A 228,019-nucleotide genomic window follows, 5' to 3' on the forward strand; every position below is an offset into this window, starting at 1 on the left:
CAGCGGGTGAAGATTGCGCTGCCCCCGCAGGTTTTTTGCCTGCGTGACAGCACTCAGGCGCCAGACGCGTTCGCGCTTGGCGCTTCACCCCGTGGTTTGCTGGTGATTAGAAGGCCTGACAGATGAACAACACTCAAAAAGTAGACAGCCGCACCCGTGACTCCCTGGCCCCGACCGTGGCTGACATGCTCACGGTCTCGTTACAGGAGAGCAAGGAGCTGATCAACCGCACCTCATTGTTCGAGGCCTCAAATGTGCTGGGGGCTTTTTCCACGAGCGTGGTCGACTACGGCAAGAGCGCCCGAAAATGGCGTGCGCATACCTTGTCGCGTCTGCCTCTGGAGCACTGGAAGCACAAAGATGGCTTCTTTTATGTAGCGCCGCTCAAAGAGGCGTCGCTCAAATACATGAGCACCACCGCGCCTGACGCCGCGGACGAGAATGCCTGGAACCAACTCGAAAATCGCAAAGCGGTGCACAAGGCATTAGTAGAAATACTGCCTGCGCAGGTGCGTCAGCAGTATGCGGCCATGCTGGAGTGGACTCAGATCGAGCCTCAGTCAGAGACTCAGCCGGTGCTGGAAGACATGGCTTTGGCTCGCAGTATTTATGCCTTGGACCAGCTGTTTTACCGGGAATACGCGGTGTGTGAAGCCCGGTTGCGGCGCGAAAAAGGTTTTGCGGACGGTGATTCGATCCCGTGCGACTGGATAGGCTGGCTGGCCGACAAGGCGGCGCAAAAGGTCGATGCTCATCTGTACGTGTGGGGTGTGCAGCCGCTGCCTTGGCAGGTCGATGAGCGCGATGAAGCGGGCCAGCAACCCGCTGAGTCATCAGTCGAAGGGATCTACAAACCTGACGGTGAGCTCACGCTGGAGTTGCTGTGCAACTTGGTAGGGAATCGGGCATTGCTTGAGTCCGCGCGTATCGCAGAGCTGGCCGATCAAGCCACCAAGGTCAGTACTGACTTGCTGCACGCGCTCAATCGCAATGGCAAGTGTGAAGTCCCTGAAGTGCGCAATTGCAACGACCTCAGAAACGAACTAACAGCATGGTTTGGCGATGAGGGTGTGTTGGCGCATGAGCCCGGATTCGGCACGCCGCTCAAAGGCCATAACCTGGAGGTGGCGCTGTATCACGCCTTAGAGGTGCAAAAACACTATGTGAAAACGCGCGGAGCCATCGACCCTTCTGCGCACCGTAGCCCGGACAACAGGTTTATTTTTGCACTGGCCCTGGTGGCCTGCTTTTACGCGCAGGTCAGCCTGGACAAGGAGTATTCGGGCAGTACGTACGCCACCTATGCGGTGTTCCCGGCGCAGAACAAAGCACAGCGCTTTGAACCCTTGCCAGCGCATGCCAGAGAAATGCTCAAGAGCCTGTATGGCCAAATGTTCTATGCCAACACCGGCTGGGAGATTCGTGCAGAGGCGATAGAGGCATACGCCCAAAACTTCGCGCTCAAGCGTTCTTGCTTGCAAGAGCTGACATTCAACACCTTCAAGCGCATGGCCCCAGAGCGACTACTGGCGCTGCACCAAAAACTGGCTCGAATGGGGCAGAGCAAGAAAACCAGGCTGTTGCAGTCAATGCCTGAAGGCGCCACGCCGCCCAGCGAAATGGCCTGCATCCTGGCTGCGATTGATGACCTGTTCTCCCCGCAAGCCTTGGCGGCTGCTCGATAGGTTAAAGCGGTAATACGCGGTCATGGATGACCCGCTTCATCACCAACGTTGACACCAGACGCTGCACGTTAGGCAGCGCACTCAGTTGCTCATCGTAGAGCTGCTGGTACGCGGGCAGGTCCTTGGCGATGACATGCAGCAAATAATCCGGGTCCCCGAACAATCGTTGCGCCTCCACGATCTGCGGGATCTCAGGTAGCGCTGCTTCAAAATCGGCAACCGCCTGGCGCGTGACTTCGCGCAAGGTCACGAACACCATCGCCGAAAAATTCAGCCCCAGCTCACTGGGTGCCAGCACCGCGCGATAGCCCAGAATCACCCCGGACTCCTCCAGTGCCCGCACCCGGCGATGGCACGGTGACAGGCTCAGCCCCACGCGTTCGGCCAGCTCGGTGAGAGAAAGCCGACCGTCATGGTGCAGCTCAGCAAGAATCTTTCGATCAATTCGATCCACTTGGAAGAACCTTCTAATTAGGCGGGGTTGGGCAGGTATAAACGAAAGATAATCCTAGCAGCATTTGCTTAATCTTCTACTGGCTGCTTTCACCTGTGCGGGTGTGAGCAACACGCCTTACTTTTTTAATAACGTGTGCTGCAAGAAGGTATCTATCCCGTGACTCTTAGTGTTCTGGCCGCTTTCTGGGCGGTGTCATTTTTGTTCATCATCACCCCCGGTGCCGATTGGGCGTATGCGATTTCAGCGGGCATGCGTGGGCGCTGGGTGACGCCGGCCGTGGCGGGCTTGCTTTCGGGGCACTTGCTGGCAACGGTGGTAGTGGCCGCGGGCGTCGGCGGGTTGATGGCCAGTAATCCGATGATTCTCAAGGGGCTGACCGTGGCCGGTTCGCTGTACTTACTGTGGCTGGGGGTGGGAATGCTCAGAAACCCGGCGGTGCCTGAGTCGGGTCGGGTTCAGGTGTCTGACACGTGGTCGCGCTGGGCCTGGAAAGGGTTGTGCGTCAGCGGGTTGAACCCGAAGGTGTTCTTGTTGTTTTTGGCCTTGTTGCCGCAATTCACCGACCCGTTATCGACATGGCCGATCCCGGTGCAAATCGTCGCGTTGGGTGGGTTGCATGCCCTCAGTTGTGCAGTGGTGTACTTGCTGGTCGGGTTTGGAGCCCGCTCGGTGTTGCAGACCCGCCCTGGCGCGGCGCAAAAAGTGAGTCAGGTATCGGGGGCGGTGATGATCGTCATCGCCGGGGTGTTGTTGAGTGAGCAGGTGTTCGCATAGCGTGCTGAACCCTTGCGTTTGCCCCAGTTTGAGCTTGATCCGAAGTTTGATTGGCAGCGCCCTTGGGGCATGGAAGCGGGCATTACCGTGCTGGGTCGGGGTTGGCCCAACACGGCTGTGTCGTTAACCTGGCCAGAGCAGCTTGACGCTGAGGCGCCGGGTTTAAAAATCCGCCTTGAGCGACATCACGAGGTTGCGCGGTTCACCGTAGAAATTGCCAAACCCTTCGGTGCCCACGGTGGCGTAATAGCGCTTGTCGAGCAGGTTGTTGCCGTTCAGTGCCACCGACCAGGTGTCGTCGATGCGATAGCCAATACGCCCGTTCCACACGGCATAACCCGCTTGGCTGATGTCGTTGCCGCTGATAGGGGATACGCGGTAGTTGCTGCTCTGAGCGTTAACCCCGGCGCCGACGGTCACGCGCTCCAGCGCGCCCGACAGTGCGTAATCGGCCCATACGCGTAGCAGGTGGCGCGGCACATAGGCGTTGTAGGCCAGGCCATCCTGTTCAGGGTTGGCGTCCTCCAGCACTTTGGTCTGGGTGTAGGTGTAGCCGGCCAACACTTGCAGACGGTCGATGACTTCACCGCTGATTTCAGCCTCGAAACCTTGAGCACGGACCTTGCCGGAGTTGATCGAACAACTGCTGTCCGGGCACCGCGGATCGTCTTGGGCGGCGTCCTTTTGAACCGTGCGGAACAGGTTGAACGAGCTGTTCAGGCGCCCGTCGAGCCATTCGCCTTTGATCCCCAGTTCATAGCTTTGCCCGATCAGAGGTTTGAGGGTCGTGCCTGTAAAGGTGGCATAACCGCCTTGCGGGGTGAAAATGTCGGTGTAGCTGGCGTAAGTGGTGAGGTTGTCATTGAGGTCAAACAGCACGGCGGCAAACGGGGTGACTTGCCCGGTCTCTTTGGCCTTGGCACTGAGAGGAGTGCCCTCGCCGCGCCAGTACGAGATCTGATGGCTGTCAGAAGAGTACCAACTGACGCGGCTGCCCAGCACCACCGTCAGCGGGTCGGCCAGTTTCAGTCGGGTGAGGGAGTAGGCGCCGTATTGCTGGATACGCATGTCCAGCGGGCCGCCTCGTGAGGCATTGGCCAAGTAATAGCTTTCGTCAGGGCGCGGCAAGTGGTGGTCCGGGTTGAGTACGTTCTGACGCTGAGGCAACGCGGCCACGGCGTAGAAGTCATCTTTGTGAGAACGGCTGGCATTGGCCCCCACGATCAGTTCGTGCTGTTGGCCGAAGGCATCAAATTTACCGTCTACGTACGCATCGAACCCGTAATCGACCTGGTCGTAGTCATACGTGCTGCCCAGCATCAAGGTGTGAGTGGCGGTGGCGCCGACGGGCACCGAGCCGCTGGGGAACGCGTACTCCATGTTTTGTGTGTTTTTGGAGTAAACCCCGGCGACTTTCAGTGCCCAGTCGTCATTGAGCTGGTGCTTGAGGTCACCGAACACGGTGGTGCGTTTGCTGCGCTGGTTGTTCCATGCGGTATTCAGGCAAGTGGAGCGTTTGAGTTTCAGGTCGCTGCCATCGGCATAGCGCGGCAGCCCACCCCAGCAGGGTGTGGCGTCGACGTCTTCATAGGCCAGGCCCAGCCCCAGCGTGGTATCGGCGCTAAGGTCGAAGTCCAGAGCGCCGTAGTAGATCTGGTCTTTGCGCGCGGCCACGTCATAAAAATACTGGCGGGTCTGTTGCGTGACCACGGCGCGGCCACGCACGGTGCCAGACTCGTTCAACGGGCCGCCAGTGTCGACCTGGCCCCGGTAGTTGTCCCACGTGCCCGCAGAGAGCGACAGTTGCGTATGCGGTGTGTAATCGCCACGTTTGCGCACAAAGTTGATCCCGCCTGCCGTGCCGCCCGCGCCTTTCATCATGCCAGCGGCGCCACGCAACACTTCCACCCGGTCATAGATGGCCATGTCGCTGTTGAAACTGTCGGCTTGCACGTAGCTGCTGCCGATGTCCAATGGCACACCGTCGTATTGGTACTGCCCGGTCATGCGAAACCCGCGCGAATAGAAATACTTGCCGCCCATGGGCGAGTCGTACACGGTGATGCCGGGTGTTTTTTCCATCACCTGCTCAATGGTGTTGAGGTTCTGGTCGTCCAGCATTTTGCGGGTGATGACCGTGACTGATTGCGGGGTCTCCTTGAGGCTGTGGGACCCCTTGCCGATGGTCACTGCCTGTGCGGTGTAAGAGCCGGAGCCTTCAGTGGTGGCGTCGCGGTGTTGCTCGACGATGTGGGTGAGGCCCAGTTGCAGCGCCTCGCCGTTTTGCGGGGCGGGTTCGACGCTGAAGTCACCTTGCTCTGTAATGCGCAATTGCAGGCCGCTGCCGCTAAGCGCCGTGTTCATCGCCTGTTCGGCAGACATGTGCCCCATTACCGCTGGCGCCTGTTTACCCTGCACGAGGGTGGGTTGCAGCGAGATGATCTTGCCGCTCTGGCTGGCGATGGCATTGAGCGTATTGGCCAGCGGGCCAGACTTGAGATTGAAGCTCAGGTCTTGCGCCTGAAGCGCGGCTGAGTTGGCCAGCGTTGCCAGGGCAACAGCGACAGTTAGGGCATGGGGCCACGGATTGAGCACGGCATTCTCCTGATCGTGTGCAAGTGTCAGGAGATAGGTGGGATGAGAAATGAAAACCGGACACAAATAAGATTAATTTTCAAAAAGAAATCGCCCGCTCATTTGGCGCTGATCACTGTCAGCCACGGGCTGTAATGGTCCACACGGATCGCAAGGGTGTGTGCCAGTGCCGTGAAGGCGCGTTGCGGATCATTGAGCGGGTACACGCCTTGTACGCGCAAGTTGCGCACCTCGGGCGCCACGCGCACATAACCCCGGGTATAGGGCCGCAGCGCATCGATCACGTGTTCAAGCGAATCATCCAGCACATTGAGCCGGCCGCTCTGCCAGTCGGCACGCTGGCGTTGTTCGCCGGGTAGCCGACTGATGCGGTCGGTGTAGAGCAGCGCGCTCTGACCTTCTTGCACATTCAGCACGGTGCCGTTGAACAGTCGTGCTTCAATGCTGTGCTCAAGCACGACCACACGGCTGGCGCCAGGCTCTTGGGCCACCAGAAAGCGCGTCCCCAGGGCGCGGATTTCGCCTTGCGCGGTGCGCACACGCAACGGGCGGTGCACATCAGGCGCAACCTGGATCACCAGTTGGCCGTGGCGCAGAATCACCAGCCTTTGCGTGGCATCGAATTGCAGGTCGACCGCGCTGTTGGCATTGAGACTCAGATGGCTGCCATCCGCGAGGGTGTAATCCTGTCGCTGAGCATGGCCCGTCGACAGGTCCGCCAGCAGCGAATCCCCCACCGGGCTGCGGGCGCCCAGCCATAACCCGCCACCGAGCAACCCCAGGCCCGCGATCACGCGCAAAGCATCGCGGCGCGAGGCGTGGGGTTGCAGCAGTAACTGACGCGCCTCGCCCGCCTGGCCGGGTACGCGTTTATCCAGTGCGCGTACGGTGTTGAACGCGCCGCCCAGGCGATCGTGCAGCAGCGTCCAGGCTTGCTGGTGGGTCGGGTCTTGGCTTAGCCACTGGTTAAAGCGTGCTTGCAGTGCAGCATTTGGCGTGCCTGCGCGCAGCTTGACCATCCAGTCAATCGCCTGCTCGCTGACCGGGTCCAGCGCTGGCTTGCTCATACGCCCAAATCGCTCAGGTAACACTGGCGCAGGGCTTGTTTCATGTAGCGACTGACGGTGCGATCCGACAAGCCCAGTTTTTGTGCAATCGCCACATAACTCAAGCCATCGAGCTGGCTGTACAGGAAGGTGGCCTTGACGATCATGGGCAAGCCGTCGAGTGCGCGGTCGATGGCGATTAGTGCCTCTGTCAGTTGCCATTGCTCTTCGGGGGAGGGCGCCACGGCTTCGGGCAATAGGGCCAGCCGTTCCAGATACGCCAACTCCAGCTTGCGCCGCCGGTGGCGATCGAAGATAAGCCGCCGCGCAATGGTCGACAGGTACGCACGAGGTTGCTCGATGGTGTCAGGGTCGACTTGGGCCGCCAGCAACTGGCAAAACGTATCCGCCGCCGTGTCCTGCGCATCAGCATGGTTGCGTAAGCGTCGCTGAATATGTTGCAGCAGCCAGCGATGGTGATCGCTGAAAAAGAAACCCAGCTTGCTGGTTGGGAGAGATTGCACCGGTCGGCTTTCCAGAGGTGAGTGCGAATAGTTCTCAATATTAGCGGCGAGATGATGGCCACTGCAATCTCTGGTTACGTGCAGGTGCGAGTTGCGCGAGTGAGCTGTGAATGGTGGCGTGGCGAGGAGGCGGGCATAATCGTCGGCTGAAATTGTGTGCAACATCTGATCTGGAGTCGCTCATGAACCTATCGGCTTTCACCACTTTGGCCCTGACCATCACGCTCGGCATTTTCAGTGCCGCGGCCGCGGCGGCGGGTGATGCCGACGCAGGGGCCAAGTTGTTCACCAAAACCTGCGGGGGCTGCCACAGCATCGGGCCGGGTGCGCGAGGTGGTTTCGGTCCGCAGCTCAATGGCGTGATCGGACGCACTGCCGGGATCACGCCGGGTTATCAATACTCGGACGCGATGAAGAACTCAGGCGTGGTCTGGAGCCGCGAAACGCTGGCCGCCTACATCGAGGCGCCGAAAAAAGTCGTGAGCGGTACGCGCATGATTTTCTGGGGCATCAGCGACCCGCAGAAGATCGACGATCTGCTGGCCTATATCGCGACCTTTCAGGACACCGATCACTGAATGTCTTTGAGGTAGTCTTTGAGCTGCTCCAACGGGGTGTGCAGTTGGGTCAGCGTTTTCGCGTGCTGGAACGCACAGGCCAGCTTGTACAGCTCGCGGCCCAAGGGCTTTTCGGCACCGCCCAACGCGTTTAACGCGTGCCTCAGGCACTCGGCGACTTTGTGCTGAATGCCCGCGATATCGCCGTTACGCACCAGCAAGGCAAAGAGTTCGCGTTGATAGTCAGCCATCACATAATCGTCACGCAGCACCGGGCTTTGACCGTCCGTCTCGTGCACCAGCTTGAGAGAGAAAAGCGCAACTGCCTCCAGCGACGATTCCATGCAATAGGTTCCTGTGAGTGGGTGCCAAGCGAGCGAATTCACTTTTTGACAGGCGAAAAAAAAGACCTTGAATTTCAAGGTCTTTTTTTAAGATGGTGCCCCGAGGGAGACTCGAACTCCCACTTCTTGCGAAAACGGATTTTGAATCCGCCGCGTCTACCAATTCCGCCATCAGGGCTCAATGGCGGCGAAGTATAGAGATGAGTTTTAGGTCGGTCAACAACTTATTGGTCTATTTTTACTAAGTCCGTTAAACTCCCCGGCCCTGCTAGACGAAACCTATCATGCGCGTTGCTGACTTTACTTTCGAACTCCCTGATTCGCTCATCGCACGCCATCCTTTGGCGGAGCGCCGCAACAGTCGCCTGCTGACCCTGGATGGGGAGAGCGGGGCGCTGGCACATCGTCAATTTACTGATTTGCTTGAACATTTGCGTTCGGGTGATTTGATGGTGTTTAACAATACCCGGGTGATTCCGGCACGCCTGTTTGGCCAAAAGGCTTCGGGCGGCAAGCTGGAAATTCTGGTTGAGCGCGTGCTCGACAGTCATCGGGTGCTAGCGCATGTGCGCTCCAGCAAGTCGCCAAAGCCAGGTTCAAAGATCCTGATCGATGGCGGTGGCGAAGCGCAGATGCTGGCGCGCCACGATGCGTTGTTTGAGCTGGGCTTTGCTGAAGAAGTGTTGCCCTTGCTGGACCGTGTCGGGCACATGCCGCTGCCGCCGTACATCGACCGTCCGGACGAAGGCTCGGACCGTGAACGCTATCAAACGGTCTACGCTCAGCGCCTGGGTGCTGTGGCTGCGCCAACGGCCGGGCTGCACTTTGATGAGCCGCTGATGCAGGCCATTGCCGCCAAAGGCGTTGAAACGGCGTTCGTGACCCTGCATGTGGGCGCGGGCACGTTCCAGCCGGTACGGGTTGAGCGCCTTGAGGATCACCACATGCACACTGAATGGCTGGAAGTGGGCCAGGACGTGGTGGATGCCGTGGCGGCGTGCCGTGCACGGGGCGGGCGAGTGATTGCCGTGGGCACCACCAGCGTGCGTTCGCTGGAGAGCGCAGCGCGTGATGGCGTGCTCAAGCCGTTCAGTGGTGACACCGATATCTTTATTTTCCCGGGCCGGCCGTTTCATGTGGTCGATGCGCTGGTGACCAATTTCCATTTGCCAGAATCCACGCTGCTGATGCTGGTTTCGGCGTTCGCCGGTTATCCCGAAACCATGGCGGCCTACCAGGCTGCGGTCGAGCATGGATACCGCTTCTTTAGTTACGGTGATGCAATGTTCATCACCCGCAATCCCGCGCCGACGGCTCCTGCCCCGGCCCCAGAGGATCAAGCATGAGCAACTGTCGTATGTCTTTCGAGTTACTTGCCACCGATGGCAAGGCTCGTCGCGGTCGTCTGACCTTCCCGCGTGGTGTGGTGGAAACCCCGGCGTTCATGCCGGTGGGTACCTACGGCACGGTCAAGGGCATGTTGCCGCGCGATATCGTCGATACCGGCGCGCAGATGATTTTGGGTAACACCTTTCACCTGTGGCTACGTCCTGGCACTGAAGTGATCAAAAAGCACGGCGACCTGCACGACTTCATGAAGTGGCAAGGTCCGATCCTGACTGACTCGGGTGGTTTTCAGGTGTTCAGCCTGGGGGCCATGCGCAAGATCAAAGAAGAGGGCGTGACCTTTGCCTCGCCCGTAGACGGCGCCAAAGTCTTCATGGGCCCGGAAGAGTCGATGCAGGTTCAGCGCGATCTGGGCTCCGACGTGGTCATGATTTTTGACGAGTGCACCCCGTACCCGGCCGACGAAGACGTGGCTCGGGTGTCTATGGAGCTGTCGTTGCGCTGGGCTCAGCGCTCTAAAAATGCTCACGGCGATAACACCGCAGCCCTGTTCGGGATCGTCCAGGGCGGCATGCACCAGAACCTGCGCGAGCGTTCGCTCGAAGGTCTGAACAAGATCGGCTTTGATGGCCTGGCCATCGGCGGTTTGTCGGTAGGCGAGCCCAAGCACGAAATGATCAAGGTGCTGGATTACCTGCCTGCCATGATGCCGGCTGACAAACCTCGTTACCTTATGGGGGTTGGCAAACCTGAAGATCTCGTGGAGGGTGTGCGCCGCGGTGTGGACATGTTCGATTGCGTGATGCCAACCCGTAATGCCCGCAATGGGCATCTGTTCATCGACACCGGTGTGATCAAGATCCGCAATGCGTTCCATCGCCATGATGATTCGCCGCTGGATCCGACCTGCGACTGCTACACCTGCCAGAACTTCTCCCGTGCTTATCTGCATCATCTGGACAAGTGCGGCGAAATGCTGGGTAGCATGCTCAATACCATCCACAATTTGCGGCACTATCAGGTGCTCATGGCTGGTTTGCGCGAGGCTATTCAACAGGGTACATTGGCCGCCTTTGTCGATGCCTTCTATGCCAAGCGCGGGTTGCCTGTACCGCCCCTGGACTGATTTTCGGACCCTAAGAAACACTTTTTGCAACTGGAGTGCTTAATGAGCTTTTTCATCTCTCCCGCTTTCGCGGACGCTGCTGCACCTGCTGCTGGCCCAGCCGGTACTGGTTTTGAGTGGATTTTCCTGGTCGGCTTCCTGGTCATCTTCTACCTGATGATCTGGCGTCCACAGGCCAAGCGCGCCAAAGAGCAGAAAGCCCTGTTGGGTAACCTGCAAAAAGGCGACGAAGTTGTAACCACTGGCGGTATCGCCGGCAAAATCACCAAAGTGACGGATGCTTTTGTTGTGATCGAAGTGTCTGACACTGTCGAGCTGAAAATTCAGAAGGGCGCTGTAGCTGCCACGTTGCCTAAAGGCACGCTGAAAGCGATCTAAAGTTTCAACTTTTAACAATCGACGGGGCGCGCAAGGCGCCCCGCGTTCTAAGCGGGCGGCGTGATTGATGCTGAACAAATACCCTCTGTGGAAATACGTACTGATCCTGGCGGTGCTGGCGATCGGTTTTATTTATTCCGCTCCCAATCTCTACCCGGATGATCCGGCTATTCAGGTGTCTGGCGCGAGCACGGCACTGCAAGTGACCGACGCTGACCTGGAGCGTGCGAGCAAAGCGCTCAAGGATGCCGGCATTGCTGTGAAAGGCGCCACGTTGGCAGCCAACGGCAAAGGCGGTTTGTTGCGTCTGGCGAGCAAAGACGACCAGTTGCCAGCAAAAGACGTGGTGCGCAAGGCCTTGGGTGACGACTACGTCGTAGCGCTCAACCTGGCTCAGACCACGCCACAATGGCTGCGTAACCTGGGTGCTCACCCAATGAAGCTGGGTCTGGACTTGTCGGGTGGTGTGCACTTCCTGCTGGAAGTCGACATGGACAAGGCCGTCGACGCGCGCATGAAAGTGTACGAAAGTGACGTCAAAAGCCTGTTGCGTAAAGACAAGCTGCGTTATCGCAGTCTGCCGCAGCTCAATGGTGCCATTCAGTTGGGTTTTGCTGATGAAGCAACCCGTGAGCAAGCGCGTAGCCTGATTCGCAAGAACTTCAATGACTTCGACATTGCCGCTGCGGATCTGAACGGTCAGCCGGTGCTGCGTCTGGCGATGACCCCGGCCAAGCTGGCGGAAATCCGTGAATATTCCATCAAGCAAAACCTGACAACCGTCCGTAACCGGGTTAACGAGTTGGGTGTTGCCGAGCCTCTGGTTCAGCGTCAGGGTGCCAACCGCATCGTGGTTGAGCTGCCGGGCGTGCAAGACACCGCCGAAGCCAAGCGTATCCTGGGCAAGACGGCCAACCTTGAGTTCCGTCTGGCCGCAGAGCCGGGCGCATCCAAAGCCACTTCCGAGACGTTCGAGTTCCGTGAAGGCAATCGCGCTTCCGCGCAAATCGAGCGTGGCTTGATCATCACGGGTGATCAGGTAACCGATGCGCAAGCGGGTTTTGACGAGCACGGCCGACCACAGGTGAACATCAAGCTTGATGGTCATGGTGGCGAGTTGATGAGCCGTTCCACTCGCAGCAACGTCGGTCGCAGCATGGCGGTTATCTTCATCGAGCAGAAGCCGGTGACGACCTACACCAAGCAAGTGGTTGACGGTGTTGAGAAGGAAGTGCCGGTTCAGACCTTCAAGGAAGAGAAAAAGATCATCAGCCTGGCGACCATCCAGTCGCCGCTGGGCAGCCAGTTCCGGATTACCGGTCTCAATGGCCAGGGTGAAGCGTCCGAGTTGGCACTGCTGCTGCGTGCCGGTGGTCTGGCGGCACCGATGTACTTTGCTGAAGAGCGCACCATTGGTCCGAGCCTGGGTGCTGACAACATCACCAAAGGTGTTGATGCATCGCTGTGGGGCATGCTGTTTGTGTCCATCTTCATCATCGCCATCTACCGCTTCTTCGGTGTGATCGCGACGGTGGCGTTGGCGGGCAACATGGTCTTGCTGCTGGCGCTGATGTCGTTGCTGGGCGCTACCCTGACCCTGCCGGGTATCGCGGGTATCGTATTGACGATGGGTATGGCGGTTGACGCCAACGTGCTGATCTTCTCGCGTATTCGTGAGGAAATCGCCAATGGCATGACACCACAGCGGGCGATCAATGAAGGCTTCAATCGTGCATTCACGGCGATTATCGACTCCAACCTGACAACCCTGTTGGTCGGCGGGATTCTGTTTGCCATGGGTACCGGGCCTGTCAAAGGCTTTGCGGTGACCATGTCTCTGGGGATCTTTACCTCGATGTTCACGGCCATCATGGTGACCCGCGCAATGGTCAACCTGGTTTACGGCGGTCGGGACTTCAAGAAGTTGTGGATTTAAGGGGCTGCCATGTTACGTACAATCAACTTCATGGGCGTTCGCAACGTTGCGTTCGGCGTCACTGTGCTGCTTACCGTGCTGGCCTTGTTCAGCATGTTTCACAAGGGCATGAACTACGGCCTGGACTTCACCGGCGGTACGCTCATCGAGCTGACCTACGAGAAGCCGGCTGATTTAACCAAGGTGCGAACCGAACTGGCCTCGGCCGGTTTCCACGATGCAGTGGTGCAGAGCTTTGGCGCAACGACCGACTTGCTGGTGCGTATGCCGGGCGACGATCCGTTGCTGGGCAACAAGGTGGCCGCTGCGCTGGGGCAGGCAGATACCACCAACCCGGCCGTTATCAAGCGTGTCGAGTTCGTAGGCCCGCAAGTGGGTGAAGAGCTGCGCGATCAGGGCGGTCTCGGCATGCTGATGGCGCTGGGCGGCATCATGCTTTACCTGGCTTTTCGCTTTCAGTGGAAATTCGCGGTCGGCGCCATTGTTTCGTTGGTGCACGATGTGATCGTGACGATGGGTGTGCTGTCGTTCTTCCAGATCACCTTCGACCTGACAGTGTTGGCGGCGGTGCTGGCGATCATCGGTTACTCGCTTAACGACACCATCGTGGTGTTTGACCGGGTGCGAGAGAACTTCCGTGTGCTGCGCAAGGCCAGCCTGATCGAGAACATCAATATCTCGACCACGCAAACCCTGCTGCGCACCATGGCGACGTCGATCTCCACCTTGCTGGCGATTGCAGCGCTGCTGATCTTTGGTGGCGACAACCTGTGGGGCTTCTCGATTGCCTTGTTTGTGGGTGTATTGGCGGGTACTTACTCTTCGATCTACATCGCCAACGTGGTGCTGATCTGGCTGAACCTCAACAGCGAGGATCTGATTCCTCCTGCGGCGAGCGAAAAGGAAATCGACGACCGTCCATGACGGTGAGTTGATCTCTGGCGATCACCTAAAAGGCGCGAGTATTGAACTCGCGCCTTTTTTTATGCTCCAAGGCTAGGATTAGCGTGGGATTGTTCCTACGTAGGATGGCCTGGAGGTTCGCGTGAACAAATCTTTGCTGGTAGGTGCTGTTTTGGGTGCTGTCGGTGTCACTGCCGGTGGTGCTGTTGCCACTTACAGCTTGGTTAAAGCCCCGGAGTCTGCGCAAGTGCTGGCTGTTCAGCCGGTCAAGCAACAGATTAAAACGCCGCGTGAAGTGTGCAAGGACGTGACTGTTACACGTCGAGCGGCGGTCAAGGATGAGCACCAGATTGTCGGTAGCGTGATTGGTGCGGTGGCGGGTGGTCTTTTGGGTAACCAGGTCGGTGGCGGTAGCGGCAAGAAGATTGCGACCGTTGCGGGTGCAGTAGGCGGGGGTTATGCCGGTAACAAGGTGCAAGAAGGCATGCAGAACCGTGATACCTACACCACGACGCAAACGCGCTGTAATACCGTTAACGACATCAGTGACAAAGTGGTCGGTTACGACGTGCGTTATTCGCTGGATGGCAAGGAAGGCAAGGTGCGTATGGATCACGAGCCGGGCAGTTCAATCCCGGTGGGTAAAGACGGCAATTTGATTCTTGGGCAGGGCCCGCAATAAATTTGGCCTGTTGAGTCTAGGAACTGCCGCCGCTTGCCCGCTTTATTGTCAAAAGCGCGCAGCCAGCGGCAGCTACGGATTTAGGAGGCAAAAAAAAGCACCCCGAGGGGTGCTTTTTTGTTTGCGTGCTTCGCTTAGCGTTTCAGCGAGGCAGGCAGATGCGGCTGAATAGCCGTCAGCACAGCTTTGAAGCACTTGGTGTTGCCGGCAACGATGTGGCCTTTTTCAAGGAAATCGTGGCTGCCGGTGAAGTCGCTGACCAGGCCGCCTGCTTCTTGAATCAACAGTGCGCCTGCGGCCATGTCCCATTCGGACAAGCCCGACTCCCAGAATGCGTCGAAACGACCGGCGGCCACATAGGCCAGGTCCAGGCTGGCAGCGCCTGCACGACGGATACCAGCGGTTTGACCGACCAGGCTGCGGAACATGCCCAGATAGTTGTCCAGGTTGTCCATTTGGTTGTCGCGGAACGGGAAGCCGGTACCCAGCAGGGCGCCTTCAAGGCTGGTGCGACCGCTGACGCGCAGGCGGCGACCATTGAGTTGGGCGCCACGGCCACGGCTGGCGGTGAATTCTTCCTGGCGAACCGGGTCAAGTACGACGGCGTGCTCAAGGCGGCCACGGTATTTGCAGGCAATGCTGACTGCGAAGTGCGGAACGCCACGCAGGAAGTTGGTAGTGCCATCCAGTGGGTCGATGATCCACAGGTAGTCGGCGCCTTCGCCGCTGCCAGCGTGCAGGCCGGTTTCTTCACCGAGAATGCCGTGTGTCGGATAAGCCTTGCGCAAGGCGTCGATGATTTTCTGCTCGGCAGCACGATCGACTTCAGAGACGTAATCCTTGGCGTCTTTTTCGTCAACCTTGATGGTATCCAGGCGCTCGATGGAGCGGAAAATCAATTCACTGGCGCTGCGGGCGGCGCGCAGCGCGATATTCAGCATGGGCTGCATGGACGTTTCACCTAGGTCGTTAAAGAAAGCCGAACATTCTAGCAGAAAAGTTTGGCATATGAAGGTTTGCGTTAGCTTTCGTAGCTTAAGGTGATGGGCTTAGGTAAGATTTGCTCCCTTTTAACGGTCTGTGAGCGCTCCCATTGCTGTCAAATATTCGTGTCGTTCTGGTCAATACCAGCCATCCCGGCAACATCGGTGGTGCTGCGCGTGCCATGAAAAACATGGGCTTGTCGCGACTGGTTCTGGTTGAGCCGAGGCTGTTCCCGCATCACGAGGCCGATGCGCGTGCGTCGGGCGCGGGCGATATTCTCGAAAATGCACAGGTAGTGGCCACGCTGGAGGATGCTCTGGTGGGGTGCAATCTGGTATTGGGTACCAGTGCGCGCGATCGCCGTATCCCATGGCCGTTGCTCGATCCGCGTGAGTGCGGGCAAAAAGTTGTCGAAGAGGCCACGCAGGGCGCTGAGATTGCTCTGGTGTTTGGTCGTGAAGATTCGGGCCTGACCAATGATGAGTTGCAGCGCTGCCACTTCCATGTGCACATTCCATCGGACCCTGAGTTCAGCTCGCTGAACCTGGGTGCGGCAGTGCAGGTGCTGAGTTACGAGATCCGTATGTCCTGGCTGGCGGCTCAGGGGCAGCCGAGCAAAATGGAAAAAGATGAAGTGGCTTCCACCAAAAGTGGTGAGCTGGCGACCATGGATGAGCTGGAGCGCTTTTACGAGCATCTTGAGCAGACGTTGGTCGCGATCGAGTTTCTTGATCCTGAAAAACCGCGCCACCTGATGGCGCGTCTGCGTCGCCTGTATGGCCGCAGTTCGGTGAGTCGTGCCGAAATGAACATATTGCGTGGCATTCTTACTGAAACCCAAAAGGCAGCCCGTGGCGAGCTGCTCAAGCGCAAGGATTAAAGATGTTCGAGCGTCTGCGTGAAGATATCCAGAGTGTGTTTCATCGTGATCCGGCGGCGCGCAATGCTTTTGAAGTGCTGACCTGCTACCCGGGGATGCATGCCATCTGGATACATCGCCTGTCCGGGTTGTTGTGGCGCGCGGACTGGAAATGGCTGGCGCGGCTGGTGTCGAACTTCGGACGCTGGCTGACCGGGATTGAAATTCATCCGGGGGCGAAGGTCGGTCGCCGTTTCTTCATCGATCACGGCATGGGGATTGTGATTGGCGAAACCGCTGAAATCGGTGATGACGTGACGCTTTATCAGGGCGTAACCCTGGGCGGCACTACGTGGAACAAAGGCAAGCGCCATCCCACGCTTGAGGATGGTGTTGTAGTCGGGGCGGGAGCCAAAGTGCTAGGCCCGTTTACCGTGGGTGCGGGAGCCAAAGTCGGCTCCAATGCGGTTGTCACCAAGGCAGTACCGGCGGGGGCGACGGTCGTGGGTATTCCGGGCCGTATCACCATCAAGCATGACGATGAGGTGCAGGCCAAGCGCAAGGCAATGGCCGAAAAGATCGGTTTTGATGCTTACGGTGTCAGTGAGGACATGCCGGACCCTGTTGCGCGTGCCATCGCTCAATTGCTGGATCACTTGCAGGCGGTCGACGGCAAGCTGGATGGCATGTGTGGTGCCCTCAAAGATCTTGGTAGTCCGTATTGCGCCAAGGACTTGCCGCAGTTGCGTCAAGAGGATTTCGCCTGTGTGCAGGGCAAGGATGAAGTGAAGCCGGGGTAGGGTTGTGGTGGCGGCGGATGGCTGCGCAGGCTTGGGCGGCGAATGCGTACAGCGCGCTTGTGTGCTCATGTGCCATTACGCCGCAGCCCCTGCTACAATGCGGCCGCTGTTTTGCGGGTAATCCCGACTAAAGTACTAGGTCTAATAGTTGACTTAAATAGTCGGGAATAGCATACTCGCCCCCATTCCGAATTCCGTGGTACCTGTCCATGAGACTGACTACAAAAGGCCGTTACGCCGTCACTGCAATGCTCGATTTGGCGTTGCATGCACAGCACGGGCCGGTGTCCCTGGCCGACATTTCCGAGCGCCAGGGCATTTCCCTTTCCTACCTTGAGCAACTCTTTGCAAAGTTGCGCCGCAGCAGTCTGGTTTCCAGTGTGCGCGGCCCTGGTGGTGGCTATCAGCTATCGCGCGACATGCAAGGTATTCAGGTGGCCCAGGTTATCGATGCGGTAAACGAGTCCGTCGACGCCACACGTTGCCAGGGCCTTGGCGATTGCCATGCCGGTGACACGTGCCTGACCCATCACCTGTGGTGTGACTTGAGCCTGCAAATACACGAGTTTCTCAGCGGTATCAGCTTGGCTGATCTTGTCACTCGCCGTGAGGTACAAGAAGTAGCCCAGCGTCAGGATCTGCGCCGCTGTAATGGCAAGGCGCCGCACCTGGATAAGATCGAAGCGTCCGCCGTCGATTGATTGCATAAAAACGACGGTGCGCCAGCCAGCCTGATTTAGGAGATAGTCCATGAAATTGCCGATTTACCTTGATTACTCAGCCACCACCCCGGTTGATCCGCGTGTTGCTCAAAAAATGAGCGACTGCCTGTTGGTTGACGGGAACTTCGGTAACCCGGCTTCGCGCTCCCACGTATTTGGCTGGAAGGCCGAAGAAGCGGTTGAAAACGGTCGTCGTCAGGTTGCTGATCTGGTCAATGCCGATCCGCGTGAAATCGTCTGGACATCCGGCGCTACCGAGGCCAACAACCTTGCCATCAAGGGCGCTGCGCATTTCTATGCGACCAAAGGCAAGCACCTGATCACTGACAAAATCGAACACAAAGCCGTACTCGACACCATGCGTCAGCTGGAGCGAGAAGGCTTTGAAGTGACCTACATCGAGCCAGGTGAAGACGGTCTGGTCACACCTGCGATGGTTGAAGCCGCCATGCGCGACGACACCATTCTGGTTTCGATCATGCACGTGAACAACGAGATCGGCACCATTAACGATATCGCTGCCATTGGTGAGCTGACGCGCTCGCGCGGCGTGTTGTTCCATGTGGATGCGGCTCAGTCTACGGGCAAGGTTGAAATCGACCTGGCCAAGCTGAAAGTCGACCTGATGTCTTTCTCGGCACATAAAACCTACGGTCCGAAGGGTATCGGCGCACTGTACGTGAGCCGCAAGCCTCGTGTGCGTATCGAAGCAACCATGCACGGCGGCGGTCACGAGCGCGGCATGCGTTCGGGCACTCTGGCCACCCACCAGATCGTGGGCATGGGTGAGGCGTTCCAGATTGCCAAAGAAGAAATGGCCGCTGAAAACGTGCGCATCAAAGCCTTGAGCGACCGTTTCTTCAAGCAGGTTGAACATCTTGAAGAGCTGTACGTCAACGGCAGCATGACTGCCCGCGTCCCGCACAACCTGAACCTGAGCTTCAACTACGTTGAAGGCGAGTCGCTGATCATGGCGCTCAAGGATCTGGCGGTGTCGTCCGGTTCGGCCTGCACATCTGCATCCCTTGAGCCGTCTTACGTATTGCGCGCCCTGGGCCGCAACGATGAGCTGGCTCACAGTTCGATTCGCTTCACGTTCGGTCGCTTCACCACCGAAGAAGAAATCGACTACGCCGCGCAGAAGGTGTGCGAGGCCGTTACCAAGCTGCGCGCCCTGTCGCCGCTGTGGGACATGTACAAAGACGGTGTCGACATCTCGAAAATCGAGTGGGCGGCGCACTGATATTTCAAGTCGCCGTAGATAGCCGCTGTAAACGCAGCGCATAGCCGCTTTTACAGCGTCTCAAGAGCGACTCTCTGATGAGTGAGGATAAGTACCATGGCTTACAGCGAAAAGGTCATTGACCACTACGAGAACCCGCGCAACGTCGGCAAGATGAACGCGGAAGATCCAGATGTTGGTACCGGCATGGTCGGCGCCCCTGCTTGCGGCGACGTCATGCGCCTGCAAATCAAGGTGAACGAGCAGGGCATCATCGAAGATGCCAAGTTCAAGACCTACGGTTGCGGTTCGGCAATCGCGTCCAGCTCCCTGGCAACTGAGTGGATGAAGGGCAAGACTCTGGATGAAGCAGAGACCATCAAAAACACCCAGTTGGCTGAAGAGCTGGCTTTGCCACCCGTAAAAATTCACTGCTCCGTGCTCGCTGAAGACGCCATCAAGGCGGCCGTTCGCGATTACAAGCAGAAGAAAGGTTTGATCTGATCCATTGCGCCCTTATATGGCGCATGTGTGGTGAAGAAACCGGCAACAGGTAAGGAGTCACGATGGCTATCAGCATGACAGAAGCGGCTGCCAAGCATATTCGCCGCTCCCTTGATGGGCGCGGCAAAGGTGAGGGGATTCGTCTGGGTGTTCGCACCACGGGCTGTTCCGGTCTTGCCTATGTGCTGGAGTTTGTCGATGAAGTGGGCGAAGACGATCAAGTGTTCGAAACCCATGGCGAAAAAGTGATCATTGATCCCAAAAGCCTCAGCTACCTGGACGGCACCGAGCTGGATTTCGTCAAGGAAGGTTTGAACGAAGGCTTCAAGTTCAATAACCCTAACGTGCGCGGTGAATGTGGCTGCGGCGAAAGCTTCAACATCTGAGGCTACTCGTGGGTACTCCTTGTCATTTTGCTTTGTTTGAACTGCAGCCGGGCTTCAATCTGGATCTCGACCAGTTGGCTGTGCGCTATCGAGAGTTGGCGCGTGGTGTTCACCCGGACCGCTTTGCTGACGCTTCCGAGCGTGAGCAGCGTCTGGCGCTCGAACAGTCCGCCGGCCTCAATGAGGCTTACCAGACGCTCAAAAACCCTTCTAAACGCGCGCGCTATTTACTTGCGCTCAAGGGTAATGAGACGCCGCTGGAAGTCACGGTGCATGACCCTGAGTTTCTGATGCAGCAGATGCAGTGGCGCGAAGAGCTTGAAGACCTGCACGACAGCGCCGATATGGCCGGTATTGCAGCATTCAAGCGTCGGCTCAAGGTTGCTCAGCAAGCACTGAACAACAGCTTCGCTGCTTGTTGGGATGATGCAGCGCAACGCGAACAGGCAGAACGCCTGATGCGGCGCATGCAGTTCCTTGACAAGCTCAATTACGAAGTGCGCCAGTTAGAAGAGCGCCTCGACGATTAACTCCGTGCTTTCCTGATTGCACGCCTGATTACAGATAAGTCCTGATAACGATGGCCCTACTGCAGATCGCCGAACCCGGCCAAAGTCCTCAACCGCACCAGCGTCGTCTGGCTGTGGGGATTGACTTGGGCACTACCAATTCCTTGGTCGCTGCATTGCGCAGCGGTCTCTCCGAGCCTCTGGCTGATGCGCGCGGCAATGTCATTTTGCCATCCGCTGTGCGCTATCACGCTGACCGTGTTGAAGTCGGTGAGTCGGCGCGCCTGGCAGCCTCCAGTGATCCGTTCAACACCGTATTGTCGGTCAAGCGCTTGATGGGTCGTGGTTTGTCCGACGTCAAGCAGTTGGGCGAGCAATTGCCTTATCGTTTTGTCGGCGGCGAGTCGCACATGCCGTTCATCGATACGGTGCAAGGCCCGAAAAGCCCGGTAGAAGTGTCGGCCGAGATTTTGAAGGTGTTACGCGAGCGCGCCGAAAAAACCCTGGGTGGCGAATTGGTCGGTGCGGTGATCACTGTTCCGGCCTACTTCGATGATGCTCAGCGTCAGGCGACCAAGGATGCGGCCAAACTGGCCGGTCTGAACGTGTTGCGTTTGCTCAATGAGCCGACTGCTGCTGCGGTTGCCTACGGCCTGGATCAATCGGCTGAAGGCGTTGTTGCCATCTATGATTTGGGCGGCGGGACCTTCGATATTTCGGTGCTGCGTTTGACTGGCGGTGTATTCGAAGTCCTGGCCACTGGCGGCGACAGCGCGCTGGGCGGAGACGACTTCGATCATGCAATTGCCAGTTGGATGATCGAGCAGGCGGGTTTGTCTGCTGATCTCGATCCGGGCACCCAGCGTCAATTGCTGCAAGCGGCCTGTGCTGCCAAAGAAGCCCTGACCAACGCCTCCTCTGTGACCGTCACCTTTGGCCAATGGTCCGCCGAGTTGACCCGTGAAGCGTTCGAGGTGTTGATCGAACCCATGATTGCCCGCAGCCTCAAGGCTTGCCGTCGTGCTGTGCGCGACGCCAATATCGAGATTGAGGATGTGCAAGCCGTGGTCATGGTTGGTGGTTCGACGCGTGTGCCGCGCGTGCGTGAAGCTGTGGCGGACATGTTTGGTCGCCAGCCGCTGACGGATATCGACCCGGATCAAGTGGTTGCCATTGGTGCAGCGATCCAGGCCGATACCCTGGCCGGTAACAAGCGTGAGGGTGGCGAGTTGTTGTTGCTGGACGTGATTCCGCTGTCGCTCGGTCTTGAGACCATGGGCGGGCTGATGGAAAAAGTCATTGCGCGCAATACCACGATCCCGGTTGCGCGGGCGCAGGATTTCACCACGTACAAAGATGGCCAGACGGCCATGATGATTCATGTGCTGCAAGGTGAGCGCGAACTGATCAGCGACTGTCGCTCTCTGGCGCGCTTTGAATTGCGCGGGATTCCGCCGATGGTGGCAGGTGCCGCTAAAATTCGTGTGACCTTCCAGGTGGATGCCGATGGTTTGCTCAGTGTGTCGGCGCGAGAGCTGGGTTCTGGCGTCGAAGCCAGCATTCAGGTCAAGCCGTCTTACGGGCTGACCGATGGCGAGATCGCCAAAATGCTCAAGGATTCGTTCCAGTACGCGGGTGACGACAAAGTGGCCCGCGTGTTGCGCGAGCAGCAAGTCGATGCGCAACGCCTGATCGAGGCTGTGCAAGCGGCGCTTGAGGTGGACGGTGATCGTTTGCTGGACGCCGAAGAGCGGATGGTCATCGAGCTGCAAATGCAAGAATTGTCCGAATTGTTGAAAGGCACCGATGGTTACGCCATCGAGCAGCAGACCAAGCGTCTGTCTCAAGTGACCGATGCCTTTGCCGCCCGCCGTATGGACTTGTCCGTCAAGGCCGCTCTGGCGGGGCGCAACCTGAATGAAATCGAGGAATAACTGATGCCGCAGATCATTTTTCTGCCACACGCCGAGCATTGCCCGGACGGTATGGTTGTCGAGGCTGAGACCGGTAAGTCGATTCTCGAAGTGGCACATGACAATCACATCGAAATTGAAAGCGCGTGCGGCGGCGTCTGCGCCTGTACCACGTGCCACTGCATCATTCGCGAAGGTTTCGATTCGTTGGAAGAGGCTGACGAGCTGGAAGAAGACTACCTTGACCGTGCGTGGGGCCTTGAAGCGCAATCACGCCTCAGCTGTCAGGCCAAGGTCGGTACTGAAGACCTGACGGTCGAAATTCCGAAGTACTCGCTCAACCATGCGGCCGAAGCGCCACATTGATAAGGAATTGTCATGAGCCTCAAGTGGGTTGATGTGCAGGAAATCGCGATTCAGCTGGCTGAAACTCACCCGGATGTAGATCCGCTCTCGGTGAATTTCGTCACGCTGCGCAATCTGGTGATGGCACTACCAGAGTTCGATGACATCCCTGATCGCGGGGGAGAGAAGGTTCTCGAAGCCATTCAGGGTTTGTGGATCGAAGAAGCCGACTAAGCTTGTAATCGACGTAATTATGCAATGCCCCAGAACCCGCGTATAATTCGCGGGTTTAATTTTTCGCTTAAATCACTGTTTCTGGAGTTACACCATGGCTGTTCAACGCACTTTCTCCATCATCAAGCCTGACGCTGTTGCAAAAAACGTTATTGGCGAGATCACCACTCGTTTTGAAAAAGCCGGCCTGAAGGTTGTAGCTTCCAAATTGAAGCAACTGTCCAAAGCCGAAGCTGAAGGCTTCTACGCTGAGCACAGCGCTCGTGGCTTCTTCGGCGACCTGGTTGCTTTCATGATCTCCGGTCCTGTTGTTGTTCAGGTTCTGGAAGGCGAAAACGCTATCGCTCTGAACCGCGAACTGATGGGCGCTACCAACCCTAAAGAAGCAGCTGCCGGCACTATCCGTGCTGATTTCGCTGAATCCATCGACGCTAACGCTGTTCACGGTTCCGACTCTGAAGCAGCTGCTGCTCGTGAAATCTCGTACTTTTTCGCAGCAACTGAAGTAACCACTCGCTAAGTATTGGCGTGTGAGTGAGGGTGAAGACATGATTGCAACGACTGGCAAAACCAACCTGTTGGGTTTGACCCAACCGGAAATGGAGAAATTCTTCGACTCAATCGGGGAGAAGCGTTTCCGTGCCGGTCAGGTCATGAAGTGGATTCACCACTTTGGCGTCGATGATTTCGACGCCATGACTAACGTCAGCAAGGCCTTGCGCGACAAGCTCAAGGCTATTGCTGAGGTTCGTGGACCTGAAGTCGTCAGCGAGGACATTTCCACCGACGGTACCCGTAAATGGGTCGTGCGTGTGGCGTCCGGCAGCTGCGTCGAGACCGTTTATATTCCTCAGGGCAAACGTGGCACGTTGTGCGTTTCGTCCCAGGCTGGCTGTGCCCTGGATTGCAGTTTCTGCTCCACCGGCAAGCAAGGTTTCAATAGCAACCTCACCGCCGCCGAAGTCATCGGTCAGGTGTGGATTGCCAACAAATCCTTTGGCAGCGTCCCGGCAACCGTCGACCGTGCCATCACCAACGTGGTGATGATGGGCATGGGTGAGCCGCTGCTGAACTTCGACAACGTCATCGCCGCCATGCATCTGATGATGGATGACCTGGGCTACGGCATCTCCAAGCGCCGCGTAACCTTGTCGACCTCGGGTGTGGTGCCAATGATCGATGAGCTGGCCAAGCACATCGATGTGTCGCTGGCGTTGTCGCTGCACGCACCCAATGACGAGCTGCGCAGTCAGTTGGTGCCGATCAACAAGAAGTACCCGCTCAAAATGCTGCTTGAGTCCTGCCGTCGCTACATGGCGACCCTGGGTGAGAAGCGCGTTTTGACTGTTGAATACACCATGCTCAAAGACGTGAACGACCATGTCGACCACGCGCGTGAAATGATCGAACTGCTCAAAGACACGCCGTGCAAGATCAACCTGATCCCGTTCAACCCGTTTCCGCATTCCGGTTATGAGCGTCCGAGCAACAATGCCATTCGCCGTTTCCAGGAACTGCTGCAACAGGCCGGTTACAACGTGACCGTGCGCACGACACGTGGCGAAGACATCGATGCGGCCTGTGGGCAGTTGGTCGGGCAGGTCAATGACCGTACCCGTCGCAACGAGCGCCACTTGGCATCGATTGAAGCCGTTTCGGTGCAAAACGCTGCTGCCCAGCCCTGAGAGAGGCACTCTATGACCCTGCGTGCAGCGCTTTGTGTGGTGTTAGTCAGCGTGTTGGCTGGCTGCGTTTCATCGGGTGGATCAAACCCGATGAGCACCGACAAAGGCCGTGATGCAGCGCGTCAGGCGTATGTTCAGTTGGGGCTTGGTTATTTGCAGCAGGGCATGGCCGAACAGGCCAAAGTTCCCTTGGGCAAGGCCCTTGAGCTGGATCAGGACGCCCCGGACACCCACGCAGCGCTGGCCTTAGTGTTTCAGCGCGAAATGGAGTTTGAGCTGGCAGAGCAAAGCTTTCAAAAAGCCTTGGCTGCCCGCCCGCACGATGCCCGCACGCTCAACAACTACGCCAGCTTGCTGTTTGAACAGCAACGCTATCAAGACGCCTACACGCTGTTTCACAAAGCCGCCGCTGACAATCTTTATCCTGAACGCTCCCGGGTTTACGAAAATTTGGGTATAACGGCGCTCAAGCTGGGGCAGCCTGAAACAGCACGCGGTTACCTTGTAAAAGCATTGCGCCTGAACCCCAAACAACCGAGAGCCCTGCTGGAAATGGCCGAGTTGTCCTACCAGGACCGTCAATATGTGCCCGCGCGCGAGTTTTACGATCGTTTTAGCCTGCTTAGTGGGCAAAATGCACGTAGTCTATTGCTCGGTGCGCGACTGGCGGCTGTGTTCGATGATCGCGCCACACCAGCCAGTCATGGCCAGCAACTAAAACGACTTTATCCCGGCACGCCGGAATATCAGCAATACCTGTCGGAGCAATGATGAAAGCGGCGCAACCCGAAGTTCTAGCAGCGACTCGAGTCAATCCCGGTGAGACCTTGCGTCAGGGCCGTGAAAACAATGGATGGACATTGGCTGAAGTCGCCTTGAAGCTCAATCTCACGGCCAGTGCCTTGAGTCATCTTGAGACGGGCGCGTTCGACAAATTGCCAGGCCATACCTTTGCCCGTGGCTATATCCGCGCTTATGCCAAGCTGCTGGGTATGGATCAGACGGCCCTGGTGCATGAGTTTGATCTGTTTACCGGCACTGACTCGTCCGGCAGCAACGTACACAGTTTGGGCCGCATCGAAGAACCGGTGCGCGTGTCTCACACCATTTTGCGCATTGTCAGCCTGTTGCTGTTGTTGGCAGTGATTGGCGGCGGCTTTATCTGGTGGCAGGACCAAACGTCCATGCGCGCCAAGGACCTGATCGGCCTCACGCCCGAACACGTTGAAGTGGAAGGGGCTGACGGCACGACCCAGATCCATCCGCTGGACGAGCCTGAAGATCAGGCCGTGGCTGAAGCCAAAACTGAAAGCGAAGCGGCTGTTCCTGTTGCGCCTGCTGGTGATCAGACGGCTACGACCGCCTTGGCATTACCTGCCGCCCCCCAAGCGGCGGCTGCCGAAACGCCCGTGCCAGTGGTTCAGCCCGCTCCAGTCCCGGCGCCCGCGGTGCCGGTCGCTGTGGCGCCCGTAGTTGCAACACCCGCACCGACAGCTGCGGCACCGGCAGCCGTCGCAGGTGCTGGCAACGTTGGCGTGCAATACACCGCTGATTGCTGGACTCAAGTCACCGATGCCACAGGTAAAGTGCTGTTCGGCGGCTTGAAGCGCAAAGGCGAAAATCTTGAAGTGAGCGGCAAGCCTCCCTTGAGCTTGCGCCTGGGCTTTGCCCGCGGTGCACAAGTGACCTACAACGGTCAGTCAGTGGACCTGGCTCCTTTCACCAGTGGCGAAACTGCTCGCCTGAAGTTAGGTCAATAAGTCATGCACGGCGAATCTCCAATCAAACGTCGCGAATCGCGAAAAATCTGGGTCGGCTCAGTGCCAGTGGGTGGCGATGCCCCTATTGCCGTACAAAGCATGACCAACAGCGACACCAACGATGTAGCCGCCACCGTTGCGCAAATCAATCGTCTGGAAGCTGCCGGTGTCGATATCGTGCGGGTTTCCGTGCCTGATATGGACGCTGCCGAAGCGTTTGGCCGCATCAAGCAATTGGTAAAAGTACCGTTGGTTGCCGATATCCACTTCGATTACCGCATCGCCTTGCGCGTGGCGGAATTGGGTGTGGACTGCCTGCGTATCAACCCCGGTAACATCGGCCGCGAAGACCGTGTGCGTGCAGTGGTTGATGCGGCGCGTGACCGTGGTATTCCGATCCGCATCGGTGTTAACGCGGGTTCGCTCGAAAAAGACCTGCAAAAAAAGTACGGCGAACCGACCCCGGCAGCCTTGGTTGAGTCGGCCCTGCGCCACGTTGAACACCTTGAACGCCTGAATTTCAAGGACTTCAAAGTCAGTGTGAAGGCGTCCGATGTGTTCATGGCCGTTGAAGCCTATCGTCTGTTGGCCAAAGAAATTGTGCAGCCGCTGCATTTGGGTATCACTGAAGCGGGTGGATTACGCTCAGGCACAGTGAAATCTGCCGTGGGCCTAGGTATGCTGCTCGCCGAAGGCATTGGCGACACCATTCGCATCTCGTTGGCTGCCGACCCGGTGGAAGAAGTGAAAGTCGGCTACGACATTCTCAAATCCCTGCGGTTGCGTTCGCGTGGCATCAATTTCATTGCCTGCCCAAGCTGTTCGCGCCAGAACTTCGACGTGGTAAAAACCATGAACGAACTGGAAGGGCGCCTTGAAGACTTGCTGGTTCCCTTGGATGTTGCTGTGATTGGCTGTGTAGTAAACGGCCCCGGCGAAGCCAAAGAGGCCCATGTGGGTTTGACCGGTGGTACACCAAACCTGATTTACATCGACGGTAAGCCGTCGCAGAAATTGACGAATGAAAATCTGGTGGATCAACTCGAAAAATTGATCCGCCAGAAAGCGGCCGAAAAGGTCGAAGCTGACGCTGCTGTGATCGCGCGCGGCTAATCAAACGAATTAAGGATTTACTGTGAGCAAGTCACTGCAAGCCATTCGTGGCATGAACGACATCCTGCCTGAGCAGACGCCCCTGTGGCGCTTCTTTGAAGCTAAGGTTGCGCGTTTGCTGGATAACTACGGTTACAAGCAGATCCGTATGCCGATCGTCGAGTTCACCGAGCTGTTCAAGCGCTCGATCGGTGAAGTCACCGATATCGTCGAAAAAGAAATGTACACCTTCGAAGACCGCAACGGCGATTCGCTCACGCTGCGCCCCGAAGGCACCGCGGCCTGTGTGCGTGCAGTGCTTGAGCACGGCATCACCGGTGGCGGTCAGGTTCAGAAACTGTGGTACGTCGGCCCGATGTTTCGCCACGAGCGCCCGCAAAAGGGCCGTTATCGCCAGTTTCACCAAGTGGGTGTCGAAGTGTTCAACCTCGATGGGCCGGACATTGATGCCGAGCTGATCGTGCTGACCTGGCGCCTGTGGGGTGAGCTGGGGATTCGTGATGCGGTCAAGCTGGAACTCAACAGCCTGGGCACCAGCGAAGCCCGTGCGCGGTATCGCAACGCATTGGTCCAATACCTGACTTCGCGCCTGAGCGAGCTGGACGAAGACAGCCAGCGTCGCCTCAAGTCCAACCCGCTGCGTGTACTCGACACCAAAAATGCCGACACTCAAGCGGTACTGGTTGATGCGCCGAAGCTGGTGGATTACCTCGACGAAGAATCCCGTGTGCATTTTGAGGGCCTCAAGGCACGTCTCGATGCTGCCGGCATTCCTTATGTCATCAATCCCAAGCTGGTACGCGGGCTCGATTACTACAGCAAAACCGTATTTGAGTGGGTCACTGACAAACTCGGCGCCCAAGGCACCGTGTGTGCCGGTGGCCGTTATGACGGCCTGGTGGAGCAAATGGGTGGCAAGCCCACCTCCGGCGTTGGTTTCGCCATGGGGATCGAGCGTTTGATCCTGATGCTCGAAACCCTTGAGCAGATCCCGCAAGAAATCTCGCGACAGGTGGATGTTTACCTGTGCGCCTTCGGTGAAGCCGCTGAACTGGCCGCGCTTGCCCTGAGCGAACGTGTCCGTGATCAGTTGCCCAGCCTGCGTCTGCAAGTCAATGCGGGCGCTGGCAGCTTCAAAAGCCAATTCAAGAAAGCCGACAAGAGCGGTGCCTTGTACGCATTGATCCTGGGTGACGACGAATTGGCCCAGCAAGTGGTAGGTGTCAAACCCCTGCGTGGCCAGGGCGAACAACAAACTATTGCCTGGGATGCTCTTTCCGAGCACTTGGCCACCTGCGTTGTGCAGGGTTGAAGCTGTAAAAACAGCCGATTTATCGAATAAGGAGTGTTGGGGTGTCGAGTAACGATGATGATCAGCTGGGCGAGTTGAAAGACTGGTGGCAGCGCAACGGCAAACCCCTGGTCACGGGCGGCTTGTTGGCGCTGGTGGTGGTGTTCGGCTGGCAGGCTTGGCACAAATATCAGAGCAATCAGTCGCAGGGTGCGTCGATTCTCTACCAACAACTGCTTGAAACAACACTGACGCCAACGGGGCAGCCCGATACAGCCCGTGTGGCTGACCTGTCCAACAAGCTCAAGAGTGAGTACGGCGGCAGTGCCTACGCGCAGTTTGGCGGTTTGTTCGTTGCCAAGGTTGCGGTTGAGAGCGGCAAGCTGGATGACGCAGCCAATGAGCTGAACGCCATTGTTGAAAAACCAGCCAACGCCACGTTGGGTGAAGTGGCGCGTCAGCGTCTGGCTCAGGTTCTGGCCGCACAAAACAAGGTCGATGAGGCCCTGAAGCTGCTTGAAGGTGATTCGGACAAAGCATTCCTGGCCAGTCGTGAAGAACTCAAGGGCGACTTGCTGGTACAGCAAGGCCGTACTGAAGACGCACGTGTAGCCTACGAAAAAGCCAAAGCTGCGCTGTCGGATGAAGCAGCGGTCGGCGGCTTACAAATCAAGCTCGACGACCTGGCCAAAGGGGATGCGTAACGTGAACCGTTGGAAACATGCAGCATTGCTGGCTCTGGTCATATTGGCCGCGGGTTGCAGCAGCAACAGCAAAAAAGAACTGCCACCGGCTGCACTGACTGACTTCAAAGAAGAAGTCGTCTTGCAAAAGCAGTGGAGCCGTTCGATCGGTGATGGCCAGGGCAAAACCTACAACATGCTGGTGCCAGCGGTTGACGGTAATACCCTGTACGCGGCCGATGTAACGGGTGTGGTGATGTCGCTGGATCGCATGACCGGTGACGTCAAGTGGAAGAAAGACCTCGAACTGCCGGTGTCCGGTGCCGTGGGCGCTGGCTATGGCCTGGTACTGCTGGGCACCTTGCAAGGTGAAGTGGTTGCGCTCGACGCCAGCAATGGCGAAGAAAAATGGCGTTCCCGTGTTACCAGCGAAGTACTGGCGCCGCCAGCAACCAACGGTGACGTGGTTGTTGTTCAAACTCAGGACGATCGTCTGATCGGTCTTGATGCATCGACCGGTGAGCAGCGCTGGACCTATGACAGCACGCCTGGCGTGCTGACACTGCGCGGTACGGGTGCACCGTTGGTGACCAATCACTTGGCAGTGGCAGGTCTTTCGACCGGTAAAGTCGTTGCGCTGGATACGCAAAACGGTGTGCCTGTATGGGAGCAACGTGTTGCGATCCCGCAAGGCCGTTCCGAGCTTGAGCGCATCGTAGACATCGACGGCGGTCTGCTGCTGTCCGGTGGCACGCTGTATGTCGCCAGTTATCAGGGCCGTATGGCCGCACTGGAGCTGGAAAGCGGCCGTGTGCTGTGGCAGCGCGATGCTTCGAGCTACGCAGGTGTCGCTCAAGGTTTTGGCAGCGTCTATGTCAGCTTGGCATCCGGCACTGTCGAAGGCGTTGACGAGCGTTCGACTACCGCCCTGTGGAGCAACGATGCTCTGGCTCGCCGTCAATTGTCGGCGCCAGAAGTGTTTTCCAGCTATGTAGCGGTTGGCGACATGGAAGGCTATCTGCACCTGTTGAGCCAGGTTGATGGCCGTTTCGTAGGCCGTACCCGCATTGACAGTGATGGCCTTCGGGCGCGTCCGCTGGTGGTCGGTGACATGATTTACGTGTTTGGTAACAGCGGCAAACTGGAAGCCCTGACCATTCGCTAAGGCGTCTATGCTTGAGACTCTAGGGTTTCAAGCAGCCTTGCTCTGGCAAGGCTTGCGGCACATTTGTGCTGTTCCGAACTCTGGCCGCTGCCTTGCAGCGGCTTTTGTATTTTCTGAAATAACGAAGTGGAGAGCCGCATGGTTCCCGTAATCGCCCTGGTGGGCCGACCTAACGTCGGCAAGTCCACCTTGTTCAACCGCCTGACCAGGACTCGCGACGCTATCGTCGGCGACTTGTCCGGTCTGACCCGTGATCGCCAATACGGTGAGGCCAAGTGGCAAGGGCGTTCCTACATTCTGGTCGACACCGGCGGTATTTCCGGTGACGAGCACGGTATGGACGAAAAGATGGCCGAGCAGTCGCTGCTGGCTATCGAAGAAGCGGATGTTGTGCTGTTCCTGGTTGATGCAAAAGCGGGCTTCACTGCCGCTGACCAGATGATCGGTGAACACCTGCGCAAACGTAACAAGCGCTCGTACGTGGTTGCCAACAAGGTCGACAACATCGACCCGGACATGGCCCGCGCCGAGTTCGCACCCTTGGGTATGGGCGACGCGATTCCAATCGCCGGTGCCCATGGTCGTGGTATCACGCAGATGCTGGAAATTGCCCTGAGCAACTTCCCGCGTGATGAAGAAGAGCCAGAAGACGGCGAAGAAGAAGTCGTACTCGAAGGTGAGGAAGCCAAGCGCATTCCTGGCCCTAGCGAAAAAGACGGCATCAAGATCGCCATCATCGGTCGCCCGAACGTAGGCAAATCGACGCTGGTGAACCGCATGCTCGGTGAAGACCGCGTCATTGTGTACGACCAGCCCGGCACAACCCGCGACAGTATCTACATCCCGTTTGAGCGTAACGACGAGAAGTACACGCTGATCGACACCGCCGGTGTGCGCAAGCGCGGCAAGATCCACGAAGAAGTTGAAAAATTCTCCGTGGTCAAAACCCTGCAAGCGATCAAAGACGCCAACGTGGTGATCTTTGTGATGGATGCCCGTGAAGGCGTGGTAGACCACGACCTTAACCTGTTGGGCTTTGCGCTGGAGGCCGGTCGTGCTCTGGTCATCGCCATCAACAAGTGGGACGGCATGACCCCAAGCGAGCGTGAGTTCGTCAAAGTCGAATTGACGCGTCGCCTGTTCTTTGTCGACTTTGCGGACATTCACTTCATCTCGGCCTTGCACGGCACCGGCGTCGGTAACTTGTACCAATCGGTGCAAAACTCCTTCAAGTCGGCAGTTACCCGCTGGCCAACCAACCGTCTGACCCAGATCCTGGAAGACGCAGTGGGCGAGCACGCACCGCCGATGGTCAACAGCCGTCGCATCAAACTGCGTTATGCCCACTTGGGTGGTGCCAACCCGCCGATTATCGTGATTCACGGTAACCAGGTTGAGAAGGTGCCGAAGTCTTACGTCCGTTACCTCGAAAACACCTATCGTCGTGTCTTGAAGCTGGTGGGTACGCCTATCCGCATCGAGTTCAAAGGTGGCGAGAACCCGTACGAAGCCAACAAGAACTCCTTGACCGACCGTCAGGTCAACAAGAAGCGCCGTATGATGTCGCACCACAAAAAAGCCGACAAAAAACGCAGAGACAAGCGTTGATCGCGCACGCGTAGAGCGTAATGAGAAAGGGTCCGAAAGGACCCTTTTTCGTGTCAGGCGTTTGGGCTATCCTCGGTGGGTCCTGTGCCGCAGTCAGTGCCGGGAACTCAACAGGGAACGGCCATGATGACCAGCAAGTTGCCGAACGTCGGCACCACTATCTTTACGCGCATGTCGCAGCTCGCGACACAAACGGGTGCGCTCAACTTGTCTCAGGGCTTCCCCGATTTCGATGGTCCACAAGCGTTGCGCGATGCAGTGGGCAAGCACATCGCCAGCGGTCACAACCAATATTCCCCGATGACCGGCTTACCTGCCTTGCGCGAGCAAGTGGCAGCCAAGATTGCACGCAGCTATGGCGTACAGGTCAATCCAGATACCGAAGTGACCATCACGCCGGGCGCAACCCAAGCCATTTTTTGTGCCATTCAGGCGGTGATTCATGCCGGTGACGAAGTCATTGTGTTTGACCCGTGCTATGACAGTTATGAACCCTCAGTCGTATTGGCCGGGGGTCGTTGCGTGCATGTGCCGTTGGCGCTGGACGACTTCGCGATTGACTGGCAAAAGCTTGAGGATGCCTTGAGTCCGCGTACGCGCATGATCATCCTCAATAGCCCGCATAACCCCAGTGGTGCGCTGATTACCCGCGCTGAACTGGACCAATTGGCCACACTTATCGAAAACCGTGACATCTACCTCATCAGTGATGAGGTGTATGAGCATTTGGTGTTCGACGGGGTGCCCCACGTCAGTGTTCTGTCACATCCCGAGTTGTACCATCGTGCTTTCGTTGTCAGCTCTTTTGGCAAAACCTACCACGTGACCGGCTGGAAAACCGGCTACGTAGTGGCGCCGCCCGCGTTGACGGGCGAACTGCGCAAAGTGCATCAGTACGTGAGCTTTTGCGGGGTGACGCCGCTGCAATATGCGTTGGCTGATTTCATGGCGGCCTGCCCGCAACATGTTGAAGAGTTACCGGCCTTTTACCAGGCCAAGCGTGACCTGTTTTGTGACCTGTTAACCCCATCACGTTTCACCTTTAAACCGGTGGCAGGCACGTATTTCCAGTTGGTTGATTACTCCCAAATTCGTCCGGACCTCAATGATGTCGACATGGCCATTTGGCTGACCCGCGAACATGGCGTGGCGACCATCCCGGTTTCGGTGTTCTACCAGACCCCGCCCGAAGGGCAGCGGCTGGTTCGCCTATGTTTTGCAAAACGCGAGGAGACGCTGCGTGAAGCAGCAGAAAAACTATGCGTGATCTAAGTGGTTTACCCGATTTAACCGTAGCGCTGGTGCAAACCACGCTGGCCTGGCACGACCGACAGGCCAACTTTGATCATTTCGATGACCTGCTGGTTCAGGCCCAGGGCGCTGACCTGGTGGTGTTACCCGAAATGTTCACCACAGGCTTCAGTATGGATTCCAAAACCCTGGCTGAGCCTGAAGATGGCCCGTCGACCGACTGGTTGCGTCAGCAGGCTAAAAAGCTCAATGCAGTCATCACGGGCAGCGTGATCATCAAGGCGGTGGACGGCAGCCACCGCAATCGCCTGTTGTGGGCTCGCCCTGATGGCGAAGTGTTGCACTACGACAAACGGCATTTATTCCGTATGGCGGGTGAACACGAACACTTCACACCGGGTGAGCGCCAGGTTCAGTTCGAAGTGAAGGGCTGGCGTATTCGTCCGCTGATTTGCTACGACCTGCGCTTCCCGGTGTGGAGTTGCGACCCCCACGACACCGACCTGCTGTTGTACACGGCCAACTGGCCGGGGGCGCGTCGCCTGCACTGGAACCGTCTGTTGCCAGCGCGGGCAATTGAAAACCTGTGTTATGTGGCAGCCGTCAATCGGGTAGGTGCCGATGGCAAGGGCCTCGTATACACCGGTGACAGCCATATCTTTGATTTTCAGGGTGAATCGTTGCTCAGTGCAGGCGAAGCGGATGGCGTGTTTAAGATGAGCCTGAGTGCGGGCGAGTTGGCCGCTTACCGTGAGCGTTTTCCGGCGGATCTGGATGCCGACGATTTTGAGCTGCGTTAACCGGCGCATCGGGTAGTCGCTGCCGCCAGGCTGCGATGGATGGCGCAGTAGCCCTGATTTTTGCAGGTCTATTTTGCGTCATCGCAGCCTGCGGCAGCGACGACCGGCTTTGCACACAACACACACGAAAAAGCCCCCATGTCTCACGTCATGGGGGCTTTCGTGTATCAGGCAGCGCGTTTACGCGGCTTTTTCCTGCGCCTCGCTCAAGGCGCGGTTCAGCGCACTGAACAGGGCCTTGAAGCTGGCGGTGGTGATGTTTTCATCAATGCCCACACCATGCACGGCACGTTCGCCATTCACGCGCAGCTCGATGTACGCTGCCGCTTTGGCGTGGGTGCCCGCGCCGATCGCATGCTCGTTATAGTCCATGATCTCGGCCTTGACCGGCAGACCTGCCACCAGTGCTTCCAGAGCACCGTTGCCTTTACCGCTCCAGCGCAGGTTAGTTTCACCTGCACCCTTGGCCGACACTTCAACATCAACAGCGCTGTGGCCGTTTTCTTCTTGCAGGCGATGACTGACCAGTGCGTAAGGCGTGTTGGCTTGCAAGTACTCGCTGTGCAACAGGCTGTGGATTTGTTTGGCGGTCATCTCAAGGCCCAGGCGGTCGGTTTCACGCTGAACCACCTGGCTGAACTCGATCTGCATGCGACGCGGCAAGCTGATGCCGTATTCCTGCTCCAGCAGGTAAGCAATCCCGCCTTTGCCGGACTGGCTGTTGACGCGAATAACCGCCTCGTAGTTGCGGCCAATGTCCGCCGGGTCGATAGGCAAGTACGGCACTTCCCACAGGGCATCCGGTTTCTGCTGGGCGAAGCCTTTGCGGATCGCATCCTGGTGCGAGCCGGAGAATGCGGTATGCACCAAATCACCCACGTAGGGGTGACGTGGGTGAACCGGGATCTGGTTGCACTCTTCAACGACTTTGCGTACGCCGTCGATGTCCGAGAAGTCCAGCTGCGGGTCCAGGCCCTGGGTGTACATGTTCAGTGCCACGGTGACCAGATCGACGTTGCCGGTGCGTTCGCCATTACCGAACAGGCAGCCTTCCACGCGGTCAGCGCCCGCCAACAGGCCCAGCTCGGTTGCCGCAACCCCTGTGCCACGGTCGTTATGGGTGTGCAGGCTGATCAGCACGCTGTCACGGCGATTGATATGGCGACCGAACCATTCGATCTGGTCGGCATAAATGTTTGGGGTGGCGCACTCAACGGTGGCGGGCAGGTTGAGGATCATCTTGTGCTCAGGCGTCGGGTTCCACACCTCGATCACGGCATCACACACTTGCTTGGCGAACTCCAGCTCCGTGGCGCTGAAGGTCTCAGGCGAATATTCGAACGTCCACTGGGTTTCAGGTTGTTGCGCGGCGTATTTGACGAACAGTTTGGCCGCGCTGACGGCGATTTCTTTGATGCCGTCCTTGTCCTGATTGAACACGATGCGGCGAAAGGCCGGACATGTCGCGTTGTACAAGTGAACGATGGCTTTTTTCGCCCCGCGCAAGGATTCGAATGTGCGTGCGATCAAGTCTTCACGGCCCTGGGTCAGCACTTGAATGGTGGTGTCGTCAGGGATGTGACCGTCTTCGATCAGCGTGCGCACGAAATCAAAGTCGGTTTGCGAAGCGGCCGGGAACGACGCCTCAATTTCTTTTACGCCAACGCTGACCAGCGTTTTCCAGAAACGCAGCTTCTTCGCGGCATCCATCGGTTCGATCAGCGACTGATTGCCGTCGCGCAGATCAGAGCTGCACCAGATTGGCGCGCTGGTGATGGTTTTCGACGGCCACGTGCGGTCAGGCAAATCAATGACCGGAAACGGGCGGTACTTGGAAGAAGGGTTTTTGAGCATGGTCATCAGGCAATCCTTATTGTACGAGCCGAAAAAAGGCGGCTAACCGTAGATACAAAGCAGAGGGGCGAGGCACCGCAATCAGCCTTGCAGTCGTGCACTGACGAGGCAAAGGCTGCGATGTTGACGTAGCAGAATGAGGGTGTGAGGTGTGTTCATGGCCTCAACCCTAACCATTGGCCGTAAAGATGGCAAGCGGCCAAAAAAGATTGAGATAAATGCTCGAATATCGTCGTTCTACGAGTTTTTATCGCGCAATTCATGTCTTTTATTGGCAGGGATTGCGCTCCATAAAGGTAGTTGGGCGTTTTGTGCTGCTCAAGAGCTGCCGAATGGTTACGGCTGGAAAGCCCCAATAAAGATGGCCGGGTCTACGCGTGCATCATTCAGGCTGACGTTCCAGTGCATGTGCGGCCCTGTGGCGCGACCGGTTGAACCCACTTTACCTACCACCTCACCACGGGCCAGTTGCTGGCCAACCTGGGTGTCGATCTTGGACATGTGACAAAACATGCTGATGAAGCCTTGGCCGTGGTCGACAAACACGGTGTTGCCGTTGAAGAAGTAATTGCCGATCAAAATCACTTTGCCGGCTGCTGGCGTTTTGATCGGCGTGCCGGCTGGCACTGCAAAGTCGAGGCCTGCGTGCGGGTTGCGTTCTTCGCCGTTGAAGAATCGGCGCACACCAAACTTGCTCGACAACGGTCCGTTGACCGGTTTGTCCAACAGCAGGTTGCTCGGGGTGTTGGGGCTGAACGTGCGATACGCCTTGATCTGAATCGCCAGTTCATTGTCGATGCGCTTGATATCCGCCGGGTTCGGATTGACCTGGCGCTTGTTCTTCAGCGTGATGCGTTGCTCGGGGTATTTTTTGTAGCCCACTGTGAAGCTCAGGTCGCGCCCGGCCGAACTGATGAGCTGAGTGCCGGGTTTTACCGTCAGCGGGATGCCGACAATGGCACGCCATGTGTCTTGTTCTTTGACCACCAATACCGGCTTGCCTTGATAGGTGGCTTTGGGGGCTTGCGCACCTTTGCCCAGCTCGATCACGGCAACGCCCCCCGGCACAGGTTTGTTCAGTAATCGGGTGATGTAACTGTCAGCCGCGTTCGCATTGACGGTCAGGCACAACAACAAAACAGCAGAGGCAAAACGCAGCATTGATCAATCCAGTAATGAAAGGGTGACAGGCGTGAGGTGGTTATCTTCAACGCGCACGTGTAACTCGCCTTCACCCAGTTTGGCCTTCAAGCGTTGGCCGTTATGGGTTTGCCCGGCACTGCGAATGGCATTGCCGCGCTCGTCGAGCAAGATGCTGTAACCGCGCCCCAGCGTGGCCAGCGGGCTGACCACATGCAGGGTTTGCATCTGGCTTTGCAATTGCAAACGACGGGCCTTGAGCCCTTCGCGCATGGCGCGTGGCAAGCGCTCGGCCAGGCTGTCCAGACGCTGGCGTAAGAGCGCCAATTGGCGCCCCGGATGCTGACCGGCCAGACGGGTTTGGAGGCGAATCAAACGCTCGCGACGGGTATTGAGATTGCGCTCGAACGCGCGGCGCAGGCGCATGTCCAGGTCATCCAGCCGTTGTGCTTGCTGGCGCAAACGTTCGCCGGGGTGGCGTAAACGACGCGCCAGGCCGTCCAGGCGCAAGCGATCACGCATTAAACGGTCGCGCATGCGCATCACCAGGCGGCGATGCAGGTTGTCGATGCGGTGCTGCAAGTCCCGGGTGTCCGGAGCCAGCAACTCGGCGGCGGCGGAGGGGGTGGGCGCGCGTACATCGGCCACAAAATCACTGATCGAAACGTCGGTTTCGTGGCCGACGGCACTCACGACAGGGGTCACGCAGGCGTCAATGGCGCGGGCCACGGCTTCTTCGTTAAAGCACCACAGGTCTTCCAGCGAGCCACCGCCCCGGGCCAGGATCAGCGCATCAAAGCCGCGCGCATCGGCGAGTTTCAGTGCGCGCACGATTTGCGCGGTGGCTTCACGGCCTTGCACGGCAGTAGGGATCAGCGTCAGCTCGATGTGCGGTGCACGGCGGCGAAACACGCTGATGATGTCGCGAATAACCGCGCCCGTGGGCGAGCTGACAATACCAATGCGCTGCGGATGAGCGGGCAGGGCCACCTTGCGTTCGGCACTGAACAGCCCTTCAGCGCTGAGCTTTTCTTTGAGTGCATCGAAGGCCAGACGCAGCGCCCCCTCGCCTGCGGGTTCGACAGTATCGAGGATCAGTTGATAGTCGCCACGGCCTTCAAATAACGACACCTTGCCACGTACTTTTACCGCCAGGCCGTCTTTCAGCGCTTGGCGCACCCGTGCGGCGTTGTTGCGAAACAGCGCGCAACGTACTTGAGCGCCGCTGTCCTTGAGGGTGAAGTAGACGTGGCCAGACGCCGGGCGGGCGAGGTTGGAAATTTCACCTTCAACCCAGATATTGCTGAACACGTCTTCGAGCAACACCCGCGCACGGCCGTTGAGCTGGCTGACAGTCAGGACTTCGCGGTCCAGGTTGAGTCTTGCAAAAGGGTCTTTAATCATGAGGGCCATCATAAGGGCGGATGCTGATCACTGCACCTGTCGGGTTAAGGCGCGTGCACTAAAGAGTAGGCCCTTGGGGGATCAGGCTTTAAGCTGCGCGCTCTGAAAAAGCTCGCATGCAACCGCGACTACACCTTTAGGTTTGTTCTTATATGTGCCGTATCCCATGAATTCGCAAAGCATCATCGTGCCTAAAATTTCCACCTTGGCGGTGCATGAGCCCCGCGCCCGTGCCATCGTGCGCTGGCTGGTGCGCAAAAACATCATTGAAGCAGAACTCACGACCTGCGGCCGCACCGGCAATGGCATGGCTTATGCCATTGCGCCGGGGGCTGCGAGCGTGGTGTTGCACCCTGAAGCCTTGCCCTTTGGTGAGGCGATCAACGGGTTGGAGATCATTACCAAGCGCTGCATTTACACCCCGGCCAAGGGCTTTCTGGAAGAGGCCGGTTGTGCCGAGTGCCGCAAAGAAGTTGGCGAAGCACTGTTCGAAAGCCTTGAAGACTGGATGCCGGGGCGAACAGATAACTTCACCTGCCCGCTCTGCGCCCATGAAGATGACATCAACGGTTTTTTGTTTTTGCAGCCGTGCGCGTTTTCCAACCTGGGTTTCATCTTCAATAACTGGGCCGAGGCGGGGTTCAAGCAAAGCTTCCTCGATGAGTTTGCCGACTGGCTTGATCAGCCGGTGGCGTGGGTGAAAGTCGAACTGTGACCCCCGGATTGCGTAGCCGCTGCCGAGCCTGCGCGGCTGCGTGCGGGGGCGACGCCGTCGTAAAACCGGAATCCCGTTTTTACCTGACGTAACGCAGTAGCCTGACCTTGCGACCGCTTCACCGCCGGACGCGGCCTTCAGCAGCCGCTACGGATCGATTTCTGCCTTCGAAGTCAATAAATCATGGCCCTTAGCGCAAAACTCTCTAAAGGTTTCCGTTGAGCCGCACAGGTGTTTTAAGTACAATGGCGCGCTTCCATTTTCCCGCTCGGGAGCCCCAGCGATGCTGCGTATCAGCCAAGAAGCACTCACCTTCGATGACATCCTTCTCGTCCCCGGTTATTCCGAGGTTCTTCCGAACGAAGTCAGTCTAAAGACTCGTTTGACCCGTGGCATTGAACTGAATATTCCGCTGGTTTCCGCTGCAATGGACACCGTAACTGAAGCCCGTCTGGCTATCGCCATGGCTCAGGAAGGCGGTATCGGTATCATCCACAAGAACATGACCATCGAGCAGCAAGCTCACGAAGTGCGCAAGGTCAAGCGTTTCGAGGCTGGTGTGGTTAAAGAACCCATCACCATCGAGGCCGATGCCACCGTACGTGAACTGCTCGAACTGACTCGCCAGCACAATATCTCCGGTGTTCCGGTGCTGCAAAATGGCGACCTGGTCGGCATCGTGACGTCCCGCGACGTGCGCTTTGAAAACCGCCTTGAAGCCTCCGTTCGTGACGTCATGACGCCTAAAGAGCGTTTGGTGACGGTCATGGAAGGCGCGGACAAAGAAGAAGCCCGCGAGCTGTTGCACAAACACCGCATCGAGCGTGTTTTGATCGTTGACGACAAATTTGCCCTCAAAGGCATGATGACCGTTAACGACATCGAAAAAGCCAAGGCTTACCCATTGGCCAGCAAGGACGATCAGGGTCGTCTGCGTGTAGGCGCAGCGGTCGGCACGGGTAAAGACACTGCTGATCGCGTCGCGGCCCTCGTGGCGGCTGGCGTTGATGTGGTGGTGGTCGACACCGCTCACGGTCACTCCAAAGGCGTGATCGACCGCGTACGTTGGGTTAAACAAAATTTCCCGCAAGTGCAGGTGATTGGCGGCAACATCGCCACCGGCGCCGCGGCTCTGGCCTTGGCCGAAGCAGGCGCAGACGCAGTTAAAGTCGGTATCGGCCCAGGCTCGATCTGCACCACGCGTATCGTGGCTGGCGTTGGCGTTCCGCAAATCAGCGCGATTGCCAATGTGGCCGCTGCCCTTGAAGGCACCGGCGTACCCTTGATCGCTGACGGCGGCATTCGTTTCTCGGGTGATCTGTCCAAGGCCATCGTCGCTGGCGCTTCCTGCGTGATGATGGGTTCGATGTTTGCCGGTACTGAAGAAGCACCGGGTGAAATCGAGCTGTATCAGGGCCGTTCGTACAAGGCTTATCGCGGCATGGGTTCGCTGGGTGCGATGTCGCAATCCCAGGGTTCTTCCGACCGTTATTTCCAGGACTCCTCCGCAGGTGCCGAGAAGCTGGTACCGGAAGGTATCGAAGGCCGTGTGGCGTACAAAGGCTCGCTGTCGGCAATCATTCACCAACTGATGGGCGGTCTGCGTTCTTCGATGGGTTACACCGGCTGTGCCGACATCGAACAAATGCGCACCAAACCCGAGTTCGTGCGGATCACCGGCGCTGGGATGGCTGAATCCCACGTCCACGACGTACAAATCACCAAAGAAGCACCTAACTATCGCGTAGGTTGATAGTGATCGCGCCCCGGCCAGTTCGGGGTGCGATACGAATTAAGTCACCGGGGCTGTTTGATTCAGCCCCGTGTCGTTTCTGAAATTAATCGAGATTTTGTCATGGCCCTCGACATTCACGCTCACCGCATCCTGATCCTGGACTTCGGTTCCCAGTACACCCAACTGATCGCCCGTCGCGTGCGTGAGATCGGTGTTTACTGCGAGCTGCACCCGTTCGACATGGACGACGCCGCGATCCGCGAATTCGCCCCTAAAGGCATCATCCTGGCCGGTGGCCCGGAATCGGTTCACGAAGCCGACAGCCCGCGCGCGCCACAAGCCGTTTTTGACCTTGGCGTACCGGTTTTCGGTATCTGCTACGGCATGCAAACCATGGCTGAACAGCTGGGTGGCAAGGTCGAAGGCTCTGAGCTGCGAGAGTTTGGTTATGCCCGCGTAGACGTGGTCGGCAAAAGCCGCCTGCTCGACGGCATCGAAGACCACATCGACGCGGATGGCCTGTTTGGCCTCGACGTGTGGATGAGCCACGGTGACAAGGTCACCAAAATGCCATCCGACTTCCACATTCTGGCCAGCACCCCGAGCTGCCCGATTGCCGGCATGTACAACGACGAGCGCGGCTACTACGGCGTGCAGTTCCACCCGGAAGTGACCCACACCAAGCAAGGCGGTCGCATCCTGTCGCGCTTCATTCTCGACATCTGCGGCTGTGAAGCGCTGTGGACACCGTCGAAAATCGCTGAAGACGCCATTGCCAACATCCGCGCCCAGGTCGGCACTGACAATGTATTGCTGGGTCTGTCCGGCGGCGTTGACTCCTCGGTGGTAGCAGCCTTGCTGCACAAAGCCATCGGCGATCAGTTGACCTGCGTATTCGTCGACAACGGCCTGTTGCGCTTGCACGAAGGTGAGCAGGTGATGGCCATGTTCGCCGAGAACATGGGTGTCAAAGTGATCCGCGCCAACGCGGCCGATCAGTTCCTGAGCAACCTGGCGGGTGAAAGCGACCCGGAGAAGAAGCGCAAGATCATCGGCCGTACCTTCATCGACGTGTTCGATGCCGAATCCTGCAAGCTGGACAACATCAAGTACCTGGCGCAAGGCACCATCTACCCGGACGTAATCGAGTCGGCTGGCGCTAAAAGCGGCAAGGCACACGTCATCAAGTCGCACCACAACGTGGGCGGCCTGCCGGATGAAATGAACCTCAAGCTGGTAGAACCACTGCGCGAGCTGTTCAAGGACGAAGTCCGTCGTCTGGGTCTGGAACTGGGCCTGCCGTACGACATGGTCTACCGTCATCCGTTCCCGGGCCCGGGTCTGGGCGTGCGCATCCTGGGTGAAGTGAAAAAGGAATACGCCGACATCCTGCGTCGCGCTGACCACATCTTCATCGAAGAACTGCGCAAGGCCGACTGGTATCACAAAGTCAGCCAGGCGTTCGTAGTGTTCCAGCCGGTGAAATCGGTGGGCGTTGTTGGCGATGGCCGTCGTTACGCATGGGTTGTGGCCCTGCGTGCCGTAGAAACCATCGACTTCATGACTGCGCGTTGGGCACACCTGCCCTACGAACTGCTTGAAACCGTGAGCGGGCGCATCATCAACGAAATCGAAGGCATCTCCCGCGTTACGTATGACGTGTCGAGCAAGCCACCGGCAACGATTGAGTGGGAATAAGTCTGGCCGGGTAACCGGTTCAAACTAAAAAAGGCGGTCAACACCCAGTGTTGACCGCCTTTTTTGTTTTTATCTGACGTGCAGGAGTGGCGCTGTTTCAGCGCCGTGCCACGTCAGAAAAATAGAACTTGTCCAGTGTGTGCCGCGACTCGGTGTACTCAAACTGCCGCCCGTCCTGCAAGAACGTCTGGTTGCTGACCACAATGACATGGCTTTGATCGCCCAGATCCAGGTGTTGCTGATCATCTTTACTGCGCGGCACGGCTTCAATGGTGCGCTGGGCGTAGCTGATGTACAGGTTCAGCGTTTGCTCGATATAGGCGTAAATCGAATGCTGTGCAATGTCCTCGTTCAGCCCTGGAATCAACGCATTCACAAAGTGGTTGATGTCCAGAATCACGCGCTTGCCATCAATACGCCTTACCCGTTTGATGCGAGTGATCGAGCTGCCTGGCGGGGCGTCGATATGCTCGCACAGCGCACCTTCGAGCGGGAACTGCACGCATTCGACCACGTGGGTACTCACGTCGTTGCCCAGTCGCGGCCAGGTTTCCTGAAAGCTGACGATGCCGCCCAACTGAAACTCAATCGGGCTGGATGACAGTACAAACGTCCCTTTGCCATGCACCTTTTGCGCAAAGCCGCGCTCTTGCAGCTGCTCGATGGCCTTGCGCACTGTGCCGCGGCTGGCGTCATAGGCGGCCATCAACTCGGCCTCGGACGGCAAGCGCGCACCGCGCTGCAAGCGTTCGGCGGTGATGCTGGCAAGCAGATCCGTATAGATCTGGTTGTATTTAGTCATGAAGAAGTTTCTTTGCCGTGGTGGCTTAAGGGCCGAACCTTAAGGGCAGGGTGCAGGCAGTGCAAGTCCCATAGAGTCTTACGCCTTTTCAGGCGATGCCTGAGGATTGGTCTTACTGTCAATTTATTTGACCCCATCGACATGTCCATAAAAAAAACCAACTCGTCTGTACCAGTTGTTGATTTAACTGGTACAGACGAGTAGCTTGCGTTTTAGCGCGCTGCACGGGTGACGCTCAATAACAAGAATTCCAAACAGGACATCCAGCATGAGTCACGATTACTCATCGATCGCCAGCCAGTTGTTGCACAGCCTCGGGGGGGCCGAAAACCTTGAGCAGGCTGCCCATTGTGTGACACGTCTGCGCCTGGCGTTAAAAGATCCTGCTCTGGTCGACAGCGCCACGCTCAATCAGATCGACTTGGTCAAAGGTTCCTTCTTTACCGGCGGTCTGTATCAGGTGGTGATTGGTCCCGGAGAGGTTGAAAAGGTTTACGCCGCTTTGCGCGAGCAAACCGGGCTGGCGGCCTCCACCATCGCGGATGTCAAACAGAAGGGCGCCGACAAGGCCAACGCCATGCAGCGGCTGGTGCGCGTGTTCTCTGATGTGTTCATGCCCATTCTGCCAGCGCTGATCATCGCGGGCCTGCTGATGGGGGTGAACAACCTGCTTGGCGCCAAAGGCATGTTCATCGCCGACAAAACGTTGCTCGACGCCTACCCCTCGCTCGACGGCGTGTGGAGCCTGATCAACCTGATGGCCAACACCTCGTTTGTATTCCTGCCGGCGCTGGTCGGCTGGTCGGCGGCCAAGCGCTTTGGCGGCAGTGAAATCCTCGGCATTGTGCTGGGCCTGATGCTGGTTCACCCCGACCTGCTCAATGCCTGGAACTACGGCAAGGCCGTTGCCGGGCTGGACGGCCAAAGCCTGCCTTATTTCGACATCCTGGGCCTGTTTCAGATCGAAAAAGTCGGTTACCAAGGGCAAATCCTGCCGATCCTGCTAGCGGCCTACGTGATGAGCGTGATTGAAAAATGGCTGCGTGCCCGGGTGCCCAATGCCATTCAACTGCTGGTGGTGCCGATCACCACGATCGTGGTGACGGGCGTGTTGGCGCTGGCCATCATCGGGCCTGTGACCCGGCATCTGGGTATTCTGATTACCGAAGGCGTGGTCATGCTGTTTGATCTGGCACCGGTGCTCGGCGGCTTAATCTTTGGCCTGCTTTACGCACCGCTGGTGATCACCGGTATGCATCACATGTTCCTCGCCGTTGACTTGCAACTTATTGCCACACAGGGCGGCACGTTCATCTGGCCGATGATCGTGATGTCCAATCTGGCGCAGGGCAGCGCTGCGCTCGGCGTGTTTTATATGAGCCGCAATGTGCGTGAACGCAGCATGGCGTCCACCTCGGCGGTGTCTGCCTACTTTGGCATCACAGAACCGGCCATGTTCGGTATCAACCTGCGCTACAAATTCCCGTTTTACGCCGCGTTGGCGGGGTCGGCGCTGGGCAGCATTTTCCTGTCGCTGAACAAAGTCCAGGCCTCGGCCATTGGTGTCGGCGGCTTGCCCGGTTTCATCTCGATCATTCCCCAGTACATCCCGATGTTCGTGATCGGGATGCTGGTGGCCATCGCGGTGCCGTTCGTTTTGACCTGTGCCTTGAGCCTGAAAATCATCCGGCCAGGCTTTCGCGTGGCCTGATTCACTGCCCCGCGCGTTAAAAATTTATTGAAGGAACCCCCATGCAAGACTGGCAGCGTTCGGTGATCTATCAGATCTACCCAAAAAGTTTTCACAGCCACGCGGGCAATGCCACCGGGGACTTGCTGGGGGTGGTCGACAAGCTTGATTACCTGCAATGGCTGGGCGTTGACTACCTGTGGCTGACGCCCTTTCTGCGTTCACCGCAACGCGACAATGGCTATGACATCAGTGATTACTACGCCATTGACCCGAGCTACGGCAGCATGGCCGATTGCGAGTTGCTGATCGGCGAAGCCCGCGCCCGAGGCATCAAGTTGATGCTCGACATTGTGGTCAACCACACCTCGATCGAACATGAATGGTTCGTGCAGGCGCGTAGCAGCCTCGACAACCCGTACCGCGACTTTTACATCTGGCGCGACCAGCCCAATAACTGGCAATCCAAGTTCGGCGGCTCGGCGTGGGAGTACGAGGCCCAAACCGGCCAATACTATTTGCATCTGTTTGATCACACCCAGGCCGACCTCAATTGGGACAACCCGAAGGTGCGGGCCGAAGTCTACAAACTGATGGGTTTTTGGCGCGACAAAGGTGTAGGCGGTTTCCGTCTTGATGTGATCAATCTGATTTCCAAGCCCGCTCACTTCCCGCAAGACGACAGCGATGGCCGCCGGTTCTATACCGACGGACCAAACGTGCATACCTACCTGCAAGAGATGCACCGCGAAGTGTTTGCCGGCCACGATCTGGTCAGCGTCGGTGAAATGTCCTCCACCTCTCTTGAACATTGCATTCGTTACTCCAACCCCGAGTGCAATGAACTGTCGATGACCTTCAACTTTCATCACTTGAAAGTGGACTACCCGAACATGCAGAAGTGGGTGCGCGCCGACTTCGATTTCCTTGAGCTCAAACGGATCTTTTCTGACTGGCAAGTAGGGATGCAAGCGGGTGGCGGCTGGAATGCCCTGTTTTGGTGTAACCACGACCAACCGCGTGCCGTGTCTCGGTTTGGCAATGACGGCGAGTATCGCGTGGTCTCGGCCAAGATGCTCGCCACCGCGCTGCACTGCCTGCAAGGCACGCCGTATGTGTATCAGGGTGAAGAAATTGGCATGACCAATCCGGGCTTCGAACGCATCGAGCAATACCGCGATGTCGAGACCTTGAATATCTATCGCCTCAAGCGTGAGGCGGGTGAGTCTGAACCTGATTGCATGGCCGCCATCATGCAAAAGTCGCGGGACAACAGCCGCACGCCCATGCAGTGGAATCATCTGCCGAACGCGGGTTTCAGCACGACGCAACCCTGGATCGGGCTTCCTGATAACGCGTCATTGATCAACGTTGAAGACCAAGTGAATGACCCGGCTTCGGTGCTGCATCACTACCGTCAGTTGATTGCCTTGCGCCGTGCCGAACCGCTGTTGCAACACGGCCACTATCACGCGCTGCTGATCGACCACCCGCAGGTCTGGGCGTACCTGCGCCAAGGCGACAACGAGCGTTTGTTGGTGCTTAACAATTTTTATGGCAGCGCCTGTGAGCTTGAACTGCCCGAGCACGTCATCAGCCAAGGCATGACCCAGCGGGTAGTGATCAGCAACTACGCCGACTGTTCGCCGCGAACGCGCAGCATCCGGCTGAGACCCTATGAATCGTTCGTCTTGCACCTCAAACATTGAAACACCCCGCTGAAGGAGAGGGTGTTTAACGGCTCTGCCCCATAAAAATAAGAAAGGTTGTCTTTATGAACACAGCACTCAACCGCCGCATTTTCACCACCTGTTTATGCCTGCTGGCACCGCTGCCAGCGCAGGCCCTGGAGTTCTCGGGTTACTTGCGCAGTGGCGTGGGCAATTCGCTCAACGGGGGCAAGCAATCGTGCTTCAAACTGCCGGGCGCCGAGTCCAAATACCGGCTGGGCAACGAATGTGAACAATACGCTGAACTGGAGTTGCGCCAGGACCTCTACACCCTCGATGACGGTTCGGTGCTCAGCGTCGATGGCATGGCCTCTTTCTACAACCAGTACAACCGCCAACTGACCTTTCAGGGCGACAACGGCTCGGTGCGCATGCCCCAGCTATACGCGCAATGGTCCAACGTGCCGAGCCTTAACGGTGGTTCGCTGTGGGCCGGACGGCGTTACTACAAACGTAACGACATCCACATTTCTGATTTCTACTACTGGAACCAGAGCGCCACGGGCGGCGGGATTGAAGACGTGCTGATCGGCGGCCTCAAATACAGCTACGCCCTGTCACGCAAAGACAGCCTGTATCAGGAAGACTACGTGACGCGCCACGATTTCAACGTTGCAGGGTTCAACACCAACCCCGACGGGGCGCTGGAATTTGGTTTGACCTACCTCGACAAGCCTCAGCGCACTGACGCCCACAGTGGTTGGGCGATCACTGCGCAGCATGTGCAAAGCGCCTTTTTAGGCGGGCAGAACAAATTTGCCGTGCAGTACGGCGAAGGTTCCGGCACAGGCTTGGGCTACACCGGCAACACCAAACTGGACAACAGCAGCAAGCGTTACCGCATCGTCGAGTTCTTTGACTGGCAAGTGACCCCGCGTTTCGGTGGCCAGGTCGAAGCGGTCTATCAAAAGGATTTTCGCCCGCACGGTGGCAATCAGGAGTGGATGTCTCTGGGGGTACGGCCTGCTTATGCCATCAGTGAGCAATTCAAACTGGTCACTGAGCTGGGGCACGATCAGGTCAGGGCAAAGGATGGCACGCGCACATTAAGCAAGTTCACTTTCGCGCCCACCTGGTCGCCTAAAGGCCCCGGTTTTTGGGAACGCCCGGAAATCCGTTTGTATTACACCTACGCCAGTTGGAACAAAGCCGCGCAACGTGCCGCTAATCAGTTGGATGCAGGTTCGGCGTTGTCGGACAGCGGCGCTTTTGGCAATGCGCGGCACGGGTCAAACATGGGTGTGCAAGTCGAGTACTGGTGGAAATAAGCGACGCTGTCGGGGCTTGCGCTCCATCGGCATATACCGAATCAACTGTAGGTGAGTTCATGGCCATATCCCCACAACTGGAACTGCTGGCGCCATTGGCTGGCGTGCTGCTGGCGCTTGATGATGTCCCGGACCCGGTGTTCTCCAGTCGCCTGATGGGTGACGGCGTTTGCATTGATCCCACCTCGCAGGTGTTGTGTGCACCACTGGCGGGGGTGGTCAGTAATCGGCAACACACCGGTCATGCGCTCAGCATCACCCATGCCACAGGTGTGCAAGTGCTGCTGCACATCGGCCTCGACACTGTAAACCTCGGCGGCGCAGGCTTTAGTGCCCTGGTGATCGAGGGTCAGCGGGTCGAGGCCGGGCAACCCTTGATTGAGTTTGATGCCGATTACCTGGCCCTCAAGGCCCGCAGTCTATTGACGTTAATGCTGGTGATCAGTGGCGATGGTTTTGTCGCGCTGGATGCAGACCAAGGCGTGGTTGAGAGCGGCCAACCGCTGTTGCTGGTACGCCCGCGCGAGCTGGACGTGAAGCCTGAGGTTCAAGGCGGCGAAGCGTTGCACTCAGCGGCTCAGTTACTGGCTAACCCTAATGGCCTGCACGCGCGTCCGGCTGGCGTTTTGGCGCAGGCTGCGAAAAGCTTTGATTCAGTCATTTATCTGCACCGACAGCACGAGACAGCGAACGCCAAGTCATTGGTGGCGATCATGGCGTTGCAGACGAAATATGGCGACAGTGTGCACCTGAGTGCGGCGGGCCATGACGCGCAGGCGGCGATCACGACCTTGTCACACGTGTTGGCCAGCGGTTGTGGTGAATCTGTAACGAGCGCAACGCTCGCGCCACAGCCCGAACCCCTCGTCCTGCAGCCCGTTTCGGATGTGCTGCGCGGTGTGTGTGCGTCTGCGGGCGCGGCGTTTGGGCATGTGGTACAAGTGGCGGCGTGTACGCTGGAGGTGGTCGAAAACGCCACCGATGCGCCGCATGAACGGGCCTGTTTACAAGACGCTTTAGCGCAGGCAGACAGCCAGTTACAGACGCTGCGCGACAACGCCTCGAACACTGCTCAGGGCGATATTTTCAAAGCACATCAGGCGCTACTGCAAGACCCGAGTCTGCTGGAGCATGCCGACGAACTGATTGATGCAGGCAAGAGCGCAGGCCATGCCTGGCGCAGCGCCACTGAGACCACGTCAACCTTGTTCAAGAGTTTGGGCGGCCAGCTGCTGGCTGAGCGCGCACTTGACCTTGACGATGTCGGCCAGCGGGTGCTCAAGCTGATCCTCGGCGTGCATGACAACACGCAGGTCTTGCCCCAGCATGCGATTTTGATTGCCGAGCAATTGACCCCCTCACAGACGGCGGCATTGGACACCCGCAAAGTTGTGGGCTTTGCCACGGTGGGCGGTGGAGCCACCAGTCACGTTGCCATTTTGGCCCGCGCTCTGGGCTTGCCCGCTCTGTGTGGAGTTGCCCCGCAGGTGCTGACACTGGCCAATGGCACGCCGGTTTTGCTCAATGCCGACGCAGGCGAGTTGCACTTGCAACCTGATGACGCCTTGGTCGAGCGGCTGGAGGTTCAGCGCGTTCAGCTTCAACAACGTCGTCAGCAAGATGTGCAGCACGCATCGCTGGCCGCCTGCACCCGCGACGGGCACACCATAGAAATCACGGCCAATATCGCCTCGCAGGCAGAAGCTGAACAAGCCATGACCCTGGGGGCTCAAGGGGTCGGGCTGTTACGTTCGGAATTCTTGTATCTGGAGCGCAACAGCGCGCCCACGCACGAGGAGCAAGTGGCCACCTATAGGGCTATCGCTGACGCGGTGGGGCCTGAGCATAATTTGGTAGTACGCACGCTGGACGTGGGTGGCGATAAACCGCTGACCTACGTGCCGATGGCGCATGAGACCAATCCGTTTCTGGGCATGCGTGGCATTCGCCTGTGCCTGGAGCGACCTGAACTGTTGCGTGACCAATTGCGCGCAATATTGGCCAGTGCTGATCTGGCGCGCCTGCATATCATGTTGCCGATGGTCACTCATGTGTCCGAACTGCACGAAGCCCGCCGTGTGCTGCAAGACGAAGCGCAGCGAGCGGGTCTGGTCCAACTGCCCAAACTGGGCATCATGATCGAAGTGCCTGCGGCGGCGTTGATGGCCGACGTGTTCGCGCCCCACGTGGACTTCTTTTCGATTGGCACCAATGACCTGACCCAATACACCTTGGCGATGGACCGCGATCACCCGCGTCTGGCCAGCCAGGCCGACAGCCTGCACCCGGCAGTGCTGCGCCTGATCGCCCACACCGTCAAGGCTGCGCATGCACATGGCAAATGGGTGGGCGTGTGTGGGGCTTTAGCGTCCGAGCCGCAGGCGGTGCCTGTGTTGCTGGGGCTTGGTGTGGATGAACTGTCGGTGAGCGTGCCGCTGATCCCGACCATCAAGGCGCAAGTGCGCGAGCTGGATTTCAATGCCTGTACCACCTTGGCGGAGCAGGTGCTGGGGTTCGAAAGCGCGCAACAAGTACGCGCTGTTTTGCAGCCTCAATCCTTGGTGTTGGAGAACTGAACATGTTTGCAAAATTGCATCAGGCGTTTTGGAAAGCACTGACGCCGGACTTGCTCCCGGACACGAGCGTTGCCACCTCGTTACTCAACAACGCCACGTTGGCAGGCTTGGGGGGCGCGGTGAACGTCAAATCCGAACAAAAAGTGGCATTGACCCGCGTGCGCGTGGTGTTGCGCGACGGGTCGAAGCTGGACACGAAAGCGCTGCACAGGGCGGGCGTGCCGGGGGTCATGGTGCTGGCAGACAACGTGGTGCATGTGCTCGTGGGGCTTACACCTTAGGCCCTGCCGCGGGCTGCGATCTTCGGATGTGCTAAAAAGCCCGCAGCCAGCCAGGGTGTTTTCGGTGTGTGGACTGCGGCCCTTCGCCACCCCGGCCTTACTGTTTCTCAACCGCAGGTGTATCGTATTCGCCTTTTGCGGGCCTAAAGCCCGCTTACGATACGAGAGGTAGTTGAGCCCATGTCCTTTACCCGTCGACAAATACTCGGTGGTTTAGCCGGCCTGGTAGTGGTGGGTGTTGGCGCAGGAGGCGCTTCGCGTTACTGGTTGGGCAAAATGGCCGATGCCGAAGCGGGCCACGATTACGAACTGATTGCCGCGCCCCTCGACGTGGAACTGGTGCCCGGTCATCAGACCGAGGCCTGGGCCTTTGGCCCTTCGGCGCCGGGCACCGAATTGCGGGTGCGTCAGGGCCAATGGCTGCGGGTGCGCTTTATCAACCACCTGCCAGTCCCGACCACCATTCACTGGCACGGTATCCGCTTGCCGCTGGAGATGGACGGCGTGCCTTACGTCTCGCAGTTGCCGGTATTGCCGGGCGAATATTTTGACTACAAATTCCGCGTGCCAGATGCGGGCAGCTTTTGGTATCACCCGCACGTCAACAGCAGCGAAGAGCTGGGCCGTGGGCTGGTCGGGCCGCTGATTGTTGAAGAGCGCGACCCTACCGGCTTTACGCATGAACGCACCTTGAGCATCAAGAACTGGCATGTGGATCAAGAGGGCGGTTTTATGCCGTTCAGCATCACCCGTGAGGCGGCTCGCGGCGGTACGGCCGGGCGCTTGTCGACGATCAATGGCCGCCATGTGCCGACGATTGAACTGCCCGCAGAGCAGATCACCCGCGTGCGCCTGCTTAATCTCGACAACACCTTGACCTACCGCATCAACATCCCCGGCGTCGAAGCCAAAATCTACGCGCTGGACGGTAACCCCATCGAGCCAAGGCCATTGGGCAAGGAATACTGGCTAGGCCCTGGCATGCGCATTTGCCTGGCCATCAAAGCCCCGGCGGTGGGTGAGGAGCTGTCGTTGCGTGATGGTCCGGTACGCCTGGGCACCTTGCGATCGGTTGCCAGCAACGACGCCCCCGCCCAATGGCCCCCTGCGCTGCCTGCAAACCCGATTGCCGAGCCAGACGTGGCCAATGCCGAGAAGATCAATTTCAACTTCGAGTGGGTCGGTTCGGTGTCCGAGGATCTGGGACCTGATCAGCCGCCGAGCTTGTGGCAGATCAATGGCATTGCGTGGGACATCAAAGACAAAACCTGTGCTGACCGGCCCATCGCCAAACTCAAGCTGGGCCGCAGTTACATCTTCGAATTGAAGAACATGACCCAGTACCAGCACCCGATTCACTTGCATGGCATGAGCTTCAAGGTACTGGCGTCTAACCGCAAGAAAATCATCCCGTACTTCACCGACACCTACTTGCTGGGTAAAAACGAACGTGCTCGTGTGGCGCTGGTGGCGGATAATCCCGGCGTGTGGATGTTCCACTGCCATGTGATTGACCACATGGAAACCGGCCTGATGGCCGCTATTGAGGTTTCCTGATGCGACAAGGGCGTCAACCCCAGATCATTGACCGCAGCCGCGATCAAGATTATATGCGTGAAGCGCTGGCGCTGGCGGCACAGGGCGCAGCACTGGGTGAAGTGCCGGTGGGTGCAGTGCTGGTGCAAAACGGCGAAATCATCGGGCGCGGCTTCAACTGCCCGATCAGCGGTCACGATCCCAGTGCCCATGCTGAAATGGTCGCCATTCGGGCGGCTGCCGCTGCGGCCAGCAACTATCGACTGCCCGGCAGCACGCTGTACGTGACGCTGGAGCCGTGCAGCATGTGTGCCGGTTTGATCGTGCATTCGCGGGTCGCGCGAGTGGTGTACGGCGCATTGGAACCCAAGGCCGGGATTGTGCAAAGTCAGGGGCAGTTTTTTACCCAGGGCTTTCTCAACCATCGCGTGCTGTTTGAAGGCGGCGTATTGGCCGAGGAGTGCGGCACAATTCTCAGCGAGTTCTTCAAGGCCCGCCGGGCGAAATCCTGATCTGTAGCCGCTGACCAAGGCTGCGATAAAGGCCGAAGGACCTTCGTTTTGGTTTGAAAACAGGGCCGCTGCGCAGCCCATCGCAGCCTCCGGCAGCGGCTACTGAGGTTTATTTTTTGGCCACAATCACTGCGCGCATGGGTGCAGGCAAGCCTTCGATGGTTTTGCTGTGATCGTTGGGGTCAAGGTAGTCACTCAGCGACTGGAACTTCATCCACTCTGTCGCCCGTTGCTCTTCAACGGTTGTAATGCTTACGTCCACGCAGCGCACATCGCTGAAACCGGCGCGCCGCAACCAGCGCTCCAGCGCAGCAATCGATGGCAAAAACCATACGTTACGCATCTGCGCGTAGCGGTCCTCGGGCACCAGCACCTGATTCACGTCGCCTTCAATCACCAGTGTTTCCAACACCAGTTCGCCACCTTTGACCAGGCAATCCTTGAGCGCCAGCAAATGCTCGATGGGGGAGCGGCGGTGGTAGAACACACCCATGGAAAAAACGGTGTCGAAGCCTTCCAGATTCGGTGGCAAGTCTTCAAACGGGAACGGCAGGTGCCAGGCGGCTTCTTGCTGCAAGAAGCGCTGCACGGCCTGAAACTGGCAGAAGAACAACCAATTGGGGTCTACACCGATCACGCTATGGGCGCCTGCACCGAGCATGCGCCACATGTAGTAACCATTGCCGCAGCCCACATCCAGGATGCGCTTGCCGTTGAGGTCGATGTGCGGCGCAACCCGTGACCACTTCCAGTCCGAGTGCCATTCGGTGTCGACATGTACCCCGAACAGGTCAAACGGGCCTTTGCGCCACGGCGACAAGCCCATCAGGGCCTGGCGCATGCGCACACGGGTGTCGTCGTCACAGTCAGTGTCGAGCGTGAGGCCATTGAGCAGGTCGATTTCAGTGGGTTTGACGTCAGGCAGCGCATCCAGCGCGCTTTGCCAGCGTTCAAGGTCACCGTGACCTTTCTCCATTTTGCTGTCGAGCTGAGCTTGCAGGGTGTTGGCCCATTCAGCCAAAGGCGTGCCGGCCAGACGCCGGGCGAGAGGGGAAAGATCAATCATGGCAAGGCAATCAACGAGGCAAAGTTAAGACACTGGAACCACGGCACGACTTTCGAGAACCCGGCCGCCAGCAGGCGTTCGCGATGTTCTTCGAGGCTGTCGGGCTTCATGACGTTTTCGATGGCGCTGCGCTTTTGCGCGATTTCCAGATCGCTATAGCCGTTGGCGCGCTTGAATGCGATGTGCAAGTCGGTGAGCAGCGCGTGCTCGTCTGCGTCATTGAAGCGCAGCTTCTCCGAGAGGATCAGCGCGCCGCCCGGCAACAGCGCCTGGCGGATGCGGCCAAGCAAGGCCAGGCGATCTTGGGGGGCAATGAATTGCAGGGTGAAGTTGAGCGCAACCACTGAGGCCGGCTCAAAGCGCAGCGCGAGAATATCGCCTTCGATCACGTCGACCGGCAACAACTCCTGAAACATGGAGTTTTGCCCATTCAAGTATTCGCGGCAGCGCTCGACCATCGCCGCCGAGTTGTCCACGGCAATCACCTTGCACCCTTCGCTGCGCACATGCCGGCGCAGTGCCTGAGTGACCGCCCCCAGCGAACAGCCCAGATCGTAGAGCACGCTATCAGGCTGGGCGAACTGTGCGGCGAGCACGCCGAGGTTTTCGACAATGGTCGGATAACCCGGCACCGAACGTTTGATCATGTCCGGGAACACCCGCACCACGTCTTCGTTAAAGGCGAAGTCCGGCACCTGGGCCAAGGGCTGGGCGAATATACGGTCGGGTTCTTTGCTCACGAGGGTTCCGGCGATGGAAATTTAAAAGGGGCGGCATTTTAGCCAAGTTGGCGCCGGGATGCGCGGTCTGTCTGATAAACCGTCTGGCGGGCTCGATAGATGCTGGCTCAGCGTTTGCTCTGGCTAAACGTGGAGGCCGCAATGCCCCATTGCCCGAGCCAGTAACTGAGGATGATCAGATACGGTGCGGCGCTGAACTTGAACACAAAGCGGTCGATGCCGATCAGGCTGTCCGAGACCACAAACGCCAGTGCCCCGGCTGCCGCCAGCCAGGCCGAGCGCGCGGGGACGGCTGTGCCCAGTCGGGCAAAGGCGCGCCACAGCATGGCGCTGATGGCCAGCGCGTACACGCTGACGGGAATCAACAATTGGCCCAGACCCTGCGCCGCCATGACGCTGAATAAACTCACGCCCGCCATCAAGGCTAACGTCAGCGGTAACCAGGCGACACGCCGGCAATCGCTCAGGTATGCCTTCAGATATGCCAAATGGGCCAGCAGAAAGGCGCCCAGACCGAACACAAATAGGTCCACCGGCCAGGCCAGCAGAATGTCCCCCAGCAGTGAAAACAACAGGCCAAGACTGATCCAGCGCCTGTACAGGCTGGGCGGTGCATCTTGCAGCCAGCCGAGCAAAGCCAGTACCGGCAGCGGTTTACTCAGTAAACACAGCAGCGTGGACTGCATGTTTACACCGTACAGATAGGCGGCGGCGCCCATGACCGCGAGTATCAGCCAAGGCATGTCATTTCACCGTGATAGCGCAGTCAAACACCTGTGCAGGTTCGGCCTCAGGTTCCCACGGTTGCTGATAGGTCAGGCGCAAGCGCCCGGAGCCTGCGGCAAATGCTTGAAAACGCCAGGTGGATTGCCCGCCGCTGCCCAGTAGCTGGCCACTGTCGGCGCTTTTGTAGACCTCTGGGCTGAGGCTGCGCAACACGCCGCCAGCGGAGTCCTGAATCGCCCAGCGATAACCGGTGGTGGGGTTGCTGGGCAAGGTCAGGGTCAAGTTTTGCCCGGTGTGCAATTGCATCGGGCAGTCACTTTGTTCTTCAACAATCACGTTGTGTGCCGATTGCTGGGCACAAGCCGTCAGCAGCGTGAGGCCGAACAAGGGAATGAGGCGCGCGAGGGACATTGAAGGCTCCGGTCAGACAATAACAAGCGCGCAGCATAACCCATGCAAGGTGTTGCACCACGCCGCGCGGTTAAAGTCGTACGCGCCCCTCAGTAGTTGAATGAGGCGTGGGGCGGGTTGATGATGAAGTCACCGCATATTTCGAAAGGCTCGTTGTTGTGGTCACAGCCATCAAAGGTAAACAAGCGTGCGCTGTAGCAACTTTCGACCACACTCAATTGCAGGCTGCCGACCTCTGCCTGAATCAAGTGGTAGACATACTCACCGTTCTTTTTGACGCACTCTGTGTATGACATCTCGCGCACAGGCCCACCCGCGCCGCGTTTGAACAGGTAGATACCAGACTGGATATTGACGTCCAGGGTGAATGCTACTGAGCGATGGCCTATAGACCCAAAGTCATCCATGTCAGCCGTAATGACGATTTTCTTGTGGCTACTGGCAAAGGTCATTTCATGGGCGTCGAACACGTCCCTGTCCAGAACATCGGCTTTAAGCTCACCGCTGGTTCTTGGATTGAATGAAGGACTGCCTAAAAACTTCTGACAGATAACCGCTGGATTTCCATATGCAGGGTGATGCAGTGCCATGATCGTTTCTCGACGCAGTTTTAACAGGCTTGGGGCTATTAGCGTCGGGAACGGAGCAGGTGTCTACTGACAACATTGACAGGGTGGTGTGAGCGGCTTGAATCGCGGGACCAGATACGAGGTGTAGCGCATCGTGTCCCGCGACATGCGGTGTTAGTGCAGGCGGTTAAAACAATACGTTTGCCACGTCGCTAAAGCGCTTGGCAAAGTGGGCGGTAATGCCTTCTTTCAAGTAGTCCGGCAACTCTTCGAAGTGCCCACGGTTGGCGTCAGGCAGGATCAACTCGTGAATTTTTTGCCTGCGTGCCGCAATCACTTTTTCACGCACGCCACCAATCGGCAGCACATGCCCGGTCAAGGTCAACTCGCCGGTCATGGCGATGCCTTTTTTGGGCGCTTGATTGCGAGCCAGGGACAACAGGGCGCTGGCCATTGTCACGCCAGCGCTGGGGCCGTCTTTGGGCGTGGCCCCTTCTGGCACATGCAAATGCACAAAGGCTTCATCGAAGAACTTGGGATCGCCGCCGAACTGCTTAAGGTTGGCGCTGATGTAGCTGTAAGCAATTTCAGCTGACTCCTTCATCACATCGCCCAATTGCCCAGTCAGCTTGAACCCGCGATTGAGCGTGTGAATACGTGTGGCTTCAATCGGTAACGTGGCCCCGCCCATGCTGGTCCAGGCCAGCCCGGTGATGACACCGGTGCCGCTGATCACTTGCTCATTACGGAATACCGGCATGCCCAGTGACGCCTCGAGGTCTTTTGGACCCATTTTGATCACCGCTTTTGGGTCATCCAGCAATTTGACCACGGCTTTGCGCACCAGTTTGCCTAGCTGTTTTTCCAGCTGACGCACGCCGGCTTCGCGGGCGTAACCATCGATCACGGCGCGCAGTGCGCTGTCACTGATACTCAGGCTGCCTTTAGAAACACCGGCCTTTTCAAGCTGTTTTGGCCACAAGTGACGCTTGGCAATCGCGACCTTTTCTTCGGTGATGTAACCCGACAGGCGTATGACTTCCATGCGGTCGAGCAGCGGGCCAGGAATTGAGTCCAGCGTGTTGGCAGTGCACACAAACAGCACTTTGGACAGGTCCAGGCGCAGGTCCAGGTAGTGATCGAGGAAGTCGACGTTTTGCTCCGGGTCCAGGGTTTCAAGCAAGGCAGACGCAGGGTCGCCCTGAAAACTTTGGCCCATTTTGTCGATCTCATCGAGCATGATCACCGGGTTCATCACCTCAACGTCCTTGAGCGCCTGCACCAGCTTGCCCGGTTGGGCACCGATGTAGGTGCGACGGTGGCCCTTGATCTCGGCTTCGTCGCGCATGCCGCCGACGCTGAAACGGTAGAACGGGCGCCCCAGCGACTCGGCAATCGACTTGCCGACGCTGGTCTTGCCCACCCCCGGCGGGCCGACCAGCAGCACAATCGAACCACTGACCGAGCCTTTGTACGCGCCAACGGCAAGAAATTCGAGGATGCGGTTTTTGATGTCATCCAGCCCCGCATGGTGCGCGTCGAGCACTTTGCGCGCGTGCTTGAGGTCGAGTTTGTCTTTGCCGAACACGCCCCATGGCACCGACGAAGCCCAGTCCAGATAGTTGCGAGTGACCGCGTATTCCGGCGATCCGGTTTCCAGAATCGACAGCTTGTTCAGTTCTTCGTCGATGCGCTTTTGCGCTTGCACCGGCAGGTTTTTGCCTTCAAGGCGTTGCTTGAATTGCTCGATGTCTGCGCTGCGATCGTCTTTGGTCAGCCCCAACTCTTGCTGAATGACCTTGAGTTGCTCCTTAAGGAAGAACTCGCGCTGATGTTCGCCAATTTTGAGATTGACCTCGGCCGAGATTTCTTTTTGCAGCCGTGCTACTTCGACTTCTTTGCGCAGCATCGGCAGCACTTTTTCCATGCGTTTGAGCATGGGCACGCAGTCAAGCACTTCTTGCAGCTCGTTACCGGTGGCCGAGGTCAGCGCTGCGGCAAAGTCGGTCAGCGGCGAAGGATCATTGGGGCTGAAGCGATTGAGGTAGTTTTTCAGCTCTTCGCTGTACAGCGGGTTGAGCGGCAACAGTTCTTTGATCGCATTGATCAGCGCCATGCCATACGCCTTCACCTCATCGGTGGGCTCTTTGGGCTGCTGCGGGTATTCAACCTCCACCAGATACGGCGGGCGGTGATGTTTGAGCCACATGCTGATGCGCACGCGGGTCAGGCCCTGGGCCACGAATTGCAATTTGCCGTTTTCGCGGCTGGCGTGATGCACTTTTACCAGCGTGCCGTATTCAGGAAGGCTGTCGGTGTCGAAATGGCGGGGGTCATCGGGCGGGGTGTCGACAAAAAACAGTGCCAGCGAGTGGTGAGGTGATTTGCTGACCAGTTCGAGGGTTTCGGCCCACGGCTCTTCATTGACGATGACCGGCAGCACTTGCGCCGGGAAGAACGGGCGATTATGGATCGGGATGATGTACACCTTGTCCGGCAGATTCTGTTCTGGCAACGCCAATTCAGTTCCTCCCGAGTGAGGTTGATGTTCGCTGTGCGGGTGTTCTATGTCGGTGTATTCAGTGCTGTTATCCGGGAAATCTTGCTGGTCGCTCATGGGGCACCTGCGCAATGGGGTATGAGGGTTAGATGGGGCGCGGTGTCAGTGGTTTCAATGGTGAAACGTTTTTCATCCTCAAGCCGCTGCCGAAGACTGCGCCGAGTAGCGTAGTCGAGCGCAGGGTTTGCGGTTCAAGAGGCCTGTGTTCAAGCCTGTGGCGAGTGTCAGGGCAGGCCCTTGTCTCATTGATAAAATCTTCCCCCAAGTGCCCGCTCGCTAGGCCTTTGTCGCCAACAACTTGACGGTGGACGGCCCTGATTTATTAGGCGATCTTCTCTCTTGCAGCAGTTACGATTGATAACAAAAAAAAGGGATTGGAAGGCCTTGCGACAGGCTTTTCTGAAGATGCAGAGGGAGCGGCGTATGCCTCAGGACATAACCTCAGAGCGGGTACTGGCATTGACTCAGTGGAACGAGGAGGCAGCATGAAGCTGCGTAACAGTTTTCAGGCGCGTATCAGCCTGTTTCTGGCGTTGCTCTTGCTCGTGGTGATTGGTGCGGTGTACTTCGCCGTCAAAGCAGTGACCATTACGGTGGCCAGCGATCAGGCCGAAGAGCAATTGCGCACCGGCACGCGGGTGTTTGAGCGATTCATGGATTTGCGTTGGCGGCGCATCCAGTACGGGCTCAACTGGCTGACCAATGACTCGGACTTTCGCCTCGCGAGCATCAATGGCACCCCCGCGGACATCGAGAACGCCTTGCTGGAGTTTGAGGCCAGTATTCGCGGCAGTGATCTGTTTGTACTCGACCTCAATGGCAACATCATTACCAGCACCCTCAAAGGGTTACCGTCCGGGCAGGCCTTTCCCTACGCCAAGGCTTTGAAGATGGCGCGTCGTAACGCTCAAACCATGCTTGTCGGCGTACTCGATGGCCGCCCTTACATGATGGTGCAGAGTGCCGTGATGGCCCCTTTACCGGTGGTGCGCGTGGTGTCTGCGATGCCGATGGACGACGTATTTGCCCATGAGTTGCGTTCGCTGAGCAACCTTGAAGTGTCGTTTATGACCCTTAATAACGGCGTGGACGGGGTGCTGAGCAGTACTCAGCCTGACGCAATGAACGCCAGCATTGTCGCGTTCATGCACACGCATGCGCCGGGCCTGACCGTTCATTTCAGCGAATTTCAGCACCAGCGTTTTTTGGGCCAATTGTTGCAATTGGCCAACGCCGGCGACCCGGCTAACGGGCAAGTGATGGCGTTGCTGCAGAGCCCGCTGGATCAAACCATGCAGGCCTTTAATTCGCTTGATCGCAAGTTTTTGTGGGTCTCGGTCGGTGCATTGCTGGCATCCTTGCTCGGTGCCTTGTGGCTGGCGCGGGCAGTGTCGCGCCCGGTCAGTCTGCTGGCAGAAGCCGCGCAGCGGATTGGTCGGGGCGACTACGAAACGCCCGTCGAACTCAAGCGTAAGGACGAACTGGGTTTTCTGGCCAAGGCCATCAACGCCATGCAGGCCGGTATTGCGCAGCGTGAGCAGCAATTGGCGCACAACGCCTTGCATGACGCGCTCACCGGCTTGCCCAATCGCGCTCTGGCCATGGAACGATTGGGCAGTGCGATCAGCGCCCGGCGCAACGTAGTCCTGATTTATCTGGGCATTGAAAACTACCGCGTGATCAACGAAAGCTTTGGCCCGGAAGGCATGGAGCTGATCATGCGCGAGGCCAGCCGCGCGATGCTCGACACTCTGCACGAGCGCGATACGGCGGCGCGCATAACCGGCAATGAATTTTTGTTGCTGCTGGAGAGCACCCAGGTTGATGCCGGGGTCGCGATGGCGGACACGTTGTATGCGCTGTTGAATCGACCCTTGAGCATCGATGGTCATGACGTGTTGCTCGAAATTTGCATGGGCATTGCGGTGTACCCGACCAACGGCCAAAGCGTCGAAGAACTGATCAGCAGGGCCGCGATCGCGCGCCGTGATGCAGCGGCTTTACCGGGGTATTTGCAGGTATATCAGCAGGATCGGGACTTGGCGCATCAGCGGCAAATCCAGCTGATTCGCGACTTGCGCAGCGCCGCCAGCGAGGGCGAGTTGTTCTTGCAGTATCAGCCCAAGCTGGAGATTGGCAGTGGCCAGGTGCACCAGGCCGAAGCCTTGTTGCGCTGGTGTCATCCGCAGCTGGGCGTGGTGTCGCCAGCCGAGTTCATTCCCTTGGCCGAGCGTACGGGCAGCATGGTATTGCTGACGCAGTGGGTGCTGGAGGAGGGCGTTCGTCAACTGGCCGAGTGGAACCGCAAGGGGTTTGCGCTGCAACTGTCGCTGAACATTTCGGCCGCGGATTTGCACGGTGAAGACCTGTTGCATAACGTCGAAACCCTGCTCAAGCGTTATCAGGTGTCGGCCGAGCAACTTATTTTTGAAATCACCGAAAGTGCGGTCATGCGCGACCCTGAGCACTCACTCAACGTGCTGGAAAAACTGCGCGATGGCGGGATCAGTCTGGCGGTCGATGATTTCGGCACTGGTTATTCATCGCTGGCTCACCTCAAACGCTTGCCGGTACAAGAGCTGAAAATCGATCAGTCGTTTATTCGCAACCTGGATGAAACCAGTGAAGACGCGGTGATCGTGCGTTCGACCATCGAGATGAGCCACAACCTGGGACTAAAAGTGGTGGCCGAGGGGGTTGAGTATCAACATACCCTTGACCTGCTGGAGCGCTGGCAATGTGACACGGCGCAAGGCTACCTGATCAGTCGTCCGCTGGATGCGCAGGCGTTTGAAGTGTGGCTGGCGCGCCTGCAAGAAACCGCGTGATGAGGCGTGTTGGTTGCAGCAATCTTGCGTTTTACGAGCGCTTTCTTTTCGTAATTGCAGAATCCTCCTACACCTGACCTTAAGCGCTATCCGTTAGCGTTGACCCCTTTTGCGCGCAGGCAAATGCAATGAGCATTGCCGGGAGTGCCTGAGGTGTCACGGATGTCCACAAGTGCCCGTCAACCGCGTTTCAGTCTGAGCATTCAGGGCGTCGAACCTGCCTTGCAGGTGTTGGCGTTCAAGGGTGAGGAAGCCATCAGTTCGCCCTTTTCGTTTGACGTGGAGCTGGTCAGTGACAGTTCCTCCATTGACCTCGCCTCCTTGCTGCACCAATCGGCCTTTTTAGCCTTTGACGAGCAGGACAATGGCATTCACGGGCAAATTTGTGCCGTGTCGAAGAGTTGCCCAAATGCGCGCCTGACCCACTATCAACTGACACTGGTGCCGCGTGTGGCGTATCTGGCCCATCGCACTGACCAGCGCATTTTTCAACACCAGACGGTGCAACAGATCATCGAGCAGGTGCTCAAGGGGCACGGCATTCTCGGTGACGCGTACCGGTTTGCGCTCAACAGTGTTTATTTGCCGCGCGAATACTGCGTGCAGTACGGCGAGAGCGACCTGCACTTTATTCAACGCCTGTGTTTTGAAGAGGGCCTGCATTATCACTTTCGTCATGCCGTGCACGGCCATGAACTGGTGTTTGGCGATGAGTTGATGGCCTTTGTCCCGGCCGCTCAGGCAACGCCTTACCACTCGGGGGAGGGCTTGCTGGCGCCAGGGCCTGCGATTGACCTGTTCGAGGTGCAATTTCAGGCTCGCAGCAATCGCGTGACACTGCGCGACTACAACTTCAATAAAGCCAGTCGTGTGGTGCAGGCTGATCGCAACAACATGGCCGACAGGGCCGGGCCTGAATTGGAGCATTACACCTACCCCGGCCGTTTCACCGACACCGCTGAGGGCGAACGCTACAGTCAGAGGGCGCTGGAGCGCCACCAGGCCGCCTACGCTCAAGCCAGCGGTCGTAGCCACCAGCCGTGCCTGCGCAGCGGTCACTATTTGCAACTCAAGGAGCACCCGACACAGGCTTGTAATGGTGACTGGTTGCTGACGCGCATCGAGCATCAGGGCAAACAGCCGCAGGTCCTGGAAGAGCAGATCTCAAGCTCGCTGCTGAGGTGCGCCGACGGCTTTATTCAGGGCTACCGCAACACGTTTCACGCCATCCCCCAAAACGTCGCTTACCGCTCGCCCACGCGCTATGAAAAACCGCGTCTGCTTGGCAGCCAAAGTGCGCGAGTCTGCGGCCCGGCTAACGAAGCGATCTTTTGTGATGCCTTGGGACGCATCAAGGTGCAGTTTCACTGGGACCGAGAGGGCTCACAGGATGAAAACAGCAGTTGCTGGCTGCGTGTGGTCTCCGGTTGGGCAGGTGAGCGTTATGGCGCCGTCACGGTCCCGCGGGTCGGCATGGAAGTACTGGTCAGTTATCTGGAAGGCGACATCGACCAGCCTGTGGTCAGCGGTTGTCTGATCAATAGCCTGCATCCGGTGGCGCATGCGTTACCTGCCAATAAAACCCGTAGCGTATTGCGCAGTAAAAGCACCCCAGGCGCCAGCGGTTACAACGAGCTGCAACTTGAGGATCGTAAAGGCTGCGAATTGATTTATTTGCATGCCCAGCGCGATATGCAGCAACACATCAAACACGACAGCCGCGTGCAGGTGGCAGGTGAGTTTGAACACACCATCAAGGGCAACAGCACCGTAGTGTTCAAGGCCCAAGAGCAACATACCGTGGGGGCAGACCGAAAAACCCGGCTCCTGGCCGACGACTATCTGGACATCGCCCAAAGCAGCCATTGCCATGTGGGGCGCGTCATGACCGTCGAGGCAGGTCAGCAAATCCATTTCAAGGCAGGCACCACACTTAATATCAATGGCGGTGCAACCCAGAGCCTGATGGCCGGTGGTCAACACCTGTTGCTCACACCCGCGGGCATTTTTAGCAGTACGCCGGTTCAGCCTGGGGGCGTGCCAGTGCAAGGCACCCCGGCGTCATCAGGGCTGCCAGGTGGGGTTGAGGCCCTGCTGACGCTGGCGCTGGTCAGTCAGACCCAGGCGTTTCAAGACGCGGCCAAGTCGATTGAACCGGTGTGCATGGCCTGCGAAGCCTTAAAGGACACAGCGCAATGAACCGCGCCTACCTTGTTCTCGACAGCAGTCAAATCCCGGACCTTTACCCCCGACTTCATCAACTGTCACCGTTGGTGTTGCCCCATGCGCTTTACCTGACCACCCGTTACGCGGCAGTTGCGTCTTGTGGTCCCGTGCTTGTGCGGGTTGAACCCGGCAGTGAATTGGCCCGCACCTTCAACGCAGAGTGGCAGACCCAAGCCGGTATCTGGCTGGAGACCGAGGTGGCTGAAACGGTGTTGATGGCGCACATGCGCAGCCTGATACATGTACGGTTGGAGGGCGATGTCACGGGTTTTTTCCGTTTTTACGACCCACGTATTGCCCGCATGTGGCTGCGCGACCTGCCGACTGGCGAACGGGATCAGCTCATGGGTCCTGTGCGCGTGATTCGTTTGCCAGAAGCTGACGGCAGCCCGTTGCTGATCACTCAACACACCCCCGATCAGCCTTGCGCGCAGTACACCCATACACCCTGGCTGCGCTTCTCCTCGCTGCAACTTGAACAGTTGTGTAGGAGCAAACGTGAACAGTTTGACCATCACATGGTTGCCCACACGTTACGTTTTTTTCCCCTGTGTTTGCAGGGCCTTGATGCGCTGGAACAACAGCAATGGGCGCGCGCTTGCCAGCGTAATGCGGCGCGTCAGGGCTATAGCGCAGAGGATGAAGTGCTGTGCTGGACGGCCCTGTACGCCGCGTTTGGCGACACGTTTCCTGACGGTCCGGACCATGGCGATTACCGAGCGTTATTGGCCGAGCGTGGGGTTTCTCCTGCACAGCGCCTGGTAAGTCTGATCAATGCGTTAAAGCGCCACATCGACCTGCGAGGGCCGGTTTTATGAGTTCCCATGCTGGTCTCGACGCCATTTCAGCGCTTTCACACGCTACCCGCGTTGCTCAGGCTCACTCGCATGTCGATATTCACAGCACCGTCAGGCAATGCGCCGCCAACCAAACACATATTTTCGTCGTACCGGTGCGTTATGCATTGAGTACCTGCGCAGTGAGTCACCCGGCCATACAGCCAGGCATAGGTACTCAAAGTCACCCCTTGGCGGCCAGGCTGTTGCGCACAGGGTATGTCTACGTCTGGCAAGGCGCGGGGCCACTCAAGCGTTATGCCGTGGCTGAAAACAACCTGCTGCGTGCGCAATACCTCGAAGACGATGACACCGTGGTGATGAAAGGCACGCTGAGTGGCATTGAGCTGGGTAAACACCAAGACGCATGGATGCTGTACGCCGAATACCCGCTGAACATGGCCCATTGTCAGCAACTGAGCGATGCCTCGATTCGGGGTAAACGCATGCGCCGTCTTGACCTGCGCTCAGTGGCCAATACGTTGCAAGCACCGCACTGTGCGCCGCTGAGTGATTACTCGCGGGTGATGGGCGAACTGAACCCGCAGGTCTACGACCGCGCTCTGGCCGTTGATCATCAGCAAAATGCCCAGGCTTACGAGCAGGGTGAACAGCAACTGATACAGCAGATAGAGCAAGAGACAGACCCGCAGCGGCGACAGGTGTTGATCGACGCTTATGTCGATGCCAGACGCTGGAACAACGAACGTTCAATGGCAGCAGCCCGACAGGCTGAAATCGCCCCCGGAACGCTACCTGTGGGGGAGTGGAGCGCCGAGCCCTGGGCGCCGCTCAAAACTCTCGATGTGCTGGCGCTGGCGCACATCCAGGCCAAGGGTTTGTATTCAGTATTTGCCTGCCTGGATGACGACCTTGGCGTGTTGCGCGATATCAACCATGAGCAGGAGTTGCTGGAGTCGCGCCATGAACAGTGGCAAGCCGACAACAACTTGCACCTGAGCATCGGCGGATTTATACGCAGCCTGATTACCGAAGACGCGACCGAAGTCAGTGAGTCGTTGAATTACCGCTATCGCGAGCACGACATCCAACTGACCCCCGAACAGGCCCGGCAGTTGCTGGAAGCCCGCACGCGACTCGAAGCACTGGCCCGTGAGCGCTATACCGCCAATATTCGACGAAGCACAACCCACAGCAACCATGAAGCCGACACGCGCCTGCATGAAATACACCTGCGTGAACAAGCGGCCGTGGCGCCGATCCGCGCGTTCATCCCCCTCGAACTGCATGCCGATGCCTTGAACGTGGTGCGCGATTACCAGGAAAGCAAAGTCAACAACTTGAGAAACACCCAGTCGAGTGACAAGGTCGCGCAATACATCGACCTTGAGGCCATGAACACCTGGCTGGATCAAACCGCCCCCGCGCATTTCAGCCATCTTCAACAACGTCACCACGCCTTGTATGCAGACCGTGAGCAGTACCTCAAACGCAGCGAAAGCGGCACATGGTTCGTCAACTATCTCGACCCGGACAACCGCCGCTGGCTCGACCAATTAGCCCTGTCTTGCCTCAGCGCCCAATGCTTGCGCCAGCACGGTGCTGAGCAATTTGCGCACTACATCCGCAGCGACGACCAGGGTGCATTACGCCAGGTGTTCACCGGCTGGAACCCGAGCCTGGAAGGCGCCGTGAACAGCGTCAGCCGCTCAGCTGAACTGATTGCTGCGCTGGACATGGAAAACCAGACCGGCGCCAAAAGCGCCATTGCCAAAGTACTGGGTGTAGTGGGACTGCCCGTGGTCAATCACCTCGCATTGTTGGCGCAGGATGCCCAAGGCCAGTGGAACACTCTGGTCAAACGCCTTGGCGCCGCGTTGCTCCTGCTTCAAAACGAACACGGCAGTGCGCCGGGCGGCTCGTGGCTGAGCATCCTGATAGCCGCCAAACTGGGCAATGGAGTGGGCTTGAGAGCCGTGAACGAAGGCGGACTGCGTACATGGCACCTGTTTGGCAAAACCGCCGAAGACCTCACACAGTGGGTCAACAGCACCGCAAAGGCTATTGGCACAGGGAATACAGCAAAAATAGTCAACTCCCCGGCAGTGATTAACGGCAGCGGCTTAGTGGCGATTGCTGCGCTGCTGATTAACGGACTGAACGCCAGCAACTATCTGGCACAAGCGTCGGTGGTGGAGGAGATGGATCAGCAGCGGATCTACGACACCGCGTCGGCAACGTTGTATGCGGGGGCGGCGTTGGTGGCGGTGATTGATTGGCAGATGAGATATGCTGGAATTAAAAAGTTGGGAATTAAACATACATTTGTCCCCTCCATCACCCTTTTGGGGGCAGTAGTGGGGGGGTTGGCCTTTTTTGCTGCCTTAAATGAATTGGGCTCTCTTCAACTACAAATCGAAAGCATTCATGGAGAGCTAGATTCATGGTTGAAAGTTCGCAAAATTGCAGTGAGCGGGCAAATAGGTGTGTTTTTTGTGCAAACATTAGTAGGTGGCTCTTACACCTTATTGGCGCTGACTCAAGAAGTTAAAGTTGGATTGGCAGCCAGTAGATATTTGTTCTGGATGGGGCCCGTAAATTATCTAATGGCTATATTAGGCGTGGTGTATCTAGTAGCTTGGTACCTCCAGCAAACGCCAATGCATGGTTTTTTAGCTACGTGTTGTTGGTCTAAAGGTCGATCAACTGATATGGGTGTCACCTCTTTGAGCACCCGTGAAAATGAATTGAATAAGTTGTATTCGATTTTATACTCGCCTCGTTTGAGTTTCGAGTGTGTGAGTAGTGACGGTTTTATGACGTCCCTACAGACTGGGCAAGTCGTTAGGGAAATTAAAGGTTTAACGATTGATTTGCCTGGAGCGGAATTTGATAAGTCAAGCCTTGAAGTGGCCATGTTAGGCGATCCAGATAACTTTAGGTCCTTGCACGAACAGATAAGGCGCGGGGAAAGCACTGTTTTACACGATAAGACTATGGTGGATATTGCCGGGCTATGGCTATCTAATAGTACGTCGGAAAATATTCCGGCAAGTCAAGGTCGGGGTTTACGCATAAGCGCGACTTTTAAAAAAGTTGTGGAACGATACGGTTCTTTACCAAAAAATATTTCGTTGAGGTTGCGATACAGGACGCCATTGTCAATCATGCTTGGAGAGGAGATGTATATAGGAGGGGAAAACGGGGTGGCGTTCAAGCTTAGTTACTTAAGCGGTGTAGTAGGTTTTCGTGATGAACGGATACCTGAGTTAGATGAAGCTAAGCGCTATCTGTTGGGCGATAGCCTGTGTTCGATTTATTTGTATCCGGAGAAATGATGTCGAATAGATCGAGTATGAAAGGTACGTGGCCTTTTTGCGCTGAGGACTATCTCTCCCCATTGGCCGTTCCGACGGGGAAAAATCCAGATGATGTGTTGAATATCATATGGCGCAAGAATGAGGTTTTCTTAGACGTTGGTAGTTACAGTGTTGGTGCCGGGTTTATGGTGCTCTGGGTGTTGGTGCTTATGTTCTCTTTGATGGGATACTATTCATGGAATGCCAATTTTTTCAATATATTTTTAGTGGGTGCTTCTTTTATTATAGGTGTCCCTTTTTTGATATTGGTTAGAAGCCTTTGTCAACCTGTGTCGCTTCCGTTTCGCTTCAATCGTCAGCGTCGACAAGTGTGGGTGCCTTGTGAGAATGGGGACTATTGGGTTGTGCCTTGGGAAACGGTTGAGGCAATAGCTGCACAGCAATCAATCTTTAGTCCAGTTGGTCGGTCCGAGTTTGGTATGTTGTTCGTAGGGTTTAATAACCCTGATGATAGTGCCAGGGAAAATAATAGGCATCAGACTCTAGGCTTCAACTGCGGCTGTGCGAGTAATGCCGTGGCGCTATGGGAGTGTATTAGAAGTTATATGGAAATAGGTCCTGATGCCGTACCAGACCCTCTTGTTGGGTTAGGGGAGGGAAAACAAACGCAAATAAATTATCTACTAAGTAACGTGCGACAGGGTAATGTATCTACGGCGATGTACTGTGTTTTTTGTATTTTTTTTCTTGGGACATATTTCGCTGAAGTGATTCAAAACTTAAAACTTTCCCCGCCGCCTGACCTTCCTTACCCTGAAATCATTGAATGGTCTAAACCCCTCCCCCCTGAACAGTGGGCAAAACGCTCTCCGGAACTTGAAGTGGCCATTGCACAGCGTGAAGCTGAATTGGGGATCAATACTACGTGCGACGTCAGTGAATAATAAATAACTAAAGTCAAATTGCGTGCGGTGGGGATCTATGCAGGATTTGGGTGGATGGTCTATTAGTTTTAGTCGCTGTAAATGGATTTCCTGTGGGCAAGGGAAAGGGCAAGGAATACATATTTCAGGATGTTTTAAAATTGATTCTGATTTTTTATTTCACCGTCTAATAATTTTTTTGAGTATATTTCATCTGACACCTTTGATCGGGATATTTAAACTTAATAGCTTTGTAGGTGGCGCAAACAGGATTGCATTTGTTTTGACCGGTGGTGCGAGGGTTGTACGGTTGCGAAATGAGCCGACGCCAGAGTTAGATAGGGTGCCTCGCTACTTGATAGGCATTAGTCAGTGTTCGATTTATTTGCAGCCAGGGCTGAAATGATGAGTGTTTCCGGTACTAAAAAAACGATCTTTTCACAATCAGTTTATTTTTCTCCACTCCCCCTTGATACAGGAGAATCTCCGGTGGATATGTTGAATATTATTTGGAGGAAAAATGATGTTTTTTTAGACGTTGGTAACTATAGTTTGGGTTCGTTTATTATGATTGCTTGGCCTTTGATTTTGTTGTTTTTATTGATAGGTTACATAATGCCTGATCCTCTATTGATGTTGTCAGGCTTTGTGGTAGTTGGGTGTCCGGTGTTGTGTTTTATTCATAGCCTGTTTCAGGCTGCACCTTTGCCAATACGGTTTAATCGACAGCGACGTGAAGTCTGTATTCCGAAAGGGAAAGATGAATATTGGCTAGTGCCGTGGGAAAGTGTTGTTGCTGCCAGTGTTCAAGGGTTTTCAATAAGTCAGGCAGGTAAAATGACTCAAGGCTTGCTAATTGTAACTTTTAAAAAAAATCGTGCAGAAGTAGGGGAGGAGGATGCTTTCTATTCATGGGGCTTCAATTGTGGAGGTGGTGTTGCGGCGATGCAACTTTGGGAATGTATGCGCAGTTATATGGAAATAGGGCCTCATGCCGTCACGGATAATACGGCTAGATTTTATCGGCCCAAAGGAATACTGGCTTCTTATGCAGAGGATGTAGTTGAAGCTGCGCAACGTAAAGGCTGGTTTATGGCTGTGCTGTGGGAAGGCTTTTTTGGGCTATTTATATTCAATACATTGTTGATTGATGTGCTTGAGCGCATGAAGTTGTCTCCACCGCCTGACCTTCCCTACCCTGAAATCATTGAATGGTCCAAACCCCTTCCTCCCGATCAATGGGCAAAACGGTCCCCGGAACTTGAAGTGGCCATTGCTCGGCGTGAAGCTGAATTGGGGATCAAACCCGTTGAGTCTTGTCGTCGATGATCTGTTAGGTTTCCATTACAGATTAGAGTGAGTTGTGAAAGGTTCACTGCCTCGGTACAACTAAAACCAGTCTTGTGCTGTGGATGACTGTTCTCTTTACTGCCATTTTTATGCAGTATCTGAATTGGCTGTGTCGGATAAGCGCGAACAGTTTGAACAGCTAATGATCGCGCAAATATTTGAGAAACACCTGCACAGCCTCAACACGTCTGTTTCTGCACTGGATATGAAAATGCAAACCAGCGCCAATAACGCCATCCTCCAAGTGCTGGGTGTAGCGGACGGCCCTAGGTGAATCACCTTGTACTTCTAGCGCTGGGTGCCCGAGGCCAGAGGGACATTCTGGTCGCACGCCTCTTTAAGATATATAGGTGCTAAGGGTAGTCAACTTGCGGAACGTATTAACACCCGAACTTGATATGGCAGTTCTACATGTGCTGGGTGATAGGCAATGTTCAATATACTTGCAGCCTTAGTTTGGTAAGTGAATGTACATGTAAATAGGTGGCATAAAGATATGGTTTGTTCTCGCCAAGATTATCTGGCGCCTTTGCCGATACCCACCGGAAAAAAACCGGTTGATGTTGTTGATATGGTTTGGCGTAATAATGATGTCTTTTTGGATATTGGTAATTTCAATTTGGGAGGGGGCGTCATGGTGATATGGTTTATGTCGCTGATGTTCTTGGTGATGGGGTATTACTCATGGAATGACAGCTTGTTTTATATGTTTGGAATAATGGTCATTGTAGTCATTGGTATTCCTGTCGTTGTATTTATATCTAATCTTCTACGTCCTACCCCTTTGCCCATTCGATTCAACCGTCAACGACGAGAAGTTTGCGTGCCCCGTGAAAATGGTGAGTATTGGATCGTACCTTGGGAGACAGTGACAGCTGCAGCCACGCAGCATACGTCGCTGAGTCAGGCTGGGCCGAATACGATGGGCTTACTGTTCATCGGTTTCGAAAATCCGGATGTGAAGGCGTCAGAAAAAAATAAGCATTTTATGTGGGGTTTTAATTGTGGCGGAAACGAATCGGCAAAGTCATTATGGGAATGTATTCGCAGTTATATGGAGGTCGGCCCTCACGTGCTGCCCCAAGTCAATAGTTTCGATGGTGGTCAAAACAATCTGCAAGGTCGTGGCCCTGTATGGGGTGCTTTCTACGAGCATGCCACTCGTTTATTCAAGCATGTACGTAAGGGTGAACTAGGACAGGCTCTGTTGTTAGTGCTGGGTATATTTCTGTTCGGTACGCCGCTTATCGCAATGCTGTATTCATGGAAACTTTCACCTCCCCCCGATCTTGATGATCCTGAAATCATTGAATGGTCCAAACCCCTTCCTCCCGATCAATGGGCAAAACGGTCCCCGGAACTTGAAATGGCCATTGCTCAGCGTGAAGCTGAATTGGGCATTCGCTCCTCTTAATCGTCTCGTGAGGAAGTGGGTTTTATGATATTCAGCCCCCAGACCAGGACGGCTAGTAGCAGGCAAATTAAGGCCAGTGGTAATGGGTGCCGCAAAGTAAGCAGGCTGACCGTCGTTCCAATAAAAGCTGCTAGCAACTGATGAATAAATCCGCACAGGGCCATTGAGTAAGGGCCGCTCACAGGCGAGTACTCGCAGGCTTTGGACAGGCTGATGGGGTAGTTCATGGCTTGGCCGAAAACGATGCCGCAGTAGGGCAGCCACAGTAGCAGCGCGCAAGAACGATTGGCCATTAATCCCATAAGCATTAATACACTGGCGAGCAGCATGATGCTTGTGGCAATGCGACTCAGTGTTTTTTGCCCATAGGTTAATACCCATCGGTTGATGCTTAGAGATCCCAGCAGATACGCCAGGCTTACCGCCCAGCCCAATGCCCCGTAATCATTGACGGACCAGTGATAGGTCGTTTGCAGTATTGAAGGGGCCGCGGTGCTGAAGCCCATTATGATCCCGTAACCCACGCCGCCCGTCAGTGCAGGGAAGAGGAAGGGGAGATGACGAATTATCATCACGTAATGACCCCAACTGCTGGGTATGCCATGGGCCTGCCGGGAGTCGGGTAAGTAGCGATACACCCACCCTATGTGCAAGATTGCACCTACCCCTAGTACCCAGAATGTCGCTGACCACCCCGCCGCACTTATTAAGAGTGCGCCCACGTACTGCCCTGTTCCCAATGAGAAGACGAACGCAATGGATAACCAAGAAAGTGCTTTGGCAAGTGCAGGGCCTTTGAAGTAGTGTGCCGTTAATGAGCGAGCGATGACCGACATACCACTTGCTCCGATCCCCTGAATCAACCTTGAGGTAATAAACGCTTCAATCTGTGTACACATCGCCAGCAATACACTGCATAGGCCAAATAGAGCTAATGACACTATTAAGATCTTTTTGAGGCCGAACATGGCCCCCCATTTTCCCCATATAAGCATCGGAACAGCCATGCCCACTAAATACGCGGGTAATGACAGTGACGTCAGGTGGCTACTGGTATTCATTGCCTGCGTAATGGCAGAGATGCCGGGTAAATACATCATCATGCCCAATTGCGCCAGGCATACGCTCAAGCAACACATGCCCATGAGCAGGACGCTATTGAAAGGTGTCATCAGTGTTGCTCTGAGGAGTATTAAGTCTGATGTGGTTTGCAGCGTTTATTAATAAACGCAGTCAATATATTCGTACGTGGAGTGATGCCGCACCCAGCACGCTTGGCCGACCCGGATAGCTACGTTGTCAAGGTTATATGATTCGCAGTAAGGCCCGCCGATGCACATAATTTTCCGGTGGTGATCAGAATGTAAAAATATGATGAGACTCGTTATTAAGCGTTTATCTGCCAAGCCCTATTCTCGATTTTTAATACTCGCCATGTCTGCGGTAGGGTGGAGGATTTTATGTAAGGGAATACCGAAATTCGGTATGAAGTGGACTACATAAAGGGTGCAGTGCAGGGCATTTCTGAAGTTTATATAGCCGAAGGCTCATTATTAATAAAAAAGAGGGTGCTGGAATAGCGTGTAGCGTGCCCTTGTGAATATCGCAGGTCAGGCTTGTATAAAACGTCAGCCATAAAAAAGCGGCTATCTTTCGATAGCCGCTTCGCTTGCCACTCGCTGTGTTACTTAATCGGCGAGTTTGAACGCGATGACATAGTCACCTTTTTTGGTGCCCAGGCCGCCGTGACCACCCGCCATGACCAGCACGTATTGTGTGCCGTCTTTGCCGGTGTAGGTCATTGGAGTGGTTTGGCCGCCAGCAGGCAGGCGACCTTCCCACAGCAACTTGCCGTTGCTTACATCGTAAGCACGCAGGTACTGGTCAAGGGTGCCGCTCAGGAAGGCTACGCCACCGGCGGTGGTGAATGTGCCACCCAAGCTTGGAACGCCCATCGACAGCGGGATTGGAACCGGCGAACTGTCACGCACGGTGCCGTTCTTGTGTTTCCAGATTACGTTGTTGTTGGTCAGGTCGACCGCCGCAACGTAGCCCCACGCCGGAGCCTGGCAAGGCAGGCCCAGTGGCGACAACAGAGGTTCCAGAATCACGCCGTAAGGCGAACCTTTGTTCGGTTGTACGCCCGAGGTTTCGCCTTTACGTGGGCCCATTGCAGCCACATCCGCCTGGGGTACCAGTTTGGAGGTGAAGGCCATGTAGCTTGGGTTCAGGAATGCAATCTGACGCACGGGGTCTACCGAGATGCCGCCCCAGTCAAACACGCCAAAGTTACCTGGATAAACGATCGAACCTTGCAAGGACGGCGGGGTGTACATGCCGTCATAACGCAGGGATTTGAAGTTGATACGGCACAGCATCTGGTCAAACGGAGTCACGCCCCACATGTCACGTTCGGTCAGTACCGGCGGGATCATGTTCAGCTCGGAGCGAGGCTGGGTTGGCGCGGTGTGGTCGCCTTCAACGGCTCCGCCCGGTGCTGGCACTTCGTGGATCGGTACGATGTCTTTACCGTTGCTACGGTCAAGCACGTAGATGCTGCCTTGCTTGGTGGACGCCAGCAGAGCCGGTTTAACACCGTCAGCCGTTTTAATGTCCATCAAGGTAGGTTGGCCACCTACGTCCATGTCCCACAGGTCATGGTGAGTAAGCGGACGGTACCAGCGGACTTTACCGGTGTTGATGTCCAGCGCAGTGATGCCAGCAGCGTAGCGCTCGGAATCTTCGGTACGGTTGCCGCCAAATTGGTCAGGCGTCTGGTTGCCCATCGGCAGATAGAGCATGCCGAGGTTTTCGTCGACGGCGAACATCGACCACATGTTAGGCGAGTTGCGGGTGTAGGTTTCGCCTTCGGCAATCGGCGCCGTGGCGTCCGGGTTGCCGCTGTCCCAATTCCACACCAGCTTACCGGTACGTACGTCGTACGCCCGGATCACGCCCGATGGCTCATCGGTAGAAATGTTGTCAGTAACGTGGCCGCCAATCACAACCAGATCTTTGGTCACGGCAGGGGGCGAGGTGGAGTAGTAGCCGCCTGGCGCGAAGCCACCCATGTTGTGGCGCAAGTCAACTGCGCCATTGTCACCGAAGTCTTCGCAGACTTTACCGGTGTCGGCGTTCAGCGCGATCAGACGCGTGTCAGCCGTCGGCAGAAACAGGCGACGTGGGCACGAGTTGCTCGACGTGGCAGCAGCAGGCTCGGCAGCGCTTTGCTCGGTGCTGGCCTTGGCGTAGGCGTTTTCGTCGTGATACGTCACGCCGCGGCAGGTCATGTGTGCCCAACCTTTGAAGTTAGCCGCGTTCTGCGTGCTGAGCTTCGGGTCGTAGCGCCAGATTTCCTTGCCGGTGTCTGGGTCAACAGCAATCACCTGACTGTGTGGGGTACACACGTACAGCATGCCGTTCACTTTCAGCGGGGTGTTCTCGGCAGTTGTTTCGCCCGGATCGCCTTCGCCAGGAATGTCACCGGTACGAAATGTCCAGGCTGGAACCAGCTTGTGGGCATTTTCTGGAGTGATTTCTTTCAGTGGTGAGTAACGGTCACCGTAGGCGGTACGCCCGTAGGACTGCCAGTCACCCTCCGGCATGGCCGGTGCGGTGTTGGTCATGCCGGGAACTGCATCACGGTCCAGTTGACCCTTGATTTCACCAGGGCTGGTGAACTGGCTGGCCAGTGCAGCCAGGCCTGCCAGTACGACGGCCACGCTCAGTGCGCCAGTCGCCACCGGGGCCGATTGGCCACGCAACAGTGGGCGACGCAACCATGGCAGCAGCAATACGATACCGATCGCAAACCACAGGGCCAGGCGCGGTACCAGTTGCCACCAGTCCAGGCCCACTTCGATCAGTGCCCACACGGTGCTGGCGAACAGCACCACGGCGTACAAGCCCAGCGCGGCGCGACGCCCGGCCATCAGCAGTGCGCCTGACAGGCCAAAACCGATACCGGCCAGCAGGTAGTACATCGACCCGCCCAGCGTGACCAGTTTGATACCCCCGACCAGCATGGCCAGGCCCATTAGCAGCAGCAAGATACCGAGCAACGTCGGTAACAGGCGGCTACGACTTGAAGCACCTTCAGTGCTCATAGTGTGGTTCTCCGTTACGTTGATAGTGTTCCCGCATGGGCCGTGGAACACGGCGCGACGCGGGGCGATTCAGTAAAGTCAGTCCTTGTGAGTCAGCTTCAAGCTTCATGCTCGTCGCGGTCGTTCGTGCAGGGATCAGAACGAACTTTGAATCTTCAAACCGCCGATCAGCGCGTCATCCAGTTGGTTGACGCCGCCCGGATGGCGGATGTATTGCAGGTTCGGTCGCACGGTCAGCCAGTTAGTGACGTGCACGCCGTAATACAATTCGGCGCTGTATTCGGTGTCTTGCGGCGGCAGATAGCTGGCGTCGTCAAAGTCGTACACCGTGCGGGCCTGATTGGTCGCCTGAGCGTTTTTACGATAGGCCGGGTTGACGTGAACCCTGGCCACGGCAAAGCCGATGTCGTCTTTGGCCCGTGCATCGAACACGCCTTTGTAGACGATGCCCGCCTGCACATAGTTATCGATGGGGTTGGTTTTCTTGTCGTGAACGGTGGCGTTGGCGAACACACTCAAGCCCCTCGACTGATCGCTGGCGCGGCGGGTCAGTTGCTGTTGCACACCCAGCCACATGCCGTGCTTGCTCGAACTGCTGCGATAAGCTTCGCCGCTCAAGGCTGCGGCCTGACCATTGGCATCTTTGTAAACATCGGTTGCCTTGGCACTGCTGTAGTAGTACCCCGCACGATACTCCCCTGGCAGCCCGTTGATTTTTGGCGTCCACACCAGTTCAACCGGCAACACGGCACCTTGGGTGCCACTGCCGCTGAGTTTGAAACCATTGCCACGGTCCAGGTTGGACGGGTTTTGCTCGTAGGCACCGACCTGAGCATACAGCTCAGGGGTGAGGTGGTATTTGACGCGCAACGCCCATTGGCTGACCGGCCAGTTGTACCAAATGCTCCCAGCCCAGTTACCGACCTGCGAACCGCAGAACGCCAGGTTCTGGAAGTCGCACGGGAAGCTGTTGAAGTCTTCGCCCTGACCAAAGCGGCCGACTTTGATGTCGAGCTTCTGATCAAAGAATTTCTGTTGGTACCACATCTGCGTCAGGCGGGTGGTCTGGCCACGGCCCCAGACTTCTTGCGCCGAGGTGAAGCCCCCCACGCGCGGGTCGTTGATGCGATCGTTGCTGATGTTGTTACCGCTGCGATGGGTGATCGTCAGCTTAAACTCGGCATCTTCCCAGCCCAGAATCTTTTGCAAATCCAAGTGCGTGCCCAGGCCGAACTGATCGCTGTAGCGCGCCGTACGGTCGTGGTCATAGCCGCCATGCAGGTTGGAACCCACCTCGCCGACATAGTCGAGGGAGAAGGCGTAGCCTTTTTGCTCCAGCTCGCTACGCGTGCCGTTCCAGTCCCCAAACATCCATTTGGAATCGCTGTCGAACGCCGGGGTTGCCTGCACGCAGGTGGCCAGGCCGAAAGCAGTAAGGCCGCCCATCAGGCTCAGGGCTTTTTGCCCGGCCATAGGAAGCAGCGCACTGTGTTTGCGCAAAATCAGAAATGTGGACATAGGTCGAGGTAGTGAGTCTTTATAGGTATGGCTGTGGCAGTGGTAGCGCTGTCTTGTAAAGATCGGCGCGCACCCTTGAAGATTTGGAGGCGCCGTGAATCGGTTCAGCCTCTAAGAATGGAATGATAAAGCGCTGTAACCTTTTGAAACAGCACTTTAAATGACATGGATCATTTCGGATTTGGTAACAGTGTGCTGCGACCGATCGTCTCAGGCTGTTTCGGCCAGCATTTGCTGGAGTTCGTCCGAAATAATGGCCAGTGCGTCATGCTGTAAAAAATCTTCGGCGATCTCCTTTGCACGGAGGCGATAAGAGGCTTGAGTGATGATTTTTTGCACGGCGTGCGCAATTGCCTGCTCAGAGGGGTAGCTGGAGTTGAGGTTAATGCCGCACCCCGCCCATACCACTCGCGTAGAAGTTTCGGCTTTGTCTTCGCCGGTGCCCGCGATCAGCACCGGTACGCCATAGCCCAATGCGCTGTTGATCGAGCCATAGCCGCCGTTGGTGATAAATACGCTGGCGTGTGGCAGCACCTGTTCATACACCACAAAGTCGGTAACGCGCAGGTTGTCGGCCGTGGGGATCAGGGACGGGTCGATGCCCCGGCCGCCGGTAAGCGCCAGCACTTTGACAGGTAAGCCTGCCAGCGCGCGCAAGGTAGGCAGCAGCAGTTGATTGAGGTCGGCATTGGCCACCGTCCCCTGCGTCACGATCACCAGCGGACGTCCATCCTCCTCGATGAATGGATCTTTGACGGCGTTTCTGGAAGTTGGAGGATTGCGCAGCGGGCCGACAAATCTCAAGTGTTGTGGCAGGTCATCGCGCGCATATTCAAACGCTTGGGTCGACAACTGGCAGAAGCGTTCCACGTCGTTGATCAGCGTATCGCTGAGTGCCTCACGCAATGTGGGGTGCCCGTGCTGGATGAGTGTTTGATTGAAGTAGTCATGAACCTCTTCGATAAGTCGCTGATGCTCGCTGATAACCAGCGACTCTCGCGTGAAGTCCATTGGCAGTACGGCGGGCGGTATGCGCGGGCCAAAGAAGATCGAGTCCCGCGAGCTGAGACCTAGCGGCGTTTCACCGATGCACATCACTGGGGGGCGGGAGGCGACAGGACCCAGCAGTAACGGCAGGGCGCCATAAAACACGCTTTCAATGATCAGTGCGTCGGGTTTGAAGTCTTGAATCAGTTGACGCAATTGCAGATCTTGCAGTGGCATGGCATCGGCAAAAAAATTCCTCAGGGCCAGAGCTGTTTGCTCCGGGCCTGGAGGTAGCAACGCGCGTTGCGGAAAAAGACGGTCTACGTGCCGGTAATCGAAGTCGATGTTTTCGTTGAATTCGAAAAACTCGGCGCCAATCTGTTCACCCTGCTGGCGGAACAGTTTGCCGGTCAGTACCCCCAGCTCATGGCCTTGGCCTATCAAGTGTTCAGCGATTTTAAGCAGCGGTAAAACATGCCCTGGGCTGGCGGTGCAAGCCATCAGAAGACGTGCCATGTCGAAGTCCTTTCGATGTGTTCATCAATGTGTAAAACCGTGATATCTGGCCGCTACCCGGGTGCGCAGTTGGCGCACACGGGCAGCGGTCCCAGGTCAGGCGCCGGGCTGTAAAGCGGTGTTGTGGCAGAGGGGATCGGCGTGGATGTGTACCCGCTGCAAGTGTCGTGCAGAGCGTGCGGTAAATGCCTCGCGGCCGTGCAGCAGCGAGAAGTTGTCGGCAATCACCACGTCGTTTTGTTGCCAGGCATGGCCGTAGTAGAAGCGCGGGTCATGCAGCCGGGCCTGTAGGTCCTGTTCAAACGCCCGCACCTGGTCCGGCTCGATACCGTGGTACTGCAACGCATGGCGATTGAGAAAGCGCTCGTCCTCCTGAGCCGGTTCGTTGTAACGCAGCACCGGCTTGCCAGTGCGCGGGTGCTCAACCAGCAACGAGGAGCACACTTGGCCGCCGTAATGCACCACTTGACGAATACGGTAAGTGACACTGACGTCACGCCAGCGCTCAATCACTTCCTGCGGGGTATGGGCCAACAGCGCCTCAGTATCGAGAAAGGTCGTACGGCCACCTTCATCCTCTGCTGGGGCATGCAGGCAATTGAACAGTTGAAATTCAGGAATGGTCGGCTTGTACATACCGTCCCAGTGCAAGGGCACGCCGCTGTGATCAAAAATATGATCGGTGGCGTCCGGGTGCTCCTTGACGTCAAGCACCGCGCCAAAGGGCCACATCTTGATCGCTCCCCACTGCTCGGCAAAGCGGGTGAAACTCGGTGAATCGACGAAGGTCGGTGCAAACCCGCGCAGTATCAGCAAGTGATGCTCGCGTGCCAGAGCGATGAGCTGGCTGACATCCAGTTGCTCGACCGTTTGCCCGTTGCAGGCAGGCGTGATCATCAGGCCAAAAGGCGAATGTGCACTGACGTTAAAAACAGGTGTGTTTTGCATCACTGTTTACCGTATGAGACTGCGAAAATTCAGAAGCATCCGTGCTTATCATGCGCATTCGGCTGACTTGCGCGAGTCGAGCGAGTAGTGGCTGTGGTTGCCATCGACCCACACCGGCTGGGCATTCAGCTCCATGGCTTCGGTTTTTCTCATCAGCACAAAGGTGCCGTCCACATCCACGGCTGTGCCATGCCAGGGCGTCAACCAGTCATCCTTGGTGGGCAGCATATGAATGCCCATTTTTAAACTCGACGTAGGTTGCGGGTGGATCGACAGGCGAATGGCATCCGGGAAACACTGCGCCAGCAGGTTGCCCCAGGCCCAACTGCTTTGAATCACACCATAAGCGCGTTGGCGGGCGTCACGTTGCAGCGCTGTTTTTGAGCCCTGGTAATCCGGCGTTAAACCGTCCTCAAACATGAACCGGGTGATGGCGCGGTACAGGCGGGTGCCGTCCTCGTCGTTGATCAGGTGCTCGCGAATGTCTTGCAGCGGGTCGGCGTAGCCTTCCAGCAACGTGCTGCGCAGCACATCGTAGTCATCGGTCAAGGCCGCGAACTCTTCGATATCACCCAGGTTCAGTACGTCCAGGTGTGACAGCTGTTCATCCTTGATCAGCGCTTTGATCTTGTTCTGGTAGGTGTTGATCGTGGCGTCACTGACGTTGATCAAGTCAGAAAATACATGGCCATCCGAGCAAATGGTCAGGCGTGCGCCGGGTGCGTAGTGGCTCTTAATGTTTTCGCACAATGAATTGAGAAACGTCAGGGCAAGTTTTTCAGCCATGTCCGGGACAGCACCCAGCACTTTATTGGGGTTCGGGGACTTGGCCGGGAAGGCTGGCAAGATGAAGTGAATGGGCAGGTTGGCGCTGATAAAGGTCTGAATGCGCGGCAATTGGGTGACGGTAACGATGTCGTTTTCGAGGGAAATATCTTGATCGCTGCCTGAGAAACGACGGCGGTAATGCAGTATTTCATTGAGGATGTGTGAGGCGGTGGTGCTACAGCTTCCGTGCATAACGACTCCAAGTTCTCTGTGGGATAAATCTATTTACAAGGTGAGAACGGAGAAAGAGCGTAGCGATAAAGCGAAATGTTGCTTTTATTTAGTCTCGCATTAGTGGCAAACAGCCTGTTCTAGAGCCTCCGATGGCGCCGCGCAGAGGGGCTGCGCGACGCTCAGTGCAGGTGCGCAGGTTTAGAAGGTGGTGCGTAAACCGACCTCAATGCCACGCCCGGGCGCAGGCGCTATGTCGCGCAGAATTGAGCTGGCGTAACGCACGGTCTGATTGGTCAGGTTCTGGCCTTTGACGAAGGCCAGCCATTGGCTGCTGCCCACTTCAAAGTGATAGCCGGCGCTGGCGCCTAAGGTGGTGTAACCATCAGTGCCCGACTCATTGCGCGGTACGCGCCCTTGATGACTGGCGTGTTCGATGTCCACCCGTGCCTGCCAGCGATCCAGTTCCCACAGCAGGCCACTGCTCAAGCGCAGTGGTGCAATACGAGGCAACGCTTCGCCCGTGTCGAGGTTGGTGGCTCGGGTGTAGTCACCTGACAGTTCCAGCGCGAATTTGCCGTAGGCACTTTCACCAAGTTTCCAGTGATCTTTCGCTTCAAAGCCGGTGAAACGTGCGCGTACTCCGGAGTAGGTGTACTCCGGGATACCATCGGCGTCGGGTTCACCTTCGTCATTCAACATACGACCTGAGCCGAGTAAGCCGATGTAATTGGAAAAGTGGCTGTAGAACACGCCGACACTGCCCGTGTGGGTGCCGTTATCGAAACGCAGGGCCAGGTCGCTGGAGACGGCTTTTTCTTTTGACAGGTTTGCGTTGCCAACTTCATAAGTGCCGGTCGCAACGTGCGCGCCGTTGGCGTACAGCTCATAAAACGTAGGGGCGCGCTCGGTGTAGCCCAGGGTGGCAGCCAACGACCAAATCGGAGTCAGGGTGAAGACTGCACCCGACGACACGCTGCCTGCGGTGAAGCTTTTAGAGCGATCAGCCGCTGAAAAGCGCTCGTTACCCTTGGCATCCGGGTCGACCACGGTGTGCTCCAGACGAGCGCCCAGACTGAGCTTCAAGCGTTCGGTGGCTTGCAGTTCTTCGAGGATGAACAGGGCGCCACTGTTGGTGTCGGTGTGCGGTACGAACGCTTCTTCGCCTAAGGCAGAAAACTCGTTGCGGTTGACCTGAGCACCCACCACACCATTCAGCGGGCCCAAGGGCACGTGCCGCGCTTCAACACGGGCTTCGTAGCCTTTGTTCTTGAACGTGGTGCCGACCTCGCCGCCTTCGATTTCGCGGTGTTCATAGTCGGTGTAACCGGCGTTGAATTTCAGCGAGCTGAAGGGGCCTTGCAGGTTGCGCAATTGGGAGGCAAACGCGTAATGATCCTGCTTCATGCGAATACGCACGTCTTGTTCGGCGGGTGAGCCGTAATTGGCGTCGTAGTTGCTGTAGGACAGGCCGGCATAACCGTCGTCCCATGTGTAAGAACCTCCCACCGCGCCGCCGTCCTGACGGCCATTGCTGTTGCCCAAACGGCCTTTTTTATCGTCGCCGTCTTCACTTGCCGGTGCATGACGACTGCGCGCATCACCGGGGATTTTCAGGTCGTTAAACTCGCGGGCGTTGGCATCCAGGTGCAGGGCGAAAGTGCCATCGCCTGCTTCCAGCTTGCCTGCGCTACTGCGCGTGGTGTCTGCACCGCCGTAACGCAATTCTCCCGCACCCTGAATGCCCTCGATGGCCTCAGTCGGGATGCGATTGTCAAAGGTGTTGACCACGCCACCGATGGCATTGCCACCGTACAGCAAGGCGGCGGGGCCGCGCACAATTTCCACCCGTTCGACATTCACCGGGTCCAGCGGCACGGCGTGATCGTAAGACAGGGATGAGGCATCCAGCGCCCCGACGCCATTGCGCAGAATGCGAATGCGGTCACCGTCCAGACCACGAATAATCGGTCGGCTGGCTCCGGGCCCGAAGTAGGACGAGGACACACCCGGTTGCTTGTTCAGGGTTTCACCGAGGCTGCCTTGTTGTTGCAAGGTCAGGTCGTCACCCTCCAGGACGGTGGTCGGTGATGCCAACTGGCTGCTGCCAAGCGGGTTGCCGGTAATCACCTGGGGTTGCAGTTCAAGGGCATATACCGGGGAGGCAACGAGCAGGGCGGTAGCCAGTGGGGTCAGGCGTAGACGGCGAAGATGGCGTGGGAAGGCGGGGGACGACATTGCAAGTTCCTTGGAAGGGTTAGACGTAAAAGGCGCGCGAGATACGCTCTGATTGGAAAGCATTGGTTACAATATAACATCACTATTAAGGTAACCAAGGGGAACTTTCATCTCACCTCTCCAGTCACGGCTAAGCTGTGCGTGGCAAATGCACTTCCCCCTGAGCGAGTGCTCGGCTAAGGTGCGCGACTTTCTCTCTTTTGCTTTCTTAAGGCTCGGCATGACTGAACCCACTAACAACCCATTGCACGGTGTGACGCTGGAACAAATCCTTACGGCGCTGGTGGCGCATTACACGTGGGAAGGGCTGGCTGAGCGCATTGATATTCGCTGTTTCAAAAGCGACCCGAGCATTAAGTCGAGCCTGACGTTCTTGAGGAAAACGCCCTGGGCGCGGGAAAAAGTTGAAAAGCTGTATGTGAAATACGCCCGCACCAAGCGCGATATTTGATTCGCCGATGAACAATCCCCCGACGAGAGTGAGCGCCACCGCCACACGCACGCTGTGCACCCTGCTGGCGATGGTGGGATGGAGCGGGTTGGCGTTGCAGCTGGATCTGGTGTTGCTGGCCCGCTGGACATCAGGCGCTAGCGTGTTGGGGGGATTGGTGAACTACTTCAGTTTTTTCACCATTCTGACTAACACCCTGGCGGCGGTAGTTTTGACCTGCGAGGCAACGGGGCGTGAGTCAGGGGTCAGAAGGTTCTTCTTGCAGCCACGGATTAGCAGCGGTGTTTGCGTGAGCATCATTGTGGTGGGCGTTGCGTACAGTGTGCTGCTGCGTAATCTCTGGCAGCCCCAGGGTTTGCAGTGGCTGGCCAATGAAGTGCTGCATGACGTAATGCCAGTACTCTTCGCCCTGTATTGGTGGTTTTGCGTACCCAAAGGCGCGTTACGCATTCGGCACATCGGGTTATGGGCGCTGTACCCCATTTTGTATTTCGCCTACATCCTGTTACGCGGGCATCTGCTGGGTGTGTACCCGTATCCGTTTGTGGACGTCGAGAAGCTGGGGTATGCGCTGACATTTATCAATGCCAGCGCAATTTTGGCGGGGTTCATAACCGTGGCCGTCATTGTGGTGGGGCTGGACCGATGGAAGCGGCCTGCAACACCCGCTTAAACAGCAGATGACGGGGGGGGGCTGCACCCGATGTAGCCGCTGACGAGCAACGCGAGGCTGCGTGCGGGTGCGAAGCCGCCGTCAAACCTACCGGCTCGTACGCGGTCGATTAATCTTCGGCGCTGTCGTCCAGCCGCCAGTAGCCGACCGCTTTTACAAACTCGTCATTCAAACCATGGGTGTCGAGCAGCACACGACGCACCTTGCGCGCCAGTGCACTTTCGGTTGCCACCCATGCATACAACTCGCCCTCAGGCATCTTCAATTGTTCAACGGTCTTGAGCAGGTCTTCATTCGGCTGGTCGCGATGCACCCAGATCACTTCAACCCTTGCAGCGCTGTCAAAGGGTTGCTCTTCCCCTGCGTTTTCGATGTCTACCACGACCCGTGCACGGCGATTGGCGGGGAGCTCTTGCAGGCGTCGGGCGATGGCGGGGATGGCCGTTTCGTCGCCGATCAGCAGGTAGCTGTCGAAGATATCGGGAACCACCATTGAGCCACGCGGACCGCCAATGTGCAGGTACTGCCCCGGTGTGGCCTGGGCCGCCCAGGTAGAGGCAGGCCCGTCGCCATGCAGCACAAAGTCGATGTCCAGTTCTAGGGTGTGCAGGTCGTAGCGACGCGGGGTGTAGTCGCGCATCGCAGGCATGCTTTTGCTCTTCAACCCGGCACTGAGTTCCAGGCCTTCGAGTGCCGCCTGTTCTTCGGCGTTCTGCGGGAAGAACAACTTGACGTGGTCATCGCTGCCCAGGCTGATGAAGCCGGCCAACTCAGGTCCGCCTACGGTAATACGGCGCATGCGGGGTGTCAGGTCGGTCACCCGGAGCACCTCAAGTTTGCGGCGTTTTATTTCATGCATGACCCGGTGAATGGTCTGGGGGGCGATGGCATTCATTCAGCGTTCTCCTGCGATGACAGTGCAGTGACAGGGCCATCGACAATGGCTTTGGCGGTGTTGTTGAGCAGGTCGCGAACGCGCAGGATTTCTTCCGGGTTCCAGCGGCCATGGTGCATTTGTAACGCGTGCCGCAAGTTGTGCACGGCTTCGTGGATTTCAGCCGGTCGGTCGTGACCGCGCAGCGAGCGCTTGCTTACATCAATGCGCATGCGCACGCCTTCCAGCGCGATGGTTTGCTCGGCCAGTGACTGACGACCGGCGTCGGTGACGGTATAGCGTTTTTTACCGCCTTCGGTATCGCCGGCGATCATTTCGCTTTCTTCAAGGAAGGTCAGGGTCGGGTAGATCACGCCGGGGCTGGGGCTATAGGCGCCGTCGAACAGCGTTTCGATTTGGCGGATCAAGTCGTAACCGTGACAAGGCTGGTCGGCGATAAGCGCCAGCAGCAGTAATTTCAAATCGCCAGGGGCGAATACCCGTGGGCCGCGGCCTGCGCGTTCGCGGCCGGGACGTTTCTCAAAACCGTCGGGATCAACACCGTGCTCGCGGTGATGAGGATGATGATGTTCTCTCATTTCTCTTCGCTCTCTGTAAAAGTCAGATACAACTTAAGATATATCTTAAGCCTGTTCAAGCAGAGGCGATGAACGGTAATTATTCTCATGTGCTGATCGACGCTAGAGACTGTAGCGACCGGCCCAGCATCCCATGCGTAAAACCTGCCGTTGACGAGCAATACCAGGCTGCACGTCCAGCGGCACCCCAGTAGTGATCGGGTAAATGATCGCTTTGCAATCGAACCTAGACTCGGCAAGGGCTACGCCAACCTCGGCAGTTTCACAAGCCGCTGAAGAGCCGCGCCGCAGTGCCGGGTTTATGGATGATTACAACTGGGCGGTAGGCGGATGGCACAAGGTGTGAGTGGCGGGTTGAAGGTACGGCGTGAGGATCGGGGCCATGCCCTTGAGGACTTGCACTGGCAGGGCGGAGGTGAATTTGAAGGCTTCGGCCGAGCGTCCAGGGACAAACGCAGTCAGGGTGCCAAAGTGGTGTTCGCCGATGTAAAACACGAAAGTTGCCGTGCGATTGATCGACTTGGAACTGAGGATGCGTCCGCCCGCTCCCATGGCTTCGATGCGGTTATCACCGGTCCCGGTTTTGCCGCCCATGGCCAGTATGCTGCCGTCGGTTTGTTTGAAGCTGCCCGAAACCCTGCGCGCAGTACCGGCGTCCACTACGTTTGAAAGGGCTTCACGCAGGGCCGTGGCCACTTCGCTCGGCATCACCCGTTCGCCTTTGTCGGGGTCGTTGATCAGGCGGGTTTCATAAGGCGTATCGGCGGCGAAATGCAGGGTATCAATGCGTAACACCGGCAAACGCACGCCATCGTTAAGGATGATGCCCATCAACTCTGACAACGCTGCCGGACGATCCCCCGAGCTGCCCAAGGCCGTGGCCAGTGATGGCACCAGGTGGTCAAACTGGTAGCCGACCTTTTGCCAGCGCTGATGAATATCGAGGAATGCTTCGATTTCCAACATGGTACGAATCCGGCTATCACGAGCACTTTTGTGTCGGCTTTTAAACAACCAGCTGTAAACCTCCTGACGTTCGAATTGGCTTGCCGCTACGGCTTGCTGGAAGGTGGACTGCGGATTGTTCAGTAAATACCCCATCAGCCACAGATCCAGCGGATGGACTTTGGCGATGTAACCTTGGTCAGGCAGGTCATAGGCGCCAGGGCCGTAGCTTTGGTAAAGCTTGAGGAGGCGATCGTCGGTGATCTTGTCGCTGCGCAGGTGTGAGCGCACGAAACTGTTAAAGGTGGCCTGGTCAGCATGCGGGAACAGATAGCGGTGCACCGCGGACATGCGAATGGCGGTGGGGTGCATGCTGTCCAGAAAGGTGTCGAGGCGCGCCTGGGTGTCTTTACCTTTGTATTTTTTCCAGAACTTGAGCATGTAGGTGGTGCCTTCGCGATCGGCGAAACGGCTCAAGTATTCTTGACGACGCGGATTGAGGTCGTCTTTGAGCAGTTCGGCGCTGTTGCTTGGCGCCTGATACGTGGTGTAACGCACCACATCGCGCATCAGCCTAACGAAGGGCAGGTTGATAGACTCGCGGATGGCCTCGCGCAGGGTCGGGTTGCGGCCATTGTCCTGATTGCGGAAGTTGTGAAAGTGATGCATGCCGCCACCGGTGAAGAAGCTTTCGCCGGGGCTTGCGGAGTATTGGCGGTTGAGCGCGGCATCGAGCATGTTCGCCAGGCTGGCGCCGGGGTCCCGGATCAGGTAATCCAGCGCCCAGCGGCTCAAGCGGTCCTGGTCATTGATCTGGACTTTCTTCAAGTTGGCGCTGGACTGAGCGCCGTAGCGATCATGCAGCTCGGCCATGATTTGCAGGTAAGTGGTCATGACCCGCAGTTTGGCGGTCGAGCCCAGCTCTAGTTTGCTGCCTTCGTTAATGTCAAAAGGCTGATCGGTGCTGTCGGTCTGGACCCTGGCGCGGGCGCCATCGGGTGTCAGTTCAAACAAGGTGAAGCTGTAACGCACCTGCGCAGTGCTGGAGGGCGTCAGTAAACGTTCGCCGAGCAATCCCAGCTTGCCGGCAAAAGCGGGATCGGCCAGTTGACGCAGGTAGTGACTGACTTCGCGCTGCAAGTCGGCTTGCAATGTGCTGGTAGCGGACAGATCAAGGCGATCGAGGTCGTACAGCGGGCGCTTGAGCAGCGCCGAGAGACGGCCACGCGCCACGCTGATGCCTTTGTTGGTTTCGATGGGCTGTATCGTCGGCGCTGTATTCCAGTTGCGGTAGGTTACTTTGCTTGCCAGCGCCGCAGCCGTTAATGCGGGATCAATGACGTTGTTCTGCGCCAGCAGACGTATATGGCTGTCGGTCAATTGCGCCAATTCTTCGCGGCCTTTGGCCAAATAATGCGAAGGGCGGCGCTGGGCGATCATCAGCGACAGCACTTCTCGTAATGCCAGGCCGCGGGATGCAAGGCTTTGCGGGTCATTGGCAGTGCTGGCCAATTGTTGATTGACCTGATTGAAATCGGCGCCGTACCACACCCGTAATCCTTCAGCCATGCCGTGGACTTCACCATGCCCCGGCACCGCTGAGAGCGGCACGCTGTTGAGATAGTCTCGTACCACGGCCTGGCGGGCTTGCAGGGTATCAGGCCCATCCTGATAGGCCCGCACGCTGGCGGAGATCATCTGCCGCACTTTTTCACTGCCGGACAGCGTCAGGCCATCTGGCGAGTGACGGTATTTTTCGAGTTGCGTGGCCAAGGTGCTGCCCCCCGCTGATTGGCCAGGCATGTGCAGCACTTTTGCAACCTGCGACCACGCCGCCATGGCAAAACGCGGCCAATCCACGGCGGGGTTGGCCAACGGCTCCTTGGGGTCAAGCAGGTCGCGGTTTTCGATAAACAACAAGCTGTGCACCACCACTGGCGGAATACTGGCGAAGTTCGAATAGAGCTGTTGCGGGTAGTTGTACTGATAGAGCGGTGCGCCGGAGCAGTCAGTAATGGAAAGCCCAGCTTGAATTTTTTCTGAGTACGGTACGAAAAAACCTTTTTTGCTGTAGCTCAACAGCTCTGGCGAGAAGCGAGTTTGTTCAGCAATCACGTAATCACGTTTTAACAAGCGCGGCAAAAAGTCGCCCAAAGCGCTGTAGCCCAATCGCTTGTCAAAAGGTCCCGCACCGGGGTACAGCATCGAGTCGCTTGGACCTGCCTGCATCGAATAACTCAGGGACGCGGCAAAGCGACTGAACTCACGCGCCTGAAGGGCGGAGGTGCGTACTTCTTTGACGACCATCAGGCTGATTGCGGCCAGGCCTGCGAGTGACAAAACGCTCACCAAAATCCAGCCATAGCGCCGTCCGCCGGGCCTTTGCGGTGGGGGCAGCACATGCTCCACTGACGGTTTTGGCCCTGCGCTTTGATTGGAATTGGAATGCCACAGTGCGCCCATAATCGACCGATCCACATACGCATTTTGGCTGCGCTTATGTGAAGCGTAGACGTTGAGTGAGGCAGGCGAAAACTTTGTGCTGGCGCTGCAGAAATGCTTTTCCGACGGGTGATGCAGGCCCCGGCTGACGGGGCATGCGTCTGAAAGTGTAGGAATAGAGCCTTTAAAGTAGGTAAATACGTCCTAGGTAGGGGAATGACTGTGCACCAACGCTGTGCAATACTCGCCGCCGATCTCAGTAGGGCATTTCCCTTTTGACCTGTCGACCCACAAGGTCAGGGCCGATCAAGAGGGGAGCCAGGTGACACGCCCGGCTTGATAGAACGCCCGATTGATGCCACATCCAATAACAATATGAGGTTGTACTTTTATGCCAGTCGGCAACCACCAGCCCCAAGGCGAAACCGCACAAGGCGGTCCGCTCAAGCGCGAACTGGGCGAACGTCATATTCGCTTGATGGCGCTCGGCGCCTGTATCGGCGTAGGCCTGTTCCTGGGTTCGGCCAAAGCAATTGAAATGGCAGGCCCTGCCATCATGCTGTCCTACATCATCGGTGGCCTGGCCATCCTGGTGATCATGCGCGCCCTCGGCGAAATGGCCGTGCACAATCCGGTAGCTGGCTCTTTCAGCCGCTACGCACAAGATTACCTTGGCCCATTGGCGGGCTTTTTGACGGGCTGGAACTACTGGTTCTTATGGCTGGTGACCTGTGTCGCGGAAATTACCGCCGTGGCGGTGTACATGGGGATCTGGTTTCCCGATGTACCGCGCTGGATCTGGGCGCTTGCTGCGCTGATCAGCATGGGGTCGATCAACCTGATCGCGGTCAAGGCTTTCGGTGAGTTTGAGTTCTGGTTTGCACTGATCAAAATCGTAACCATCATTGCGATGGTGCTCGGTGGCATTGGCATCATCGCGTTTGGTTTTGGTAACGATGGCGTTGCACTGGGTATTTCCAACCTTTGGGCCCACGGCGGTTTTCTGCCAAACGGCATCCAGGGTGTGTTGATGTCCCTGCAAATGGTGATGTTCGCCTACTTGGGCGTTGAAATGATCGGCCTGACCGCCGGTGAAGCCAAGAACCCGCAAAAGACCATTCCCAGTGCGATTGGCTCGGTGTTCTGGCGCATTCTGCTGTTCTACGTCGGCGCACTGTTTGTGATCCTGTCGATCTACCCGTGGAATGAGATCGGCACCCAAGGCAGCCCGTTTGTCATGACCTTTGAGCGTCTGGGCATTAAAACCGCGGCGGGCATCATTAACTTTGTGGTGATCACGGCCGCGCTGTCCTCATGCAACGGTGGCATTTTCAGTACCGGTCGTATGCTCTACAGCCTGGCGCAGAACGGTCAGGCGCCCGCCAACTTCGGCACCACCTCGAAAAATGGCGTGCCGCGTCAGGCATTGTTGCTGTCGATTGCAATGTTGCTGCTGGGCGTGGTCCTCAACTACCTGGCGCCCGAGAAAGTGTTTGTATGGGTGACGGCGATTGCCACTTTCGGTGCGATCTGGACCTGGTTGATGATCTTGCTGGCGCAACTGCGCTTTCGTAAAAATCTGAGCAAGGAAGAAGCGGCTGCCTTGAAGTACAAGATGTGGCTGTACCCGTACAGCTCGTATGCTGCACTGGCGTTCTTGTTCTTTGTGGTAGGGCTGATGGCTTACTTCGTTGAGACGCGAGTGGCTTTGTTTGTTGGCCCGGCGTTCTTGATCTTGCTGACGGTTCTGTTTTACGTGTTCAAGTTGCAGCCTAAGCACACGACCCCTGCAGTCGTAAGCTCGGCCTCATAAGCGCGTAATACAGTTGAGGCAGCGGTAGGGGCGAGCGCGCTCGCTCCTACCCATGAATACTCAGCGGCTCGACGCAGTCGGTGCCTGCTTGCCCAACCGTTTGTACCAGTCCAGCCATGTGGCCAGTATGGCCATGATCCCGACGCCCAGCAGGGCGCTGAAAAGCTTCATCGCAAACGTATCCCCTCCCAGTGCATTGAGCATGTCGGCCAACGGCGCCAGAATCACGCCCAGACAAAACACTTCCAGTGAGTAACGGCCCATGCGGCAGGTATGGCGAGCCAGCCCGCGATTCAGCCAGTCAGTGTGCGGGACGATTTTGGCGACCACGTAGGCCAATGCCAAAAAATGCAGCAAGCGAACGGGTGAAAGGTTGGTTTTGCTGATCGGATACAGGTGCTCGCCCAGCCAGAGTGGCATCCACGCATCGTGTAGCTGTGGCCACTTCCAGGACAGTGCCAATACGCCTGTAAGCACTACGTAAAGCGCCGCACCGATAAAAAGAGGCTGGCGCCAGCGCGCTCGTTGCCCGGAGCCGATGTTGCGCTGAGCCTGCACGGAAGCCGCGCCGCCCAGCACAAACAAAAACTGCCACGCCATTGGGTTGAAGAACCAGACTCCGCCTTCTTGTGCTGCCAGATTCCAGTACGGTGCGCCCAGGTAAAGCAGCAATGAAGCACCCACCACATAGGCTGTTTTGCGCAGTAACAACGGCAACACCAGGGGCAAACCCAGCAGTAGCAGGATGTAGAGCGGCAACGGGTCCATCAGGTTGGGTTTGAAGCGCAGCAGCAGCTCATCAGTGAGCGCTTGCTGTGGGTTACTCAAAAAGTACTGCAAGCCCATTTCTTGCACCAAATCGCGGGTTTCGACGTGGTTGTTGGCAAAGAACACGATGCCCATCAACACCGCGAGCAAGAAAATGTGCACCACATAGAGCACCCAGGCACGGCGCAAGATTTTGATCCCGGCCAACAGAAAACCGTCCCGCTGGCCTATTTTTCCGTACGCGAGTACGGCGGCATAGCCAGCCAGAAACACAAAGATTTCTGCGGCATCACTGAACCCGAAGTTGCGCACCGTGAGTTCGGCCAACGGGTTGTGCGGGATGTGATCCCAGAAGATGAAAATCAACGCCAGTCCGCGAAAAAAGTCGATGCGCTGGTCGCGTCCTTGGATTATCACGGTGAGTACTCAGGTCAAAATTTAATAAACAGCCAATGGCAGCAGAGGCTGCGCGCCGCCGGAAAGAGGCGCGCAGGGTGACGGTAAAAGCACCTAAATGCAAAGCCTTGAGGTGACTTCATGTTGCGCGCAGGCGGGCTCGCATTACTCTTCTTCAATCGTGGCCAAGGTTTTTCTATCAAGGATTTTTTGGGTAATCCGCTCCAGGGGTTTTTTCCGTTGTTGGTCAAGTTGTGCAAGTTCGGCGAGATAGTCTGCCTCAGTCATGGGGGCGCCGGTAAACACCCTGGTTTGGTCAAGGGCCAGGCGCCGGGCAAGTGCTTTAAGCTCGCTTTCCAGTAATGCCCTTGCCGGTGCGTCAGTACTGTTCATGGTCAATGCCCACTGTTGCTGTTTTTCCTGAAGACTTTCGATATCGCTATAACGCTGTTCGAGCAGGGTGTTAGCGGCGTTTATTTCGCTGCTGTAAGTGGATTCGATGTAGTCCCGCCACACGTCCTCCTCAAGCAGTTTTTTTGCCATGTACCCTGGGGTGGCCTCTTTGTTGATGACGGTTTGATACGCCTCTTCAATTTGCTGCGGGGTTATTTTTGCAACATTTCGAAAGCGCATATGTGAGGGCTGCCAGGGCAGTTGGAGGCGTTGGGCCAAATCGACTTGATAAATCAGCTTCACTTCAAGTTCATCAGGCTTGAGCCTTTGTATGGCGTCTGGCGCTAAAACAGCTTCATTGACGGCATTGGTATAAGCATGGGCCTGCAACGCGATTTGAGTTTGGGCAATGTCATCGAGTTCCAACAACCGCACTCGACCGGTCATCAACGCGAGCAGTTTGGTTTCTCTGACCCCGGCGTCGGATAACAAGGCTTCACGCAGTAATAGCTTGAAACCGAAGCGGCTAAAAATAGTGGAAGTACGGTCGACGCAGGTTTCGTTTTCTATTGAGTTTGCAAACACCTCGGCTCGATAGGCGCTGTCATCGGCTGCGGTTTCCAGAACCTGCCATACCTTGCGCGTTAACGGCTGGCGGTCGAATTCAAAGTCTGCTGAGGCGACGAGGTCCTGAATGACCTTAAAGAAGTTTTGCGCTTGTGGCTCTGACGCGACCGCGTCCCAGAGGTTTGTTTTCAACGTGCGTTCGGCTTCGATCAAGTCTGGCTCAAGCCACAGCAGAAGTTGGCCCTCGGGCGCACTCGCCACGGCATGGCTGCGCAATTCCGGAGCAAGTCCCAGGTGGCGGCGGTATGTGTTGACGGCCTCCAGTGTCGAACCGGTGAACGGGTTGTCGTGCACAAAGGTGTTACGCAGTCGTGTCGCAGGCAGTTGGAAATACCCGGGTGGGAGGGTCGTCAGGAAGTTACCGCGCATATCCAGATGCGTTAAATGCTCCAGATACTCAATGCCTGTGGGCCATGCTGTGAGTCCGGTACTTCTCAATTTCAGGCTCACGAGTTCTGTTAACGCGCTGAAATCAGGGATGACGCCCAGCGGATTATGGCTAAGGTCAATCGCCCGCAATTTTTTCAAAACCGCTAATTGTGTGGCAGTGCGCGGAGAGAGGGCGAGGTAATTTTCCCTCACGTTAAGGAGCTTCAAGTGTTGGAGGCTGAACAACGAATCGGGCAGTTCACGCAAATGGGAGGCCTCAAACTTCACTTCCTCCAGATTGGGGAAATGGGTGAGGAACGCCTCAACACTGCGGTGCAGGTAGGTATTGCTTATTTCCAGTGTCGTGACGTGGCTGAAGTCGGCTTTGAGCGTGGGCAGTGTCGCGAGATTGATGTCGTTGAGATTGAGTCGAGCACCGGGATGTGGGCTACTCATCCCCGAGCTTCGCTGCCAGCATCGAATGATTTTGTTGGCGGCGCGGGTTTTGTCGCGAATATGCACCGGACGTTGGTGGAATTCGCTCACTTGCACCGTTTCAAGGGGCGCCCCAACCCAGTCATTCAGGCTGTTTCTGAGCGTTTTGTATTCTTTGTTCAACGCCTCAAGCCGGGTCAGCCCTTCGCGGCTGTAAAGGCTTTCAAGGCCCAAAAAACCTTCGACCGATTGGTAGGTGTGGGCCGGATACAGTTTGGATTTCAGGTGGCGGATTCTTCTCGGGTTGGCCGGGAAGCAAACGAAGGGAGCCCGTCCACAGCGCGCGGGTTCTTTTTCAAACCGAGGATAACCGCGTCGCCCTCGTGTTAATTGCAGAGGTGAATCTGGCGCTAGCGAAGCCCTTGAAATACCCAGGATCATTCTCAGCATATGTCGATCCATCGCCGGGCGTTCTGCGAGGGCTTCCTTCAATGCCTGGCCCTGGCCCGTGTGCGGGAAACCCAGCGCCGCGCGGTGTTCGTCTTGGAGCGCGTGAAGGACCGAGGCGTAGATATCATCCAGACCGTGCAGCATCTGGTCATGCCCGTTGAACGTGCTGTAGCGTTTGCCCTGCTTGACCAGCACTTTGCGAACCGGGGCATCCTCGGGACCCAGGTAATCAAGCAGGGGGCCGTAAAGCATGCGGTCGTGAACTTCAAGCCTCAGGTCAGTGGGCCAGCCAGGCATTTGCGCAAGGCTGTGCAGTATCATTTTTTGCGTATCCGGATTGGCTTCGTAATCAAAGTAAAGGCCCTCGTAAGCCCGCATCAGACGAGTCTCTTGCACAAAGGCCAAGGCTTCTTCTTTAAGGCGCAGAGGCACCTGAGCGCCGTTCTCCAAGCGCCAGATTTCAGCCGATGCGGCGGCCTTGATCATTTCATCGCCCGCTTGCGCGGGTAATCCTGGATACGCCTCAGTCAAGCGTTTTACCAAAGCGTCGTCCGACAGTTGGGTCAAGCGATATTGAGAGGCAAACAGTGGCTCGCGCAGGCGTTCGGCATGATCGGCAATCGTGGAGCACAACTGCTTAACTTGCGCTTCCAGTTGATGCACCCATGTGCCAGTGATCGGGTCAGGGCCAATCAAGTCTCTGATTTCTTGCGAGTCCAATGATTGGAGCACGATGCTTAACAGTTCACCCTGGCGTACCTGGCTATCGAGTATCTGAAGGACGGGGCGCTTTATGGCGCTGCCGTTGCCGTACTCAATGATGGTTTGGCCTGAGCTATCCAGGCAACGCAATGCTTTGGTGCGCGGCCATAGTTCGGCCTCTACCAGAATTTGAAGTTGCAGGAGAGGGTCGGCCTTTACGTCCCCAACTCGCATCCGAGTGATGAAATGGTCGAGCATTTGCTGGGCTTTAAAGCGTTGGATGCAATCGTCAAGCAGGGCGGGCGGCCGCGTTTGCTCGATGTAAATCAGTTGCAATTGGGCTGCATCCACGCCTGATACATGCAACAGATTGAGTGCCTGCTCATCGCTGATGCCATGGAGTGCACCATCAAGACGACGAATTAAAGTGGCTTGATTCCAGTCGTTGAGTTCTTCGGCTTCATGCAGCCATGCGCCCCGTCCGTTAGTGCTGATAAGCGGTGCATAGGCGTCGGGTCGGCCGGGGTGTTGCAGGCGGTAGGTTTTATCGGGTGCGGCCTGGAGTTGATAATGTTTACCCTCAAGACGCAGGTATTTTTTATCGGCGTGCGTGTATAAACCTTGCGGATCTGTTTTGGCCCAGGCGTCAAAGTGGATGTCATGTTCGTACGGTCTGAGATCGGGGCGCCAGAGCTGAGGGGGAGCGTCTTTTACGGTGACGACCTGCAACTCTTCAACATAAGGCGACCGTTCAACAGGCACCGGCCTGGCTAGTTCGCTGGCAAACTTGCCCGCGGCTGCGGCAAACGCAAGGTTGGTGAGTACGCTCTTGGTATAGCCCCAGGCGAGGGCTTGTTCTCCCTGCTCCCAGGCTTCTATGCCGTGATAAATATCGGTCATTATTTGGGCCGCAAACACCACGGTCATCACTTCACCCACCCCGGGAACAAAGAGTGCAGCCACATTTAATACATTCAGGCTGATGTCCAGATAGTGTTCCAGGCGATGAACCACTGAAAGGCGATTAACCGTGGCCGTGGGCACGGCAAGAAAATAGGCATCTTCAAATAGTTGTTGTTTTTTTTGTGCATATAAAAAATGAAACAGCGTGGGCGGGATCGGGCTGAATTGCATGCCCAGCGGGTCGCGGCTAGCGTGAATGAAGCGGTTATTGAAACGTTTGATCAGTTTTAGTTTTTGATACTGCGGGGCCAGGTGAATAAAGAAGTCGCGGTAACTTTTGTCGTGCAACTTATGGATCAGGTCTGCCGATGCCGCTCTGACCGTTGGGTATTCCTTGATGCAACTGATGGGGTCGCCCGGGATATACACGATGCAGCGCCGGCCTTGTTCCAACGGGGTACCATGCGACAGGATCATTGACTTGAAGGGGATGTCATCCAATGCCAGGGTATTGCAGGTCATGGGCAAATCATTGAACAACGGGTGGTCTTCGCCGCGGCAGTAACCGATCAAGGTTGAATGCGTACTGTGGAGAATATCGCCCTTCATCAGCGCGATATCCGCCTGGAGCATGAGCACATGACGCTCATGTTGTGTGAACACTTGCTCCAACCCCCTTTTTTCTCCCGCGTCGGGTGGGTCTAACAGGGCCTTCAAATGTGATTGATATTGGCCGCCGATATCCAGCTCTCGGCACAGGCGCACAAACGCCATGGGTTCAATTTCAATTTTTTGCGGGGCAGGGTCGCTGGAGTGATGCGAGGCGGCGCTCCACAGGTATGACCCGCGCGCGATACCGCCTGCTTGGGCTTGATCGGGTTCAAAGTTATGCAGTGCGGCCTGAAGCAGTGTTTGAGTCGTAGAGCTTTCTACTTCGTTGGTGAACCAGTTGAGGGTGGTGAGGGTGATGACATTACGTTTGACGTCACAGGTGATATCAAATCGATCTTTTAAAGCCCGTTCCAACAAAGGTGCCGCAAACGCTTCTACGGTACTGATTTTATTCAGGTAAGCATTGACGGCAGTGAATGACGCCTGGTTGAGCCGTTGCGATTCTTTTAACGCCGTTCGCTGCTCGGGCGTGGCGTTGATAAACCATTCGGGAAGTGTGAAGGGGTGTTCGTTTAGTCGATTGATGAAAGCGGGTGAGGTGTGTGCGAGGGTTTCTTGAGTGGCCGCTTTAGTAAGATCATGGTGAATGCCGACTTCGTGCAAGTCTGCGGCGGACACTACAGATGGAACTGGCGGCGAGTGGGGTTCTGGCATGCTGCAACTTCCGATGGCTAAGAGTGCCTTGAGTCTAGGAAGGATGCCGGGCGCTAAAAAGTCTAAAAAGTTGATCGCGATGTAGACCGAGTGAGCAACTATTCAGGGTGAACAACTAGTTATGTAGTTCCTCTCGCCATTGATTAAGTGGCACAGAGTGTCGGGAAGGTGCTCCCCCCCCCCGACACTGTTTTTTTAAACGTTTAGTGCATTGGCTTCAAAACTGTCCGCACGGGCCATTTGCCACATGCGCGAATAAAATTCGCCATTAACTTCTCCGGTCAACAACTCGCCGGGTTTGAGAAAAACGTGAAGCTGCGAAAACAGTTTGACCTCAGTTGCCGACACGCGTCGCACCAGGTGTTTGGCCTGTAGCTGTGCTGGGTGTTCAAGGCCCGCGGCGGCCAGCATTTCGGCCAGGCCCTTGAGGGTGTTGCGATGGAAGTGAAACACCCGTTGTGCTTTGTCCGGGACCACCAAGGCGCGCTGGCGCAATGGGTCTTGTGTGGCTACGCCGGTTGGACACTTGTTGGTGTGGCAGGACTGCGACTGAATACAGCCGATGGCAAACATAAAGCCGCGTGCCGAGTTGGCCCAGTCGGCGCCAATCGCCAACACGCTGGCAATATCAAAGGCGCTGACGATCTTGCCACTGGCGCCCAGTTTGATCTTGCTGCGCAGGTTGAGCCCCACCAGGGTGTTATGCACGAATAACAACCCTTCACGCATTGGCGCGCCCATGTGATCGGTGAACTCAACCGGTGCGGCCCCGGTGCCACCTTCTTTGCCGTCGATGACGATGAAGTCCGGCAAGATGCCGGTTTCCAGCATGGCTTTGGCAATGCCCATGAACTCCCACGGATGGCCCAGGCAGAACTTGAAGCCCACGGGCTTGCCGCCGGACAGTTCACGCAATTGGGCGATCCACTGCATCAACTCAAGGGGTGTTGAAAACGCGCTGTGTCGTGAAGGGGAAATGCAGTCTTCACCCATCATGATGCCGCGTGTTTCAGCGATTTCTTGAGTGACTTTATCTTTTGGCAAAATCCCGCCATGACCGGGTTTTGCCCCTTGGCTCATCTTGATTTCGATCATGCGCACTTGCGGGTTTTGCGCCTGAACGGCAAAGCGTTCCGGGTCGAAACGGCCATCGGCCGTGCGGCAGCCGAAATAGCCGCTGCCCAACTCCCACGTCAGGTCCCCGCCGTTTTCGCGGTGATATGGGCTGATGCTGCCCTCACCCGTGTCGTGCGCAAAGTTACCCAGTTGCGCCCCTTTATTCAGTGCGCGAATCGCGTTGGCGCTCAGGGAGCCGAAACTCATGGCTGAGATGTTGAACACCGATGCACTGTAAGGCTGCGTGCACTGAGGCCCGCCGACCATCACTCTAAAACCCGCCGGGTCGCTCAAAGGGGCCGGACGCATGGAGTGCCCGATAAACTCAAAGCCTGATTGGTACACATCGATCAGGGTGCCAAATGGTTTGTCAGCGCTTTCATTCTTGGCCCGTGAATACACCAGCGAGCGTTGTGCCCGGGAGAAGGGCAGGGCATCGCTGTCCGATTCCAGCAGGTATTGGCGGATCTCCGGGCGAATGGTCTCAACCATGTATCGGATGTTGCCCAGGATGGGGTAGTTACGGCGCACGGCGTGGGGGGTTTGCAGCAGGTCGAAAATACCGATCAGGCTCAACACTAGAGTCACAGCAGTAAAGGGCCATAACCACTCGTGGTGCATAAACGGCAGGCTGGCGAGAGTGAAAATCACGCAAAAGGCAAAAAACGCATAACGGCTCAACAGTGACAGGCTCATACGGTTTCCTGTTTCAGGCTTGTTTTTTCAGTCAGGCCATTGCGCCTGAAGGGCTTGTGAACTGCACAAGCGGGAACTCACGGTGTGGTCAGGACCCTCTCTTTAGCCTGGAGGTTTCCCGGGGGCGGTGTTTGCCCTGTATCAAGCAAACGTCATTACAGAAAGCAGACTAGTCATTGAACGGGATTTCGCCTGGCGCGGCATCCCGACGAAAGTCGCGGGCACCTAACGTGAACGCCGAGTTGAAACAAATTCTCATTTGCAGGGGTTATGGTGGTTACTGTATAACGTTTCGATCTTGCCTTAACGACGGAGACATTCCATGAAACCTGGCATTCACCCTGACTACCGGACAGTGCTTTTTCACGACACCGCGGTCGACGCGTACTTTCTGATCGGCTCTACGATGGACACGGATCGTACGCATGTCCATACCGATGGCAACACGTACCCTTATGTGGTGCTGGATATTTCCAGCGCCTCGCATCCGGTGTACACCGGGCAGCAGCGCAAGACGCAATCGGAGGGGAGGATTGCAGGCTTTAACAAGCGTTTCGCGGGATTTGGTTCGAAGGCCGTGGCTCAAGATTGATACGCACAGACCTAACTGGCCGCCCTCGAACGGGGCGGCCAAACATCATCAAACGGTAGTGGTTTGCGTCTTGCCCTGCAAAATCTGCTGCTTGCGCAGCGCTTCCGGCAGGTCGTTGATGCAGTAGTTGATGTAATAGACGTTGAAGATGAAGGTGTAAAAACCGTTCATGCGCAGATCAATTTTGTGTTCGTTAAGTGCGTATTCTTGCAATGCAGCCCGCGCTCGAAACGCCCACACGATGTACAAAACAGCCCCGGCAAGGCTCAAAAGGCTACCAATGAGAATCAGGGCGTTATCCCCTGTATTGCCCAGTGCACCCCCCCAGCCAATACACACCGCCAGCCAGATAAGGTAAGTAGTGTTCGCGGTTTGGCGCTGGGTCACTTGATCAATGATCGTGTGGTTCTGCCATAGCCAGAGCAGGGGGTACAGGCCTGCAGTTGCAACAGCCAGCAATACCAGGTTCCAGGTTTTAGTGTTAACGCGTTCTTTTAGCTCAGTGATGCTCGACATTTAAAACTCCTTTTATCCTTTGTCTCGGCGTAATTATTTACGCGCTCAATCCTTGCCTCCGGGCAGGACGGTGCGCACCTTAACAGAACCTTACAGGCAATGTTTTATTAACCTTTTCAGCGGTTTGATAAACCTCTAAAAAAGACGGATCTGTATCTTTTCAGCGAAGTCTGGCCGTGTGATCCTGCGCGTCTTCGCACTCTGAGTGGTTAATTCTTGTGACGCGTTCCGATCAATCTGTGCCTGTACCGACCAATATCATTCGTATCGCCGCCGCTGTGCTGATTGGTCCCGACGGCCGAACCCTGCTGGTGCGCAAGCGCGGTACTCAAGCCTTTATGCAGCCGGGTGGCAAAATTGATGCCCATGAGCAACCCATCGAAGCGCTGGCCCGGGAGCTGGAAGAAGAGCTTGCGCTCAAGATTGACCCGGTCCGCGCCACCTACCTTGGGCACTTTTGTGCACCGGCGGTGAATGAGCCGGGGTTTGAGGTGCAGGCCGAGTTGTTTTTGCTGCACATCGACGCTGACGTGGCCCCTGCTGCGGAGATCGAAGAAGTGCAATGGATTGATCCCCGTGGCGATGGCGGCTTGACCCTGGCGCCCTTGACCGGTGAGGTGATTTTGCCGTTCTACCGCCAGATTATTCCGACCTCTGACTGATTGAATGCCGATAAGGACCCTTGATGATTGCTGCCCACGATGTGCTGATTTTCACTGCGGCGTGTGTGCTGATGGTGCTAACACCGGGGCCAAACATGATCTATCTGATTTCGCGTTCGATCTGTCAGGGGCGCGCAGCAGGGGTGACGTCTTTGGTGGGGGTGGTGGCGGGTTTCTTTGTTCACATGCTCGCCGCTGCGGTCGGGCTGACGGCTGTGTTTTTGGCTGTGCCGATGGCCTATGAGGCCTTGAAATGGGCAGGTGCGTTCTATCTGTTGTGGATGGCCTGGCAGGCGGTTAGACCCGGCGCACGTTCGCCGTTTGAGGCCCGTGAGCTGGTGCCGGATTCGTCTTCGAAACTGGTCGCCATGGGCTTTTTGACCAGTGTGCTAAACCCCAAGGTGGCGTTGTTTTACCTCTCGATTCTGCCGCAGTTCATCAGCCCGGCTCACGGCTCGATGTTTATCCAAAGTATCCTGTTGGGCCTTATTCAAATCAGCGTCAGTTTTACCGTCAATTTGCTGATTGCCTTGTTCGCCGCGGGCATCGCCGTCTGGTTTGTACGCAACCCGTTATGGTTGGCCGTGCAACGTTATGTGATGGGGTTCGTCTTGGCGGCGCTGGCGGTAAGGCTGATGCTCGAACAACGTAAAACGCTATGACGTGGACCCTCAATGGCTATAGAACTGCTTGATCCTTCACACGCCGCTGGCTATCGCCACTTGATGCTAGAGGCCTATGAACGACACCCTGAGGCGTTTGTCTCCACGATTACCCAGCGAGAGCACTTGCCGCTGAGCTGGTGGCAATCGCAGCTGGATGACGAACTCAGTGCGCTGTACGGCGCATTTATTGAGGGCGAGTTGGCGGGGATCGTCGGCCTGGCCTTTGAACCGTGGGCAGAGGCGCAGCACAAGTCCACCTTGTTTGGCTTATATGTGCGCGAACGCTTCAGAGGTCAGGGGTTGGGCGAGCAATTGGTGCAGGCGGTCGTGTCTCTGGCTGAGCAAGAATCCGATATCGAAGTGATTGAACTCACCGTCAGCGCCAATAGCACGGCGGCGCTGGCGTTGTACAAGCGTTGCGGGTTTGAACAGTCGGGGCTGGAGGATTGCGCGATTCGGGTGGGGGAAGACTATTACGACCGCGTGCATATGCGCCGCTGGCGGACGGTTGCCGAGCACAAAACCCTGTAGGCGTTGGCGCAGGCTGCGATCTGTTGGTTTTCAAGATCAAAAGAGCGCAGCCAATGGCGTTTGCGGGGTTTAGCGCACGGCGCTGACGCCATCCAGCGTCGAGAACGAGGTGTCTTTGGCGGTGAGCAAGAAGTCGCGCATGTACGGCGCATCCAGCATGTCTGCGCGAATCGCTGCATACAGCGTGGCGAACAACCCTTTTTCTCCCAGGCGCTTGGCTTTCACGTAACCCCGTGAGCTGTATTCATGCAGCGCCCAGTGCGGCATCCCGCACACACCTCGGCCGCTGGCCACCAGTTGCATCATCATGACCGTCAACTCTGAGGTACGTACTTGCGCGGGCTCTACGTCAGCCGGTTCCAGAAAGCGGGTAAAGATGTCGAGCCGGTCACGCTCCACCGGGTAGGTGATGAGAATTTCGGTACTTAAGTCTTCAGGCACGATAAATGGCTTGCTTGCCAGCGGGTGCTGATTGGCAACGGCCAGCATGGCTTCGTAGGTGAACAGCGGCACGTACGTCAGACCTGCAATCTCTTGTGGGTCAGAGGTGACCACCAAATCCAGATCGCCGCGCGCCAGCGCCGGGAGCGGGGCGAACGCGAAGCCTGATGCCAGGTCCAGTTCAACCTCGGGCCACGCATCACGGAACTGGTCGATGGTGGGCATCAACCACTGGAAGCAGCTGTGGCATTCAATCGCCATGTGCAGGCGGCCCGCCGTACCACCGACCAGGCGCGCGATATCTCGCTCTGCACCCCGCAGCAGCGGCAACATGGCGTCGGCCAGTTGCAGCAGGCGCAGACCCGCACTGGTGAAGCGCACAGGTTTGGTTTTGCGCACGAACAACGGCATGCCCATGCGTTCTTCCAGCTCTTTGAACTGATGAGACAGGGCCGACTGGGTCAAGTGCAGGCGCTCTGCCGCCTCGACCAGGCTGTCGGATTCGCGCAAGGCGTGCAGGGTTTTGAGGTGACGAATTTCCAGCACGGGTGCTCCATGAGTAATTTTGATGATGAACACGAAAACGTTGAGTTTGTCTCATGTTGATGCGTCTGTCGATAATTGGGCCATTACTGACATGGAGGAATGCCGTTATGGCCCTGGCTCACAATCTTGGTTTCCCACGCATCGGTGCGGATCGCGAACTGAAAAAAGCCCTTGAAGCCTACTGGAAAGGCGATATCGATCAAGCCGCACTTAACGCCGTGGGCCGTGAATTGCGCGCCAAACACTGGCAACTGCAAAAAGATGCAGGCATTGACCTTGTGCCGGTCGGCGACTTCGCCTGGTACGACCAGGTGTTGACCCATTCGCTGACGTTTGGCGCGATTCCAGAACGCTTTTCCAGCACCCTCGATGACGAAGGCCGCCCGACCCTGGATACCTTGTTTGCCATGGCCCGTGGCGCGAGCCAGAGCTGCTGCGGCGGCGAGCACAGCAAAGGCCAGTATGCTCAGGAACTGACCAAGTGGTTTGACACCAACTACCACTACCTCGTGCCGGAATTGAGCCTTGATCAGCGTTTTGAACTGAGCTGGAACGAACTGTTTGAAGAGACTGCTGAGGCGCTTGCACTGGGGCATCAGGTCAAGCCGGTCATCATCGGCCCGCTGACTTACCTGTGGCTGGGCAAAGCCAAAGGCGATGAGTTCAACAAACTCGACCTGCTGGAAAACTTGCTGCCGGTGTACGGTGAAATCCTGACCCGCTTGGCCGAACAAGGCGTCGAGTGGGTACAGATTGACGAGCCGATTCTGTCACTCGACTTACCGCAAGAATGGAAAAACGCCTTCGAGCGTGCGTACCACATCCTTCAGTACTCGCCGCTTAAAAAGTTGGTTGCCACGTATTTCAGTGGCCTGGAAGACAACCTTGGCCTGGCGGTCAGCTTGCCGGTTGAAGGGCTGCATGTAGACCTGGTGCGTGCGCCAGACCAATTGAACGCGATTCTGGATCGTTTGCCGACCTATAAAGTGTTGTCGCTGGGCCTGGTGAACGGCCGTAACGTATGGCGTTGCGACCTGGAAAACGCGCTGGCGCAACTGCAACAAGCCGAAGAGCGTTTTGGTGACAACCTGTGGGTCGCGGGTTCGTGCTCATTGCTGCACAGCCCGGTGGACCTGGACCGCGAAACCAAACTCGATGCCGAACTGAAAAGCTGGCTGGCGTTCGCTAAACAAAAATGTGGCGAAATAGCTGTTTTGCGTGATGCGCTGAATAAACCGCAAGACGCCAGCGTGCAAAAAGCCCTGGCCGAAAGTCGGGCCGTGCAAGAAAGTCGCGCCAAGTCGCCGCGTATTCACAAGCCCGCCGTCCAAGCGCGCCTTGCCGCGATTAGCGAGGCGGATAGCCAGCGTCATTCGCCGTTTGCTGCACGCATTGAAGTACAGCGGGCGCGCTTGAATTTGCCAGCCTTTCCGACCACCACCATCGGTTCATTCCCGCAAACCGCTTCTATTCGTCTGGCGCGCCAGTCCTACAAGCAAGGCAAATTGTCGGTCAGTGAATACACCGAAGCCATGCACAGTGAAATTCGTAATGCAGTAGAGACACAAGAACGTCTGGGGCTGGATGTCTTGGTACACGGCGAGGCCGAGCGCAACGACATGGTGGAGTACTTTGCCGAGCAACTGGATGGCTATGTATTCACCCAATATGGCTGGGTGCAAAGCTACGGTTCGCGGTGCGTTAAACCGGCGATCATCTTCGGCGACCTGAGTCGTCCGAAAGCCATGACCGTGGAATGGATCAAATACGCCCAGGGCCTGACCGACAAAGTCATGAAGGGCATGCTGACCGGGCCGGTGACTATGCTGATGTGGTCCTTCCCGCGCGAAGATGTGTCGCGCAAGGAGCAGGCGCAACAGTTGGCATTGGCCATTCGTGACGAAGTGGTCGACCTGGAAAAAGCCGGGATCAAAATTGTGCAAATCGACGAAGCGGCATTCCGTGAGGGCTTACCGCTGCGCCGTGCGAAGTGGCAGGAGTACCTGGATTGGGCGGTCGAAGCGTTCCGTCTGTGTGCCTCGGGCGTGGGGGATCAAACCCAGATTCACACCCACATGTGCTACAGCGAGTTCAACGATGTGATCAAGTCGATTGCCGAGATGGACGCTGACGTCATCACGATTGAGACCTCCCGTTCGGACATGGAATTACTGGACGCCTTTGAAGCGTTCGACTACCCGAACGACATTGGCCCAGGGGTGTATGACATCCATTCGCCACGGGTGCCGGACACGGCCGAAATGGTCAAGTTGCTGAGCAAGGCTGCGCAGCGTATCCCGGCGCAGCGGCTGTGGGTGAACCCGGACTGCGGCCTCAAAACCCGCGCCTGGGCCGAGACGGAAGCCGCGTTGATCAACATGGTGGCCGCAGCACGTCAGTTGCGCGCCGAGGTGGCTTAAGGCCGCCGTCATGCAGGCGCTGACGCAGGCAGTCATCTTTTGATCTTCAAATCAATAGATCGCAGCCTGCATCAGCGCCTGCAGGGTGTGGTTAGCGCACGATTTTTTCGACATGGATATCGAGTTTTTTCAGGCGATACCAAAAGCTTCGTTCTGAAATGCCGATGAGCTGCGCCGCCGCCGCTTGCACGCCGTTGGCCTGTTGCAACGCCGCGAGAATGTAGGCCTTTTCAACCTCGGCCAACGCCGCTTCCAGATCCGGTGGCACGCTGGGGCCAGACTCCAGCACGCCACATTGTTGATGGGGTTGTGCGCTAAACAAATACGGCGGCAGGTCGCTGTCTTCAATGGTGCTGCTGGTGGCCACAATAGTGGCGCGCTCGACGCAATTTTGCAGCTCGCGGATGTTGCCCGGCCAGTTGTATTCGGCCATGGCCTGCAAGGCATCTGGACTGAACCCGGTGATACGTTTACCTGCCGTTGCCCCCAGGTTATGCGCAAAGTGCCGCGCCAGCGGTGCGATGTCTTCTATGCGCTCGCGCAAGGCGGGCAGTTGGATCGGGAACACATTCAAACGGTAATACAAGTCTTCGCGAAACTCCTTGTTGGCGACCGCTTCGAGCAGGTTTTTATGGGTGGCTGCAATCACCCGTACATCCACCTTGCGCTCACGCGGATCACCCACGGGTTCGATCACACGCTCTTGCAGGGCACGCAAAATCTTTGCCTGCAACGCCAGTGGCATATCGCCGACTTCATCGAGAAACAACGTGCCCTTGTCAGCCTGCATGAAGCGTCCTACACGGTCGGTGACCGCGCCGGTGAATGCGCCTTTGCGATGGCCAAACATCTCGCTTTCCAGCAGCCCTTCAGGAATGGCCGCACAGTTAACCGCGACAAACGGTTTGTCGGCGCGACTGCCATGTTTGTGAATGGCGCGTGCCACCATCTCTTTGCCCGTGCCGCTTTCGCCGGTGAGCAAAATCGTCGCGCTACTGTCGCGTACTGAGTCAATGGCCTGCAACACACGGCGAAAGCTGGGGCTGTCGCCAATCAGGTTGTCGAAGGGCTGGTGTTGGTCCAGTTCGGCCCGCATGCGTGCGTTGTCACGCAGGATGTCGCGAAATTGCAGGGCTTTGTGGACAGTAATGTCCAGCTCGTCGATGTCGAAGGGCTTGGCGATGTAGTCATAGGCGCCGTTGCGCATGGACTGCACGGCATTTTTTACCGTGCTGTAGGCGGTCATCACGATCACCGGCAGGTGCGAATAACGTTGTTTGACTTCGGCCAGCAGTTGCGGCCCGTCCATGCCCGGCATGCGCCAATCGCTGATGACCAGGTCGATGTCTTCTTGCTCCAGAATGGCCAGTGCTTGTACCCCGTTGCTCGCTGTGAACACGTGCACGTCATTCTGGCTGAGCGCTGAGCTGAGCAGGTCACACAACTTCGGTTCGTCGTCCACCACCAGCACGTTATGACTCATGCTTCATCCCCTCCATGTGACGGAATGTACAGGTTGAAGGTGGCACCTGCGCCCTTGTCGCTGACGCACTCGATGCGTGCGTCGTGGCTGTCCATGATCGAGAAAACCTTGGCCAGCCCCAAGCCTGTGCCTGAGGCTTTGGTGGTCACAAAAGGGGTGAAGATGCGTTCTATCATGTCAGGCGCGATCCCTTCGCCGCTGTCGGCAATGCTGATGACGGTGTAATCGTCTTTCTGGTCAATGCCTACGCTGAGCTGCCCGCCTTCAGGCATGGCGTCGATGGCGTTGATGATCAAGTTCAGGAACGCCTGTTTCAACTGCCGTGCATCGGCATACAAGGTGGCACCGGGTGCTTGGTCATAGATGTGCGCATCTATGTGGTGGCTTTCAAGTTCCGGTTTGCAAAAGCCCAGAATGTCTTCAACCAGAGGGCGTGCGGCTTGAGTTGAGCGCACGGGTGCACTGGGTTTGGCGAAATCGAGAAAGTCGGTGATCAGGTCATTGATGCGCGTGACTTCACTGACCACGTATTCGAGATGGCGTTTGTCGGTTTCCCCCAGGTCGGCGCGGCGGTGCAGCAATTGGGTGGCGGTTTTGATAATGCCCAGTGGGTTGCGGATTTCGTGGGCCAGGCCCATGGCCACCTCGCCAAGGGCATGTAGGCGATCCCGTCGACGCAGTTGCGCCTCAAGGTGATGCAGCTCGCCCAAACGCAATGTCATGTGGTTGAAGGTACTGCTCAATTCGGCCAGTTCGTCATGCCCGGAAACGTCCACCCGTTGGTCGTAATCCCCGGCGGTGACCGCGCGCACGCCTTCAGAAAGTGCTCGCAAAGGCCGCGTCAGGTGCTCGGACACCTGCCAGCCAACAGTCAACGAGAGCATCGAACCCAGCAGGAAAATCAGCACAAACAGGTTGGGTTGGTTCACCAGTCCAACCAAATTGGTGTTGCACAACAAACCGCTGTAGATCACGCCTTGCAGCTCGCCCGTGTCATTAATGATCGGCCAGTACAAGCCGCAATAACGGTTCGTGAACTGCTCACTGGGCAACTTGGTATCGCGCAGTTTTTGCTCGATTGCATTGGGTACTGTGGGCTGTCTATCTTCAAAACGCTGGCTGGAGAATATTTCAGCGAAGCCTTTTGGGGTATGCAGATAAAGACGCAGGTCCAGAGAGTGCACCTCTGCCACGCTGATCAGAAAACTGCTGTCGATGTTGGTCGCCACCAGTAGTTGATAGTCCACGCCGTCCTGGCGGGCCGGAAAAGTCGACACTACTGTGCCGGTCGTGACCTCGCCTACGTTAATTGTTTGCAATACCGCGTTGGGTGACAGGCTGATCTGCTTGACGATGTTGTCGCTTGCGGTGCTAAACACCACTTTATGGTCGCTGTCACGTATCAGCGCGACAACGTCGATACCCATGGCGTCAGCGATGTCGGCGGTGAGTCGATCATGGCGAATGGCTTTACTGCTGGAAGGCGGGTGGGTGTATTGCAAAAAAAGCTTTGCCGCTCTGGCGTTGTCTTGCAGGGTTTCGCTGATTTCGTCCTTGACGATTTTGGTCGATTCTTGAAGCCATACACGCACGTTGCTGTCGAAAATGTGCGACAAGGTGGTCGCGGCCAGTTCCGAGGCGATCATGGTCGGAATAACACTGACTAGCCAAAAGGCCAGCACCAGTTTGCGCTGCACCGTCCAGCGCGAAACTTTGAACGGAGGTGGCGTGTGCGCGGAGTGGGGAGAGGTCGACATTAATACTCGCTTATCGAAGCGGTCATGGCGGTCGGAGCGGGTAACCCCCGCTCATGTCGTGGTGTTATTCAAGGGCCTGAGAATACTCGCGAAATTCAGCGCCGGTAAGCGCCCTGATCGAAGTTGGTTGTCAGGCTAAGCGACCCCGGCTTATAGGACACGGGGTAAGCCTGTGAGGGGTTCAGGAGCCATTCTTCACGTCAGGCCCCCTGTAAGAGCGGGTCTTGGACCTTCGTTTCGAGACTGTTTTGTTTCACAAAGGCATTACTTAACTCGATCACGCGCGGGTATTGCAGGTCGACGGTGATCATGTGGTAACAGTTATCGAGCAGCACTTTGGTCACGGGACCGCCCAAGTGGCGTTCAACATAATCGGCGTTCCAGCGGCTGGTGATGTCGTCTTCGCTGGCATGGATCACCAGTGTCGGTGTCATTACGCCAGGCATTTTGCGTTTGACCGCTGCAATTAACCGGCGAAGTTCGCGCACGCTCACACCTGACATGCTTAAAAGCCCGGCGTTATTGCTGTCGCCTGCTTTCATCTGCCGCTCTACGATGGCCCGCAAACGTGGATTCTTGATCCCATAGGGTGGCTTTTCGTCGAAGCTACACAGGTGTACGCCAAAAGGAACCATCATCAGCAGCGGGACAAGTACGGCGGCCTTTGGGATGTTCCAGCCGTCATAACGCAGGGTCGTGGAGTACAGCAGCAGGCCCGCGATTTGCCCTGGATGTTCGGCCGCCATGTACATCGACATCACGGCGCCCATCGACAGCCCGCCGACAAACACCTGTGAGTGCTTTTGCCTGATCCCGGCAAAGGTTTTGCGCGCACTTTCATACCAGTCTTGCCAGCCGGTGGCCTGCAAGTATGCGTTATCGGCGCAATGCCCGGCCAAGGTGGGCACGTACACCGTGCAGCCAGCCTTGGCCAGGCCCACGGCCACCCGACGCAACTCCGTCGGGGTGCCGGTAAGGCCGTGGATCAACAACACCGCGACCTCACCTGTGCCGAGAACGAAACCGGCGTCGCCTTCGCCCAGATCGATCTCTGGCGGGTTCACCGTTTCATGGCCCGGTGCAGCAGGCGGTCGAGCAGGGCGATGCCCAAGTCGATTTCTGCGTAGCTGATTTCCAGCGACGGTGCCAGGGTGATTACGTTTTTGTAGTAACCGCCCACGTCCAGAATCAAACCCAGACGCTTGCCGTCGATTTCGATGTCGCCTTTCATGCCTTCTTCGACCATGAAGTCCAGCGTCGCCTTGTCCGGTGTGAAGCCATCCGGGCCGCAGATTTCGCAGCGCAGGGCCAAGCCCAGGCCGTCCACGTCGCCGATGATCGGGTAACGCTTTTGCAGGTCTTGCAGGCCGGCCAGGAAATATTTGCCTTTGGCCATGACCATCGCGCCGTAATCGACTTCGCTGGTCATTTTGAACATTTCAAGGCCCACCGCGGTGCCCAGCGGGTTCGAGGCGAAGGTGGAGTGGGTCGATCCTGGCGGGAAGACCGTCGGGTTGATCAGCTCCTCGCGTGCCCAGATGCCACCCAGCGGGTTGAGGCCGTTGGTCAATGCCTTGCCGAATACGATCACGTCGGGTTTGACGTCAAAGTGTTCAATCGACCACAGCTTGCCGGTGCGCCAGAAACCCATCTGGATTTCGTCCACTACCATCAAAATGCCGTGCTGATCGAGTACCTGCTTGAGTTCGCTGTAGAAATTCATCGGCGGAATGACATAGCCGCCAGTGCCCTGGATCGGCTCGACGTAAAACGCCGCGTATTCACTTTGGCCGACTTTTGGGTCCCATACGCCGTTGTACTCGGTCTCGAACAAGCGGGCGAATTGCTGCACGCAATGGCTGCCATATTCTTCCTTGGTCATGCCTTTTGGCCCACGGAAGTGGTACGGGAACGGAATGAAGTTGGCGCGTTCGCCGAAGTGCCCGTAACGGCGGCGGTAGCGGTAGCTCGACGTAATAGACGACGCGCCGAGGGTGCGGCCGTGATACCCGCCTTCGAAGGCAAACATCAGGCTTTTGCCGTTGCTGGCGTTGCGTACTACTTTGAGCGAGTCTTCGATGGACTGCGAGCCACCCACGTTGAAGTGCACGCGCCCGTCGAGGCCGAACTTGTTCTTGGCGTCGACAGCGATGCACTCTGACAGCTCGATCTTGCCTTTGTGCAGGTATTGGCTGGCGATCTGCGGCAGCGTGTCGATCTGCTGTTTCAGCGCGTTGTTCAGGCGTGGGTTGGAGTAACCGAAGTTAACCGCCGAATACCACATTTGCAGATCGAGGTAGGCTTGGTCTTCGGTGTCCCATACGTAGGAACCTTCGCAGCGGCTGAAAATACGCGGCGGTTCAATGTAGTGAACGGTATCGCCGTACGAGCAGTATTTGGCTTCTTTATCCAGAAGGATCTGGTCTTCAGGGGTGGCGATTCGGATATCAGACATGGTTGAAGAGTTCCTGCTGTTCACGAGAAAAGTGGAGGGTGTTGGCAGCATTGCTGGGCAGTTTTGCGAGTAACGCTGGAAGATCTGCGAATGTGTCGAAACGTGCGTAAGGAATGCCGTTGTCCTCGCAGTGTTTGGCCAGACTGTCTTTGGCGAACACAAAGTCGGCAGTCGCGGCCACGCACATGTCGGAGCGGCCATCACCAATCACCAGCACGCGTTTGCCGCTGGGTGTGGACTTGCACTTGCAGTTGCCCGAGGCGGCACGGCAAGCATCGCTGGAGTGAGGGAAGTCGATACGCCAGCGGTTTTGGTCCATTTGGCGCAGGCGATTGGCGAGTATTGGCAGCAAGGTGACGTAGTTACGCGCCAGGATCCGCGCGATGGCTTGTTCGATGCCGTCGCTGACCACTTCAATGGACGCCCCGAGGCTGATCACGTGATCGACGAAATCCGGAAAGTGCGGGTCGATGTCAACGCTGTCGAAATAGGCCAGCAATTGGGCTGGAGAGGCTTGGACCAACGACAGTTGACGTCTCAGGCATTCACGTGAGCCGATCTCGCCTTTCAGCCATTGGTCTTCGATCGCTTCCCAGCTCGCGTCGGCGAAGCGTTGAAGAATGTTATCGATGACGTCGGTGCCCGTAATGGTTCCGTCGAAATCGCACACGATATGCCATTGCATCATCAGCATTGTCCTGTTGGAAGGGGCGCACGTTGCGCTGCCACAGGGCAATTGCACTGATTGTGCCAAGTTGAAAAAGCCCGGCAGGCCGGGGCTTTGACCAGCCAATAGCAAAAAATAAGACGCCAGAGCTACAATTTTTGTAGCTCGCTACAAACAACATCAGTGCTTGCGCTGAACAGGCAATAAAAGGATTGATGCGCGCATGAATCACAGGGATACCTTGAGATGAAGGCGCCACTATCGGTTGTTTTGCTGTTCGTATTGTTGAGCGCCACTGTAGGTGCGTGTGCCGCTGACGACCTGAGGGGTGAAGTCGGCGTGGGGGTCGGCTATCAGCCCTACGACCCAAGCGCCAGTCGCTACGAGACTGTTCCGTTACCGTATTTCGATGTGGATTGGGGGAATGTCAGTCTGGACACTGACGATGGCCTGACCTGGAGTGTCTTCAAGGCACAGGGGTGGAGTGCAGGGCCGTTCGTTAACTACGTGTCGGGGCGCAACGCCAATGGCTCATTACGTGGCTTGCGTGATGTATCAGGCATGGCTCAACTCGGCGGTTTTGTGCAATACAGCCCGGCCGAGTTCTGGCGGGTGTACGCGCAAGTGGGGCAAGCCGTGGGGGGCGCAAGCGGGCAAGGCGGGGTGTTGGGCAAGTTAGGCGGCGAGCTGGGTTATCCGCTGGGGCTGGGGGTCATTGGTAGCAGCCAGTTGGCGGCCCACTTCGCGGACGGGCGCCAGACTTCGACGTTTTTTGGTGTGAGTGCCAGTGAAGCGCAAGCGTCAGGGATTTCGGGGTACAAGGCCAGTGGCGGGTTTCAACAGATCAGCCTGACGCAGAATTTATCGTTTCCTTTGGCTCAACATTGGTCTTGGGTGACCAGTGCAAGCTGGACCCGCTTGATCGGCTCGGCGGCTGACAGCAGCATGGTCAAGGCCTTGGGCGATGTGAATCAGGGCGCGGTGCAGACGGCGCTGAGCTACAGGTTTTAAGCGGCCTTACGTGGAAGGTTAATGCAAGCGCACCCACACACTGACCAGCACGGTGGCGGCCATTAACCAGGCCACAGCGGCCAGCGCCAGCGAGGCTTCAATGCGCATGCGGTCTACCAGCAGGTAGAGCGCGGCAAGATACACAAAGTAAGGAATGATCGACCACATACCGAAAACGATGGTGGTTTTAAGATCGTCGAGGGAGCGCCCTTTGCCGACGATGTAATGCGCAATCAGCGCAAACGTTGGAAACAGCGGCACCAGCCCTGCGATGTAGTAGTTTTTGGTTTTTGCCAGCATGGCCAAAATGATGACCACCCCAGCCCCGAGCGCCGCTTTTAAAATCAGATCCATTAGTGAGCCAAACCGTATTTTTTAACTTTATCGAACAGCGTGGTCTTGGCCATGCCCAGCTCCTGGCTGGCTTGGGTCAGGTTGCCACCGCTGCGCTGCAAGGCGTCGTTGAGCAGGTTGCGCTCGAACGCTTCCACCGCTTCGGAGAAGCCCAGGCCTTGCGCCACGTTATTGCCGGATTTTTTGAACGCGGGCAGGCCAAGGGCAAACCGCTCGGCCACGTTGCGCAGCTCTCGCACGTTGCCCGGCCAGTCGTGGCTCATCAGGGTCGACAAGGTCTGGTTGTCCAGCTCGGGCGCCGTGCGGTCGAAGCGAAGGGAGGACTGCTGCAAGAAATGCTCAAACAATTGCAAGATGTCTTCTCGCCGCTCGCGCAAGGGCGGCAGTTCGAGCGTGACCACGTTCAAGCGATAGTAAAGGTCGCTACGAAATTGATTGGCTTTGCTCAGGTGGTCAAGGTCGGATTTGGTGGCCGCAATGACTCGGCAATCCACGTCGATGCTGTGGTTGGAACCCAGGCGTTCCAGCGTGCGTTCTTGCAGTACCCGCAGCAGCTTGATTTGTAAATTGAGCGGCATGCTTTCGACTTCATCAAGAAACAGCGTCCCGCCGTCGGCGTGCTCAATCTTGCCGATGCGCCGTTTGCCTGCGCCGGTAAACGCGTTGGCTTCGTGACCGAAAATTTCACTTTCAAACAGGTTTTCGGGCAAGCCCCCGCAGTTAAGTGCGACAAACTGCTGAGGCTGGCGCCGACTGAAGTCATGCAGGCAACGTGCGACTAACTCTTTGCCCGTGCCGGTTTCGCCTTCAATCAATACGTTGGCAGACGTATCGGCTACGTTGGCGATCAATTCGCGCAAGTGCTGCATGGCTGGAGAGCGGCCGATGATGCGCCCTTCAAGCGAATCGCGTTCAGCCAATTGTCGGCGCAATGACCAGACTTCGCGTGCCAGGCTGCGCTGTTCAAGTGCCCGGCGCGCGGCATCTACCAGACGTTCCGGTGAAAAGGGTTTTTCCATGAAGTCATAGGCACCGTCGCGCATGGCCCCGACAGCCATTGAAATGTCACCGTGGCCGGTAATCAGTACCACTGGCAGGCTGGCGTCGCGAGCCTTGAGGCGTTTAAGCAGTTCCAGGCCATCAATGCCCGGCAGGCGGATGTCGCTGATGACGATACCGGGGAAGTTGTCGCCCACCAGGGCGAGCGCCTGCTCGGCACTGCTGACACCCTCGCTGCGGATGTCTTCGAGCGCCAGGGCCTGTTGGCAACCGAGCAACACATGGGGGTCGTCTTCAACGATGAGGACGCTCAACTCGTGGTTCATATCTGATCGACCTTAGCGGGTTGCACCAACGGTATTAAGAGGACAAACGCAGCACCACCGCTGGCCGGGAATTCGACGCTGAGGTTGCCGCCGGCGGCTGCGGCAAGGCTGGCAGACAATGTCAGGCCCAGGCCAAGCCCTTGTTCACCGGGTTTGGTGGTGAAGAACGGTTCAAACAGATGCTTGCGGGTTTCGGGGTCAATGCCGGGACCGTTGTCGCGCACTTGCAGGCGGTATTTCCCTTCCTGTAAATGCCCCTCAAGCCACACCTGTGGCGCAGCGGTCTGGCCCTGCATGGCGTCCAGTGCGTTACCGATCAGGTTGACCAGTATTTGTTCAAGGCGGGTTTGGTCAATTTTCAGCTCGGCGTCGCTGAAGTCTCGATGCAGGCGCGCACCGCAGGCTTCCAGCCGGTTGGCCAGCAGTTGCAGGGCCGCGTCGACCGCATGATTGAGGTTGGCCTGGCCGTGATCATCGCCGCGGCGGGCAAATGAGCGCAGGTTGGCGGTGATGCGCCCCATGCGGTCCACCAGCTTGTTGATGGTGCCAAGATTGTCCGCCGCCACTTTCAAATCGCCCCGCTCAAGAAAGCGCACGGTATTGCCTGAAAGCGTGCGCAAGGCTGCCAATGGCTGATTCAGTTCGTGAGCGATGCTGGTGGACATTTGCCCGATGGCGGCCAGTTTGCCAGCTTGCACCAGTTCGTCTTGAGCGCGGCGCAACGTGTCTTCTGTTTGCCTACGTTCACGAATCTGCCCTTTGAGGCGTTCATTGCTGGCGCGCAGGTGAGTGGTGCGTTCGGTGATTTTGCGTTCTAACTGGTTATTGGCCTCTTGCAGGGCCTCGCGTGCGGCCAGTCGGGTGGCGATGACTTTGCGCCGCTCGTTCCAGGCAATCAGCAAAAAAGCCAGCAACGCAAAAGCAACGGCCACCAGCATGCCTTGGTTGGCGGCTTCGCGGCGCAGGTCCTGTAAGGGAGAGAGCAGGGTGATGTCCCACGGCGTGTCGTTTAGCTTGCGGGTTTGCGCCAGATAACTCACTTGATCGTGATCGGTAATGACTTCGCTGTTGGTGGCGAAAGTGACTTTCTCGACCCCTTCGGCCAAGTGCTCGCGGTCCAGGGGTTGCAGCTCATTGAGCGGCCACCAGTAATACTGAAGGCTGCGCGCCAGCTTCTCTTTGATGTCGGGGGTCAAAGGGCGCACAGACTTCAGGCGTCGGGAGGGATCGCTGGACAGGATAATGATGCCGTTCTCATCGCTGACATAGGCTTCCAGGCGGGCGCGTTGCCAGCGTTCTTCCAGCGCTTCGAGACGCACTTTGATGACTGCGACGCCGATGATTTTGCCTTGCTCTTCCAGGCCGTGTGCCAAGTAGTAGCCGGGTTCGCCGCTGGTACTGCCAATGCCGTAAAACCGGCCGGGCTGCCCGCGTACCGCGTCTTGAAAATAGGCGCGAAAGGACAGGTCTTCACCCAGATAACTGTCGGCGTCACGCCAATTGCTGGTGGCCAGCACGCGCCCTGTGGTGTCGAGCACATAAATGGCGCGGCTGCGACTACGTCGATTCAGCCCTTCGAGGTATTGATTGACCGTGGTGCGGTGTTGCAGATTCGGGTCGCCCAACAGCTTTGAGACGCTGGACTCCAGTTCCAGCAGGCTGGGCAGGTAGGTGTATTTGCCCAGTTCACTCTCAACCGTGCGTGCATGCAGCTCCAACTGGCGTTCACCGCTTTCGCTCAGGTTGCGAATGCCGAAGTGTTCGCTGACGCGATAGCCCGCGTATCCCAGGCCGATTGTCAGCAGGATGATCAAGGGCGGCAACAGCAAATGGCGAAGCAGACGAGGTTTCACGGCAAGTGAGGGCGGGGCACCGCGATAAAGTGTGGGGTCGCATTTCATCACAGATGCCTTGGGTCAACCACTGCGCAATGGCCGTTGATCAATGGTTTCCTGTAGGCGCGAGCAGGTTCGCGCCTACAGGTGATGGCTGTTGCTTAGTGCTGCAAGATTTTGCTGAGGAAGTCCTGGGCGCGCTGTGAACGGGCGCTTACGTCGCCGAAAAACTCTTCTTTTTCGCAGTCTTCGACGATTTTGCCCTGGTCCATGAAGATCACGCGGTTAGCCACTTTGCGTGCAAAACCCATTTCGTGGGTTACGCACATCATGGTCATACCTTCGTGAGCCAATTGCACCATCACGTCGAGCACTTCGTTAACCATCTCAGGGTCGAGGGCCGAAGTAGGCTCATCGAACAGCATGACAATCGGGTCCATCGCCAACGCCCGGGCAATGGCCACGCGCTGTTGCTGACCGCCCGAAAGCTGGCCCGGATGCTTGTGGGCGTGCGCCGACAGGCCTACGCGCTCCAGCAGTTCCAGGCCCTTTTTGGTGGCTTCGGCTTTGCTGCGGCCCAGCACCTTGACCTGCGCAATGGTCAGGTTTTCGGTGATGGTCATGTGCGGGAACAGCTCAAAGTGCTGAAACACCATGCCCACGCGCGAGCGCAGTTTTGGCAGGTTGGTCTTGGGGTCGGCAATCGAGGTGCCGTCGACCACGATGTCGCCTTTCTGGAACGGTTCGAGGGCGTTGACGCACTTGATCAGGGTTGATTTGCCGGAGCCGGACGGCCCACAGACCACCACCACTTCACCCTTTTTGACTTCAGTACTGCAATCGGTCAGTACCTGAAAGTCCCCGTACCACTTGTTGATGTTCTTGATCGAAATCATACGGCAAACCTTTTTTGCAGACGCTTGACCAGCAGCGAGGCGGAAAAGCTGATGATGAAATACACCAGACCGGCGAAGATCAGGAACTCATTGGAGCGGCCGATGATATCGCCACTTGAGCGTGAAGCATTGAGGAAATCCACAAGCCCTACGGTGTAAACCAGCGAGGTGTCCTGGAACAGAATGATGCTTTGTTGCAGCAGCAACGGGGTCATTTTGCGAAAGGCCTGGGGCAGGATGATCAGGCGCATGGCCTGGCCGTAACTCATGCCCAGCGCTTTGGCTGCACCCATCTGGCCTTTGGGGATGGCTTGAACGCCTGCGCGCACGATCTCGCAGAAGTAGGCCGCTTCGAACATGACAAAAGCCACCATGCACGACTCAAAGGCTCCGATGGGAGTGTCTTCGCCGGTGATCCAGCGCAACACGAACGGCACTGCCAGGTAGAACCAGGTGATGACCAGCAGCAGTGGAATCGAGCGGAAGTAGTTCACGTAAGCGCCGGCCAGGTTGGCCATCCACTTGCTCGATGACAAACGCATCAGTGCCAGTACAGTGCCCAGGGCCACGCCGCCAATCACGCCCAAAACCATGAGCTTCAAGGTCATGATCATGCCGTTCCACAGGCCCGGCAGGGCAGGGACAATCCCGCTGAAATCGAAGAAGTCCATTATTTGCCCCCCAGAGACATCAGGCCGGGTACAGCGACTTTCTTCTCGATCAGGCGCATCAGCAGCATCAGGCTCATGTTCAAGGTGAAGTAGATCAGCGTGGCCAGGGTGAAGGCTTCAAACAGGTTGGCGGAAAACTCGGCCGTCTGTTTGGTTTGCGCCAGCAGCTCCATCAAGCCGATCAATGACGCCACCGACGAGTTCTTGAATACGTTGAGGAACTCTGAGGTGAGGGGCGGAATGATGATGCGGTAGGCTTGAGGCAGCAGCACGTTCCAGTAGATTTGCGCCATGCTGAAACCCATTGCACGGGCAGCGGATTCCTGACCGCGCGGCAACGCTTCAATACCGGTGCGTACCTGTTCGCAGACACGGGCGGCAGTAAACAGCCCCAGACACACCACAACGCTCAGGTAGGCGGAGGTGGTCGGGTTGAGGTCTTGCTTGTACCACTCCTGCAAGTTTGGTGGCAGTAGATCGGGTACCAGGAAGTACCAGATAAACAGCTGCACCAGCAGCGGTACGTTACGGAAAATTTCCACGTAAACCGTGGCGATGCCTGCGATAAAACGGTTCGGCAGTGTGCGCATAACGCCCAGCAGCGAGCCCAATACCAGCGCAACAATCCAGGCAACGACAGCGATCGCGATGGTCCAGCCCAAGCCCGAAATAAACCAGTCGAGATATGTCTCGCTGCCTACGCCGGTGGACTTGAAGAACACGGTCCAGTCCCAGTTGTAATTCATGCAGGGTCTCCCCTCAGTTGGTTCTATAAACACGCACTTGCTTCAGGGAATCCGTTCACACCTGACACGATCGTCAGGCACACACTCCCCGCTCGACAACCAGCGGGTCGAGTGCTTTCTCATGCAGTCAGTAGCGAGTACAGCAGGTGATCCAAGCATCCCGAGTGCGATCGTTCACACTCGGGAGTCAATACAGGCCGCTATCAGATTTTGACTTCTGGCGCTGGTTTGTCGTTTGGATTGGCGATCAGCTCTTTGACCTTGTCGCTCATCGGGAACATGAGGTTCAGGCCTTTAGGCGGGATTGGCGATTCGAACCACTTGGCGTAGGACTTGTTGACGTCGCCGGACTTGTAGTACGCAACGATGGCGTCATCCACTGCTTTTTTGAAATCCGGGTCGCCTTTGCGCACCATGCACGCGTAGATTTCATACGACTGTGGCGTGCCTGTTACGGCCCAGTCAGTTGGCTTCTTGGCTTTGGCCATTTCACCGGCCAGCAGGGCGTCGTCCATCATGAATGCAACAGCGCGGCCCGACTCCAGCATGTTGAAGGCTTCGCCGTGGTCTTTGGCCGAGATCACGTTCATGCCCATTTGCTTGTCGGCGTTCATGGACTTGAGGATGCGCTCGGACGTTGTACCCGCGGTGGTCACGACGTTCTTGCCTTTGAGATCAGCGAAATCTTTGTAGGTCGAGTCCTTTTTGGACAGCAGACGGGTACCGATTTCGAAGATGCCGACCGAGAAGTCGACTTGCTGAGCGCGCTCTGCGTTGTTGGTGGTGGAGCCACATTCAACGTCAACAGTGCCGTTTTGTACCAGCGGGATACGGGTCTGGGAGGTGACCAGGTTGTACTTGACCTTCAGCTCTGGCATGTCGAGTTGCTTTTTCAGCCCTTCAACGATTGCCAGTTGCACATCGTGGGAGTAGCCAACCGGCTTGCCGGAAGCGTCCGCGATGTAAGAGAACGGGATGGAGGAGTCACGATGCCCGAGGGTGATGGTGCCGGATTCTTTGATTTTCTTCAGTGTGCCGGTCAATTCGGCAGCAAAAACTGGAGTGCTAATCAGAGCGGCAGCAATAGCTGCGGCCAAAAGTTGCGGAACGATGCGCATCGGTGTTTCCTCGACATTGTTTTTTTTATTGAGCCAGTTCACTGGACCCTTTATGTACTTCGAGCCACTCAACAGGCTAACGCTGTTTAAGCAGTCGGCCCTGAGTGTAGAGCATGAGTCGTGCCAGACTTTAAAAATAACTTTAAGTCTTTGTTTTATATCGTTTTATTTGTTTATGGAGTGCGGAGGAAAAGCCCCTGTCGCCCGGAAAGCCGAATAGGCATGGGCAAGGCTGTTCGGAAATCCGAATGGAGGGCAGGCACAAGGCCATCTCTAGGGGCGGATTCGCCCCTAGAGGTTTTGCGAGGTTTGGGCGTTAAGCCGCTTCAACTTTGCGGTGTTTGAGGTTGAGGCTGGTCATGTATCGCGCCAGGTGTTCCTGCTCTTGAGCGGTGGTGAACAGGCCCAGCTTGGTGCGACGCCACAGGATGTCGTGTGCATCCAGTGCCCATTCCTGAGTGCACAGGTAATCCACTTCTCGGCTATAGAGGCCGCTGCCGATGTGCTCCCCCATGTCTTCAAGGCTTTGAGCGCTGTCCAGCAGGCGCCATGCGCGGTTGCCGTAAGTGATTGCCCAGCGTTTGGCAATGGCAGCATCGAGCCAGCCGTGAGCCTTGATCAGGGCGGCACTCAAGGCAGCCGGTGTGGTCATGTCTTCGCCGCCAGGCAGTGTGGCGCTGGCAGTCCAGCTTGGCTTGATCTGCGTGAAGAAGGGCGTCAGTTGCGCCATCGCCGATTCAGCCAGTTTGCGATACGTGGTCAGCTTGCCACCGAATACCGACAACAGGGGCGCTTCACCCGGTACGCCGGACAGGGCCAGTGTGTAATCGCGTGTCACAGCCGACGGGTTATCGGATTCGTCGTTGCACAGGGGCCGCACGCCGGAGTAAGTGCGCAAGATGTCGGCACGGCTTACTTGCTTTTTGAAGTGGGCGTTGACCACGTTCAGCAAGTACTCGGTTTCTTCTTCGGTAATGCTGACCTTGGCCGGGTCGCCGGTGTATTCGCGGTCAGTGGTACCGATGATGGTGAACTGGTCCATGTACGGAATGGTGAACACAATCCGCTGGTCTTCGTTTTGCAGGATGAACGCATTCGGCGCGTCATACAGCTTGGGTACGATCAAGTGGCTGCCTTGAATCAGGCGAATGCCATAGGGCGATTCGAGCTTGAGATCGTCCTTGATGAACTTGGCAACCCAGGGGCCGGCAGCGTTGACCAGCGCTTTACTGCGAATCGAGAACACGCTGCCGTCAGCGCGTTCCAGGTTCAATTCCCACAAGCCTTTGCTGCGACGAGCCCCCACGCAGCGGGTTTGGGTATGCACATGAGCGCCATTTTCGCGCGCGGCCATTGCATTGAGCACGACAAGGCGGGCGTCATCGACCCAGCAATCCGAATATTCGAAGCCTTTAGTAATTTCAGCTTTGAGCGGGCTGTCTGCGCCGAACTTGAGGCTGTTGGAGCCTGCCAGCTTTTCACGCTTACCCAAATGGTCGTAAAGGAACAGACCCGCGCGGATCATCCAGCCAGGACGCAGGTGGGGGCGGTGCGGCAACACGAAACGCATCGGTTTAACGATGTGTGGGGCTTTGGCCAGGAGCACTTCACGCTCAGCCAGGGCTTCTCGCACCAGACGGAACTCGTAATGTTCGAGGTAGCGCAGACCGCCGTGAATCAGCTTGCTGCTGGCTGAAGATGTGTGGCTGGCGAGGTCATCTTTTTCACACAGAAAAACCGACAAGCCGCGCCCGGCTGCGTCTGCGGCGATGCCGACACCGTTGATCCCGCCGCCAATCACGGCAACATCGTAGACCTCGGCGAGAGGGGTGGCAGGCAAGGTGTTGTGCGACATGGATGAGCCTCGCGTTGTTTACGCATATTTGAATTCGAACATTAATGTTCATTTTCGAAAATGGTAGCGGATAAACAGGCGGGCAGCCAGCACCCTTCGATTGAAAAAACTCATCGAAGAGGGCTGAAAGGAAGAATTTCGAACATTTTGCCGATATGCATTAGGTAGAAGCTGCTGATGCGCGAAGGCTGCGTCTTGATATCTGGCCAATATCTATTACGAAATAACCGCCAAAAATCGCAGCCTGCCCTAACGCCTACAGATTAGCGTGGAATGCAGTTACACCACTTCGAGGCGGATTTTGTTCTGGGCCAACAATTGAGCCAGCTCTGGCACGGGTGGTTGATCGGTCACCAGGCAATCGATCAGTGTGATTGGACCCAGGCGTACCATCGCGTTACGTCCGAACTTGCTGGAGTCTGCGGCCAGTATGGTTTGCCGGGCATTGGCAATGATGGCTTGGGAAACGCGTACTTCTTGGTAGTCGAAGTCCAGCAGGCTGCCGTCTGAATCGATACCGCTGATACCTACCAAGGCGTAGTCGAATTTGAATTGGTTTATGAAGTCGACACTGGCCTGACCAACGATGCCGCCGTCGCGACGCACGTTACCGCCTGCAATCAGGACTTCAAAGTCATCCTTGGCGCTCAGAATTGAGGCGACATGCAGGTTGTTGGTGATGATTTTTAGGTGGCTATGGTTGAGTAACGCTCTGGCTATCGACTCGGTGGTGGTGCCGATGTTGATAAAGATCGAGGCGTGGTCAGGAATCTGGGCAGCGATGGCTTCGCCGATACGGCGTTTTTCATCGCGCATTTGATCCGCGCGCATGGCGTAGGCGGTGTTTTCAACACTGGAGTCATAGGCTGCTCCACCGTGGTAGCGACGCAACAAATCGGCTTCGGCCAATTGGTTGATATCGCGACGAATGGTCTGCGGTGTGACGACGAACAACTGCGCCATTTCCTCGATGCTGACATAGCCGCGCTCGCGAACGAGTTCGAGGATCTGCTGTTGGCGTGGAGGCAGATTCATGGAGTTTCCTTTGGGCGGCGAAGCAAATTCGCCCATGATGCCGCAGGAAAGCGCCGCCTGCTACTCACAGGCGCCATGAAGTCAGTTGATAGAAGCCAACGCCTCAGGCGTCAGCTTCTGGCATTGCCTGCCTTGCTTAGTTGTTTTCTTCGTGAGGTTCCCAATCGCGGGTGCGGCTCACGGCTTTTTTCCAGCCAGCGTAGAGCTTCTCTTTGTTGGCTTCGTCCAGCGTTGGTTCGAACTCGCGTTCGATGACGGCTTTACCACGCAACTCGTCCAGGCTGCTCCAGAAACCGCATGCCAGACCCGCCAGGTAGGCAGCGCCCAACGCTGTGGTTTCGCGCATTTGCGGCCGTTCCACCATGGTGCCCAGGATGTCAGCCTGAAACTGCATCAAGAAGTTGTTGGCGACTGCGCCACCGTCGACGCGCAGGGCTTTAAGGCGTTCGCCCGAGTCCTGCTGCATGGCGTCGAGTACGTCGCGAGTCTGGTAGGCAATCGACTCAAGAGCTGCGCGAATGATGTGATCTACACGTACGCCCCGAGTCAGACCGAACAGAGCACCCCGTGCATACGGGTCCCAATACGGTGCGCCAAGACCGGTAAACGCCGGGACCAGATACACGCCATTGCTGTCTTTGACTTTATTGGCGAAATATTCGGTGTCGTGCGCATCGTTGATGATTTTTAGTTCGTCACGCAGCCATTGCACGGTGGAGCCACCGTTGAAAACTGCACCTTCCAATGCGTAGGCAACTTCGCCACGGGGACCGCAGGCGATGGTGGTCAACATGCCGTGTGTGGATTTGACCGCGTTGGTGCCGGTGTTCATCAGCAGGAAACAACCGGTGCCATAGGTGTTTTTCGCCTGGCCCGGTTCTACGCACATCTGGCCGAATAAAGCGGCCTGCTGATCGCCTGCGATGCCGCCAATGGCGATGCCGCTTTTGGTGCGACCGTAGATTTCGGAGGAGGATTTGACCTCTGGGAGCATTTCACGCGGGATATCGAGCACTTCCAGCATCTTCGCATCCCATTCCAGCGTATGGATGTTGAAGAGCATGGTGCGCGAGGCGTTGGTGTAGTCGGTGACGTGGGTCTTGCCGCCGGTAAATTTCCAGATCAACCAGCTGTCGATGGTGCCGAACAGCAGTTCGCCATTGCGGGCGCGCTCGCGGCTGCCTTCAACGTGGTCGAGGATCCATTTCAGCTTGGTGCCCGAGAAGTACGGGTCGGTGACCAGACCGGTGGTCTCGCTGATGTATTGCTCGTGGCCGTCGCGTTTGAGCTGTTCGCAGATCTCGGTACTGCGTCGGCATTGCCAAACGATCGCGTTGTAGATGGGACGGCCGCTGATTTTGTCCCACACAACGGTGGTTTCGCGTTGGTTAGTGATACCAATGGCGGCCACTTGGTCATGATGCAGACCGGCTTGTGCCAAGGCTTCAACCATTACGGCACTTTGGGTGGCGAAAATTTCCATCGGGTCGTGCTCAACCCAGCCGGCTTGCGGGTAGTGCTGTTGGAACTCACGTTGTGCGGTGCAAACCACGTTGGCGTCACGATCAAAGATGATCGCTCGCGAGCTGGTGGTGCCTTGGTCCAGCGCAATAATGTAGTTCTTATTCTGAATGTCGGTCATGGGATTGCCTTGCAGAATGAAGTAATGGGTTCAGGGCGCGAGAGCGTTAACGGGCAGTGATCTGCTGCGCCCCGTTTCATAAATCGATGTCAGGACGCTGTTTTTACCTCAGCGCTGGCTTGGGCATCCGTTGCCACAGCTTCGACGGCAGGCAGGTGGCGGGCAATCATCCCGCGATAAATCGCTGCGCCGAGGCAGGCACCGACGATCGGTGCAAAGATGGGGATCAGAAAATAAGGGATATCCCGCGCGCCGGTGAAAGAAACTTCCCCCCAACCCGCAAAAAAGGTCATCAGTTTAGGCCCGAAATCACGTGCCGGGTTCATCGCAAAGCCGGTCAGCGGGCCCATCGAGCTGCCAATCACAGCAATCAGCAAGCCGATCAGTAACGGCGCCAATGGGCCGCGTGGCAGACCATTCTTGTCATCAGTGAGGGCCATGATTACGCCCATCAGGATAGCGGTGATCACCATCTCAACCAGAAACGCCTGCAATGTTGAGAGCGCCGGGTGTGGGTAGGTTGAGAACACCGACGCCAACTCCAGGCTTTCCTTGCTACCGCGCACCATCTGGTGAGTTTGTTCGTAATCGAAGAACAGGTTGCTGTAGAGGGTGTACACCAATGCTGCGGCGCAGAAGGCACCAGCCACTTGGGCGAGGATGTAAAACGGCAGTTTTCGTTTTTCAAAATCGGTGAACAGGCACAGCGCGATGCTGACTGCGGGGTTTAAGTGAGCGCCTGAAACTCCCGCGGTCAGGTAAATCGCCATGCTGACGCCAATGCCCCAGATGATGCTGATTTCCCAGAGGCCAAAGCTGGCGCCCGCCACCTTGAGGGCTGCGACACAACCTGTACCAAAGAAGATGAGAAGTGCGGTGCCGAGAAATTCGGCCATACACTGGCCTGAAAGCGTTGGGTGCTGCGATGCAGTCGTCATTTTGAAACCTCTTTTTTGTTGTTTTTTGACGTCGTCAGTCAGGTTGGTCGTGAAGCTGCACAAAAACCGGGAAGCTTTGCGCCCGGTTTTCGTGTGCGGATAAAAATGTTCAGGTATCGAGCGTATATATTCAGAATCGAAAAAATATAGACAAGAAACACGGCTGTCAAAGGTCGAAAGTGAACGAGCCGTCGTATTCTGACTTTTGGGAGATGTTTTGGGGCTTGTTTTTCTGTAAGCAAAGGCTACAAATTGGTAGGAGCAGGTGTAACGATTCATCAGGAATTTAATTCGGAACGCCCGTTCCAACGCCTTTTTACGGGCAGATGGCCTAAAATCCGCACGCGATTGTCTTTACTCACTGCACGATTGGAACGCACATGACCCCCGCACTGGACCTGCTGAAAAAAGTTTGCGCACAACACCAGGTACACAGCTATGAGCACGACCCCAAAGCGCCTTCTTATGGGCTAGAGGCCGCAGAGAAACTGGGGCTAGAGCCTGGTCGGGTGTTTAAGACGCTGTTGGCGAGCAGTGAAAAAGGTGAATTGTTGGTCGCTGTGGTACCAGTCGTCGGAAGTCTTGATCTCAAAGCGTTGGCTCATGCCGCGGGGGTTAAAAAAACCGAGATGGCTGACCCTGCGGCGGCGCAAAGAGCGACAGGGTATTTGCTGGGTGGGATCAGTCCGTTGGGACAAAAGAAGCGTCTGCGTACCTTTATAGATAGCAGTGCACAGGATTTAACCACTCTTTATGTGAGTGCGGGGCGACGCGGGCTTGAGGTCGAGCTGGCGCCAGGCGTGTTGGCAGCGCAGACACAGGCCACCTTTGCCAACATTGGGCGAGATTGATCAGCCGCTACAGGCGTCAGTGTTTGCTCGCTGTAGCGGCGCTGTTGCGGGTTAAGCCGCACGAGAGCACAGCGCCTGCACGTTATACATCCGTCTGGGCAGGTTGTCGTTTTTCAGTGGGACGTGCTCATGCGTCTTACGCCGGCCTCGCTGTGCGGGATTTGCGCAGCGGTGCTGCCACTGGTTTGAAACATCACTAAATGCTCTGCCGCGACCCGGATGCCCACTTCTGTGCCAGGTAAATGGTCCACGTGGCTTGGGAAAATGGATTCCAGCTGGCTGCCTGTCGGTAATTGCAGACGATACAGCGTTGAAGCCCCCAAAAACGTTTTACCGATAATGCGCGCTTTCAAGTTGCTGTCCGGTGCGTAGACGATGTCGTCCGGGCGCAGTAATACATCGACAGCACCCCCTGTTGGCCAGGTATAAGCCCGATTGCCTTGCAACACGCCCAGCTCGGTCTGAACCGATTCCGGGCTGAGCAATTGGCCACGAATGAAGTAACCCTGGCCAATAAAACTTGCGACATAGGGTGTGAGCGGTTCGTGATACAGGTTGTAGGGCGTATCCCACTGTTCGAGACGACCTTCCTTGAACACGCCGACGTGGTCGCTAACAGCGAAGGCTTCTTCTTGATCGTGTGTCACCAAAATCGCACTGGTGCCACGGGCTTTCAGAATGTCCCGTACCTCGTGGCTCAGCTTGCGCCGCAACTCACCGTCCAGATTCGAGAACGGCTCATCAAGCAATAGCAGTTGCGGTTCTGGCGCCAGCGCACGGGCGAGTGCTACACGCTGCTGTTGCCCACCCGATAGCTCGTGGGGGAAACGCTTGCCAAGGTTCTTCAGGTTGACCAGTTCGAGCAACTCTTCAGTAATGCGCTCTTTGCCTGGAAGTTTGCGAATACCGAACGCAATGTTGTCTGCCACGCTGAGATGGGGAAACAGCGCGTAGTCCTGAAACACCATGCCGATCCGGCGTTTTTCGGGCGCCAAGGTGAACCCGGCGCTGGAGATGATTTCACCGCCCAGCTGGATTTCTCCTTGATGAACGGGTTCAAAGCCTGCAATCGCGCGCAAGGTTGTGGTTTTGCCACACCCTGAAGAGCCCAGCAGACAACCGATGTCGCCTGCATTGAGGTGCAAGTTGAGGTTCTGTACCACGCTCTGGCCTTGATACCCGCAGGCCAGATCGCGCAGGTTAAGCAGTAGAGGCTGACTCATGCGTGGTGGTACGCCGGTTGAACGAGGAATTCGAGCAGCGCTTTTTGTGCGTGCAGACGGTTTTCGGCTTGATCCCAGGCGACTGAGCGCGGGTCGTCAAGCAAGTCGACACTGATTTCCTCGCCGCGATGAGCGGGCAGGCAGTGCATGAACAGCACGTCTTCGGCAGCCAGGTCGAGCAGCGCTTTATTGACTTGGTAAGGGGCGAACTGCTTCAAGCGTTTGGCCGTTTCTTCCTCTTGGCCCATGGACGTCCAGACATCCGTACTCACCAGGTGCGCGCCTTTAACCGCCTCGCGTGGATCGCGCACGATGGTCACGCGTTCGCCTGCCAAGGCAACAAACTGCGGGTTGGGTTCATAGTCTTGCGGGCAAGCGATGCGCAGCTGGAAGTCGAACTGAATGGCCGCTTCTATATAGCTGTTGCACATGTTGTTACCGTCGCCGATCCAGGCCACGGTCTTGCCTTTGATCGAGCCGCGATGCTCCATGAACGTTTGCATGTCAGCCAGTAGTTGGCAGGGGTGCAAGTCATCTGACAGACCATTGATCACGGGAACGCGGGAATTGGCCGCGAACTCAGTCAAGGTGCTGTGAGCGAAGGTACGAATCATCACGGCATCAAGCATGCGCGACATGACAATGGCGCAGTCACCGATAGGTTCGCCGCGGCCCAGTTGGGTGTCACGCGGCGACAGGAAGATGGCCTGACCGCCGAGCTGGATCATGCCGGCCTCGAAGGACAAGCGGGTGCGGGTCGACGATTTCTCGAAAATCATGCCCAGCACGCGGTTTTTCAGAGGTTCGAAGAGTACGCCGCGATGGCGCAGGTCCTTGAGCTCAATGCCTCGACGAATCACGCTGATTAGCTCTTCGGGCGTGCAATCCATGAGGGAGAGAAAGTGCCTTGCGCTCATCATTAGCTACCTTTTTTACAACGACTGCAGATGCTCAAAGCCGGGATTTTCACAAAAACGGGCGAGACCTGCGGCGTAAGCCGCACGGGGCGACGAAATAGGGGAAGGCGCGATCTTATAAGGAAATGTCGCGTCTTGCCAATCAGGGTGTTTTTTTAGAGGGTTCAGGTTCCGTTCGTCCGCCGTTAGCGTGTATCTGGATCACCTGGAGGATGGCTTCCTGCCCTCAGATGCCCATTTGTACACTGCCCTGACATTGCTTGGCAATTTATGGGCGGCAGAAGCAGACTATCGTCTGTGGGGCCGACCGAGCGTCTTGCTTGTGTTTCCGTTACAATGCGCCACCGTGCCGACAACTGAGTCGGAAAGTTCAGCCGAGGTGCTCCATGGATATCATCGAAACTATTAAAGAACAGATTGCCAACAATACCGTTCTGCTCTACATGAAAGGCTCGCCGAATGCCCCGCAGTGCGGCTTTTCGGCTAAAGCTGCTCAGGCTGTGATGGGCTGCGGTGAAAAGTTCGCTTACGTGGACATCCTGCAAAACCCGGAAATTCGCGCCAACCTGCCAACGTACGCCAACTGGCCAACCTTTCCTCAATTGTGGGTAGGCGGTGAATTGGTGGGCGGCAGCGACATCATGGCTGAGATGCATGCCGCTGGTGAGCTGCAAACGCTGATCAAAGAAGCCGCCGCGAAAGCAGCAGCTGCCAAGACCGAAGCGTGATGACGGTGGTGCGCTAACTATTAGCGCACAATAAAAAACCCCGCCCTGCGATGAACAGGGCGGGGTTTTTTAATGAGTGCGAAGTTGCTTATTCACCCATTTGAGATTGCAGATAGTTCTCAATACCGACTTTGTCGATCAAACCTAACTGAGTCTCCAGCCAGTCAATGTGCTCTTCTTCAGATTCAAGAATATCTTCGAGAAGTTCACGGCTGCCGAAATCGCCGACAACTTCGCAATGGGCAATGGCAGCTTTTAGATCAGCATGGCCGGTGCGCTCAATACGCAGGTCGCACTCAAGCATTTCTTTGGTGTGCTCGCCGATGTGCAGCTTGCCCAGGTCCTGCACGTTAGGCAGACCTTCTAGAAACAGAATGCGTTTGATCAGCTTGTCAGCGTGTTTCATCTCATCGATGGACTCGTTGTACTCATGCTTGCCCAACTTTTCCAGGCCCCAGTCCTGATACATGCGTGCATGCAGGAAGTATTGATTGATTGCGACCAGCTCGTTGCCGAGGATTTTATTGAGGTGCTGGATGACTGAAATGTCGCCTTTCATCGCGAGGGCCTGCCTTAGTTAACTGTATATGCGCCAGAGTTTGAGCCGCGCACTTACAGCTGTCAAACCTAAGTAGTTGAATAATAAATGAAAATTAATCGGAATAAGAATGTTTGTGTTCCGCGTCTAGACGCTAAGCACTTGAATTCAGAGCATAAAAAAACCGGACATTAGTCCGGTTCTTTGAAAATGGCTTATTCAGGCAGCTGAAAAATCTGCGGGATAACTCATAACGGCCTGGCTGGCTTGTAGTGACGTCAAGGTTTCACGAACCACTTGTTTGGCCAGGCATGCACATTTGCCGCATTGGCTGGCAACACCCGTCGCTTCGCGGACTTCACGGTAGCTACAGCAACCGTCGTAGATTGCGTCGCGGATTTTTCCATCGGTGACGCCAGTGCAAAGGCAAACGTACATAAATAAGAACCATCGCTGGTTGGGATTCAATGCGATGGATCTTAATGTTAACGAGAATGATTGTCAAAGCAACTTAGGTCTCGATAGGGCCTCGATTTGGTGTGGCTGACGAACGGTGCCGCGATGATCTGCACTTGCCATGAAAAAGGGGTAAGGCCGGTTCCGACGAGCGGTGTATGATGCGCGATCTTTTCACGCGAGCGCTGGCTGTAATAACGCCTTTCAACGAAGGTTAGCCAGTTCCCGTTCTTCACGCTGCACATCAGGAGATATCCATGAGCGTACTCGTAGGCAAACAAGCCCCTGACTTCACCGTAGCCGCTGTTCTGGGCAATGGCGAAATCGTTGACAGCTTCACGCTGTCCACCGCGATCAAAGGCAAATACGGCCTGGTGTTCTTCTACCCGCTGGACTTCACCTTTGTGTGCCCATCGGAGCTGATTGCCCTGGATCACCGCATTCCTGAGTTCAAAGCACGTAATGTTGAAGTGGTTGCAGTCTCTATCGACTCCCATTTCACACACAATGCGTGGCGCAATACCCCAGTTAACAACGGTGGTATCGGTCAGGTGCAATACACCATGGCTGCGGACATGAAGCACGAAATCTGCAAAGCCTACGACGTTGAGTCCGAAGGTGGTGTCGCTTTCCGTGGTGCTTTCCTCATCGATGACAAGGGCGTTGTTCGCTCGCAGATCGTTAACGACCTGCCACTGGGCCGCAATATGGACGAGTTGCTGCGTCTGGTTGATGCATTGCAGTTCCACGAAGAGCACGGCGAAGTGTGCCCTGCCAACTGGAAAAAAGGCGACAAAGGCATGACCGCTTCGACTGCGGGTGTTGCTGCTTACCTGACCGAGAACGCTGACAAGCTGTAAGCGTTCGCTTCAGGTATAAAAAAACCGGACTCAGTGTCCGGTTTTTTTAGGCTGGCAAGAAAGTCCAAGCGACTGAATCAGTCGTTGAAGTCTTTCCAACCGCCCATTTGTTTCCAGCTGTTGACGATGCCACAGAACAGCTCAGCTGTTTTTTCGGTGTCGTAACGTGCCGAGTGTGCTTCGCGCCCGTCGAAGTCGATATCAGCAGCCTGACACGCCTTGGCCAAAACGGTTTGACCATAGGCCAAGCCTGCCAGTGTTGCAGTGTCAAAGCTTGAGAAGGGATGAAACGGATTACGCTTCATGTCCAGGCGCGCGGCAGCAGCGTTCAGGAAGCCCAAATCGAAACTGCTGTTATGGCCTACCAGAATGGCTCGCTTGCAGCCGTTGGCTTTCAAGGCTTTGCGTACGCCACGGAAGATGTCATTCAGCGCGGTTTCTTCGCTAACGGCCATTCGCAGTGGGTGATCAAGCTTGATGCCGGTGAACTCCAGCGCAGCGGCTTCGATGTTGGCACCTTCGAACGGCTCAACACGGTGGAAATAGGTGTGCTCGGGGAACACGAAGCCTTTTTCGTCCATGCCGATGGTCACAGCGGCAATTTCCAGCAATGCATCGGTCGCGCAATTGAAACCACCGGTTTCAACATCAATCACAACCGGCAGGTAACCGCGAAAGCGCTCGGCCATTGGGTGGCGAGGGCCGCTATGACCGCCTTCGTGTTCGTCATCAAAATGGTCGTCACTCACAACTGTTCCTCCAGCAGGCGCCAGCGCAGTTTTTCACCGGCGCGCAGCGGGATTACGGTCAGCTCGCCGAAGGGCAGGCTGCTTGGGGCGGTCCACTCCTGGCGAACCAGGGTGATGTGTTCGGCGCTTGGCGGCAAACCGTAGAAGCGCGGGCCGTTCAAGCTGGCAAATGCCTCCAGTTTGTTCAGCGCATTGCGCTGTTCAAAGGCTTCGGCATACAGCTCAATGGCCGCGTATGCGGTATAGCAGCCAGCACAGCCGCACGCCGCTTCTTTTGCGTGTTGGGCATGCGGGGCCGAATCGGTACCCAGGAAAAACTTTTCGCTGCCACTGGTTGCCGCATCCAACAGCGCTTCTTGATGGGTGTTGCGCTTGAGAATAGGCAAGCAATAGAAGTGCGGGCGAATGCCCCCCACCAACATATGGTTGCGGTTGTAGAGCAGGTGATGAGCGGTGATGGTTGCGCCGACGTTGGCCGAGGCCTCGTTGACGAACTGCACTGCATCGGCAGTGGTTATGTGCTCAAACACAACTTTCAGCGTAGGAAAGCGATCCACAACGCGGCGCATGTGCTCGTCGATGAAGATTTTTTCGCGATCGAATACATCCACATCGCTGCGTGTCACTTCGCCGTGGATCAGCAATGGCATGCCGACTTCGGCCATGGCTTCAAGCACCGGGAAAATGGCATCGATGCTGGTGACGCCAGAGTCGGAGTTGGTTGTGGCGCCAGCAGGATAAAGCTTGGCAGCGTGAACGAAACCGCAAGCCTTGGCCGTACGAATATCTTCAGGCTGTGTGCGATCGGTGAGGTAAAGGACCATCAACGGTTCGAAGCGGCTACCGTCAGGGCGCGCAGCTAAAATACGCTGGCGATAGGCATCTGCTTCGGTTGCATTACGCACCGGAGGTACCAGGTTGGGCATGATGATGGCGCGGCCAAAAGTGCGCGCAACATCCGCGACAGTGTGAGGCAACATGGCGCCATCGCGAAGATGTATGTGCCAGTCGTCGGGACGCAGCAGGGTCAGGCGGTCGGACATTGGGGATTCCAGGCGGGTCAAACTGAGGCGAATGCTACCGGAAAACACTCTCTCAGGCACTCGCTATCAAGTTTTGTGGCGCTTAACCGATATCTCTTGAGAATGCCGTAAATCTGTTTGCTGTTTTTTTGCCGTACAAGCCTGTGGAGCCTCCCGTGCGCCAGCGTTATCTAGCCCTACTCAGTATGTTTGCCAGCCTGCCTGCCATGGCCCTGACTTTCCAGACGCGTCTGGAGAATATCGAGTGGAAGGTAGAAGGTGACAAGTTCGAGTGTCGTCTGATTCAGCCCATCACTGATTTCGGTTCCGGTGCCTTTGTGCGTCGTGCGGGTGAGCAAGCGGTTTTCCGTTTGAATGCCTACAACTCGATGATGGGTGAAGGGTCTGCGACGCTGCTGGCTGCGGCTGCACCCTGGCAGCCAGGGCGTGGTGATATTAATTTGGGGGCGGTGCGCATAAACCGCGGCCACGTGCTGTTTAACAGCTCTCAGGCCCAGGCAGGCAGTTTGGTCAGAGGGTTGCTGGAAGGTCGCAGTCCGTTGGTCAGGCATTACTCCTCGTCAGGTGGGCTCTCGGAGGTTCGCTTGTTACCGGTCAAGTTCCGTCAGGCTTATGGTGATTACGAGGCATGTACTGCCAAGCTGCTGCCGAAAAACTTTGAACAGGTACGCCAAACTCAGATTGGCTTCCCGGGGGGAGGTATTGAGCTGGACGCTCAGGCGCGGATCAATCTGCAAGTCATGGTTGATTATATGAAGGCAGATCCTACGGTAAACCACGTCACGCTGGACGGTCACTCCGACAATACCGGCAATCGCTTGACCAACCGGGACTTGTCCCGACGCAGAGCGCTGGCCGTGATGGACTATTTCAAGGAGAACGGCCTGCAAGAGTCACAAATCACCTTGCGTTTCCACGGTGAGCAGTATCCTTTGGTGCGCAATTCCAGTGCGGCAAATCGTGCGAAAAATCGTCGAGTCAGTGTGCGACTCGATCGTACCCCTGAGCCTGAAAAAACGGCTCCGGCGGCAAGCGTTATCAACCCTGCAAGCGTCTCTTGAATGCGCCTTGTTCGTCGCGCAAATGAAAGTAACTGTCGCTTTGTCGTCTTAAGCTGTCGCGCCTCTGTAAATTCATACACTTGAGCGGTAGACTGTTCGGCTTTTCGAACAACCCGTGGAGTGATGGCATGGCGGACGTAAACAAGGTCGTTCTGGCTTATTCGGGCGGCCTGGACACTTCGGTGATCCTGAAGTGGCTGCAGGATACTTATAACTGTGAAGTCGTAACCTTTACTGCTGACCTGGGTCAGGGTGAAGAGGTCGAGCCTGCACGTGCCAAGGCGCAAGCCATGGGCGTCAAGGAAATCTACATTGATGACCTGCGCGAAGAGTTCGTTCGAGACTTCGTGTTCCCTATGTTCCGCGCCAATACTGTTTACGAAGGTGAATACCTGCTGGGCACATCGATTGCTCGCCCGCTGATTGCCAAGCGTTTGATTGAAATCGCCAATGAAACGGGCGCTGATGCCATTTCTCACGGCGCTACAGGTAAAGGTAACGACCAGGTTCGTTTTGAACTTGGCGCCTATGCCTTGAAGCCTGGGGTCAAAGTGATTGCTCCTTGGCGTGAGTGGGATTTGCTCTCGCGTGAAAAACTGATGGATTACGCTGAAAAGCACGCCATTCCTATCGAGCGTCACGGTAAGAAAAAATCCCCGTACTCGATGGATGCCAACTTGCTGCACATCTCTTACGAGGGCGGTGTGCTGGAAGACACGTGGACCGAGCACGAAGAGGATATGTGGCGTTGGACCAAGTCGCCCGAAGACGCGCCTAACACGCCAACGTATCTGGAGCTGACCTACCGTAATGGCGACATCGTTGCACTGGATGGCGTTGAAATGACGCCGGCGACAGTGCTGGCGACACTGAACCGTATCGGTGGTGAGAATGGTATTGGACGTCTCGATATCGTTGAAAACCGCTATGTGGGCATGAAGTCCCGTGGTTGCTATGAAACGCCAGGCGGCACCATCATGCTGCGTGCGCACCGTGCTATCGAGTCGATTACGCTTGATCGTGAAGTGGCGCATTTGAAAGATGAGCTGATGCCTAAATACGCCAGTTTGATCTACACCGGTTACTGGTGGAGCCCTGAGCGGGTAATGTTGCAACAAATGATTGATGCGTCCCAAGCGCACGTTAATGGTGTTGTGCGCCTCAAACTGTATAAAGGCAATGTGATTGTGACCGGGCGCAAATCCGACGAATCATTGTTTGATGCCAATATTGCAACGTTTGAAGAAGATGGCGGTGCTTACAATCAGGCGGATGCGGCAGGCTTTATCAAGTTGAATGCGCTGCGCATGCGGATCGCTGCGAACAAAGGCCGTAAATTGTTCTAATACACACGGTGTTAAAAAGCCCTGGCCTTGGTCAGGGCTTTTTTATGGGGGGCATTCAGTGGCGAGCGTCAAAAGGGCAAGCGGAGGGAGTCATCCTGGGTGTTATAAGTGATAACCGTCGTGTTTTCCATGAGCTGATTTTTCTTATGTGCATGCACTGCTAATGAAGTGTCTTGCATCAATGCATTGATCTGGTGATTGATTAATAGAATAAGCGTGGTGTTTTTCTTGAGTATGTTTTTGGTCGGGTGCAAGGCTTTATTCAGGCGGTGGAGGACTTCTTCCAGTCTGGTTTTATCCAGGATATGAAGGTTCGGATGAGTAAGGTTTGCGATGTGCAGGCCGTCTGTTCCGGCCTTCTTTAAAGTAATAGATTGTGGTGCGCTTGCCTCTCTGGTGGAGGAGCTAATGTCAAGTACGGTTTTTATTTTGCGTCGTTTGCTGTGCGTTGAATCATAATCTCGATGTCCTTGAGGTAAGAAAATAAGGCTTTGGGGGCGGCAAAGAGTTAGTTTCACATTTGCCCAGTTGAGGGCTTTTTTATGTGCTGGCACATAAGGATGTGGGAAATGATTGCTGCCTTCGTTTTGCGGGCGCGCGCGTTCAGTGTTAGTGGTTATGAAGTTTGTTTCATTAGTGAAATCGGACGGCGAGTAAAGGGATTTGTTGTTAAAGTTTAAGGTGATGAAAAAGAGAAAAATTAGAATAAGTGGGAAAATCATCAAGAACCAGACATAGATCTCCTGGTTCTCATTGTTGATGTAAGGCAAGGAAATAGAGGCGGATGCCTGCGTAAGCATTGAAAAAATAGCGATGACGGTGAGCGGGTTTTTGGCTTTGTATTTTTGAGTGATCATAATGTGGCCTGTGCGAAAAATAAGGGTGGTTTTTACGTAAATAGTTTGTGCGCAAGGGGGCCTTGCCTGGCTGTTATCAGCGTCAGTGAGGACGTTCGCAAGGGTGAAAAGTGTGACTTCTTATAAAGCTAGACCTGGCTTTTTGAAACCGCAAGGATAAACGTGGCCTGTATTTATATGCGCGATATCTGGATATGGGTTTTTGACGGTTTTTTGTAGTATTTGTCGTGAAAGTCGCTCGGAAGTTTTCTTTTTTTGTGATGCGTCAATAAGTGATGAAGGTGGAGGTTTTTGAGTGTGATCAAATGCTGGGCAGGTTTGGCTAATGTGCTTGTTAGTATTGATTAAGTAACGCTTAATCTCTTTCCGAATGATCTGTAGTACTTTTCCTTAAGTGATAATTTGAAATATTTTCTTATGAAAGGAGAGTAGATTTTGTCAGGAGACAATTATTACCGAGTAGCAGTGTTGTAAAGGCATGCTAGTGTGGTTAGTAGTCATATTTCCATACGCATCCAAGCTCTTGCTGAATGATTGATGGGCTGCTAAATAGGTGTGTCAATATTTCTCTGTTTGCATGGGTAGTCGTTGCAGATGTTTTGTAAGGTAATTTTTACGCGTTTATATCAGCCGATTACCACATACATAATGTGCAGTTGAGTGATGCTTCAGAGCGGGCGCAAAGGAAGGTGATTGAAAAAAGCAGTGTGTGGATGTATGGCGTTGCGTCGAAGCATCGCTTGCGTAAGTGCGATGGGGTTGCACAAAAAAACACTCGTTTGATTAATTCCATAGTAAGTGGAGGCTTCGCAGTTCGATTTTTCTTACGTGGAGTGATTCGCGCGTTTGAGAGGCGGGAAGTTTTTCTTCAGAGCGGTTTTTTGTAGGATAAATCGTTATTTTATGTAGGTGATGTCTTTGGCTGTTAGTGCTCGGGGGGGAGCGCTATGCCCAGGGTGTTACGACTAGGCTATTGTGCTGACTCTAAAAATTCGAACAGCGAAAATTGGAATTGCCCATGAATAAAGTGCTGATCGTGGATGACCATCCCGTGATCCGTCTTGCTGTACGTATGCTCATGGAACGACATGGCTATGAAGTCGTTGCTGAGACGGATAACGGTGTAGATGCGTTACAACTTGCGCGTGAACATGCGCCAGATATTGTCATTCTGGATATAGGAATACCCAAACTTGACGGGCTTGAGGTTATAGCCCGACTTTCAACACCTGCATTACCCGTAAAGGTGCTGGTATTGACGTCACAGGCACCCGGTCATTTTTCCATGCGATGCATGCAGGCCGGAGCTGCGGGGTATGTATGCAAACAGCAAGACTTGACCGAGTTGCTCAGTGCAATCAAAGCGGTGCTGTCCGGTTACAGTTACTTTCCCAACCAGGCACTGCACTCGGTACGCACGAGCCTTGGCAATGCGAGTGAAGCGGATATGGTGAACCGCTTGTCGGGGAGAGAAATGATGGTCTTGCAACAGTTGGCGCGGGGGAAAAGTAACAAGGATATTGCCGATGGCATGTTCTTGAGCAATAAAACGGTCAGTACCTATAAAACCCGGCTTTTACTAAAGCTCAATGCACGCTCCCTGGTTGACCTGATCGAACTTGCACAACGCAATGGCTTGGTGTGAAGGGGATATGAGCGTAGCTGCTATTGATGCATCCGCGTGTTGTGGCTTGTGTCCTTAAGAATAAAAAGCCTCCGGGACAGGAGGCTTTTGAGGAGGCTATAGGTCGTAGTCATAGTCAGACAGTTGTCTCTTGAGGCGCTTTTCCTCAAGAAGGTTGTCTATGGTCCTGCGTTTGGCGAGATTGATCTTCGCCACAGGTTCAGGGGACGGTGTGGGAACGCTATCGTCCAGCTCATCCAAATCTTCGTCATCCAGTCTTTCTTTGCCAGTGCTCATTCTTTTCACTCCAGGCCAAGACAGCTATTGGCGCCCCTTATAGCGACAAACGCTTCGGGGGTAAAAAAGATTTTCTCAATCGATCAACCCTAAAAGCTTCGATGGTTCAATCATCGGATGTTTTTTGCTTGAATTCGCATAGGTCTTCAATGCGGCAACTGCCGCAACGTGGCTTGCGTGCCTGGCACACATACCTGCCGTGCAAGATCAGCCAGTGGTGGGCATCCAGTAAGTAAGGCTTGGGTACGAATTTCATCAATTGCTTTTCAACCTCCACCACATTTTTGCCCGGGGCGATGCCTGTCCGGTTGCTAACCCTGAAAATATGCGTGTCCACCGCCATAGTGAGCTGCCTGAAGGCGGTGTTCAGTACAACATTAGCCGTCTTGCGACCTACGCCAGGGAGTGCTTCGAGCTCCTCGCGGGTTTGAGGCACTTGGCTGGCGTGACGCTCGATCAGTAAGCGACAGGCTTCAATCACGTTCTTGGCCTTGCTGTTGTAGAGGCCGATGGTCTTGATGTAGTGCGACAAACCTTCTATTCCCAGAGCGTAGATGGCTTCTGGGGTATTCGCGACCGGGAACAGCTTGGCCATCGCCTTGTTTACGCTAACGTCTGTTGCCTGAGCTGACAAAATCACGGCGATCAATAGTTCGAAGGGCGATGTGTAGGCCAGTTCAGTCTTGGGCTCAGGATTGTCTTCGTGAAATCGACGAAATATTTCAAGGCGCTTAGCGGCATTCATGAGTAAAAAGGTTCCCGATGTGCAGTGTTAAGGGCCTTGAGAGTAAGTAGGTGCAAAGCCTGATATTTCAAGCTTTGACGGTGTCTAGTGCGGCCAGAGTCAATTCGGCATGAGTGACTGCTTCGTTCAGTGAAGTGAGCTGCTCACTCGGCAATGCCTGGTTAATGGCTTTTTTCAGTTCTGCGCGACGCAAAGCAAGCTGGATTTTTGCACGCTTAACATCGGCGCCGGGGGCTAAGGGCGCGTTACTCGATAGCTCTGGACGCTGTTCGAGTTGAGCCAATGCTTGTTCTGCACGTTCAAATTGCGCTTGAAGCTGGATCAGCTGGGATTGCTGTGGGGCAGTCGGCGGATGGCCAAATGCTTTAAGCGATTTGTGAAGTTGGGCGCGCGCCATCGCAAGGGTGACTTTGGCCTTTTTAAGGGCTGCATCGGCAAGGGGCGCTGATGGGGTTGTCGGGTTGTGCGCGGCTACGGTGGGTATACGAGTTTGCTGAGTGCGAGCGAGCCGTTGTGCTTGCTTGAGTTGCTCCTCAAGGCTCAGGCGTACCTTGCGCTGCTCATAACGCTGTCGAGCGTGATCGCGCTTGCGCGTGCGTGCGTGGCGCTGGGCTGCTCCGTGAGCCAATCCGCTTACCACCGGGATCACATCGCCAGGTAGCGGACGCATTTCAATGCAGTCGACAGGGCAGGGGGCTACGCACAAGTCGCATCCCGTGCATTCATCCACTATTACGGTGTGCATGAGCTTGGCGGCACCCAGAATGGCGTCTACCGGGCAGGCTTGAATACACTTGGTACAGCCGATGCATTCGGCCTCGCGAATAAAGGCGATTTGTGCCGGTGCCGTGCCGCGCTCCGTGTCCAGTGCAATGACGGGTATTTTCAGCAATGTGGCAAGCGCGCCAATGGTTTCATCAGCACCGGGCGGGCATTTATTAATTGCTTCGCCTTGAGCAATACCCTGCGCGTAGGGTTTGCAACCGGGATGGCCGCATTTTCCGCACTGGGTTTGCGGCAATAAAGCATCAATCTGTTGAATCAGGCTCATGGTGTTTTATGTCCAGCGACAGCAGGCCGCCCCCAAGCGCTATTCATCCGGCGCGGTGGTTGAAGTGGGCTGGCGATAACGCGTGAATGTCAGATCAGTCATGCTCGATACGGTTAAGTGAGCGTGGCTGATTATCCGACAAGGCAGGAAGGGCGGCTACTGATGAACGTCCGCTAACGGCCTGTAAGCCGTTAGCGGGTGTGTGAGGCAAGTATTATTTGATGCGCTGGCCTGGCTTTGCGCCGCTGTCCGGGCTCAGCAGGTAGATTTCTTCGCCGCCAGGGCCGGCTGCCATCACCATGCCTTCAGAGATGCCAAAGCGCATTTTGCGCGGCTTGAGGTTGGCAATCATCATGGTCAAACGGCCTTCAAGCTCTGCCGGGTTGGGGTAGGCACTTTTGATGCCGGAGAACACATTGCGTTGTTCATCGCCGATGTCCAGTGTCAGGCGCAAGAGTTTGTCTGCGCCCTCCACGGCTTCAGCTTTGAGAATCAGCGCGACGCGCAGGTCTACGGCGGCGAATACATCAAACTCGATCTCGTCCGCCAGCGGCTCTTTTACCAGCTCACCGTTGCCTTTTGGCGTGGCAGCCCCCGTATCGGTCTGGCTAGCAATCAGGTCTTCTTTAGAGGCGTCAGTCATGGCTTGAACTTTTACTGGATCAATGCGGGTCATCAGCGGCTTGAATGCATTCAACTGATGATTGTTGAGTAGCGTGCGGTGGTCAGCCCATGTCAGAGGCTCGACATTAAGAAATGCCTCGGCATCTGCTGCGAGCACTGGCAACACGGGCTTGAGGAAAATGATCAGTTGGCGGAACAGGTTGATGCCCAAGGCACAGACCGCCTGCACTTCGTCCTGTTTGCCTTCTTGTTTGGCCATTGCCCAAGGCGCTTTCTCGGCAATCCAGGCGTTGGCACGGTCGGCCAGCGCCATGATCTCACGCATGGCGCGCGCGAAGTCGCGGGCTTCATACGCTTGCGCAATGCTAGGTTCGGCGGCGAGAAACGCTTCAGTCAGTTCAGGCGCTGCGTTGCCTTCAACCATGACGCCCGCATTGCCTTTATGGATGAATCCTGCACAACGGCTGGCAATGTTGACCACTTTGCCGATCAGGTCCGAGTTAACCTTCTGCACGAAATCTTCAAGGTTAAGGTCCAGGTCGTCGACGCCGCGCCCCAGTTTGGACGCGTAGTAGTAGCGCAGGTACTCAGGCGCCAGATGATCCAGGTACGTGCGGGCCTTGATAAAGGTACCGCGGGATTTGGACATCTTTTGACCGTTAACGGTCAGGTAGCCGTGCACGTTGATGGCAGTGGGCTTGCGATAGCCTGCGCCTTCGAGCATGGCGGGCCAGAACAGCGCGTGGAAGTTCACGATGTCCTTGCCGATGAAGTGGTACAGCTCGGTGGTGGAGTCTTTGGCCCAGTACGCGTCAAAATCCAGCTCTGGACGACGCGAGCAGAGGTTTTTGAAGCTGGCCATGTAGCCGATCGGTGCATCCAGCCACACATAGAAGTACTTGCCCGGTTCATCCGGGATTTCAAAGCCGAAGTACGGTGCATCGCGGGAAATGTCCCACTGTTGCAGCCCGGCATCCAGCCATTCGGCGATTTTGTTCGCTACCGCATCTTGCAGTGCGCCGCTGCGCGTCCAGCTCTTGAGCATGGCGTCGAAGTCGGGCAGCTTGAAGAAGAAATGCTGCGAATCCTTCAATACCGGGGTGGCACCAGAAATGGCCGACTTGGGGTTCTTCAGATCGGTGGGGGCGTAAGTGGCGCCACATTTTTCGCAGTTATCGCCGTATTGATCTTCAGTGCCGCATTTAGGGCAGGTGCCCTTGATGAAGCGGTCGGCCAGGAACATCTTCTTTTCCGGGTCGAAATACTGGGTGATCGAGCGAGTGGCAATGTGGCCTGCTTCGCGCAACTTGATATAGATCGCACTCGACAGCTCACGGTTTTCTTCGGCGTGGGTCGAATGGAAATTGTCAAAGTCGACATGGAAGTCAGCAAAGTCGGCGCAGTGTTCAGCCTGGACATTGGCGATCAGTTGCTCTGGCGTGATGCCTTCTTTTTCGGCGCGCAACATGATTGCCGAGCCGTGAGCGTCGTCTGCGCAGACGTAAGTGCATTGATTGCCGCGTTGCTTCTGGAAGCGCACCCACATATCAGTCTGGATGTACTCAAGCATATGGCCAAGGTGGATTGAACCATTGGCATAGGGCAGGGCGCTGGTGACGAGGATCTTGCGTGGCTCGGACATGGGGCTCGGCTACTTGATGAGACGGTGGTCGGCCACTATAAAGCGCCGGGCAATTTATTTCACCCCGTGGGCGCGTATCAGTTGGCATCGGCTGTTTTTAAAAGCCTGCGTCCACCGCTTTAGAAGGGTTAGGATAGCGGCCTGTTTTGTTCAGACCTATTTAGGGAGTTGCCCATGAGCGCCGTCAATCGCGCAGCGGTGGAGGCTGTACTTCGCCAATACACTGACCCTTATTTGAATCAGGACCCGGTCAGTGCCGGATGTGTACGGCACATTGATGTTCAGGGTGATCGCGTCAATGTCCAACTTGAGCTGGGCTATGCCGCTGGCTTGTTCAAGAAAGGCTGGGCGCAGATGCTGCAATTGGCCATCGAGAATATGGACGGTGTCGCAAAGGCCAACGTTGAGATCAACTGTGTGATTGCTGCGCATAAGGCACAAGCGCAAATCCCGGGTTTGGCCAATGTGAAGAACATAGTGGCAGTGGCCTCGGGCAAGGGCGGAGTCGGCAAATCGACCACTGCGGCCAACCTTGCGCTTGCGCTTTCGCGTGAAGGTGCGCGGGTCGGAATCCTGGATGCTGACATCTATGGTCCGAGTCAGGGCGTTATGTTCGGTATTGCCGAGGGCACGCGCCCGAAAATCCGTGACCAGAAGTGGTTTGTGCCCATAGAAGCCCATGGCGTTGAAGTGATGTCGATGGCGTTCTTGACCGATGACAACACGCCGATGGTGTGGCGCGGCCCGATGGTGTCCGGGGCGCTGTTGCAGTTGGTAACACAAACCGCCTGGAATGATTTGGACTATCTGGTCATCGACATGCCGCCCGGCACCGGGGATATCCAGTTGACGTTAGCGCAAAAAGTCCCGGTTACCGGGTCTGTTGTCGTCACTACGCCGCAGGATCTGGCGTTGCTGGATGCTCGCAAGGGCGTCGAAATGTTCCGCAAGGTCAACATCCCTGTGTTGGGTGTTGTCGAGAATATGGCGATTCATATCTGCTCCAATTGCGGTCACGCAGAGCATCTGTTTGGCGAGGGGGGAGGTGAAAAACTGGCGACTCAATATGGTGTTGAGGTGCTGGCGTCATTGCCGTTATCGATGAGCATCCGCGAGCAAGCGGACAGTGGCAAGCCGACGGCGATTGCAGAGCCGGATAGCCAGATCGCGATGATCTATCAGGAGCTGGCCCGCCACGTGGGCGCGCGCATTGTCCTGCATGAAGCGACGTCACAGGCCATGCCGACGATTACCTCCAGCGACGATTGATGCTGAGGTAAGGGGCTGCTCTTTCTCGCGATGTTGTCCGTCTGGATTCAAAAGGCGGACTTGAAAGCATTGCGAGACAGGCTCAAGCTTTGAGGTTGATTTTGCGGGCATAAAAAAACCCCGCTTTTGAGGGCGGGGTTTTTTACTGGATCAGTACAAGTTAGATAACTTGAACTTCCTCAGCTTGCATGCCTTTCTGACCGCGAGTAGCGATGAAAGAAACCTGTTGGCCTTCTTTCAGGCTCTTGAAGCCGTCGGATTGGATTGCTTTGAAGTGAACAAACAGGTCGTCACCGGATTGTGGAGTGATGAAGCCGAAGCCTTTTTCATCGTTGAACCACTTAACGGTACCAGTTTGGCGATTAGACATGGTGTAACTCCTTGAACAAAGATAACTGCGACGCAGGAAAAGCCCTGGCCGAGACTGAGTGCAAAGAGCAGGAAAAATTCTTGGAGATGGTTGGATCGAAATTCAACATCGTGTAGAGATTCTCAGTGACACAAGCAGCACAGTGGCGCCACCTTAACCCTTTTTCAGGAACGTGCAAAGGGTCTTTGCGAAGGTTTCTCTAAAAACGTGACTGACGGTTGGCCTGACGGCCTGTATTCACGGCGCTTAGCGCTATTTTTAATAAATCTGTTCCAGTTTTTTGAACCTGGCCCCGCGCCCCGGTAAGATGCCGGACAGAATTTTTCCACCTCGCTATTCAGGACACCCCGCCATGAGCATCAAATCAGACAAGTGGATTCGCCGCATGGCGCAAGAGCACGGCATGATCGAACCTTTCGTTGAGCGCCAGGTTCGTGGCGAAGGCGCAAACCGTCTGATCTCCTACGGTGTGTCGAGCTACGGTTATGACGTACGTTGCGCGAACGAATTCAAGGTGTTCACCAACATCAACTCCGCCACCGTCGACCCTAAAAACTTCGATGAAGGCAGCTTTGTCGATGTCACCAGCGATGTCTGCATCATCCCGCCGAACTCTTTTGCTCTGGCGCGCACCGTCGAATACTTCCGTATCCCGCGCAACGTATTGACCATCTGTCTGGGTAAAAGCACCTACGCTCGTTGCGGCATCATCGTGAACGTGACACCGCTTGAGCCTGAGTGGGAAGGCCACGTCACGCTGGAGTTCTCCAATACCACGACATTACCGGCGAAAATCTACGCCAATGAAGGTGTCGCGCAGATGCTGTTCTTCGAATCCGATGAAGAGTGCGAAGTGTCTTATAAAGACCGTGGCGGTAAATATCAGGGCCAACGTGGCGTCACCTTGCCTCGTACCTGACGAACAGAGGGAATTCCTGAGCGCAAATGCACTCTACTGAGTGTATTTCCGGTGATACACCCAGCGAGCCGGATCCACGCTCAGGAGTGCCCTTATGAAGATTGATCCGAGTATCCGCGCCCAGTTGGCAAACCTTGAACCTAATCAGGTCGGGATGCTGGCCTGGTCGTTACTTGCACACCCTCAGATCCAGGCAGGCGGTATTCCCGGCCAGCCAGACCCCGATACCCCGCAACCCACAGAACCCGGCGTGCCGACGCTGCCGGATGAGCCGCCGCCTGCGCCTGTGGCGTGAATGTTCAATGCGCCACCCTCAGCCGTCTGTGACCCGTGCCGGCCAACACCCGATGCTCAATTGCGGGTGTTGTGTGCCGTGTGGGCTCAGCACCGGCCCAGCAGCCTGGCCGAACCTCAAGCCGATAACAGATACCCGCTGCGATATGCCTGCTCACCTGCCACATGCGCAATGACCATCCCGGCGGTGGCCATGCGGCGTGTGACACGGGCATACAACACGCCTGAACAGGTGCAATGAATGGGCGTGACGCGATCACTGATCGGATCAATGACCTGGGCAACCAATGCACCGGCTTTCAGGTAATCGCCCGGTTTTGCGCTGAACACCAGCAAGCCCCCGACGGCCGTTGTGACGGGTTCAACCCCGGCCAGAGGAGTCGCAGGGTACATGAGGGCCGGAAGTGGCGCGGGTTGGCCTTCAATGGCGCCAAAATCGATCAGGTAGTCAATCAATGCCTGACAGTCTTGCTCGGCCAGTGAGTGGCTCACATCCTCTTGGCCGCGCAGCTCGACGGTGACCGAAAAACTGCCCTGCGGGATTGCCGCAGCGTGCCCAAAGCGCTGGCTCAACGCCCACCACAGCAGGGTAAAGCACTCGTCGAAGGACAAGCCCCCGGAGTCGGTTGCCAGCAGGCTGGCTTGCGCGCCGATGCGCCGTGCCAGTGGCTCAACCTGTGGCCAGGCTTCGGGAGTGGTGTACAGGTGCGCAACGGCTTCGAAATCGCAATGTAAGTCCAGCACCATGTCTGCATCGCAGGCCAGTTTTTGCAGGGTCAAACGTTGTGATTGCAGTTGCGTGGCGGGCACTTGTGCCGCAAGCGCATCACGCAAATGACGACGGATGAGGTGCAGGTTGTGCGTGGCATCGTCGGTCAAAAGACCTTCGATGGCATCGCCAATCGGTCCGCTCAAATCGAGGAATTGGCGGTTGAAGTTTTGCCCGCTGGACAGCTCAAAACGGCCTACAGGTACGTCCATCAACACTTGTTCAAGGCCCGTCGGGTTGGCCACCGGGACGATCACGATCTCGCTGCGCAGTCGGCCAGCCGTTTGCAGCTCGGCCATGCGCTGCTTGAGGTGCCAGGCCACCAACATGCCGGGCAGTTCATCGGCATGCAGGGACGCCTGGATGTAGACCTTGCCCTGTGGCTGCGCTGGCCCGTAATGAAAGCTATGGATGAATCGTTCAGTACCCGGCACCGGGGCCAGCAAAGGGTGGATCTGATGTCGTTGTGCGCGCATAAGAAAATCCTGGAGAACGGGTAGTAAACGTCAATTCGCAGCGCAAGGGCATCTTGGCCTTAGCCGGGGCCTGCGCCTCATAGGTCTGGCCGCCGGTTTTACTTGCCGGGTGTCAGAGTCAATCGTGTTTTGCCATACACCTTGTCAAAGTTTTGCGGCTGCATCGGGAAGCTGAGGTACTGGCCCTTGAGCCACGGATCGATGCCGTCAGCATAATGCGGGCTGGCCGGGTTACTCGATTGTCCCGTGCTGTTTTGCGCCATCATGGGTTCGATTTGGCCAAAGTCGATGATCATGCGCATTGCTGGAATCACAGTGGCCTCGAAGTCGCCAGCGCCCATGTTGTAGGCCGCCATGTTCAGCGTGGTGTGATCGCCGCCCGCTGCAATCGGGCCGCGCACGGTTTGCCCTTCGGCGTTACGCCATACGTAATGGTGCAGCTTGCCCCATTGCCAGGCTTTGTGATCGGGGCCCATCGACTGTTCTGCGGCGTTCACTGCGGCCACCAGGCTGCGCGCCAACACCGTGGGTTTGTCTTCTTTTTGCGCCGTTTTTGCATCATCCCAGAACGGGCTGTCTTCGCGGCTCAACAGGTGGTCAGCCTGAGCGGAGTACGACAGGTTGCCATTGCTGATGAAGGCCTTCCAGCTCGCGCTGTTTTGCGGGCCAAGTGCGCTGAGGAACGTTTGCTCGGCACTTTGCTGCAAAAACAGTTCATACAACGCCGCATCGGCGGAGGTGGCGCTGAGTTTGCCGTCAAACGCCAATAAGCGCGCCAAGGCTTCGCGGGCTTTGACCTGCTCGCCTGCGGGTAGCCCGGCAATCGCTTGCTTCAACGGCTGCGCCATGCCGGGGGCTGTAAGCATGGCCTTAAGCTTGGGGGCGAACAGGGTGGTCTGGTCGTACTGCATGGCAATCAGGCTGCGCGCGTCCTGCCTGCCGCTGGCCGCCAGTTGCGCAATGCGCTCACTGCGCTCGGGCGATAACCACGAGTTGGACAGCTGCATGCCATAGCCGTACGCAGCCGTGCGCTGGTTCGCCATGCCGAGCCAGCCTTGCGCCGGGTCCTGGTCGTAGGGGTGCAGCATGGCGTCGGCATAACCGTCCCAGTCATAGCGACTGTCCCAGCCCGGCGACGGGAACAACCCCAGACCTTCGCGGCGATTAGGATAAAGCCCCGTCAATTGCCAGCCGATGTGTTGGGCGTCGGCATAGAGAAGATTCAGCGCTACGGCGCGGATTTCGCGACTGGCATCGGAGGCGGCTTCACTGTTTTGCGCACGCGACAGATCGAAAAACGCATCAAGGGTCTTGTCACCCTTGAAGTCCGGTACTTGCAGGGCAAGCCCCAGAGTGCTGTTCAGCGGGTTATTGAGCAAAGGGCCGTGGCGGGTTTCATACAGTGCTTCGCGAATGGGGCGCTGGCCTTTGATGAAAAAGGTTTCGTTGCGCACACTCGCGGGCACCCATTTGCCATTGGCGAGGTAATACACACTGTTGCCCTGGCGCTTGAGCTTCTCCAGGAATACGTCCTGGTTGTCGCCCATCGCCATGCTCATGCCCCAAGCGACTTTGCCATTGAAACCGGCAAACAGCGTCGGTAGGCCCGCAATCGAGGCGCCAGCAGCCTGATATTTTGGTGCGCGAATTTGCACGTAGCTCCAGGCGGACGGTATGCCAATCGGTTGGTGGATATCAGTGGCCAGCAGGCTTTTGCCTGTGCGGCTGCGCTGTGGGCCAAACGCCCAGTCACTGGACGCGGTGACACCCGGCATACTCAAGCGCGTGACTTGCTCAAGGGCTTGAGTGACGCTGTCCAGCCCTTGTAACTGGCCGCTCAGGTTCAGGCCTTTGAGTTTGTCGGCCTCGGCGCTGGGCAAGGCTTCGCCGGGGTACGTCGGCACCAGCCATGGGAGCTTGTCGGTGCCGACTTTCTGCGCCAGCACCAAGGTGTTCAGCTCTTCTTGCAAGTTGGTCGACATGCCGAAGCTCAGCAGGCTGAAAATCAAGGCTGAATCTTCAGGCTTCCAGTACTCGGCTTTATAACCGGCCTGTGCCAGATCAGCGGGCAGTTTGTCGCGGTAGCGGAACACATAAGCGTTCACGCCGCGAGCATAGACTTCGAAGAACCTTTTGAGGCGCGGCGATGCACTTTTATAGAGTTCGCTGGCGTTTTTTTTCAGGTTGATGCTGCGCATCAGGCGATCGGTTTGCAGGGCGTCGGCGCCGTTGAGTTCCGCCAGGCGGCCCTGAGCAAGCAAGCGCAAGCGCACCATTTGGCTGAAGCGATCACTCGCATGCACGTAACCCAGGGTGAACAACGCGTCATGAAAGCTGCTGCTTTCAATCAGCGGCATGCCCTGACTATTACGACGCACCGAGACGTTCTGGGCCAACCCTTTGAGCGGTTGCACGCCGAAGGCAGGTACCAGGCTTTGAGAGGCGTGATTGTTTATCTGGCAACCGGTCAGGCTTAAAAAGCCGACCACTGCCGCGGCAACGCCGAACCGGGGTAAAAAATGAGTGAGGGCTGGCGAGGCCATGGCAAAGCTCCTGCGGGGGGATGTCATCGAAAGGCGCTACGTTAGTGAGGCCGATGATGGCGCGCAAGGGCTAGCCAGATAAAAGCTGTGGTCGGTATGACAGGTGGCGATTAATGCCCCGCCACGCTGTCAAAAACAACGCAGATAGCTACGCGTAGCGATGGGATCTGTTTACTTCGATGGATTGATTTTTTCCACCAGCGCATAAGCCCGCTCGGTTGCGGGACGTGCCTTGACGCGGGCAAACCAGGCTTTGAGCGCCGGGAAGTCATCCAGGTTTTGACCTTGCCAGGTGTGAGGCACAATCCAGGGGTAAATCGCCATGTCGGCGATGCTGTACGTGTCGCCTGCGACAAACTCCCGACCTTCCAGCTGCTTGTTCAATACACCGTAGAGGCGTGCGGTTTCGTCGGTATAGCGCTTGATGGCATAAGGAATCTTTTCTGGCGCAAAACGATTGAAGTGATGGTTTTGCCCAGCCATCGGCCCCAGGCCGCCCATTTGCCAAAACAGCCACTGCAGCGCCATTTGCCGGCCGCGCAGGTCCTTGGGCAGGAATTGGCCCGTTTTTTCGGCGAGGTACAACAAGATAGCGCCGGATTCAAACAGTGACAGCGGGGCGCCGCCGTCTGCCGGGGCTTGGTCGACGATGGCCGGGATGCGGTTGTTAGGTGCGATCTTCAGAAAGGACGGTTCGAACTGTTCGTTTTTGCCGATGTTCACCGGGTGAACGTTATAGGGCAGCCCCGCTTCTTCAAGGAATAGCGAAATCTTGTGGCCGTTGGGGGTGGTCCAGTAATAAAGATCGATCATGAAGGGCTCCAGAAGGGAAGTTCACGCAGCAACTGATGCCAGCCAAAGGTAACAGTTCACCGCGGCCTGTCAGTTTTACTCTCAATCTTGTGCAGGAAGAAAGTACCTGACCCTGTTCTGGATGCATTTTTCATGTGGTGAAAACACACACGCCGCACATGCTTGAAGGCAAGTGCGGCGTGGGCAAGGCGCTTTAACGTATCAGGCGCCGTGGCACTTCTTGAATTTCTTGCTGCTGCCGCACGGGCAAGGATCGTTGCGGCCAACGTCTTTCAACGCATTGCGCACAGGCTCCTGGTGGGCGTGACCGCAGTTCGGGCCATGCACATGACCGTTATCGTGGTCATGGGCGTGATCATGCTGGTCATGATCGTGGTTGCAGTTCGGGCCGTGAACGTGGGGTTGCTGGGTCATTGCTCAATCACTCTGGAATAAAATCGCCGGGGATTATCTCGCCTTTGCGCATCAGGTGCACGTCGTTACCGTAGAACAATCCGGTTTCCAGTATGCCTTCCAGCCGGTATGGGATCGGTTGATCGGGGGATTCGAGCAGTTTGACCAGCGGTTTGACGTGTTGCCACATATTGGTGCGCACCGGTACGACATAGTCGACGTGGCTTTTTGGCTCAACGCTGAACCACTGGCTGTGTTCGCCTTCGGTCAGCAAGACGGGCCCCAGATACACTTTGTAGCTCAGCCCGCGAACGGTCAGCGTCGAGTCATTAGGGTTATCCACCCTGAAATGCAATTTGAAGCGTTGCTCCAGCAGCTTTGCTTGAACCAGCTCCACTTTGGCAAGGCGAACTTGCGGGTCCTTGTCGGCTGATTCAAACCATGACGCACAACCTGAAAGCGCCACAATTAACATGACGGCGAATGAGCTTCTAATAAGTGCCCGAGATTCCATTCCTTGCTCCTTATTACGCGCGTCAGTTCAGCTTATTGGGCGAAATAGCTGGCGCAGCATTTTTTGAATTTAAGCCCGCTGGCGCAGGGGCACGCATCATTGCGGCCTACTTTGAGCGGTACTGTGGGGTCGATGAAATACCAGCGACCAGCACTTTGCACGAACGAGGAGCGCTCTCGGTGGTGGTGTTCACCGTCGGCGTCGTGCCAACGTGCAGTAAAAGTCACAAAGGCATGTTCAGGTTGACCGCCAAAGACCTCGCTCTGTTCAACTTCCAGGCCCAACCAGGTGCTTTGGGCACTCCAGGCTGCAATCGACTGGCGATCCAGGCCGGGTTGCTGCACGGGTAAAGTCGTGCCAATCAGATAATCGATCAGCCCCAGCACATAAGCGCTGTAGCGCGAGCGCATGAGTGTTTCGGCGCTGGGAGCCCCAATGCCGTCGTGATAGTGCCCGCAGCATGCGTCGAGTAAATTGCCGGTGCCGCAGGGGCAAATAGATGTACTCATCGGGTTACCACCAATACTTGCCGAAATTTTGCGGATTGGCCCAGAACCTGGCATTCAACCAGTCGGGCACTTGTTTGTACTCGCGTAAGTCATAAGTGAACAGCGTCAGCATCTGCTCGTCACGCTGAAAGTTCTCATTGTTTTGTAGGCCCAAGGCGAAAAAATCCGTTTCGGCCCACTCGCAAGCAGTCAGATCTGCCAACACGGCAATCCGGCTGGCATTCAGATTACGAATCCCGGCAAGCAATTCAAAGCCTACGCGTTTTGGCAGGTGTTCAAGGCAATCCACCACAAGGGCAAGGTCAAAGCGTTGGGCCGCCAACTCGTCCGGCAAGACTGCGGGTGCGGCCTGAGCGATTGAAGCCTCAGGGTGAGCCTCCTTATAAGCCTCCAGGGCCGGGAAACGGCTGGCGCCGACGACCAGCAAACGCTGTGGCGCATAACGATCGAGCAGTGCCGCCAAGGCCTGCTGGGGCGTGCGTGTGGAGATAGCAAAGGTCATCGTCAGTCCTCAATCAGAGCGCTCAAGACTAGCGTGCCAAGCGCGCGCGGCCTAGTCGATGTGTGCGGCTTATGAGCGGAGCAGTGTGGGCCGGGTCAATTCCGCGCGTGGCCTCAGGCGATCAGGAATATTTTCCCTAGGCCTCTGGCGCAGCTATCGTGCGAGCCGTTAAGGTGCGTGCAAAGAAAAACATAAAAAGACATAAATAAAGGGGGAGCTATGAAGGTGCTTTGGGGGCTGGGGAAAGTCTTGACCCTATTGTTCTGGGTTGTTGTTGTCATCAACGTGTTCAGCCCACTGATCAACCCGTTCGATTTATTGATTAATTTGGCAGGCAGCTTGCTGCTGTTGACGCATGTACTTGAACTGTTGCTGTTTAACGGCAGTTTGAAACAGCGGCCGCGCCCTTGGCGTGATCGTCTGAACATTCTGTTGGTGGGCATCTTCCACTTGCAAACCCTTCGCTCCACTCCAGAACAAGGCGCTCATCATGCGTAAGTTATGTTTACTGGTCGCCCTGTGCAGCCCCTTTGTGCATGCCGAATCGGTCAGAGTTGCCCCCAACACCTTGATGCGCCTGCCTGACAATGCCAGCGTTTTGCAGCTGGAAACCCTAGAGGTTGCGGATTACGGCACCTTGTTGATCCCGGCGGGTGTGACGCAGGTCGACATTGATCAATTGCGTTTGGGTCATGAGGCACGTATTACCATCGTGCCCGCCAAACGGGCCATTGAGTTGCGGGCAGCGAATGCAGAGTTTGGCGAAGGCAGCCAAATCAACGCCCGCGGCGCGGCGGGTACCTATGAAAAACCGGCTCGGCCCGCGCGCGATCTGAGCCTGCGCTTTGATGCGTTACAAACCGCTCAACTGTCCATTGATGCCCGTGGCGGTACCGGCGCTCCAGGCTTTGCCGGCTTGGACGGTGGTAACGGCGAGGCGCCGGGTTGCACGTGGGGTTCGGCAGGTTCGGGCTTCAATGGGCAAAACGGCGGCAACGGCCAGCAGGGCGCCTCCGGTGCGCAGGTGCGGGTCGAGCTGCCGCGTGATTTTCCTGATGAACTGATCAAAATCCGCGTCGACGGCGGGGCCGGCGGCAAACCGGGCGTCGCCGGGCGCGCAGGATCGGGCGGCAAATCCAAAGGTTGCTTGGTGTATCGCACGGATGGCGGTAAGTCGGGCCGTCCCGGGTTGGCCGGTGAGCCAGGTGAAACCGGTTCGGCTGGCGCAGTAACGATCCAGCGTCTGTAAAAGCGGGCGCCGTAGTCGCTGGCAAGGAGCGAAGGCTGCGAGCTGTTGCATGATCGTTAGACGGTCCTCATGCAACGGCCGCAGGCGTTAAAACATAGGGCGCGCTGCCGCAATGGCCACCAGCACCAGCCCGACAATCAAATTACACCCCACCAATCGGCGAATTTTCCCCATCACCGCCGCGCCTGCTGCCCACTGTTCAGTTTCCACAGCCTTGCGCAGTTCAGGCAATTGCAGCGACTGAATCCGGATAAATAACGCCACCATCACGATGTACAGTCCCATCATGATCTGCACATAACGCGGTGCGGTTTCGAAACCGTTAAAGCGGATTTGCAACAGGCCCACACCGCTTATCGGCAAAATCACGACGGCCACCCAGACCCACACAAAAAAACGCTGAAAGACCTCGACCCACAATTTCAGCCTCGCCGGGCCGTCAAGGGCCGCCACGCTGGCGGGGCGCAGGATCATCCAGGCAAAAAACATCCCGCCCACCCAGATCAGGGCGGCCAAAACATGCAGGCTGTAGGCAAGGGCAAAGGCGGTCATGAGGTACTCCGTGCGGCGCGGGATGAATTAGCGGGGTATGATAGCGGCCATTCGAACCACTGAAAATTTATCCAGCGTTTCTCGCGCCCGAAGAACCATGATTAGTACCGAACTCAAATCCCAGATCCAGGGCGCATACTCGCGTTTTCTCGAAGCCAAGAGCCTCAAACCACGCTACGGCCAGCGGTTGATGATCGCTGAAGTGGCCAAGGTGCTCGGCGACATTGACACCGATGAAGAAGGCCACCGCAGTGGCGAACCGGCTGTGGTCGCTGTAGAAGCGGGCACCGGCACCGGCAAAACCGTGGCTTACAGCCTGGCGGCGATTCCTACGGCCAAGGCCGCAGGCAAACGTCTGGTCATCGCCACGGCGACCGTGGCCCTGCAAGAGCAAATCGTCTACAAAGACCTGCCCGATTTGATGCGCAACAGCGGCTTGAATTTCAGTTTCGCGCTGGCCAAAGGCCGTGGGCGCTACATGTGCTTGTCCAAGCTCGACATGCTGCTGCAAGAAGGCCACGCTCAAACGGCGACGGCGCAGCTGTTTGAAGAGGAAGGCTTCAAGATTGAAGTCGACGAAGCCAGCCAAAAACTGTTCACCAGCATGATCGAAAAACTGGCGGGCAATAAGTGGGACGGTGACCGCGACAGTTGGCCTCAGGCCCTCGAAGACCAGGATTGGGCGCGTCTGACCACCGACCATAGCCAATGCACCAACCGGCATTGCCCCAATTTTGGCCAATGCGCCTTTTACAAGGCCCGCGAAGGCATGAGTAAAGTGGACGTGATCGTGACCAATCACGACATGGTGCTGGCAGACCTGGCCCTGGGCGGCGGCGCGGTGTTGCCCGACCCGCGTGACACGCTGTACGTGTTCGACGAAGGTCACCACCTGCCGGACAAAGCCATTGGTCACTTTGCGCATTACACGCGTTTGCGCTCGACCGCCGACTGGCTGGATCAGACCGCCAAGAACCTTACCAAGCTGCTGGCGCAACACCCGTTGCCGGGCGACTTGGGGCGCTTGCTGGAGCAAGTGCCCGAGCTGGCCAAAGAGATCAAGGCGCAACAGCAGTTCATGTTCACCACCTGCGAGCAAATCGCTGACTTCAAGGTCGGTGAAGAGCCTGAAGGTCGTGAGCGCCCGCGCCATCGTTTTGTCGGGGGATTGATACCCGAGCACATGCGCGAAATGGGCATCGAACTGAAAAAAGGTTTCTCGCGCCTCACCGACCTGTTCACCCGTTTGACCGAAATCCTCAAAGACGGCATGGACGGTGAGGTCAGTATCGGCATCACCAGCAATCAGGCGGAAGAGTGGTACCCGTTGTTTGGCAGCTTGCTGTCCCGCGCCCAGGGCAATTGGGAGCTGTGGACGGCCTTCACCACCGAAGACCCTGAAGACAACCCGCCGATGGCGCGCTGGCTGACCTTGGCTGAAAGCGGCTCGTTGTTTGACATTGAGGTCAACGCCAGCCCGATTCTGGCCGCTGAAATGCTGCGTCGTAACCTGTGGAACGTGGCGTATGGTGCGCTGGTGACCTCGGCCACCTTAACCGCGCTGGGCACATTCGATCGTTTTCGTATGCGTGCCGGCCTGCCCAAAAAGGCCGTGACGGCGGTGGTGCCAAGTCCGTTTCATCATGCCGATGCAGGGGTGTTGCGAGTGCCCGACCTCAAGGCTGACCCGCGTGATGCAACGGCCCACACGGCTGCGATCATTCGCGAACTGCCAGGGTTGGTCGAAGGTTCGAAAGGCACGCTGGTGCTGTTTTCATCGCGCAAGCAAATGCAGGACGTGTTCGACGGGCTGGAGCGCGACTGGCGCAAGCAGGTGTTCATTCAGGGCAATCTGTCCAAGCAGGAAACACTCAACAAACACAAGGCGCGGGTCGACGGCGGCGACTCCAGTGTGCTGTTTGGCCTGGCCAGTTTTGCCGAAGGCGTGGACTTGCCGGGTGCCTATTGTGAGCACGTGGTCATTGCCAAAATCCCGTTCTCAGTGCCTGACGACCCCGTCGAAGCGGCACTGGCGGAATGGATTGAAGCGCGCGGTGGCAACCCGTTCATGGAAATATCCGTGCCCGATGCCTCGCTCAAACTGGTGCAGGCTTGCGGGCGCCTGCTGCGCACCGAGCAGGATCGCGGGACGATCACGTTGCTGGATCGACGACTGGTCACCCAGCGTTATGGCAAGGCGATTTTGAATGCCTTGCCGCCTTTCCGGCGCGAAATTTCTTAAGTGCAAGTCGGCCATATGGCCGATTTTGCTGTCTATGCTTTGTCTTTCACCACCTTACAGGCCGCTTATCGGTCGTCAGGGAGAACCACTGTCTTATGATTCGCCGTTCGCTTTCTGCTGTTTTAGCGCTGCTGGTCACGACCCCGCTTCTGGCGGCGCCTGCGGGTCAACAAACCTTGTTCAACTTCGTTCGCCCTGCCGATGTGGTGCAGGTGGCGACCGTGGATGCGAGCTTGCCGCAATACAATGCGGAGCAAACGGCGGAGGGTGAGGTGCTGCGCCGTGTGACCTTCAACCCGGCCACGACCCCGAGCCTGATCCTGAAACCGCAGACCGGTGTGTGGGACTGGTCGCAGTCCGGGATGATGACCTTGCGCATTCAAAATGCCATGAACTGGGCGCTGACCCTCGACATCACGGTGCACAGCAGCAACGGTAAAACCCTGACCAGCCGGGTCGCCTTGCCAGCCGGACCTGCGCAGACATTGTTATTACCCTTGCAGGCCAACACCCCGCATAGCCAGGGCATGCGCGCCGGGCCGCCGATGCCAATGACCCTGGATGGGCAACGCATTTTGCTGGCCGCCAGCCAGGGCGAACTTGATCGCAGCCAGGTGGTGTCGGTGACCCTCTCGATCCCGCAACCCAATGCAGCGCAAAGCATCTTGCTGGAACGTTTTGGCGTGCAAGACGGCGAGGGCGTAATCAAAGCCGTGTACGGCTCGATCGTGGACGGCTATGGGCAGTCCACCCGCGCCAGATGGCCGGAGCGCGTGACCAATGACGAGCAGCTAAAGGCCGCTGCCGCCAAAGAGCAGCAACAGCTCAAAGGATGGTTGGCCAAACGTGGCGATCAGGACCAATACGGCGGCTGGACCACGGGCACCCCTTTTGAAGCCACGGGTTTTTTCCGGACTGAAAAGCGCGACGGGCGCTGGAATCTGGTCACTCCCGAGGGCCACCCTTTTTACTCCCTGGGCTTGAATGCCGTCACGGCCAACGACAGTCAGACGTACGTCGCCGGGCGGGAATGGATGTTCAGCGCTTTGCCTGAAAAAGACCAGCCGTTGCATGCCTACTACGGCACCTCAAACCACAACAACGGCAACGGCGCGACTCAGGGCCGCGATTTCAACGCCGGGCGCTGGTACAACTTTTATGGCGCTAACCTGCAACGCATTTATGGTCAGCCGTGCAGTGTCACTAAACCCGCCGAGGGCGCACAGCCGACCGCACCGTGCGCGCCGCAGGCCTTCGATGCCAAACGCTGGCAAACCCACACGCTGGATCGCCTGCAAGCGTGGGGTTTCAACACCATCGGCAACTGGAGCGACCCGCAGTTGGGCCAGAATGATCGCGTGCCTTACACCCTGCCACTGTCGATCGTCGGTGATTACGCCAGCATCAGCACCGGTTCTGATTGGTGGGGCGGCATGCCTGACCCGTTTGACCCGCGCTTTGCAATGGCTACCGAGCGCGCTGTGGCCATTGCGGCGCGTGACCATCGTGACGATCCGTGGTTGATCGGCTACTTTGCGGACAACGAATTGGCATGGGCTGGCCCCGGCGATGATGCCAAAAGCCGTTATGCACTGGCATTGGGCACGTTGCGCATGACCACCGACGTGCCGGCCAAGCGTGCGTTCCTCAAGCAGTTGCGCGACAAATACCGTAACCAGCAGGGCTTGTCCAAGGCGTGGGGTGTTGAAATTGCTGCGTGGGAATTGCTCGAAGACCCGGGCTTCGAAGCACCGTTGCCCAATCCGCAACACCCGGAAATCGAAGCCGACTATCAGTATTTCCAAAAAGTATTTGCCGACACGTACTTCAAGACCCTCTCCGATTCTTTGAAATGGCACGCGCCCAATCACCTGTTATTGGGCGGCCGATTTGCAGTCAGCACCCCGCAGGCGGTGGCGTCTTGCGCGCAGTATTGCGACGTACTGAGTTTCAACTTCTATACCTTGCAACCGCAGGACGGCTACGACTTCGCCAAACTGCACGCACTCGATAAACCGGTGATGATCACCGAGTTCAATTTCGGTTCGCGTGACCGTGGCCCGTTCTGGGGCGGTGTAACAGAAGTGGCCAATGAAGAAGCCCGTGGCCCGGCCTACGCCAAGTTCCTCAAGCAAGCTGTGGCAGAACCCTCGATTGTGGGTGTGCATTGGTTCCAATACCTGGACCAACCCGTGACCGGGCGCTTGCTCGACGGTGAAAACGGGCATTTCGGCCTGGTCGGCATCACCGATTTACCGTTTACCGGGTTTGTCGACAGCGTGCGTAAGACCAATCTGCAAGTGCTTGACCAACTCGGCCAAGAGGCTGCCAAGGCCCAAGCTGACGCACAAAAAGTGCTCAAAGCGCCACGCCATGCACCACAGGATGGCAATGAAGGCGGCTCAGGTGCGGGCCACGCGGGCGGGCATTCAGGTAAAGGTCACTGATCCTATGAACCCCGATCAGCGACGGTGTCTTTTGTCGCTGATCGGACCTTTGCACGTTTACCTTCCACGCTTAAAACGAGCTTTATCTAGTCGCACGCAGCACTTTTTTCTCACCCTCCAAACCCCAGGCTCTGACTGATTGCTGGTCAAAGCGCTTGCGAGGCACGCTCGCTCTTACACGGCTTGCTGAAATCCTGCGTATTTTTCACAAAAAATCCACTCTCATCTCGTTACCTTTGGCGGCTGTTTTTGCATGCTCAAAAATTGTGCGTTCAGAACCGTTTAGTCTGTTTCAAAATCTGACAGGGACTGGAACAATGCACGCCTTGTAGAGCCATGCTTGAACCAGGAGGTGCGGGTGCAGATTCAGGGTTTTCACGACCTTAAGTTCGAAGCAGTGCGCGAAGCATTTGCCGATCTTTTCAATGATCCGCAAGAGCGCGGTGCAGCGCTGTGCATCCAGATTGGCGGTGACACGGTGGTTGATCTGTGGGCCGGCACAGCTGACAAAGACGGTGAGCACGCGTGGCATACCGACACGATTGCCAACCTGTTTTCCTGCACCAAAACCTTTACTGCCGTGACCGCTTTGCAATTGGTGGAAGAGGGCAAGTTGGCGCTGGACGCCCCCGTGGCAAAGTATTGGCCTGAGTTTGCGGCTGCTGGCAAAGCGTCTATTACTTTGCGCCAATTGCTGAGTCACCGTGCCGGCCTGCCTGCTTTGCGCGAATTATTGCCGCCAGAAGCGTTGTATGAATGGCAAACCATGGTGGATGCGCTGGCTGCTGAGGCGCCTTGGTGGACGCCGGGCGAAGGCCATGGCTATGCCGCCATCACCTATGGCTGGTTGGTCGGTGAGTTGATTCGGCGTGCAGACGGGCGCAGCCCTGGCCAGTCGATCATGGCGCGTACTGCCCAGCCTTTGGGCCTGGATTTTCATATCGGGCTGGCAGATGACCAATTTTACCGGGTGGCGCATATCGCTCGCAGCAAGGGCACGCAGGGCGATGCGTCTGCGCAGCGCTTATTGATGGCGATGATGAAAGAGCCTGCGTCCATGAGCACCCGGGCATTTACCAACCCGCCGTCTATTATGACCAGCACCAATAAGCCGCAATGGCGGCGGATGGAACAGCCCGCTGCCAATGGTCATGGTAATGCCCGCAGTCTGGCCGGTTTTTACTGCGGTTTGCTGGATGGCAGGCTATTAGGCCCCGAGATGTTCGCTGAGCTGACACGTGAACACAGCGTGGGTGAAGACAAAACATTACGCACCCAGACGCGGTTTGGCCTGGGTTGCATGCTGGATCAGCCCCAGGTTGGGAATGCAACCTATGGTTTAAGTGCTAAGGCATTTGGCCATCCGGGGGCGGGCGGTTCGATTGGGTTTGCGGACCCGCAGCGGGAGGTGGCTTTTGGCTTCGTCACCAATACGTTGGGGCCTTATGTACTGATGGACCCGCGAGCTCAAAAGTTGGTGCAGGTATTAGCGACGTGTTTGTAAGACTCTTTTGTAGGCCGTAGGTCGGATCACTGTGGCTTTAATGCGGTTAATACGCTTTTTTATACGTATATCGCGTCCGATTATTTCTAATTCATTGTGTGGATATTCAATGTCATCTAATAAGACCCTCGCCTTGGCCCTGTGCCTGGCCATCACCGGTTGCGCACAAACTCCACAAAATGACGCCGAAGGTGGCCACAAATGGTGGCAGCTGGGCGCGTCTGATCAAGCTGACGCCCCCGCTTCGGTCGATAAAAAGGATGCCGTAGCGACCAAGCCCGCGGATAAAAAAGCCGCTGCGCCCGTGGTTGCCAAGGCCGCAGCTGCGCCAGCCGTAGCAGACGCCAAAAAAGACAGCGGCTTCGATTGGTGGCCTTTCGGCTCTGACAGCGCGAAGAAAGACACCCCGGCGCAAAAACCAAAAACCGTGGCGGCTGCGCCCGCAACCGCGACCAGCACTGAAAAGAACTGGTGGTGGCCGTTCGGCAGCACTGCTAAAGACAGCAAAACGACTGCTGCCAACGTCGTCCCGATGCCAGACCCAAAAATCACTCAAGCCTGGCTGGACGAATACGAACCTCGTTTGCGCGCTGCCATCAAAGACACCAACCTGCAACTTGAGCGCCGCGAAAGCCTGCTGGTGATCGTGGCTTCTGCGGACAGCTCGTTCAAAACCACGCGTCCTGACTTGTTGATGCCTTCTATGCTGGGCCCTTTCACACGCGTTGCTAAAGTGGTTGAAGGCGATCCTAAAACCGCCGTGCTGGTACTCGGCCATGCCGACTCCACAGGCGCTATGGCGGGTAACACCAAGCTGAGCCTGGACCGTGCGCGTTCGGTGGCGGCTATTTTCCGCATGAGCGGCTTGCAAGCCAACCGCTTGACCCTGCGTGGCATGGGCTCGGTGATGCCGCGTGCGGCCAACGACAGCAACGAAGGTCGTGCATTGAACCGTCGGGTTGAAATTCTGATGACGCCGCAAAACACTATGTTGGCGCTGGTCAGCAAATACAGCCAGCCGACGTTGTCGCCAGCCGATCTGGTCGCTGTGCAGCCCGCCGTTGCGCCGACCAAGGCCGTAGCGGCTAAAAAGGGCGCGGCCGCTTCCAAGAAAGCCGTCGTTGCCAAAAAATCCGCGCCTGCCAAGAAGCCCGTGAAAGCTGCGCCGGCCAAGAAAGCCGTCGTCGCGAAAAGCGCAGCGGCCAAAAAGGACGTTGCCAACGCTCAAGCCAAGAATTAATCGGTTTGATTAACGGGAGGGTGTCATGACTCAAGCGCTGGCAGATATGCGACGCGATTACACCCGTGATGGACTCGCCGAGGCTCAGGCCCCGGCGGAGCCTTTCGCGCTGTTTCACCAATGGTTTGCAGATGCGGTCAAAACCGAGCAACCGCCTGTCGAAGCCAATGCCATGACCTTGGCAACGGTTGATGATGACGGGCGTCCGCATTGCCGGGTCCTGCTGCTAAAAGGGCTGGATGCACAGGGCTTTACCTTCTTTACCAACTACACAAGTGCCAAAGGTCAGCAACTGGCAGCACGGCCTTACGCAGCCATGACATTTTTCTGGCCAACGCTGGAGCGTCAGGTGCGTATCGAGGGCCAAGTGGTCAAGGTCACGCCAGAGGAGTCTGACGCTTACTATCAGGTGCGCCCACTGGGCAGCCGGATCGGCGCGTGGGCGTCACCGCAAAGTCAGGTCATTGCAGACCGTGAGGCGTTAGCCCAATTGCTTCGCGTTACTCAAGAGCGTTTCAGCGACACGCAGCCCCATTGTCCTGAGCACTGGGGCGGCTTCAGGTTGTTACCCGAGCGTATCGAGTTCTGGCAGGGGCGACCTAGTCGCTTGCATGATCGCCTCAACTATCGGCGTGAGGGGGCTGACTGGACGCGGGAGCGGCTGGCGCCTTGATGCTGTAGTCAGCCGCCGCAGTGTGCAGCCATTGAGGCAAGTCGCGGCGTTTGATGTTCTGCTGGCGCGCTGCTGCCAGGCGTTGCAGCATAAAGTCCTTCTTGGCGGGATCGTCTCCTGCTAAAGACAGCGCCAAATCCCTGTCCATCCAGCGCTTGATACGGACATACAGCCACCCGTGGAAATACAACCCGGCGGCAGTGGTGATGAAAATGATGAAGTAGTCCATGACGGTCCTGTGATGGGCGAGGCGAATTCGTCGATTTCCCGCTACGCTTGCTTAACGTTTTGAATAAGTGATGGCTTGAATTTGCCTGTACAAGCGCTGAATAAAGGCCATTTTATCCGGGCTGAGCCGTGACAGGCCTCAAGCAGCGGAGTTTAATGAACCCCTGATCTTTTGGAGTTGATCTAAATGCGTAAGTCCGTACTGTTAATTGCTGCTTTTTCTACCATGACAGTCTTGTTGGGCGGCTGCACCTCCAACTTGACTGGCGACTCTTACTCGCGTGATGAAGCCCGCCGTGTACAAACGGTTCGTATGGGCACCATCGTGGCTTTACGCCCTGTGCAAATTGAAGGCACCAAGACCCCAATCGGTGCTGCAACTGGCGCCATCGTAGGTGGGGTGGGTGGCAGTGCAATTGGTGGCGGGCGCGGTAGCATCGTCACAGCGGTTATCGGCGCTGTCGCCGGTGGCTTGCTGGGTTCTGCGGCTGAATCGGGCCTGACTAAAACCCAGGGCGTTGAGATTACCGTGCGTGAAGACGACGGCAGCACCCGTGCTTATGTTCAACAAGTTGAACCTAACCAAGTGTTCCGCACCGGTGAGCGCGTGCGCATCATGACCGTTGACGGCACCAGCCGCGTCACTCAATAAGTCATCGCGCAAAAACAAAACCCCGGCCAGTGTGAACTGGCCGGGGTTTTTTATTACCTGTCGCCTGCGTGAAAACCTGCGGCCGCTGACGATCAGCGCGAGGCTGCGTCCGGCGACGGGGTCGTCGTAAGCCCCGTCAACAGGGTATGTCAGGCACACCGCAGTGACAGGGTTTAAGGCTCGATCGAACACCTACAGAGCGCAGGTGCGCAATCGTACGGCTACGAGGAGAGCTGTTGCTTGCGACTCGCCATGGCGGTGACGGCATAACCGATCAACGCCGCCAGGATCGAACCGGTGAGGATACCCATGCGGTCCATGCCCACGTAGTCGCTACTGCCTGCGACAAACGCCAGTGAGCCGACAAACAGGCTCATGGTGAAGCCGATACCGCACAGGATCGCCACGCCAAAGACTTGCCCCCAATTAGCGCCGGACGGCAATGCGGCCAACCCGGTTTTGACTGCGAGCCAGGTCAGGCCGAACACGCCGACGGTTTTACCAATCAGCAAGCCTGCGGCGATCCCCATGGGTACGTGGCTGATGAAGTTATGCAGGGTGATGCCGGACAGAGAGACGCCCGCATTGGCAAACGCAAACAGCGGCAAAATCCCGTAAGCCACCCAAGGGTGCAGCGCATGCTCGATGGTCATCAGGGGCGATGGCTCCGAGTTTTTGGTGCGCAGCGGGATGCAGAACGCCAAGGTGACACCGGCCAAGGTTGCGTGCACGCCACTTTTGAGCACACACACCCACAGGATCAAACCGACGATCATGTACGGCGCCACTTTTATCACGCCCATCCGGTTCATCATGATCAACGCGACGAGACATGCGGCTGCCAGAGCCAAGGAGATACCCGACAGTTCGCTGGAGTAGAACAGTGCAATCACGACGATCGCACCCAAGTCGTCGATGATTGCCAGGGTCATCAGGAACAGCTTGAGCGACACGGGAACACGCTTGCCCAGCAGAGCCAGCACACCCAGCGCAAAGGCAATGTCGGTGGCCATCGGGATAGCCCAGCCGCCGAGTGCGTCCGGGTAGTCCTTGTTGATGAACCAATAGATCAGCGCTGGCACCACCATGCCGCCAATCGCCGCTGCACCGGGCAGCACGACTTGGGACGGCTTGGACAGCTGGCCTTCCAGCAACTCGCGTTTGACCTCAAGGCCGATCAACAGGAAGAACAAGGCCATCAGGCCATCGTTGATCCAGAGCAGAGAAGGTTTGGCAATTTGCAAGGCACCGATTTGCACAGCCACGGGCGTGTCCAAAAAGGCCATGTAGAAGTGCGAAAGCGGTGAGTTGTTGATGATCAAAGCCAGAGCGGCTGCGGCAATCAACAGCAAACCGCTGGCAGCTTCCAACTGAAAGAAACGAGTGAAAGTGCTACGCAGAGGCAAGGTCGCTCTCCATCAATGAGTAAAGGGGTGCAACACCCTAACCTGTGGGGTTAGTTGTTAAAACAAAAACTATATTCTTTTTTGTTATAAGCAGGTGCGTGATATCACACTGCCAAAAACGCTGGCCGTTGTATGTCAAATTGAGTCGGGAATATGCCGTTAACGACCGTAGGAAAGGGGTTTAACAACGCAGGAAAAGAACCTGCAGGAGCGAGTTTGCCTCGCTCCTACAGGGCCCATTCGCTTTTAGGCGTCGAGGCCGAGCATGTCACGGGCCACGGCTTCGGCAATGCGAATGCCATCCACCCCGGCTGACAGGATGCCGCCCGCATAGCCGGCGCCTTCGCCGGCCGGGAACAGCCCTTTGACGTTGAGGCTTTGCATCGAAGCGTCACGGGTCATGCGCAGGGGCGATGAGGTGCGGGTTTCGATACCGGTCAGGATCGCGTCATGCATCGAGAAGCCTTTGATTTGCTTCTCAAACGCAGGCAAGGCTTCGCGGATGGCTTCAATGGCGTAATCGGGCAAGGCCAGCGCCAGGTCGCCCAGCGCTACACCAGGCTTGTACGACGGTTCTAAACTGCCCAAGGCCGTCGAAGGTTTACCGGCAATAAAGTCACCGACCAACTGCGCGGGCGCTTCGTAGTTGCTGCCACCCAAAATATAGGCATGCGCTTCGAGGCGTTCTTGCAGTTCGATACCGGCCAATGGGCCGCCCGGATAGTCTTCGGGGGTGATGCCGACCACGATGCCCGAGTTGGCATTGCGCTCGTTACGCGAGTATTGGCTCATGCCGTTGGTGACCACACGGCCAGGCTCGCTGGTGGCGGCAACCACAGTACCGCCAGGGCACATGCAGAAGCTGTACACCGAGCGACCGTTTTTAGCGTGGTGCACCAACTTGTAGTCAGCGGCACCCAGTTTCGGGTGACCGGCGTATTTGCCCAACCGCGCGCTGTCGATCAGCGATTGCGGGTGTTCAATCCGAAAGCCTACCGAGAACGGCTTGGCTTCCATGTACACGCCACGGTCGTGCAGCATACGGAAGGTGTCACGGGCACTGTGGCCCAACGCCAGGATCACATGGCGGGAGTTCAGTTGCTCGCCATCGGTCAGTACCACGCCGGTCAGCTGACCATTGTCGATCAGTACATCTGCCACGCGTTGCTGGAAGCGCACTTCGCCACCCAGCGCTTCGATTTGCTGACGCATGTTTTCTACGACACCGGTCAGACGGAACGTACCGATATGCGGCTTGCTGACGTAGAGGATTTCGTCGGGTGCGCCTGCTTTCACGAACTCGTGCAGCACTTTTCGACCGTGGTGCTTGGGATCTTTGATCTGGCTGTACAGTTTGCCGTCAGAGAATGTCCCGGCACCGCCTTCACCAAACTGCACGTTGGACTCCGGGTTGAGCACGTTTTTGCGCCACAGCCCCCACGTATCTTTGGTGCGCTGGCGCACTTCAGTGCCGCGCTCAAGGATGATGGGCTTGAAACCCATCTGTGCCAGCAACAGGCCAGCAAAAATGCCGCAAGGTCCGAAGCCGACCACAATCGGGCGTTCGCTCAAATCGTGTGGGGCGTGACCGACGACTTTGTAGCTGACATCCGGTGCCGGATTGACGTTGCGGTCGTCCGCGAACTTGAGCAGCAACGGCGCTTCATCACGCACCGACAGGTCGATGGTGTAGATAAAGCACAGTTCGGAAGATTTTTTACGCGCATCGTAGCTGCGCTTGAACAAGGTGAAGTCGAGCAGGTCAGCATCGGCGATGCCCAGGCGTTGCACGATGGCAGGGCGCAGGTCTTCTTCGGGATGGTCGATCGGCAACTTGAGTTCGGTAATTCGTAACATGACGGTGTCCAGTATCGGGGCCGGGTATACCCCAGCAGCCATAGACCGGCAATTATAGGCTGCTTCGGGGTAAAACCGTCAGGCTAAAACGGCAATGTTCAGTAACAATCGTCGATTAATCGTTCCGTGCGCCGCCGAAATAACCGCAGCCGCGTTGAACCTGACCATTGACGCGCAGTTCGGCGCCCAGGTGCTGCACGCTGCCATCAACGCTGTCGGTGCAGCGTTGCGGGGCGACCCACAGTTCGATGCGCTGGTTGTTGGCTTCAGTGGACAAGTAGAAGCGGCCGTCGCCCACTTGTTCTTCAACATAGGGCAGTACGAGCGGCGGCTGGCCTTCACGGGTCAGTTGCAGCCCTTTGCCGCTGGCGCGCACTTCCCACGTCGGGCCGTTACCGTTGGCATGCACAGTCAGTTGTTTGAAGTTCGGGTCTTTGCAGGCGTTGCTGCTGCGCTCCAGACGATAGAGCTGCTTAACATTGACTTCGCCATCGGAACCGGCTGATTTGCTGGCAGTAAAGCTGCCACGAATATCTGCGAATAACGCGCCAGGTTTGACAGGCATATCCGTCGCATCTTGTACGAGGGTGGTATTAGCGCTGTCGCGAACCACATAGCGCTGTTGCCCGATACAGGGTTGGAACACCAGCTCGCCGTTGGCCGAGAGCAGTTCACCTTGCAGGCGGGACAAACCGGCATTGCTGTCCACCGGTTTGCTGTTGAACAGTTGGCAGCCCGCAAACACGGGGAGCAGGGCGACTAAAACGAAGGAACGGGCAACACGCATCATTGGGACTCCTGACAAGTGTCGCCACGTTACTTAGGCGCGCCGCGCATCACAAGTGTTTAGCCCACCTGATAGGTCTGACCTGTGTGCAGACCTTCGACACTTTTGGCGTACGCCAAAGCCACGTCCGCAGCCGGCACCGGCTTGAAACCGCGGAAGTACGGTGCGTAATGGCCCATGGCTTCTTCGAGCACCGTCGGGCTGACCGAGTTCACCCGTAGCCCACGGGGCAGTTCGATGGCGGCAGCTTTTACAAAGCCATCCAGTGCGGCATTCACCAGCGCTGCCGAACTGCCCGTGCGAATCGGTTCGCGATTGATCACACCGCTGGTGAAGGTGAACGAGGCGCCATCATTGGCGAATTCGCGCCCGATCAACAGCAAGTTGACTTGGCCCATGAGTTTGTTCTGCAAGCCCAATGCAAAGTCTTTTTCACTCATCTCGCCCAAGGGAGCAAACGTGACGCTACCGGCGGCGCAGATCAGCGCGTCAAAACGACCGGTTTGTTCAAACAGTTTGCGAATCGAGGCGCTGTCGCTGATGTCCACCTGCACATCACCACTTTTAAGGCCAATGCGCACGATCTCATGGCGGCCCGAGAGTTCGCGATCAATGGCCGAACCGATGGTGCCGTGTGCGCCGATCAACAGAATTTTCATGATGTGTTCCTGGAGTGGGAGGGTGTGGACTCAGTCTAGTACTGGTTTTTTAGAGCGATAAGCGCACTAATAGGCAACCTTTGGTTTTCATATGGAAACAATTGATGAGCGAAATGGATGACCTTGCGGCGTTTGCCGTGTTGATCGACGCGGGCAGTTTTACCTTGGCAGCCCAGCAACTGGGTTGCAGCAAGGGTCAGTTGTCCAAACGCATCAGCCAATTGGAAGCGCAGTTATCGGTGGTGCTGCTGCACCGCACTACCCGTCGTTTGAGCCTCACGGCGGCGGGTGCAGCGCTATTGCCCCAAGCGCAGGCATTGGTGGTGCAAGTGGAGCGAGCACGTCAGGCGTTAGCTCGTCTGAAGGAGGATATGGCGGGGCCTGTGCGTATGACGGTGCCGGTTTCTTTAGGTGAAACCTTCTTCGATTCGTTGCTGCTGGAGTTCTCGCGTGATTACCCCGATGTCCAGGTCGAGCTGGAACTCAACAACAGCTATCGCGATCTGGCGCGTGACGGGTTTGATTTGGCGATCCGCTCACAGGTGCACAGTCACGAGCGCCTGGTGGCCAAACAGGTGGTCAACTGGCACGAAATGACCTGCGCCAGCCCTGCATACCTGGCGCAAAACGGCGAGCCCGCAACGCCACAGCAACTGGTCGGGCACAGCTGTTTGCTTAACAGTCACTACAGTGGCCGTGAAGAGTGGCAGTACCACCAGCAGCATGAACTGCATCGTGTGCGTGTTTCGGGGCCGTTTGCCAGTAATCACTACAGCTTGCTGAAAAAAGCGGCAGTGATTGGCGCCGGTATTGCACGTTTGCCGTCGTACATGCTTCACAACGAATTGGCAGACGGGCGCTTGTGCGTATTGCTGCGTGACTACCAGACCCGCAGTCACCCGATGTACCTCGTGCATCCGTATCAGGGCGGTTTGCCCAAGCGCACACAGGTGTTGGCAGATTACCTGGCCGGCTGGTTTCAGCGCAGCGGTGAGAGCATGGCGCAGCTTTAGCCAAAACGCCGGGCAATCAGGTGATCAATCGACAAGGCCCCCGGCCCTTTGGCCATCAGGTACAGCAAAATTGCGATCCACGTGCCGTGAGTGGGATACGCATCGGGGTAGACGAAGAGCTGAATGGTCAGGGTCATGCCGAGCAGGGCCAGCGCTGAAAAGCGCGTAGCCAGGCCCAGTAAGATCAGCACAGGGAAAAAATGTTCGCAAAACGCCGCCGCGTGGGCCGCGAACTCAGGAGAAAGCACAGGCAACTTGTATTCGTGACTGAACAGGTAAACCGCAGAGCCTGACAAACGCGGCACACCCAGTTCGAACGTGCCGGACACCAGGTCCACGGCAAACCCTTCGACCTTGGTTTGCCCGGACTTCCAGAATACGGCCGCAATTGAGACGCGGGCGATCAAGGCGATCAGTGTGTGGGGAATGCATTGCATCCACCCAATCACACGGGCGAGTGCGCGCCGAAACACGCAGGAATGTTCAGCACACGTGTTCATGGCGATACCTCGGGGCTGGGGTGCAGTTCAGTGATTGCGCCTTGGCTGATCAATAGCGCCAGGCTTTGGCTTAAATCGAAGAGCGGGTCGGCTTGCAGTGCATAGGCGGCGGCTTCGCCGAGCGGGCAGCCGCTTTTCATAAACCGTACAAAGGCCACGCACCCTGAGCGCACGGCGAAGACTTCAACACTCAAGCCGTTACGCAGCACCAATGTGCTTTGCGGTTGGCGCGGGTCAAGTCCTTTGATTTGGCCTTGACCATGATGCGCGGCCCACAACGCAGCGACGGCATAGGGCGAATGCAGGGTGGCAACGCTGGGGTGCAGCGTCATGCGCAACTGGTCCAATGTGTCGGGCGTGCTCAATGCCAGGGCCAGGGTTTGCGGGGCCACAGGGCTGGCATCGGCGGCGTGAAAGGCCTGCACACACAGCCGCTCAAGACGGGCCACATCCGCCAGGTAAGGCACTTTGTTGGCGGGCGCGAAACCCTGGATGAAATCCGCAAATTGGCGGCCGTAGGTGCTCATGACCGGGTTTTGGGGTGGGTGTTTCTGAATAAATAACTGCGCCATGGCGTTAAAGAACGCTTCGCCGACCAGTTGTGCAACCACCGGAAAGCTGGACTCTAACGCGTTGATCAAGCCACTTTGTACATTGTTGCGGTAGACCGAAAAACGGCTGAGGATATCGCCGCCGCTGGGGCTGATGATCCCTTGTGGGCAGGCGTGTTGTGGGTCAAGCACCGCAGCGCTGAATGCCTGTTGCAAGGTCATGGGAACACCTGTGGGGTTGAGTGTAAAAAGTGCTCGGCGAGTTGAGCTTCGGTGATCAGTGCGCTCAGCTCAGGCAGGTGATTGTCGCGTTCGATCAGCGTCGCCACAGGCCCGGTGCGTGCCAGCACCTGCTGATAGAGGGCCCACACCGCGTCATCGATAGCTGCGCCGTGGTTGTCTATCAACAAACGTTGACCCTTGCTGTCGGTGTCTTCGGCAAAACCCGCCAGATGTAGCTCGCCTACTGTGTGTAACGGTAAGGCATCGATGTAGGTCAAAGGGGCGCGTGCATGGTTGATGCACGACACATAAACGTTGTTTACATCCAGCAGCAAGCCGCAGCCGGTGCGTTGTATGACCTGCTCAATAAAGGCTGCCTCGGTGTAGCTGGCCTGATCGAACTCGATATACGTGGCCGGGTTTTCCAGCAACATCGTGCGTTGCAGTGTGTTCTGGACCTGGTCGATATGGGCGCACACCCGTATCAGCGTGGCGTCGTCATAGCGTAATGGCAGCAGGTCATTGAGGAAAAAAGGGCCGTGGGTGGACCATGCCAGATGTTCGGAAAACTGCTCGGGCTGGTAGCGCTCAAGCAAGGTTTTCAAACGTCTCAAATGTTCGGAATCGAGCGCTGCGTCGGCGCCTATGGACAGGCCGACACCGTGAATGGACAGCGGGTAGTGTTCACGAATCAACGTTAAGTAATGATGAAACGGACCCCCGGCCACCATGTAATTTTCGGCATGTACTTCGAAGAACCCGACATCAGGACGGGTTTGGAGTACATCCTTGAAATGCTCGGCCTTGAGCCCCAACCCCACGCGCGGTGGAAGTTGGGGCGCACCAGGCGCGATGAGCGAAGCATCAGGGCTGTGCATCATCATGACTCTGGCGCAGTGTTTCAGGACTTGGCTGTGAAAGCGGCCAGTTGGCCAAAGCCGGTGGGCGAGGTGCTGCTGGTGGTTTTTTCGCAGCTGCCTTTAGGGACGAGTTTCCAGGCGTTGGCTTGATGGTCAGTTTTGGCAGTACCTGCGCAGGTGGTGCCAGCGCCCGCCGCGCAATCGTTTTGACCTTTCATGGCCACACCGAAGCATTTTTCCATGTTGTCCGCAGCCACAGCGGTCGTTGGCAGAGCAGCGATGCTCAATGCAGAACCCAAGGCCAAAGCCAGAGCAGCAGCGGACACAGTGCGGGTGGTTTTGTTAGTCATGGTGTTTCTCCAGGGTTGAGGTTTTATGCCTGCCGGCAGCGAATGTCTGCCGGCTTACCCCACTAGAGAAACGAGGTCTGGATTTGTTACAGAGAACTCAAAAAAAATCTGAAAAGAGTGTTTTTTATCAACCGGGTGAATGCGGCCGCTCTTAGGCGCCGCTGAAGGATTTTACGAGCGCTGCATGTCTGAACGCCGCGTCTCACTGCTCGCACGCGGCTCCAGGTGTTAGGTGCGTGCTGCATGACTTCATGGCTGCGGGTAATAAAAAACGGCCCCGCAGGGCCGTTTATGGTGTGGCTGGCAGGGTTAGCCGCCCAGGTAAGCGTCGCGCACTTTTGGGTCGTTGAGCAGTTGCTCTCCGGTGCCCTGCATGACGACTCGGCCGTTTTCCAAGACATACGCGCGGTCGGCAATTTTCAGGGCCTGGTTGGCGTTTTGCTCCACCAGAAACACCGTCACGCCTTCTTTGCGCAGTTGCTCGATGATGTCGAAAATCTGCTGAATGATGATCGGTGCCAAGCCTAGTGATGGCTCGTCAAGCAGCAACAGCTTGGGTTTGCTCATCAGTGCGCGCCCAATCGCGAGCATTTGCTGCTCGCCCCCGGACATGGTGCCGCCGCGTTGGGTAAAGCGCTCTTTCAGACGCGGGAAAAGATGCAGCACCTTGTCCATTTGCTCCTGATAGTCGTGCTTGTCGGTGAAAAATCCGCCCATGGCGAGGTTTTCTTCCACCGTCAGTCGGGCAAACACCCGACGGCCCTCAGGCACCACGGCGATGCTCTTGCGCATGATGTGCGCAGAACTCAAGCCCACCAGCTCTTCGCCCAAATAGCGAATGCTCCCGCTGTGGGCTTGCGGTGAACCGCACAAGGTCATCATCAACGTCGATTTGCCAGCACCGTTGGCACCGATCAGTGTCACGATTTCCCCCTGACGCACTTCGACATTGACACTGTGCAGCGCCTGAATCTTGCCGTAGAAGGTCGAAACGTTTTCGAATTGCAGCATTTACGCTTCCCCCAAATAGGCTTTGATCACGTCAGGGTTGTCGCGGATCTGTTCCGGCGTGCCATCAGCCAAAGGCGTGCCTTGGTTGATAACCACGATGTGGTCAGAAATGCTCATCACCAGCTTCATGTCGTGTTCAATCAGCAATACCGTGGCGTTGTGCTCTTCGCGCAGCACGCTGATCAACGCTTTCAGGTCCTCGGTTTCCTTGGGGTTAAGCCCCGCGGCGGGTTCGTCGAGCATGAGAATGCGCGGGCGCGTCATCATGCAGCGAGCGATTTCAAGGCGCCGTTGCTGGCCATAAGCCAATGTGCCTGCCGGGCGGTTGGCGAACTCGGTCAGGTTGACCTTGTCCAGCCAATACGCGGCGTACTCCATTGCATCACGTTCGCTTTTACGAAACGCCGGGGTCTTGAACAGCCCTGCCAGAAAGTTGGTATTGAGGTGACGATGCTGTGCGATCAGCAGGTTCTCGACGGCGGTCATGTCTTTAAACAGGCGTACGTTCTGGAAGGTACGCACGACGCCCTTGCGGGCGATTTCATGACCCGGCAAGCCTTCAATCGACTGACCATCAAGCAGGATGCTGCCAGCCGAAGGCTTGTAGAAGCCGGTCAGGCAGTTGAACACGGTTGTTTTGCCAGCCCCGTTAGGGCCGATCATTGATACAACCTGTTTTTCTTTGACGGTCAGGCCCACGCCGTTGACCGCCAACAAGCCGCCAAAGCGCATGCTCAGGCCGCTGACTTTCAGGATCTCGCGGCTCATTGTCGCAGCTCCAGGTGAGGACGTTGCATGGGCAGCAGGCCTTGCGGACGCCAGATCATCATCAACACCATCAGGGCACCGAACAGCAACATCCGGTACTCACTGAAGTCACGCATCATTTCGGGCAGCAGGATCATCACCACAGCAGCCAGAATCACGCCCAGCTGTGAACCCATACCGCCGAGCACGACGATGGCCAGAATGATCGCCGACTCAAGGAAGGTGAACGATTCCGGGGTCACCAAACCTTGGCGAGCGGCAAAGAAGCTGCCCGCAAAGCCCGCAAAGGTTGCGCCAAGGGTGAAGGCCGAAAGCTTGATAATCGTGGGATTCAAACCCAGTGCTCGGCACGCGATTTCGTCTTCGCGCAGTGCTTCCCACGCACGACCAATGGGCATGCGCAGCAGGCGGTTGATCACGAACAGCACCACCAGCACCAGGACCAACGCGATCAGGTACAGGAAAATCACCTTGTTGATCGAGTTGTAGGGCAGGCCGAAGTATTCGTGGAAGGTTTGCATGCCTTCAGCGGCGGTTCTGTCGAAGCTCAACCCGAACAGCGTCGGTTTAGGGATGTTGCTGATGCCGTTTGGTCCGCCGGTGATTTCGGTCAGGTTACGCAGGAACAGGCGAATGATCTCGCCGAAACCCAGCGTCACGATGGCCAGATAGTCACCGCGCAAACGCAGCACCGGGAACCCCAGCAGGAAGCCAAACGTAGCCGCCATCAACCCGGCGAGGGGCAGGCACACCCAGAAGCTGAAACCGAAGAAGTGCGACAGCAACGCGTAGGTGTAAGCGCCCACGGCGTAGAAGCCCACGTAGCCCAGATCCAGCAGGCCGGCCAGACCCACCACGATGTTCAGGCCCAGCCCCAGCATCACGTAGATCAGAATGAGTGTGGCAATGTCCACCGCACCGCGTGAGCCATAGAACGGCCATACCAATGCCACCAGCACCAACCCGAGAATGATCCAGCGCTGAGTGCTGGGCAGGGTCAAGAAGTTACTGGCTTTGGCTGGCACTTTCGGCAGGCCGGGCGTGGCTTTCCAGGCCGCGCTCAATTGTTGGTTGAATAGCACGCGCACAAACATCAGCAGCGAGCAGATCGCGATCACGCTTAGGGTAAAGGCGCTGGTGTTGTGAACTTCAATGTTGATCCCGACGATGGTCAGTTTCAGGCCGAGCACCGGGTAAGCGACTGCCCAGACCAGCAGGGCGCTGAAGAGCGCCGACTTAAGATTCCTAGTCATACTTTTTCGATCTCCGGACGCCCCAGAATGCCGGTCGGACGGAACAGCAGCACCAATACCAACAGGCCAAACGCCACAACATCTTTGTACTGGTCGCCGAAGATGTCGGCACCAAAGGCTTCAGCTACACCCAATACCAGCCCTCCGAGCATCGCGCCCGGAATGCTGCCGATACCGCCCAGTACGGCGGCGGTAAAGGCTTTAAGCCCCACCAAAAAGCCCGCATTGGGGTTGATCACGCCGTATTGCACGCTGATCAGCACGGCGGCGACGGCGGCCAGCGCGGCACCAATGACGAAGGTCAGGGCGATCACGTTGTTGGTGTTGATGCCCAGCAAGTTGGCCATCTTCATGTCTTCGGCGCAGGCGCGGCAGGCGCGACCCAGGCGTGAACGGGAGATGAACAGTGTCAGGCCCAGCATGGCGAGGAAGGTGACCACGAAGACAACAATCTGCATGTAGGAAATAACCACTTCGCTGGCGCCACCCGGACCGAAGGTGAAACCGCCAGGAATCAAGTTTGGAATCGATTTGTCTTTTGAGTCCTGAGACAAAAGCACCATGTTCTGCAGGAAGATCGACATACCGATGGCAGAAATCAAAGGAATAAGGCGATTACTGCCGCGCAAAGGACGGTAGGCCACCCGTTCGATGCTGTAACCGTAGGCGCTGGTGACCACGATGCTGGCCAGAAAGGCCGCGGTCATCAGCAACGGCACGCTGTCCAGACCCATCATGGTCAGGCCGGCGATGGCGATAAACGCAATATAGGAACCAATCATGTACACCTCGCCGTGGGCGAAGTTGATCATTCCAATAATGCCGTAAACCATCGTATAGCCGATGGCGATGAGGGCATATGTGCTGCCAACGTTGAGGCCGTTAACCAGCATTTGGAAAAAGTGATAGATGTCAGGCATTACCAAGCTCCTAAAAACCTGAGACGCATTTCACTGGTGGAGTCATTTTCCGGACTTGCCTGTATGGATTTGCATCCACTTTGAGCACAAGTCTTCTCCCAGCGAACCGCTGGTGACGGTTTTAAAGATTTTCAGGTGGGCAGACTTTCGGATCACGAAAGCGCGGCCCCAATTCAGTCCAACGAACGTCTGTAAAACAAAGCCCACCGCTTGTGCAGTGGGCTTTGTGATCAGATCAAAACGCTGCCCTTACTGAGGGCTTACTTCGGTTTTAGGTTTGCCGAAGTGCCATTCGTACACCACGAACTTGAAGTTCTTCACGTCGCCTTTTTCGTCGAAGCTCAGATCACCTGTCGGGGTTTTGAAGGTGCCTTTGTGGATGGCCTCGGCCACTTTCACCGGGTCTTCGCTTTTGGCTTGCTCGATACCGCCCGCAATCACTTCAACGGCGGCGTAAGCAGGGAAGACGAACGGGCCGCTTGGGTCTTCTTTCTTGGCGGCGAAGGCTTCAACCAGAGGCTGGTTGGCAGGGTCTTTGTCGAAAGCTTGTGGCAAGGTCACCAGCAGGCCTTCGGAGGCACCCTGAGCGATTTGCGAGATGGACTCGTTGCCCACACCTTCTGGGCCCATGAACTTGGCGCTCAGGCCTTTTTCTTTGGCTTGGCGCAGGATCAGGCCCAGTTCAGGGTGGTAGCCGCCGTAGTACACGAAGTCGACGTTGGCTTGCTTGAGTTTGCCAATCAGCGAGGAGTAGTCTTTTTCGCCCGGGTTGATGCCCTCAAACACCGCGACTTTCACGCCTTTGTCTTCCAGGGTCTTTTTGACCGCGGAGGCGATGCCTTCTCCGTATTGCTGCTTATCGTGAACCACGGCCACGATTTTAGGTTTTACGTGATCGGCGATGTAGTTACCGGCGGCAGGGCCTTGAGCGCTGTCCAGGCCAATGGTGCGGAACACCATTTTGTAACCGCGGTTGGTGATTTCCGGGCCGGTCGCTGCCGGGGTAATCATGATGATGCCTTCGTCTTCGTAGATGTCCGAAGCAGGCTGAGTGGAGCTGGAGCACAGGTGACCGACCACGAACTTGACGCCGTCGTTCACGACTTTGTTGGCTACGGCAACGGCTTGTTTGGGTTCGCAAGCGTCATCGTACTCAACGGCCACCAGTTTTTTGCCGTCTACGCCGCCTTTGGCGTTGATTTGTTCGATGGCCATTTTGGCGCCCGAGAACTGCATATCGCCGTACTGGGTCAGAGGGCCTGTTTTGGCACCCGCGATACCGATCTTGATGGTGTCTGCTGCAAACGAATGGCTGGCAACCCCGGCCAAAACCATAGCGGCAAACAGTTTAGTCATGTGCTTAATAGCCATCTTTATTGGTGCTCCACTCTTCTGTTGTAATTTTTATAGTCCTGGAAGCCAAGGCAGCCGGACCGGGTCTTCATCTGAGCGAAATTCCCGGTCAATCCCCCCTGCAACTGTACCGGTACAGTGTAGGGCCACGATTCAGCGCTTGAATAGCGGGCGGCTGAGGGAAAAACCAGAAAATGTCGCTTAAACGAAAGAAAAAGACAGAATGGCGGCTAAACAGGCTGATGATTCTTAACAGAATGTTGCTGCCTTGACGCCTGTTGCACAGCCTTCGACTCTTTCTTCGTTCTCCCACCTGAATCCGGGTTTTGCTACCGGGTGTGCAGCGCTATCATTGCGCCGATTTTTTACCTGGTGAAACCCATGATCGAAGAACCTAGCACCCTCTATGCCAAGCTGCTCGGCGAGACCTCAACTATCGAATGGAAAGCGCTTGAGAAGTTTTTCGCCAAAGGCGAACTGCTGTACGTTGACGCACAGTTGGACCTGATCGAAGCAGCGCAGGCAGTGAGCCAGGATGATGCAAGCAAAGTGGGAGGCTGGATGGCATCTGGGACACTTAATAAATTGTCTGACACGCAGGCATTAGACTTCGCCGAGCGTGATCCGCAGCTGTGGGCCGTGGTGGTTTCACCGTGGATACTGATCCAGGAAAGGGCATAAAAAAAATTCTGCGCACCAAAATTGAGCGTTTTTTGGGGCGCGAAAAGAAGGGAAAAGTGGGTAGCCCAGTAACTGGCGGCTAAATAGTGGCCAGTTGCCGTAGAGAAACGCCACAGTCGTGACTGTGGCGTTTTTTTTGTACCTGCGGCGAGGATCAGTAGGCCGTTTTGCCCGTGTGGTTGTTCAGCGAGATGATCTTGGTTTTGCCGATACGGTGACGGTAAATTTCACGCAGGTACTTGATGGCTTTTTTCACGCAGTCTCGAGAAAGGCGGATGTCATTGATCGACACAAATTTGTCTTTGTCGTTAATCAACTCACGGTATTTCTTCTCGTACATCGGCTTGATCGCGTACCAGTTGGTGTCGAGGATTTTGGCCGGGTTCTCGAACTCGTTGAGCAAGTCATCAATCTGGCTTTCATCGAACGCGTCACCGGTGATGAACTCCAGCATCGAATCATCCAGCGTGTCGTCAAAACGGTAAGGATTTCGCGCAAAACAGCGTTTGATAAAGGCAACTATCAGCGTGAGAAAGTCGTCCGACAAACAGGGGCTTTTGGCGATCAATGTTGTCAGCGACAAGTTGGCCGAGGCACCGATGACCAACGCATAACGCTTGAGCGTGGTATTGGGGAACAGGCTATTGAGGTGGGTCTTGAGTCGGTTCAAGTCCATGTAAGACAGCTTGTAGTCCTTGGGCAAGGACACAATCGAAACCACCGAAGAGCAGTTCTTGAAGAAATGCAGGTCGTGCAGCGCCGCGGCGTCGTAGCCCGAGTGCTTGTATTGCTCCAGGGCTGCGCGGTAACGCTGAGACTCGATCGGCAGCAAACTGATGCCTTCGATAGCCTGGGTGTCCTTGTTGAAGTGCGGCAAGTCGATGGAGCGAAAGAACAAGTCGTCAATGTCCAGACGAGGTGGCTCTTTTTCGAAGACTTTGAATTTGTCGGTTCCCGGCACAGGTTGTTCGGGCACGACGGATTCTGCGTAGGCAATGGCTACGGGGCCCGCCAGGCTCATAAACAAATCGTTGGCATCGAGGCGGATGGTTTCGCCAATGTCGATCCCGGCACGGCGGAAGTAATTCTGATCGTAGTCAGTGGTCACCGCCTGCGCCGTCAGAATGTTGAAGATCTGCTGCGAGATGTATTGGTTGGCGTGCTTTTCCATCGCGTTGACGTCGATGTTCTGGATGTTGCCGTCATCGCTTTGTTCGGCGTAACGCATGATGTCGTTGGAGATCAACATCATGGCGTTCCAGGGGCGAATACGGCCCATGACGCTGGCTTCGCTGCTGTCTTCATTGTCGAAGTTGTATGAGAAGTCCCATTCTTCTGACAGGTATTTACACAGCAGTCGGCCCGCGTTGATGTGTAAGGCTTCGGACATTTCGCTGCGGTGATCGGAAATGTTCGGCAGTACGCAGATGCCGCTGGTGAAAATAGGCTCGAACACAAAGGCGTGACCGCTCTTGCTGTCATGTTCATCGGCCGGTTTGGTGTCGAAGGTTTTGTTCATGTACGAGAACTGCTGCGCCAGACCAAACTCCGAGGCCATGCCCGAGCCTGTCCCGCCGCCTGCGCTGAAAATCGAAAAGTACAGGCGCGACTGGTTGGCTTTGATGCCGCAGGAGTCGATCAGGTAGGAGTGGATCAGTTTCCAGTCCGGGCTGGAGAAGCGCTGCGCATCCTTGTTGAGAATGATCTTGGCCAGATACTGACCCAGAATCGGCGCGTTACCGGCGCCGCCTGCGTGGACTTCCGACAAGTCCATGATCTTCATCTTGCTGTAGTCGCGGATGAAGTTACTTTTCTCACTTTTGCGTGAAAAGCGAATACGCCCGGCGATGTCTTTGTCCAGGTCACCCAGCAGCACCAGCGGTTCGACCAAAAACACAGGTTTAGTGGCTTTGTTTTGCACCAGTCGCAAGTTATTACGAATCCATTGGCCAGGGTTGTAGCGTTTGTCTTCGTGTTGCGGGTCGATGGTATTGAATTCGTTGAGGTAGAACTTGCGGGCGTTGTACACCAGTTCGGCAACGTCCAGCGCAATGTTGGACCCGCAGCGCCCCAGGCCTATCAGGCACACCGAGGGGAATTGCTGCTCGACACGGCTCTCGCTGTCGTCTTCAACCAGCTCGGGTTGGGGGAACACCAAGTCCCGTAAACCATCAAGGTTTTCGAGGATACGGTCGGTATTGGTTTCGGTGAAATACAGGTATTGCTGAGTCGCCAAGGGTTGCTGGCTGGAATAGTTTTTCGATGAACGTAGGGGCTCGTTTATTGTTTTTAGAGACACTTCAGAGACCAAGGGTGTCGCATTATTGTTCGACGTCATTGTGTGCCATCTGTCTGGGCTGGACGACTGTTGAGGGATGTTCAACAGGCCAAAACGAGGGTGGGAATCGCGCACTAACGGGGCGATAAGGGTATTCGCACGTTCTAATCCATATTTTGTATAGGGGATTAAACGGTACGGATAGAAAAGAATCGGCCTGAGGCGGTCGTTCTTTAATGGCTCTTTTCGAGCAGCGAGGGGGATGCTGGCATTTTACTGGCTTGAGAGTTGAAACGTTGCGTAGTCAAGGGTCTCAGGCGGTCGTTTATTGAGCTGTTGGAGCAGCGCATTTAACTCCTCGAACGGCACGGGGCGGCTGAGCAGAAAGCCTTGGATAAAGTCGCAGTTGTACTGGTTGAGGAAAGCGAACTGTTGGTGCGTTTCAACGCCTTCGGTGACCACTTGCAGGTGCAACGTGTGGGCCATCAAGATGATGGCCTGGACGATTTCCATGTCCTGACTGGACTTGGGGATGTCTTGGATAAACGAGCGGTCGATTTTCAACGTGTTGAGCGGCAGTCGTTTCAAGTAAGCGAGCGATGAGTAGCCAGTGCCGAAGTCGTCAATGGACAGGGATACGCCCAGCGCCCGAATCTGTCGCAGCAGTTGCGAGGTATTACTGATGTTGCCCATCAGCGCGTTTTCGGTGACTTCAAGCTCCAGCCGGTTAGCGCTGATGCCCGAGGTGCGCAGGGCGCTCTCAATCTCATCAGCCAGTTCCACACGTACCAGGTTGAGTGCCGAGCAGTTCACTGCAACGCTGATGTCTTTCCAGCCAAGATCGGTCAAGGCTGCAAGGTCGTGGCAGGCCTTGCGCAGCACCCAGTTGTCGAGTTCGGCAATCAGGCCATTGGCTTCGGCAATGCTGATAAAGCGCTCTGGCCCCAGCAGGCCATGCTCCGGGTGGTGCCAGCGGACCAAGGCTTCGAGTTTGGCCACCTGGCCACTTTTGAGGTCGAATATGGGTTGGTAATGCAAAAACAGCCCGTGATCTTCACGCAAGGCATGGCGCAGCTCTTCTTCGATTTGCAGCTCAAGAGAGGCTCGGGCTTTGAGGTTTGAGCTAAAGAAATTCAGGCTGTTGCGGCCATTGTCTTTGGATTGGTACAGCGCCAGGTCGGCATGTTTGAGCAGTTCATCAATGGTGGTGCCATCGTCAGGGAACACACTGATACCGATGCTGGTGGTCATCACCATGTTTCGCCCGGCAAGCTCGATGGGATCTTTCATTTTGAGCATGATGCGCTGCGCCATTTGGCGGGCTTCTTCGCGATTGTTCAGGCTGATCAATATGCAGAACTCATCGCCCCCAAAGCGCGCAACCACATCTTCGTGACTGCGGGTGGCGCTCTTGATTTGCGAGGCAATCACTTTGAGCAGTTCGTCCCCCGCATCGTGGCCAAGGCTGTCATTGATGCGTTTGAAGTGGTCGATATCGAGGAACATCACCGCCAGCATGCTGTTATTGCTGGCGCGTTCAATCAGCTTTTCGGCAAACAGCTGGTTAAAGCCGCGACGGTTGATCAAGTTGGTCAACGGGTCGTAATGCGCCACTTGTTGTAAGGAGGCGCGGGCCTGATCCAGTTGGCTGAGCAGGGCGTTGACCCGCCTGAGATCGTGCTCTTTGAGTTGCAATTTTTTGTCCACCAGCGCTGCGCTTATGCTGCTGCCAATGAGCAGCAAGGCAATCAGCGCCACCATCAGGGCCAATTGCCAGTGGTTATTTTCTATGTGCGGCTGCACGTTGCTGCCCAGGGGGGCAAAGGTGTGCAGCGCCCACATGCCGATGAAGTGAACACTGGTAATGGCCAGGCCTGCGGCCAGGCTGATGGCGTACTTGTAGAACTGATGCGCCAAGCCGCTGGTGGTGCGCAATGACTTGGCCAGTAACAGGGCGGCATAACTGGCGACTATGGCGATCACGAATGACAGGGTGAACAGGGCGGGGTTGTAGTGCTGTTGACTGCTGGAGTGCATGGCTGACATGCCGACGTAGTGCATGGTGCAAATGCCCAGCCCGAACACCAGCGCGGTGAGTATCAGCCTGGGGCGCGTGAGGGGTGTTTGGGTGAGGATTTGCATCGCCACAATGGCTGCGAGTAAGGCGATAAACAGCGAGCCAATGGTGATGCCCAGGTCGAAGTGGATATTCAATGGGGATTCAAAGGCGAGCATGCAGATAAAGTGCATGGCCCAAATGCCGCCCGCCAGAGAGCAGGCGCCTATCCAGCGCCACACCGTTTTGGCCGTGGTTTTTTCCGCGTTGCAGGCGCGTTCAAACATGTGCAGGGTGGCGAGGCTGGCGGCACAAGCGACTAAAAATGCCAGAAACACCAAATACGGGTTATGACTGCTGTTGAGCGCCAATTGCCCGTTTGCGGTGTGCTCCCCAATAAACTGCAGCCCCAGCCATTCCATAGCATCCCTCAACACTGAGTGCAGGTTTGCCAGTCGTCAGACGCTAGCTTGCTCTGAAGTGTAGAAGCTGAAATGGGGGAAAAAACGATGATGGCAAGATGATGCCTATCATTTTGCGATTAAACACGGCTTTGACCGTGTTTAACGCTATAAACCCTGCCTTGAACAAGGGGGTGACCCTGTAGGCGCTCGGTTGCTCGCGAAAAAACAACGCATCTCATCAGATGGGACGCATTGTTTTGTTTCGTGGGCAACTCGCTCCTACAAAGTGTGTGGCGTTAGCCTGCAACCAATACGCGAATCGCTTCAAGGCGCAGGGCAGCTTTTTCAAGCATGGCCAGACCTTGCTCACGCTGTTTGCGCAAGGCAACCAGTTCGCTGTCACGCACGCTTGGGTTCACGGCTTGCAAAGCAGTGAGGCGGGCCAGTTCTTCTTCGGTGTCAGCGGCCAAGCGACGTTGGGCGTCGGCGACACGTTCAGCATGACGCGGCGCAATTTTGGCCTCACCGGCGTTGATTTTGGGTGTCAGTTGATCGCGCTGGGCCTGCACGAACTTGTTGGCGCTGGCACGTGGCACGCTTTCGAGCTGCTCATTGAGCGTCACGAAAGAAACCCGTGAGGACAGGTCATTGCCGTTAGCGTCGAGCAAGCAGCGCAGAGCAGCAGGCGGCAGGTAGCGGCCCAGTTGCAGCGCGCGCGGGGCGACCACTTCGCTGACGTAAATCAGTTCAAGCAAGACAGTGCCGGGTTTGAGTGCCTTGTTCTTGATCAGCGCCACCGAGGTGTTGCCCATCGAGCCGGAAAGCACCAAGTCCATGCCGCCTTGCACCATCGGGTGTTCCCAGGTGATGAACTGCATGTCTTCGCGTGACAGGGCCAGGTTGCGGTCGTAGGTGATGGTCACACCTTCGTCGTCACCCAAGGGGAAGCTGGCGTCCAGCATCTTCTCGCTGGGCTTGAGGATCAGGGCGTTTTCCGAATGGTCTTCGCTGTCGATGCCAAAGGCGTTGAACAGGGTTTCCATGTAGATCGGCAGGGCAAATTGATCGTCTTGCTCAAGAATCGCTTCAACCAGCGCTTCACCTTCACCTGCGCCGCCAGAGTTCAGCTCCAGCAAGCGGTCACGGCCAGTGTGCAGTTCTTGTTCAAGCCGCTCGCGCTCGGCGCGGGCTTCATTGATCAGGGCTTGCCACTCTTCGTCATCGCCGGCTTCCAGCAACGGCAGCAGGCGGGGGCCGAACTGGTGTTGCAGGGCGTTACCGGTCGGGCAAGTGTTGAGAAAGGCGTTCAGGGCTTCGTGATACCACTGAAACAGGCGCTGCTGAGGGCTTGGCTCAAGGTACGGCACGTGCAGTTCAATGGTGTGTTTCTGGCCGATACGGTCCAGACGACCAATGCGCTGCTCCAGCAAGTCTGGGTGTGACGGCAGATCGAACAGTACCAAGTGGTGTGCGAACTGGAAGTTGCGGCCTTCACTGCCGATTTCCGAGCAGATCAGCACTTGTGCGCCGAACTCTTCGTCTGCGAAGTAGGCGGCGGCACGGTCGCGCTCAAGGATGTTCATGCCTTCGTGGAAAACCGTGGCAGGGATGCCGGAGCGCACGCGCAGGGCGTCTTCCAGATCCATTGCGGTTTCAGCATGCGCGCAGATGACCAAGACTTTGGTGCGCTTGAGCATCTTGAGGGTGTCAATCAGCCACTCGACACGCGGGTCGAAGTTCCACCAGCGCTGTTCTTCGTTGGCATCCGGCAGGGCCTGGAAGCTGACCTCCGGGTACAGCTCGGCGTGTTCGCCCAGCGGCAACTCAAGGTATTCGTCCGGGCATGGCAGCGGGTAAGCGTGCAGCTTGCGCTCCGGGAAGCCCTGGACAGCGGCGCGGGTGTTACGGAACAGCACGCGGCCGGTGCCGTGGCGGTCGAGTAGTTCACGCACCAGGCGGGCACTGGCTTCAGCGTCCCCTGCATTGACGTCTGCGAGCAGGGCATCGCCCTCAGCGCCGAGGAAGCCGTGAATGGTTTTTTGCGCTTCAGGCGACAGGCTGCCTTTGTCCAGCAACTCCTGTACGGCCTGGGCCACCGGGCGATAGTTTTCGCTCTCGGCACGGAAAGCGGCGAGGTCGTGGAAGCGGTTCGGGTCCAGCAAACGCAGACGAGCGAAGTGGCTGTCTTGGCCCAATTGCTCCGGGGTCGCGGTCAGCAACAGCACGCCAGGGATGGTTTCGGCCAGTTGCTCAACCAACGCGTACTGGGGGCTGACGTTGTCTTCGTGCCACACCAGGTGGTGCGCTTCGTCGACAACCAGCAAGTCCCAGCCCGCTGCAAAGAGCGCGTCCTGAGCTTTTTCGTCATCAACCAGCCATTCCAGTGCCACCAGTGCCAGTTGGGTGTCTTCGAAGGGATTGCTGGCATCGCTTTCGATGAAGCGTTCTTCGTCGAACAGGGCTACTTCAAGGTTGAAGCGACGGCGCATTTCCACCAGCCATTGGTGCTGGAGGTTCTCTGGCACCACGATCAGCACACGGCTGGCACGGCCGCTGAGCAGTTGACGATGGATCACCAGGCCGGCTTCGATGGTTTTACCCAAGCCTACTTCGTCGGCCAGCAGTACGCGCGGCGCGATGCGGTCGGCGACTTCGCGAGCAATGTGCAGTTGGTGTGCGATAGGTTGCGCACGCACGCCACCCAGGCCCCACAGTGGCGATTGCAACTGACGGCTGGTGTGTTCGAGGGTGTGGTAGCGCAGCGAGAACCAGGACAACGGGTCAATTTGCCCGGCAAACAGCCGGTCGCTGGCCAGGCGGAACTGGATAAAGTTCGACAGCTGGGTTTCGGGCAGGGTAACGGTTTCGTTCTGCTCGTTCAGGCCGTGATAGACCATCAGGCCATCGGCATCATCGACCTCGCGTACAGTCATCTTCCAGCCTTCGAAGTGGATGATGGTGTCGCCTGGCGAGAAACGTACGCGCGTCAGCGGTGCGTTGCGCAGCGAATATTGACGGGTTTCGCCAGTGGCCGGATAGAGCACGGTCAATAAGCGACCGTCCTGTGCCAGAACGGTGCCTAAACCTAACTCAGCTTCGCTGTCACTAATCCAGCGTTGCCCCGGTTGATACTGCTGCGCCATGCTGCCTGACTCCCGCTTTGAAAAAGCCGAGTATATTAACGGATCAAGGGCCTCAGTCCAAAGGACTCTGACAAAAAGCTACGCGTAGGGATTTAGTCAGTCATGGGTTTACGACCGGCGGCTCAAGTCGAACCGTCTGGGGCCGACAGCTTGAATACAGGAGAACAATAATATGCTGCCGCCGATCCTACCTCTCAGCCTTGTGCCCGTGACCTCTCAGCAAGACCCGGTTCGCCCGCGTCCCGATATTCCCCCCGTTGTGCCAGCCCAGCCAAGTTCAGGCGACAGTACGATCAACCTGAAAAATCAGGACAGCGATCAAGCCACGTTGCTGCTGCGCGAAGAGCAACAGCGCCAGCAGGACAAGCGTCGTCGTGAAGCGGCCCAAGGGCAGGAAGTGGTGGTGGTGCCGGGCGATGAGTTGAATGAAGACAACACCGTGCCGGTATCCCCGCTGATTGATGGCGCGCCACGCCAGGGGTTGTGGGTTGATATTGAGGTTTGAGTGTTTTTTCTGGTCAGGGCTGGAGGTGCGTCGCATTATTAGCGCATTGCCGATACCCACTGACAGTGATCCCATTTCGTTATGAGCCAAGACAACAAGCTGGTCGACCTGGGCGCCGAACGCGCCAAACGCGTGCATGACCTCAATGAAAAACGTCTGAATGAAGTGCGCCAGGCGTTTGAGCAAGCGATGCCGCTGAAAAGTCCCAAGAAAAAAGCGAAGAAAAAGCCTAAAAAGCGCTGAACATCGGCGTTTTTCATGATCTGTATCAACTATTCCCTCTAACACCCTGCTGGCCGGAGTCACTATTGATCCCGGTCAAGTTCCTTGCCTGCGTGTCTGGTTAAGCTGGCTTCACACAAACAAACACGCGCAGGAGGCCGTCATGTTTCTCGATAATGTGGTTATCGCTGGAGTACTTACCGTCGGTCTCATGGTTTTATTTTTCGCGGGGTTAGGGATTTTTATCTGGAAAGACTCCCAGAAGCGCAATAAGTAGCGCCGGGTCTTTTCGAGTAACGAGCACGCAAGGCATTTTGGGCGACTTCGGTCGCCTATTTTTTTGCGTGCGTGTTTTGCAAGGCTTGCGGTTGTTTTGGGGACAGGTTGCGAGCCGTTCAAGCGCCGGCCTGGGTGCCATCCCCTCAAACCCGAGGCATAAAAAAAGGTACGGCCCGTGAGGGGCGTACCTTTTTTAGTGCGCGCTGCTTAGGCGAGGGCTTTGGATGCCAGCCAGAACAGTGTTGCAGACAGTGCGATAGTGGCCGGTAAGGTCAGTACCCATGCCATCAGGATGGTCTTGATGGTGCCGCCTTGCAGGCCGCTTTTGTTGGCAACCATCGTACCCGCTACACCGGACGACAAAATATGCGTTGTCGATACCGGCAAGGAGTAGATGTTGGCCAGCCCGATCGCAAACGTGGTGGTGATCTGCGCCGACATGCCTTGAGCGTAAGTCATGCCCTGCTTGCCGATCTTCTCACCGATGGTTTTAACCACACGTCTCCAGCCCACCATGGTGCCCAGGCCCAAGGCCAGGGCGACCGCCAGAATCACCCAGAACGGGGCGTATTCAGTCGTGGCCGTCAGGTCCTTGCGCAGTTTTTCGAGGTCGGCTTTTTCGCGTTTATCGAGCACTGGCAGCTTGCTGACTTTCTTTGCCGTGTCGTCCAGGCAAAGCAGGTAGCGACGGATCTCGATACGCTTTTCAGCCGGGATCGAGTGGTAGTCCGCTACGCCTTTAAGCGAGCTGAGCAGGGCTGCGATGGTCGGCTCGGTTTGCTGAGGGTTGCAACTGAACTGTTCCGGCAAGTCGCCTTTTGCGCTCTTGCCCAGTGCCAGAAACTCGCTCAGGGTGGCGTTATTGCGCTGATAGAACTGGCTCAGGTGCAAGGTGGCGTCGCGTGTACGCTCGATCTGATAAGTCGTGCTGTTGAGGTCCAGTACGAAGACGCTCGGCACGATACCGATCAATACCAGCATGATCAGGCCAATGCCTTTCTGGCCATCGTTGGAGCCGTGTACAAAGCTCACGGTCATGGCCGAAATGACCAGTACCAGACGGTTCCAGAACGGCGGGTGCTTTTTGTCGTCCATCTTGCGGCGCTGTTCCGGGGTTTTGTGCATCTTGGAACCCGGACGCCACCATTTAAGGCCGATCAAGACCAACGCGGCAACCACAAAGCCTGCCAGGGGCGAGAATACCAGCGAGGCGCCGATGTCGATCGCCTTTTGCCAGTTCACACCCTCACTCACCGGAATCCCGGTGATCAAGGCATTGGCCAAACCCACGCCCAGGATCGAGCCGATCAAGGTGTGCGAGCTTGAAGCCGGGATCCCGAAGTACCAGGTGCCCAGGTTCCAGGTGATGGCAGCGGCGAGCAGTGAGAACACCATGGCCAGGCCATGTCCGGTATTCACATTCACCAGAAGCTCTACGGGTAACAGGTGGACGATGGCATACGCCACGCCCACACCGCCCAGCAAAACGCCGAGAAAATTGAACACACCGGAAAAGAACACCGCCAGGTGAGGCGGCATGGCTTTGGTGTAGATGACAGTCGCTACCGCATTCGCGGTGTCATGAAAGCCGTTGATGAACTCAAACGCGAGAACAAAGGCTAGGGCGAAGAAGAGGCTGATAAGAACCCAGGCATCCAATCCGCTTAATAGATCGATCATGAAGGTTTTCTGACACGGTCATAAAGGGGGCCGGATTATGCCAGAAAACCCCGGTAATCGATGCACTAGCTGCTCGTTGGTAACATCTGTAAATGAAAAAACCTGTCAGACCGGATCGCTTCAACGGGTGGGATGCTGGTTACAAGCCGCTGATATCAAAGGCTATAAGCCATTGAGCAGGTGATGTGTCAGCCTTTATGCATGTCTGAATCATGCGTATGAAATTTCTTGTCCGGGAGGTTTATGAAGCGACATTCCGTCATCGATGCTGACATTCGCTCCCCGATTTCAAAGAGAGGACGCGCATGGACTGTGTGTGGAACCTGCTGGCACAGAGGCTATGGCTCTTCAGGTTTCAGCTCTTTTTCGATTTTTTGGATTTCTTGGGTAAATGCCTGATCGATCAGGCTGGCGCGTTTGCGCCAAGGCTTACGCTCAGGCTCAGGCTGAGCCGCGTAAGTCGTCACTTCACCGCCGTAAACGTCCTTGTAACGTTGTTCCTGTCGCTCAAGTTCTGCGCGCAGTTCGTCTTTCGTCACAGTGTTACCTAATGGAGTAGAGAGTGAGTCGGGTGAATCCTAGTTGCTCCGTGCAGGGACGGATTAACAGCCCTGCGTATTTAAAACAGGCACGCCGTTTGTAGTTTCAATCATGAAACTGTACGCCGTCGTTTTGAGGTAGCCCCTATGCGAGCGGCCGGTTTATCAATAGCTGATTTAAACCACGGTACTGAATAGGCCACCGGTCTTCTTAACAAAGATGAATTCAAGGTGGCGTGCGAGGTGTACTGCACCGTGCAGGAGCACAACAGCCGCTACTATCGCTGATGGACTTTGCAGGCGTCAACTTTCCTGTGCAGGCGCATGGCCGCCCTGGCTGATGGGCGGTACAGAGTGGTTTGACTCACCCGTGAACAGGGCTGGCGCCTTACAACTTAAGTTAGCGCTTCATGTGATGTTGAGTGCGCGTGATATAGAACGGGCGTGCTACAGCAACTCACTCAGGACTATGTGGCGCAGAACTTAAACCTGTCTGAAAGTACTCAGCAAGTTTTCATGCCCGCGAGGGGGGGTAATAAAGCGTGGTTATACAGTGCTTATGTTGCCTGTGTGAGGCGCACACATTAGCAATGGCTGCTGACATGCTGCCCGGCAGCCATATATGAAACACAGCGCGAGTCAGACAGTCGCGAGGATGAAAATGCGTTTGAACGGGAACAGCGTCTGGCCATTGGCTTCTTGTGGGTAGTGTTGATGCACCACACGCAGGTATTGCTCAATGAAGCGTTCTTTCTCACGCTCGCCCAGTGCCAGTAACACAGGGCGCAGTGCGGAGACTTTGACCCAGTCGAAAATAGGCGATGTTCCTTCGACTACTTGTAAGTGTTCGGTTTCCCAAATATCCAGCTCCTTCGTCAGGGGGGCCAGTAATTGGTAATAGCTTTTAAGTGAGAGCACCGTACGTTCGGCCATGAATTGGCGCAGACGTGCAGAGCCAAGGGGTCGACCCTGCGGGCCTCCGGTTTCCAGGGTTTCCAGCATTAATTCGTACCACAGTGCATCGCGCCAGTTAGGCATGTGCGCGGCGAGGCACCCGCCGGTGTTCAACTGGCTCAATAACTGCGGGAGCAATGATTGATGATCATTGATGAAGTGCAACACAGCGGCGGCAAATAAAAGGTCCGCCGGACTTTGCGCCCGCCATTCGCGCACATCACACTTTTGCCATAACGCTTTAATGGGTAAATAAGTCGCCTCTTCCAGCATTTCGGCAGAGCTGTCGATGCCGGTCAGGTCAGCCAATGGCCAGCGTTTGGCGAGAAGTTGCGTCGCAATGCCGGTGCCGCAGCCCAGATCATAGATACGTTGCGGGTGTTCCAGGTCGACATGGTCCAGCAGCTCAAGCACCGGCCGCTCACGCAGCCGGGCAAATTGTTGGTAGGACTTGGCGTCCCATTGGGTGTTGGCAGTCCGTGCCGGGGGTGTCTGAACATTGGCAAGCATGAGGTGGTCCTCCAGTGCATTTCAGAGTTGTCTTCCGATGACATTGAAAGTTCGTAAAGCAACAGCGCAGCCACGTCGGGTGTCTTCCTGACGCAGCAGTGACAGCAATTGGCGAAGGCTGGGGGCTTCGGTTTGGGCGGCGGTTTGCGCGCTCGCCATGCGCACCGCATTGCCCAGCGACCAGGTGGCCGCCGTGATTTGTTCAAACAGCAACGCGAGTTTTTCCACCATGGCCGGGTCCAGCAGGTCTACGGTGTCGGAGACCAAGGACAGGGCGTCGACCAGATTGTCCAGACGGCCGCTTTGAATCAAGGGCTCAAGTTTGCTCAGCAGGTCGCCCAGATCGAGGGGGGACTGATCAGTGATAGGGTTTTGGCTAACCTGATCGTTGTCGGGTGTTTGATTGACGTGTTCCATACGTACGCTCCTCCCGGTATCGGGTCACAGCATTCCACGGGCGACAGCCCAATACAGTCCGCGGTTAAATCCGTTTCTGAGTAAACCGCCGAGTTTGGTCGGCGGTGTTGGCAGCACATCGACTTGGTAGTCGTACCACAACGGCATGCCGGCATTCAGGCCCATTTGAGCGACGGCCTGCACCCGGCCGTCATAGACACTGACGTTAGTGCCCAAGCGAACCTTGCCCGCAATGTTGTTGGCGATGACCGGCCCCTGATTGTGACAAGCACCTCCGGCTTTGCTGATGGGCAGGTCAACCGTGTCACCGATCACGTAAACGTTTTCCAGGCCATACACTTCAAGGGTTTCATGATGGGTAGGCAGCCAGCCTTCATGGTTCTGTGCCTGCGACACACCGCTGTTGAGCACTGCGTCCACGGCGCGAATGGGCGGAGTGGCCATCAAGATGTCGAATGGTTGCTCATCGCCCTCAGCGCTGTACGCAATGCGTGCGTCGGGATCTACCTTGCTCAGGGTGAAACTGCGTCGGAACTGTATGTTTTTTTGCTCGAAAACCCCCGGCAGCACATCGCCCACCCGGCGCTGCATAAACAGGCAGTTACGCATCAATTGCGCTGTAGTGGGGTAGGTGTAGATGATTTCGATTTGATCGCGTACCCCGCGTTTGCGCAAAAAATCATCCAGCATCAGGGTCGTTTCTACAGGGGCAATGCCGCATTGATGCGGCACGTTGGGTGTCTGGGGGAACGATACGGTGATAAAAATGCGGCCTTTTTTGATCGTGCTCAAGCGTTCTGCCAATTGTCTTGCCGGTGTGTATTGATAGAAGTGGTCGCCAGCTTCTTTCAGACCCTCGATACGTTCTGGCGCAGGCACGCATCCTGTGGCTATCACTAAATAGTCATAGCCATAGCGTCTGCCACTGGCGGTATGCAGGGCTTGAGCGTTGAAGTCGAAGCGGGTGACCTCGTCAACGTTGAAATCGATTTCGGGTCGCAGCAGCGATCGCTCAGAGCGTTTTAGCTCCTCCTCGAAGAACTGGTTGAATGCCACGTACATGAAGGCGGGCTTGTAGTAGTGGTCGGGCGAGTTTGAAAGCAACGTCAGTTGCACATCGCCTCGATTGATTTCTGGATAGAGTTTGGTGACCAGTTGGTTGGCGAGCAATGTGCCCCCCACACCGCCACCGACGATGATGATTTTTTTTAGCATTGCGTGACCTCCGTGGTCGGGTCGTCACGCGGCTGCCTGAAAAGGGCCGTGCACTGACCTGTTGTTTTAAACACGCACACAAAATCCGGTTATCGAGATAACTGTATGTGGTCGGTGCTTTTTCGCCAGCCGAGTGAGCAGGGTGCAAAAGGGAGGGGAATGTTGGCTCGATAAGGGAGCGGCACCTATCAGGCGTGTTAAGTGCTTATCAAAGAACCGTTTTTCTACACAGGGGGCGATTAAATCGACGTGGTGATGGGCTGCATGCAACCGGTTTGATGGATTAAATGACGTGTTTAATCCGGATGGACGGGGAGGATTCGACAGAAGCAGTGGTGATTTACACCCGTGAGCAAACGAAAAAACCCGCCTTCAGGCGGGTTTTTCGTGACGCTAAGTGACAATCAGGCCTTCGGCGGCTCTGAAGAGATCGGGCGGTTTTGCCCGGTCTGTTCGTACCAGCCCCCACCCAGTGCCTTGTACAGGTTGACCTCGCTGGTCAACTGCGAAAGACGGTCACTGATCAACGACTGTTGGGCGCTGAACAACGAGCGCTGGGCATCGAGGAAAGTCAGGTTGCTGTCCACGCCAATGCGATAACGACGTTCGGCTAACCGGTAGTAATCCTGGTTGGCGTTGACGAAATCAGTCTGCGCTTGCAACTGCTGGCTGTAAGTCTGGCGAGCGGCCAAACCGTCAGATACTTCCTGAAATGCCGTCTGGATCGCCTTCTCGTATTGCGAGACGGTGATGTCCTTCTGGATTTTCGAGTAGTCCAGGCTGGCGCGCAAAGCACCTGCGTTGAAGATTGGCAGTGTGATTTGCGGCGAGAACAGCCACGTACCCGAGCCACCCTTGAACAGCCCGGACAAGTCCGGGCTCAAGGTTCCGGCATTGGCGGTGAGGCTGATGCTGGGGAAGAATGCCGCACGGGCCGCGCCGATGTTGGCGTTGGCGGCCAACAGCTTGTGCTCGGCCTCCAGAATGTCCGGGCGACGTTGCAGCAGGTCCGATGGCAAGCCGGCCGGTACTTCGTTCAGCAAGTCGGCAGCCAGCGGCTTGCTCGCGGGCAGGTTCTCTGGAAGCGTCGTGCCGAGCAGCAGCGCCAGGCTGTTCTGATCTTGAGCGACCTGACGGGTGTAACGCGCCAGTTGCACCTTGGCGTTTTCGACCGAGGTACGGGACTGGCTCACATCCAGAGCCGATGCCACGCCCACTTCATTGCTGCGCAAGGTGAGCTTGTAGCTCTCATTGAACGCTTTGAGCGTGTCTTCAGTCAGCTTGAGCAGCTCTTTGTCGGCCTGCCAGGTCAAGTAGGCATTGGCGACGCTGGCAACCAGACTGATCTGAGTGGTGCGGCGGGCTTCTTCGGTTGCAAAGTAGTTTTGCAACGCCTGATCGTTCAGGCTGCGAATCCGCCCGAACAGGTCCAGTTCATACGCGCTGACCCCAAGGGTTGCCGAGTACTGGCTGGTGATGCCCGACTCGCCTGTTTGCGACATGCGCCCAGGTGTGCGTTGACGGCTACCGCTGGCATTCGCGTTTACTGCCGGGAACAGGTCCGCACGCTGAATACGGTACTGCGCGGCATACGCATCAATGTTCAAGGCCGCGACCCGAAGGTCACGGTTGTTGACCAGTGCCGTCTGAATCAACTGTTGCAGGGCCGGGTCATGAAAAAACTGACGCCAGCCTTGCTCGGCAGCCGTTTGATTCGGCGCTTCGTTTGGCTTGTAGGCCGGGCCTTGCGGGTACTGCGCTGCTACCGGCGCTTCAGGGCGCTGGTAGTCAGGGATCAGCGAGCAGCCGCCCAGCGTAAACGCTGCGACCGCTACTGCGAGAAGCGACTTGCTCATTGGCCAGCCTCTTGATTTGGAGTTTTAGTCAGATCTACTTTCGTCTGTTCTTCTTTGTCCTTGCTGCCAAAAGACGACACGGCAACGAAGAACAGAGGCACCCAGAACACGGCCAGAACCGTGGCGGTGATCATACCGCCGATTACACCGGTACCAATGGCGTGCTGGCTGCCTGAACCGGCGCCTGAGGAGATGGCCAACGGGATCACACCCAATACGAACGCCAGCGACGTCATGATGATCGGACGCAGACGCATACGGCACGCCTCGATGGCGGCCTCGGTCAGGGTTCGCCCTTGTTCATGCAGCTCTTTGGCGAACTCGACGATCAGAATGGCGTTTTTCGATGCCAGACCGATGGTCGTGAGCAAGCCCACCTGGAAGTACACGTCGTTGGACAGTCCGCGCAGGCTGGTGGCCAGCAAGGCGCCGATAATCCCCAGCGGTACAACCAACATCACTGCAATCGGGATTGACCAGCTTTCATACAGCGCTGCGAGACACAGGAACACCATCAGCAAGGAAATTGCGTACAAAGCAGGTGCTTGCGAACCCGACAGACGCTCCTCGTATGACAGGCCAGTCCAGGAAATACCTACACCTGCCGGCAGTTTCTTGGCCAGGGCTTCAACTTCAGCCATGGCTTCACCACTGCTGTAGCCGGGTGCCGGGGCACCGAGGATTTCCATGGCTTCTACGCCGTTGTAGCGCGACAGCTTCGGTGCACCGTAGGTCCACTTGCCTTTGGCGAATGCCGAGAACGGCACCATGGTTCCTTCGTCGTTACGCACGTACCACTTCTTCAGGTCTTCGGGGTTCATCCGCGAGTCAGCTTCGCCTTGCAGGTAAACCTTTTTCACACGACCACGGTCGATGAAGTCGTTGACGTAGCTGGCACCCAGACCGATAGACAGAGTGTTGTTGATGTCTGTCAGGCTAACGCCCAGGGCGCGAGCCGCTTCGTCATCGATTTCCAGTTGGTATTGCGGTTCATCGTTCAGGCCGTTAGGTCGCACGCCTGCCAGGATCTTGCTTTGCGATGCCATGCCCAGGAACTGGTTGCGGGCTTGCATCAGCTTTTCGTGACCAATACCGGCGCGGTCTTGCAGGTACACGTCAAAACCGGTGGCATTACCCAGCTCCATCACTGCCGGTGGGGCAAAGGCAAACACCATTGCATCGCGGAAGGTGGAGAAGTGCGCCTGAGCACGGGCTGCCAGTGCAAACACGCTGTTGTCGGCATCACGCTCGCCCCAAGGCTTGAGCATGATGAACGCCAGGCCGGAGCTTTGGCCGCGACCGGCGAAGTTAAAGCCGTTCACGGTAAACACCGAAGACACTGCCGCCGATTCATCGGCGAGCAAGTATTCGCGCATGCGGTCAATCACCACCTGGGTGCGTTCTGCTGTCGTACCGGCCGGGGTTTGGACCTGGGCGAAGAGTACGCCCTGGTCTTCTTCTGGCAGGAACGAGGTAGGAATGCGTGTAAACAGGAAGACCATGCCGACGACGATCAGCACGTATGCCAGCAGGTACGGAGCCTTGTGGCGCAGGATGTTGCCGACACCTTTCTCGTAGCGCTTCACGCCACTGTCGAAAGTGCGGTTGAACCAGCCGAAGAAACCGCGTTTGTTTTCGCCGTGATCCCCTTTTTTGACGGGCTTGAGCATGGTGGCGCACAAGGCCGGGGTGAAGATCAGGGCAACCAGTACCGAAAGCGCCATCGCCGAAACAATAGTGATCGAGAACTGTTTGTAGATCACACCGGTCGAGCCGCTGAAGAACGCCATTGGCAGCAATACGGCTGACAGTACCAAGGCAATACCCACCAGGGCACCCTGGATTTGCTCCATGGATTTCTTGGTGGCTTCCTTGGGTGACAATCCTTCTTCGCTCATGACCCGTTCGACGTTTTCCACCACAACGATGGCGTCGTCCACCAGCAAGCCGATGGCCAGTACCATGCCGAACATGGTCAGGGTGTTAATGCTGAAACCGGCTGCTGCGAGAATGCCGAATGTACCCAGCAATACCACTGGCACCGTCATGGTGGTGATGATGGTGGCACGGAAGTTTTGCAGGAACAGGAACATCACCAGGAACACCAGGGCGACGGCTTCAACCAGGGTTTCAACAACGCCCTTGATCGAGGCCGATACCACTGGCGTGGTGTCGTACGGGTAAACCACTTTCATGCCGGGCGGGAAGAACGGAGCCAGATCATCGATGGTTTTGTGCAGCGCCTTGGCCGTGTCCAGTGCGTTGGCATTGGTGGCCAGTTTGATCGCCAGACCCGAAGACGGTTTGCCGTTGTACTGCGCGCTGATGCTGTAGTTCTCACCGCCCAAAGCGACTTCGGCGACGTCGTGCAGACGTACCTGAGAGCCGTCGGTGTTGACTTTAAGCAGTATCTTTTTGAACTCTTCAGCAGTTTGCAGGCGCGTTTTGCCGATGATGGTTGCGTTCAGCTCTTGACCTTTTACAGCTGGCAGGCCGCCCAGTTGCCCGGAGGACACCTGTACGTTCTGTGAGCTGATAGCGGACTTAACGTCCACCGGGGTCAGGTTGTACTTGTTCAGCTTGGCTGGATCGAGCCAGATACGCATGGCGTACTGGGCGCCGAACACCTGGAAGTCGCCCACACCTTCGGTACGGGAGATCGGATCCTGCATGTTAGAGACGATGTAGTTCGACAAGTCGTCTTTGTTCATGCTGCCGTCTTCAGACACCACACCGATAACCATCAGGAAGTTTTTCACTGCCTTGGTCACGCGGATACCTTGCTGCTGAACCTCTTGAGGCAGCAGTGGGGTCGCCAGGTTGAGCTTGTTCTGCACCTGCACCTGAGCGGTGTCGGGGTCGGTGCCTTGCTCGAACGTGGCGGTGATGGTCATGCTGCCGTCGGAGTTACTTTCAGACGATACATAACGCAGGTGGTCAATACCGTTGAGCTGCTGCTCGATCACCTGGACCACGGTGTCCTGCACGGTTTGCGCCGAAGCGCCCGGGTAGGTCACGGAGATCGAGATAGCCGGCGGTGCGATGCTCGGGTATTGGTTGATCGGAAGTTTGAGGATCGATAGAGCCCCGACCAGCATGATCACCAAGGCGATTACCCAAGCGAAAATCGGACGGTCGATAAAAAATTTCGACATGGTTTACTCCCCTTTACTGCCTGCAGCTTGTTCTGTTGCCGGGGCAGCTGCCGGGGTTGCGCCTTGTGGTTTTTCCATGATCTTGACTTCAACACCTGGCTTGACGAATTGCAGGCCGTCGGTGATCAGGCGATCGCCAGGGTTCAAACCTTTCTCTACCAGCCAGTCGCTGCCCACGGTACGGGATGCTTGCAGTACGCGCAGTTCGACCTTGTTGTCCGGCCCTACAACCATTGCTGTCGGCTGGCCTTTGAGGTTATGCGTCACGCCCACTTGAGGTGCCAGAATCGCGTGGCTGTCGATGCCCGCTTCCAGTTGCGCGTGCACAAACATGCCTGGCAACAGAATCTCGTCGGGGTTGGGGAACAGGGCACGCAGCGTCACGGAACCGGTGGTTTCGTCGACCGACACTTCGCTGAATTCCAAGCGACCTTCTTGTGCGTACTCGCTGCCGTCCGGCAGGGTCAATTTGACCTTGGCTGCGTTATCGCCAGCTTTTTTCAAGCGGCCATCAGCGAGGTCTTTGCGCAGTTCCAGCATCTCGACAGAGGACTGGGTCACGTCAACATAGATGGGGTCCAGTTGAGTAATAACGGCCAGCGCGTTGGCCTGACCGCTGGTCACCAGCGCACCTTCGGTGTACAGCGAGCGACCGATACGGCCGGTCAGCGGCGCCAGCACTTTGGTGTAGCGCAGATTGACTTGAGCGGTATTGAGAGTGGCCTCAGCTTCCAGGCGAGCGGCTTCAGCGTTGTCGTATTCCTGACGGCTCACGGCTTGCTCTGCGACCAATTGCTTGTAGCGATCAGCCAGCGATTTGGCGGATTGTAAGGTCGCGCGGGCACTCAATACGGCACTTTCATAGATAGCCGGATCAATTTGATACAGCTGTTGGCCAACTTTGACGTCAGAGCCTTCTTTGAACAGGCGCTTGAGAATAATCCCGTTGACCTGAGGTCGAACCTCGGCAGAACGATAAGACGTGGTTCGGCCCGGAAGATCAGTGGTCAGGGTGAACGGCTGAGCTTTGAGCGTCACGACGCCGACCTGAGGGATTTGGGGTGCGGGTGCCGCTTCTTCCTTTTTGCATCCGCTGAGCAGCGATGCCAGGGCGACGGCGGCAACCAGAGCGGTAACAGCTGGCTTGAATTGCATGAAGATCCTCGGGTCAGGCACGCGAAAGCGCACAAGAATAGTGGAAGGGTAAAGAAAGCTGTTCCGGGTGGATAAGTAGCTTGCTAAGGAATATACTTACATTCGTGTCTGTTTGTAAATAGCGGGGTTGTGTCGTTAAAGGCATGCCGCAACCCTTTTCAATGCGTGAGATGTAGGCCGGGATAAGGCACAACAAACGCCACCCGATATAGGTTTTGAAGGCTTTACGCCGTGCTCAGAACCGCCCTGATTGAGGTTTTTATTGCCATGGTGCGTCGTACCAAAGAAGAAGCTCAGGAAACCCGCAGTGCCATCCTCGAAGCGGCCGAACGGGCCTTTTATGAACGGGGTGTAGCGCGCACGACGTTGGCGGATATTGCCACGTTGGCGGGTGTGACTCGAGGTGCCATCTACTGGCATTTCAGCAATAAAGCTGACTTGGTACAGGCGATGCTCGATAGCCTGCATGAACCTTTGGACGCATTGGCAAAAGCCAGTGAAAGTCAGGACGAAATTGATCCGCTTGGCTGCATGCGCAAGCTGTTGATCCATTTGTTTCATCAAGTTGCGAACGATCCCAAAACTCGACGTATCAACGAGATTTTGTTTCATAAGTGCGAATTCACTGACGAAATGTGCGATTTGCGTCGTCAGCGCCAAGTCGCGATGGCCGACTGCAACAGTCGAATCGAGCTGACCCTGAGTAATGCAGTTCATCGCCAACAACTCCCTAAAACACTCGACGTACGCCGAGCCGCCATTTGTTTACATGCCTATATCGACGGCATTCTCGGGCAATGGCTACTGGTTCCAGACAGTTTCGAGCTTCATGGAGAGGCAGAGACATGGGTCGACATTGGCCTGGACATGCTACGACTCAATCCTGCGCTGCGAACATCAGACAAAACCGAATCTGAGTCTAGTTCCCTACAGCCATAAGGCGAGAGAAGATTTTGCTCTAATGACTTTTTAAAGTCCGGCGGTCTTTATATACGTCTAGGTCGCGGGTTTAAAGTTAGCGAGCTAAGTATTTTGTAGGTCAATTGTTACGACCTCGTTAATGGAAAGGCCACTCGAGCGGCCTGCACGTCAAAGAGTTGCGCAAGCGCGACACCTCGCGCATTTATTTGTGCGCCATCTTCACTCATGGCTAGAGTTCCCGCGCCGCCTTCCCCTACACTCGGGCAACGCGTTGGCTTAAGGCCAATGCAGCCAGAATCGGGGAGCGGGCACCTGCCTTACTGTGTGTTCGTTCTCGACTAAAGCAAGCAGGCCACGTACGGCATGTGTGCGTGGTGAATTCGAGGAATAACAAGTGAATAAGATTTACTCGAGTGCGCAATCCGCCTTGCAGGGGCTCGTCGAAGACGGCATGACCCTGGCCGTGGGCGGTTTTGGATTGTGTGGGATTCCAGAAGCACTGATCGGCGCCTTGCGTGACACCGGCAAGCGCGACTTGACCGTCATCAGCAACAACGCGGGTGTCGACGGGTTTGGATTGGGCCAACTGCTGGCCACCCGTCAAATACGCAAAATGATTTCTTCCTACGTGGGTGAGAACAAAGAGTTCGAGCGTCAATACCTGGCGGGCGAGCTGGAGCTGGAATTCACCCCGCAAGGCACCCTGGCTGAAAAGCTGCGTGCGGGGGGCGCGGGTATTCCGGCGTTCTTTACCAAAACCGGTTACGGCACCCTGGTTGCCGAAGGCAAGGAAACCCGAGAGTTCGACGGGGAATGGTATGTCATGGAGCGTTCACTGCGTGCGGACGTCGCGTTGGTCAAAGCCTGGAAGGCGGATAAGTCCGGCAACCTGCTGTTCAATAAAACCGCACGTAACTTCAATCCGCTGGCTGCAATGGCGGCCAAAGTGTGTGTAGTTGAAGTTGAAGAGATCGTTGAAGTTGGTGAGATTGAACCTGATCAGGTTCATCTGCCCGGGATTTATGTGCAGCGGCTGATACTCAATGCCACCCCGCAAAAACGCATCGAACAACGCACTGTGCGGAGCGCCTGATCATGGCCTGGACTCGTGAAGAAATGGCGCACCGCGCCGCCCAAGAATTGCAGGATGGTTTCTACGTCAACCTGGGTATCGGTTTGCCGACGCTGGTGGCCAACTACATTCCTGCGGGCATGGACGTGTGGCTGCAAAGTGAGAACGGCTTACTGGGGATTGGCCCATTTCCCACCGAAGATGAAGTCGATGCCGACCTGATTAATGCCGGCAAGCAAACCATCACCACCTTGCCTGGCAGCAGCTTCTTTAATAGTGCCGATTCGTTTGCCATGATTCGCGGCGGGCACATCAACTTGTCGATCCTGGGGGCGATGCAGGTCTCCGAGCACGGTGACCTGGCCAACTGGATGATTCCCGGCAAGATGGTAAAAGGCATGGGCGGTGCAATGGATCTGGTGGCAGGGGTCAAACGCGTCGTCGTGTTGATGGAGCACACTGCCAAAGGTGGCGTTCACAAACTGCTCAAGCAGTGTGATTTGCCGCTGACCGGCGTAGGCGTGGTGGATCGAATCATCACGGATCTGGGCGTGCTTGATGTGACGGAGCAAGGTCTCACGCTCGTTGAGTTGGCTTCAGGTGTTACCCGTGAACAACTTCAAGAAGCTACGGGCTGTGAGATCAACGGCTAAAACGCTGATCAAAGCTTGTAGGCGCTGACGAGAAACACAAGGCTGCGACTACGTAGCGTGCCCTGAAATGTAAAAAAGCCCCGGCTCAGGTGAGGTGAACTGCACCCCAAAAGTTGGACACCCGTCCTGACTTTTGGGGTGTTTTTTCATGAGCAAATACTCAGAGCAATTCAAGCTTGAAGCAATAACCTCTTACCTTGCTGGCGGCACAAGCTATCGTGTGGCCGCTGACAAGCATGAAATAGAGTTTGGAATGCTGCGCCGGTGGGTCGCCAGCTACCGCATCCACGGTGCCGCAAGCCTTAAAAAATACATCGCCGACACAGCCCAGGCTTCAAGCTTTCTGTCTTGCAACGAATGTGGCGTGATGAGCTGTCTTATCGCGAGACGACGGCTTTGTTCGACCTTCGCAACGCCAATCAGGTAGGTATTTGGGAGCGCCAGTATTACAGTGGCGGCATTGAGGCTTTGACCTCTCGCAAACCAGGTCCTGCAGCCAAAATGTCCAAAAAGCCATCCAAACCTGTTACCACTTCTTGTGATGCTGACTCGCCGTCTCGTGAGCAACTGCTCGCCGAAGTGGAGTATTTGCGGATGGAGAACGCTTATTTAAAAAAGCTGAAAGCCTTGATCCAGGCAGACGAACTGGCTGCACGCGCCAAAAAGCGCAAATAGTTCTGGCATTGAGGCTGCACTACCCATTGGACGGCTTGCTTCAAGCGTCTGGCTTGGCACGCAGTACGTTTTACTACCAGCAGAAAGCTTTGCAGGTGATGGACAAGCACGCCTCGCTCAAGACGCAGATCAAATCTGTATTTGAGCAACACAAGGGCCGTTATGGCTATCGGCGCATCACAGCCGCTATAGGTCACTTAGGCACTGTGGTGAACCACAAAAAAATCCAGCGCCTCATGGGGCAGCTACAGCTGAAATCGCTCGTCAGACCCAAGCGATACCGCTCCTATAAAGGCCCTGTAGGCCGTATAGCGCCTAACCATTTGGCGCGTGGGTTCGAGCAGCCCAATCAAAAATGGGTGACTGACATTACAGAGTTCAAGATCGCGGGGGTGAAACTGTACCTTTCGCCTGTTCTTGATCTGTATAACGGCGAAATTGTGGCCTACCAAATGGAGACCGCACCTCGCTTTTCGATGGTGAGCGACATGCTCAAAAAAGCGCTGAGCTGCTTGAAAGCGCATGAGAAACCCATGCTTCACTCAGATCAGGGCTGGCACTACCAGATGGCCGCCTATCGACGTCAGCTTGAGGAAAGAGAGTTGAGTCAGAGTATGTCGCGAAAGGGAAATTGCTATGACAATGCGACGATGGAGAGCTTTTTCGGCACGCTGAAAACCGAGTTTTACTATCTGAACCGCTTCACCAGCGTTGACCAGTTGAAGGCCGGGCTGGATGATTACATCCACTATTACAATCACGAACGCATAAAGCTGAAGCTAAAAGGGCTGAGTCCTGTTCAATACAGAACCCAGCCCGTAAGGCCCTAGCTTCAAACTGTCCAACTTAATGGGGTCAGTTCAGAGGCGGGGCTTTTTGGTGCAGCGTGAATCAGCGTTCCAGATCTTTGAGCTTGCCTTTCACGCCATCCCATTCTGCCGCGTCCGGCAGAGCGTCTTTACGTTCAGTGATGTTTGGCCAGATTTCAGCCAGTTCCACATTCAACTGAATAAACTCTTGCATGTCAGCGGGCACTTCATCTTCGGAGAAGATGGCTTGCGCCGGGCATTCAGGCTCACAAAGCGCGCAGTCAATGCACTCGTCCGGGTGAATCACCAGGAAGTTCGGGCCTTCGTAAAAGCAGTCCACCGGACAGACTTCTACGCAGTCGGTGTACTTGCACTTGATGCAGTTGTCGGTGACGACGAAGGTCATTTCTAATTTTCTCCTCAGGCGGCGGCAGCGAAGCCCTTCCAGGTCGGGTTCGCCAGGTTCGGGAGTGATATCCACTGATCAGGCTAAAAGGCCAGTAGCATCCCGAACCGCGCGCGATTCTAGCGCATGGTTAGATGCGTGTCTTTAATGTGTAGAGCAAATCAAGGGCTTTGCGTGGCGTCAGCTCGTCAAGATCAAGCTTGGCCAAGTCGTCCAGCACCGGATGCGCAAGGCTAGCAAACATATCGCTCTGCTGGGGCGCTGATTTTCTTCCGGGCACCGGAGCAGGCGCTTCATGCGGCAGGCTGGTGGTTTCAAGACGGCTCAAATGCTCCCGTGCGCGGGTGATGACATTGGCCGGAACCCCCGCCAATTGCGCCACTGCAAGGCCATAGCTCTGACTGGCCGGACCGGGCAAGACGTGGTGCAAGAAGACGATGCGCTCATTGTGCTCGGTGGCACTCAAATGCACGTTGGCCACCAATGGCTCGTTTTCCGGCAGTACGGTCAGCTCGAAATAGTGGGTGGCAAACAACGTGTAGGCGCGAAGCTGGGCGAGTCGTTCTGCCGCAGCCCATGCCAGCGACAAACCGTCAAATGTGCTGGTGCCGCGGCCCACTTCGTCCATCAGTACCAGGCTGCGTTCGGTTGCGTTATGCAAGATATTGGCGGTTTCGCTCATTTCCACCATAAAGGTCGAGCGTCCACCGGCCAGGTCATCGCTGGAACCGATACGGGTAAAGATCCGGTCGACCAGCGACAGTTCGCAGCTGGCGGCCGGAACAAAGCTGCCGATGTGTGCCAGCAACACGATCAGCGCGGTTTGTCGCATATAAGTCGATTTACCGCCCATGTTCGGGCCGGTAATCACCAGCATGCGGGTGTTGTCATCCAGTGCCAGATCGTTGGCCACAAACGGTGTGGTCAGTACTTGCTCAACCACCGGGTGACGGCCCTGGCTTATGCGCATGCACGGTTCTTCAACAAAGCGCGGGCAATTCAAATCGAGGTTCAGTGCACGCTCGGCCAGGTTGCTCAAAACGTCCAGTTCGGCTAAAGCCGCGGCCGTGTCTTGAAGCGGTGGCAACTCGCCGATCAAGGTTTCGAGCAACGCTTCGTAAAGCATCTTTTCGCGTGCCAGTGCACGGCTCTTGGCCGACAAGGCTTTGTCTTCAAACGCCTTGAGTTCCGGGGTGATAAACCGTTCGGCGCCTTTGAGGGTTTGACGGCGAATGTAATCGGCGGGTGCCTGTTCGGCCTGTTTGCTCGGCAGTTCGATGAAGTAACCGTGCACTCGGTTGTAACCGACCTTAAGGTTGGCCAGTCCGGTGCGGGCTTTTTCGCGTGCTTCCAGGTCGATCAGAAACTGACCGGCGTTTTCGCTCAGGGCTTGCAGCTCATCGAGTTCGGCGTCATAGCCGGTCTTCAGCACGCCGCCGTCGCGAATGACCGCAGGCGGATTATCAATAATGGCTCTGTCCAGCAACGCGGCCAGCTCGGGGTAGGTGCTGGTGGTCACGGCCAGTTGCTGCAAGTGCGGGGCATGCAGGTCCAGCATGGCGTCTTGCAGTTCAGGCAGTGCCGCCAGGGCATCGCGCAGTCGGGCCAGGTCGCGCGGCCGCGCATTACGCAGGCCGATACGCGCCAGAATACGCTCCAGATCGCCGATTTCCTTGAGCTGCGGTTGCAAGCGCTCAAAACGGTAGCCATCGAGCAAACAGGTGATTGACGACTGGCGCGCCAACAGAACGGGCAGGTCGCGTAGCGGACGGTTCAACCAACGGGTCAGCAAGCGGCTGCCCATTGAGGTTTGGCAGCGATCAACCACCGATTGCAGTGTGTTATCACGCCCCCCCGCCAGGTTGGTATCCAGCTCAAGGTTGCGTCGGCTGGCGCCGTCCAGCACCACGGTGTCATCGAGTCGTTCATGGCGCAGGCTGCGTAAATGGGGCAGGGCGGTGCGCTGGGTTTCTTTGGCGTAGCTGAGCAAACAGCCTGCGGCGCCAATGGCCAGGGTCAGGTTCTCGCAGCCAAAGCCCTTAAGGTCCTGGGTCGAGAACTGTTGGCACAGGCTTTTTAATGCAGAGTCGCGCTCAAAGTCCCACGGCGCTCGACGACGTACGCCACGGCGCTTCTCGGCTGGCAGGCCTTGTGGCCAGTCATCCGGGATCATCAGCTCAACCGGGTTGATGCGCTCCAGCTCAGCCAGCAGGTTTTCCCAGCCCTTGATCTCGACGACCGAAAAGTTACCACTGGTGATATCCAGCACGGCCAGGCCAAACAGGCGCTCATCACCCAGCACGGCGGCGATCAGGTTATCGCGGCGCTCATCCAGCAACGCTTCGTCACTGACCGTACCCGGCGTGATGATGCGCACCACCTGACGGTCGACCGGGCCTTTACTGGTGGCCGGGTCGCCTACTTGCTCGCAAATCACCACCGACTCGCCGAGCTTGACCAGCTTGGCCAAATAGCCTTCGGCTGCGTGGTAAGGAATCCCGCACATCGGAATCGCCTGCCCTGCCGACTGCCCACGCGCCGTGAGAGTGATGTCCAGCAATTTGGCGGCCTTCTTTGCATCCTCATAGAAGATTTCGTAGAAGTCGCCCATGCGATAGAACATCAACTGATCAGGGTGCTGGTTCTTCAGGCGCCAGTACTGCTGCATCATCGGCGTGTGTGAGGACAGATCGGAAGTATTTTTACTCATCAGGGCTTAGGCGGATTCATTTAAAAAGAGGGGTGAAAAGCGGGTGCCACGCACGGCTTTTTGCAATGGGCGCAAGGTTAACACGGGTAATGCCTGCTTAGCAGGCGCGGTGGGAAGACAACGAATCGCGCAATATGCCAAATAGCATTTGCGATCAGTAAAAAATGTAATCACTATTCGCGTCATGCACAATCGTACTGTTTCTACCGTCTTAAAAGAGCTGCTTGCTCGCCAAGGGATCTCTCCTACAGAGCTTCACCGGCGTACAGGTGTGCCTCAATCCACGCTCTCGCGCATTTTGAACGGCAAGATTGCCGATCCTTCGGATAAACATATCTCTCGTTTGGCTGAGTATTTTGGGGTCAGCACGGATCAATTACGCGGGCGCGTTGAGATTTCAGTACCGGGTGATGAGCCGTCGCCGCCAGGGCATGAAGATCTTAAGGACATAACTCTGTGGGATGACGACACGCCCATCGAAGACGATGAAGTCTGTATCCCTTTTTTACGTGAGGTTGAGTTGGCTGCTGGATCAGGAAGATTCGCCATCGAAGAAAGTGAGAAGTCTAAACTGCGCTTTGGCAAGCGCAGCCTGCGCCATAACGGCGTGCAGTTCGACCAGGCCAAATGCGTCACTGTGCGCGGTAATAGCATGTTGCCAGTACTGCGCGACGGTGCGACGGTTGGGGTGAATGCGGGGAAAACCTCTATAGGAGACATCATTGATGGCGACCTGTATGCGATCAATCACAATGGCCAGCTGCGGGTAAAACAACTGTATCGCCTGCCTTCGGGAATACGCCTTCGCAGTTTTAATCGCGAAGAACATCCTGATGAGGACTATACGTTTCAGGATATGCAAGAAGAGCAAATAGCCATCCTTGGTCATGTTTTCTGGTGGGGCATGTACGCCCGATAGTCTGTATGTCTTAAAAACCCACTGATAAGTGGGTTTTTTTTCGCCCCTAAAAAAGTCGGGCGCATTGATTTTAAAAGGATTTATGCGCCCATGCATTTATTATGAATAAACAAATGCATTTGTGCATTGACTGTATATGCATACATGCATAGTATCTGTCTCAAGCCGGCCTTACAGCCAGTGAACAGGCAGCGATGGACGAGCCTTATCGTTCAGAGGGTTGGCAACTGACCCGGGTGTGCAGCGTAAAGCACCGTAAGCAGTTATCTGGCGGACAGGGTCGCGGTCGGAAAAACATGTGAATGGATTCGTACCGCGCCAGTAGCGCCGAAAAATCCGGGACCGTATTGCTGAAATGTCTGAAACGGCCGGTGTGACATGCGTTCGCCCCGGTCATTTCGGACCTTTTGGAATGCCTACCCACGGATGTGCAGGTATCCCAGTCAATCCCATCGCCTGCCGCTGACGGGCATTTATGAAGGAGGCGAATAATGACACCTGAAGAACACGCGTTGCTGGACATGCCGATATGGCTGGTCATCGTTTTAGCGCTGTTAGGCGGGGTCTCGGGCGAAATGTGGCGTGCAGATAAAGAAGGCGCTCGCGGCTGGCCATTGGTTCGACGCATTGCGTTGCGCTCCGGAGCCTGCATGGTGTGCGGGGTTTCGGCTACTTTTTTACTGTATGCCAACGGCGTATCTATGTTGGCAGCGAGCGCATTCGGTTGCCTGACCGCTATGGCTGGTGCCGATATGGCCATTGGCTTATATGAGCGCTGGACGGCCAAGCGGCTGGGCGTTTGCGACATACCGCCTCGAGATACTCCTCCCGACGAATCCCCTTGATCAGAGGTTTTCCACTCACAGCAGGTGAACGATGAATGATGAAGAACTGGCGGCAATCAATCGGCTGGTCAGCGCCTTGCAAGCCCAGTCAGATGCGCAGATGGCCTTGAATACGAGGCTACATGACCTGGCGCAGAGCAATCAGGCGCTGGTCGATTATCTGAAAAGCCGCGAGCCCGATCCCACAGCGCCTCCATATCTGGATGGCTCACCGGCACCTTGACCCCAAACATGCTTATCCATACAGCCCGCGGATGCGGGTTTTTTAATGTTCGTAGGAGAACACCCGATGTCGATTCTTACCCAAGGCACACAAATTTTCGCGCTTGTGCCAGCGCTCGATGGCAGCGCGCCTTACACCGTGTTGGAGGTTGAACACGCGACCTCTTTCGATCCGGGCGGCGCACCCGCTGAGCAAATTGAAGACACCAGTCTTGAAGCTCAGGAGCGCACCTATAAAAAAGGTCTGCGCACACCCGGCACGGCCAGTCTTGGCCTGAATGCCGACCCCACAAACGCCAGCCATATCCGTCTCCATCAATTGTCTGAGGCCAAAGGTGCTACGGGGATTAAATGGGTCGTGGGCTGGTCCGACGGCCAAGGCATCAAACCCACTGTCAATACTCGGGGCGACGATTTTGAATTGCCTGCCACTCGTACCTGGTTCGCGTTCGACGGTTACGTCGCAGACTTTCCTTTCAACTTCGCCCTCAATGCCGTGGTGACTACCACCGTGAGCATCCAGCGTACCGGCGGTTCCGCCTGGATCAAAAAGGTCTGACCACGCCTATGAACCTTCAGCAACTCAAAGCCAGCGGCGGCATTGTCGATGGCAACTGCGTAAAAAAAGTCGTGCAGTGGACTCACCTTGACCCCGCAGGAGACAGCATCACCGACGCCGTGACGGTGCACGTGCGACGTCAGTCTTTTGGGGTGATAGAACAGTTGTTCGCATCGGATGGCAGTGAGCAAAGTCGCAATGCGCGATATATCGCTGCCTCAGTTCGTTTGGGGCAGGACGCCGATGAGGCGTTGAGCTACGAAGATGCCTACAGCCTGGAGCCCGGCTTGGGATTCCTGCTACTCAATGCCGTGAATGAAGTTAACGGTACAGGAGGTGCAGGAACAAAGAACTGACGGCCGCCGATGAGTTTTGGCACGAACTGGTGCTCAACGGAATCGGCGGCCGAACCATAGACGAAGCCAAAAAGCGCATGAGTTACCGGGAAGCGCTCGCGTGGGGGGGGTATATCGATCGATATGGCTCTCTCAACCTTGCGCGAAGGATGGAAGCCAGCAGCGCGCTCATTGCATTGCAGGCGTATCGGCTAGGCGGTGGTGAGGCCCAGTTGATGGATTTCATGCCGTATGAACGGCGTCTAGGCGTGGCCTTGGAACAGGCCATGAGTGAATGGCGCTGAGTCTGATCCTCAACCGACCCGTCACTGCGACGGGTTTTGAGCAGAGAGAAAACTATGGCAACAGCGTCTAAAACGAACTGGACGGTTGACCTGAGCGGCCTTGAGCAGATGTTGGCACAAGCCGTGCGCATCACCGAGCAGCGGATGACAGCTATACAAAAGCGCGTCGAAACGGCGGGCAAGCACATGGGAGATACCCTGACGGCCTCAGGCCAAGCAATTGCGCAGGCGACCCAAGGCACTTTCAGAACTGTGCAGCGCGAAACCAATATGCAGTTGAACGTGCCTTATGCCAAAGAGTTGATAGCTCTGAAGGCGAATGGCGCGCTGGGGGCCGCTCAAATCGGTATGGGTAAGCGTCAGCAAGCTAGTGCTGGCGTACTGAGCGGCATCGACACGGAGTACGCTCAGTCTAAAAGCGCCCTTAAGATCCAGTTTCCCGAGGGTGCCAACGGTCAGGGTGGCGAGGCGTATCTCAGTCAACTGAAAACAATCGAAAACCGGCATCTGGACTTCACCCAACAGGTGCAAGCTAATTACGCAGAGATGAGCCAAGCCCAAGGTAATTGGGTTAATGGTGCAACGTCTGCATGGCAGGACTATCTGGACTCTTCTGGCAATGTGGCAGCGAAATCCAGAGAGGTGTTCACCAAAGCCTTTGAGGGTATGAGCGATGCGGTGACAATGTTTGTAACCACGGGTAAGTTTTCGTTCTCCGATTTTGCGACCTCTGTGCTCAAGGACATGGCGCAACTGGCTGCTCAGACCGCTGCGTCCAAAGGATTGGGTTTTTTGTTCAGCATGGCCAGTAGCGCGGTGGGGGCGATGTTTAACTCGCCGTCGACGCCGCCAGTGAGTGGTGCTTCGTTGCCGGGGTTTGAGTTCGACTTCAACCCGGCGTTGAGTACGAGCGGGCTCACTGCCTATAAATTTGCCAATGGCGGTGCCTTCACGAACAGCGTGGCCACAGGCCCAACGTTAGCTCCGATGGCGTTATTTGGAGAAGCGGGCCCAGAAGCGATCATGCCTTTGAGCCGTGGTGCCGATGGTGCACTGGGTATTCGCGCCCTGAGTGGTTCAGGCGGTTCAAGCAGCAGTAATCAGGTGGTGATCCAGCAAACCATTAACGTGGCCGATGGCCAAGGCAACACGGCGGGCGGCGAGACAGCCAGTCAAGACATTGCAAAGGCGTATGCAGGCTCAGCCAAGCAGGGCGCAGCCGAACAAATCGCCCGCGACCTTAAACCGGGCGGGCAAATCTGGTCCGCCATCCACGGCCGCTGAATATCAGCGGCTGCAACGGCCCACACCCGGAGAACACATGAGCGCAAAAACGTTTACCTGGATTCCTAAAGTCGAACCGGTGGGCACGGTCGAGTTTCGCCTCAAAACTGCCCAGTTCGGTGATGGGTATCAGCAAGTGCTCAAGGACGGTCTCAACCACAAGACTCAATCCTGGCCACTGACATTTGTCGGCGATCAGGTGCAGATAAAAGCCATTATCGACTTTCTGGATGAGCACGCTGGTGCCACAGCCTTTTACTGGGCGGCACCATTGAGCGAACCCGCACTCTACCGCTGCAAGCGCTACCAGCCGACCCCGATGGGCGCAGGGCTCTACACCTTGGCCGCCACGTTCGAGCAAGCGTTTCATCCCTGAGCGGGTACAAACAAAAGGACTTGTTCATGCTCGCAGATTTTCGTTGCGCCAAATGCAACCGGTTACTGGCACGCGTCGGTGAAAACAGCCAGCTCCAAATCAAATGTTCGCGCTGTGCGACGTTGAATGCTGTGAAGACCTTGAGTCTCGATCCATCGCCTTTGAGCGACACACGTGCAGCCATTGTTGCGCGACAACATTGATCTACTCAATAGGTGAAATCATGGCAGCACGCACACGTATACCTTTTCAACACAACGGCAGTTCAATCCTTCCTCCTTATCAAACAATGTCTGCCGGACAGTTTCTACAATCGCCCAATGGCCGCTTCAAATTAGTGTTGCAGCCTGACGGTAATCTGGTATTGCAGGATAACGGCGCCCAAGTTTGGGTGGCAGACGCCAGCCAGCCTTATAGCAACACACTTGTGTTACGCCAGAAGATCCCTTCAGCGTTTTACATTCAGTACTCGGCCTTTTTGGATGACCCAGGCCGTAAACGCACGTGGGCGTCGGTCAATACCACGTTTACCGATAAAGATCAGTGGAACCGGACCCACATGATTCTTCAGAACGACGGCAACATGCTGCTTGTGGATTTTGGCTCGCTGTGGAACAGCAACGGTGCATTGCCGCCGGATCCTGCGGCGGTTGATGCTTTGGTCTTTCCAGCCGAGACCGCACTGGAGATCGGTAAGTTCTATGTCGCAGGGGCTTCGCGACTGGTATTTCAGGCGGACGGCAATCTGGTTGTATTTGGTCCAGCGGGTGATGCGATCTGGGCCAGTCACACGCAAGGCCAAGGTGCGGTACGTGCTGTGATGCAGGCGGATGGAAACTTCGTGTTGTTAAATGCGGCTAATGGCGTCGTATGGCAGACAGGCACCGCAGGACGTACGGGAGCTTTCGCCAGGCTTCAACCCAATGGCGGCTTTTCGATCGCTTTTGAATTGCCCGTTTGGGCACGCTTTGGTTTCACTCCCGTACTCAAGCCGCGCCGGGTCTTTTACCCGGATCACGGCACAGGCCCACTTCCTACCTGGAAAGACTGGACGTGGAGTTTTTAAATGACCCTGCCGGATGTCACGTCCGCGTCCTGAGTCTGCGTACGTAGTCAATGCTTAAAATCATGCCCAAGACTCGAAGTTTTAACCTTTGTCTCTGCGGCGAATCCCAAGAAAAGTATCGCCTTCTCTCATAGGGCAGGCGACCTTTCACTTACTTGAGAAACCCCGCCAAGCGCGGGGTTTTCTTTGCCCGGAGCATTTATGTCAATCAATGCAGACATCCAGACACTGGAGCCTGGGGCGTGGGTCGAGCTGTTTGAGCTGGATGCCACCTCCCTGGGCGCCGAGATTTACCGGTTCCACGGCTATCCCCAGCAAGCCTCAATTGTGTGGCAGGAACTCGAATACTCACCTTGGCCGATTGTCGCTGAAGGCTTTGAAATGTCGGGGCAGGGCATGCAGCCTACGCCGACTTTATCAGTGGGCAATGTCGGCGGTTTTATTACCGCACTGACGTTGTACTTTGAAGACTTGGTCGGCGCCCGTCTGGTGCGCCACCGCACGTTGGGCAAATATCTGGACGGTCAACCCGAGGCCGATCCGCAAGAAGAACTGCCTCCGGACACTTGGTATATAGAACGCAAGGTGGCTGAGAACAATGCGACCTTGAAATTTGAGTTGGCCAGTGCGCTGGACTTTAACGGCGTGCAACTGCCGCGTCGCCAAATCGTTGCCAACGTGTGCTGGTGGCTAAGCTGTGGCGGTTATCGCGGCCCTTATTGTGGCTATAACGGCCCACCGGTCGCTGACGCCAACGATGTGATCGTCACGGATGCGGCCAAGGACAAATGCGGCGGCCGCCTTAGCAGTTGCAAGCTGCGTTTTGGCGAAACCGAGCCTCTGTCTTATGGCTCCTTCCCGGCCGCTGGCCTGCTGCGGAGTTGACTATGAACAAGGCCATTCAAGCCGCAATTGAACGGCATGCCATCGGCTGCTATCCCCAGGAATGCTGTGGGCTGATTATTCGCGAAGGCCGCAAGCGCGTGTACGTACCCTGCAGTAACACGGCCAGAACACCTGATGAACACTTTCGTCTGGCCCCTGAAGATTTCGCTGGCGCCGAAGAGCGCGGCGAAGTGCTAGCGGTGGTGCACAGCCATCCCGACTACCCGGCCACGCCCAGCGAGGCAGATCGCGTGGCCTGTGAAGCGTCTGGTTTGCCATGGCACATTTTGCAAGTACGCAGTCATGAAAGCGGGCAGATTGAACCTGGGGAAATGGTCCACCTGCAACCCAGCGGCTATCAAGCTCCTCTGCTCGGGCGAGCGTTTGCCCACGGCGTGCATGATTGTTTGAGCATCGTGCTCGACTACTACCAGCGAGAGATGCACATCGATCTGGGCAGCTTTGAGCGCGAAGATGGCTGGTGGGAGCGCGGTGGCAACCTGTATCTGGACAACCTGCCTGCTGCCGGGTTTGAGCGGGTACACAGCCTGCAACAGGGCGACATTGTGTTGATGCAGATCCGTTCACCGGTGCCCAATCATGCGGCGATCTACTTGCAAGACGGCACCTTGAGCACTGAGCGCGAGCATTTCCCCACGCCGGGCGCCATTCTTCACCACCTTTATGGCCGCGACAGTCGGCGCGACACCTACGGCGGTTATTGGGCCGAGGTAACCACAGGTTATTGGCGCCATCGCCAGGCGCCGCGCTAATGGCCGCAAGGAGCAGCATCCGTATGCAACACGAAAAAATACGCACTGTGCGTCTTTATGGCACGTTGGGCGCACGTTTTGGCCGAGTGCATCAACTGGCAGTTAATAGCGTGGCCGAAGCTGTCCGGGCGCTGGGCATCCTGATTCCCTGTTTTGAACAGTACTTGATGGCGTCCAAAGACAATGGGGTGGCGTACTCCATCTTTTTGGGCAAGCAGAACATTGGCAATAAACAACTCATGGCACCGCCCGGCAGTACCGACATTCGGATTGCGCCGGTGTTGGTGGGAAGCAAACGCGCCGGCTCATTGCAAACTATCGTAGGCGTGGCGTTGATTGTCGCCGCTTCGTACTTCAGTGGCGGAGCGGCGGCAGGTTCCGGTGCAGGTGCAAGCGGCGCGGCGGCAGGTACCGGCACCGCAGCCGCTGCTGGCATGAGTAATTGGTCGATGGTGTCCAGCATGGGTATTGCGATGGCCATGGGCGGCGTAATGCAATTGATGTCTCCCCAAGCCAAAGGACTGGGCGCAATAGACAGTCCACAAAATCGTAGCAGCTATAGCTTCAACGGCCCCGTCAATACTAGCGCCCAAGGTAATCCGGTGGGTTTGCTCTATGGTCAGTTGATCGTCGGCAGCTCGGTGATCAGCGCTGGCATTTATGCTCAGGATCAGTTGTAACCGCGCAGCCTTTTTTTATCAGCCGCCGGCTGGCGGTTCTTCACGTCAGGGCCTGCATATGTCTGCAACCGCTGTACCGCAAAAACTGCAAACCGTGTTGCTTTCGGGGTCACTGGCCAAGCGCTTTGGTCGCCGGCATCGTGTTGCAATTACGGGAGGTTTAAAAGATGCCATGGGTTATTTCAAGCAGTTTCCAGGCTTTGAGCAGTACATGCTCGACAGCCAGGGCAACGGGCTTCGATTCGCCATCTTCAACGGCACACATAACTTGGCAGAAGATCAGTTGGGCCAACCTACCGGTAAATCGGTGATTCGCATCGTGCCGGTCATCGCAGGCTCCAAGCGCGCAGGCTCGCTACAAACCATTGTCGGGGCGGTGTTGGTGGCGGCAGCTTTTGTGCTGTCCTTCACGCCTTTTGCTGGCGCTTCACCTTTTCTTTACCAAGTGGGCGCGGCCCTGGCGTTCGGTGGCGTGCTGCAAATGCTCAGTCCGCAGCCCAAAGGGCTTGGTGCTCAGGATCGCCCCGAAAATCGCGCCAGTTATAGCTTTAACGGGCCGGTCAACACCAGTGCCCAAGGCAACCCGGTGGGTTTGCTCTATGGCCAATTGATCGTCGGCAGCGCCGTGATCAGCGCTGGCATCTACGCCGAGGATCAGCGTTAAACGCCCCTCATCCTCTTCAAACCAGCCCGCCCGCAGGCGGGCTTTATTTCGCCAGAAGGAAAGCCATGACTGACCTTACTATCGCTGGCAGCAAGGGCGGCGGATCCAAGCCGCGGCCTTCTGTCGAGGCGCCAGACAGCCTGCAAAGTACCGCTTACGCCCGCATCCTTGACCTTGTCAGCGAAGGCGAGATCGTAGGTTTGAAACATGACAAACGCTCGGTGTTTCTGGATGAAACCCCGTTGGCCAATGCTGATGGCAGCCTGAACTTCAGCGGCGTGACCCTCGACACCCGCTCGGGCAGTCAAGATCAAACCTACATCCCCGGCTTCCCGGCGGTTGAAAACGAAAGCGCCGTTTCGATTGAGCTGCGCAGCGATCAGCCCTGGACCAAAGCCATTACTAACCTGCAATTGTCAGCCGTTCGCATCCGTTTGGCGGTTGCTCGGTTGGCGCAAACAGACACCAAAAATGGCGACACCAACGGCTACACGGTGCAATACGTCATTGAGTTGGCCACCGATGGCGGCCCTTTCATATCGGTGCTCAATGCCGCATTCAGCGGCAAGACCTCCACCAAATATGAACGCTCCCATCGCGTGGATTTGCCACCTGCCAATACTGGCTGGACTGTGCGGGTACGGCGCTTGACGCCGAACGCGGTCAGCGGCGCGATCGCCGACACCACCAGCGTAGAGTCCATCACCGATGTCATCGACGGTAAACTGCGCTACCCAGGCTCGGCCATCATTGGCCTGCAATTCGATGCGTCGCAATTTCAAGCTATCCCCTCGCGCGCTTTTGAGTTGCAGGGGCGCATCATTCGCGTACCGAGCAACTACGACCCGCAAACACGCCACTACTCAGGCGTGTGGGACGGTACCTTCAAGTCCGCATGGACCGATAATCCAGCGTGGATTTACTACGATTTGTTACTCCATCAGCGCTACGGCCTCGGGCATTTGCTCAACGCCAGCCAGGTCGACAAATGGGAGTTGTACCGTATCGCACAGTACTGCGACCAACCGGTCTCAGACGGTAAGGGCGGCACTGAACCGCGTTTCACCTGCAACCTGTATTTGTCGGTACGCGCTGACGCACTGAAAGTCTTGCAGGACCTGGCCACTACCTTCCGCGGCATGTCGTACTGGGGAGCTGGCTCAGTGATGGCGGTTGCGGATATGCCAGAAGATCCGGTTTACACCTATTCCAATGCCAACGTACTGGGCGGTACGTTCACCTATGCCGGATCGGCAAAAAAGACCCGTTTTACCGTGGCCCTCGTCAGTTGGAATGACCCGGCTGACTTCTATCGACAAAAAGTGCAATACGTCGACGATGCCGAAGGTATTGCCCGCTACGGTATCCAACAGACTGAAATCAGCGCTACCGGGTGTACTTCACAGGCTCAAGCCCAACGCATTGGAAAATGGGCCTTGCTCACCAATCGTTTAGAAACCGAAAGCGTCACGTTTTCAGTCGGGCTCGACGGCACACTCGCACGTCCGGGTCAGATCATTCGTATTGCCGACAACGACCGTGCGGGTCGGCGCATTGGTGGCCGTCTGCACGACGCAACACTCGATACCTTAACCCTGGACGCTGAAGTCAAAGCGCTGAGCGGCGACACCGTGACGTTGGTCATGCCCAACGGTAAAGCGGTATCGAGGATGGTCAAAACGGTGGAGATGCTCGATGCTACCCAGCGTGTGACTCTTCAAGAGCGGCTCGAAGAGCTGCCGCCGTCGCACTCGATGTGGGCGCTCGACTCGCCAAGCCTAGCCACACAATTGTTTCGCGTTCTGTCCATTGCTGAAGACACCGCTGATAGCTCAATCAGCTACAGCCTGAGCGCGGTCAAGCATGTGTCTGACAAATACAGCGCTATCGACAACGGTTCGCGCATCGAGTCTCCACCCATTTCGGTTATCCCACCGAGCGTCCAGTCTGCGCCAACTGCTGTGCGGGTCAGTAACGCGCATTTTGTCGAGCAGGGCAGTGTGATCAATGTCATGACCATTGACTGGGAACGCCCGGCCAACGCTATCGCGTTTGAAGTCTACTGGCGTAAAAACGACGGCGAATGGGTCTTCGCCGGGCGTACCGGTGGCAATTCGCTGGATGTGCAAGGCATTTATGCCGGGCGATATGTGGCCAAAGTGCGCGCCATCAACGCGCTGGACATCGGCTCGCTCTACAGCATCTCGGTAGAAACTGTCCTCAACGGCAAAACCACCTTGCCACCGGTCGTGTCGAAGTTGACCACCGAATCGCTGGTGTTTGCTATTAAAGTTCAATGGCAGATCCCGGCGGGCCTCAGCAGCGCTGACCTGCAGCGCACTGAAATTTGGTACAGCCTCACACCTGAACGTTCAACCGCCCGTAAATATGGCGATTATGCCTACCCTCAAAGCGATATCACGCTCATGGGGCTGGCAGCGGGCGTGCGCTTGTTCTTCTGGGCGCGCCTGGTCGATCGCACAGGCAATATCGGCCCTTGGTTTCCTGAGGGTGTGGGGGTTGCGGGGCAATCCAGCGCTGATGCAAGTCCGGTACTTGACCTCATTGCCGGGCAAATAGGCGAAAGCGAACTGGGCAAACACCTGCTGGACCGCATTGAGCTGATCGACGGCGCCGGTAGTGGCTCTGTCAACCAGCGCCTGGATAAAACCCGACAAGAGTTGGAAGGACTGATCGGTGAAATCACCGATGCTCTTGAGTACGACAACGCCAAATCCTACTCAGTGGGTGAAATAGCTCGCTTGGGCAGCCGGCTCTTTCAAGCCATCGTGGTCACTTCCCGGCATCCGCCACCGGACGTCGCCTATTGGGTTGATCTGGGGACTCTCGCCGAAACGAGCCATGCGCTGTCGCTGCAAGTGCAGAAAAATTCGGCCAGCATCCGCGAACAGGCGGGGAACCTGACGGTTCAGGCCCAACAGCTCAATGCAATCAATCTCAAAGTCAACGATCCGGCCAGCGGTCTGCAAGCCACGGCTAACGGTCTGAACTCACTGACCGGTACGGTGCAAACACTGGACGGAAAAGTCAGGGCTAATGCTGAAAGGGTTGAGGGTGTGTACACCTTGGTCAACAGTGCCTCTGCGGGCTCTGAAGCGGGGAGTGCAGGTGACCAAACCGCGTCGGCTGGTGCTGAATCGCTAATGTCAGTGATTGCTGAGCGTCATTTCGCACAAGCGGTCAGGACTGATGTGGTGGAAGCCAAGGTCGGGCAGAACGCCGCGAGCATCGTCGATGTATCCAAAGCGGCAGTGAGCGCCAACTCGGCTTTGACCGCTCGTGTGACCCAACTGGACAGCAAGATCGAGGGTAATGCTGCGACGTTTAAATCGGACACCTTGGCATTGGCTAACACCGATCGGGCGATCAGTCAGCGTGTTGACTCACTCCAGACGACGTCGGGTCAAAATACAGCGGCTGTGCAAATGCTCAGTCAAGCCCAAGCGAATCTTAAAGGAGACCTGTCGACCATGTGGTCGGTAAAAATGCAGGTCAATGCCAATGGTCAACTGGTGGCAGCAGGCGTGGGCTTAGGGATTGACACCAATGCCGAAGGGGTAACGCAAAGTCAGTTCCTGGTGAGTGCTGATCGATTCGCAGTGGTGGGAGGACAAACCGGAGGTCAGGTATTTACACCTTTTGTAGTGCAGGGAGGGGGCGTATTTATCGATTCGGCATTTATTCAGAATGGAACTATTACAAATGCAATGATTGGTAGTTATATAGCATCAAGTAACTATGTGGCAGGCACTAGTGGATGGCGCCTCGATAAGTCCGGCATGTTCGAAATCAACGGTAATGTCCCCGGTCAAGGTCGAATGATAATGACCAATAGATCGCTGCGAGTTTATGATGCCAATCAAGTCAAGCGAGTTCAGCTGGGAGATCTAAGTGAATGAATTTGGGATTAAATTTTATGATGGGGGCGGTGTTGAGTACCTGAACGCTGACTCATATTCTATGCGGACAGTATTCTCACTCATTAAGCCAGGAATTTCGCCCTCTGGTGAGGATGTGCCCATTCCAAGTTTTGATCCGGATAAGGGTGTGATATTAGTTACTTCATACGATGGGCCTTTTTTGGTTTTGTCTGAGTATTTAATTGTGGGTAAATTCCCAAATGTTATTTTGCGATTCGCTGCGTCTCCCTTGTCGGAATCTGCTCTTGCATTACTTATTTTGGCGGTGCATTACAAATGAACTATGGGTTTGAGTGTTTTGGATCGGCAGGTCAAGCTGTTGTTGATAGTGAGCATGGTCTGTTACATGTTATGAGTGAAGGTGTGTATTCGGGCGCTGTTGTAATTAGTAAGGACGGTACTTACGCAGTGGTCGATGTTAGTTATTCGTCTGCAATAGTTACTGAGTATCCTCCTGTGGTATTTATCTCGCCTGGCAGTATAGGGGTGCATTTTTATTTCCAGCATAAAGGTCGCCCGGGGAGTTGGACAGGTTTTACATTTAGAGTCGGTTATTATGAGTCTGTAGCCAGTGGTTTTTTGACTGCGGGTAAGTACTGTGCTTGTGGAATGAATCCTGAGTCTGTTCCGGGTTATGGAATGCAAGTGAGAGATGCTTCTGCACGGTTGGTTTTTGATGGTGCATATAAGATCATGAATTTCCTGGGCGGGGGGCAAGTATGGCCGCCTTATTTTTTTTTAAATTTAACAATGTTTCAAGGTGCATGGATTTATCGCCTCCCTTGGGTATATGGTCGGGAGGCTTATTTTATGGTTAGTCATTTTGGGCAGGCATATAGTAACTCATTGACTTTAGGGGATGTGTCTATTGGGTTTTCCGATAGCTCTAGATCCTATATCGAGATTTCGAATATTACATTTAAAGTTCCGGCGCCCATAATGAATTGGCCTTTGTTAGTGGCAATGCCTTGATTTATTTAGTGCTGGGATGGTGGAAGAAGTTATCAATGAATGTGCGCTTTTAAAAAACAAGTCAATCTGTTGTATCAGGTTTGGAGAAGCATATGGCAAGACAAGAAATAATTCTAGGTACACCACCCTCTGGCCTCGGCGGTGATCCGCCGCGTACGGCCAGTCAAAAAGTTAACTTTATGACGCAAGAACTCTATGAGCATAAAGCACAACTCGGTACAGCCAGTACTGCGAATATAACAAGTGCTACGGATGAAACGTATCTGGGTGGCGCTTACAAAGTTACTAAGCAGGGTGATTATGGTCTTGGAAGACCATTGTCCGCCAGGGCGGTATCCGACGCTGATCTACCGATTAAAAATAATGCAGGCGCGGCCTTTCATTATTTGGGTGCTCGTTATCCAGGGACCAGTGATGGCGCACTGTTGACCATGGGATTTAACGAGCAATATGCTTTTCAGATGTTTGGTAATTGGCGTAATGGCGATTTATATACGAGAAATACTGCGGTTGGCGAGGAACGGCCAAAAAAATGGCGCAAAAATTATCACGAAGATAATGTGATTGGTGCTATCGAGAGTGGGGGGATTATAGAATCAGGGGTAAATAGTTATGGAGGCTATACTAAATTTCGGGATGGAACCCTTTTGTGCTATGGCGAAGCTCAGCCGGTAAATGCGGCACCTGCTAATGCGACAGTGTCTAATCAACCTACGATGTTTGCTCATCCGTTCTCAACCAGTACGCCCACAGTTATACCGACGGCCACTCCTCTGTCAAATCATGATCATTACGGAGTTATTGGCATTAATTACGGTGCGGAAACTGGAAGTTCCAGATTTACGCTATTTGTTCGAAATGGCGCCACTGTGCAAAATTTCAGATTCTGGTTTTTGGCCATAGGACGGTGGAAAGCATGAATATTAGGTTGGGGGGTATAAGAGCCGATGCTTCATTAACGCTCGAAAAAAAGGGTGATGCGCTTATTGTAAATGGTGAGTTATTTGATTTTTCACGGATAGAAGAGGGCGACAGCCTTCCTGATACCGCGCTGATGAGTAAGGTCAATAGACATTTCTTCCTGTCACCTATCACTAGAGTTGATGGTCAATTGACTCTGGTGTTAATGCTTCCTTACGGAGAGGGCGCAAGTAGCGCTCAGGTATTTCCTGAACCGATTGTTATCGATTTGGACGGGGAAATACGCCTACCGCAACCGGATAAAATTATCGCCCCAGATCCACTACCCATGGAGAATGCCCTTCATGAATAACATCGACTGGTCGCAACTTCGCAGTGCTGCGGATATTGCAGCTGAAAAAGAAACATCACGCTTAGCCCCTCTGATCGCCGAGGAAGTTAAATGGGTTGAGCAGGAACGCTCCTTCGTTAGTGTGCAATTGGAAGCGCTCGAGGACGGCGAGAAAATACCGGGTACTGAACGCCAATGGCGCGACCATCGGATTTTGGTGCGGGCCTGGCAAGAAGGCGCTGAGTACTACCCGGATTCAAGGCATCGCCCCATTCGTCCCAGCTGAAATTCAGCCGTCAACCGAACCCGCTTAGAGCGGTTTTTTTTCGCCTGGAGACGCTCATGCATATCACCTTGGCGCAGTTACAAAAGATACTTCCAGGCGCTGGTGACAGTGCCAGCATTTTTGTCACTGCGCTCAACCAGGCAATGCTGCGGTATGAGGTTCAAGGACCGCTGCGGGCTGCAGCGTTTATCGCTCAAGTGGGTCATGAATCTGCCCAGCTGAGGCATCTGGTTGAGCGTTTCAACTATAGCGCTCCAGCCTTGCTTGCCACTTGGCCTAAGCGTTTCACACCGCAAATGGCAACTGCCAGCGTGGGGCAGCCGTCACTGATTGCGCAGATAGCCTATGGCAATCGCTTGGGCAATGTTGAGCCGGGTGACGGATTCAGGTATTGCGGTCGTGGGTTAATTCAGATTACCGGTAAGTATAACTACCAAGCATGCAGCAAGGCTTTGGGGGTTGACTGCGTGGCAGAGCCCGAGCTGCTGGAAATACCGGATTATGCGGCGCTGTCAGCGGCCTGGTTTTGGTCTGAAAATGGATTGAATGAATTGGCTGATTTGCAACGTTTTGAACAGATCACTCGCAGGCTCAACGGGGGAGTGCAGGGGCAGGAAGATCGAAGGCGGCTTTATGAGGCAGCGTTATGTACATTTTGCCGCTAGCGTGGCTTGCAACACGGGGCTGCTGGTGTAGCTTAGACCGCTGATTTTTGCGCTTCGGGAGACCATCGTGGACGAATTAACTCAACTGGCGACTGAACTGGGCCAGCACTTGCAGGCTCTTAATGCGCACGTCACAACGGCTGAATCTTGCACGGGCGGCGGTATCGCTGAGGCCATCACCCGTGTTGCTGGCAGTTCGTCCTGGTTCGAAGCCGGGTTTGTGACGTATTCCAACCAGCAGAAAACCAAGCAGTTGAGCGTGCCCGAGCCTCTATTCGCGCAAGTAGGTGCGGTCAGCAGTGAGGTAGTCCAGGCGATGGTGCGCGGTGCGCAGGCACAAAGCGGCGCGCATTTTGCGGTGGCGGTCAGCGGCATTGCCGGGCCAGGCGGCGGGTCGGCGACCAAACCGGTCGGTACCGTTTGGCTGGCGTGGGGCACTGGCAACGAGGTATGTGCCGAATGCAGGCACTTTCCCGGTAACCGTGATGACGTGCGCCGACAAACGGTGATAGCCGCGCTAGAGGGTCTAATACGCCGAACGGTACGAGAAATAAAAAATCAGGGGTAGGCGATCCTGAAACCCTGTGGAATAATACTGGCTACTTATACAGTTATCGGCCGTCAGGCCTTATTGATTACGAGAGGACTTTAATGGACGACAACAAGAAGAAAGCCTTGGCTGCGGCCTTGGGTCAGATCGAACGTCAATTCGGCAAAGGCGCCGTGATGTTGATGGGTGATCAAGACCGCCAGGCGATCCCGGCTATCTCCACCGGCTCCTTGGGTCTGGACATCGCGCTGGGTATTGGCGGTCTGCCAAAGGGTCGTATTGTTGAAATCTACGGTCCGGAGTCTTCGGGTAAAACCACGCTGACCCTGTCCGTTATCGCTCAAGCCCAAAAAGCTGGTGCTACCTGTGCGTTCGTCGATGCGGAACATGCCCTTGATCCTGAGTACGCCGCCAAATTGGGTGTCAACGTTGATGACCTGCTGGTTTCCCAGCCAGACACTGGCGAACAGGCGCTGGAAATCACTGACATGCTGGTGCGTTCCAATGCAGTTGACGTCATCATCATCGACTCCGTGGCTGCGTTGACGCCTAAAGCTGAAATTGAAGGCGAAATGGGTGACACCCACGTTGGCCTGCAAGCCCGCTTGATGTCTCAGGCACTGCGTAAAATCACCGGCAACATCAAAAATGCCAACTGCCTGGTGATCTTCATTAACCAGATCCGTATGAAAATCGGCGTGATGTTCGGCAGCCCGGAAACCACCACCGGTGGTAACGCCCTGAAGTTCTACGCCTCTGTACGTCTGGACATTCGTCGCACCGGCGCCGTTAAAGAAGGCGACGTAGTCATTGGTAGCGAAACCCGCGTCAAAGTGGTCAAGAACAAAGTCGCTCCGCCATTCCGTCAGGCTGAATTCCAGATTCTGTACGGCAAGGGTATCTACCTGAACGGCGAGATGATCGAGCTGGGCGTGTTGCACGGTTTCGTCGAAAAAGCCGGTGCCTGGTACAGCTACCAAGGCAGCAAAATCGGCCAGGGCAAGGCTAACTCCGCCAAGTTCCTTGATGAGAACCCGGACATTAAAGCCACGCTTGAGAAGCAACTGCGTGACAAGCTGCTCGGCCCAAAAACCGAGAGCGAACTGGCTGCAATGAAAGTCATGCCAAAACTGAGCAAGGCGGCCAAGCAAGCGGCAGCTGAACAAGAAGCGGCGGAAATGGAGCTTGAAAATTCGGGCTCAGACGACGCTAGCAACTGATTGAATCATGACTGTTGTTCTGGAAGACCTCGTCGCCATACGGCGATCAGCAATGGACCTGCTCGCGCGACGCGAGCACGGTCGTGTCGAGCTGACGCGCAAGTTGCGTCAGCGAGGCGCTTGCCCTGACATGATCGACATAGCCCTCGACCGTTTAACGGAAGATGGCTTGCTGTCCGAATCGCGTTACCTTGAAAGCTATATCTCCTACCGTGCCCGCTCGGGTTATGGCCCTTTGCGTATCCGCGAAGAGTTGAATCAGCGAGGGTTGGCACGCAGTGACGTGGAGGAGGCGCTGCGTGAATGTGAATTCAACTGGCAAGCACAGTTGCAAGACACTTGGCAGCGTAAGTTTTCAGGGCGTATGCCTGAAGATGCCAAAGAGCGTGCACGTCAAGGGCGCTTCTTGAGTTACAGAGGATATCCGCTTGAAATGATTGGTCGCTTGCTCAGTGGCCGAGAGTTCGATGACTGAAAATCTTAAGTGCGCTACCGCAGAAACCCCGCAGTCATCAGGTTTACAACCACTTCTCAACCAAGCGTCCCATCCCCGCCAATACCTTTGTAGTCGCTGACGAGTAACGCGAGGCTGCGTCCGGTCGCGTAGCGGCCGTAAAACCGTTAAACGCGCTGCCGCAGAGACCCCGCAGTCATCAGGTTTACAACCACTTCGCAACCAAGCGTCCCATCCCCGCCAATACCTTTGTAGTCGCTGACGAGTAACGCGAGGCTGCGTCCGGTCGCGTAGCGGCCGTAAAACCGTTAAACGCGCTACCGCAGAAACCCCGCAGTCATCGGATATACAACCACTTCGCAATCAAGCGTCCCGGCCCTGCCAATACCTTTGTAGTCGCTGACGAGTAACGCGAGGCTGCGTCCGGTCGCGTAGCGGCCGTAAAACCGTTAAACGCGCTGCCGCAGAAACCCCGCAGTCATCAGGTTTACAACCACTTCGCAACCAAGGGTCCCATCCCCGCCAATACCTTTGTAGTCGCTGACGAGTAACGCGAGGCTGCGTCCGGTCGCGTAGCGGCCGTAAAACCGTTAAACGCGCTACCGCAGAGACCCCGCAGTCATCAGGTTTACAACCACTTCGCAATCAAGCGTCCCATCCGCGCCAATACCTTTGTAGCCGCTGACGAGTAACGCGAGGCTGCGTCCGGTCGCGTAGCGGCCGTAAAACCGTTAAACGCGCTACCGCAGAAACCCCGCAGTCATCAGGTTTACAACCACTTCGCAACCAAGCGTCCCAGCCCCGGCAATACCTTTGTAGCCGCTGACGAGTAACGCGAGGCTGCGTCCGGTCGCGTAGCGGTCGTAAAACCATTAAACGCGCTACCGCAGAAACCCCGCAGTCATCGGATTTACAACCACTTCGCAATCAAGGGTTCCAGCCCCGGCAGTCCCTTTGTAGTCGCTGACGAGTAACGCGAGGCTGCGTCCGGTCGCGTAGCGGCCGTAAAACCGTTAAACGCGCTACCGCAGAAAGCCCGCAGTCATCGGATATACAACCACTTCGCAACCAAGCGTCCCATCCCCGCCAATACCTTTGTAGTCGCTGACGAGTAACGCGAGGCTGCGTCCGGTCGCGTAGCGGCCGTAAAACCATTCAATCTGATACATCAAACCTGCCAAAGTCTTGCGATTCCCAGCCGCTTCGCACCGCAGCGACTGAGCATGAGCGCAACATCTGCCACGCTGGCGAGCAGAAGATTGCAGGTCTATCGAGACAAAGGCTCAAGTGACTTCTTCTGGATCATTCCCCCAGCATCAGCCCAGTTCTGCGGCAGATTGATAAAGTCCACCAACTCGCGCAGACGCCCCTGATTGCGGCCGCTGAAAGCAAAACTCAAACGCGTAAGGTGTTCAAACGCGGGTTCGTCATCCAACTGTTGATGAAAGCTATCGCTTAAGCAGATATCGGCAAATTCGTGCTGTATATGTTTCAGCGCTAGCGCACTGACGGGGCGTTTCATGCGTATCGCAAAAATCTTGTTCAGCCAGCGTGTGGAGTGGAAGTTGTTGTAAAACTGATCGATCTGCGCCACGGCTTCTTCGGCGCTGTGGACGAGGCGCATTAACTTCAAGTCGTTAGGCAGGATGTAATGATTGGCTTGCAGCTGCGCTTGAATGAAGTCCAGTGCGCTTTGCCAAAATGTCCCGCCCGGTATGTCGAGCAACACCACAGGCACCAATGGCGTTTTGCCGGTTTGTATCAGCGTCAGCACCTCCAGCACTTCATCCAGCGTGCCGAATCCGCCAGGGCACATCACCAGTCCGGCCGCTTCCTTGATGAAAAACAGTTTGCGCGTAAAGAAGAAGTGGAACGCCAGCAGGTGTGAGCTGCCCAGGATGGTCGGGTTGGCACGCTGTTCAAACGGCAGGGTGATATTGAAGCCCAGGCTGTGTTCAAGACCGGCCCCCTCATGGGCCGCGGCCATGATGCCTGCACCGCCGCCGGTGATCACCATCATGTCGGCTCTGGCCAGTGCCGCGCCTACTTCGCGGGCCAATGCATACAGCGGGTCTTCCATTGGGGTACGTGCCGAGCCAAACACGGTGATTTTGCGCCGTGACTTGAATTGCTCCAGCACGCGAAAGCTTTGCTCCAGCTCACGTATGGCTTGCAGGGTAATTTTGGCGTTCCAGCGATCAAAGTCGTCGTGCGCCATACGCAATACCGTCAGCATCATTTCGCGGTAAAGCGGTCGGTTTTTGCTGTCGGGGGCAATCAACTCAAGTTGGGCATCGACGTGCTGCGCAAGGTCGAGGCTCAAGTGTTCGAAATCGAGAGGCAGGTTCGCATGGGTTTGATCAGGCATGTAGATCTCCTTCAGCACAACATCCTTTGGGGCGCAGTAAAGCATGACAGCGCGCAGACACAGCGTGTCAGAAGTAATGGCCTGATGATGGTCTTGTGCTGTCGAACCTGGCAACCGCTAATTGCCTGAAATCCATGAAAATAGGCGGGAGGAGGGGGGAGAAGGTGAGATAGAAAACTGCGTACGCCGCAACGAATTACGGCGTGCATGCACTTCGAAAGGGTTTATTTTTTTGGCCGACAGTTATCAGCGACAATGTCTTGGCTGAGAATCGTGATGTTGTTTTGGTCATCTTTGATGTCCAGTCGCACAATTGCGCCTTTGGCGAGCAATGTACGAAAATTATTATTGCTACACACACCTCGGCCGAGGCTCGACGCAGCGGCCTCTTTATCTTTGAGTATGTTTAAAGCCAGTGCCTGTGGAGCGACCAGGTGATTGGTCAGTACCCGGCCTTCAGCGCTAAAACCGTTATCGGTAAGGCCTGATTCCATCAGTCTGGGTGTGCCCTGGCTGCTTTTTTCGGCCGTCTCTTTCAGGTCTTTTTCAAGGTTGAATTCGGCAAGAGAGGCCGCTTGTGCGCCCAAAGGCAGTGCCAGCATTAAAGCGACGGTCGGAATGATAGTGCGCAACATGAAACTCTCCTGATTCAGTGACGCAGGCTTTGACCCGCCACATTTCTATGCGTTCAGTGGCGCGGGAGTATAGGTCAGCCTGCGGTTACAGGAAATGCCTGAAGTCACGGGTTGGCACGCCACAAGGCGGCCTCTGATAGACTGCGCGCCTTTCTCCAGCCAATCTGCCCAGCGCTAACCCGAGGCGTGCGGGCGATCTGCATCTCAAAGTAAACACCATGACCCTGATGACCTTTTCCCCGAATGCTGTCGCCCGTTTACGAGACGAGCGAGAAGAGGAAAGCACAAAACCCTATTTGTCCCGTGGCTCGCGAGCGCCGCGTTGCCCTACGTGCCGCGTGATTGCCAGCCATTGTTTGTGCCGCTGGCGCCCGCAGGTCAGTACGCGCGCCGGGGTGTGCCTGATCATGACCAAAAAAGAAGTGTTCAAGCCGAGCAATACTGGCTGGTTGATTGCTGACGTGGTGAGCGACAACTTTGCCTTTATCTGGTCGCGCACTGAAACCGATCCGGCATTGCTTGAGTTGCTCGCCGACCCGCAGTGGCAACCTTATCTGGTATTTCCGGGCGAGTACGTGGAGCCTGGGCGCGTCACCCATACAGTTCAGGCCGAGAGCGGAAAACGCCCTCTGTTCATTCTGCTTGATGCCACGTGGACCGAAGCCCGCAAGATTTTCCGCAAAAGCCCGCATTTTGATCGTTTTCCGATCCTGAGCCTGCTGCCTGAAAAACTCTCACGCTATCGCCTGCGCCGCTCCACCCGCAGTGAGCATCTATGCACTGCCGAGGTCGCCAGCCTGTGCCTGGACCTTGCAGGTGATACCCAGACGTCCACCGCGCTGGATGCGTACTTCGATGTGTTCAGTCAGCACTATCTGGATGCCCGAAATCAGTTGCCGATGAACGAAAGCAGCGCCGCGCACCATGAGCTGGGTGTTTTTTGTAAAAGACCTTCGCCAGAATCGCTCTCAATAGACTAAAGAAGTAGCGCTACAATTTTGCGCGTTCACAACGTGTGTCAAAGCGTCGCATCCTGACCGGTGCGTTTGACGTCGGAATAAGTTGAACGTTGTGGTCAGGTTTGTCCTTGACCACCCACAGTTCGCTGGGCATGCTTGGCGCCGATTCGGGCGCTGTTGCTGTTCAAACGCTTATTTTTCACGACGTTTAGCCTAAGCACGCCCTTTGACGCACAGTCTTTCAACTGCTGCTCAAGTTGCCTTAGCGAGTGCTGGAATTCATCAGGGCTCGCCTGAAACGGGATCATTTTAAAAATGGCCAAATACGAAATCCTGATTGCCGACGACCACCCATTGTTCCGCAGTGCATTGCTTCAGGCGGTGACGTTGGGGCTGGGACCTGATGTTCGTCTGGTAGAAGTTGCCAGTATTGCCGAGCTTGAAAAGCAACTGGCAATCAAGGCGGATTGGGATCTGGTACTGCTCGACTTGAACATGCCGGGCGCTTACGGGTTTTCCGGGCTGGTATTGCTGCGTGGGCAATACCCGCAAATTCCGGTGGTGATGGTGTCTGCCCAGGAAGAAGCCTCGGTCATGGTCCGCTCTCGCGAGTTCGGCGCCAGCGGGTTTATTCCCAAGTCCAGCTCTATGGCAGAAATTCAAAAAGCAGTACGTGCCGTACTGGATGGCGATGTGTCGTGGCCGCCTCAGGCGTTCGAAGAGGTGCAGGTGTCTGCCGAAGCCAAAGCCGCCAGCGAAGGCTTGGCCAGCTTGACGCCGCAGCAGTTCCGGGTGCTGACGATGGTCTGTGAAGGGTTGCTGAACAAGCAGATTGCTTATGAGTTGAGCGTGTCGGAAGCCACGATCAAGGCGCACGTTACCGCGATATTTCGCAAGCTGGGTGTACGCACCCGCACGCAGGCGGCGTTGCTCCTGCAACAACTCGAGTCAATTTCGAACCATTAAATTGCCAGGCTTCACGCTTTTTTGACGAAGCGTGAACTAGCGTTCTTTTCTCATTTTTTGCTCAGTTGCCTATCTATGTCGCCTTTTAAAGGGAAAACCGGGTTTAAACGGATTTTGAATGCAGGCGGATACTCGCTGGATGGGCTGCGCGCAGCCTTTACGGGCGAAGCCGCTTTTCGCCAGTTGGTGCTGCTTAATGTGGTGCTGATCCCCCTGACGTTTTTCTTGAATGTCAGCCGGGTTGAGCGCGCGTTGTTGATCGCTGTATGCCTGCTGGCATTGATCGTTGAGTTGCTCAACTCGGCCATTGAAGCGGCGATTGACCGGATCTCCCTCGATCTGCACCCCTTGTCCAAGAACGCCAAAGACATGGGCAGCGCCGCTCAGTTTGTGGTGCTCACCCTGATTGCCGTGGTGTGGGCTGTCATCCTGCTTTAAGCGATGCTGGGCAGTACGATCTCGTCGCTGCGCTGAACCCCGGCGGTGAAGGCGCGGCACAGGTCCAAAAACTCGCGCATGGCAGAGGTTTGGTACTTTTTCTTGTGCCAGATGAAGTAAAACTGCCGCGCAAGATCCAGCTCCGGCGTTTCAACCGCCACTAGGCTGCCGCGTCTGAAGGCATCGCGCAGTGCCAGGCGAGAGATACACCCAATGCCCAGGCCAGACTCCACCGCGCGCTTGATCGCCTCGGTGTGTTCCAGCTCCAGGCGAATGTTGAGCGCACTCTGATGATGGCGCATGGCCTGGTCGAAG

206 protein-coding genes, 1 tRNA gene and 2 pseudogenes (2 of these 209 cut by a window edge) are annotated in these 228,019 nt (G+C 56.3%); 111 read left to right on the forward strand and 98 right to left on the reverse strand.

Annotated elements, in window-relative coordinates; genetic code table 11:
- A protein-coding gene (locus tag ACP7A4_RS01945; protein ID WP_059765046.1) for a hypothetical protein crosses the window boundary here: on the forward strand, window positions 1-47 show its 3' portion. The gene continues 274 nt to the left of window position 1, outside the view; only the last 47 of its 321 coding nucleotides appear in the window; the start codon falls outside the window, past its left edge; the stop codon is at window positions 45-47.
- 75 nt (window positions 48-122) lie between these two features.
- Window positions 123-1,685, forward strand: coding sequence for a hypothetical protein (locus ACP7A4_RS01950; RefSeq protein WP_426245311.1), 1,563 nt, complete (start codon window positions 123-125; stop codon window positions 1,683-1,685).
- A gap of 1 nt (window position 1,686) precedes the next feature.
- Here ACP7A4_RS01950 and ACP7A4_RS01955 read toward each other — a convergent pair whose 3' ends face one another.
- Entirely contained in the window at window positions 1,687-2,139 is a 453-nt protein-coding gene (locus ACP7A4_RS01955; RefSeq protein ID WP_059765042.1) for an Lrp/AsnC family transcriptional regulator, read from the reverse strand.
- A 159-nt stretch (window positions 2,140-2,298) separates the two neighbouring features.
- Here ACP7A4_RS01955 and ACP7A4_RS01960 point away from each other — a divergent pair, with 159 nt between their 5' ends.
- Window positions 2,299-2,916, forward strand: a complete 618-nt coding sequence (locus tag ACP7A4_RS01960) for a LysE family translocator (RefSeq protein ID WP_059765040.1) — start codon at window positions 2,299-2,301, stop codon at window positions 2,914-2,916.
- A gap of 162 nt (window positions 2,917-3,078) precedes the next feature.
- Here the strand turns inward: ACP7A4_RS01960 and ACP7A4_RS01965 are convergent, their stop codons facing one another.
- From ACP7A4_RS01965 to ACP7A4_RS01975, 3 genes are all read right to left on the reverse strand, one after another.
- Entirely contained in the window at window positions 3,079-5,511 is a 2,433-nt protein-coding gene (locus ACP7A4_RS01965) for a TonB-dependent siderophore receptor (RefSeq protein WP_059765038.1), read from the reverse strand.
- Window positions 5,512-5,609: 98 nt separating this feature from the next.
- Complete coding sequence (locus ACP7A4_RS01970) at window positions 5,610-6,578, reverse strand: FecR domain-containing protein (RefSeq protein WP_203302310.1); 969 nt, start codon at window positions 6,576-6,578, stop codon at window positions 5,610-5,612.
- On the reverse strand, window positions 6,575-7,081 hold the full coding sequence (locus tag ACP7A4_RS01975; protein ID WP_048401247.1) for a sigma-70 family RNA polymerase sigma factor: 507 nt from the start codon (window positions 7,079-7,081) through the stop codon (window positions 6,575-6,577). The genes ACP7A4_RS01970 and ACP7A4_RS01975 overlap by 4 nt, the downstream gene beginning before the upstream one ends.
- A gap of 182 nt (window positions 7,082-7,263) precedes the next feature.
- Here ACP7A4_RS01975 and ACP7A4_RS01980 point away from each other — a divergent pair, with 182 nt between their 5' ends.
- Window positions 7,264-7,659: a c-type cytochrome gene (locus ACP7A4_RS01980; protein ID WP_426245315.1), complete on the forward strand. Its 396-nt coding sequence runs from the start codon at window positions 7,264-7,266 to the stop codon at window positions 7,657-7,659.
- Here the strand turns inward: ACP7A4_RS01980 and ACP7A4_RS01985 are convergent.
- Both ACP7A4_RS01985 and ACP7A4_RS01990 read right to left on the reverse strand, forming a co-directional pair.
- Complete coding sequence (locus tag ACP7A4_RS01985) at window positions 7,653-7,982, reverse strand: hypothetical protein (protein ID WP_426245317.1); 330 nt, start codon at window positions 7,980-7,982, stop codon at window positions 7,653-7,655. The genes ACP7A4_RS01980 and ACP7A4_RS01985 overlap by 7 nt on opposite strands.
- A gap of 93 nt (window positions 7,983-8,075) precedes the next feature.
- Window positions 8,076-8,160: transfer RNA gene (locus ACP7A4_RS01990), tRNA-Leu, on the reverse strand.
- 106 nt (window positions 8,161-8,266) lie between these two features.
- Here ACP7A4_RS01990 and queA point away from each other — a divergent pair.
- From queA to ACP7A4_RS02020, 6 genes are all read left to right on the forward strand, one after another.
- A complete protein-coding gene (queA, locus tag ACP7A4_RS01995) occupies window positions 8,267-9,328 on the forward strand; it encodes a tRNA preQ1(34) S-adenosylmethionine ribosyltransferase-isomerase QueA (RefSeq protein WP_048362594.1) in 1,062 nt (353 codons plus the stop codon).
- A gap of 11 nt (window positions 9,329-9,339) precedes the next feature.
- Window positions 9,340-10,455, forward strand: coding sequence for a tRNA guanosine(34) transglycosylase Tgt (gene tgt / locus ACP7A4_RS02000; protein WP_088500051.1), 1,116 nt, complete (start codon window positions 9,340-9,342; stop codon window positions 10,453-10,455).
- A gap of 42 nt (window positions 10,456-10,497) precedes the next feature.
- Window positions 10,498-10,833: a preprotein translocase subunit YajC gene (yajC, locus tag ACP7A4_RS02005; protein WP_047273832.1), complete on the forward strand. Its 336-nt coding sequence runs from the start codon at window positions 10,498-10,500 to the stop codon at window positions 10,831-10,833.
- Window positions 10,834-10,900: 67 nt separating this feature from the next.
- Entirely contained in the window at window positions 10,901-12,769 is a 1,869-nt protein-coding gene (gene secD, locus ACP7A4_RS02010) for a protein translocase subunit SecD (protein ID WP_048362596.1), read from the forward strand.
- 9 nt (window positions 12,770-12,778) lie between these two features.
- Window positions 12,779-13,693: a protein translocase subunit SecF gene (gene secF, locus ACP7A4_RS02015; RefSeq protein WP_059765026.1), complete on the forward strand. Its 915-nt coding sequence runs from the start codon at window positions 12,779-12,781 to the stop codon at window positions 13,691-13,693.
- Window positions 13,694-13,814: 121 nt separating this feature from the next.
- Window positions 13,815-14,354 carry a glycine zipper 2TM domain-containing protein gene (locus ACP7A4_RS02020; protein ID WP_059765024.1) on the forward strand — a complete coding sequence of 180 codons (540 nt, stop codon included), beginning with the start codon at window positions 13,815-13,817 and terminating at the stop codon, window positions 14,352-14,354.
- A 134-nt stretch (window positions 14,355-14,488) separates the two neighbouring features.
- Here ACP7A4_RS02020 and suhB read toward each other — a convergent pair whose 3' ends face one another.
- Window positions 14,489-15,304 carry an inositol-phosphate phosphatase gene (gene suhB, locus ACP7A4_RS02025; RefSeq protein WP_047273836.1) on the reverse strand — a complete coding sequence of 272 codons (816 nt, stop codon included), beginning with the start codon at window positions 15,302-15,304 and terminating at the stop codon, window positions 14,489-14,491.
- A gap of 143 nt (window positions 15,305-15,447) precedes the next feature.
- Between suhB and trmJ the strand changes: the two genes are divergently transcribed.
- From trmJ to ACP7A4_RS02130, 21 genes are all read left to right on the forward strand, one after another.
- Window positions 15,448-16,218, forward strand: a complete 771-nt coding sequence (gene trmJ / locus ACP7A4_RS02030) for a tRNA (cytosine(32)/uridine(32)-2'-O)-methyltransferase TrmJ (protein WP_048362599.1) — start codon at window positions 15,448-15,450, stop codon at window positions 16,216-16,218.
- Window positions 16,219-16,220: 2 nt separating this feature from the next.
- Window positions 16,221-16,997, forward strand: a complete 777-nt coding sequence (gene cysE, locus ACP7A4_RS02035; protein ID WP_426245321.1) for a serine O-acetyltransferase — start codon at window positions 16,221-16,223, stop codon at window positions 16,995-16,997.
- Between the two features lie 209 nt (window positions 16,998-17,206).
- Window positions 17,207-17,698 (forward strand): Fe-S cluster assembly transcriptional regulator IscR, encoded by a 492-nt coding sequence (iscR, locus tag ACP7A4_RS02040; RefSeq protein WP_048362601.1) that lies wholly within the window; start codon window positions 17,207-17,209, stop codon window positions 17,696-17,698.
- Between the two features lie 49 nt (window positions 17,699-17,747).
- On the forward strand, window positions 17,748-18,962 hold the full coding sequence (locus tag ACP7A4_RS02045; protein WP_048362602.1) for an IscS subfamily cysteine desulfurase: 1,215 nt from the start codon (window positions 17,748-17,750) through the stop codon (window positions 18,960-18,962).
- Window positions 18,963-19,058: 96 nt separating this feature from the next.
- Window positions 19,059-19,445: a Fe-S cluster assembly scaffold IscU gene (gene iscU / locus ACP7A4_RS02050; RefSeq protein WP_007929523.1), complete on the forward strand. Its 387-nt coding sequence runs from the start codon at window positions 19,059-19,061 to the stop codon at window positions 19,443-19,445.
- Window positions 19,446-19,507: 62 nt separating this feature from the next.
- Window positions 19,508-19,831, forward strand: a complete 324-nt coding sequence (iscA, locus tag ACP7A4_RS02055) for an iron-sulfur cluster assembly protein IscA (protein WP_048362603.1) — start codon at window positions 19,508-19,510, stop codon at window positions 19,829-19,831.
- Between the two features lie 8 nt (window positions 19,832-19,839).
- Window positions 19,840-20,361: a co-chaperone HscB gene (gene hscB / locus ACP7A4_RS02060; RefSeq protein WP_059765016.1), complete on the forward strand. Its 522-nt coding sequence runs from the start codon at window positions 19,840-19,842 to the stop codon at window positions 20,359-20,361.
- A gap of 50 nt (window positions 20,362-20,411) precedes the next feature.
- Complete coding sequence (gene hscA, locus ACP7A4_RS02065; RefSeq protein ID WP_059765014.1) at window positions 20,412-22,274, forward strand: Fe-S protein assembly chaperone HscA; 1,863 nt, start codon at window positions 20,412-20,414, stop codon at window positions 22,272-22,274.
- A 3-nt stretch (window positions 22,275-22,277) separates the two neighbouring features.
- On the forward strand, window positions 22,278-22,619 hold the full coding sequence (fdx, locus tag ACP7A4_RS02070; protein ID WP_048362606.1) for an ISC system 2Fe-2S type ferredoxin: 342 nt from the start codon (window positions 22,278-22,280) through the stop codon (window positions 22,617-22,619).
- Window positions 22,620-22,631: 12 nt separating this feature from the next.
- Complete coding sequence (gene iscX, locus ACP7A4_RS02075; protein WP_059765012.1) at window positions 22,632-22,832, forward strand: Fe-S cluster assembly protein IscX; 201 nt, start codon at window positions 22,632-22,634, stop codon at window positions 22,830-22,832.
- Window positions 22,833-22,926: 94 nt separating this feature from the next.
- Window positions 22,927-23,352: a nucleoside-diphosphate kinase gene (gene ndk, locus ACP7A4_RS02080; RefSeq protein WP_003443361.1), complete on the forward strand. Its 426-nt coding sequence runs from the start codon at window positions 22,927-22,929 to the stop codon at window positions 23,350-23,352.
- Between the two features lie 28 nt (window positions 23,353-23,380).
- Entirely contained in the window at window positions 23,381-24,517 is a 1,137-nt protein-coding gene (gene rlmN / locus ACP7A4_RS02085) for a 23S rRNA (adenine(2503)-C(2))-methyltransferase RlmN (RefSeq protein ID WP_048362607.1), read from the forward strand.
- 12 nt (window positions 24,518-24,529) lie between these two features.
- Window positions 24,530-25,288: a type IV pilus biogenesis/stability protein PilW gene (gene pilW / locus ACP7A4_RS02090; RefSeq protein ID WP_203302314.1), complete on the forward strand. Its 759-nt coding sequence runs from the start codon at window positions 24,530-24,532 to the stop codon at window positions 25,286-25,288.
- A complete protein-coding gene (locus ACP7A4_RS02095) occupies window positions 25,288-26,277 on the forward strand; it encodes a RodZ domain-containing protein (RefSeq protein WP_426245326.1) in 990 nt (329 codons plus the stop codon). Before pilW ends, ACP7A4_RS02095 begins: the two co-directional genes overlap by 1 nt.
- A 3-nt stretch (window positions 26,278-26,280) precedes the next feature.
- Window positions 26,281-27,390, forward strand: a complete 1,110-nt coding sequence (gene ispG / locus ACP7A4_RS02100) for a flavodoxin-dependent (E)-4-hydroxy-3-methylbut-2-enyl-diphosphate synthase (RefSeq protein WP_048362610.1) — start codon at window positions 26,281-26,283, stop codon at window positions 27,388-27,390.
- A gap of 22 nt (window positions 27,391-27,412) precedes the next feature.
- Window positions 27,413-28,702, forward strand: a complete 1,290-nt coding sequence (hisS, locus tag ACP7A4_RS02105; RefSeq protein ID WP_426245329.1) for a histidine--tRNA ligase — start codon at window positions 27,413-27,415, stop codon at window positions 28,700-28,702.
- 41 nt (window positions 28,703-28,743) lie between these two features.
- The gene (locus tag ACP7A4_RS02110) at window positions 28,744-29,385 is read left to right on the forward strand and encodes a tetratricopeptide repeat protein (RefSeq protein WP_059765005.1); all 642 of its coding nucleotides are present in this window, start codon (window positions 28,744-28,746) and stop codon (window positions 29,383-29,385) included.
- On the forward strand, window positions 29,378-30,529 hold the full coding sequence (gene bamB, locus ACP7A4_RS02115) for an outer membrane protein assembly factor BamB (RefSeq protein WP_059765003.1): 1,152 nt from the start codon (window positions 29,378-29,380) through the stop codon (window positions 30,527-30,529). The genes ACP7A4_RS02110 and bamB overlap by 8 nt, the downstream gene beginning before the upstream one ends.
- Before the next feature lie 138 nt (window positions 30,530-30,667).
- Window positions 30,668-32,137 (forward strand): ribosome biogenesis GTPase Der, encoded by a 1,470-nt coding sequence (gene der / locus ACP7A4_RS02120; protein WP_048362614.1) that lies wholly within the window; start codon window positions 30,668-30,670, stop codon window positions 32,135-32,137.
- 123 nt (window positions 32,138-32,260) lie between these two features.
- The gene (locus tag ACP7A4_RS02125) at window positions 32,261-33,409 is read left to right on the forward strand and encodes a pyridoxal phosphate-dependent aminotransferase (RefSeq protein WP_059765001.1); all 1,149 of its coding nucleotides are present in this window, start codon (window positions 32,261-32,263) and stop codon (window positions 33,407-33,409) included.
- Window positions 33,397-34,188: an amidohydrolase gene (locus tag ACP7A4_RS02130; RefSeq protein ID WP_059765000.1), complete on the forward strand. Its 792-nt coding sequence runs from the start codon at window positions 33,397-33,399 to the stop codon at window positions 34,186-34,188. Before ACP7A4_RS02125 ends, ACP7A4_RS02130 begins: the two co-directional genes overlap by 13 nt.
- A gap of 180 nt (window positions 34,189-34,368) precedes the next feature.
- Here ACP7A4_RS02130 and leuA read toward each other — a convergent pair whose 3' ends face one another.
- From leuA to xseA, 3 genes are all read right to left on the reverse strand, one after another.
- Window positions 34,369-36,048: a 2-isopropylmalate synthase gene (leuA, locus tag ACP7A4_RS02135; RefSeq protein WP_426245333.1), complete on the reverse strand. Its 1,680-nt coding sequence runs from the start codon at window positions 36,046-36,048 to the stop codon at window positions 34,369-34,371.
- Between the two features lie 330 nt (window positions 36,049-36,378).
- A complete protein-coding gene (locus ACP7A4_RS02140; protein ID WP_203302316.1) occupies window positions 36,379-37,203 on the reverse strand; it encodes a peptidoglycan DD-metalloendopeptidase family protein in 825 nt (274 codons plus the stop codon).
- 3 nt (window positions 37,204-37,206) lie between these two features.
- On the reverse strand, window positions 37,207-38,586 hold the full coding sequence (xseA, locus tag ACP7A4_RS02145) for an exodeoxyribonuclease VII large subunit (RefSeq protein WP_426245335.1): 1,380 nt from the start codon (window positions 38,584-38,586) through the stop codon (window positions 37,207-37,209).
- A 166-nt stretch (window positions 38,587-38,752) separates the two neighbouring features.
- Between xseA and ACP7A4_RS02150 the strand changes: the two genes are divergently transcribed.
- The 3 genes from ACP7A4_RS02150 to guaA all read left to right on the forward strand — a co-directional run bounded on the left by ACP7A4_RS02150 (window position 38,753) and on the right by guaA (window position 42,734).
- Window positions 38,753-39,301, forward strand: a complete 549-nt coding sequence (locus tag ACP7A4_RS02150; RefSeq protein ID WP_048362618.1) for a hypothetical protein — start codon at window positions 38,753-38,755, stop codon at window positions 39,299-39,301.
- 283 nt (window positions 39,302-39,584) lie between these two features.
- Entirely contained in the window at window positions 39,585-41,054 is a 1,470-nt protein-coding gene (gene guaB / locus ACP7A4_RS02155) for an IMP dehydrogenase (protein ID WP_059764994.1), read from the forward strand.
- A 102-nt stretch (window positions 41,055-41,156) separates the two neighbouring features.
- Window positions 41,157-42,734, forward strand: coding sequence for a glutamine-hydrolyzing GMP synthase (gene guaA, locus ACP7A4_RS02160; protein WP_059764991.1), 1,578 nt, complete (start codon window positions 41,157-41,159; stop codon window positions 42,732-42,734).
- A gap of 97 nt (window positions 42,735-42,831) precedes the next feature.
- On the opposite strand, the gene treR is transcribed toward guaA, so the two are convergent.
- Complete coding sequence (gene treR, locus ACP7A4_RS02165; protein ID WP_059764989.1) at window positions 42,832-43,536, reverse strand: trehalose operon repressor; 705 nt, start codon at window positions 43,534-43,536, stop codon at window positions 42,832-42,834.
- A gap of 268 nt (window positions 43,537-43,804) precedes the next feature.
- Here treR and treP point away from each other — a divergent pair, with 268 nt between their 5' ends.
- The 7 genes from treP (at window position 43,805) to tadA (ending at window position 53,129) form a co-directional block, all read left to right on the forward strand.
- A complete protein-coding gene (treP, locus tag ACP7A4_RS02170) occupies window positions 43,805-45,247 on the forward strand; it encodes a PTS system trehalose-specific EIIBC component (protein WP_203302317.1) in 1,443 nt (480 codons plus the stop codon).
- 41 nt (window positions 45,248-45,288) lie between these two features.
- Complete coding sequence (gene treC / locus ACP7A4_RS02175; RefSeq protein ID WP_426245339.1) at window positions 45,289-46,935, forward strand: alpha,alpha-phosphotrehalase; 1,647 nt, start codon at window positions 45,289-45,291, stop codon at window positions 46,933-46,935.
- A gap of 65 nt (window positions 46,936-47,000) precedes the next feature.
- Window positions 47,001-48,224, forward strand: a complete 1,224-nt coding sequence (locus ACP7A4_RS02180) for a maltoporin (RefSeq protein ID WP_059764982.1) — start codon at window positions 47,001-47,003, stop codon at window positions 48,222-48,224.
- 59 nt (window positions 48,225-48,283) lie between these two features.
- Window positions 48,284-50,800: a phosphoenolpyruvate--protein phosphotransferase gene (ptsP, locus tag ACP7A4_RS02185; protein ID WP_426245341.1), complete on the forward strand. Its 2,517-nt coding sequence runs from the start codon at window positions 48,284-48,286 to the stop codon at window positions 50,798-50,800.
- Between the two features lie 2 nt (window positions 50,801-50,802).
- The gene (locus ACP7A4_RS02190) at window positions 50,803-51,081 is read left to right on the forward strand and encodes a PTS transporter subunit EIIB (RefSeq protein ID WP_059764979.1); all 279 of its coding nucleotides are present in this window, start codon (window positions 50,803-50,805) and stop codon (window positions 51,079-51,081) included.
- Between the two features lie 180 nt (window positions 51,082-51,261).
- Window positions 51,262-52,638 (forward strand): multicopper oxidase family protein, encoded by a 1,377-nt coding sequence (locus ACP7A4_RS02195; RefSeq protein ID WP_426245343.1) that lies wholly within the window; start codon window positions 51,262-51,264, stop codon window positions 52,636-52,638.
- Window positions 52,638-53,129: a tRNA adenosine(34) deaminase TadA gene (gene tadA, locus ACP7A4_RS02200; RefSeq protein WP_059764975.1), complete on the forward strand. Its 492-nt coding sequence runs from the start codon at window positions 52,638-52,640 to the stop codon at window positions 53,127-53,129. The genes ACP7A4_RS02195 and tadA overlap by 1 nt, the downstream gene beginning before the upstream one ends.
- Before the next feature lie 109 nt (window positions 53,130-53,238).
- Here tadA and cmoB read toward each other — a convergent pair whose 3' ends face one another.
- From cmoB to lon, 6 genes are all read right to left on the reverse strand, one after another.
- Window positions 53,239-54,195 (reverse strand): tRNA 5-methoxyuridine(34)/uridine 5-oxyacetic acid(34) synthase CmoB, encoded by a 957-nt coding sequence (gene cmoB, locus ACP7A4_RS02205; RefSeq protein ID WP_203302322.1) that lies wholly within the window; start codon window positions 54,193-54,195, stop codon window positions 53,239-53,241.
- A complete protein-coding gene (cmoA, locus tag ACP7A4_RS02210; protein WP_048362638.1) occupies window positions 54,192-54,935 on the reverse strand; it encodes a carboxy-S-adenosyl-L-methionine synthase CmoA in 744 nt (247 codons plus the stop codon). Before cmoA ends, cmoB begins: the two co-directional genes overlap by 4 nt.
- A gap of 107 nt (window positions 54,936-55,042) precedes the next feature.
- Window positions 55,043-55,678: a lysoplasmalogenase gene (locus ACP7A4_RS02215; RefSeq protein ID WP_203302323.1), complete on the reverse strand. Its 636-nt coding sequence runs from the start codon at window positions 55,676-55,678 to the stop codon at window positions 55,043-55,045.
- Window position 55,679: 1 nt separating this feature from the next.
- Complete coding sequence (locus tag ACP7A4_RS02220) at window positions 55,680-56,072, reverse strand: protease inhibitor I42 family protein (protein WP_059764969.1); 393 nt, start codon at window positions 56,070-56,072, stop codon at window positions 55,680-55,682.
- 89 nt (window positions 56,073-56,161) lie between these two features.
- Window positions 56,162-56,542, reverse strand: coding sequence for a hypothetical protein (locus ACP7A4_RS02225; RefSeq protein ID WP_256209945.1), 381 nt, complete (start codon window positions 56,540-56,542; stop codon window positions 56,162-56,164).
- Between the two features lie 286 nt (window positions 56,543-56,828).
- Window positions 56,829-59,258, reverse strand: coding sequence for an endopeptidase La (gene lon / locus ACP7A4_RS02230; RefSeq protein WP_426245347.1), 2,430 nt, complete (start codon window positions 59,256-59,258; stop codon window positions 56,829-56,831).
- Window positions 59,259-59,686: 428 nt separating this feature from the next.
- Here lon and ACP7A4_RS02235 point away from each other — a divergent pair, with 428 nt between their 5' ends.
- The 8 genes and pseudogenes from ACP7A4_RS02235 to ACP7A4_RS02270 all read left to right on the forward strand — a co-directional run bounded on the left by ACP7A4_RS02235 (window position 59,687) and on the right by ACP7A4_RS02270 (window position 72,059).
- Entirely contained in the window at window positions 59,687-62,029 is a 2,343-nt protein-coding gene (locus tag ACP7A4_RS02235) for a putative bifunctional diguanylate cyclase/phosphodiesterase (protein WP_203302325.1), read from the forward strand.
- A gap of 162 nt (window positions 62,030-62,191) precedes the next feature.
- Window positions 62,192-64,228 (forward strand): type VI secretion system tip protein TssI/VgrG, encoded by a 2,037-nt coding sequence (gene tssI / locus ACP7A4_RS02240; RefSeq protein WP_426245349.1) that lies wholly within the window; start codon window positions 62,192-62,194, stop codon window positions 64,226-64,228.
- The gene (locus ACP7A4_RS02245) at window positions 64,225-65,073 is read left to right on the forward strand and encodes a DUF4123 domain-containing protein (RefSeq protein WP_203302327.1); all 849 of its coding nucleotides are present in this window, start codon (window positions 64,225-64,227) and stop codon (window positions 65,071-65,073) included. Before tssI ends, ACP7A4_RS02245 begins: the two co-directional genes overlap by 4 nt.
- A pseudogene (locus ACP7A4_RS02250) lies at window positions 65,070-65,501 on the forward strand (toxin VasX); the annotation flags it as partial. The gene ACP7A4_RS02245 and the pseudogene ACP7A4_RS02250, both read left to right, overlap by 4 nt.
- Before the next feature lie 60 nt (window positions 65,502-65,561).
- The gene (locus ACP7A4_RS02255; RefSeq protein ID WP_426245909.1) at window positions 65,562-68,390 is read left to right on the forward strand and encodes a toxin VasX; all 2,829 of its coding nucleotides are present in this window, start codon (window positions 65,562-65,564) and stop codon (window positions 68,388-68,390) included.
- A 17-nt stretch (window positions 68,391-68,407) separates the two neighbouring features.
- On the forward strand, window positions 68,408-69,316 hold the full coding sequence (locus tag ACP7A4_RS02260; RefSeq protein WP_426245352.1) for a hypothetical protein: 909 nt from the start codon (window positions 68,408-68,410) through the stop codon (window positions 69,314-69,316).
- A gap of 381 nt (window positions 69,317-69,697) precedes the next feature.
- Window positions 69,698-70,624 (forward strand): hypothetical protein, encoded by a 927-nt coding sequence (locus tag ACP7A4_RS02265; protein WP_426245879.1) that lies wholly within the window; start codon window positions 69,698-69,700, stop codon window positions 70,622-70,624.
- Window positions 70,625-71,141: 517 nt separating this feature from the next.
- Window positions 71,142-72,059 (forward strand): DUF6708 domain-containing protein, encoded by a 918-nt coding sequence (locus ACP7A4_RS02270; RefSeq protein ID WP_426245354.1) that lies wholly within the window; start codon window positions 71,142-71,144, stop codon window positions 72,057-72,059.
- Here the strand turns inward: ACP7A4_RS02270 and ACP7A4_RS02275 are convergent.
- The 7 genes from ACP7A4_RS02275 to ACP7A4_RS02305 form a co-directional block, all read right to left on the reverse strand.
- Complete coding sequence (locus ACP7A4_RS02275) at window positions 72,056-73,231, reverse strand: MFS transporter (protein ID WP_426245356.1); 1,176 nt, start codon at window positions 73,229-73,231, stop codon at window positions 72,056-72,058. The two genes, ACP7A4_RS02270 and ACP7A4_RS02275, sit on opposite strands and share 4 nt — an antisense overlap.
- Before the next feature lie 516 nt (window positions 73,232-73,747).
- Complete coding sequence (locus ACP7A4_RS02280) at window positions 73,748-76,165, reverse strand: glucose/quinate/shikimate family membrane-bound PQQ-dependent dehydrogenase (RefSeq protein WP_048362644.1); 2,418 nt, start codon at window positions 76,163-76,165, stop codon at window positions 73,748-73,750.
- Between the two features lie 135 nt (window positions 76,166-76,300).
- Window positions 76,301-77,683 (reverse strand): carbohydrate porin, encoded by a 1,383-nt coding sequence (locus ACP7A4_RS02285; protein ID WP_082706835.1) that lies wholly within the window; start codon window positions 77,681-77,683, stop codon window positions 76,301-76,303.
- 210 nt (window positions 77,684-77,893) lie between these two features.
- Entirely contained in the window at window positions 77,894-79,186 is a 1,293-nt protein-coding gene (locus ACP7A4_RS02290; protein WP_426245358.1) for a glycosyltransferase, read from the reverse strand.
- Window positions 79,187-79,282: 96 nt separating this feature from the next.
- Window positions 79,283-80,134, reverse strand: coding sequence for a TauD/TfdA dioxygenase family protein (locus ACP7A4_RS02295; RefSeq protein ID WP_426245360.1), 852 nt, complete (start codon window positions 80,132-80,134; stop codon window positions 79,283-79,285).
- Window positions 80,135-80,182: 48 nt separating this feature from the next.
- Window positions 80,183-81,154, reverse strand: coding sequence for an L-tyrosine/L-tryptophan isonitrile synthase family protein (locus ACP7A4_RS02300; protein ID WP_426245362.1), 972 nt, complete (start codon window positions 81,152-81,154; stop codon window positions 80,183-80,185).
- A gap of 180 nt (window positions 81,155-81,334) precedes the next feature.
- Complete coding sequence (locus ACP7A4_RS02305) at window positions 81,335-83,371, reverse strand: TonB-dependent receptor (protein ID WP_426245364.1); 2,037 nt, start codon at window positions 83,369-83,371, stop codon at window positions 81,335-81,337.
- Window positions 83,372-83,591: 220 nt separating this feature from the next.
- Here ACP7A4_RS02305 and ACP7A4_RS02310 point away from each other — a divergent pair, with 220 nt between their 5' ends.
- Together ACP7A4_RS02310 and ACP7A4_RS02315 are read left to right on the forward strand one after the other, a co-directional pair.
- Window positions 83,592-83,822: a VF530 family DNA-binding protein gene (locus ACP7A4_RS02310; protein ID WP_048362649.1), complete on the forward strand. Its 231-nt coding sequence runs from the start codon at window positions 83,592-83,594 to the stop codon at window positions 83,820-83,822.
- Window positions 83,823-83,829: 7 nt separating this feature from the next.
- On the forward strand, window positions 83,830-84,495 hold the full coding sequence (locus ACP7A4_RS02315; RefSeq protein WP_059764949.1) for a Pr6Pr family membrane protein: 666 nt from the start codon (window positions 83,830-83,832) through the stop codon (window positions 84,493-84,495).
- Window positions 84,496-84,604: 109 nt separating this feature from the next.
- On the opposite strand, the gene ACP7A4_RS02320 is transcribed toward ACP7A4_RS02315, so the two are convergent.
- The 3 genes from ACP7A4_RS02320 to ACP7A4_RS02330 form a co-directional block, all read right to left on the reverse strand.
- Complete coding sequence (locus tag ACP7A4_RS02320) at window positions 84,605-85,390, reverse strand: siderophore-interacting protein (RefSeq protein WP_426245366.1); 786 nt, start codon at window positions 85,388-85,390, stop codon at window positions 84,605-84,607.
- On the reverse strand, window positions 85,387-85,968 hold the full coding sequence (locus tag ACP7A4_RS02325; RefSeq protein WP_059764945.1) for a PadR family transcriptional regulator: 582 nt from the start codon (window positions 85,966-85,968) through the stop codon (window positions 85,387-85,389). Before ACP7A4_RS02325 ends, ACP7A4_RS02320 begins: the two co-directional genes overlap by 4 nt.
- A gap of 309 nt (window positions 85,969-86,277) precedes the next feature.
- On the reverse strand, window positions 86,278-89,376 hold the full coding sequence (locus tag ACP7A4_RS02330) for a transglycosylase domain-containing protein (protein WP_426245368.1): 3,099 nt from the start codon (window positions 89,374-89,376) through the stop codon (window positions 86,278-86,280).
- Window positions 89,377-89,746: 370 nt separating this feature from the next.
- On the opposite strand from ACP7A4_RS02330, the gene ACP7A4_RS02335 reads away from it, so the two are divergent.
- Window positions 89,747-91,168, forward strand: coding sequence for an amino acid permease (locus ACP7A4_RS02335; RefSeq protein ID WP_048362654.1), 1,422 nt, complete (start codon window positions 89,747-89,749; stop codon window positions 91,166-91,168).
- Window positions 91,169-91,228: 60 nt separating this feature from the next.
- Here the strand turns inward: ACP7A4_RS02335 and ACP7A4_RS02340 are convergent, their stop codons facing one another.
- From ACP7A4_RS02340 to ACP7A4_RS02350, 3 genes are all read right to left on the reverse strand, one after another.
- Entirely contained in the window at window positions 91,229-92,350 is a 1,122-nt protein-coding gene (locus tag ACP7A4_RS02340; RefSeq protein WP_426245881.1) for an OpgC domain-containing protein, read from the reverse strand.
- A gap of 147 nt (window positions 92,351-92,497) precedes the next feature.
- Window positions 92,498-97,537 carry a dermonecrotic toxin domain-containing protein gene (locus ACP7A4_RS02345; RefSeq protein ID WP_426245371.1) on the reverse strand — a complete coding sequence of 1,680 codons (5,040 nt, stop codon included), beginning with the start codon at window positions 97,535-97,537 and terminating at the stop codon, window positions 92,498-92,500.
- Window positions 97,538-97,732: 195 nt separating this feature from the next.
- Entirely contained in the window at window positions 97,733-99,349 is a 1,617-nt protein-coding gene (locus ACP7A4_RS02350; protein ID WP_059764937.1) for an FMN-binding glutamate synthase family protein, read from the reverse strand.
- A gap of 322 nt (window positions 99,350-99,671) precedes the next feature.
- Here ACP7A4_RS02350 and ACP7A4_RS02355 point away from each other — a divergent pair, with 322 nt between their 5' ends.
- Window positions 99,672-99,941, forward strand: coding sequence for a type B 50S ribosomal protein L31 (locus ACP7A4_RS02355; RefSeq protein WP_059764935.1), 270 nt, complete (start codon window positions 99,672-99,674; stop codon window positions 99,939-99,941).
- Between the two features lie 48 nt (window positions 99,942-99,989).
- Here the strand turns inward: ACP7A4_RS02355 and ACP7A4_RS02360 are convergent, their stop codons facing one another.
- The gene (locus ACP7A4_RS02360) at window positions 99,990-100,457 is read right to left on the reverse strand and encodes a DUF4234 domain-containing protein (RefSeq protein WP_048362659.1); all 468 of its coding nucleotides are present in this window, start codon (window positions 100,455-100,457) and stop codon (window positions 99,990-99,992) included.
- 218 nt (window positions 100,458-100,675) lie between these two features.
- On the opposite strand from ACP7A4_RS02360, the gene ACP7A4_RS02365 reads away from it, so the two are divergent.
- From ACP7A4_RS02365 to ACP7A4_RS02375, 3 genes are read left to right on the forward strand one after another with little or no spacing between them, the layout of a single operon-like run.
- Window positions 100,676-101,119 (forward strand): NUDIX hydrolase, encoded by a 444-nt coding sequence (locus ACP7A4_RS02365; protein ID WP_426245374.1) that lies wholly within the window; start codon window positions 100,676-100,678, stop codon window positions 101,117-101,119.
- Window positions 101,120-101,142: 23 nt separating this feature from the next.
- On the forward strand, window positions 101,143-101,781 hold the full coding sequence (locus tag ACP7A4_RS02370; RefSeq protein ID WP_426245376.1) for a LysE family translocator: 639 nt from the start codon (window positions 101,143-101,145) through the stop codon (window positions 101,779-101,781).
- A 12-nt stretch (window positions 101,782-101,793) separates the two neighbouring features.
- Complete coding sequence (locus ACP7A4_RS02375; protein WP_059764929.1) at window positions 101,794-102,315, forward strand: GNAT family N-acetyltransferase; 522 nt, start codon at window positions 101,794-101,796, stop codon at window positions 102,313-102,315.
- A 69-nt stretch (window positions 102,316-102,384) separates the two neighbouring features.
- On the opposite strand, the gene metR is transcribed toward ACP7A4_RS02375, so the two are convergent.
- A complete protein-coding gene (gene metR, locus ACP7A4_RS02380) occupies window positions 102,385-103,302 on the reverse strand; it encodes a transcriptional regulator MetR (RefSeq protein ID WP_048362663.1) in 918 nt (305 codons plus the stop codon).
- 107 nt (window positions 103,303-103,409) lie between these two features.
- On the opposite strand from metR, the gene metE reads away from it, so the two are divergent.
- Window positions 103,410-105,722: a 5-methyltetrahydropteroyltriglutamate--homocysteine S-methyltransferase gene (gene metE / locus ACP7A4_RS02385; protein WP_426245379.1), complete on the forward strand. Its 2,313-nt coding sequence runs from the start codon at window positions 103,410-103,412 to the stop codon at window positions 105,720-105,722.
- A 91-nt stretch (window positions 105,723-105,813) separates the two neighbouring features.
- Here metE and ACP7A4_RS02390 read toward each other — a convergent pair whose 3' ends face one another.
- From ACP7A4_RS02390 to ACP7A4_RS02410, 5 genes are all read right to left on the reverse strand, one after another.
- Window positions 105,814-107,205 (reverse strand): sigma-54-dependent transcriptional regulator, encoded by a 1,392-nt coding sequence (locus ACP7A4_RS02390; protein WP_059764925.1) that lies wholly within the window; start codon window positions 107,203-107,205, stop codon window positions 105,814-105,816.
- Window positions 107,202-108,962 carry an ATP-binding protein gene (locus tag ACP7A4_RS02395; RefSeq protein ID WP_426245381.1) on the reverse strand — a complete coding sequence of 587 codons (1,761 nt, stop codon included), beginning with the start codon at window positions 108,960-108,962 and terminating at the stop codon, window positions 107,202-107,204. Before ACP7A4_RS02395 ends, ACP7A4_RS02390 begins: the two co-directional genes overlap by 4 nt.
- 200 nt (window positions 108,963-109,162) lie before the next feature.
- On the reverse strand, window positions 109,163-110,026 hold the full coding sequence (locus tag ACP7A4_RS02400; protein ID WP_059764921.1) for an alpha/beta hydrolase: 864 nt from the start codon (window positions 110,024-110,026) through the stop codon (window positions 109,163-109,165).
- Window positions 110,023-111,417, reverse strand: coding sequence for an aspartate aminotransferase family protein (locus tag ACP7A4_RS02405; protein ID WP_048362668.1), 1,395 nt, complete (start codon window positions 111,415-111,417; stop codon window positions 110,023-110,025). The genes ACP7A4_RS02400 and ACP7A4_RS02405 overlap by 4 nt, the downstream gene beginning before the upstream one ends.
- Complete coding sequence (locus tag ACP7A4_RS02410) at window positions 111,410-112,105, reverse strand: MtnX-like HAD-IB family phosphatase (protein ID WP_059764919.1); 696 nt, start codon at window positions 112,103-112,105, stop codon at window positions 111,410-111,412. Before ACP7A4_RS02410 ends, ACP7A4_RS02405 begins: the two co-directional genes overlap by 8 nt.
- A 225-nt stretch (window positions 112,106-112,330) precedes the next feature.
- Between ACP7A4_RS02410 and ACP7A4_RS02415 the strand changes: the two genes are divergently transcribed.
- Window positions 112,331-113,095: a MipA/OmpV family protein gene (locus ACP7A4_RS02415; protein ID WP_426245384.1), complete on the forward strand. Its 765-nt coding sequence runs from the start codon at window positions 112,331-112,333 to the stop codon at window positions 113,093-113,095.
- A gap of 18 nt (window positions 113,096-113,113) precedes the next feature.
- On the opposite strand, the gene ACP7A4_RS02420 is transcribed toward ACP7A4_RS02415, so the two are convergent.
- The 11 genes from ACP7A4_RS02420 to ACP7A4_RS02470 all read right to left on the reverse strand — a co-directional run bounded on the left by ACP7A4_RS02420 (window position 113,114) and on the right by ACP7A4_RS02470 (window position 125,510).
- On the reverse strand, window positions 113,114-113,440 hold the full coding sequence (locus tag ACP7A4_RS02420; protein ID WP_426245883.1) for a GlpM family protein: 327 nt from the start codon (window positions 113,438-113,440) through the stop codon (window positions 113,114-113,116).
- Between the two features lie 8 nt (window positions 113,441-113,448).
- The gene (locus tag ACP7A4_RS02425; protein ID WP_048362672.1) at window positions 113,449-114,774 is read right to left on the reverse strand and encodes a sigma-54-dependent transcriptional regulator; all 1,326 of its coding nucleotides are present in this window, start codon (window positions 114,772-114,774) and stop codon (window positions 113,449-113,451) included.
- Window positions 114,771-116,675, reverse strand: coding sequence for a sensor histidine kinase (locus tag ACP7A4_RS02430; RefSeq protein ID WP_059764913.1), 1,905 nt, complete (start codon window positions 116,673-116,675; stop codon window positions 114,771-114,773). Before ACP7A4_RS02430 ends, ACP7A4_RS02425 begins: the two co-directional genes overlap by 4 nt.
- A 95-nt stretch (window positions 116,676-116,770) precedes the next feature.
- Window positions 116,771-117,505 (reverse strand): amino acid ABC transporter ATP-binding protein, encoded by a 735-nt coding sequence (locus ACP7A4_RS02435; RefSeq protein WP_048362674.1) that lies wholly within the window; start codon window positions 117,503-117,505, stop codon window positions 116,771-116,773.
- On the reverse strand, window positions 117,502-118,176 hold the full coding sequence (locus ACP7A4_RS02440; RefSeq protein WP_048362675.1) for an amino acid ABC transporter permease: 675 nt from the start codon (window positions 118,174-118,176) through the stop codon (window positions 117,502-117,504). The genes ACP7A4_RS02435 and ACP7A4_RS02440 overlap by 4 nt, the downstream gene beginning before the upstream one ends.
- On the reverse strand, window positions 118,176-118,922 hold the full coding sequence (locus ACP7A4_RS02445; protein ID WP_048362676.1) for an amino acid ABC transporter permease: 747 nt from the start codon (window positions 118,920-118,922) through the stop codon (window positions 118,176-118,178). The genes ACP7A4_RS02440 and ACP7A4_RS02445 overlap by 1 nt, the downstream gene beginning before the upstream one ends.
- 203 nt (window positions 118,923-119,125) lie before the next feature.
- Window positions 119,126-120,040, reverse strand: a complete 915-nt coding sequence (locus tag ACP7A4_RS02450) for a glutamate/aspartate ABC transporter substrate-binding protein (protein ID WP_048401111.1) — start codon at window positions 120,038-120,040, stop codon at window positions 119,126-119,128.
- A gap of 316 nt (window positions 120,041-120,356) precedes the next feature.
- Entirely contained in the window at window positions 120,357-121,895 is a 1,539-nt protein-coding gene (gene glpD / locus ACP7A4_RS02455; protein WP_426245388.1) for a glycerol-3-phosphate dehydrogenase, read from the reverse strand.
- Between the two features lie 279 nt (window positions 121,896-122,174).
- Window positions 122,175-122,930, reverse strand: a complete 756-nt coding sequence (locus tag ACP7A4_RS02460; protein WP_048362679.1) for a DeoR family transcriptional regulator — start codon at window positions 122,928-122,930, stop codon at window positions 122,175-122,177.
- Window positions 122,931-123,066: 136 nt separating this feature from the next.
- The gene (glpK, locus tag ACP7A4_RS02465; protein ID WP_059764907.1) at window positions 123,067-124,572 is read right to left on the reverse strand and encodes a glycerol kinase GlpK; all 1,506 of its coding nucleotides are present in this window, start codon (window positions 124,570-124,572) and stop codon (window positions 123,067-123,069) included.
- Between the two features lie 89 nt (window positions 124,573-124,661).
- On the reverse strand, window positions 124,662-125,510 hold the full coding sequence (locus tag ACP7A4_RS02470) for an MIP/aquaporin family protein (protein WP_426245885.1): 849 nt from the start codon (window positions 125,508-125,510) through the stop codon (window positions 124,662-124,664).
- A 380-nt stretch (window positions 125,511-125,890) separates the two neighbouring features.
- Here ACP7A4_RS02470 and ybaK point away from each other — a divergent pair, with 380 nt between their 5' ends.
- Window positions 125,891-126,361: a Cys-tRNA(Pro) deacylase gene (gene ybaK, locus ACP7A4_RS02475; protein ID WP_059764905.1), complete on the forward strand. Its 471-nt coding sequence runs from the start codon at window positions 125,891-125,893 to the stop codon at window positions 126,359-126,361.
- Between the two features lie 113 nt (window positions 126,362-126,474).
- Here ybaK and ACP7A4_RS02480 read toward each other — a convergent pair whose 3' ends face one another.
- Both ACP7A4_RS02480 and argF read right to left on the reverse strand, forming a co-directional pair.
- Complete coding sequence (locus ACP7A4_RS02480; RefSeq protein WP_203302347.1) at window positions 126,475-127,584, reverse strand: ABC transporter ATP-binding protein; 1,110 nt, start codon at window positions 127,582-127,584, stop codon at window positions 126,475-126,477.
- Entirely contained in the window at window positions 127,581-128,501 is a 921-nt protein-coding gene (argF, locus tag ACP7A4_RS02485; protein ID WP_048362684.1) for an ornithine carbamoyltransferase, read from the reverse strand. Before argF ends, ACP7A4_RS02480 begins: the two co-directional genes overlap by 4 nt.
- Before the next feature lie 386 nt (window positions 128,502-128,887).
- On the opposite strand from argF, the gene grxD reads away from it, so the two are divergent.
- Complete coding sequence (gene grxD, locus ACP7A4_RS02490; protein ID WP_203302348.1) at window positions 128,888-129,229, forward strand: Grx4 family monothiol glutaredoxin; 342 nt, start codon at window positions 128,888-128,890, stop codon at window positions 129,227-129,229.
- Window positions 129,230-129,317: 88 nt separating this feature from the next.
- Here the strand turns inward: grxD and bfr are convergent, their stop codons facing one another.
- Together bfr and ACP7A4_RS02500 are read right to left on the reverse strand one after the other, a co-directional pair.
- Complete coding sequence (gene bfr, locus ACP7A4_RS02495; RefSeq protein ID WP_019411006.1) at window positions 129,318-129,788, reverse strand: bacterioferritin; 471 nt, start codon at window positions 129,786-129,788, stop codon at window positions 129,318-129,320.
- A gap of 198 nt (window positions 129,789-129,986) precedes the next feature.
- A complete protein-coding gene (locus ACP7A4_RS02500) occupies window positions 129,987-130,205 on the reverse strand; it encodes a bacterioferritin-associated ferredoxin (protein ID WP_082706834.1) in 219 nt (72 codons plus the stop codon).
- 275 nt (window positions 130,206-130,480) lie between these two features.
- Between ACP7A4_RS02500 and ACP7A4_RS02505 the strand changes: the two genes are divergently transcribed.
- The gene (locus ACP7A4_RS02505; RefSeq protein ID WP_048362688.1) at window positions 130,481-131,083 is read left to right on the forward strand and encodes a peroxiredoxin; all 603 of its coding nucleotides are present in this window, start codon (window positions 130,481-130,483) and stop codon (window positions 131,081-131,083) included.
- 77 nt (window positions 131,084-131,160) lie between these two features.
- Here ACP7A4_RS02505 and rnt read toward each other — a convergent pair whose 3' ends face one another.
- Window positions 131,161-131,832 carry a ribonuclease T gene (gene rnt / locus ACP7A4_RS02510; RefSeq protein WP_059764899.1) on the reverse strand — a complete coding sequence of 224 codons (672 nt, stop codon included), beginning with the start codon at window positions 131,830-131,832 and terminating at the stop codon, window positions 131,161-131,163.
- Window positions 131,829-132,875, reverse strand: coding sequence for a dihydroorotase (gene pyrC, locus ACP7A4_RS02515; RefSeq protein WP_059764897.1), 1,047 nt, complete (start codon window positions 132,873-132,875; stop codon window positions 131,829-131,831). Before pyrC ends, rnt begins: the two co-directional genes overlap by 4 nt.
- A 155-nt stretch (window positions 132,876-133,030) precedes the next feature.
- On the opposite strand from pyrC, the gene ACP7A4_RS02520 reads away from it, so the two are divergent.
- Both ACP7A4_RS02520 and ACP7A4_RS02525 read left to right on the forward strand, forming a co-directional pair.
- Window positions 133,031-133,936 carry an OmpA family protein gene (locus ACP7A4_RS02520; RefSeq protein WP_203302349.1) on the forward strand — a complete coding sequence of 302 codons (906 nt, stop codon included), beginning with the start codon at window positions 133,031-133,033 and terminating at the stop codon, window positions 133,934-133,936.
- A gap of 128 nt (window positions 133,937-134,064) precedes the next feature.
- On the forward strand, window positions 134,065-135,282 hold the full coding sequence (locus ACP7A4_RS02525) for an argininosuccinate synthase (protein WP_059764893.1): 1,218 nt from the start codon (window positions 134,065-134,067) through the stop codon (window positions 135,280-135,282).
- 68 nt (window positions 135,283-135,350) lie between these two features.
- On the opposite strand, the gene ACP7A4_RS02530 is transcribed toward ACP7A4_RS02525, so the two are convergent.
- Window positions 135,351-136,139, reverse strand: a complete 789-nt coding sequence (locus ACP7A4_RS02530; RefSeq protein WP_203302350.1) for a hypothetical protein — start codon at window positions 136,137-136,139, stop codon at window positions 135,351-135,353.
- A gap of 1,018 nt (window positions 136,140-137,157) precedes the next feature.
- Here ACP7A4_RS02530 and ACP7A4_RS02535 point away from each other — a divergent pair.
- The gene (locus tag ACP7A4_RS02535; protein ID WP_047274014.1) at window positions 137,158-137,784 is read left to right on the forward strand and encodes a response regulator transcription factor; all 627 of its coding nucleotides are present in this window, start codon (window positions 137,158-137,160) and stop codon (window positions 137,782-137,784) included.
- A 96-nt stretch (window positions 137,785-137,880) separates the two neighbouring features.
- Here the strand turns inward: ACP7A4_RS02535 and ACP7A4_RS02540 are convergent, their stop codons facing one another.
- The 4 genes from ACP7A4_RS02540 to metG all read right to left on the reverse strand — a co-directional run bounded on the left by ACP7A4_RS02540 (window position 137,881) and on the right by metG (window position 142,122).
- The gene (locus tag ACP7A4_RS02540) at window positions 137,881-138,060 is read right to left on the reverse strand and encodes a PA3496 family putative envelope integrity protein (RefSeq protein WP_059764889.1); all 180 of its coding nucleotides are present in this window, start codon (window positions 138,058-138,060) and stop codon (window positions 137,881-137,883) included.
- Window positions 138,061-138,166: 106 nt separating this feature from the next.
- Window positions 138,167-138,805, reverse strand: coding sequence for an endonuclease III (gene nth / locus ACP7A4_RS02545; RefSeq protein ID WP_059764887.1), 639 nt, complete (start codon window positions 138,803-138,805; stop codon window positions 138,167-138,169).
- 67 nt (window positions 138,806-138,872) lie between these two features.
- Window positions 138,873-139,856 (reverse strand): electron transport complex subunit RsxB, encoded by a 984-nt coding sequence (gene rsxB / locus ACP7A4_RS02550; protein ID WP_426245396.1) that lies wholly within the window; start codon window positions 139,854-139,856, stop codon window positions 138,873-138,875.
- A 214-nt stretch (window positions 139,857-140,070) separates the two neighbouring features.
- Entirely contained in the window at window positions 140,071-142,122 is a 2,052-nt protein-coding gene (gene metG / locus ACP7A4_RS02555; protein ID WP_426245398.1) for a methionine--tRNA ligase, read from the reverse strand.
- A gap of 174 nt (window positions 142,123-142,296) precedes the next feature.
- Between metG and apbC the strand changes: the two genes are divergently transcribed.
- Window positions 142,297-143,391, forward strand: a complete 1,095-nt coding sequence (gene apbC, locus ACP7A4_RS02560; RefSeq protein WP_059764880.1) for an iron-sulfur cluster carrier protein ApbC — start codon at window positions 142,297-142,299, stop codon at window positions 143,389-143,391.
- 160 nt (window positions 143,392-143,551) lie between these two features.
- Here apbC and ACP7A4_RS02565 read toward each other — a convergent pair whose 3' ends face one another.
- Window positions 143,552-143,761 carry a cold-shock protein gene (locus tag ACP7A4_RS02565; RefSeq protein ID WP_002554837.1) on the reverse strand — a complete coding sequence of 70 codons (210 nt, stop codon included), beginning with the start codon at window positions 143,759-143,761 and terminating at the stop codon, window positions 143,552-143,554.
- A gap of 352 nt (window positions 143,762-144,113) precedes the next feature.
- On the opposite strand from ACP7A4_RS02565, the gene dcd reads away from it, so the two are divergent.
- Complete coding sequence (gene dcd / locus ACP7A4_RS02570) at window positions 144,114-144,680, forward strand: dCTP deaminase (protein WP_048362698.1); 567 nt, start codon at window positions 144,114-144,116, stop codon at window positions 144,678-144,680.
- 94 nt (window positions 144,681-144,774) lie between these two features.
- On the forward strand, window positions 144,775-144,975 hold the full coding sequence (locus ACP7A4_RS02575) for a hypothetical protein (RefSeq protein ID WP_048362699.1): 201 nt from the start codon (window positions 144,775-144,777) through the stop codon (window positions 144,973-144,975).
- Window positions 144,976-145,091: 116 nt separating this feature from the next.
- Here ACP7A4_RS02575 and ACP7A4_RS02580 read toward each other — a convergent pair whose 3' ends face one another.
- The 7 genes from ACP7A4_RS02580 to ACP7A4_RS02610 form a co-directional block, all read right to left on the reverse strand.
- On the reverse strand, window positions 145,092-146,219 hold the full coding sequence (locus ACP7A4_RS02580; protein ID WP_426245401.1) for a succinylglutamate desuccinylase/aspartoacylase family protein: 1,128 nt from the start codon (window positions 146,217-146,219) through the stop codon (window positions 145,092-145,094).
- 98 nt (window positions 146,220-146,317) lie between these two features.
- Window positions 146,318-148,762: a penicillin acylase family protein gene (locus tag ACP7A4_RS02585; protein WP_203302356.1), complete on the reverse strand. Its 2,445-nt coding sequence runs from the start codon at window positions 148,760-148,762 to the stop codon at window positions 146,318-146,320.
- A gap of 171 nt (window positions 148,763-148,933) precedes the next feature.
- The gene (locus ACP7A4_RS02590) at window positions 148,934-149,575 is read right to left on the reverse strand and encodes a glutathione binding-like protein (RefSeq protein ID WP_426245403.1); all 642 of its coding nucleotides are present in this window, start codon (window positions 149,573-149,575) and stop codon (window positions 148,934-148,936) included.
- 201 nt (window positions 149,576-149,776) lie between these two features.
- A complete protein-coding gene (locus tag ACP7A4_RS02595) occupies window positions 149,777-149,989 on the reverse strand; it encodes an SEC-C metal-binding domain-containing protein (RefSeq protein WP_426245405.1) in 213 nt (70 codons plus the stop codon).
- 7 nt (window positions 149,990-149,996) lie between these two features.
- On the reverse strand, window positions 149,997-150,482 hold the full coding sequence (locus ACP7A4_RS02600; RefSeq protein ID WP_238938262.1) for an LEA type 2 family protein: 486 nt from the start codon (window positions 150,480-150,482) through the stop codon (window positions 149,997-149,999).
- Window positions 150,483-150,514: 32 nt separating this feature from the next.
- On the reverse strand, window positions 150,515-150,991 hold the full coding sequence (locus tag ACP7A4_RS02605; protein WP_203302358.1) for a YchJ family protein: 477 nt from the start codon (window positions 150,989-150,991) through the stop codon (window positions 150,515-150,517).
- A 4-nt stretch (window positions 150,992-150,995) separates the two neighbouring features.
- Window positions 150,996-151,493: a DUF6231 family protein gene (locus tag ACP7A4_RS02610; RefSeq protein WP_059764871.1), complete on the reverse strand. Its 498-nt coding sequence runs from the start codon at window positions 151,491-151,493 to the stop codon at window positions 150,996-150,998.
- A gap of 219 nt (window positions 151,494-151,712) precedes the next feature.
- Here ACP7A4_RS02610 and ACP7A4_RS02615 point away from each other — a divergent pair, with 219 nt between their 5' ends.
- Together ACP7A4_RS02615 and ACP7A4_RS02620 are read left to right on the forward strand one after the other, a co-directional pair.
- Window positions 151,713-151,991, forward strand: coding sequence for a DUF1145 domain-containing protein (locus tag ACP7A4_RS02615; RefSeq protein WP_059764869.1), 279 nt, complete (start codon window positions 151,713-151,715; stop codon window positions 151,989-151,991).
- Entirely contained in the window at window positions 151,984-152,742 is a 759-nt protein-coding gene (locus ACP7A4_RS02620) for a collagen-like protein (RefSeq protein ID WP_426245408.1), read from the forward strand. Before ACP7A4_RS02615 ends, ACP7A4_RS02620 begins: the two co-directional genes overlap by 8 nt.
- 87 nt (window positions 152,743-152,829) lie before the next feature.
- Here the strand turns inward: ACP7A4_RS02620 and ACP7A4_RS02625 are convergent, their stop codons facing one another.
- Window positions 152,830-153,294 carry a CopD family protein gene (locus ACP7A4_RS02625; RefSeq protein WP_059764865.1) on the reverse strand — a complete coding sequence of 155 codons (465 nt, stop codon included), beginning with the start codon at window positions 153,292-153,294 and terminating at the stop codon, window positions 152,830-152,832.
- A 97-nt stretch (window positions 153,295-153,391) separates the two neighbouring features.
- Between ACP7A4_RS02625 and dinG the strand changes: the two genes are divergently transcribed.
- From dinG to pdxH, 5 genes are all read left to right on the forward strand, one after another.
- Window positions 153,392-155,536, forward strand: a complete 2,145-nt coding sequence (gene dinG, locus ACP7A4_RS02630) for an ATP-dependent DNA helicase DinG (protein WP_059764863.1) — start codon at window positions 153,392-153,394, stop codon at window positions 155,534-155,536.
- A gap of 95 nt (window positions 155,537-155,631) precedes the next feature.
- Window positions 155,632-157,983 carry a beta-galactosidase gene (locus tag ACP7A4_RS02635; RefSeq protein ID WP_426245411.1) on the forward strand — a complete coding sequence of 784 codons (2,352 nt, stop codon included), beginning with the start codon at window positions 155,632-155,634 and terminating at the stop codon, window positions 157,981-157,983.
- Between the two features lie 358 nt (window positions 157,984-158,341).
- On the forward strand, window positions 158,342-159,487 hold the full coding sequence (locus tag ACP7A4_RS02640; protein ID WP_426245413.1) for a serine hydrolase domain-containing protein: 1,146 nt from the start codon (window positions 158,342-158,344) through the stop codon (window positions 159,485-159,487).
- Window positions 159,488-159,596: 109 nt separating this feature from the next.
- On the forward strand, window positions 159,597-160,727 hold the full coding sequence (locus ACP7A4_RS02645) for an OmpA family protein (RefSeq protein WP_426245415.1): 1,131 nt from the start codon (window positions 159,597-159,599) through the stop codon (window positions 160,725-160,727).
- 25 nt (window positions 160,728-160,752) lie between these two features.
- The gene (gene pdxH / locus ACP7A4_RS02650; protein WP_059764854.1) at window positions 160,753-161,400 is read left to right on the forward strand and encodes a pyridoxamine 5'-phosphate oxidase; all 648 of its coding nucleotides are present in this window, start codon (window positions 160,753-160,755) and stop codon (window positions 161,398-161,400) included.
- On the opposite strand, the gene ACP7A4_RS02655 is transcribed toward pdxH, so the two are convergent.
- Window positions 161,348-161,629 (reverse strand): hypothetical protein, encoded by a 282-nt coding sequence (locus tag ACP7A4_RS02655; RefSeq protein ID WP_203302363.1) that lies wholly within the window; start codon window positions 161,627-161,629, stop codon window positions 161,348-161,350. The two genes, pdxH and ACP7A4_RS02655, sit on opposite strands and share 53 nt — an antisense overlap.
- Before the next feature lie 186 nt (window positions 161,630-161,815).
- Here ACP7A4_RS02655 and ACP7A4_RS02660 point away from each other — a divergent pair, with 186 nt between their 5' ends.
- A complete protein-coding gene (locus ACP7A4_RS02660; RefSeq protein ID WP_048362716.1) occupies window positions 161,816-162,280 on the forward strand; it encodes a glycine zipper 2TM domain-containing protein in 465 nt (154 codons plus the stop codon).
- A 221-nt stretch (window positions 162,281-162,501) separates the two neighbouring features.
- On the opposite strand, the gene nhaA is transcribed toward ACP7A4_RS02660, so the two are convergent.
- The 4 genes from nhaA to ACP7A4_RS02680 all read right to left on the reverse strand — a co-directional run bounded on the left by nhaA (window position 162,502) and on the right by ACP7A4_RS02680 (window position 166,989).
- Entirely contained in the window at window positions 162,502-163,686 is a 1,185-nt protein-coding gene (nhaA, locus tag ACP7A4_RS02665; protein WP_203302364.1) for a Na+/H+ antiporter NhaA, read from the reverse strand.
- Between the two features lie 246 nt (window positions 163,687-163,932).
- A complete protein-coding gene (locus ACP7A4_RS02670; protein WP_426245418.1) occupies window positions 163,933-165,543 on the reverse strand; it encodes an NAD(P)/FAD-dependent oxidoreductase in 1,611 nt (536 codons plus the stop codon).
- 115 nt (window positions 165,544-165,658) lie between these two features.
- A complete protein-coding gene (locus ACP7A4_RS02675) occupies window positions 165,659-166,330 on the reverse strand; it encodes a COG3650 family protein (protein WP_059765189.1) in 672 nt (223 codons plus the stop codon).
- A 59-nt stretch (window positions 166,331-166,389) separates the two neighbouring features.
- On the reverse strand, window positions 166,390-166,989 hold the full coding sequence (locus ACP7A4_RS02680) for a short chain dehydrogenase (RefSeq protein ID WP_048362719.1): 600 nt from the start codon (window positions 166,987-166,989) through the stop codon (window positions 166,390-166,392).
- Window positions 166,990-167,093: 104 nt separating this feature from the next.
- On the opposite strand from ACP7A4_RS02680, the gene ACP7A4_RS02685 reads away from it, so the two are divergent.
- Complete coding sequence (locus ACP7A4_RS02685) at window positions 167,094-168,002, forward strand: LysR family transcriptional regulator (protein WP_426245421.1); 909 nt, start codon at window positions 167,094-167,096, stop codon at window positions 168,000-168,002.
- Here ACP7A4_RS02685 and ACP7A4_RS02690 read toward each other — a convergent pair.
- From ACP7A4_RS02690 to ACP7A4_RS02730, 9 genes are all read right to left on the reverse strand, one after another.
- Window positions 167,999-168,502 (reverse strand): DoxX family protein, encoded by a 504-nt coding sequence (locus tag ACP7A4_RS02690; RefSeq protein ID WP_059764847.1) that lies wholly within the window; start codon window positions 168,500-168,502, stop codon window positions 167,999-168,001. The genes ACP7A4_RS02685 and ACP7A4_RS02690 overlap by 4 nt on opposite strands.
- Window positions 168,499-169,275, reverse strand: coding sequence for a DNA-binding domain-containing protein (locus tag ACP7A4_RS02695; RefSeq protein ID WP_203302369.1), 777 nt, complete (start codon window positions 169,273-169,275; stop codon window positions 168,499-168,501). Before ACP7A4_RS02695 ends, ACP7A4_RS02690 begins: the two co-directional genes overlap by 4 nt.
- Entirely contained in the window at window positions 169,272-170,153 is an 882-nt protein-coding gene (locus ACP7A4_RS02700) for a DUF692 domain-containing protein (protein WP_426245887.1), read from the reverse strand. The genes ACP7A4_RS02695 and ACP7A4_RS02700 overlap by 4 nt, the downstream gene beginning before the upstream one ends.
- Window positions 170,154-170,176: 23 nt before the next feature.
- Window positions 170,177-170,485 (reverse strand): BufA1 family periplasmic bufferin-type metallophore, encoded by a 309-nt coding sequence (locus ACP7A4_RS02705; protein WP_059764842.1) that lies wholly within the window; start codon window positions 170,483-170,485, stop codon window positions 170,177-170,179.
- Window positions 170,486-170,794: 309 nt separating this feature from the next.
- On the reverse strand, window positions 170,795-171,496 hold the full coding sequence (locus ACP7A4_RS02710; protein WP_048362724.1) for an ABC transporter ATP-binding protein: 702 nt from the start codon (window positions 171,494-171,496) through the stop codon (window positions 170,795-170,797).
- Window positions 171,497-172,264: a high-affinity branched-chain amino acid ABC transporter ATP-binding protein LivG gene (gene livG / locus ACP7A4_RS02715; protein WP_048362725.1), complete on the reverse strand. Its 768-nt coding sequence runs from the start codon at window positions 172,262-172,264 to the stop codon at window positions 171,497-171,499.
- Window positions 172,261-173,517 (reverse strand): high-affinity branched-chain amino acid ABC transporter permease LivM, encoded by a 1,257-nt coding sequence (locus ACP7A4_RS02720; protein WP_048362726.1) that lies wholly within the window; start codon window positions 173,515-173,517, stop codon window positions 172,261-172,263. The genes livG and ACP7A4_RS02720 overlap by 4 nt, the downstream gene beginning before the upstream one ends.
- A complete protein-coding gene (livH, locus tag ACP7A4_RS02725) occupies window positions 173,514-174,437 on the reverse strand; it encodes a high-affinity branched-chain amino acid ABC transporter permease LivH (RefSeq protein WP_048362727.1) in 924 nt (307 codons plus the stop codon). The genes ACP7A4_RS02720 and livH overlap by 4 nt, the downstream gene beginning before the upstream one ends.
- A 249-nt stretch (window positions 174,438-174,686) precedes the next feature.
- Window positions 174,687-175,808: a branched-chain amino acid ABC transporter substrate-binding protein gene (locus ACP7A4_RS02730; protein WP_048362728.1), complete on the reverse strand. Its 1,122-nt coding sequence runs from the start codon at window positions 175,806-175,808 to the stop codon at window positions 174,687-174,689.
- Between the two features lie 363 nt (window positions 175,809-176,171).
- Here ACP7A4_RS02730 and ACP7A4_RS02735 point away from each other — a divergent pair, with 363 nt between their 5' ends.
- Window positions 176,172-176,471 carry a DUF2288 domain-containing protein gene (locus tag ACP7A4_RS02735; RefSeq protein WP_048363026.1) on the forward strand — a complete coding sequence of 100 codons (300 nt, stop codon included), beginning with the start codon at window positions 176,172-176,174 and terminating at the stop codon, window positions 176,469-176,471.
- 154 nt (window positions 176,472-176,625) lie between these two features.
- On the opposite strand, the gene ACP7A4_RS02740 is transcribed toward ACP7A4_RS02735, so the two are convergent.
- From ACP7A4_RS02740 to rapA, 3 genes are all read right to left on the reverse strand, one after another.
- Window positions 176,626-178,809 carry a hypothetical protein gene (locus ACP7A4_RS02740; RefSeq protein ID WP_426245426.1) on the reverse strand — a complete coding sequence of 728 codons (2,184 nt, stop codon included), beginning with the start codon at window positions 178,807-178,809 and terminating at the stop codon, window positions 176,626-176,628.
- 213 nt (window positions 178,810-179,022) lie between these two features.
- Window positions 179,023-181,227: a putative bifunctional diguanylate cyclase/phosphodiesterase gene (locus ACP7A4_RS02745; protein ID WP_426245428.1), complete on the reverse strand. Its 2,205-nt coding sequence runs from the start codon at window positions 181,225-181,227 to the stop codon at window positions 179,023-179,025.
- Window positions 181,228-181,505: 278 nt separating this feature from the next.
- Window positions 181,506-184,352 (reverse strand): RNA polymerase-associated protein RapA, encoded by a 2,847-nt coding sequence (rapA, locus tag ACP7A4_RS02750; RefSeq protein WP_059764837.1) that lies wholly within the window; start codon window positions 184,350-184,352, stop codon window positions 181,506-181,508.
- Between the two features lie 172 nt (window positions 184,353-184,524).
- Between rapA and ACP7A4_RS02755 the strand changes: the two genes are divergently transcribed.
- The 3 genes from ACP7A4_RS02755 to ccoM all read left to right on the forward strand — a co-directional run bounded on the left by ACP7A4_RS02755 (window position 184,525) and on the right by ccoM (window position 185,356).
- On the forward strand, window positions 184,525-184,857 hold the full coding sequence (locus tag ACP7A4_RS02755; protein ID WP_048362732.1) for a hypothetical protein: 333 nt from the start codon (window positions 184,525-184,527) through the stop codon (window positions 184,855-184,857).
- An 81-nt stretch (window positions 184,858-184,938) separates the two neighbouring features.
- Window positions 184,939-185,100, forward strand: coding sequence for a hypothetical protein (locus tag ACP7A4_RS02760; RefSeq protein ID WP_087148758.1), 162 nt, complete (start codon window positions 184,939-184,941; stop codon window positions 185,098-185,100).
- Between the two features lie 142 nt (window positions 185,101-185,242).
- Window positions 185,243-185,356, forward strand: coding sequence for a cytochrome c oxidase subunit CcoM (ccoM, locus tag ACP7A4_RS02765; protein ID WP_019411060.1), 114 nt, complete (start codon window positions 185,243-185,245; stop codon window positions 185,354-185,356).
- A 209-nt stretch (window positions 185,357-185,565) separates the two neighbouring features.
- Here the strand turns inward: ccoM and ACP7A4_RS02770 are convergent, their stop codons facing one another.
- The 8 genes from ACP7A4_RS02770 to ACP7A4_RS02805 all read right to left on the reverse strand — a co-directional run bounded on the left by ACP7A4_RS02770 (window position 185,566) and on the right by ACP7A4_RS02805 (window position 196,839).
- The gene (locus tag ACP7A4_RS02770) at window positions 185,566-187,038 is read right to left on the reverse strand and encodes an inorganic phosphate transporter (protein WP_048362733.1); all 1,473 of its coding nucleotides are present in this window, start codon (window positions 187,036-187,038) and stop codon (window positions 185,566-185,568) included.
- A gap of 338 nt (window positions 187,039-187,376) precedes the next feature.
- Window positions 187,377-187,577 (reverse strand): hypothetical protein, encoded by a 201-nt coding sequence (locus tag ACP7A4_RS02775; RefSeq protein WP_048362734.1) that lies wholly within the window; start codon window positions 187,575-187,577, stop codon window positions 187,377-187,379.
- A 639-nt stretch (window positions 187,578-188,216) separates the two neighbouring features.
- Entirely contained in the window at window positions 188,217-189,041 is an 825-nt protein-coding gene (locus tag ACP7A4_RS02780; RefSeq protein ID WP_059764835.1) for a methyltransferase domain-containing protein, read from the reverse strand.
- A gap of 21 nt (window positions 189,042-189,062) precedes the next feature.
- Window positions 189,063-189,458, reverse strand: coding sequence for a hypothetical protein (locus ACP7A4_RS02785; protein WP_426245432.1), 396 nt, complete (start codon window positions 189,456-189,458; stop codon window positions 189,063-189,065).
- Window positions 189,459-189,482: 24 nt separating this feature from the next.
- Window positions 189,483-190,673 (reverse strand): NAD(P)/FAD-dependent oxidoreductase, encoded by a 1,191-nt coding sequence (locus ACP7A4_RS02790; RefSeq protein WP_426245434.1) that lies wholly within the window; start codon window positions 190,671-190,673, stop codon window positions 189,483-189,485.
- A gap of 404 nt (window positions 190,674-191,077) precedes the next feature.
- Window positions 191,078-192,529 (reverse strand): AdeC/AdeK/OprM family multidrug efflux complex outer membrane factor, encoded by a 1,452-nt coding sequence (locus tag ACP7A4_RS02795; protein WP_048362737.1) that lies wholly within the window; start codon window positions 192,527-192,529, stop codon window positions 191,078-191,080.
- On the reverse strand, window positions 192,526-195,684 hold the full coding sequence (locus tag ACP7A4_RS02800; protein ID WP_426245436.1) for an efflux RND transporter permease subunit: 3,159 nt from the start codon (window positions 195,682-195,684) through the stop codon (window positions 192,526-192,528). The genes ACP7A4_RS02795 and ACP7A4_RS02800 overlap by 4 nt, the downstream gene beginning before the upstream one ends.
- 3 nt (window positions 195,685-195,687) lie before the next feature.
- Window positions 195,688-196,839, reverse strand: a complete 1,152-nt coding sequence (locus tag ACP7A4_RS02805; RefSeq protein WP_048362739.1) for an efflux RND transporter periplasmic adaptor subunit — start codon at window positions 196,837-196,839, stop codon at window positions 195,688-195,690.
- A gap of 267 nt (window positions 196,840-197,106) precedes the next feature.
- On the opposite strand from ACP7A4_RS02805, the gene ACP7A4_RS02810 reads away from it, so the two are divergent.
- The 4 genes and pseudogenes from ACP7A4_RS02810 to ACP7A4_RS02825 all read left to right on the forward strand — a co-directional run bounded on the left by ACP7A4_RS02810 (window position 197,107) and on the right by ACP7A4_RS02825 (window position 200,990).
- Window positions 197,107-197,778, forward strand: a complete 672-nt coding sequence (locus ACP7A4_RS02810) for a TetR family transcriptional regulator (protein WP_059765185.1) — start codon at window positions 197,107-197,109, stop codon at window positions 197,776-197,778.
- 376 nt (window positions 197,779-198,154) lie between these two features.
- Window positions 198,155-198,853 (forward strand): CoA transferase subunit A, encoded by a 699-nt coding sequence (locus ACP7A4_RS02815; RefSeq protein ID WP_059764827.1) that lies wholly within the window; start codon window positions 198,155-198,157, stop codon window positions 198,851-198,853.
- Between the two features lie 2 nt (window positions 198,854-198,855).
- Window positions 198,856-199,485, forward strand: coding sequence for a CoA transferase subunit B (locus tag ACP7A4_RS02820; protein WP_048401058.1), 630 nt, complete (start codon window positions 198,856-198,858; stop codon window positions 199,483-199,485).
- A gap of 148 nt (window positions 199,486-199,633) precedes the next feature.
- Window positions 199,634-200,990, forward strand: a pseudogene (locus ACP7A4_RS02825) (IS3 family transposase).
- Between the two features lie 61 nt (window positions 200,991-201,051).
- Here ACP7A4_RS02825 and fdxA read toward each other — a convergent pair.
- A complete protein-coding gene (fdxA, locus tag ACP7A4_RS02830) occupies window positions 201,052-201,375 on the reverse strand; it encodes a ferredoxin FdxA (protein WP_048362742.1) in 324 nt (107 codons plus the stop codon).
- A gap of 130 nt (window positions 201,376-201,505) precedes the next feature.
- Window positions 201,506-204,085, reverse strand: a complete 2,580-nt coding sequence (gene mutS, locus ACP7A4_RS02835; RefSeq protein WP_048401056.1) for a DNA mismatch repair protein MutS — start codon at window positions 204,083-204,085, stop codon at window positions 201,506-201,508.
- 184 nt (window positions 204,086-204,269) lie between these two features.
- On the opposite strand from mutS, the gene ACP7A4_RS02840 reads away from it, so the two are divergent.
- The 24 genes from ACP7A4_RS02840 to recX all read left to right on the forward strand — a co-directional run bounded on the left by ACP7A4_RS02840 (window position 204,270) and on the right by recX (window position 222,359).
- Window positions 204,270-205,004 (forward strand): LexA family transcriptional regulator, encoded by a 735-nt coding sequence (locus ACP7A4_RS02840; protein WP_426245440.1) that lies wholly within the window; start codon window positions 204,270-204,272, stop codon window positions 205,002-205,004.
- 491 nt (window positions 205,005-205,495) lie between these two features.
- A complete protein-coding gene (locus ACP7A4_RS02845; protein ID WP_059764820.1) occupies window positions 205,496-205,849 on the forward strand; it encodes a phage holin family protein in 354 nt (117 codons plus the stop codon).
- A gap of 31 nt (window positions 205,850-205,880) precedes the next feature.
- On the forward strand, window positions 205,881-206,072 hold the full coding sequence (locus ACP7A4_RS02850) for a hypothetical protein (RefSeq protein ID WP_059764817.1): 192 nt from the start codon (window positions 205,881-205,883) through the stop codon (window positions 206,070-206,072).
- Window positions 206,073-206,138: 66 nt separating this feature from the next.
- Window positions 206,139-206,630 (forward strand): phage tail tube protein, encoded by a 492-nt coding sequence (locus ACP7A4_RS02855; protein ID WP_059764814.1) that lies wholly within the window; start codon window positions 206,139-206,141, stop codon window positions 206,628-206,630.
- An 8-nt stretch (window positions 206,631-206,638) separates the two neighbouring features.
- A complete protein-coding gene (locus tag ACP7A4_RS02860) occupies window positions 206,639-206,986 on the forward strand; it encodes a phage tail assembly chaperone family protein, TAC (protein WP_059764812.1) in 348 nt (115 codons plus the stop codon).
- Window positions 206,987-207,135: 149 nt separating this feature from the next.
- Entirely contained in the window at window positions 207,136-207,270 is a 135-nt protein-coding gene (locus ACP7A4_RS02865; protein WP_371260638.1) for a hypothetical protein, read from the forward strand.
- A 54-nt stretch (window positions 207,271-207,324) separates the two neighbouring features.
- Window positions 207,325-208,554 carry a phage tail tape measure protein gene (locus ACP7A4_RS02870; protein WP_426245443.1) on the forward strand — a complete coding sequence of 410 codons (1,230 nt, stop codon included), beginning with the start codon at window positions 207,325-207,327 and terminating at the stop codon, window positions 208,552-208,554.
- A 37-nt stretch (window positions 208,555-208,591) separates the two neighbouring features.
- Window positions 208,592-208,930 carry a phage tail protein gene (locus tag ACP7A4_RS02875; protein ID WP_059764806.1) on the forward strand — a complete coding sequence of 113 codons (339 nt, stop codon included), beginning with the start codon at window positions 208,592-208,594 and terminating at the stop codon, window positions 208,928-208,930.
- A gap of 26 nt (window positions 208,931-208,956) precedes the next feature.
- Entirely contained in the window at window positions 208,957-209,133 is a 177-nt protein-coding gene (locus ACP7A4_RS02880) for a Com family DNA-binding transcriptional regulator (protein ID WP_082706832.1), read from the forward strand.
- Between the two features lie 20 nt (window positions 209,134-209,153).
- A complete protein-coding gene (locus tag ACP7A4_RS02885) occupies window positions 209,154-209,996 on the forward strand; it encodes a putidacin L1 family lectin-like bacteriocin (protein ID WP_426245446.1) in 843 nt (280 codons plus the stop codon).
- Window positions 209,997-210,197: 201 nt separating this feature from the next.
- Window positions 210,198-210,881 carry a phage minor tail protein L gene (locus ACP7A4_RS02890; RefSeq protein WP_059764801.1) on the forward strand — a complete coding sequence of 228 codons (684 nt, stop codon included), beginning with the start codon at window positions 210,198-210,200 and terminating at the stop codon, window positions 210,879-210,881.
- 2 nt (window positions 210,882-210,883) lie between these two features.
- A complete protein-coding gene (locus ACP7A4_RS02895; RefSeq protein ID WP_426245448.1) occupies window positions 210,884-211,654 on the forward strand; it encodes a C40 family peptidase in 771 nt (256 codons plus the stop codon).
- 23 nt (window positions 211,655-211,677) lie between these two features.
- Window positions 211,678-212,334, forward strand: coding sequence for a tail assembly protein (locus ACP7A4_RS02900; RefSeq protein ID WP_426245449.1), 657 nt, complete (start codon window positions 211,678-211,680; stop codon window positions 212,332-212,334).
- Between the two features lie 58 nt (window positions 212,335-212,392).
- Window positions 212,393-212,998 carry a tail assembly protein gene (locus ACP7A4_RS02905; RefSeq protein WP_059765183.1) on the forward strand — a complete coding sequence of 202 codons (606 nt, stop codon included), beginning with the start codon at window positions 212,393-212,395 and terminating at the stop codon, window positions 212,996-212,998.
- Between the two features lie 65 nt (window positions 212,999-213,063).
- The gene (locus ACP7A4_RS02910; protein WP_426245450.1) at window positions 213,064-216,918 is read left to right on the forward strand and encodes a phage tail protein; all 3,855 of its coding nucleotides are present in this window, start codon (window positions 213,064-213,066) and stop codon (window positions 216,916-216,918) included.
- On the forward strand, window positions 216,911-217,219 hold the full coding sequence (locus ACP7A4_RS02915) for a hypothetical protein (RefSeq protein WP_131811534.1): 309 nt from the start codon (window positions 216,911-216,913) through the stop codon (window positions 217,217-217,219). Before ACP7A4_RS02910 ends, ACP7A4_RS02915 begins: the two co-directional genes overlap by 8 nt.
- Entirely contained in the window at window positions 217,216-217,911 is a 696-nt protein-coding gene (locus tag ACP7A4_RS02920) for a hypothetical protein (RefSeq protein WP_131811533.1), read from the forward strand. Before ACP7A4_RS02915 ends, ACP7A4_RS02920 begins: the two co-directional genes overlap by 4 nt.
- A 92-nt stretch (window positions 217,912-218,003) precedes the next feature.
- Window positions 218,004-218,831, forward strand: coding sequence for a hypothetical protein (locus ACP7A4_RS02925; protein WP_059764793.1), 828 nt, complete (start codon window positions 218,004-218,006; stop codon window positions 218,829-218,831).
- On the forward strand, window positions 218,828-219,184 hold the full coding sequence (locus ACP7A4_RS02930; protein WP_059764791.1) for a hypothetical protein: 357 nt from the start codon (window positions 218,828-218,830) through the stop codon (window positions 219,182-219,184). Before ACP7A4_RS02925 ends, ACP7A4_RS02930 begins: the two co-directional genes overlap by 4 nt.
- A complete protein-coding gene (locus ACP7A4_RS02935) occupies window positions 219,177-219,449 on the forward strand; it encodes a hypothetical protein (protein WP_059764788.1) in 273 nt (90 codons plus the stop codon). Before ACP7A4_RS02930 ends, ACP7A4_RS02935 begins: the two co-directional genes overlap by 8 nt.
- Before the next feature lie 56 nt (window positions 219,450-219,505).
- Window positions 219,506-220,114, forward strand: a complete 609-nt coding sequence (locus tag ACP7A4_RS02940; RefSeq protein WP_426245453.1) for a glycoside hydrolase family 19 protein — start codon at window positions 219,506-219,508, stop codon at window positions 220,112-220,114.
- Between the two features lie 67 nt (window positions 220,115-220,181).
- Complete coding sequence (locus tag ACP7A4_RS02945) at window positions 220,182-220,682, forward strand: CinA family protein (RefSeq protein WP_426245455.1); 501 nt, start codon at window positions 220,182-220,184, stop codon at window positions 220,680-220,682.
- An 83-nt stretch (window positions 220,683-220,765) separates the two neighbouring features.
- Window positions 220,766-221,884 (forward strand): recombinase RecA, encoded by a 1,119-nt coding sequence (recA, locus tag ACP7A4_RS02950; RefSeq protein WP_048362747.1) that lies wholly within the window; start codon window positions 220,766-220,768, stop codon window positions 221,882-221,884.
- A 7-nt stretch (window positions 221,885-221,891) separates the two neighbouring features.
- Entirely contained in the window at window positions 221,892-222,359 is a 468-nt protein-coding gene (gene recX, locus ACP7A4_RS02955; protein ID WP_059764782.1) for a recombination regulator RecX, read from the forward strand.
- A gap of 1,246 nt (window positions 222,360-223,605) precedes the next feature.
- Here the strand turns inward: recX and ACP7A4_RS02960 are convergent.
- Window positions 223,606-224,706, reverse strand: coding sequence for a TIGR00730 family Rossman fold protein (locus ACP7A4_RS02960; protein ID WP_059761476.1), 1,101 nt, complete (start codon window positions 224,704-224,706; stop codon window positions 223,606-223,608).
- Between the two features lie 224 nt (window positions 224,707-224,930).
- Window positions 224,931-225,341 carry a PA3611 family quorum-sensing-regulated virulence factor gene (locus ACP7A4_RS02965; RefSeq protein WP_426245458.1) on the reverse strand — a complete coding sequence of 137 codons (411 nt, stop codon included), beginning with the start codon at window positions 225,339-225,341 and terminating at the stop codon, window positions 224,931-224,933.
- Between the two features lie 227 nt (window positions 225,342-225,568).
- Between ACP7A4_RS02965 and ACP7A4_RS02970 the strand changes: the two genes are divergently transcribed.
- From ACP7A4_RS02970 to ACP7A4_RS02980, 3 genes are all read left to right on the forward strand, one after another.
- Window positions 225,569-226,321: a tRNA-uridine aminocarboxypropyltransferase gene (locus tag ACP7A4_RS02970; protein ID WP_059761485.1), complete on the forward strand. Its 753-nt coding sequence runs from the start codon at window positions 225,569-225,571 to the stop codon at window positions 226,319-226,321.
- A 294-nt stretch (window positions 226,322-226,615) separates the two neighbouring features.
- The gene (gene erdR, locus ACP7A4_RS02975; protein ID WP_426245460.1) at window positions 226,616-227,266 is read left to right on the forward strand and encodes a response regulator transcription factor ErdR; all 651 of its coding nucleotides are present in this window, start codon (window positions 226,616-226,618) and stop codon (window positions 227,264-227,266) included.
- 75 nt (window positions 227,267-227,341) lie between these two features.
- Window positions 227,342-227,704, forward strand: coding sequence for a diacylglycerol kinase (locus ACP7A4_RS02980; protein WP_048362753.1), 363 nt, complete (start codon window positions 227,342-227,344; stop codon window positions 227,702-227,704).
- Here ACP7A4_RS02980 and ACP7A4_RS02985 read toward each other — a convergent pair.
- Window positions 227,701-228,019, reverse strand: partial view of a LysR family transcriptional regulator gene (locus ACP7A4_RS02985; RefSeq protein ID WP_048362754.1) — the final stretch only. 608 nt of this gene lie beyond the right edge of the window; the window shows 319 of its 927 coding nt (coding positions 609-927); the start codon falls outside the window, past its right edge; its stop codon occupies window positions 227,701-227,703. The two genes, ACP7A4_RS02980 and ACP7A4_RS02985, sit on opposite strands and share 4 nt — an antisense overlap.

Origin of the sequence: Pseudomonas sp. TWR3-1-1 (assembly GCF_049896545.1) — a bacterium.
GTDB classification, from domain to species: Bacteria; Pseudomonadota; Gammaproteobacteria; order Pseudomonadales; family Pseudomonadaceae; genus Aquipseudomonas; species Aquipseudomonas weihenstephanensis.

What these genes read in the sequence shown, in the direction of transcription:
- ACP7A4_RS01950 (WP_426245311.1), top strand. Translation starts at nt 123, where the DNA reads ATGAACAACACTCAAAAAGTAGACAGCCGCACCCGTGACTCCCTGGCC.
- ACP7A4_RS01970 (WP_203302310.1), bottom strand. Translation starts at nt 6,578, where the DNA reads ATGAGCAAGCCAGCGCTGGACCCGGTCAGCGAGCAGGCGATTGACTGG.
- ACP7A4_RS01980 (WP_426245315.1), top strand. Translation starts at nt 7,264, where the DNA reads ATGAACCTATCGGCTTTCACCACTTTGGCCCTGACCATCACGCTCGGC.
- ACP7A4_RS01985 (WP_426245317.1), bottom strand. Translation starts at nt 7,982, where the DNA reads ATGGAATCGTCGCTGGAGGCAGTTGCGCTTTTCTCTCTCAAGCTGGTG.
- queA (WP_048362594.1), top strand. Translation starts at nt 8,267, where the DNA reads ATGCGCGTTGCTGACTTTACTTTCGAACTCCCTGATTCGCTCATCGCA.
- tgt (WP_088500051.1), top strand. Translation starts at nt 9,340, where the DNA reads ATGTCTTTCGAGTTACTTGCCACCGATGGCAAGGCTCGTCGCGGTCGT.
- yajC (WP_047273832.1), top strand. Translation starts at nt 10,498, where the DNA reads ATGAGCTTTTTCATCTCTCCCGCTTTCGCGGACGCTGCTGCACCTGCT.
- secD (WP_048362596.1), top strand. Translation starts at nt 10,901, where the DNA reads ATGCTGAACAAATACCCTCTGTGGAAATACGTACTGATCCTGGCGGTG.
- secF (WP_059765026.1), top strand. Translation starts at nt 12,779, where the DNA reads ATGTTACGTACAATCAACTTCATGGGCGTTCGCAACGTTGCGTTCGGC.
- suhB (WP_047273836.1), bottom strand. Translation starts at nt 15,304, where the DNA reads ATGCAGCCCATGCTGAATATCGCGCTGCGCGCCGCCCGCAGCGCCAGT.
- cysE (WP_426245321.1), top strand. Translation starts at nt 16,221, where the DNA reads ATGTTCGAGCGTCTGCGTGAAGATATCCAGAGTGTGTTTCATCGTGAT.
- iscR (WP_048362601.1), top strand. Translation starts at nt 17,207, where the DNA reads ATGAGACTGACTACAAAAGGCCGTTACGCCGTCACTGCAATGCTCGAT.
- ACP7A4_RS02045 (WP_048362602.1), top strand. Translation starts at nt 17,748, where the DNA reads ATGAAATTGCCGATTTACCTTGATTACTCAGCCACCACCCCGGTTGAT.
- iscU (WP_007929523.1), top strand. Translation starts at nt 19,059, where the DNA reads ATGGCTTACAGCGAAAAGGTCATTGACCACTACGAGAACCCGCGCAAC.
- iscA (WP_048362603.1), top strand. Translation starts at nt 19,508, where the DNA reads ATGGCTATCAGCATGACAGAAGCGGCTGCCAAGCATATTCGCCGCTCC.
- hscA (WP_059765014.1), top strand. Translation starts at nt 20,412, where the DNA reads ATGGCCCTACTGCAGATCGCCGAACCCGGCCAAAGTCCTCAACCGCAC.
- fdx (WP_048362606.1), top strand. Translation starts at nt 22,278, where the DNA reads ATGCCGCAGATCATTTTTCTGCCACACGCCGAGCATTGCCCGGACGGT.
- iscX (WP_059765012.1), top strand. Translation starts at nt 22,632, where the DNA reads ATGAGCCTCAAGTGGGTTGATGTGCAGGAAATCGCGATTCAGCTGGCT.
- ndk (WP_003443361.1), top strand. Translation starts at nt 22,927, where the DNA reads ATGGCTGTTCAACGCACTTTCTCCATCATCAAGCCTGACGCTGTTGCA.
- rlmN (WP_048362607.1), top strand. Translation starts at nt 23,381, where the DNA reads ATGATTGCAACGACTGGCAAAACCAACCTGTTGGGTTTGACCCAACCG.
- pilW (WP_203302314.1), top strand. Translation starts at nt 24,530, where the DNA reads ATGACCCTGCGTGCAGCGCTTTGTGTGGTGTTAGTCAGCGTGTTGGCT.
- ACP7A4_RS02095 (WP_426245326.1), top strand. Translation starts at nt 25,288, where the DNA reads ATGAAAGCGGCGCAACCCGAAGTTCTAGCAGCGACTCGAGTCAATCCC.
- ispG (WP_048362610.1), top strand. Translation starts at nt 26,281, where the DNA reads ATGCACGGCGAATCTCCAATCAAACGTCGCGAATCGCGAAAAATCTGG.
- bamB (WP_059765003.1), top strand. Translation starts at nt 29,378, where the DNA reads ATGCGTAACGTGAACCGTTGGAAACATGCAGCATTGCTGGCTCTGGTC.
- der (WP_048362614.1), top strand. Translation starts at nt 30,668, where the DNA reads ATGGTTCCCGTAATCGCCCTGGTGGGCCGACCTAACGTCGGCAAGTCC.
- ACP7A4_RS02125 (WP_059765001.1), top strand. Translation starts at nt 32,261, where the DNA reads ATGATGACCAGCAAGTTGCCGAACGTCGGCACCACTATCTTTACGCGC.
- ACP7A4_RS02130 (WP_059765000.1), top strand. Translation starts at nt 33,397, where the DNA reads ATGCGTGATCTAAGTGGTTTACCCGATTTAACCGTAGCGCTGGTGCAA.
- leuA (WP_426245333.1), bottom strand. Translation starts at nt 36,048, where the DNA reads ATGACCATGCTCAAAAACCCTTCTTCCAAGTACCGCCCGTTTCCGGTC.
- ACP7A4_RS02140 (WP_203302316.1), bottom strand. Translation starts at nt 37,203, where the DNA reads ATGCTGCGTTTTGCCTCTGCTGTTTTGTTGTTGTGCCTGACCGTCAAT.
- xseA (WP_426245335.1), bottom strand. Translation starts at nt 38,586, where the DNA reads ATGATTAAAGACCCTTTTGCAAGACTCAACCTGGACCGCGAAGTCCTG.
- ACP7A4_RS02150 (WP_048362618.1), top strand. Translation starts at nt 38,753, where the DNA reads ATGAATTCGCAAAGCATCATCGTGCCTAAAATTTCCACCTTGGCGGTG.
- guaB (WP_059764994.1), top strand. Translation starts at nt 39,585, where the DNA reads ATGCTGCGTATCAGCCAAGAAGCACTCACCTTCGATGACATCCTTCTC.
- guaA (WP_059764991.1), top strand. Translation starts at nt 41,157, where the DNA reads ATGGCCCTCGACATTCACGCTCACCGCATCCTGATCCTGGACTTCGGT.
- treR (WP_059764989.1), bottom strand. Translation starts at nt 43,536, where the DNA reads ATGACTAAATACAACCAGATCTATACGGATCTGCTTGCCAGCATCACC.
- treP (WP_203302317.1), top strand. Translation starts at nt 43,805, where the DNA reads ATGAGTCACGATTACTCATCGATCGCCAGCCAGTTGTTGCACAGCCTC.
- treC (WP_426245339.1), top strand. Translation starts at nt 45,289, where the DNA reads ATGCAAGACTGGCAGCGTTCGGTGATCTATCAGATCTACCCAAAAAGT.
- ACP7A4_RS02180 (WP_059764982.1), top strand. Translation starts at nt 47,001, where the DNA reads ATGAACACAGCACTCAACCGCCGCATTTTCACCACCTGTTTATGCCTG.
- ptsP (WP_426245341.1), top strand. Translation starts at nt 48,284, where the DNA reads ATGGCCATATCCCCACAACTGGAACTGCTGGCGCCATTGGCTGGCGTG.
- ACP7A4_RS02190 (WP_059764979.1), top strand. Translation starts at nt 50,803, where the DNA reads ATGTTTGCAAAATTGCATCAGGCGTTTTGGAAAGCACTGACGCCGGAC.
- ACP7A4_RS02195 (WP_426245343.1), top strand. Translation starts at nt 51,262, where the DNA reads ATGTCCTTTACCCGTCGACAAATACTCGGTGGTTTAGCCGGCCTGGTA.
- tadA (WP_059764975.1), top strand. Translation starts at nt 52,638, where the DNA reads ATGCGACAAGGGCGTCAACCCCAGATCATTGACCGCAGCCGCGATCAA.
- cmoB (WP_203302322.1), bottom strand. Translation starts at nt 54,195, where the DNA reads ATGATTGATCTTTCCCCTCTCGCCCGGCGTCTGGCCGGCACGCCTTTG.
- ACP7A4_RS02215 (WP_203302323.1), bottom strand. Translation starts at nt 55,678, where the DNA reads ATGCCTTGGCTGATACTCGCGGTCATGGGCGCCGCCGCCTATCTGTAC.
- ACP7A4_RS02220 (WP_059764969.1), bottom strand. Translation starts at nt 56,072, where the DNA reads ATGTCCCTCGCGCGCCTCATTCCCTTGTTCGGCCTCACGCTGCTGACG.
- lon (WP_426245347.1), bottom strand. Translation starts at nt 59,258, where the DNA reads ATGAGCGACCAGCAAGATTTCCCGGATAACAGCACTGAATACACCGAC.
- ACP7A4_RS02235 (WP_203302325.1), top strand. Translation starts at nt 59,687, where the DNA reads ATGAAGCTGCGTAACAGTTTTCAGGCGCGTATCAGCCTGTTTCTGGCG.
- tssI (WP_426245349.1), top strand. Translation starts at nt 62,192, where the DNA reads ATGTCCACAAGTGCCCGTCAACCGCGTTTCAGTCTGAGCATTCAGGGC.
- ACP7A4_RS02245 (WP_203302327.1), top strand. Translation starts at nt 64,225, where the DNA reads ATGAACCGCGCCTACCTTGTTCTCGACAGCAGTCAAATCCCGGACCTT.
- ACP7A4_RS02260 (WP_426245352.1), top strand. Translation starts at nt 68,408, where the DNA reads ATGAAAGGTACGTGGCCTTTTTGCGCTGAGGACTATCTCTCCCCATTG.
- ACP7A4_RS02265 (WP_426245879.1), top strand. Translation starts at nt 69,698, where the DNA reads ATGATGAGTGTTTCCGGTACTAAAAAAACGATCTTTTCACAATCAGTT.
- ACP7A4_RS02270 (WP_426245354.1), top strand. Translation starts at nt 71,142, where the DNA reads ATGGTTTGTTCTCGCCAAGATTATCTGGCGCCTTTGCCGATACCCACC.
- ACP7A4_RS02275 (WP_426245356.1), bottom strand. Translation starts at nt 73,231, where the DNA reads ATGACACCTTTCAATAGCGTCCTGCTCATGGGCATGTGTTGCTTGAGC.
- ACP7A4_RS02280 (WP_048362644.1), bottom strand. Translation starts at nt 76,165, where the DNA reads ATGAGCACTGAAGGTGCTTCAAGTCGTAGCCGCCTGTTACCGACGTTG.
- ACP7A4_RS02285 (WP_082706835.1), bottom strand. Translation starts at nt 77,683, where the DNA reads ATGTCCACATTTCTGATTTTGCGCAAACACAGTGCGCTGCTTCCTATG.
- ACP7A4_RS02290 (WP_426245358.1), bottom strand. Translation starts at nt 79,186, where the DNA reads ATGGCACGTCTTCTGATGGCTTGCACCGCCAGCCCAGGGCATGTTTTA.
- ACP7A4_RS02295 (WP_426245360.1), bottom strand. Translation starts at nt 80,134, where the DNA reads ATGCAAAACACACCTGTTTTTAACGTCAGTGCACATTCGCCTTTTGGC.
- ACP7A4_RS02300 (WP_426245362.1), bottom strand. Translation starts at nt 81,154, where the DNA reads ATGCACGGAAGCTGTAGCACCACCGCCTCACACATCCTCAATGAAATA.
- ACP7A4_RS02305 (WP_426245364.1), bottom strand. Translation starts at nt 83,371, where the DNA reads ATGTCGTCCCCCGCCTTCCCACGCCATCTTCGCCGTCTACGCCTGACC.
- ACP7A4_RS02310 (WP_048362649.1), top strand. Translation starts at nt 83,592, where the DNA reads ATGACTGAACCCACTAACAACCCATTGCACGGTGTGACGCTGGAACAA.
- ACP7A4_RS02315 (WP_059764949.1), top strand. Translation starts at nt 83,830, where the DNA reads ATGAACAATCCCCCGACGAGAGTGAGCGCCACCGCCACACGCACGCTG.
- ACP7A4_RS02320 (WP_426245366.1), bottom strand. Translation starts at nt 85,390, where the DNA reads ATGAATGCCATCGCCCCCCAGACCATTCACCGGGTCATGCATGAAATA.
- ACP7A4_RS02325 (WP_059764945.1), bottom strand. Translation starts at nt 85,968, where the DNA reads ATGAGAGAACATCATCATCCTCATCACCGCGAGCACGGTGTTGATCCC.
- ACP7A4_RS02330 (WP_426245368.1), bottom strand. Translation starts at nt 89,376, where the DNA reads ATGGGCGCACTGTGGCATTCCAATTCCAATCAAAGCGCAGGGCCAAAA.
- ACP7A4_RS02335 (WP_048362654.1), top strand. Translation starts at nt 89,747, where the DNA reads ATGCCAGTCGGCAACCACCAGCCCCAAGGCGAAACCGCACAAGGCGGT.
- ACP7A4_RS02345 (WP_426245371.1), bottom strand. Translation starts at nt 97,537, where the DNA reads ATGCCAGAACCCCACTCGCCGCCAGTTCCATCTGTAGTGTCCGCCGCA.
- ACP7A4_RS02350 (WP_059764937.1), bottom strand. Translation starts at nt 99,349, where the DNA reads ATGAGCCTGTCACTGTTGAGCCGTTATGCGTTTTTTGCCTTTTGCGTG.
- ACP7A4_RS02355 (WP_059764935.1), top strand. Translation starts at nt 99,672, where the DNA reads ATGAAACCTGGCATTCACCCTGACTACCGGACAGTGCTTTTTCACGAC.
- ACP7A4_RS02360 (WP_048362659.1), bottom strand. Translation starts at nt 100,457, where the DNA reads ATGTCGAGCATCACTGAGCTAAAAGAACGCGTTAACACTAAAACCTGG.
- ACP7A4_RS02370 (WP_426245376.1), top strand. Translation starts at nt 101,143, where the DNA reads ATGATTGCTGCCCACGATGTGCTGATTTTCACTGCGGCGTGTGTGCTG.
- ACP7A4_RS02375 (WP_059764929.1), top strand. Translation starts at nt 101,794, where the DNA reads ATGGCTATAGAACTGCTTGATCCTTCACACGCCGCTGGCTATCGCCAC.
- metE (WP_426245379.1), top strand. Translation starts at nt 103,410, where the DNA reads ATGGCCCTGGCTCACAATCTTGGTTTCCCACGCATCGGTGCGGATCGC.
- ACP7A4_RS02390 (WP_059764925.1), bottom strand. Translation starts at nt 107,205, where the DNA reads ATGAGTCATAACGTGCTGGTGGTGGACGACGAACCGAAGTTGTGTGAC.
- ACP7A4_RS02395 (WP_426245381.1), bottom strand. Translation starts at nt 108,962, where the DNA reads ATGTCGACCTCTCCCCACTCCGCGCACACGCCACCTCCGTTCAAAGTT.
- ACP7A4_RS02405 (WP_048362668.1), bottom strand. Translation starts at nt 111,417, where the DNA reads ATGTCTGATATCCGAATCGCCACCCCTGAAGACCAGATCCTTCTGGAT.
- ACP7A4_RS02410 (WP_059764919.1), bottom strand. Translation starts at nt 112,105, where the DNA reads ATGATGCAATGGCATATCGTGTGCGATTTCGACGGAACCATTACGGGC.
- ACP7A4_RS02415 (WP_426245384.1), top strand. Translation starts at nt 112,331, where the DNA reads ATGAAGGCGCCACTATCGGTTGTTTTGCTGTTCGTATTGTTGAGCGCC.
- ACP7A4_RS02425 (WP_048362672.1), bottom strand. Translation starts at nt 114,774, where the DNA reads ATGAACCACGAGTTGAGCGTCCTCATCGTTGAAGACGACCCCCATGTG.
- ACP7A4_RS02430 (WP_059764913.1), bottom strand. Translation starts at nt 116,675, where the DNA reads ATGAAATGCGACCCCACACTTTATCGCGGTGCCCCGCCCTCACTTGCC.
- ACP7A4_RS02435 (WP_048362674.1), bottom strand. Translation starts at nt 117,505, where the DNA reads ATGATTTCGATCAAGAACATCAACAAGTGGTACGGGGACTTTCAGGTA.
- ACP7A4_RS02440 (WP_048362675.1), bottom strand. Translation starts at nt 118,176, where the DNA reads ATGGACTTCTTCGATTTCAGCGGGATTGTCCCTGCCCTGCCGGGCCTG.
- ACP7A4_RS02445 (WP_048362676.1), bottom strand. Translation starts at nt 118,922, where the DNA reads ATGAATTACAACTGGGACTGGACCGTGTTCTTCAAGTCCACCGGCGTA.
- ACP7A4_RS02450 (WP_048401111.1), bottom strand. Translation starts at nt 120,040, where the DNA reads ATGCGCATCGTTCCGCAACTTTTGGCCGCAGCTATTGCTGCCGCTCTG.
- glpD (WP_426245388.1), bottom strand. Translation starts at nt 121,895, where the DNA reads ATGTCGCACAACACCTTGCCTGCCACCCCTCTCGCCGAGGTCTACGAT.
- ACP7A4_RS02460 (WP_048362679.1), bottom strand. Translation starts at nt 122,930, where the DNA reads ATGAATCTGCCTCCACGCCAACAGCAGATCCTCGAACTCGTTCGCGAG.
- glpK (WP_059764907.1), bottom strand. Translation starts at nt 124,572, where the DNA reads ATGACCGACATTCAGAATAAGAACTACATTATTGCGCTGGACCAAGGC.
- ACP7A4_RS02470 (WP_426245885.1), bottom strand. Translation starts at nt 125,510, where the DNA reads ATGACGACTGCATCGCAGCACCCAACGCTTTCAGGCCAGTGTATGGCC.
- ybaK (WP_059764905.1), top strand. Translation starts at nt 125,891, where the DNA reads ATGACCCCCGCACTGGACCTGCTGAAAAAAGTTTGCGCACAACACCAG.
- ACP7A4_RS02480 (WP_203302347.1), bottom strand. Translation starts at nt 127,584, where the DNA reads ATGAGTCAGCCTCTACTGCTTAACCTGCGCGATCTGGCCTGCGGGTAT.
- argF (WP_048362684.1), bottom strand. Translation starts at nt 128,501, where the DNA reads ATGAGCGCAAGGCACTTTCTCTCCCTCATGGATTGCACGCCCGAAGAG.
- grxD (WP_203302348.1), top strand. Translation starts at nt 128,888, where the DNA reads ATGGATATCATCGAAACTATTAAAGAACAGATTGCCAACAATACCGTT.
- bfr (WP_019411006.1), bottom strand. Translation starts at nt 129,788, where the DNA reads ATGAAAGGCGACATTTCAGTCATCCAGCACCTCAATAAAATCCTCGGC.
- ACP7A4_RS02500 (WP_082706834.1), bottom strand. Translation starts at nt 130,205, where the DNA reads ATGTACGTTTGCCTTTGCACTGGCGTCACCGATGGAAAAATCCGCGAC.
- ACP7A4_RS02505 (WP_048362688.1), top strand. Translation starts at nt 130,481, where the DNA reads ATGAGCGTACTCGTAGGCAAACAAGCCCCTGACTTCACCGTAGCCGCT.
- pyrC (WP_059764897.1), bottom strand. Translation starts at nt 132,875, where the DNA reads ATGTCCGACCGCCTGACCCTGCTGCGTCCCGACGACTGGCACATACAT.
- ACP7A4_RS02525 (WP_059764893.1), top strand. Translation starts at nt 134,065, where the DNA reads ATGGCGGACGTAAACAAGGTCGTTCTGGCTTATTCGGGCGGCCTGGAC.
- ACP7A4_RS02530 (WP_203302350.1), bottom strand. Translation starts at nt 136,139, where the DNA reads ATGATCACTCAAAAATACAAAGCCAAAAACCCGCTCACCGTCATCGCT.
- ACP7A4_RS02535 (WP_047274014.1), top strand. Translation starts at nt 137,158, where the DNA reads ATGAATAAAGTGCTGATCGTGGATGACCATCCCGTGATCCGTCTTGCT.
- ACP7A4_RS02540 (WP_059764889.1), bottom strand. Translation starts at nt 138,060, where the DNA reads ATGAGCACTGGCAAAGAAAGACTGGATGACGAAGATTTGGATGAGCTG.
- nth (WP_059764887.1), bottom strand. Translation starts at nt 138,805, where the DNA reads ATGAATGCCGCTAAGCGCCTTGAAATATTTCGTCGATTTCACGAAGAC.
- rsxB (WP_426245396.1), bottom strand. Translation starts at nt 139,856, where the DNA reads ATGAGCCTGATTCAACAGATTGATGCTTTATTGCCGCAAACCCAGTGC.
- metG (WP_426245398.1), bottom strand. Translation starts at nt 142,122, where the DNA reads ATGTCCGAGCCACGCAAGATCCTCGTCACCAGCGCCCTGCCCTATGCC.
- apbC (WP_059764880.1), top strand. Translation starts at nt 142,297, where the DNA reads ATGAGCGCCGTCAATCGCGCAGCGGTGGAGGCTGTACTTCGCCAATAC.
- ACP7A4_RS02565 (WP_002554837.1), bottom strand. Translation starts at nt 143,761, where the DNA reads ATGTCTAATCGCCAAACTGGTACCGTTAAGTGGTTCAACGATGAAAAA.
- dcd (WP_048362698.1), top strand. Translation starts at nt 144,114, where the DNA reads ATGAGCATCAAATCAGACAAGTGGATTCGCCGCATGGCGCAAGAGCAC.
- ACP7A4_RS02575 (WP_048362699.1), top strand. Translation starts at nt 144,775, where the DNA reads ATGAAGATTGATCCGAGTATCCGCGCCCAGTTGGCAAACCTTGAACCT.
- ACP7A4_RS02580 (WP_426245401.1), bottom strand. Translation starts at nt 146,219, where the DNA reads ATGCGCGCACAACGACATCAGATCCACCCTTTGCTGGCCCCGGTGCCG.
- ACP7A4_RS02585 (WP_203302356.1), bottom strand. Translation starts at nt 148,762, where the DNA reads ATGGCCTCGCCAGCCCTCACTCATTTTTTACCCCGGTTCGGCGTTGCC.
- ACP7A4_RS02590 (WP_426245403.1), bottom strand. Translation starts at nt 149,575, where the DNA reads ATGATCGATCTTTATTACTGGACCACCCCCAACGGCCACAAGATTTCG.
- ACP7A4_RS02595 (WP_426245405.1), bottom strand. Translation starts at nt 149,989, where the DNA reads ATGACCCAGCAACCCCACGTTCACGGCCCGAACTGCAACCACGATCAT.
- ACP7A4_RS02600 (WP_238938262.1), bottom strand. Translation starts at nt 150,482, where the DNA reads ATGGAATCTCGGGCACTTATTAGAAGCTCATTCGCCGTCATGTTAATT.
- ACP7A4_RS02605 (WP_203302358.1), bottom strand. Translation starts at nt 150,991, where the DNA reads ATGAGTACATCTATTTGCCCCTGCGGCACCGGCAATTTACTCGACGCA.
- ACP7A4_RS02610 (WP_059764871.1), bottom strand. Translation starts at nt 151,493, where the DNA reads ATGACCTTTGCTATCTCCACACGCACGCCCCAGCAGGCCTTGGCGGCA.
- ACP7A4_RS02615 (WP_059764869.1), top strand. Translation starts at nt 151,713, where the DNA reads ATGAAGGTGCTTTGGGGGCTGGGGAAAGTCTTGACCCTATTGTTCTGG.
- ACP7A4_RS02620 (WP_426245408.1), top strand. Translation starts at nt 151,984, where the DNA reads ATGCGTAAGTTATGTTTACTGGTCGCCCTGTGCAGCCCCTTTGTGCAT.
- ACP7A4_RS02625 (WP_059764865.1), bottom strand. Translation starts at nt 153,294, where the DNA reads ATGACCGCCTTTGCCCTTGCCTACAGCCTGCATGTTTTGGCCGCCCTG.
- dinG (WP_059764863.1), top strand. Translation starts at nt 153,392, where the DNA reads ATGATTAGTACCGAACTCAAATCCCAGATCCAGGGCGCATACTCGCGT.
- ACP7A4_RS02635 (WP_426245411.1), top strand. Translation starts at nt 155,632, where the DNA reads ATGATTCGCCGTTCGCTTTCTGCTGTTTTAGCGCTGCTGGTCACGACC.
- ACP7A4_RS02645 (WP_426245415.1), top strand. Translation starts at nt 159,597, where the DNA reads ATGTCATCTAATAAGACCCTCGCCTTGGCCCTGTGCCTGGCCATCACC.
- pdxH (WP_059764854.1), top strand. Translation starts at nt 160,753, where the DNA reads ATGACTCAAGCGCTGGCAGATATGCGACGCGATTACACCCGTGATGGA.
- ACP7A4_RS02655 (WP_203302363.1), bottom strand. Translation starts at nt 161,629, where the DNA reads ATGGACTACTTCATCATTTTCATCACCACTGCCGCCGGGTTGTATTTC.
- ACP7A4_RS02660 (WP_048362716.1), top strand. Translation starts at nt 161,816, where the DNA reads ATGCGTAAGTCCGTACTGTTAATTGCTGCTTTTTCTACCATGACAGTC.
- ACP7A4_RS02670 (WP_426245418.1), bottom strand. Translation starts at nt 165,543, where the DNA reads ATGTTACGAATTACCGAACTCAAGTTGCCGATCGACCATCCCGAAGAA.
- ACP7A4_RS02675 (WP_059765189.1), bottom strand. Translation starts at nt 166,330, where the DNA reads ATGCGTGTTGCCCGTTCCTTCGTTTTAGTCGCCCTGCTCCCCGTGTTT.
- ACP7A4_RS02680 (WP_048362719.1), bottom strand. Translation starts at nt 166,989, where the DNA reads ATGAAAATTCTGTTGATCGGCGCACACGGCACCATCGGTTCGGCCATT.
- ACP7A4_RS02685 (WP_426245421.1), top strand. Translation starts at nt 167,094, where the DNA reads ATGAGCGAAATGGATGACCTTGCGGCGTTTGCCGTGTTGATCGACGCG.
- ACP7A4_RS02690 (WP_059764847.1), bottom strand. Translation starts at nt 168,502, where the DNA reads ATGAACACGTGTGCTGAACATTCCTGCGTGTTTCGGCGCGCACTCGCC.
- ACP7A4_RS02695 (WP_203302369.1), bottom strand. Translation starts at nt 169,275, where the DNA reads ATGACCTTGCAACAGGCATTCAGCGCTGCGGTGCTTGACCCACAACAC.
- ACP7A4_RS02700 (WP_426245887.1), bottom strand. Translation starts at nt 170,153, where the DNA reads ATGCACAGCCCTGATGCTTCGCTCATCGCGCCTGGTGCGCCCCAACTT.
- ACP7A4_RS02705 (WP_059764842.1), bottom strand. Translation starts at nt 170,485, where the DNA reads ATGACTAACAAAACCACCCGCACTGTGTCCGCTGCTGCTCTGGCTTTG.
- ACP7A4_RS02710 (WP_048362724.1), bottom strand. Translation starts at nt 171,496, where the DNA reads ATGCTGCAATTCGAAAACGTTTCGACCTTCTACGGCAAGATTCAGGCG.
- livG (WP_048362725.1), bottom strand. Translation starts at nt 172,264, where the DNA reads ATGAGCCGCGAGATCCTGAAAGTCAGCGGCCTGAGCATGCGCTTTGGC.
- ACP7A4_RS02720 (WP_048362726.1), bottom strand. Translation starts at nt 173,517, where the DNA reads ATGACTAGGAATCTTAAGTCGGCGCTCTTCAGCGCCCTGCTGGTCTGG.
- livH (WP_048362727.1), bottom strand. Translation starts at nt 174,437, where the DNA reads ATGCCTGACATCTATCACTTTTTCCAAATGCTGGTTAACGGCCTCAAC.
- ACP7A4_RS02730 (WP_048362728.1), bottom strand. Translation starts at nt 175,808, where the DNA reads ATGGCTATTAAGCACATGACTAAACTGTTTGCCGCTATGGTTTTGGCC.
- ACP7A4_RS02735 (WP_048363026.1), top strand. Translation starts at nt 176,172, where the DNA reads ATGATCGAAGAACCTAGCACCCTCTATGCCAAGCTGCTCGGCGAGACC.
- ACP7A4_RS02740 (WP_426245426.1), bottom strand. Translation starts at nt 178,809, where the DNA reads ATGACGTCGAACAATAATGCGACACCCTTGGTCTCTGAAGTGTCTCTA.
- ACP7A4_RS02745 (WP_426245428.1), bottom strand. Translation starts at nt 181,227, where the DNA reads ATGGAATGGCTGGGGCTGCAGTTTATTGGGGAGCACACCGCAAACGGG.
- rapA (WP_059764837.1), bottom strand. Translation starts at nt 184,352, where the DNA reads ATGGCGCAGCAGTATCAACCGGGGCAACGCTGGATTAGTGACAGCGAA.
- ACP7A4_RS02755 (WP_048362732.1), top strand. Translation starts at nt 184,525, where the DNA reads ATGCTGCCGCCGATCCTACCTCTCAGCCTTGTGCCCGTGACCTCTCAG.
- ACP7A4_RS02760 (WP_087148758.1), top strand. Translation starts at nt 184,939, where the DNA reads ATGAGCCAAGACAACAAGCTGGTCGACCTGGGCGCCGAACGCGCCAAA.
- ccoM (WP_019411060.1), top strand. Translation starts at nt 185,243, where the DNA reads ATGTTTCTCGATAATGTGGTTATCGCTGGAGTACTTACCGTCGGTCTC.
- ACP7A4_RS02770 (WP_048362733.1), bottom strand. Translation starts at nt 187,038, where the DNA reads ATGATCGATCTATTAAGCGGATTGGATGCCTGGGTTCTTATCAGCCTC.
- ACP7A4_RS02780 (WP_059764835.1), bottom strand. Translation starts at nt 189,041, where the DNA reads ATGCTTGCCAATGTTCAGACACCCCCGGCACGGACTGCCAACACCCAA.
- ACP7A4_RS02785 (WP_426245432.1), bottom strand. Translation starts at nt 189,458, where the DNA reads ATGGAACACGTCAATCAAACACCCGACAACGATCAGGTTAGCCAAAAC.
- ACP7A4_RS02790 (WP_426245434.1), bottom strand. Translation starts at nt 190,673, where the DNA reads ATGCTAAAAAAAATCATCATCGTCGGTGGCGGTGTGGGGGGCACATTG.
- ACP7A4_RS02795 (WP_048362737.1), bottom strand. Translation starts at nt 192,529, where the DNA reads ATGAGCAAGTCGCTTCTCGCAGTAGCGGTCGCAGCGTTTACGCTGGGC.
- ACP7A4_RS02800 (WP_426245436.1), bottom strand. Translation starts at nt 195,684, where the DNA reads ATGTCGAAATTTTTTATCGACCGTCCGATTTTCGCTTGGGTAATCGCC.
- ACP7A4_RS02805 (WP_048362739.1), bottom strand. Translation starts at nt 196,839, where the DNA reads ATGCAATTCAAGCCAGCTGTTACCGCTCTGGTTGCCGCCGTCGCCCTG.
- ACP7A4_RS02810 (WP_059765185.1), top strand. Translation starts at nt 197,107, where the DNA reads ATGGTGCGTCGTACCAAAGAAGAAGCTCAGGAAACCCGCAGTGCCATC.
- ACP7A4_RS02820 (WP_048401058.1), top strand. Translation starts at nt 198,856, where the DNA reads ATGGCCTGGACTCGTGAAGAAATGGCGCACCGCGCCGCCCAAGAATTG.
- fdxA (WP_048362742.1), bottom strand. Translation starts at nt 201,375, where the DNA reads ATGACCTTCGTCGTCACCGACAACTGCATCAAGTGCAAGTACACCGAC.
- mutS (WP_048401056.1), bottom strand. Translation starts at nt 204,085, where the DNA reads ATGAGTAAAAATACTTCCGATCTGTCCTCACACACGCCGATGATGCAG.
- ACP7A4_RS02840 (WP_426245440.1), top strand. Translation starts at nt 204,270, where the DNA reads ATGCACAATCGTACTGTTTCTACCGTCTTAAAAGAGCTGCTTGCTCGC.
- ACP7A4_RS02845 (WP_059764820.1), top strand. Translation starts at nt 205,496, where the DNA reads ATGACACCTGAAGAACACGCGTTGCTGGACATGCCGATATGGCTGGTC.
- ACP7A4_RS02850 (WP_059764817.1), top strand. Translation starts at nt 205,881, where the DNA reads ATGAATGATGAAGAACTGGCGGCAATCAATCGGCTGGTCAGCGCCTTG.
- ACP7A4_RS02855 (WP_059764814.1), top strand. Translation starts at nt 206,139, where the DNA reads ATGTCGATTCTTACCCAAGGCACACAAATTTTCGCGCTTGTGCCAGCG.
- ACP7A4_RS02860 (WP_059764812.1), top strand. Translation starts at nt 206,639, where the DNA reads ATGAACCTTCAGCAACTCAAAGCCAGCGGCGGCATTGTCGATGGCAAC.
- ACP7A4_RS02865 (WP_371260638.1), top strand. Translation starts at nt 207,136, where the DNA reads ATGGAAGCCAGCAGCGCGCTCATTGCATTGCAGGCGTATCGGCTAGGC.
- ACP7A4_RS02870 (WP_426245443.1), top strand. Translation starts at nt 207,325, where the DNA reads ATGGCAACAGCGTCTAAAACGAACTGGACGGTTGACCTGAGCGGCCTT.
- ACP7A4_RS02875 (WP_059764806.1), top strand. Translation starts at nt 208,592, where the DNA reads ATGAGCGCAAAAACGTTTACCTGGATTCCTAAAGTCGAACCGGTGGGC.
- ACP7A4_RS02880 (WP_082706832.1), top strand. Translation starts at nt 208,957, where the DNA reads ATGCTCGCAGATTTTCGTTGCGCCAAATGCAACCGGTTACTGGCACGC.
- ACP7A4_RS02885 (WP_426245446.1), top strand. Translation starts at nt 209,154, where the DNA reads ATGGCAGCACGCACACGTATACCTTTTCAACACAACGGCAGTTCAATC.
- ACP7A4_RS02890 (WP_059764801.1), top strand. Translation starts at nt 210,198, where the DNA reads ATGTCAATCAATGCAGACATCCAGACACTGGAGCCTGGGGCGTGGGTC.
- ACP7A4_RS02895 (WP_426245448.1), top strand. Translation starts at nt 210,884, where the DNA reads ATGAACAAGGCCATTCAAGCCGCAATTGAACGGCATGCCATCGGCTGC.
- ACP7A4_RS02900 (WP_426245449.1), top strand. Translation starts at nt 211,678, where the DNA reads ATGCAACACGAAAAAATACGCACTGTGCGTCTTTATGGCACGTTGGGC.
- ACP7A4_RS02905 (WP_059765183.1), top strand. Translation starts at nt 212,393, where the DNA reads ATGTCTGCAACCGCTGTACCGCAAAAACTGCAAACCGTGTTGCTTTCG.
- ACP7A4_RS02910 (WP_426245450.1), top strand. Translation starts at nt 213,064, where the DNA reads ATGACTGACCTTACTATCGCTGGCAGCAAGGGCGGCGGATCCAAGCCG.
- ACP7A4_RS02920 (WP_131811533.1), top strand. Translation starts at nt 217,216, where the DNA reads ATGAACTATGGGTTTGAGTGTTTTGGATCGGCAGGTCAAGCTGTTGTT.
- ACP7A4_RS02925 (WP_059764793.1), top strand. Translation starts at nt 218,004, where the DNA reads ATGGCAAGACAAGAAATAATTCTAGGTACACCACCCTCTGGCCTCGGC.
- ACP7A4_RS02930 (WP_059764791.1), top strand. Translation starts at nt 218,828, where the DNA reads ATGAATATTAGGTTGGGGGGTATAAGAGCCGATGCTTCATTAACGCTC.
- ACP7A4_RS02935 (WP_059764788.1), top strand. Translation starts at nt 219,177, where the DNA reads ATGAATAACATCGACTGGTCGCAACTTCGCAGTGCTGCGGATATTGCA.
- ACP7A4_RS02940 (WP_426245453.1), top strand. Translation starts at nt 219,506, where the DNA reads ATGCATATCACCTTGGCGCAGTTACAAAAGATACTTCCAGGCGCTGGT.
- recA (WP_048362747.1), top strand. Translation starts at nt 220,766, where the DNA reads ATGGACGACAACAAGAAGAAAGCCTTGGCTGCGGCCTTGGGTCAGATC.
- recX (WP_059764782.1), top strand. Translation starts at nt 221,892, where the DNA reads ATGACTGTTGTTCTGGAAGACCTCGTCGCCATACGGCGATCAGCAATG.
- ACP7A4_RS02960 (WP_059761476.1), bottom strand. Translation starts at nt 224,706, where the DNA reads ATGCCTGATCAAACCCATGCGAACCTGCCTCTCGATTTCGAACACTTG.
- ACP7A4_RS02965 (WP_426245458.1), bottom strand. Translation starts at nt 225,341, where the DNA reads ATGTTGCGCACTATCATTCCGACCGTCGCTTTAATGCTGGCACTGCCT.
- ACP7A4_RS02970 (WP_059761485.1), top strand. Translation starts at nt 225,569, where the DNA reads ATGACCTTTTCCCCGAATGCTGTCGCCCGTTTACGAGACGAGCGAGAA.
- erdR (WP_426245460.1), top strand. Translation starts at nt 226,616, where the DNA reads ATGGCCAAATACGAAATCCTGATTGCCGACGACCACCCATTGTTCCGC.
- ACP7A4_RS02980 (WP_048362753.1), top strand. Translation starts at nt 227,342, where the DNA reads ATGTCGCCTTTTAAAGGGAAAACCGGGTTTAAACGGATTTTGAATGCA.